This window comes from Hymenobacter puniceus (assembly GCF_014333525.1).
Taxonomy (GTDB): domain Bacteria; phylum Bacteroidota; class Bacteroidia; order Cytophagales; family Hymenobacteraceae; genus Hymenobacter.
In genome coordinates this window covers 56636-287321 of record NZ_JACSCX010000005.1, presented here as the reverse complement: position 1 = coordinate 287321, position 230686 = coordinate 56636, and the positions used below count along the sequence as shown (strand labels likewise).

General features: G+C 60.7%; 198 protein-coding genes and 1 riboswitch (2 of these 199 cut by a window edge). Of the genes, 89 read left to right on the top strand and 109 right to left on the bottom strand.

The window, feature by feature from the left end; all coding sequences use genetic code 11:
- The 4 genes from H8B14_RS20900 to corA all read right to left on the bottom strand — a co-directional run.
- Positions 1-295, bottom strand: partial view of a family 1 glycosylhydrolase gene (locus H8B14_RS20900; protein WP_222840617.1) — the beginning only. It extends 992 nt beyond the left edge of the window; only the first 295 of its 1287 coding nucleotides appear in the window; it begins with the start codon at positions 293-295; the stop codon falls past the left edge of the window.
- A 497-nt stretch (positions 296-792) separates the two neighbouring features.
- The gene (locus H8B14_RS15540) at positions 793-1434 is read right to left on the bottom strand and encodes a response regulator (protein ID WP_187316574.1); all 642 of its coding nucleotides are present in this window, start codon (positions 1432-1434) and stop codon (positions 793-795) included.
- Entirely contained in the window at positions 1412-6181 is a 4770-nt protein-coding gene (locus tag H8B14_RS15535; RefSeq protein ID WP_187316573.1) for a PAS domain-containing protein, read from the bottom strand. Before H8B14_RS15535 ends, H8B14_RS15540 begins: the two co-directional genes overlap by 23 nt.
- Positions 6182-6536: 355 nt before the next feature.
- The gene (corA, locus tag H8B14_RS15530; RefSeq protein WP_187316572.1) at positions 6537-7745 is read right to left on the bottom strand and encodes a magnesium/cobalt transporter CorA; all 1209 of its coding nucleotides are present in this window, start codon (positions 7743-7745) and stop codon (positions 6537-6539) included.
- 74 nt (positions 7746-7819) lie between these two features.
- Here corA and H8B14_RS15525 point away from each other — a divergent pair, with 74 nt between their 5' ends.
- Positions 7820-9124 carry an MATE family efflux transporter gene (locus H8B14_RS15525; RefSeq protein WP_187316571.1) on the top strand — a complete coding sequence of 435 codons (1305 nt, stop codon included), beginning with the start codon at positions 7820-7822 and terminating at the stop codon, positions 9122-9124.
- Between the two features lie 72 nt (positions 9125-9196).
- A complete protein-coding gene (locus H8B14_RS15520) occupies positions 9197-10105 on the top strand; it encodes a glycosyltransferase family 2 protein (protein WP_187316570.1) in 909 nt (302 codons plus the stop codon).
- A gap of 57 nt (positions 10106-10162) precedes the next feature.
- On the opposite strand, the gene H8B14_RS15515 is transcribed toward H8B14_RS15520, so the two are convergent.
- The gene (locus H8B14_RS15515) at positions 10163-11818 is read right to left on the bottom strand and encodes a hypothetical protein (protein WP_187316569.1); all 1656 of its coding nucleotides are present in this window, start codon (positions 11816-11818) and stop codon (positions 10163-10165) included.
- A gap of 342 nt (positions 11819-12160) precedes the next feature.
- On the opposite strand from H8B14_RS15515, the gene H8B14_RS15510 reads away from it, so the two are divergent.
- Both H8B14_RS15510 and H8B14_RS15505 read left to right on the top strand, forming a co-directional pair.
- On the top strand, positions 12161-13846 hold the full coding sequence (locus H8B14_RS15510; RefSeq protein WP_187316568.1) for a hypothetical protein: 1686 nt from the start codon (positions 12161-12163) through the stop codon (positions 13844-13846).
- Positions 13847-13962: 116 nt separating this feature from the next.
- Positions 13963-14940, top strand: a complete 978-nt coding sequence (locus H8B14_RS15505) for an acyl-ACP desaturase (protein WP_187316567.1) — start codon at positions 13963-13965, stop codon at positions 14938-14940.
- A gap of 185 nt (positions 14941-15125) precedes the next feature.
- Here H8B14_RS15505 and H8B14_RS15500 read toward each other — a convergent pair whose 3' ends face one another.
- Together H8B14_RS15500 and H8B14_RS15495 are read right to left on the bottom strand one after the other, a co-directional pair.
- Positions 15126-15755, bottom strand: coding sequence for a hypothetical protein (locus H8B14_RS15500; RefSeq protein ID WP_187316566.1), 630 nt, complete (start codon positions 15753-15755; stop codon positions 15126-15128).
- A 390-nt stretch (positions 15756-16145) separates the two neighbouring features.
- Complete coding sequence (locus H8B14_RS15495) at positions 16146-16427, bottom strand: DUF427 domain-containing protein (RefSeq protein WP_187316565.1); 282 nt, start codon at positions 16425-16427, stop codon at positions 16146-16148.
- Positions 16428-16566: 139 nt separating this feature from the next.
- Here H8B14_RS15495 and H8B14_RS15490 point away from each other — a divergent pair, with 139 nt between their 5' ends.
- The 3 genes from H8B14_RS15490 to H8B14_RS21410 all read left to right on the top strand — a co-directional run bounded on the left by H8B14_RS15490 (position 16567) and on the right by H8B14_RS21410 (position 19652).
- Positions 16567-17673: a vWA domain-containing protein gene (locus H8B14_RS15490; protein ID WP_187316564.1), complete on the top strand. Its 1107-nt coding sequence runs from the start codon at positions 16567-16569 to the stop codon at positions 17671-17673.
- Positions 17674-17815: 142 nt separating this feature from the next.
- Positions 17816-19372, top strand: a complete 1557-nt coding sequence (locus tag H8B14_RS15485) for a sigma 54-interacting transcriptional regulator (RefSeq protein ID WP_187316563.1) — start codon at positions 17816-17818, stop codon at positions 19370-19372.
- The gene (locus tag H8B14_RS21410; protein ID WP_410054460.1) at positions 19320-19652 is read left to right on the top strand and encodes a CPCC family cysteine-rich protein; all 333 of its coding nucleotides are present in this window, start codon (positions 19320-19322) and stop codon (positions 19650-19652) included. Before H8B14_RS15485 ends, H8B14_RS21410 begins: the two co-directional genes overlap by 53 nt.
- Positions 19653-19721: 69 nt before the next feature.
- On the opposite strand, the gene H8B14_RS15475 is transcribed toward H8B14_RS21410, so the two are convergent.
- Together H8B14_RS15475 and H8B14_RS15470 are read right to left on the bottom strand one after the other, a co-directional pair.
- A complete protein-coding gene (locus H8B14_RS15475) occupies positions 19722-20750 on the bottom strand; it encodes a DUF1259 domain-containing protein (RefSeq protein ID WP_187316561.1) in 1029 nt (342 codons plus the stop codon).
- A gap of 170 nt (positions 20751-20920) precedes the next feature.
- Positions 20921-21385: a peptidylprolyl isomerase gene (locus H8B14_RS15470; protein ID WP_187316560.1), complete on the bottom strand. Its 465-nt coding sequence runs from the start codon at positions 21383-21385 to the stop codon at positions 20921-20923.
- Between the two features lie 189 nt (positions 21386-21574).
- Between H8B14_RS15470 and H8B14_RS15465 the strand changes: the two genes are divergently transcribed.
- On the top strand, positions 21575-22216 hold the full coding sequence (locus H8B14_RS15465) for a fasciclin domain-containing protein (protein ID WP_187316559.1): 642 nt from the start codon (positions 21575-21577) through the stop codon (positions 22214-22216).
- A gap of 109 nt (positions 22217-22325) precedes the next feature.
- Here the strand turns inward: H8B14_RS15465 and rsgA are convergent, their stop codons facing one another.
- The 5 genes from rsgA to H8B14_RS15440 form a co-directional block, all read right to left on the bottom strand.
- A complete protein-coding gene (rsgA, locus tag H8B14_RS15460) occupies positions 22326-23252 on the bottom strand; it encodes a ribosome small subunit-dependent GTPase A (protein ID WP_187316558.1) in 927 nt (308 codons plus the stop codon).
- A 132-nt stretch (positions 23253-23384) separates the two neighbouring features.
- Complete coding sequence (locus tag H8B14_RS15455; protein WP_187316557.1) at positions 23385-24629, bottom strand: 3-deoxy-D-manno-octulosonic acid transferase; 1245 nt, start codon at positions 24627-24629, stop codon at positions 23385-23387.
- A gap of 229 nt (positions 24630-24858) precedes the next feature.
- Entirely contained in the window at positions 24859-25500 is a 642-nt protein-coding gene (locus H8B14_RS15450) for a peroxiredoxin (RefSeq protein ID WP_187316556.1), read from the bottom strand.
- A gap of 204 nt (positions 25501-25704) precedes the next feature.
- Positions 25705-26163, bottom strand: a complete 459-nt coding sequence (locus H8B14_RS15445) for a Fur family transcriptional regulator (RefSeq protein ID WP_187316555.1) — start codon at positions 26161-26163, stop codon at positions 25705-25707.
- A 248-nt stretch (positions 26164-26411) separates the two neighbouring features.
- A complete protein-coding gene (locus H8B14_RS15440; protein WP_187316554.1) occupies positions 26412-27785 on the bottom strand; it encodes an aspartate kinase in 1374 nt (457 codons plus the stop codon).
- A gap of 96 nt (positions 27786-27881) precedes the next feature.
- Between H8B14_RS15440 and fbp the strand changes: the two genes are divergently transcribed.
- Entirely contained in the window at positions 27882-28898 is a 1017-nt protein-coding gene (fbp, locus tag H8B14_RS15435; RefSeq protein ID WP_187316553.1) for a class 1 fructose-bisphosphatase, read from the top strand.
- A 108-nt stretch (positions 28899-29006) separates the two neighbouring features.
- On the opposite strand, the gene H8B14_RS15430 is transcribed toward fbp, so the two are convergent.
- From H8B14_RS15430 to yihA, 3 genes are all read right to left on the bottom strand, one after another.
- Positions 29007-29597 (bottom strand): DUF5606 family protein, encoded by a 591-nt coding sequence (locus tag H8B14_RS15430; RefSeq protein WP_187316552.1) that lies wholly within the window; start codon positions 29595-29597, stop codon positions 29007-29009.
- A gap of 31 nt (positions 29598-29628) precedes the next feature.
- Positions 29629-30108: an energy transducer TonB gene (locus tag H8B14_RS15425; protein WP_187316551.1), complete on the bottom strand. Its 480-nt coding sequence runs from the start codon at positions 30106-30108 to the stop codon at positions 29629-29631.
- Positions 30109-30183: 75 nt separating this feature from the next.
- On the bottom strand, positions 30184-30801 hold the full coding sequence (yihA, locus tag H8B14_RS15420; RefSeq protein WP_187316550.1) for a ribosome biogenesis GTP-binding protein YihA/YsxC: 618 nt from the start codon (positions 30799-30801) through the stop codon (positions 30184-30186).
- Positions 30802-31329: 528 nt separating this feature from the next.
- Here yihA and H8B14_RS15415 point away from each other — a divergent pair.
- From H8B14_RS15415 to H8B14_RS15400, 4 genes are all read left to right on the top strand, one after another.
- Positions 31330-33501, top strand: a complete 2172-nt coding sequence (locus H8B14_RS15415; RefSeq protein ID WP_315984840.1) for an OmpA family protein — start codon at positions 31330-31332, stop codon at positions 33499-33501.
- A 128-nt stretch (positions 33502-33629) separates the two neighbouring features.
- Entirely contained in the window at positions 33630-34358 is a 729-nt protein-coding gene (gene ubiE / locus H8B14_RS15410) for a bifunctional demethylmenaquinone methyltransferase/2-methoxy-6-polyprenyl-1,4-benzoquinol methylase UbiE (RefSeq protein WP_187316548.1), read from the top strand.
- On the top strand, positions 34307-35131 hold the full coding sequence (gene porT, locus H8B14_RS15405; protein ID WP_187316547.1) for a type IX secretion/gliding motility protein PorT/SprT: 825 nt from the start codon (positions 34307-34309) through the stop codon (positions 35129-35131). Before ubiE ends, porT begins: the two co-directional genes overlap by 52 nt.
- A 102-nt stretch (positions 35132-35233) precedes the next feature.
- Complete coding sequence (locus H8B14_RS15400; protein WP_187316546.1) at positions 35234-35983, top strand: SDR family NAD(P)-dependent oxidoreductase; 750 nt, start codon at positions 35234-35236, stop codon at positions 35981-35983.
- A 195-nt stretch (positions 35984-36178) separates the two neighbouring features.
- Here the strand turns inward: H8B14_RS15400 and H8B14_RS15395 are convergent, their stop codons facing one another.
- Both H8B14_RS15395 and cdd read right to left on the bottom strand, forming a co-directional pair.
- Positions 36179-36838, bottom strand: a complete 660-nt coding sequence (locus H8B14_RS15395; protein WP_187316545.1) for an alpha/beta hydrolase — start codon at positions 36836-36838, stop codon at positions 36179-36181.
- A gap of 71 nt (positions 36839-36909) precedes the next feature.
- Entirely contained in the window at positions 36910-37401 is a 492-nt protein-coding gene (gene cdd / locus H8B14_RS15390; protein ID WP_187316544.1) for a cytidine deaminase, read from the bottom strand.
- A 268-nt stretch (positions 37402-37669) separates the two neighbouring features.
- Between cdd and H8B14_RS15385 the strand changes: the two genes are divergently transcribed.
- From H8B14_RS15385 to H8B14_RS15375, 3 genes are all read left to right on the top strand, one after another.
- Positions 37670-39037 (top strand): saccharopine dehydrogenase C-terminal domain-containing protein, encoded by a 1368-nt coding sequence (locus tag H8B14_RS15385; protein WP_187316543.1) that lies wholly within the window; start codon positions 37670-37672, stop codon positions 39035-39037.
- Between the two features lie 79 nt (positions 39038-39116).
- Positions 39117-40061 (top strand): hypothetical protein, encoded by a 945-nt coding sequence (locus H8B14_RS15380; protein ID WP_187316542.1) that lies wholly within the window; start codon positions 39117-39119, stop codon positions 40059-40061.
- The gene (locus H8B14_RS15375) at positions 40054-40755 is read left to right on the top strand and encodes an ATP-binding cassette domain-containing protein (protein WP_187316541.1); all 702 of its coding nucleotides are present in this window, start codon (positions 40054-40056) and stop codon (positions 40753-40755) included. Before H8B14_RS15380 ends, H8B14_RS15375 begins: the two co-directional genes overlap by 8 nt.
- Positions 40756-40814: 59 nt before the next feature.
- Here H8B14_RS15375 and H8B14_RS15370 read toward each other — a convergent pair whose 3' ends face one another.
- From H8B14_RS15370 to H8B14_RS15350, 5 genes are all read right to left on the bottom strand, one after another.
- Positions 40815-41534, bottom strand: coding sequence for a tRNA1(Val) (adenine(37)-N6)-methyltransferase (locus H8B14_RS15370; RefSeq protein WP_315984839.1), 720 nt, complete (start codon positions 41532-41534; stop codon positions 40815-40817).
- Positions 41535-41594: 60 nt separating this feature from the next.
- The gene (locus H8B14_RS15365) at positions 41595-44084 is read right to left on the bottom strand and encodes a TonB-dependent receptor domain-containing protein (protein ID WP_187316540.1); all 2490 of its coding nucleotides are present in this window, start codon (positions 44082-44084) and stop codon (positions 41595-41597) included.
- Positions 44085-44412: 328 nt separating this feature from the next.
- Positions 44413-44847 (bottom strand): MarR family winged helix-turn-helix transcriptional regulator, encoded by a 435-nt coding sequence (locus H8B14_RS15360; RefSeq protein WP_187316539.1) that lies wholly within the window; start codon positions 44845-44847, stop codon positions 44413-44415.
- Positions 44848-45068: 221 nt separating this feature from the next.
- Positions 45069-47525: an outer membrane beta-barrel protein gene (locus H8B14_RS15355; RefSeq protein WP_187316538.1), complete on the bottom strand. Its 2457-nt coding sequence runs from the start codon at positions 47523-47525 to the stop codon at positions 45069-45071.
- A 400-nt stretch (positions 47526-47925) separates the two neighbouring features.
- Complete coding sequence (locus H8B14_RS15350) at positions 47926-49182, bottom strand: pyridoxal phosphate-dependent aminotransferase (RefSeq protein WP_187316537.1); 1257 nt, start codon at positions 49180-49182, stop codon at positions 47926-47928.
- A 150-nt stretch (positions 49183-49332) separates the two neighbouring features.
- Between H8B14_RS15350 and tsaE the strand changes: the two genes are divergently transcribed.
- The 3 genes from tsaE to H8B14_RS15335 all read left to right on the top strand — a co-directional run bounded on the left by tsaE (position 49333) and on the right by H8B14_RS15335 (position 52144).
- Positions 49333-49755 carry a tRNA (adenosine(37)-N6)-threonylcarbamoyltransferase complex ATPase subunit type 1 TsaE gene (gene tsaE, locus H8B14_RS15345; protein ID WP_187316536.1) on the top strand — a complete coding sequence of 141 codons (423 nt, stop codon included), beginning with the start codon at positions 49333-49335 and terminating at the stop codon, positions 49753-49755.
- A 98-nt stretch (positions 49756-49853) separates the two neighbouring features.
- Complete coding sequence (locus H8B14_RS15340) at positions 49854-51080, top strand: alanine dehydrogenase (protein WP_187316535.1); 1227 nt, start codon at positions 49854-49856, stop codon at positions 51078-51080.
- A gap of 92 nt (positions 51081-51172) precedes the next feature.
- On the top strand, positions 51173-52144 hold the full coding sequence (locus H8B14_RS15335; protein ID WP_187316534.1) for a hypothetical protein: 972 nt from the start codon (positions 51173-51175) through the stop codon (positions 52142-52144).
- A gap of 46 nt (positions 52145-52190) precedes the next feature.
- Here the strand turns inward: H8B14_RS15335 and H8B14_RS15330 are convergent, their stop codons facing one another.
- Both H8B14_RS15330 and H8B14_RS15325 read right to left on the bottom strand, forming a co-directional pair.
- Entirely contained in the window at positions 52191-53105 is a 915-nt protein-coding gene (locus H8B14_RS15330; RefSeq protein WP_187316533.1) for a flavin reductase family protein, read from the bottom strand.
- A 74-nt stretch (positions 53106-53179) separates the two neighbouring features.
- Entirely contained in the window at positions 53180-55276 is a 2097-nt protein-coding gene (locus H8B14_RS15325; RefSeq protein ID WP_187316532.1) for an ATP-binding protein, read from the bottom strand.
- A gap of 135 nt (positions 55277-55411) precedes the next feature.
- Here H8B14_RS15325 and H8B14_RS15320 point away from each other — a divergent pair, with 135 nt between their 5' ends.
- Entirely contained in the window at positions 55412-56347 is a 936-nt protein-coding gene (locus tag H8B14_RS15320) for a M28 family peptidase (RefSeq protein ID WP_261990042.1), read from the top strand.
- Here the strand turns inward: H8B14_RS15320 and H8B14_RS15315 are convergent.
- Positions 56336-56770, bottom strand: coding sequence for a hypothetical protein (locus H8B14_RS15315; protein WP_187316530.1), 435 nt, complete (start codon positions 56768-56770; stop codon positions 56336-56338). The genes H8B14_RS15320 and H8B14_RS15315 overlap by 12 nt on opposite strands.
- A 305-nt stretch (positions 56771-57075) precedes the next feature.
- Between H8B14_RS15315 and H8B14_RS15310 the strand changes: the two genes are divergently transcribed.
- The 8 genes from H8B14_RS15310 (at position 57076) to acs (ending at position 68708) form a co-directional block, all read left to right on the top strand.
- On the top strand, positions 57076-57498 hold the full coding sequence (locus H8B14_RS15310; protein WP_187316529.1) for an IS1/IS1595 family N-terminal zinc-binding domain-containing protein: 423 nt from the start codon (positions 57076-57078) through the stop codon (positions 57496-57498).
- 141 nt (positions 57499-57639) lie between these two features.
- Complete coding sequence (locus H8B14_RS15305) at positions 57640-59181, top strand: hypothetical protein (RefSeq protein ID WP_261990041.1); 1542 nt, start codon at positions 57640-57642, stop codon at positions 59179-59181.
- Between the two features lie 120 nt (positions 59182-59301).
- Positions 59302-60822, top strand: coding sequence for an MFS transporter (locus H8B14_RS15300; RefSeq protein WP_187316528.1), 1521 nt, complete (start codon positions 59302-59304; stop codon positions 60820-60822).
- Between the two features lie 133 nt (positions 60823-60955).
- On the top strand, positions 60956-61225 hold the full coding sequence (locus H8B14_RS15295) for a hypothetical protein (protein ID WP_261990040.1): 270 nt from the start codon (positions 60956-60958) through the stop codon (positions 61223-61225).
- Between the two features lie 175 nt (positions 61226-61400).
- Positions 61401-64151, top strand: coding sequence for a sensor histidine kinase (locus H8B14_RS15290; RefSeq protein WP_187316527.1), 2751 nt, complete (start codon positions 61401-61403; stop codon positions 64149-64151).
- Between the two features lie 174 nt (positions 64152-64325).
- Positions 64326-64712: a response regulator transcription factor gene (locus H8B14_RS15285; RefSeq protein WP_187316526.1), complete on the top strand. Its 387-nt coding sequence runs from the start codon at positions 64326-64328 to the stop codon at positions 64710-64712.
- A gap of 63 nt (positions 64713-64775) precedes the next feature.
- Positions 64776-66707 (top strand): AMP-binding protein, encoded by a 1932-nt coding sequence (locus tag H8B14_RS15280; RefSeq protein WP_187316525.1) that lies wholly within the window; start codon positions 64776-64778, stop codon positions 66705-66707.
- A gap of 72 nt (positions 66708-66779) precedes the next feature.
- Positions 66780-68708, top strand: a complete 1929-nt coding sequence (gene acs / locus H8B14_RS15275; protein ID WP_187316524.1) for an acetate--CoA ligase — start codon at positions 66780-66782, stop codon at positions 68706-68708.
- A gap of 120 nt (positions 68709-68828) precedes the next feature.
- Here acs and H8B14_RS15270 read toward each other — a convergent pair whose 3' ends face one another.
- Both H8B14_RS15270 and H8B14_RS15265 read right to left on the bottom strand, forming a co-directional pair.
- A complete protein-coding gene (locus H8B14_RS15270; RefSeq protein WP_187316523.1) occupies positions 68829-69368 on the bottom strand; it encodes a hypothetical protein in 540 nt (179 codons plus the stop codon).
- Positions 69369-69395: 27 nt separating this feature from the next.
- The gene (locus H8B14_RS15265) at positions 69396-70535 is read right to left on the bottom strand and encodes a zinc-dependent alcohol dehydrogenase (protein ID WP_187316522.1); all 1140 of its coding nucleotides are present in this window, start codon (positions 70533-70535) and stop codon (positions 69396-69398) included.
- A 272-nt stretch (positions 70536-70807) separates the two neighbouring features.
- On the opposite strand from H8B14_RS15265, the gene H8B14_RS15260 reads away from it, so the two are divergent.
- A complete protein-coding gene (locus H8B14_RS15260; protein ID WP_187316521.1) occupies positions 70808-72391 on the top strand; it encodes a glycerol-3-phosphate dehydrogenase/oxidase in 1584 nt (527 codons plus the stop codon).
- Positions 72392-72461: 70 nt separating this feature from the next.
- Here the strand turns inward: H8B14_RS15260 and fahA are convergent, their stop codons facing one another.
- Positions 72462-73745: a fumarylacetoacetase gene (gene fahA / locus H8B14_RS15255; protein ID WP_187316520.1), complete on the bottom strand. Its 1284-nt coding sequence runs from the start codon at positions 73743-73745 to the stop codon at positions 72462-72464.
- A gap of 1083 nt (positions 73746-74828) precedes the next feature.
- Complete coding sequence (locus H8B14_RS15250) at positions 74829-75245, bottom strand: ribosomal maturation YjgA family protein (protein ID WP_187316519.1); 417 nt, start codon at positions 75243-75245, stop codon at positions 74829-74831.
- Positions 75246-75375: 130 nt separating this feature from the next.
- Between H8B14_RS15250 and H8B14_RS15245 the strand changes: the two genes are divergently transcribed.
- Positions 75376-76146 (top strand): oxygenase MpaB family protein, encoded by a 771-nt coding sequence (locus H8B14_RS15245; RefSeq protein ID WP_187316518.1) that lies wholly within the window; start codon positions 75376-75378, stop codon positions 76144-76146.
- A gap of 142 nt (positions 76147-76288) precedes the next feature.
- On the opposite strand, the gene H8B14_RS15240 is transcribed toward H8B14_RS15245, so the two are convergent.
- Both H8B14_RS15240 and H8B14_RS15235 read right to left on the bottom strand, forming a co-directional pair.
- Positions 76289-76624 (bottom strand): NifU family protein, encoded by a 336-nt coding sequence (locus tag H8B14_RS15240; RefSeq protein WP_187316517.1) that lies wholly within the window; start codon positions 76622-76624, stop codon positions 76289-76291.
- Between the two features lie 306 nt (positions 76625-76930).
- Positions 76931-78034 (bottom strand): Mrp/NBP35 family ATP-binding protein, encoded by a 1104-nt coding sequence (locus tag H8B14_RS15235; protein ID WP_187316516.1) that lies wholly within the window; start codon positions 78032-78034, stop codon positions 76931-76933.
- A 198-nt stretch (positions 78035-78232) separates the two neighbouring features.
- Here H8B14_RS15235 and H8B14_RS15230 point away from each other — a divergent pair, with 198 nt between their 5' ends.
- From H8B14_RS15230 to H8B14_RS15190, 9 genes are all read left to right on the top strand, one after another.
- On the top strand, positions 78233-79486 hold the full coding sequence (locus tag H8B14_RS15230) for a hypothetical protein (protein WP_187316515.1): 1254 nt from the start codon (positions 78233-78235) through the stop codon (positions 79484-79486).
- Positions 79487-79790: 304 nt separating this feature from the next.
- The gene (locus tag H8B14_RS15225) at positions 79791-80804 is read left to right on the top strand and encodes an LLM class flavin-dependent oxidoreductase (RefSeq protein WP_187316514.1); all 1014 of its coding nucleotides are present in this window, start codon (positions 79791-79793) and stop codon (positions 80802-80804) included.
- 255 nt (positions 80805-81059) lie between these two features.
- Complete coding sequence (dnaG, locus tag H8B14_RS15220) at positions 81060-83159, top strand: DNA primase (RefSeq protein ID WP_187316513.1); 2100 nt, start codon at positions 81060-81062, stop codon at positions 83157-83159.
- A gap of 176 nt (positions 83160-83335) precedes the next feature.
- Complete coding sequence (locus H8B14_RS15215; protein WP_187316512.1) at positions 83336-84352, top strand: potassium channel family protein; 1017 nt, start codon at positions 83336-83338, stop codon at positions 84350-84352.
- A 151-nt stretch (positions 84353-84503) separates the two neighbouring features.
- A complete protein-coding gene (locus H8B14_RS15210; RefSeq protein WP_187316511.1) occupies positions 84504-85727 on the top strand; it encodes a glycosyltransferase family 4 protein in 1224 nt (407 codons plus the stop codon).
- Between the two features lie 10 nt (positions 85728-85737).
- Entirely contained in the window at positions 85738-86904 is a 1167-nt protein-coding gene (locus H8B14_RS15205) for a glycosyltransferase (RefSeq protein ID WP_187316510.1), read from the top strand.
- 8 nt (positions 86905-86912) lie between these two features.
- On the top strand, positions 86913-87335 hold the full coding sequence (locus H8B14_RS15200; RefSeq protein ID WP_187316509.1) for a DUF3592 domain-containing protein: 423 nt from the start codon (positions 86913-86915) through the stop codon (positions 87333-87335).
- Positions 87336-87467: 132 nt separating this feature from the next.
- A complete protein-coding gene (gene proC, locus H8B14_RS15195) occupies positions 87468-88280 on the top strand; it encodes a pyrroline-5-carboxylate reductase (RefSeq protein ID WP_187316508.1) in 813 nt (270 codons plus the stop codon).
- Positions 88281-88545: 265 nt separating this feature from the next.
- On the top strand, positions 88546-89793 hold the full coding sequence (locus tag H8B14_RS15190) for a bifunctional 3,4-dihydroxy-2-butanone-4-phosphate synthase/GTP cyclohydrolase II (RefSeq protein WP_187316507.1): 1248 nt from the start codon (positions 88546-88548) through the stop codon (positions 89791-89793).
- A gap of 138 nt (positions 89794-89931) precedes the next feature.
- Here the strand turns inward: H8B14_RS15190 and treA are convergent, their stop codons facing one another.
- Positions 89932-91503 carry an alpha,alpha-trehalase TreA gene (gene treA / locus H8B14_RS15185; RefSeq protein WP_187316506.1) on the bottom strand — a complete coding sequence of 524 codons (1572 nt, stop codon included), beginning with the start codon at positions 91501-91503 and terminating at the stop codon, positions 89932-89934.
- A 189-nt stretch (positions 91504-91692) separates the two neighbouring features.
- Between treA and H8B14_RS15180 the strand changes: the two genes are divergently transcribed.
- Positions 91693-92478: a hypothetical protein gene (locus tag H8B14_RS15180; protein ID WP_187316505.1), complete on the top strand. Its 786-nt coding sequence runs from the start codon at positions 91693-91695 to the stop codon at positions 92476-92478.
- 203 nt (positions 92479-92681) lie between these two features.
- Here H8B14_RS15180 and H8B14_RS15175 read toward each other — a convergent pair whose 3' ends face one another.
- From H8B14_RS15175 to H8B14_RS15155, 5 genes are all read right to left on the bottom strand, one after another.
- On the bottom strand, positions 92682-93446 hold the full coding sequence (locus H8B14_RS15175) for an ABC transporter permease (RefSeq protein WP_187316504.1): 765 nt from the start codon (positions 93444-93446) through the stop codon (positions 92682-92684).
- Between the two features lie 142 nt (positions 93447-93588).
- Positions 93589-94482 carry an ABC transporter ATP-binding protein gene (locus H8B14_RS15170; RefSeq protein WP_187316503.1) on the bottom strand — a complete coding sequence of 298 codons (894 nt, stop codon included), beginning with the start codon at positions 94480-94482 and terminating at the stop codon, positions 93589-93591.
- 187 nt (positions 94483-94669) lie between these two features.
- On the bottom strand, positions 94670-96421 hold the full coding sequence (locus H8B14_RS15165) for a M14 family metallopeptidase (RefSeq protein ID WP_187316502.1): 1752 nt from the start codon (positions 96419-96421) through the stop codon (positions 94670-94672).
- 123 nt (positions 96422-96544) lie between these two features.
- Positions 96545-96979 carry a DoxX family protein gene (locus H8B14_RS15160; protein WP_187316501.1) on the bottom strand — a complete coding sequence of 145 codons (435 nt, stop codon included), beginning with the start codon at positions 96977-96979 and terminating at the stop codon, positions 96545-96547.
- Between the two features lie 101 nt (positions 96980-97080).
- Complete coding sequence (locus tag H8B14_RS15155; RefSeq protein WP_187316500.1) at positions 97081-97767, bottom strand: hypothetical protein; 687 nt, start codon at positions 97765-97767, stop codon at positions 97081-97083.
- A 141-nt stretch (positions 97768-97908) separates the two neighbouring features.
- Here H8B14_RS15155 and surE point away from each other — a divergent pair, with 141 nt between their 5' ends.
- The gene (gene surE, locus H8B14_RS15150; RefSeq protein WP_315984838.1) at positions 97909-98778 is read left to right on the top strand and encodes a 5'/3'-nucleotidase SurE; all 870 of its coding nucleotides are present in this window, start codon (positions 97909-97911) and stop codon (positions 98776-98778) included.
- A gap of 184 nt (positions 98779-98962) precedes the next feature.
- Here surE and H8B14_RS15145 read toward each other — a convergent pair whose 3' ends face one another.
- The 5 genes from H8B14_RS15145 to H8B14_RS15125 all read right to left on the bottom strand — a co-directional run bounded on the left by H8B14_RS15145 (position 98963) and on the right by H8B14_RS15125 (position 104310).
- A complete protein-coding gene (locus H8B14_RS15145) occupies positions 98963-99166 on the bottom strand; it encodes a hypothetical protein (protein WP_187316498.1) in 204 nt (67 codons plus the stop codon).
- Positions 99167-99239: 73 nt separating this feature from the next.
- The gene (locus tag H8B14_RS15140; RefSeq protein ID WP_187316497.1) at positions 99240-100604 is read right to left on the bottom strand and encodes a sensor histidine kinase; all 1365 of its coding nucleotides are present in this window, start codon (positions 100602-100604) and stop codon (positions 99240-99242) included.
- Between the two features lie 363 nt (positions 100605-100967).
- On the bottom strand, positions 100968-101648 hold the full coding sequence (locus H8B14_RS15135) for a response regulator transcription factor (protein WP_187316496.1): 681 nt from the start codon (positions 101646-101648) through the stop codon (positions 100968-100970).
- A gap of 77 nt (positions 101649-101725) precedes the next feature.
- Positions 101726-103294: an ABC transporter permease/substrate-binding protein gene (locus H8B14_RS15130; protein WP_187316495.1), complete on the bottom strand. Its 1569-nt coding sequence runs from the start codon at positions 103292-103294 to the stop codon at positions 101726-101728.
- Positions 103291-104310, bottom strand: a complete 1020-nt coding sequence (locus H8B14_RS15125; RefSeq protein WP_187316494.1) for an ABC transporter ATP-binding protein — start codon at positions 104308-104310, stop codon at positions 103291-103293. The genes H8B14_RS15130 and H8B14_RS15125 overlap by 4 nt, the downstream gene beginning before the upstream one ends.
- Positions 104311-104467: 157 nt before the next feature.
- Here H8B14_RS15125 and H8B14_RS15120 point away from each other — a divergent pair, with 157 nt between their 5' ends.
- The 4 genes from H8B14_RS15120 to H8B14_RS15105 all read left to right on the top strand — a co-directional run bounded on the left by H8B14_RS15120 (position 104468) and on the right by H8B14_RS15105 (position 108196).
- Positions 104468-105460, top strand: a complete 993-nt coding sequence (locus tag H8B14_RS15120) for a DUF1028 domain-containing protein (protein ID WP_187316493.1) — start codon at positions 104468-104470, stop codon at positions 105458-105460.
- Positions 105461-105479: 19 nt separating this feature from the next.
- Positions 105480-106046 carry a histidine phosphatase family protein gene (locus H8B14_RS15115; RefSeq protein ID WP_187316492.1) on the top strand — a complete coding sequence of 189 codons (567 nt, stop codon included), beginning with the start codon at positions 105480-105482 and terminating at the stop codon, positions 106044-106046.
- 95 nt (positions 106047-106141) lie between these two features.
- Positions 106142-107527 carry a M20/M25/M40 family metallo-hydrolase gene (locus tag H8B14_RS15110; protein WP_187316491.1) on the top strand — a complete coding sequence of 462 codons (1386 nt, stop codon included), beginning with the start codon at positions 106142-106144 and terminating at the stop codon, positions 107525-107527.
- Positions 107528-107659: 132 nt separating this feature from the next.
- On the top strand, positions 107660-108196 hold the full coding sequence (locus H8B14_RS15105) for a 2'-5' RNA ligase family protein (RefSeq protein ID WP_187316490.1): 537 nt from the start codon (positions 107660-107662) through the stop codon (positions 108194-108196).
- A gap of 143 nt (positions 108197-108339) precedes the next feature.
- Here H8B14_RS15105 and H8B14_RS15100 read toward each other — a convergent pair whose 3' ends face one another.
- Together H8B14_RS15100 and H8B14_RS15095 are read right to left on the bottom strand one after the other, a co-directional pair.
- A complete protein-coding gene (locus H8B14_RS15100) occupies positions 108340-108693 on the bottom strand; it encodes a hypothetical protein (RefSeq protein ID WP_187316489.1) in 354 nt (117 codons plus the stop codon).
- Positions 108694-108790: 97 nt separating this feature from the next.
- On the bottom strand, positions 108791-109303 hold the full coding sequence (locus tag H8B14_RS15095) for a hypothetical protein (RefSeq protein ID WP_187316488.1): 513 nt from the start codon (positions 109301-109303) through the stop codon (positions 108791-108793).
- Between the two features lie 256 nt (positions 109304-109559).
- Between H8B14_RS15095 and H8B14_RS15090 the strand changes: the two genes are divergently transcribed.
- Together H8B14_RS15090 and H8B14_RS15085 are read left to right on the top strand one after the other, a co-directional pair.
- Positions 109560-110537 (top strand): NAD(P)H-quinone oxidoreductase, encoded by a 978-nt coding sequence (locus tag H8B14_RS15090; protein ID WP_187316487.1) that lies wholly within the window; start codon positions 109560-109562, stop codon positions 110535-110537.
- A 112-nt stretch (positions 110538-110649) separates the two neighbouring features.
- Complete coding sequence (locus tag H8B14_RS15085) at positions 110650-111306, top strand: NAD(P)H-binding protein (RefSeq protein WP_187316486.1); 657 nt, start codon at positions 110650-110652, stop codon at positions 111304-111306.
- Between the two features lie 106 nt (positions 111307-111412).
- Here the strand turns inward: H8B14_RS15085 and H8B14_RS15080 are convergent, their stop codons facing one another.
- The 3 genes from H8B14_RS15080 to H8B14_RS15070 all read right to left on the bottom strand — a co-directional run bounded on the left by H8B14_RS15080 (position 111413) and on the right by H8B14_RS15070 (position 113849).
- Positions 111413-112036 carry a thioredoxin family protein gene (locus tag H8B14_RS15080; RefSeq protein ID WP_187316485.1) on the bottom strand — a complete coding sequence of 208 codons (624 nt, stop codon included), beginning with the start codon at positions 112034-112036 and terminating at the stop codon, positions 111413-111415.
- A gap of 30 nt (positions 112037-112066) precedes the next feature.
- Complete coding sequence (locus H8B14_RS15075) at positions 112067-112552, bottom strand: TlpA disulfide reductase family protein (RefSeq protein ID WP_187316484.1); 486 nt, start codon at positions 112550-112552, stop codon at positions 112067-112069.
- Between the two features lie 100 nt (positions 112553-112652).
- Positions 112653-113849: a lactonase family protein gene (locus H8B14_RS15070; protein ID WP_187316483.1), complete on the bottom strand. Its 1197-nt coding sequence runs from the start codon at positions 113847-113849 to the stop codon at positions 112653-112655.
- A gap of 194 nt (positions 113850-114043) precedes the next feature.
- On the opposite strand from H8B14_RS15070, the gene ispG reads away from it, so the two are divergent.
- From ispG to H8B14_RS15055, 3 genes are all read left to right on the top strand, one after another.
- Positions 114044-116104 carry a (E)-4-hydroxy-3-methylbut-2-enyl-diphosphate synthase gene (gene ispG, locus H8B14_RS15065; RefSeq protein WP_187316482.1) on the top strand — a complete coding sequence of 687 codons (2061 nt, stop codon included), beginning with the start codon at positions 114044-114046 and terminating at the stop codon, positions 116102-116104.
- Positions 116105-116484: 380 nt separating this feature from the next.
- Positions 116485-116817: a hypothetical protein gene (locus H8B14_RS15060; protein ID WP_187316481.1), complete on the top strand. Its 333-nt coding sequence runs from the start codon at positions 116485-116487 to the stop codon at positions 116815-116817.
- Between the two features lie 32 nt (positions 116818-116849).
- Positions 116850-117515, top strand: a complete 666-nt coding sequence (locus H8B14_RS15055; protein ID WP_187316480.1) for a Rossmann-fold NAD(P)-binding domain-containing protein — start codon at positions 116850-116852, stop codon at positions 117513-117515.
- 187 nt (positions 117516-117702) lie between these two features.
- Here H8B14_RS15055 and H8B14_RS15050 read toward each other — a convergent pair whose 3' ends face one another.
- Together H8B14_RS15050 and H8B14_RS15045 are read right to left on the bottom strand one after the other, a co-directional pair.
- The gene (locus H8B14_RS15050; RefSeq protein WP_187316479.1) at positions 117703-118632 is read right to left on the bottom strand and encodes a DUF389 domain-containing protein; all 930 of its coding nucleotides are present in this window, start codon (positions 118630-118632) and stop codon (positions 117703-117705) included.
- A 121-nt stretch (positions 118633-118753) separates the two neighbouring features.
- The gene (locus tag H8B14_RS15045; protein ID WP_187316478.1) at positions 118754-119212 is read right to left on the bottom strand and encodes a nuclear transport factor 2 family protein; all 459 of its coding nucleotides are present in this window, start codon (positions 119210-119212) and stop codon (positions 118754-118756) included.
- A 286-nt stretch (positions 119213-119498) separates the two neighbouring features.
- On the opposite strand from H8B14_RS15045, the gene H8B14_RS15040 reads away from it, so the two are divergent.
- The 5 genes from H8B14_RS15040 to H8B14_RS15020 all read left to right on the top strand — a co-directional run bounded on the left by H8B14_RS15040 (position 119499) and on the right by H8B14_RS15020 (position 123531).
- The gene (locus H8B14_RS15040; protein ID WP_187316477.1) at positions 119499-121268 is read left to right on the top strand and encodes an AMP-dependent synthetase/ligase; all 1770 of its coding nucleotides are present in this window, start codon (positions 119499-119501) and stop codon (positions 121266-121268) included.
- Positions 121269-121594: 326 nt separating this feature from the next.
- A complete protein-coding gene (locus H8B14_RS15035; RefSeq protein ID WP_187316476.1) occupies positions 121595-121768 on the top strand; it encodes a DUF6728 family protein in 174 nt (57 codons plus the stop codon).
- A gap of 105 nt (positions 121769-121873) precedes the next feature.
- Positions 121874-122233 (top strand): MmcQ/YjbR family DNA-binding protein, encoded by a 360-nt coding sequence (locus H8B14_RS15030; RefSeq protein WP_187316475.1) that lies wholly within the window; start codon positions 121874-121876, stop codon positions 122231-122233.
- A 131-nt stretch (positions 122234-122364) separates the two neighbouring features.
- On the top strand, positions 122365-122805 hold the full coding sequence (locus H8B14_RS15025; RefSeq protein ID WP_187316474.1) for an Rrf2 family transcriptional regulator: 441 nt from the start codon (positions 122365-122367) through the stop codon (positions 122803-122805).
- 75 nt (positions 122806-122880) lie between these two features.
- Positions 122881-123531 carry an NAD(P)-dependent oxidoreductase gene (locus tag H8B14_RS15020; protein ID WP_187316473.1) on the top strand — a complete coding sequence of 217 codons (651 nt, stop codon included), beginning with the start codon at positions 122881-122883 and terminating at the stop codon, positions 123529-123531.
- A 313-nt stretch (positions 123532-123844) separates the two neighbouring features.
- Here H8B14_RS15020 and leuS read toward each other — a convergent pair whose 3' ends face one another.
- From leuS to H8B14_RS15005, 3 genes are all read right to left on the bottom strand, one after another.
- On the bottom strand, positions 123845-126622 hold the full coding sequence (leuS, locus tag H8B14_RS15015) for a leucine--tRNA ligase (RefSeq protein ID WP_187316472.1): 2778 nt from the start codon (positions 126620-126622) through the stop codon (positions 123845-123847).
- Between the two features lie 402 nt (positions 126623-127024).
- A complete protein-coding gene (locus tag H8B14_RS15010; protein WP_187316471.1) occupies positions 127025-128809 on the bottom strand; it encodes a sensor histidine kinase in 1785 nt (594 codons plus the stop codon).
- Between the two features lie 247 nt (positions 128810-129056).
- The gene (locus H8B14_RS15005) at positions 129057-130415 is read right to left on the bottom strand and encodes a sigma-54-dependent transcriptional regulator (RefSeq protein WP_187316470.1); all 1359 of its coding nucleotides are present in this window, start codon (positions 130413-130415) and stop codon (positions 129057-129059) included.
- A 144-nt stretch (positions 130416-130559) separates the two neighbouring features.
- Between H8B14_RS15005 and H8B14_RS15000 the strand changes: the two genes are divergently transcribed.
- The 3 genes from H8B14_RS15000 to H8B14_RS14990 all read left to right on the top strand — a co-directional run bounded on the left by H8B14_RS15000 (position 130560) and on the right by H8B14_RS14990 (position 131692).
- The gene (locus H8B14_RS15000; protein ID WP_187316469.1) at positions 130560-130949 is read left to right on the top strand and encodes a YbbC/YhhH family protein; all 390 of its coding nucleotides are present in this window, start codon (positions 130560-130562) and stop codon (positions 130947-130949) included.
- A 68-nt stretch (positions 130950-131017) separates the two neighbouring features.
- A complete protein-coding gene (locus H8B14_RS14995) occupies positions 131018-131242 on the top strand; it encodes a hypothetical protein (protein ID WP_187316468.1) in 225 nt (74 codons plus the stop codon).
- An 18-nt stretch (positions 131243-131260) separates the two neighbouring features.
- A complete protein-coding gene (locus H8B14_RS14990) occupies positions 131261-131692 on the top strand; it encodes a DUF3592 domain-containing protein (RefSeq protein WP_187316467.1) in 432 nt (143 codons plus the stop codon).
- Here H8B14_RS14990 and H8B14_RS14985 read toward each other — a convergent pair.
- The 7 genes from H8B14_RS14985 to H8B14_RS14955 all read right to left on the bottom strand — a co-directional run bounded on the left by H8B14_RS14985 (position 131689) and on the right by H8B14_RS14955 (position 139238).
- Positions 131689-132513, bottom strand: a complete 825-nt coding sequence (locus tag H8B14_RS14985; RefSeq protein ID WP_187316466.1) for an ATP-binding cassette domain-containing protein — start codon at positions 132511-132513, stop codon at positions 131689-131691. The genes H8B14_RS14990 and H8B14_RS14985 overlap by 4 nt on opposite strands.
- Positions 132514-132740: 227 nt before the next feature.
- Positions 132741-133517, bottom strand: coding sequence for an ABC transporter permease (locus tag H8B14_RS14980; protein WP_187316465.1), 777 nt, complete (start codon positions 133515-133517; stop codon positions 132741-132743).
- 201 nt (positions 133518-133718) lie between these two features.
- On the bottom strand, positions 133719-135497 hold the full coding sequence (locus H8B14_RS14975) for an OmpA family protein (protein ID WP_187316464.1): 1779 nt from the start codon (positions 135495-135497) through the stop codon (positions 133719-133721).
- Positions 135498-135755: 258 nt separating this feature from the next.
- Positions 135756-136745 (bottom strand): hypothetical protein, encoded by a 990-nt coding sequence (locus H8B14_RS14970; protein WP_187316463.1) that lies wholly within the window; start codon positions 136743-136745, stop codon positions 135756-135758.
- Between the two features lie 129 nt (positions 136746-136874).
- Positions 136875-137582 carry a hypothetical protein gene (locus tag H8B14_RS14965; protein ID WP_187316462.1) on the bottom strand — a complete coding sequence of 236 codons (708 nt, stop codon included), beginning with the start codon at positions 137580-137582 and terminating at the stop codon, positions 136875-136877.
- A gap of 203 nt (positions 137583-137785) precedes the next feature.
- The gene (locus tag H8B14_RS14960; protein ID WP_261990038.1) at positions 137786-138487 is read right to left on the bottom strand and encodes a spheroidene monooxygenase; all 702 of its coding nucleotides are present in this window, start codon (positions 138485-138487) and stop codon (positions 137786-137788) included.
- 238 nt (positions 138488-138725) lie between these two features.
- On the bottom strand, positions 138726-139238 hold the full coding sequence (locus tag H8B14_RS14955; RefSeq protein WP_187316461.1) for a pyridoxamine 5'-phosphate oxidase family protein: 513 nt from the start codon (positions 139236-139238) through the stop codon (positions 138726-138728).
- A 145-nt stretch (positions 139239-139383) separates the two neighbouring features.
- On the opposite strand from H8B14_RS14955, the gene H8B14_RS14950 reads away from it, so the two are divergent.
- The 5 genes from H8B14_RS14950 (at position 139384) to H8B14_RS14930 (ending at position 143970) form a co-directional block, all read left to right on the top strand.
- Positions 139384-139992, top strand: coding sequence for an acyl carrier protein phosphodiesterase (locus tag H8B14_RS14950; RefSeq protein ID WP_187316460.1), 609 nt, complete (start codon positions 139384-139386; stop codon positions 139990-139992).
- 68 nt (positions 139993-140060) lie between these two features.
- Positions 140061-140387 (top strand): hypothetical protein, encoded by a 327-nt coding sequence (locus H8B14_RS14945; RefSeq protein ID WP_187316459.1) that lies wholly within the window; start codon positions 140061-140063, stop codon positions 140385-140387.
- 166 nt (positions 140388-140553) lie between these two features.
- Positions 140554-141549 (top strand): aldo/keto reductase, encoded by a 996-nt coding sequence (locus H8B14_RS14940; RefSeq protein ID WP_187316458.1) that lies wholly within the window; start codon positions 140554-140556, stop codon positions 141547-141549.
- A 152-nt stretch (positions 141550-141701) separates the two neighbouring features.
- A complete protein-coding gene (locus H8B14_RS14935; protein ID WP_187316457.1) occupies positions 141702-142613 on the top strand; it encodes a helix-turn-helix domain-containing protein in 912 nt (303 codons plus the stop codon).
- 295 nt (positions 142614-142908) lie between these two features.
- Positions 142909-143970, top strand: coding sequence for an aldo/keto reductase (locus tag H8B14_RS14930; RefSeq protein ID WP_187316456.1), 1062 nt, complete (start codon positions 142909-142911; stop codon positions 143968-143970).
- A gap of 121 nt (positions 143971-144091) precedes the next feature.
- On the opposite strand, the gene H8B14_RS14925 is transcribed toward H8B14_RS14930, so the two are convergent.
- A complete protein-coding gene (locus H8B14_RS14925) occupies positions 144092-144607 on the bottom strand; it encodes an FKBP-type peptidyl-prolyl cis-trans isomerase (RefSeq protein ID WP_187316455.1) in 516 nt (171 codons plus the stop codon).
- 230 nt (positions 144608-144837) lie between these two features.
- Here H8B14_RS14925 and H8B14_RS14920 point away from each other — a divergent pair, with 230 nt between their 5' ends.
- On the top strand, positions 144838-146445 hold the full coding sequence (locus H8B14_RS14920; RefSeq protein ID WP_187316454.1) for a catalase: 1608 nt from the start codon (positions 144838-144840) through the stop codon (positions 146443-146445).
- Between the two features lie 166 nt (positions 146446-146611).
- Here H8B14_RS14920 and H8B14_RS14915 read toward each other — a convergent pair whose 3' ends face one another.
- The 4 genes from H8B14_RS14915 to H8B14_RS14900 all read right to left on the bottom strand — a co-directional run bounded on the left by H8B14_RS14915 (position 146612) and on the right by H8B14_RS14900 (position 150358).
- The gene (locus tag H8B14_RS14915; protein ID WP_187316453.1) at positions 146612-148594 is read right to left on the bottom strand and encodes an AAA domain-containing protein; all 1983 of its coding nucleotides are present in this window, start codon (positions 148592-148594) and stop codon (positions 146612-146614) included.
- A 100-nt stretch (positions 148595-148694) separates the two neighbouring features.
- The gene (locus tag H8B14_RS14910; protein ID WP_187316452.1) at positions 148695-149237 is read right to left on the bottom strand and encodes a hypothetical protein; all 543 of its coding nucleotides are present in this window, start codon (positions 149235-149237) and stop codon (positions 148695-148697) included.
- 91 nt (positions 149238-149328) lie between these two features.
- Positions 149329-149817: a cupin domain-containing protein gene (locus H8B14_RS14905; RefSeq protein ID WP_187316451.1), complete on the bottom strand. Its 489-nt coding sequence runs from the start codon at positions 149815-149817 to the stop codon at positions 149329-149331.
- A 169-nt stretch (positions 149818-149986) separates the two neighbouring features.
- Positions 149987-150358, bottom strand: coding sequence for a VOC family protein (locus H8B14_RS14900; RefSeq protein ID WP_187316450.1), 372 nt, complete (start codon positions 150356-150358; stop codon positions 149987-149989).
- Between the two features lie 146 nt (positions 150359-150504).
- Here H8B14_RS14900 and mgrA point away from each other — a divergent pair, with 146 nt between their 5' ends.
- A complete protein-coding gene (gene mgrA, locus H8B14_RS14895) occupies positions 150505-151494 on the top strand; it encodes an L-glyceraldehyde 3-phosphate reductase (protein WP_187316449.1) in 990 nt (329 codons plus the stop codon).
- Between the two features lie 175 nt (positions 151495-151669).
- Here mgrA and H8B14_RS14890 read toward each other — a convergent pair whose 3' ends face one another.
- Positions 151670-152101 carry a DUF1810 domain-containing protein gene (locus H8B14_RS14890; protein ID WP_187316448.1) on the bottom strand — a complete coding sequence of 144 codons (432 nt, stop codon included), beginning with the start codon at positions 152099-152101 and terminating at the stop codon, positions 151670-151672.
- Positions 152102-152229: 128 nt separating this feature from the next.
- On the opposite strand from H8B14_RS14890, the gene H8B14_RS14885 reads away from it, so the two are divergent.
- Positions 152230-154662: a zinc-dependent metalloprotease gene (locus H8B14_RS14885; protein WP_187316447.1), complete on the top strand. Its 2433-nt coding sequence runs from the start codon at positions 152230-152232 to the stop codon at positions 154660-154662.
- A gap of 147 nt (positions 154663-154809) precedes the next feature.
- Here H8B14_RS14885 and H8B14_RS14880 read toward each other — a convergent pair whose 3' ends face one another.
- From H8B14_RS14880 to H8B14_RS14830, 11 genes are all read right to left on the bottom strand, one after another.
- Entirely contained in the window at positions 154810-156330 is a 1521-nt protein-coding gene (locus tag H8B14_RS14880) for a TolC family protein (protein WP_187316446.1), read from the bottom strand.
- A 9-nt stretch (positions 156331-156339) separates the two neighbouring features.
- Positions 156340-159519, bottom strand: coding sequence for an efflux RND transporter permease subunit (locus H8B14_RS14875; protein WP_187316445.1), 3180 nt, complete (start codon positions 159517-159519; stop codon positions 156340-156342).
- Positions 159520-159712: 193 nt separating this feature from the next.
- Positions 159713-160861, bottom strand: a complete 1149-nt coding sequence (locus H8B14_RS14870; RefSeq protein WP_187316444.1) for an efflux RND transporter periplasmic adaptor subunit — start codon at positions 160859-160861, stop codon at positions 159713-159715.
- Positions 160862-160965: 104 nt separating this feature from the next.
- Positions 160966-161292: a four-helix bundle copper-binding protein gene (locus H8B14_RS14865; protein ID WP_187316443.1), complete on the bottom strand. Its 327-nt coding sequence runs from the start codon at positions 161290-161292 to the stop codon at positions 160966-160968.
- A gap of 52 nt (positions 161293-161344) precedes the next feature.
- Positions 161345-161623, bottom strand: coding sequence for a hypothetical protein (locus H8B14_RS14860; protein ID WP_187316442.1), 279 nt, complete (start codon positions 161621-161623; stop codon positions 161345-161347).
- Positions 161624-161870: 247 nt separating this feature from the next.
- Positions 161871-163241 (bottom strand): sensor histidine kinase, encoded by a 1371-nt coding sequence (locus H8B14_RS14855; protein ID WP_187316441.1) that lies wholly within the window; start codon positions 163239-163241, stop codon positions 161871-161873.
- 240 nt (positions 163242-163481) lie between these two features.
- Positions 163482-164159 (bottom strand): response regulator, encoded by a 678-nt coding sequence (locus H8B14_RS14850; protein ID WP_187316440.1) that lies wholly within the window; start codon positions 164157-164159, stop codon positions 163482-163484.
- Between the two features lie 121 nt (positions 164160-164280).
- Positions 164281-164640 carry an Imm51 family immunity protein gene (locus H8B14_RS14845; protein WP_187316439.1) on the bottom strand — a complete coding sequence of 120 codons (360 nt, stop codon included), beginning with the start codon at positions 164638-164640 and terminating at the stop codon, positions 164281-164283.
- Positions 164641-164666: 26 nt separating this feature from the next.
- Positions 164667-165017, bottom strand: coding sequence for a hypothetical protein (locus tag H8B14_RS14840; protein ID WP_187316438.1), 351 nt, complete (start codon positions 165015-165017; stop codon positions 164667-164669).
- Positions 165018-165142: 125 nt separating this feature from the next.
- A complete protein-coding gene (locus H8B14_RS14835; RefSeq protein WP_187316437.1) occupies positions 165143-165727 on the bottom strand; it encodes a hypothetical protein in 585 nt (194 codons plus the stop codon).
- 117 nt (positions 165728-165844) lie between these two features.
- On the bottom strand, positions 165845-168145 hold the full coding sequence (locus H8B14_RS14830; RefSeq protein WP_187316436.1) for an efflux RND transporter permease subunit: 2301 nt from the start codon (positions 168143-168145) through the stop codon (positions 165845-165847).
- Between the two features lie 182 nt (positions 168146-168327).
- Here H8B14_RS14830 and H8B14_RS14825 point away from each other — a divergent pair, with 182 nt between their 5' ends.
- The 4 genes from H8B14_RS14825 to H8B14_RS14810 all read left to right on the top strand — a co-directional run bounded on the left by H8B14_RS14825 (position 168328) and on the right by H8B14_RS14810 (position 170912).
- A complete protein-coding gene (locus H8B14_RS14825; protein ID WP_187316435.1) occupies positions 168328-168552 on the top strand; it encodes a hypothetical protein in 225 nt (74 codons plus the stop codon).
- 594 nt (positions 168553-169146) lie between these two features.
- A complete protein-coding gene (locus tag H8B14_RS14820; RefSeq protein WP_187316434.1) occupies positions 169147-169626 on the top strand; it encodes an SRPBCC family protein in 480 nt (159 codons plus the stop codon).
- Between the two features lie 85 nt (positions 169627-169711).
- Positions 169712-170002: a TIGR03643 family protein gene (locus H8B14_RS14815; protein ID WP_187316433.1), complete on the top strand. Its 291-nt coding sequence runs from the start codon at positions 169712-169714 to the stop codon at positions 170000-170002.
- Between the two features lie 115 nt (positions 170003-170117).
- On the top strand, positions 170118-170912 hold the full coding sequence (locus H8B14_RS14810; RefSeq protein ID WP_187316432.1) for a thymidylate synthase: 795 nt from the start codon (positions 170118-170120) through the stop codon (positions 170910-170912).
- A 717-nt stretch (positions 170913-171629) separates the two neighbouring features.
- On the opposite strand, the gene H8B14_RS14805 is transcribed toward H8B14_RS14810, so the two are convergent.
- The 4 genes from H8B14_RS14805 to H8B14_RS14790 form a co-directional block, all read right to left on the bottom strand.
- Positions 171630-172466 (bottom strand): aminotransferase class IV, encoded by an 837-nt coding sequence (locus tag H8B14_RS14805; protein WP_187316431.1) that lies wholly within the window; start codon positions 172464-172466, stop codon positions 171630-171632.
- A gap of 219 nt (positions 172467-172685) precedes the next feature.
- A complete protein-coding gene (gene dprA / locus H8B14_RS14800; protein ID WP_187316430.1) occupies positions 172686-173813 on the bottom strand; it encodes a DNA-processing protein DprA in 1128 nt (375 codons plus the stop codon).
- A 30-nt stretch (positions 173814-173843) separates the two neighbouring features.
- The gene (locus H8B14_RS14795) at positions 173844-174179 is read right to left on the bottom strand and encodes a hypothetical protein (protein WP_187316429.1); all 336 of its coding nucleotides are present in this window, start codon (positions 174177-174179) and stop codon (positions 173844-173846) included.
- Positions 174172-174537, bottom strand: coding sequence for a MerR family transcriptional regulator (locus H8B14_RS14790; RefSeq protein ID WP_187316428.1), 366 nt, complete (start codon positions 174535-174537; stop codon positions 174172-174174). Before H8B14_RS14790 ends, H8B14_RS14795 begins: the two co-directional genes overlap by 8 nt.
- A gap of 265 nt (positions 174538-174802) precedes the next feature.
- Here H8B14_RS14790 and alaS point away from each other — a divergent pair, with 265 nt between their 5' ends.
- Positions 174803-177487, top strand: a complete 2685-nt coding sequence (alaS, locus tag H8B14_RS14785) for an alanine--tRNA ligase (protein WP_187316427.1) — start codon at positions 174803-174805, stop codon at positions 177485-177487.
- Between the two features lie 99 nt (positions 177488-177586).
- Here alaS and H8B14_RS14780 read toward each other — a convergent pair whose 3' ends face one another.
- The 6 genes from H8B14_RS14780 to H8B14_RS14755 all read right to left on the bottom strand — a co-directional run bounded on the left by H8B14_RS14780 (position 177587) and on the right by H8B14_RS14755 (position 182344).
- Positions 177587-178078, bottom strand: coding sequence for a GNAT family N-acetyltransferase (locus H8B14_RS14780; RefSeq protein ID WP_187316426.1), 492 nt, complete (start codon positions 178076-178078; stop codon positions 177587-177589).
- 219 nt (positions 178079-178297) lie between these two features.
- Positions 178298-178639, bottom strand: a complete 342-nt coding sequence (locus H8B14_RS14775) for a rhodanese-like domain-containing protein (RefSeq protein ID WP_187316425.1) — start codon at positions 178637-178639, stop codon at positions 178298-178300.
- 518 nt (positions 178640-179157) lie between these two features.
- Entirely contained in the window at positions 179158-180432 is a 1275-nt protein-coding gene (locus tag H8B14_RS14770) for a DUF3570 domain-containing protein (protein ID WP_187316424.1), read from the bottom strand.
- A gap of 96 nt (positions 180433-180528) precedes the next feature.
- Positions 180529-180735 (bottom strand): DUF4266 domain-containing protein, encoded by a 207-nt coding sequence (locus H8B14_RS14765; RefSeq protein ID WP_315984843.1) that lies wholly within the window; start codon positions 180733-180735, stop codon positions 180529-180531.
- Positions 180736-180770: 35 nt separating this feature from the next.
- Positions 180771-181883 carry an FAD:protein FMN transferase gene (locus H8B14_RS14760; RefSeq protein WP_187316422.1) on the bottom strand — a complete coding sequence of 371 codons (1113 nt, stop codon included), beginning with the start codon at positions 181881-181883 and terminating at the stop codon, positions 180771-180773.
- Between the two features lie 5 nt (positions 181884-181888).
- Positions 181889-182344 carry a thioredoxin family protein gene (locus H8B14_RS14755; RefSeq protein WP_187316421.1) on the bottom strand — a complete coding sequence of 152 codons (456 nt, stop codon included), beginning with the start codon at positions 182342-182344 and terminating at the stop codon, positions 181889-181891.
- A gap of 396 nt (positions 182345-182740) precedes the next feature.
- On the opposite strand from H8B14_RS14755, the gene H8B14_RS14750 reads away from it, so the two are divergent.
- The 6 genes from H8B14_RS14750 to H8B14_RS14725 all read left to right on the top strand — a co-directional run bounded on the left by H8B14_RS14750 (position 182741) and on the right by H8B14_RS14725 (position 190070).
- Positions 182741-183490, top strand: coding sequence for a TonB family protein (locus tag H8B14_RS14750; protein ID WP_187316420.1), 750 nt, complete (start codon positions 182741-182743; stop codon positions 183488-183490).
- A gap of 60 nt (positions 183491-183550) precedes the next feature.
- Complete coding sequence (locus H8B14_RS14745; RefSeq protein ID WP_187316419.1) at positions 183551-184516, top strand: LIC11966 family surface protein; 966 nt, start codon at positions 183551-183553, stop codon at positions 184514-184516.
- A 157-nt stretch (positions 184517-184673) separates the two neighbouring features.
- A complete protein-coding gene (gatB, locus tag H8B14_RS14740) occupies positions 184674-186131 on the top strand; it encodes an Asp-tRNA(Asn)/Glu-tRNA(Gln) amidotransferase subunit GatB (protein ID WP_187316418.1) in 1458 nt (485 codons plus the stop codon).
- A gap of 94 nt (positions 186132-186225) precedes the next feature.
- On the top strand, positions 186226-187353 hold the full coding sequence (locus tag H8B14_RS14735; RefSeq protein WP_187316417.1) for a redoxin domain-containing protein: 1128 nt from the start codon (positions 186226-186228) through the stop codon (positions 187351-187353).
- 229 nt (positions 187354-187582) lie between these two features.
- Positions 187583-188728: a TlpA disulfide reductase family protein gene (locus tag H8B14_RS14730; RefSeq protein WP_187316416.1), complete on the top strand. Its 1146-nt coding sequence runs from the start codon at positions 187583-187585 to the stop codon at positions 188726-188728.
- A gap of 319 nt (positions 188729-189047) precedes the next feature.
- Positions 189048-190070 (top strand): hypothetical protein, encoded by a 1023-nt coding sequence (locus tag H8B14_RS14725; protein WP_187316415.1) that lies wholly within the window; start codon positions 189048-189050, stop codon positions 190068-190070.
- 226 nt (positions 190071-190296) lie between these two features.
- On the opposite strand, the gene H8B14_RS14720 is transcribed toward H8B14_RS14725, so the two are convergent.
- The 4 genes from H8B14_RS14720 to H8B14_RS14705 all read right to left on the bottom strand — a co-directional run bounded on the left by H8B14_RS14720 (position 190297) and on the right by H8B14_RS14705 (position 195005).
- Positions 190297-191139, bottom strand: coding sequence for a hypothetical protein (locus tag H8B14_RS14720; RefSeq protein ID WP_187316414.1), 843 nt, complete (start codon positions 191137-191139; stop codon positions 190297-190299).
- Between the two features lie 69 nt (positions 191140-191208).
- Positions 191209-191727: an acyl-CoA thioesterase gene (locus H8B14_RS14715; RefSeq protein WP_410054461.1), complete on the bottom strand. Its 519-nt coding sequence runs from the start codon at positions 191725-191727 to the stop codon at positions 191209-191211.
- Between the two features lie 150 nt (positions 191728-191877).
- Complete coding sequence (locus H8B14_RS14710; protein WP_187316412.1) at positions 191878-194061, bottom strand: M43 family zinc metalloprotease; 2184 nt, start codon at positions 194059-194061, stop codon at positions 191878-191880.
- A 290-nt stretch (positions 194062-194351) separates the two neighbouring features.
- Positions 194352-195005, bottom strand: coding sequence for a protein-L-isoaspartate(D-aspartate) O-methyltransferase (locus H8B14_RS14705; RefSeq protein ID WP_187316411.1), 654 nt, complete (start codon positions 195003-195005; stop codon positions 194352-194354).
- Positions 195006-195222: 217 nt separating this feature from the next.
- Between H8B14_RS14705 and H8B14_RS14700 the strand changes: the two genes are divergently transcribed.
- The 6 genes from H8B14_RS14700 to H8B14_RS14675 all read left to right on the top strand — a co-directional run bounded on the left by H8B14_RS14700 (position 195223) and on the right by H8B14_RS14675 (position 199552).
- Positions 195223-196644, top strand: a complete 1422-nt coding sequence (locus H8B14_RS14700; protein WP_261990037.1) for a sugar transferase — start codon at positions 195223-195225, stop codon at positions 196642-196644.
- A gap of 209 nt (positions 196645-196853) precedes the next feature.
- A complete protein-coding gene (locus H8B14_RS14695) occupies positions 196854-197057 on the top strand; it encodes a four helix bundle protein (RefSeq protein WP_410054459.1) in 204 nt (67 codons plus the stop codon).
- 108 nt (positions 197058-197165) lie between these two features.
- Entirely contained in the window at positions 197166-197756 is a 591-nt protein-coding gene (locus H8B14_RS14690; RefSeq protein ID WP_187316410.1) for a riboflavin synthase, read from the top strand.
- Between the two features lie 72 nt (positions 197757-197828).
- Complete coding sequence (locus tag H8B14_RS14685) at positions 197829-198479, top strand: VOC family protein (protein WP_187316409.1); 651 nt, start codon at positions 197829-197831, stop codon at positions 198477-198479.
- Between the two features lie 81 nt (positions 198480-198560).
- On the top strand, positions 198561-199292 hold the full coding sequence (locus H8B14_RS14680; protein WP_261990036.1) for a phosphodiester glycosidase family protein: 732 nt from the start codon (positions 198561-198563) through the stop codon (positions 199290-199292).
- 110 nt (positions 199293-199402) lie between these two features.
- Entirely contained in the window at positions 199403-199552 is a 150-nt protein-coding gene (locus tag H8B14_RS14675) for a hypothetical protein (protein ID WP_222840615.1), read from the top strand.
- A gap of 123 nt (positions 199553-199675) precedes the next feature.
- On the opposite strand, the gene H8B14_RS14670 is transcribed toward H8B14_RS14675, so the two are convergent.
- Together H8B14_RS14670 and hemF are read right to left on the bottom strand one after the other, a co-directional pair.
- Positions 199676-200299: a phosphatase PAP2 family protein gene (locus tag H8B14_RS14670; protein WP_187316407.1), complete on the bottom strand. Its 624-nt coding sequence runs from the start codon at positions 200297-200299 to the stop codon at positions 199676-199678.
- 94 nt (positions 200300-200393) lie between these two features.
- Complete coding sequence (hemF, locus tag H8B14_RS14665) at positions 200394-201311, bottom strand: oxygen-dependent coproporphyrinogen oxidase (RefSeq protein ID WP_315984837.1); 918 nt, start codon at positions 201309-201311, stop codon at positions 200394-200396.
- 310 nt (positions 201312-201621) lie between these two features.
- Here hemF and H8B14_RS14660 point away from each other — a divergent pair, with 310 nt between their 5' ends.
- Positions 201622-202653 (top strand): MBL fold metallo-hydrolase, encoded by a 1032-nt coding sequence (locus H8B14_RS14660; RefSeq protein WP_187316405.1) that lies wholly within the window; start codon positions 201622-201624, stop codon positions 202651-202653.
- Positions 202654-202662: 9 nt separating this feature from the next.
- Here H8B14_RS14660 and H8B14_RS14655 read toward each other — a convergent pair whose 3' ends face one another.
- A complete protein-coding gene (locus H8B14_RS14655) occupies positions 202663-203163 on the bottom strand; it encodes a hypothetical protein (RefSeq protein ID WP_187316404.1) in 501 nt (166 codons plus the stop codon).
- A gap of 64 nt (positions 203164-203227) precedes the next feature.
- Here H8B14_RS14655 and H8B14_RS14650 point away from each other — a divergent pair, with 64 nt between their 5' ends.
- The gene (locus H8B14_RS14650; RefSeq protein WP_187316403.1) at positions 203228-203698 is read left to right on the top strand and encodes a hypothetical protein; all 471 of its coding nucleotides are present in this window, start codon (positions 203228-203230) and stop codon (positions 203696-203698) included.
- Between the two features lie 181 nt (positions 203699-203879).
- Here H8B14_RS14650 and H8B14_RS14645 read toward each other — a convergent pair whose 3' ends face one another.
- Complete coding sequence (locus H8B14_RS14645) at positions 203880-204401, bottom strand: GNAT family N-acetyltransferase (protein WP_187316402.1); 522 nt, start codon at positions 204399-204401, stop codon at positions 203880-203882.
- Positions 204402-204498: 97 nt separating this feature from the next.
- On the opposite strand from H8B14_RS14645, the gene H8B14_RS14640 reads away from it, so the two are divergent.
- A complete protein-coding gene (locus H8B14_RS14640; protein WP_187316401.1) occupies positions 204499-206709 on the top strand; it encodes an alpha-ketoacid dehydrogenase subunit alpha/beta in 2211 nt (736 codons plus the stop codon).
- A 156-nt stretch (positions 206710-206865) separates the two neighbouring features.
- On the opposite strand, the gene H8B14_RS14635 is transcribed toward H8B14_RS14640, so the two are convergent.
- Entirely contained in the window at positions 206866-210267 is a 3402-nt protein-coding gene (locus H8B14_RS14635; protein ID WP_187316400.1) for a T9SS type A sorting domain-containing protein, read from the bottom strand.
- Positions 210268-210467: 200 nt separating this feature from the next.
- The gene (gene tamL / locus H8B14_RS14630; RefSeq protein ID WP_187316399.1) at positions 210468-212984 is read right to left on the bottom strand and encodes a translocation and assembly module lipoprotein TamL; all 2517 of its coding nucleotides are present in this window, start codon (positions 212982-212984) and stop codon (positions 210468-210470) included.
- A 35-nt stretch (positions 212985-213019) separates the two neighbouring features.
- On the opposite strand from tamL, the gene H8B14_RS14625 reads away from it, so the two are divergent.
- Positions 213020-213766, top strand: coding sequence for an RNA methyltransferase (locus tag H8B14_RS14625; RefSeq protein WP_187316398.1), 747 nt, complete (start codon positions 213020-213022; stop codon positions 213764-213766).
- Positions 213767-213987: 221 nt separating this feature from the next.
- On the opposite strand, the gene H8B14_RS14620 is transcribed toward H8B14_RS14625, so the two are convergent.
- The 11 genes from H8B14_RS14620 to H8B14_RS14570 all read right to left on the bottom strand — a co-directional run bounded on the left by H8B14_RS14620 (position 213988) and on the right by H8B14_RS14570 (position 228813).
- Positions 213988-215424 carry a Gfo/Idh/MocA family protein gene (locus H8B14_RS14620; protein WP_187316397.1) on the bottom strand — a complete coding sequence of 479 codons (1437 nt, stop codon included), beginning with the start codon at positions 215422-215424 and terminating at the stop codon, positions 213988-213990.
- A gap of 168 nt (positions 215425-215592) precedes the next feature.
- Positions 215593-216321, bottom strand: coding sequence for a DUF4386 domain-containing protein (locus tag H8B14_RS14615; RefSeq protein WP_187316396.1), 729 nt, complete (start codon positions 216319-216321; stop codon positions 215593-215595).
- A 187-nt stretch (positions 216322-216508) separates the two neighbouring features.
- Positions 216509-217648, bottom strand: coding sequence for a porin family protein (locus H8B14_RS14610; RefSeq protein WP_187316395.1), 1140 nt, complete (start codon positions 217646-217648; stop codon positions 216509-216511).
- A gap of 14 nt (positions 217649-217662) precedes the next feature.
- A complete protein-coding gene (locus H8B14_RS14605; protein WP_187316394.1) occupies positions 217663-218496 on the bottom strand; it encodes a hypothetical protein in 834 nt (277 codons plus the stop codon).
- Complete coding sequence (locus tag H8B14_RS14600; RefSeq protein ID WP_187316393.1) at positions 218477-219058, bottom strand: RNA polymerase sigma factor; 582 nt, start codon at positions 219056-219058, stop codon at positions 218477-218479. The genes H8B14_RS14605 and H8B14_RS14600 overlap by 20 nt, the downstream gene beginning before the upstream one ends.
- A 203-nt stretch (positions 219059-219261) precedes the next feature.
- Positions 219262-222552 carry a CHAT domain-containing protein gene (locus tag H8B14_RS14595; RefSeq protein ID WP_187316392.1) on the bottom strand — a complete coding sequence of 1097 codons (3291 nt, stop codon included), beginning with the start codon at positions 222550-222552 and terminating at the stop codon, positions 219262-219264.
- 48 nt (positions 222553-222600) lie between these two features.
- Entirely contained in the window at positions 222601-225438 is a 2838-nt protein-coding gene (locus H8B14_RS14590) for a caspase family protein (protein WP_187316391.1), read from the bottom strand.
- A 243-nt stretch (positions 225439-225681) separates the two neighbouring features.
- Complete coding sequence (locus tag H8B14_RS14585; RefSeq protein ID WP_187316390.1) at positions 225682-226041, bottom strand: CoA-binding protein; 360 nt, start codon at positions 226039-226041, stop codon at positions 225682-225684.
- 131 nt (positions 226042-226172) lie between these two features.
- Positions 226173-227753, bottom strand: a complete 1581-nt coding sequence (locus H8B14_RS14580; RefSeq protein ID WP_187316389.1) for an NAD(P)/FAD-dependent oxidoreductase — start codon at positions 227751-227753, stop codon at positions 226173-226175.
- A gap of 177 nt (positions 227754-227930) precedes the next feature.
- A complete protein-coding gene (locus tag H8B14_RS14575; protein WP_187316388.1) occupies positions 227931-228251 on the bottom strand; it encodes a hypothetical protein in 321 nt (106 codons plus the stop codon).
- A gap of 160 nt (positions 228252-228411) precedes the next feature.
- Positions 228412-228813 (bottom strand): acyl-CoA thioesterase, encoded by a 402-nt coding sequence (locus tag H8B14_RS14570; protein ID WP_187316387.1) that lies wholly within the window; start codon positions 228811-228813, stop codon positions 228412-228414.
- A gap of 179 nt (positions 228814-228992) precedes the next feature.
- Positions 228993-229186: riboswitch (cobalamin riboswitch) on the bottom strand.
- A gap of 85 nt (positions 229187-229271) precedes the next feature.
- Here H8B14_RS14570 and H8B14_RS14565 point away from each other — a divergent pair.
- Both H8B14_RS14565 and H8B14_RS14560 read left to right on the top strand, forming a co-directional pair.
- Positions 229272-230591, top strand: coding sequence for an MFS transporter (locus H8B14_RS14565; RefSeq protein WP_187316386.1), 1320 nt, complete (start codon positions 229272-229274; stop codon positions 230589-230591).
- A 91-nt stretch (positions 230592-230682) separates the two neighbouring features.
- Positions 230683-230686 carry the 5' portion of a DUF2911 domain-containing protein gene (locus H8B14_RS14560; protein ID WP_187316385.1) on the top strand. Its footprint extends 515 nt past the window's final position, so only the first 4 of its 519 coding nucleotides appear in the window; its start codon is at positions 230683-230685; its stop codon lies beyond the right edge, outside the window.

Below are 230686 nucleotides of genomic sequence, written 5' to 3'. Positions count from 1 at the left end.
CAGTGTAGCGGGGGCCGCTTCCATGGTGCACCAAACCCACAATCGGCTCGATGCCCAGGGCCTGCAGCCGGGGCAGCCGCTCGTCAGGCCAGCGCCAGTCAGGGTGGTCGAGGCTATCGGGGGCTGTGTGCTCCCAAAGTACCGGGTAGCGCAGCGTACGTAAGCCCAGCTCGGCAAACAGGTCGAGGTCGGTTAGCCGGTGCCGGTGCCCACTGCGCGTGAGCTGGTCGGAATAGCTGTCTTCAATCCGCCGGCAGGTGCATTCGACCCCGCCCCATAGTTCGACGTTCGTCATGGGTTGGGTGGTGGAGATGGTGAGGTTGGGGCGGCAGAGCGGATCCTCAGCAGATAGTGCGGTACTACCAGCAATGGAGGCATATCCAGGCTTGGAGCAGGAAAGTGCTACCGGTTACACCCTACATAGGGCGGCCAAATTCCAACAAGCGGGGGTGAGGCCAGCATACCGGCCTGCTGTAATACGGCGGCCACTTTTTAGGCGGTGTAGCTTCTGGCGCAATGGGTGCGGTATTCTGGGAAGCACCGGTTGCCGCAAGCAAAGCCAACCATGGGCGAGACAGGGAAGCGTCGGTTTTCATGGGTAGAGCGTAGGAACAGGCCTAGCGGCAATGGCACACCAGGGCCTGTTTCTACGGCTGAAAATGCCGGACGGAGGGCCGTATACTGCCCTTTATGAGGAAATTACGTGGTTATTCCAGCAGCCTCCGTACATGTACGGAGGCCGGTTTTGGGTCAGCCGCAACCCGCCAGATGTAAGTCAGTCGCCTGGGTTAATTAGCTAAGCCACCCTGCACTGACAGCCGTTTTCACCAGCGCAGCTGTATTCCGGGCACCGGTTTTCTCCATGATGTTCTGGCGGTGAGTTTCCACAGTGCGCGGGCTGGTAAACAGCTTGTCGGCAATCTGGGCAGTGGTCATGCCATCGGCCACCAGCCGAAGGATTTCCTGCTCCCGTACTGAAAGGCCACCTATGGGTTTGATAATGGGTTCCGGGGAGTTGGCCAGCATTTTTTCCAGCAGCGCCAAGCCTACCTCAGAGCACAGGAAACGCTGGCCAGCGGCTACTGTCCGTACGGCCAGTACAATTTCTTCGTGGCCGGCGTTTTTGAGTATATAGCCGTGGGCCCCGGCCGCCAGCACCTGCCCAATGGCCCGCTCGCAGGCCACCATAGACAGCACCAGCACGCGCACATCGGGAAACTCAGTGTGCAGGCGCTGGGTGGTAGCCAAGCCATTCAGGCCGGCCATGTTCAGGTCCAGTAGCACTACGTCGCAGGGCGTGGTGGGTAGCTGGGCTAGCAGCTGTTCGCCGTTTTCAGCTTCTCCAACAACCTGGAATGTGTTTTCCTGCTGAAATAGCGCCCGCAGACCGTGTCGCAGGACAGTGTGGTCATCAACAAGGAATATCCGAATCATGGTGGGCAGAAGTAGCAGGTAAGGGAATACGTATACGTACGTACGCGCCGCCTGAAGTGACGGAACCAGTTTCCAACCGGCCCCCGAGCAGGGCTACCCGGTCGCGCATGCTGCGCAAACCCAAGCCGGGGGAGGTAGCTGGCGTCTGGGCAAATCCCCGGCCGTTGTCTTCAGCCCGCAGTATCACCCAGCCGGGCATGGTTTCCAGCTCCAGACTTGCCTCGCTAGCGCCCTGCGCATGCTTTATGATATTTTGGGCTAACTCCTGGGCCATCCGGTAGAGCGCCATCTGGAGGGGCTGGCTGAGCGGTGCGGCAGCATCGTCAAGGATCAGGTGGCATTGTAGGCGCAGGTGCGGGCTACTGCTGTTGCGGCATATATCTTTCAGGGCGGCAGCCAAACCAAATTCAGCCAGCACCATGGGTACCAGCTCGTGCGAGAGGCTACGGGTTTGGCGAATAGCCTCCCCCAGCAGCTGATCTACCTCGCGGCGGGCTGTAGCCAGGGTGGGGTCGGTGTCCAGCAGTGGAGTATGCAGCCGGTCGAGGCGAAGCTTGGTGGCGTACAGCATCTGGCCGATGCCGTTGTGCAGGCTTTCGGCCATGCGCTTGCGCTCGGCTTCCTGAGCAGCCTGCACGGCCTCAAACAGGTCCCGCTGCTGGCGCAAGCGCAGGCGCAGGTTGTCTTTCTCCAGCCGCTGCAGCTCGCTGATGTCCAGGTCTACGCCCAACACACGCACAGCCTGATGCTGCTCATTATGAAACACCACCGACTTTATGCGCACTGTTTTCACCTGGCCGTGCACGCGCAGGCACAGCGTTTCCTCGAAGTCGCCCGCGCCGGTGGCCAGGCGGCGTACTAGCTGCTCGGCCCGGGGCCGGTCGTCAGGCATCACCATGGCCAGGTAGTCGGCTGGTGTCACGGGGCTGCCCACGGGCAAGCCAAACAGCTGGTACATGCCATCAGACCAGTGCATGGTATTGGTGGTCAGGTCGTAGTCCCAGCTGCCCAGGCCAGCCACGGCTTCGGCCTGCTCCAGCAGGCGCAGGTTCCGCAGGCGTTCCTGCTCAGCCGTTTTGCGCTCGGTGATGTCGAGGTTGGTGGCCACGATACCGTCGTCCAGCTTCACAAACTGGCAGGCAAACCACTTGTTAAAGCCTTCATACCCATAGTAGTACTCAGCGCCGTGCGGCACACCGGTTTCTACGGTGCGCACGGCCAGGTCGAAGATGCCAGCTTCGCGGATGCCGGGGTATTCCTCGGAATACAGCTTGCCCACAAGGTCGGTACGGCCGGTGGAGCGCACCAGTTCTCCGCTTACCAGTTGTAGCCGAAAATCCTGCACCGCCCCGGTTTCGTCGCGTACGGCTTTCTGTACCGACATAGCAATTAGGTTGGTATCAAACACGGACTGCAGCAGGTCGCGGCTGGCTTGCAGGTCGCGGGTGCGGCGGGCCACGCGCTGCTCCAGTCTGGTGTTGAACTCAGCCAGCCGCTGCTGGGCCAGCATCGCCTCGGTCACATCCCAGTGTACGCCGCGCAGGCAAATACCTTTTCCGGCTGGGTCGAGCGCCCCTTGTCCGCGCTCCTCAATCCAGCGCACTTCCCCATCAATGGGGCGCACAATGCGGAAGATGCTGTGAAAATCCTGGCCTGTGCGGCCGGCCTCTTCAAAAAGAGTCCGATGACGGGTACGGTCGTCGGGGTGCAGCAGCAAAAATCCTTCGTCGCTGGTGGTAATAGACATATCCGGCTGTAAGCCCAGCACCTCCCTCGACATGGCCGACAAACTGATACGGTTGTCTTTTGAGGTCCATTCGAAGCTGCCCATACGCCCTGCCTGCAGCGCCAGCGACAGGCGCATCTCACTCAGGCGCAAGGCCTCTTCCGCCTGCTTGCGGGCGGTGATGTCGGTGGCCGACCCAAACCATTCGATGGTGTTGCCCTGCTCATCGAGTACCGGTACGGCCCGGGAATACGTCCAGCCCACCGACCCATCGGCACGATGAACGCGGTGTTCCAGCTGGAAAGGCTGCTGGCTGCTGATGGCCGCCCGAATAGTAACCCAGGTAGAGGCCTGGTCTTCCTGCGGAAGATACTTCTCGATCCAACTCATGGTCGGGTCGGTAGTGTCAGCCAGAAAGCTTTTGCCTTCCAGCGTAAGCATCTGCCGCCAGTCGGGACTCATGCGGTAGAGCGTGTCAGAGCTGGTTGTCACGAAAAGCCGGAACTTCTCTTCTGACTTTCGCAAGGCGTCTTCGGCCTGCTTGCGGGCGGTGATGTTGTGGCTGACGACCAGCGCGGCCACCACGCTGCCTTCTACGTCGCGCAGCGGACCGCCCCGGACGGTAAATGTCTGCCCATCCTGCTCGTGCTCGTACTCAAATGGCTGGCCCGTGAAAGCCTGCGCGTAGAGGCGCTGGTAGTCGGGCCAGAGATGCGGAACTACCATTTCCTGCACCGAGCGGCCCACGTAGTCGGATGCCAGCAGGCCCATCTGGCGTAGCGCAGCGCCCTCGGCCAGCTGGTAGCGTAAGCGGGTATCCACTACAAATACGGCTCCACCCGGTAGGTTTTCCATTACGGCCTGTAAACGCTGCTCGCTGGCATGGCGGGCATCGTCGGCGCGGGCACGTTCCACAGCAGCCCAGGTGCGGTCCGCTACCTCAGCAGCCAGATTCACGTCGGCGGTGGTCCAGTCGCGGGGGGTGCCTTGCGCCAGACACAGCACGCCGCTTGGCCGCCCGTTTTTTACAACGGGTACATTGATAAAGGAAATGATTTGTAGCTGCAGGCAAAGCTGAAGCAGGTTTTCGTCGGCCAGCAGATCCTGGCGCACGTCGCGCACCATCAACGGCTGTCCGGCTTCAATAACTGTCTGCAGCAACGCAAAATCAGCCAGCCGATATGTGCCAGCTACCGGAGGCAGTCCTTCGGCCGACGCATCATGCCGGATTACGGCAGCATCACCTTCAATTTCGCCATAGTAGCAGCGGTCGGCCCCGAAGTGCTGGCGCGCCAGGTGCATCACTGTTTCCTGAATAGAGGCAGGCTCCGTCACCGAGCGCAGTGTATCGCTGAGCTGCAGCAGAAACGACTGGCGCACCTCGGCGTACCGGCGGGCGGTGATGTCGCGAAAAAACACAGAAATGCCGCCCCGCTGGCTGGGATAGATGCTCATCTCAATCCAGATGCCGAGGATAGGCGATATGGTTTCAAAGTGCACTGGTTGCCGGGTTTGCAACACTTCTTGGTGCTGGCGAAGAACTTCGGTGCCCATTACCTGCGGAAATAGCTGCCAGTACACCTGCCCGATAAGGCTGGCCTGCTCATAGCCCCAGAGCTGCGCGGCCCGCTGGTTGATGTACGTGAAGCGCAGATCTGCATCCAGGCCGTAGAAGGCGTCGTTTGTGTGCTCAAGCACGTCGGCCAGCTGGTCGTGCGCTTGCCTGAGGTCTGTTTCAACCTGGGCACGCGCTAGGCGCGCGTGAATGCGGGCGGCCAACTGCTGCAGCAGCTCCACTTCGTCGGGCCGCCATTCACCGGGCGCGGCCCGGGCTACAGAAAGTAAAAAGCGCCAGTGGCCATCAATGAGCAACGGAATATCAACGGAAGCGCCAAAGCCCATGGTGGCTAGCACATCGGGCGAGGTGCTGATCAGGGCGCTGCCGTCCTGGCCGTTGAATACCAGCGGTTGGCCGGCGCTAAGGTGTTGGCGGCCGTTGGCTGTCAGGTAATCGGCTATGTGGTGCGCCCCCAGCAGCGGCGGCAGCTGCCCGGCCGCGTGCTGCCAGTCAAATATCACCACCAAAGTGCTGGCAGCCTCGTCTACTTCCGCCAGGTGGCAGCGCGACAGGTGCAGGTAGTCACCAAGCTGCTCACTCACGCGGGCCATAATCTGCTCGGCACTAAGCAGCGGCGCAAAATCCACGTTCAGGTCAGCCAGAAACGCCAGATTCTGTTCGCGGCGCTTGCGGGCCGTAATGTCGGTGGAAACATTGGCAAGGGTGTGGCTGCCCTGCCCGCCCACCTGCGAGGTGCACACTTCAAACCAGCGGCCCAGCTCGGACATATAGTGCTCGTAGCGAACCGGCTCGCCGGTGCGAACCACTCTTTCGAGACGCTGCAAAACAGGCTGCTCAATATTTGGCACCAACTCCCGCAGGGATTTGCCTTGCGCGTTGGCTGGCATGCCCGATTGCTGGGCAAATACCGGATTGAGTTCCAGATAGCGGTAGTCAACGGCGTGCTGCCCGGTTTCGTCGAAGAGGAGTTCCAACAGGCTGAAGCCCTGGTCCATGGTGTAGAACAGGGCATGGTACTTGTCGGTGGCCCGCTTTATCAGCTCGTCGTGCAGGTGCAGGGCTTGGGCTTGAGCCTGCTTTTGCTGGCTGATGTCTTGCCCATACAGCACCCAGCCGCCCGGCTGGCGGCTGGCTGAAAGTGAAAGCCACTGCTCTGGTTGCTCGGGCAGGTATACTTCCTGGGGTGCCGAACCTTCCGATTTCAGCAGGTGCACAAAACCTGTGCGGATGTCCAGGGGCAGAGCAGCCTGAAGGAGCGGCTGGCCCAGTAGCTGCGCGGCGGAAACACCGCCCCAATGGGCCGCCTGCTGGTTTGCGCGCCGGATAATGTGCTGCTCATCCAGCACCAGCATCCCCAAGGGCAACGTGTCGAGCAACTCATCGGCGGATAGAGTTGGGCCCAGGAGGAAGGATTCGGGCTGCGTATTGTGCGTTGGTTCCATGCTGATTGCGGGGCAGGTAGACTCAACTGAGATACGCCGGGTGCTACATAAATACGAAGATTTCACCAAACAGAAGCGGCGGAAACGCCAAATCTGAACAGTAAATAACGCATGTGCCGCACCGTCACGCGTTGTATTGGTGTGAGTTCAGTAAGCAGGTTACCGCCCGCAGACGTGCTGGAGTGTGCCGGAAAAACACGTAGCAATGGCAAGTGCGCTGATAACGCACCTGATGCACGTGGCGCTAGCAGTGGGCTTAAGCAGAGTAGGGCGGAAGCAGTGGATAAGTAGCCGGTGCCAGAAAGTTAAAGTGCCGGGCCTGAGTTCAAAAAAGGCTTAGATCATATACATAATATCACCTGTTTGTAAGCCAGCCTTTGCGGTAGAAATACACCATCTGAACCAGCACAATGCCGGCCAGCACGGCCAGCAGCGCCGGGTAGCCCCACGGACTGTATAGCTCGGGCATATTGAGGCGGTTGATGCTGCCATCGGGGTTTTCGCGCTGAAAATTCATGCCGTAGAGGCCTACCACAAAGCTGAGTGGGATGAAGATAGAGCTGATAATGGTCAGCACTTTCATCACCTCGTTCATGCGGTTGCTTTGGTTGGACATAAACAGATCCACCAAGCTCGTCACCGATTCGCGGTAGCTTTCCGCCAAATCCAGGGCCTGAATGGCGTGGTCGTAGCAGTCACGGAAGTAGACCTTCATTTCCTCGGGTACTATTTCGTCGGGCATGCGCAGGATTTCAGCTACTTTTTCGCGCTCCGGGTATACAAAGCGGCGAAACCGGATAATATCTTTTTTGGTGCGCAGAATGCTGCCCAGCACGCGCCGGTCGGGGCGGTCCTGCAGAATCCGGTCTTCCAGCTTCTCGATATAGTCGCCGATGGCGGCCATGGTAGGGTAGTACTGGTCGAGCACCACGTCGGTGAGGGCATAGGCCAGGTATAGTGGCGGCTTGCGCTTGATCTGGCTGAAGCCCGACCGGATGCGTTGGCGCACGGTGTCGAGGCAGTCTACGTAGTCGTCCTGGAAGGTAAGCACATAGTTGGGGCCGGTGAAAATGGAGAGCTGGTCGTCGTCGATTTCAAGCAGCTGGGTGAACTCCGTCATGCGCGACACCAGAAACAGCCGGTTGTCGTCGAAAACGTCCACTTTAGCCCGCTGGTAGTCGCCCAGCACATCTTCCATCTGCAGCGGGTGCAAATCGAAGTCGGCCATGATGTGCTGCATCAACTCCAGATCATCATAGCCGCGCACGTCAATCCAGTGGCGCAGTTCGGGGTGGTCCCGGAAATAGGCCAGCAGCTTCTGGTAGTCGTCGTATTCGTGTTCTACGCAGGAGTTTTCGTCGTAGGAAATTAGAAACAGCCGCGGCTTAAGCGAGCCGGCGCGGATGGTGAGCGTGCCCGGCCGCTGGCCGACGTGTGCCTCACGTGCCAGGCGCGTATCGGCGTGGTCGGATACAGAATGGCGGTTGTTGGGTTCAGACTCGGCAGCAAGATCGGGCGACGCGAGCAGGAGCTCGGCCGGGTCCGTAGAAGTGGCGGATTCCATAGATGGGGAGGCGGATTGCGCCCAATGTACGCGAGAAGGTGGGGAGAAAGTTGGCAGGCGTACTTTTGTAGCCTATGCCAGCATCTCGTTCCTCTGTTGCCCTGCCTGCTTCTGCGCCGCCCGCCGCGCAGTTTGTGCGGGGTTCGGTAGGCTCGGGTGTGGCAGTGGTGGCACGCGCCCTGGGAGCTTTGCTGCTGAACAAGCTGCTGGCCGTGTACGGCGGCCCCGGCGGCCTCACGCTGCTGGCACACTTCCAGAACCTGATGGCCCTGTTTACAACGCTGCCCAACGACGGTACGCACGTGGGCCTGGTGAAGTACCTGGCGCCGCTGCCAGCCCGCGCCGGCCGGTACCGGGCCTGGCTGGGGGCAGCCTTGGTGCTGAATGGGGCCGCGCTGCTGCTCGGGCTGGGGATGCTGCTGGTGTTTCCGGGGCCGCTGGTTGGCGTGTTTCAACCCTCGGCGGGCTGGGTGGTGCTGTTTGGGCTGGGAATTGCGCAACTCACGGCCTATGCGCTGCTGGGGTCCGTGCTGCTGGCCGCCCGGCAGCTTCGCGCCTATATCGGCCTGACGGTGGCGTTGAGCTTGCTGGGGCCGGCAGCCGTGGCAGTTGTGCTGGCCAATGGTGGTACGGCCACCACGGCATTGCTGGCGTATTTGCTGGCGCAGGGCGCCACGCTGCTGCCGGCCAGCTGGCTGACGCACCGGGCCGGGCTGCTGCCGCCACTGTGGCCGGGCCGCCTAAGCCAGGCCGCGCTACGCGGCCTGGGGCGCTTCCTATTGATGGCAGTAGGGCTGCTGCTGTTCGGTAAAGCCATAGACTTTGCGGTGCGGGAGTTGCTCATCCGGCAGTTCAGCCTCGCCGAAACCGACCTCTGGCAAGCCGTGGCCAAGCTCTCCGACAACTATACCATGGTAATGACCGCCGTAATGAGCAGCGTGTACTACCCGCGGCTGGCGTCGCTGGCGCCCCAGCCCAGCGCCCAGCGTGCCTGGGTGCGCACAGTGCTTAGGGTGCTGGTGCCGCTGCTGGCTGCTGGTTTCGGACTATTATACGTGCTGCGCCACTGGCTGCTGCCGCTGCTGTTTGAAGCCCGCTTCGGGGCGGCCGCCAGCCTGCTGGCCCCCCAGCTGCTCGGCGACTGGCTGCGGTTTGTGGCATGGCCTCTGGTGATGGTGCTCATGGCGCAGGCACGCGTGGGACGCTACGTGGCGCTGCAGGCAGCCTCGGCGGTGCTGTATGCGCTGGCGCTGGCATTGTTGCTGCCGCGGGTAGGTCTGGTAGGAGCCCTATGGGCCTCCGCGCTACGCCACGGCGTGCTGCTGCTCTGGTGCGGCTGGTATTTCCGGCGGTTTTGGTTGCGGGAGCAGGTTAGATGAGAACGTCATTCCTCACGACACTCGGAATGACGTTCTAATTTTGTCACCTCATCACCTGTCCCCAAAGAAGAAATGACGCCTCTGGTTACCATTGTGGCGCTGTGCTACAACCACGCCCGCTTTCTGCGCCCTGCCCTGGATTCTATTCTGGCGCAGACGTATCCGCGGCTGGAGGTGTTTCTGGTGGATGACGGCAGCACCGACGACAGTGTGGCAGTACTGCGCGAGTACGCCGCTGCTCATCCGACTTGGCAAACGGTGTTCCTGCCCGAAAACATAGGCAACTGCGCGGCCTTCAACCGGGCATTTTTCCAAAGTAAGGGGGAGTTCATCATCGACTTCGCCACCGACGATATCCTGCTGCCCGAGCGGGTGGCGCGGCAGGTGGCACGGTTCCAGGAGCTGGATGCCAGCTACGGTATGCTCTACGGCAACGTGCGCCTACTCAGCGAGGCCGGAGAGTTCCAGCGGCTCTTTCATGCGCCGGATGGCAGGGGCGCGTTGCAGCCGGCACCGGCATCGGGCTGGGTGTTCAAGGACGTACTGCGCCGGTTTTTCATTAGTGCGCCGTCTATGATGATGCGGCGCGCGACGCTGGAGCAGCTGCACGGCTACGATGAAAGCCTGGCCTACGAGGACTTCGACTTCTGGGTGCGTGCCTCCCGCAACTGGCAGTTCAGCTACCAGGATGAAATCCTGACTGAAAAACGCTTGCACCCGCGCTCCATGTCGGTGCAGGCCTACCGGCCCGGCGACCCGCTGGTGGCGTCTACCACCCGCATCTGCCACAAAGCTGCCGCTTTGTGCCGCACCAGTGCCGAGCGCCAGGCGCTGACTGAGCGCGTACGCTGGGAACTTCGCCAGGCCGCCCGGTGGGGCAACCTCCCCGCAGCCCGCGACCTGTACGCCCTGCTGCGCGAGTTAGGTGGCGCGGGTTTGGTGGAACACAGTATCAGGGCCTATCTGAAAATCAGGAAGTGATGGAGTGATGAGGTAATAGAGTGATGAAGTAATGAAGGCTTTCGTTTTTTTACCTCATCACCTCATCACCTCATACAACTCCACCGGGCCATCCTGCGCCACCAGCCGGCGGCGCGGAAACCAGGCAAGCATGGAATCGGCGGAGTAGTGGATGAGCAGGCGGGTTAGCTCACCGTTGCGGAGGGTAGCGCGGTTGAGCAGCAGCCACGACTTGTCGGCGGGTCGGTGGGCTACGGAGTCGCGCCGGGCAAACCGCTCGTAGCGCAAGCCGGGCGTGGGGCGGAAGCCGTAGTAGAAGTCGGCGTGCCGCAGCAGAAAATCATCCGTGAATACTATGCCGCGCTGGCTTGCTGGCAGATGAGTTTTCAGCAGCCGGGCCTGCGCAAAATGGGCCGACACGCTGGGTTTGCGCAAATAGTACACCGGCCGCACCAACAGAAGCAACGCCAACACACTCAGCAGCAGCGCCCCAAAACCTGATGTGCCCGGCGTGAGCCAACCCGGCATGGGGCGCGGCAGCCCGGCTATGCCCAGCAGCAGCAAGCCCAGCCCACCATACAGCACCGAAACCCCATTGTGCAGCCAGCCCGCAAAGCCCAGCAATAACAGCCCCAGCACCCAACTTCCGCGCCCGGTCTGCCACAGGTTGCGCAGGCCAAACCCCGCTGCCACAGCCAATGGCGGCAGTAGCGGCGTCACCATGCGCGCCTGCAACGAAATCGGGTTGTACTCGTGCAGCGAGGTGCTGCCCCACCAGTAGAAGGCCAACGTGCTGGCTGCCAGCGCCACCCAGTAGCCGGCTTCGTCAGATGAGGCAGTGGTTCCGGCCGGGCCGGGCTGATGGCGGCGTCCGAAGCCGGCTGCAGCTGCCAGCACCAGCATCACGCCCATGCCCAGCGCCACAAAAAACGCCAGCGGCTCCCACGTTACGCGGCCGAGTAGCGCGCCCGCGCGGCCCTGCACATAGTTGCCGTCGCGCATGTAGGCGTTGGTTTGCTCGATGATGTGGTAGCGGTACAGCACGTCGCCGGTGAGCAGCTGATAGTACAGCAGATAGGCAGCCAGCAGGCCGACGCCGGTCAGCAGGGCCATGCGCCAGAACCGGCCGTGCTGCCGGCGCCAGGCATCCAGCGCCAGCAACCCCAGATAGAAGGGTAAGTAGAATACAATGGTTTCCTTGCTCAGCAGGGCCGCAAAACTCAGGACAGCAAAGCCTGCGCCCCAGGCTGCAGGCCTAAGCTGCCCCTGCCGCCGCCCTGCCACCAGCGCAGCTGCCCCCGCCAGGCACCAGAACATCAGGATGTTGTCGGGGTAGAGGTAGGTGCTCAGGTTGAGCGTGAAGTAGTGCAGTCCCAGCAGTAGCAGCGCCCCGGCCGCCACCATTGGCTCGCGCCGCCGGTACAGCTGCCAGATAACAACGGCGCAACCCAGTGTACACAACAGCGGCCAGAGCGTGGTACTGATAATGCTCACACCCAGCAGCCGGTAGAGCACTGCCACTGGCCCAAAAATCAGCAGGCGCTCCTGTAGCGGGTCGTGGAGGAGGTGCTGCGGGTCGGGGAGGGGGCGGTAGGTGCCGCTGGCCAGCATGTGCGCGTAGCGGGCGTAGAGGTAGTCGTCGAGGTCGTAGAGGCCTTCGTGGGCAAGCACGAAAAAGGCCGCCGTTACGACGAGCACCAGCACTAAAGCCAGCGTGGGAAAACGGGAAAGCAAACGGTCATTCACATCAGCAAAGATGAGGATTAAGTGAGTAGGGGGTAGCTGGTGTTGAGGTGGTGAGTTAACAGGTAAGGAAGACCATCTTGCCGAGCGTATTGCGCCTGGAGCAAAGACGAGAAATCTCGCGGGCTGACGTTCTTGCGGTGAGGAACTAGGCCTGCGGCTACTCCAGGGCAAGTTTGCAATTGCCAGTTCTGAGTATAAGTCGATGCCAGCAGCCCGCATGCAGTCGTTTCGCAGCTGTATTGCAACGTACATTTACTGCACAACGTCAGCACGCGAGATTCCTCGCAGGATCGGAATGACGTTCTTCCTTTGTCACCTGTCACCAAAAAAATGCCAGTCACGCTATTCCGACGGGTGCTATTGCCGGCGCTGCTGCTGCTGGCAGTGGGCTGGGGGCTGGGGGCTTATTGGGAAACCAACGACGATGCAGCCATCATCCTGCTGCTGCGCGGCGCCACGGCGGCCGCACCCGTTCCGGATCTGCACCTGTATTTTCATGGTTTGGGTGCCGGCCTGAGCTGGCTCTATCAGGTGGCGCCGGCTGTGCCCTGGTACGCGCTGCTGCTCTACGGCCTGCTGTATGCCACCACGGTCGGCGCCTTCACTTTCCTTGACCGGCTGCTGCTGAATAAGTTGCCTGGCGCCTGGATTACGGTGGTGCTTGTGCTGTTTTTCCTCACGGCCTGGCTGGAGCACGGCTTCTGGTTCAACTACGTTCGGGTGCCGATGCTACTGACGGGCATAGGAGTGCTGACGGCGGCGCAGCGTCCCGCCAGCCGGGCTGCAGTGGGTCTGGGCTTGTTGGCATTTGGGCTGAGTTGGCTGATCCGGCCCAGCGCGGCGCTGCTGGGGCTGCTGGCCGCTACGCCGGGAGCCTGGTGGCTGGCTGGCCGGCAGGCCCTGCCAGTGCTGGGTGGCGCTGCTACTTGGGCACTGGTTGGGGCTTTCTGGCTGAACCTAACCTGGAGCCCTGCCGCCGTCACCTTTCGTCGCCTCGATGTGCTGAAGTCCAATCTGCTGGACTTTCAGCTGTACCAACCCGCGGCTGCCACCTTAACTCCGCCCGACAGCCTTGGGCTGGCTGCCGCGCAGCACTGGCTGCTTGCTGATTCCACAGTGGTAAATGAAGGCTTTTTTGCCCGCGCTGCACCATTGCCTACGCCCAGCTACTTCCTGCGTGTTGTGGCGCCGCAGAAGCTCGGGCTGGCTTTGCCGCAGCTCTTGCGCGACTATTTCCCGCTGCTGGTGCTGCTGGCCGCCAGCTGTTGGCTGATAAGGAAGGCTCCCGCCGGCCGGACCCGGGGCTTCTGGCTGGTGCAACTGCTGTTTGTGGGCATGCTGCTTGGCCTGGCAGCAGTGCTGAAGCTGCCGCCGCGCATTGCACTGCCCCTGCTTGATATCTGGCTGCTGGGCAATCTGGCGGCAGTGCTACCCGCCGCCGGCCGCCGCGCTCCGTGGGTGCTGCTGGGGGCGCTGGCACTGGTGGCCGGGCCCTACGCCTACAAAACGCTGCACCGGGCCTCCGTGCTAGGGCAGGAGCGGCAGCAAAATCAGGCTGAGCGGCAGCGGCTTATGCAACTTGTTCAGCAGCCCGGCCGCCCGGCGCCACGGCTAGTCGTATCCGACGCTTTCGAGGCCACGTACAAAGCTGAGTCGCCCTTCACGGAAGGCAAATCGTCTGCCGAGCCAGCGCGCCTTGGTTCGCACCGCATGCCTGTCATGGGCTGGACTACGCTGCACCCTTCGCAGGCGGCGTGGCGGCAGCAGCTTACAGGCACGCGCCACTTCGCCGAAAGCCTGCGCCGGTTAACAGCCCGGCCCGATGTGGCGTGGGTACTTACGCCTGCTACGGCCACCATCCTCAACCGGCAACTCGCCCGGCTGGCAGAGCCCCGGGTTCGATTAGTACCAATTAAGCTACAAGCGCCGGACAGTTTGGGAGCTGGCATACCGAACCGGAATACCCTCTCCAGCGCTGCCCAGGCGTACAAACCAGCTCTGGTTTTGATGGAATAAACGAAAAGGACAAAATTTTATAGCAGGGCTGGCGGACCTATTCAATACAATACAGGGTAGTGGTTGTATACCTTTGGGTTGCTCTTCTTCCTTCCCTATTGCTTAGTCCCATTGCCATGATTGCAACTACCATTACCCGCGGAGAGGTTTTGCAGCACCTCGAACCGTTTTTGCGCGAAAACCTGGGTACCTTCCTGAAGAGCGTGGAAGACAGCTGGCAACCAGCTGACTATCTGCCGGATTCGCGCCTCGACACGTTCTTTGATGAGGTGAAGCTGCTGCGTGAGCGGGCCCAGGGCCTCAGCTACGACCTGCTGGCTGTACTTATCGGCGACACCATCACGGAAGAAGCGCTGCCCAACTACGAAGCCTGGTTTCATCAGCTTGATGACCTGGGACGCGACCCAAACAACGGCTGGGCTCAGTGGATCCGGGGCTGGACGGCTGAGGAAAATCGCCACGGCGACTTGCTCAACCGCTACCTGTACCTGAGCGGCCGCGTAAACATGCGGGAGTTCGAGGTCAGCACCCAATACCTGATTGCCGATGGTTTCGACCTGGGTACGGCCCACGACCCGTACCGCGCCTTCGTCTATACGAGCTATCAGGAAACAGCCACCAACCTTTCGCACCGGCGTGTGGGGCAGCTGGCCCGCAAAGTAGGCGACGATGGCCTCTCTAAAATCTGCGGTATGATTGCCGGCGACGAAAACCGCCATGCCCGCGTCTACAAGACTTTTGTGGAGAAAATTTTCGAAGTCGATCCTTCGGAAATGATGCTGGCCTTCGAGGACATGATGCGCAAAAAGATTGTAATGCCGGCCCATTACATGCGCGAAATGGGAATCGAAATGGGCAAAACCTTTGGTCATTTCACGGATGCTGCCCAGCGCCTGGGGGTATATACCAGCCAGGACTATACCGACATTCTGGAAACGTTAATCACCGAGTGGAAAGTAGCCGATGTAAGCGGCCTCAATGGCCCCGCTGAAAAAGCTCGTGACTACATCATGGCCCTGCCCAACCGCCTGCGTCGCGTCGCAGACCGTATGTCGGTGCCCAAGCTGGAGTACCGCTTCAAGTGGATCGACTAACCTAATCACGGATTTTCCCGGATTCAACAGATTGGTCGGATTCTGTAGTTGGCGCTAGCTGATTGGATTTTCTATCAATTCAAAACAAAAGAGGCTTGCCAGACGGCAAGCCTCTTTTGTTTTGGGCTATGGTGTGTCGGCTACGAAGTCCGACCAATTCGTTGAATCCGGGAAAATCCGTGATTCTATTGGCCGTCCATAACCTGGCCCATGGTCCACTTGCCGTCGGCACCCAGCTTGTAGGTAATGGTACGGCTGGTAGGCGTAGTAGCAGGCGTGGTGCCATCCGAGGAAGCAGTGGCGGTAGTTACCGGAAACGAGCGGCTTAGCATGCCATTGCTGAGCATATACGTGTCTTTGCCGCTGTAGCCAGTGGCCGCCGTGCCTGTAATCATACCAGGAGAAGCAACGGGCGTATAGCCCCGCTCACCAAACTCGTAGCCGTAGAAACCACCGTTGGCCGAGGCGTTGTCGGTGAAGATGTACAGCTCGGGCTTGCCATTGCCGTTCAGGTCAGCCGAAACGGCGTCGCGAACGGCACCGTTGATATCAACCCGAACAGGGTCAGCGGAAAGGGCCGAGCCACGGTAGGCGCGGATAGTAAGCTGGCGCTGGGCGCTTTCGCCCGTGGTGCGAACTTCGAAGCGGGAGTTGCCCTGGGTGATTTCGCGCGTGAAGCTTACTGGTTCGGTAGAAGCCGTGTTTTCTACCGTCGGCGTGCTGGAAGAAGTGTCTTCAACTGCCGTACGCGACGAGTCGCAGGCAGTAACGGTAACCAGAGCAGTGCCGAGCAAGGCAAAAATTGGAGCTTTCATAAAAAGAAGTTAGGAAGAGTGGTACAGCTATTGGGCTCAAGCAACAAGGAGCCACCGGCCCTGAAGACCAGTAAAAGAGTAATGCAAACAAGCCAACTAAAAGCAGTAGGCCAAACAAAGAATGCGCAATGTATACGCAAGATACTGTGTTCTCGGTCAAATACAAATTAAAATCAAACAAATACTAGTAATGTATAACTATGTTGATGGCTGTTTCTGCAACTAGGATTTTCGGCAATGCGCTGATAGCGTACACTATACTGGCCGGCATATCTTGTGGTGCTGGGTTGAAATAACTGGAAAACCAGAAGCCGGTAAGATTCCATAAAGGTTTCTTACCGGCTTCTGGTTTTCCAGACCTCAATCCAGTCAAGGGGGATAGGAGTAGAATCAGGCCTGCACTTTCACGCCTTTCCAGAATGCTACGCGGCCCTTTATCTGGTTGGCAGCTTCTTTGGGCTCGGGGTAATACCAGGCGGCATCTTTGTTTAGCTCGCCGTTTACGCGCAAGGAATAATAGCTGGCCTGGCCTTTCCAGGGGCAGGAAGTATGCGCGATACTATCCTCGAAGAACTCCCGCTTAATGGAATCGGCCGGGAAGTAATGGTTGTTTTCTACAACGACGGTTTCGTCGCTCTCGGCAATAACTGTGTTGTTCCAGATGGCTTTCATCGGTGATTATTGTTTAGTTGGTAGTTGTTGGTTGCCAAGTTCCAGTTGTCGGCTGTCTGGTTTCGTACTGACAACGGCTACTTCCCCGACAACTAAAAACCAGCTTCCGTTGTTCTGAAAGCTCACTCCTTATCTACCTATGTCTGCAGGCTTTCGTTTTCGGGATTTTGTGCCCGAGGAGTCGACTGAGAAAGGCTTCGACTCCCTTTTCAAGATATTCATGCAGCTGGTTACCATCACCAGTGGCGACGTGGGCGAGGCGCTTTCCTGGCTGAACGAGCTGGATAAGCAGTACGGCCTCACAGACGACGGCTACGGCATGGGCGACTTCATCGAGGACCTCAAGAAGAAGGGCTACATCGACGAGAACGAGCAGGAGCCGGGCTCGTTCAACATCACGGCCAAAAGCGAGCAGACGATTCGTAAGTCGGCGCTGGAGGAAATCTTCGGCAAGCTCAAGAAATCGGGGCAGGGCAACCACCGCACGCCCCACACCGGCCAGGGCGACGAGCAGAGCACCGACATGCGGGAGTTCCGCTTCGGCGACTCGCTCGACCAGATTTCCATGACCGAGAGCATCCGCAACGCCCAGCTCAACCACGGCATGGACGGCGACAATTTCATGCTGACCGAGGGCGACCTGGAAGTGCGCGAGAACGAGCACAAAAGCCAGACCAGCACCGTGCTCATGATTGACATCTCGCACAGCATGATTCTGTACGGCGAGGACCGCATCACGCCAGCCAAGAAGGTGGCCATGGCCCTGGCCGAGTTGGTGAAGCAGAAGTACCCCAAGGACTTCCTCGACGTCATCGTGTTCGGCAACGACGCCTGGCAGATTGAGGTCAAAGAGCTGCCGTATCTGCAGGTGGGCCCTTACCACACCAATACTGTGGCTGGCCTGGAGCTGGCCCTGGATCTGCTGCGCAAGCGCAAAACGCCCAACAAGCAGATCTTCATGATTACCGATGGCAAGCCTACCTGCCTCAAAGAGCCCGGCGGCTACTACAAAAACTCGTTCGGGCTCGACCGCAAAGTGGTCAACAAAACCCTGAACCTGGCCGCCTCGGCCCGTCGCCTTAAAGTGCCCATCACCACGTTTATGATTGCCGACGACCCGTATCTGCGCCGCTTCGTGGAGGAATTCACGGAGGTGAACCAGGGCAAGGCCTACTACTCGTCGCTCAAGGGTCTTGGCCACATGATTTTCGAGGATTACAAGCGCAACCGCCGCAAAAACGTGTAAGCGTTGAACAGCGTGTAGTAGCGCGAACTTTGCAGTTCGCGCCCCCGTGCCGTTTCAACGACTCCGAACGGCGCGGGGACACGAACTACAAAGTTCGCGCTACTGTCTACCTCTTTCCATTCGCTCATTCTATTCTCCCTTCATGCCTTCGTACGATTCTCTCTCCGCCGCTCAGCTCCAGCAAATCACCACCCTTGGTGCCCTGAAGCAGGCAGGCTACCAGCCGCGCTCCGTGAAGCAGGAGCTGCGCGACAACCTGATCAAGAAACTCCAAAGCAAAGAAGACGTGTTTCCTGGCATCTTCGGCTACGAGGAAACCGTGATTCCCGAGCTGCAGCGCGCAATTCTGGCCGGCCACCACATCAACCTGCTGGGCTTGCGCGGCCAGGCCAAAACCCGCATTGCCCGCCTACTCATTGGCCTGCTCGATGAGTACGTGCCCGTGGTGGCCGGCTCTGAGTTGAACGACGACCCATTGCAGCCATTATCGGTGTTTGCCAAAAACCTGATTCAGGAACATGGCGACAACACGCCCGTAACGTGGATGGCCCGCGAAGACCGCTACACCGAGAAGCTGGCCACCCCCGACGTATCTGTGGCCGATCTTATCGGCGACGCCGACCCTATTAAGGCGGCCACGCTGCGGCTGCCGTACTCCGATGAGCGGGTGATTCACTTCGGGCTGATTCCAAGGGCGCACCGTGGCATTTTCGTTATCAACGAACTGCCCGATTTGCAGGCCCGCATTCAGGTGTCGCTGTTCAACATTCTGCAGGAAGGCGACATCCAGATTCGGGGTTTCAAGGTGCGGCTGCCGCTGGATCTGCAGTTTGTGTTCACGGCTAACCCCGAGGACTACACCAACCGCGGCTCCATCGTAACGCCCCTCAAGGACCGTATCGACGCCCAAATCATCACGCATTACCCGAAATCCATTGAAATCGGCAAGCGCATCACCAAGCAGGAAGCCCGCATCAAAGATGAGCAACGCGGCATGGTAACCACCAACGAAGTGATTCACGACTTGGTGGAGCAGGTAGCCGTGGAGGCCCGCGCCTCGGAGTTCGTGGATGCCAAGTCGGGCGTGTCGGCCCGCCTCACCATCTCGGCTTATGAGCAGGTGGTGGCCGGGGCTGAGCGCCGCGCCCTTATCAATGGTGAGAAAACCACTTACGTGCGCCTAGGCGACTTCATCTCGGCAGTGCCGGCCGTGACGGGCAAGGTGGAGCTGGTGTATGAGGGCGAGCAGGAGGGAGCCGGTATTGTGGCCGAGAAGCTGATGGGCAAAGCCATCCGCACGCTGTTCCTCAACTACTTCCCCGACCCCGACAAGGCCAAGAAGCTCAAAGGCCGCCCTTCGCCCTACAAAACGGTGCAGGAGTGGTTCGGCTCCGGCAATACCGTGGACCTGCTCCATGATGCCAGCACGAAAGACTACCGTGCCGTGCTCGACCAGGTGCCCGGCCTGCGCGACATCGTGACGGAGCTGCACCCTTCCGAGACGCCCGAGCACACCTACTTCCTGATGGAGTTCCTGCTCCACGGCCTGAGCGAGTACAGCCTGATTTCGCGCAACCGCCTCACCGCTGGTGCCCAATTCAAGGACCTGCTCAGCAGCATGTTCACCATGCCCAGCTTTGGCGAGGATGACGACGAGGACGACGAAGATTCAACGCCCCAGCGCGGCCGTCGTCGGTAGCCACATGTATGCCGCCAACCGCTTCGGTAACTATCAGTGCCCCTGTTGTGGCTACTTTACATTATCAGAAGGAGAAGGCGGGAGCTATGACATCTGCTCTGTCTGTTTTTGGGAAGATGATGGTTTGCAGTTCCAGGACCCCGATTATGTAAGCGGGGCTAATGATGCGCTTAGCCCGAATGAAGCCCGAAGAAACTTTCAGCAGCTTAGCGTCTGTCAAGAAGAGGTTCGGCGCTATGTGCGGGCCCCGAAGTCCGATGAAATGCCAGACTACCAGTAACGCAAAAAAAGCCCCGCGTGCCAAGAGGTGCGCGGGGCTTTTTGCTGCTGAGCCGTATGCCTGCTGCCGCTAATGCTTCATGGGCATGCTGCTGGCAGACTTTTTACGACCTAACTGATCCAGCGCGGCGCGAAAACCGGCTGCCAGCTGCAGGGCTGGGCCGCGGCCGTAATAGTGCAGAAACACCATGCGGGGCGCATCAAACAGCATGTGGTTATGCACGGCCACCACTTCCAGTTGGTGCGCCCGCAGCGTCCGGATTACCGGGTTCACTTCGTGCTCGAGCATGGCAATGTCGCCGGCAATGTGGGCGTTGGCCTGCCGGCCCGCAAAGGCCGCCCAGGAGTTGAGGCCCATGGCGGCGGTCATCTCAGTGTTCATCATCAGCACCCGCAGGTCGGGGCGGCCAACGGTGTATTTGTAGGTAGGGCCGTTCACAACGCCCCTATGTCCGACTGCTTTATCGAGGGCCGGAATATCGAACAGGTTCTGGCCGGTGGGGCTTGCGGCAGCGGGCGTGGCATTGGTGCCGGGCTGGGCGGCCGGGCCAGCAGCGGGCTGGTTGGCGGGTAGCAGCTTGGAGTCCTTCAGTGTAGCCGCAAACTTACGGGCCAACTCGGCTGGGGTGCCCATGCCATGCAGGTGCATGTAGAAAATGCGCGGCTCCTCGTAAAAAAAGTGGTTGTGTACAGCCCCAATCTCCAAGCCGTTAGCCAGCGCCGCCGACATCAGCGGGTTCACCTCTTCCTGCAGCAGCACGGTGTCGCTCATAAGCATCGCCGAGCGGCCGTCGAGGGTATGCTTGATGGCTACCCAGCCACCAAACCCAAATGAAATCGGTACAGTCTCGCCTTTAATGGCTACGCGCAGGTCGTTGCGGGGGAGGGCAGTGCTGTGTGTGGCCTGCGCCGCCACATAAGTGCCTTTCTTGCCCAGTGCGGCTTCAATAGCAGCTATTTCAGCTGCCGTGAGAGTTGGCGTAGGCGCCATAGGCGGCGCTGCGGTCGGTAAAGATGGCAATGACCCCAAAAGCAGGGGCGGGGTGGCCAGCACCGTGGTTTTCAGCCAGTCGCGGCGGGATACAGAAGCAAAAGACATAGCAGCAGGTGGAAAAGCCGAAGAATACCCTGCATACGTATCACCCGAACAAGTGGCAGTCTGCCAGAGGCACTCAGGCCACCCAGCGGCTACATAGAGCGCAAAAAAAAGCCCGCTGAGCGCGTCAGCAGGCTTTTTTCGGGCGTGCAAGGTGCCGGTTAGGCCGAAGCCTAGGCGGCGTTGTCCTGCACCACTATTTTCTGAATCTCGTCGTTAGCCTGAATCTGGTCAATCACGTCGAGGCCTTCCACTACCTTGCCGAACACGGTGTGGTTGCGGTCGAGGTGAGCCGTATTCTGGCGGTCATGTACGATGAAGAACTGGCTGCCGCCGGTGTTGCGGCCGGCGTGGGCCATGCTCAGGGCGCCGCGCTCGTGGTACTGGTGGTCACCGCTCAGCTCGCAGTCGATTTTGTAGCCGGGGCCGCCCGTGCCGGGCATGCCTTTGGCGCCGTCGCGCGAGTTGGGGCAGCCACCCTGAATAACGAAGTTAGGAATGACGCGGTGGAACTTCAGGCCGTCGTAGAAGCCTTGCTGCGCCAGGTCAGTGAAGTTCTTTACGGTTTTAGGAGCGTCTTTTTCGTAGAACTCCACTTTCATGACACCTTTGTTGGTGTGGATTTCGGCAGTCTTCATAAGGAAGGGAATGGGTAGTATGAACACCTATACGCGGTGACTGGGCCCGTAGCTACGCGCCCACACGCAAAGGTAGCCAATTCGGCTACGGCATAAACATCCGAGCGGCCAACCAGTTTCGTAGAAACAACCCAACAGTAGCTTCCGACTGGAGGCGCTGCATCTCAACCAATCCACTGTCTGTTTTCCATGAAAAAGAACATGCGCACCGCTTCGCTGAGCCTCTTATCGGCTGGTCTTCTCTCGTTTGGCCTGGCTAGCTGCGGCGACAACAAAACCGCCGAAACAACTACTACCACCGACGTAGCAACCACCACCGACTCGACAGCCATGATGGGTGATTCGGCCCGCATGGGGAAGCCGGAAGGCGTGATGGTTGATGGCGTGGCTATGACGCCCGATAAAACTATTGTGCAGAACGCAGTGCAGGCTAGCAGCGTGACCACGCTGGTAAAAGCCGTACAGGCTGCTGGCCTTGACGGCACGCTCAGCGGACCTGGTCCGTTCACGGTGTTTGCACCCACCAATGATGCTTTTGGTAAGCTGCCTGCCGGTGCCCTCGATGGCCTGCTGAAGCCTGAAAGCAAAGAGAAGCTGAAAGGCGTGCTTACTTACCACGTAATTGCCGGCCGCCTGCTAGCCCAGGACCTCAAGGATGGTCAGAAGTTGACCACCGTCAACGGCCAGCAGCTGACCGTGACGGCCAAGGACGGCAAAGTGATGATCAGTAACGGCAAAGACGCGCCCGTAAATGTGGCTATTGCCGATGTTGTTTCCAGCAACGGCGTAACGCACGTTATCGATGGCGTACTGTTGCCCACAGCGGAATAAATTTCCCTGCCTACAGAGCTTATAGTAAAGCCCGGCTGATGCAGCCGGGCTTTTTTTTGCGCCTAGGCCAAACCTCCCCGGCAGCAGAGCAGAGGTGAAGCCTGACAGCTTATTTCCGGTTGTCGTCGGCCTGCTGCATGCTCACGTAGCTGTCGTAGCGGGGTAGGGCTATGCGGCCTTTATCCACGGCTTCGCGCACGGCGCAGCCGGGCTCGTGCAGGTGCTGGCAGTTGTGGTAGCGGCACTGGTTGAGCAGAGCCCGCATTTCAGGAAAATAATGGGCCAGTTCGCCGGCTTTCATATCCACGAGGCCCAGTTCCTTAATGCCGGGCGTGTCGATGAGGAAAGTGCCGGGGCGCACCTCCAGCATTTCAGCAAACGTGGTAGTGTGTACCCCTTTATCAGAAAACTCGCTGATTTCGGCCGTTTTCAGATCGAGGTCGGGCACCAGCGCGTTGATGAGGGTGCTCTTGCCTACGCCGGAGTGGCCGGAAAGCAAGGTGGTTTTACCGTTGAGTTGGGCGTCGATTTCCGCTACGCCCTCGCCGGTGTGCGCCGAGCACCGCATGCCGGGATACCCGATGCGCTGGTACATGTCCAGAATCTGCTGCTGATAGTCGGCCAAGTCCTCGTCGTAGAGGTCCGTTTTGTTGAAGAGTAGCGTCACCGGAATCCGGTAGGCTTCAGCCGTCACCAGAAACCGGTCGATGAAGCCGAATGAGGTAGCCGGCGAAGCCAGTGTCACGACCAGCATAGCCTGGTCGAGGTTGGCGGCCACAATGTGGGCGTGCTCGGTTTTGTGCACCGAGCGCCGGATGATGTAGTTGCGGCGCGGCTCGATGTGGTGAATCACGCCGGCACCTTCCGTCTGCTCTTCCACCGTGAAAGCTACCTCGTCGCCCACGGCCAGTGGGTTGCTCACCTTCAGGCCCTTGATCTTAAACTTGCCCCGCAGCCGGCAGCGGTGTAGCTGGCCCGTTTCCGTTTCACGCACCACATACCACGAGCCTGTGGATTTTACTACGGTTCCGGTCATGAGAGTAATATAAGAGAATGAAGCACGTCATGCAGAACGCAGCGAAGCATCTCGCGTGTTGACGTTGTGGGAGTAGGTACTACACGAGCGAGATGCTTCGCTGCGCTCTGCATGACGGTGTTTTGGCGCTGCTCAGCGGCTCTTTTCCAGCCACTGCATGATCTTATTGGTGGCGCCGCTGTGGTCGTGTACGTAGTCGAGGCTGAGGTCCTGCACTTTCAGGCGTGCTTCTTCTTCATGAAACAAAAGCCCAAAAGCCCGTAGCAGTTCCTCAGAAGTTGTAATCGGGAAGGCGCAGCCCAGGTCCACCAAGTCTTCGGCTTCCTGAAACTTGTGGTACGTGGGGCCGAAAAACAACGGCAAACCAAAAGCAGCGGCTTCCAGCGTGTTGTGCAGGCCCTTCCCGAAAGCTCCTCCCACGTAAGCGAAATGCCCGAACCGGTACAGCTGGCTGAGCAGCCCTACATTGTCGAGGAGCAGCACGCGGGCCTGTGCCACAGTAGCGGGTTCGGCGCGGGAGTAGCGTACCACCTGGCCGGGCAATATGTCTTCCACCAGTCGTAGGGCCGCCTCGCTGATTTCGTGGGGCGCCACAATAAAGCGGAGCTGCGTGGCATACTGGCGCACCAGCGGCGTGAGAGCCGGTAGATCTTCGGGCCAGCTGCTGCCAATGATGAACACGGGCATCCAGTCGTCGGTGAAGGCGTCTACCAGCGGCAGCGGCCGGGGCTGAGCAGCGGCAGTGCGCACCACCGTGTCGAAGCGGGTGTCGCCGGCCACGCTGGCCTGCCGGATTCCGGCGCTGCGCAGCAGTTCGGTTGAGGTAGGGTTCTGGGTGAAGATGTGGGTGAAGCAGCCCAGGATTTTGCGAAAGAAGTGACCCCAGGGCTGGAAAAACAGCTGGTCGGGCCGGAAGATAGCCGACACGCAGATAGTGGTAACGCGCCGCCGCTGCAACTCGGCCAGATAGAAATACCAGAACTCGTACTTCACAAACACAGCTAGCTGCGGCTGTACAGCATCCAGAAAAGCTCGGGCATTGGCAGCCGTATCCAGCGGCAAATAAAAAATGTACTGCGCGCCAGGCCAGTGCTTGCGAACCTCGTAGCCGGAAGGTGAGAAGAACGTCAGCACGATTTTGTGGCTGGGGTAGCGGGCGGCGTAGGCTTCCATCAGGGGGCGGCCCTGCTCGAACTCGCCCAGGGAGGCACAGTGAAACCAGGCCAGTGGTGCAGTTTCAGCTTGCAGTGCTGCCTGAATTCGCGGCAGCAATCCATGCCGCCCCTGCACCCATTGCGCCGCTTTAGGCACAAAAAGCGCTACCAGTTGCAGCAGCCCCGCATACAGGCGCAGGATGACAGAATATAGGAAGGACAATTTTTAGGGCTTGGGACTTAGGGCCTAGGGCTCTGGAAAGAAGGTAACCAAAGCACCATGCCGGACATCAGGCGTTTGAAGCGAAGCAGGAATGCGCAAAAGTAAGTTTTTGCCAGCAGGGTAACTAAAAAGGTCCCGGCGAATCCGCCGGGACCTTTAAACTAAAGTAGCTTCTAAGCCCTAAGCCCTAAGCCCTAAGCCCTAAGCCCTAAGCCCTAAGCCCTAAGCCCTAAGAAGGGTTGGCTTGCTTGCCAAGATAAGTGGCGACACCTTCCCGGGTGGCCGACATAGCCTCTTTGCCTTCTTCCCAGTTGGCAGGGCATACTTCGCCTTTAACTTCGAAATACTGCAAAGCGTCCACCATGCGCATGGCTTCGTCGATGCTACGGCCGAGCGGGCCGTCGTTTACCACCTGGTGCCGCACAATACCGTCTTTGTCGATCAGGAACAGGCCGCGGTAGGCGAGAGGCGACCCGATGAAGGTCATTTCGCCGGCCTCGTTGTAGTCGTAGTGGCCGCCGAGCACATCGTAGTTGGCTGCAATGGTTTTAGTGGCGTCGGCTACCAATGGATACTTTACGCCCTCAATGCCGCCATTGTCGCGCGGCGTCTGCAGCCAGGCGAAGTGCGAGAAGTGCGTATCCGTCGAGCACCCCACTACTGCTACGCCTTTTGCCTCAAAATCGGCTAGGCGGTCCTGGAAGGCAATAATCTCAGTAGGGCAAACGAACGTGAAGTCGGCGGGGTAGAAGTAGAAGATGACGTGTTTTTTGCCCAGATAACGGTCGAGGGAGAAGTCTTCCTCGAATTCGCTGTCGATGACGGCGGTAGCTTTAAAAGAAGGGGCACGCTTGCCTACGAGAACTGCCATTGGTTGGTACTTAAGTGTTGGGTGATGAAAAGTGGAGCGACTGAGCGCTGAATAATGTAGCAAGAAAGTGAAATCAGGACGTCATCCTGCGCATATAGCCTACTTGGCCAGGCCGCACGGGCCTGCTCCTGGCAAGTGGTTGGTGGCACCGCGGGGCGTTTCCGCACAACAAAGGTCAGTGCTTTGTCTGGAATGAAAGGCCTTTTAGTCCTGTTGTCCTATCACCTTTTCGCCGGTGATGTGCAATGAGAAAGTGTGGGCCTGAAAGCCGGGCATGCTGCGTTGCGCAAAAAAATCCTGCAGTAAAGCATCCAGCTGCGGGTCGTGGAAATCCATGATTTCCTGCGTATCGGAGCAGATCAGGTGATGATGGGCCGAGCAGTCAGCATCGTAGCGGCGCGAGGAGCCTTCGGCCGAGGCTACACGCCGCGTGAGGCCAGCCTCCACAAAGGAATCGAGAGCTTTATATACTGTCCCCAGCGACAGATTGGGTACCTGCTGCACCACCCGCCGATGCACTTGCTCGGCAGTAGGGTGGCCTGGCAGGTGCAGCAGGCTTTCCAGAATGGTGAGGCGCTGGCGGGTGGCCCGCAGGCCAGCTTTGGCCAGCCGGTCGCGCAGGTGGCCCGGAGTGGGCGGCGTAGGGTCAGGGTGAAAGGTCACTAGGAAAAAATGCTTCTCCGCAAAGATACGCCTATAAGCCTGCACAAGCCAGAAATGTTCAGTCAGGCTGCTGGAACGTAGCTATCCGTTGTTCATTGTCGGTTGAACGACTGTCCTGCTGAGCGCAGCCGGAGTAGGAATTGAAGCATCTCCACCGCTTCGTGGTGGTAGTAACTGATTGCCCTCGGCAGAAATGCTTCGGCTCCGCTCAGCAGGACAGTTTTCCAACTAGCAATAACAACCAACAGCTACCCTCGGCACACCACCTGGAACGTTTGGCGTGTGCGCTGTTCCAGCAGCAGCTCGCGCCCTTCCGTGAGACGCTGGATACTGGCAGCATCGTAGTTTTTAATGGTATATAGCTCCAGGCCCGTGTTGTAGTGAATGGAAAACTGTCCGCGCAATAGCTCCAGCAGCTTCTCAAGGCGGTAGGCTGAAAAGTCGGTGCACACAGAGAAGCTGATGGCCGAATTCTGCATCAAATGAATCTTGAGCCGCACCTGAGCCAGCGCCCCAAAGATTACCTCCAGATTTTCCTCGGAAATGAACGTGAGGTCCTTGCTCTCAAAGGACACCAGGCACTGCCCGTCTTTGCGGATGAAAGCCGGCGCCAGCAGCCCATGGCGGCAGTCGTGGATGCGGGTGCCCTCGGCGCTGGGGTCCAGAAACGACTTCACTAGCAGCGGAATCCGGCGCACGGCCAGCGGCTTGATGGTTTTGGGGTGAATCACGCTGGCGCCGTAGTACGCCATTTCAATGGTTTCCTGGTAGCTGATTTCCGGGTAGCGCACCGTATCCCGAAAAAATTTGGGGTCGGCATTGAGCAAGCCCGCCACGTCTTTCCAGATTGTCACTGACTCGGCCCGTAGGCAATAAGCAAAGATGGCCGCCGTGTAGTCGGAGCCCTCGCGGCCCAGCGTGGTAGTAGGCTGGTGCCAGTCCGACATGCCGATGCTTTCCAGATGCGGATTTAGTGCCCGCACACCAGGAGCGCCGCCTATAAATCCTTGCGTAATGGTGATATGGTGTTCGAAAGCGGCGTGTTCATCCTCCTGGAAACGGTCAAGCTGAGTTTGTGTATCCGTCCAGTCGACTTTCCCTTCCCGCCACATGTCATCGGTGCAGATAACTCGGCGGGCATCAAGCCAGCGCCAATACCGAACCGTAGCCGGCAGCTCATTTTCGCGGTGCAAAAACTCATATACCAGCTGTGACGACAGCAACTCGCCGTAGCTCACTATCTGGTCGTATTGATAATCATAATTGTTTTGAGCATTCACTGCAGCTAGTGCAGTCCGAAGCTCGCGCAGCCAAGTCTGAATGTTGAGGTATTGCGTATCGCCCTCTTCGTCTTGCTTTTCTGGTCCTAAGAGTTCCGCAGCTGTTGCCAGATGAAATGTTTCCACCTGCTGCAATGCCTCCTCGTAAGGCTGCCCCTCGAACGCCAGTTGAAAAATCCGTTCCAGCGCATTGGTGGTTTTGCCCATCGCCGACACCACGATGAGTAGCGGCGCGCCGGCTCCATATTCCTGCACGATATGACCAAGGTTGCGGATGGCCGCCGCATCTTTCACGGAGGCGCCACCAAACTTGTAGACTTTCAACTGGGAAGATTCCTGCATAGGCCCAAATGTAGGGCGGAACGGATATTTGTGCCACTACGCCCGAAAAAGGTTAATTTTGGCTTCCCACCCATCCGTTCATTCTCTCAGGATTTTATGAATCAACACGACAAGCTGGCGCTGCCCGTAGGCACCACCCTGGACCGTTTCATCATGCGCAAGCAGGAGGATTTTCCTTATGCTACCGGCGAACTAAGCCAGTTGCTGCGCGATATTGCCTTAGCGGCCAAAATCGTGAACCGCGAAATCAACCGCTCCGGCCTCATTGATATTGCCGGCGCCTACGGCAACCGCAACGTGCAGGGCGAAGACCAGCAGAAGCTCGACGTTATTGCCAATATCCGCTTTATTCGGGCCCTGCGTAACGGCGGCGAGGTGTGTACTATCATCAGCGAGGAAGACGAGGAAGTCATCCAGACCGGCAACGTGCAAGGCAAGTACATCGTGGCCATTGACCCGCTCGACGGCTCCAGCAACATCGATGTAAACGTGTCTATCGGTACTATTTTCAGCATTTACCGGCGTGTATCCCCCACCGGAGGCGAGGGCACTATGGCCGACTGCCTGCAGAGCGGCACCCATCAGGTAGCTGCCGGCTACGTGATTTACGGCTCCAGCACCATGATGGTGTACACCACCGGCAATGGCGTCAACGGCTTCACCTACGAGCCCAGCCTGGGTGAGTTTTTCCTGTCGCACCCCAACATCCAGTCGCCAAAATCGGGTAGCGTGTACTCCGTGAATGAAGGCAGCTCCGCTTCTTTCTCGCCTGGCATGGCTGCTTATGTGGCGCATTGCAAGGAGCAGGGCTACTCGGCCCGCTATATCGGCTCACTGGTCGCCGACTTTCACCGCAACCTGCTCAAGGGCGGCATCTACATCTATCCGTCTACGCAGAAGTCGCCGAAGGGCAAGCTGCGCCTCATGTACGAGTGCAACCCGCTCGCCTTCATCGTAGAGCAGGCCGGCGGCAAAGCCAGCAACGGCCACATGCGCACCATGGAAATTGAGCCGCTGGATATGCACGACCGGTGCCCACTGTTTATTGGCTCCATGGACCTGGTAACTCAGGCTGAAGAGTTTATGGCCCGCGAGCTGGCTCCAGCCGAATAACTGGTGCGGCTTTAGCCGCTTAGCGCTGCTGCCAATCCACAAACAAAAAACAGATGCCCGGCTGCGCTTGCGCAGCCGGGCATCTGTTTTTTGTTTGTCCAGAAAGAGCTAGTCTTTCTTCTTAGCAGTCTTTTTGGTCGTCTTTTCCGCTTCTTCAGCTGGCTCGGCTGCTTTTCTTTTGGCTTTCGGCTTTTCCTCAGCAGCCGTATCGTCAGATTTTTTAGCTGTTTTTTTAGGCGCAGATGAAGCCGAGGTTTCCGTCTCGGTGGCAACAGGCTCCGAGACTGTAGCAGCTTCCTCAGCTGCTTGATACTTCAGGCGGCTGCTTATTACATGGTACCACTGCACCAGCTTTTTGATATCAGACATGTACACCCGGTCCCGGTCGTAATCAGGAATGATTTCGCCCATGAAAGCAGTCAGGTCCCGATCATCCGACTTGTTGGTGATGGCCAGGCTGCTACCATGCTTTTGGTAAATCCGGTCAAAAACTTCCGTCAGCGGCACCGTCTGGTCGTAATCCTGGGTGTAGATGGAAATCTCCTGCAGCAGAGACACCTTGTTGCGGGCCGAAGCTACGGAGCGGGTCGCCTGCTTATTGAGGGCTTCCACGATAACGCCAGCGCGGGTTGGCTTCACGAGGCGGTACAGACCGGGCATTCCGCTGATAGCGGCAATCTCCTTCAGGTCGTAGGGCATAGGGGTAAAACAGTTGTTGGAAAAAGCAAAGTTACTCAGTTGCGGCGGCTTGGCCGGGTGCTGGTAGCTTAAATACGATGGGCAGGCTGGTAAGTACGGCGTAATCAGGCTTTTTGAACTGCAGCAGGCGCACCACACGCAGCGCTTCTTCTCCGCAGCCCCCGCCGATGTTTTTCACCAGTTTAATGCCCGACATAGTGCCGTCCGTATTCAGCGTAAAGCTCACGATGCAGGTGCCCTGAATACGGTTGCGGCGGGCCATTACCGGATACTTCTTCTCCTTCTCAATGAAGGCATACAAGCCGTCCTGACCACCTTCGTAATACTCCGCCACGGGAATGGTTTTCGCCACGTTCCCAATCTGGTGGGCAGGTGCAGTTGGTGCAGCTTCCGGCACCACCGTTTCCGGAGCGGGTCCGTCCGTCTTGACCTTTACTTTGGTTTTCTGCGCCAATGCCGGTACCGAACAGGCCAGCAGGCCCAGGGCCAGCGCGAAGGAAGTTTTTTTCATGAGCGAGTCAACAAAACAGGGAAGAAAAACAGCTGGAATAATCCAGCGTAGTACCCAGACAATTACGGGGCCAATCTACACAATCTCCTCCGTTTGGGTTATTTGGCGGTTTACATCTTCAATGAACGCTAGTACCTCGTCGCGGCCGGTTTTTTCCTCTGCCGACGTGACAAAATGCCGGGGAACCTCGTCCCACGATTCACTCATCTTCTGCATATATTCCGTTACGTTCTGGTGCGTGCGGCTCCCCGATTGTTTGTCGGCTTTCGTAAAAACCATTACGAATGGAATGCCCTCGGTGCCTAGCATTTCCATAAATTCCAAGTCTACAGCTTGTGGTTTATGCCGGGAATCAATGAGCACAAACACACACGATAAGTTTTCGCGCTGGCGCAGATAGAAATTAATCATGCGGCCCCACTGTACGCGGCTGTCTTTGCTGACCTTCGCGTAACCATAGCCCGGTAAGTCAACCAGATACCACTCCTTGTTCACCAAAAAGTGGTTGATAAGCTGCGTTTTTCCTGGTAGGGAAGAAGTTTTTGCAAGTCCTTTACGCTCCAGTAGCATATTAATAAGCGAGGACTTTCCCACGTTGGAACGTCCAATAAAAGCGTATTCAGGCAGCGTGGGCGGCGGACATTGGTCCACCCGCGTGTTGCTCATCAAAAAAGAAGCGTCACGGATTTGCATAATAAATCGAACTGGTGTGGCGGCAAAGGTACGCCCAGAAACACTTTGCCACTGCCATGCTCACCTGCCTACAGGAAAAGCAAAATTCATGGCCTAGATGAGGTTGTTTGCAAAGCAGGCCTATATTTGCGCGGTTCGAATGCCCGGCCCAAACAAAATTAATGGCATTGAATTATATTTTTTTGGGCTGATACAATAATTTTAATTAATTGGATGGGACTAAGGCGGTATTATAAAATTTCTATCTTTGCCCCCAAATTCCTTTGCCTCACACTCGCCAGTATCTCAAAACAAGCAGCATAAAGAAGAGATTCCACTCTTCTTAGCGTGAAAAAAATAGTTCCCTACTTAACCCTAGGACAGGTTTTCAGTATAAGAGGCATCTTACCGAAAAACTACTGCTGCCAGCAGCATTCGCACCTGGGTTAACTCCTCTTGCAACTCCTTATTCCTCAAACCCCTCCTCAGATGGACAACTTAGTCAAAAGGTTATTGAAAGCCTCTTGCGCCTTAGCTCTTACCGCTGCCGTGGCCCAGCCTGCGCTGGCCCAGAGCACGCGCCAGCAGCTTAAGACTGCAAATAAGTTATTCGACCAAGAGAACTACCGGGCCTCCATTCCTTACTATGAGCAGGTATTAGCCAAGGAGCCTAACAATGCATTGGCATTGTTCCGGGCTGGTATTTCTTACATGTCGTTTGATAAGGAGAAGGCCAGCGACTACATCTATAAGGCCCAGAAGCTGAAGCCGAAAGTTGCCAAGGATGTAGAATACTGGTTGGGCCGCGTTGACCACCTTAACTACAACTTTGACGAGGCCATCACGCACTACCAGGCGTATAATGCTACGCTGAAGCCTAAGGATACGCGCAAAGCACAGCTGGCCCAGCTGATTCAGCATTCGAAAAATGCCAAGGTGCAGTTCAACAGCCCCAAGGATATTTTCGTGAAAAACCTGGGTCCGACGATTAATACGCCGTACTCGGAGCACAGCCCGGTGATTTCGCAGGACGATAAAATCCTGCTCTTCACGTCGCGTTCCGACAACATGAGCGCCCAGTCGATTGCACAGGACGCCAAGAACAAGAAGGATAAAAACCTTGCCACCGACGGACAGTACTACGAGAATATCTATGAGGCTCGCCGTATCGACGACGAGAACTGGGAGAAGCCTCGTTCGTTGAGCACCGTACTCAACGGCAAAGGCCACGACGCTTCGATTCAGGTGTTCGACAACGACACCAAGCTGCTGATGTACCGCAACGACGAGAACGGCGACATTATGTACGCCGAGAAGTCGGGTGCTGATTGGACGGAGCCGAAGAAGTTGAACGATAACATCAACTCTAAGGCGTTTGAATCGGATGCATACATCACGCCGGACGGCCGCACCATCTACTTCTCTACGGGTAAGTACTCGGAGGACGGTACGCTGGACATCTACTACGCAACCCGCCAGCAGGGTGGCGACTGGGGCACGGCCAAGCCGGTTGCAGGCATCAACACCAAGTACGACGACGACAGCCCGTACCTGAGCAAAGACGGCCGGACACTGTACTTCGCTTCGCGTGGCCACAATACCATGGGCGGCTACGACATCTTCAAGTCGGATTACGACTCGGTGGGCAACAAGTGGGGCCGCCCCGAGAACATGGGCTATCCGGTGAATACGCCGGATGATGATACATACTACCGTCTGAGCCCGAACGGCTCGTACGCTTACCTGTCGTCGTATCGCATCGGTGGTTATGGTGAGAAGGATATCTACACCATCAACTACATCAAAAACGCCATCATCCGGGGAAAAGTGTTCAGCAAGCGCGACAGCACGACGGTAATCCCAGGCGTAGAGGTGGTGTTCAGCGGTACGCAGGCCGACAAAACGGCACTGAGCTACCGTGACGTGACCAAGCCCGAAACCGGCGACTACCAGGTGAATGTGCTTTCGGGCCGTACCTACCAGGTAGCTGCCTCCAAGGACGGCCAGAATGTAGCCACTGAGGAATTTGCAGTACCCGTATCGACCAACGATTCGACGGTAATTGAGAAGAACTTCTACGTAGACTACATCGACACCAGCATGGTGGCAGGTGTGGCTATGAAGCCAATCTACTTCGATACCGACAAGTACAAGCTGCGGGCTGAGAGCATCACGGAGCTGAACAACATTGCCGCTATCCTGGCTGCCAACCCCGGCGTAAATATCTCCATCGAAGGCCACTGCGACTCGCGCAACACCGACGAGTACAACATGGTACTGGGCCAGAACCGGGCTAATGCTGCTTACAACTACCTGAAGAAGCAGGGCGTAAATGAGACCCGCATGGTAACGGTTAGCTACGGTGAGCGTCGTCCGGCCGCTGGCAACGACACGCCGGAGAACATGCAGCTTAACCGCCGCGTAGAGTTCCGCACCATCCTGAAAGAAGGCGAAGCCATGCCAACCATGACGCCGCCTGCTACGCCTACTTCCGGTACGCCGGTGCGTACTACGCCGCTGCAGCCTGGCAAGAGCAAGGTGAAGATGGCCGACGGCACCAAGGTGAAAACCAAAGTGGACGAGGACAGCGACAAAGTTAAAGTGAAAACCAAAGGTGCTTCGGACGAGAAGAGCAAGACGGTAACCAAAGAAGGTACCATCGATGCCAAGACCAAAGATGCCAACGGCGAGAAGACCAAAGTGAAGACAGACAACGACTAAGTTGCTTCCAGCAGCTAGTAAAACGGGCCGGGCAAATTGTCCGGCCCGTTTTTTTTCAACATAATGGCCGAACCCACGTTATGTTTGGGCAATTTCGCCCCTGAATTCTCGTTGTTCGCCCCAGAACCATGGCCGTAGTACCCTACAAAGACGACACCGCCGGCAAAAAGTCGCAGGTGGCGCATATGTTCAACAGCATAGCCGGGAAGTACGACTTCCTGAACCACTTCCTAAGTGCTGGCACCGATATCTACTGGCGGCGTAAGGCTGTGGGCGAACTGACACAGCTGCGCCCGGCCCGGATTCTGGATATTGCTACCGGAACGGCTGATTTCGCTATTGAGACCCTACGGGCTGCCTCGGCCGACGCCCAAGTGACGGGCGTAGACATTTCGGAAGGCATGCTGGCTGTCGGGCGCCGTAAGCTGGAAGCCAAGGGCCTTACCAACCGGATTAAGCTGGAACTAGGCGATTCTGAGAACCTGCCATTTCCAGACAACCACTTTGATGCAGTCACCGCCTCGTTTGGGGTGCGCAATTTCGAAAACCTGGCCATTGGCCTGGCTGAAATGCGCCGGGTACTGCGGCCGGGCGGCAAGCTCGTGATACTGGAGTTTTCCAAACCCACGGCCTTTCCTATGAAGCAGGCTTACAATTTTTACTTCCGGCATATTCTGCCGGTATTTGGCAAACTCATTTCCAAGGACCGCGCCGCCTATACGTACCTGCCCGAATCGGTGCAGGCCTTTCCGGATGGCCCCGACTTTCTGGCTATTCTCCGGCAGGTTGGCTTTACTACTCCCGCATGGCAACCCCTCACTTTCGGCATCAGCTCCATCTACACCGCACTCAAGTAAGCCAATTCACGCTGGCCGGGTTGCTGGCTTTAGCCATACCTCTTAGTAGCCTTGCTCAGAATAATAGCCGCTCCAGCGCCAGCCGGGGCAAAGGGGGCCGCGTTAAGTCCATTACGGTGCAAAACCTGCCTGGCTATGACGACAAGTGGTTTCACCCGGGGTTTTTCATTGCGCCTAACTTTTCCAGCTATAAGATCGAACAGTCGCCAGCGTATATTGCAAACTTCGGCACTTCGCGGGGCGTAACGGCTAATTCCAAGATAAGCCCTGGTTTTTCTGTTGGCTTTGTGGGAGATGCGCGGCTCAATGATTACCTGAATCTGCGCTTTGCGCCGGGCGTAAGCTTTATCACGCGCCAGATTGAGTTCAAGCCTGACGGCTACATTCCTGACCCTGCCAATGAAGACGACCCACCGGAAATCCTGACGCAGGAAGTAGGAGCCACACAAGTGGATCTGCCGCTGCTGGTGAAGTTTCATTCGGAGCGCCGCCGCAATACACGCGTGTACATAGTGGGCGGCCTCAAGCCCAGCGTGAATGTGGGAACCCGCCGTAAAGACCCGGAGCGCAACCAACTGTCGGTGGCCAGCAGTGACTTGGCTATCGAGTATGGAGTAGGGCTCGATTTGTTTTACCCGTTCTTCAAGTTTGCGCCAGAGCTGCGCTTCTCGCACGGGCTAAGCAATCAACACCAAGGCGTCGATAACATCTACAGCCGCAGCTTGCAAAGTCTGCGCAGCAATACGGTAACGCTGTACCTGAATTTTGAGTAAATCACAGCTGCATATCTGAACCGAGAAATGGCTGGCCACCCAACATTCTGTTGGTACGGTCGGCCATTTCTCGGTTCAGGCAGGTAGCGTTTAACTGCATTTATGAAAACTGCTTTCATCACCGGTGCTTCTTCGGGTATTGGCCGGGCCACGGCCATAGCGCTGGCGCAATCCGGCTTTCAACTGGTTATTACCGGACGCCGCCGCGAGAAGCTGGAGGAACTGGCCCGGGAGCTGCTGGATACTCCAACGCACATTCTCACTTTCGACGTGCGCGACCGGGGCGCGGTGGAAGCTGCGGTGGGTAGCCTGCCTGATGCTTTTGCCACTATTGACGTGCTGATCAATAATGCGGGCAATGCCCACGGGCTGGCTCCGGTTCAGGACGGCAGCCCAGATGACTGGGACGCTATGCTGGACGGGAACGTGAAAGGCCTGCTTTACGTGAGCCGGGCTGTGCTGCCAGCCATGACGCAGCGGCAGGTGGGCCATATCGTTAACATTGGCTCTGTAGCCGGCTCGGAGGCCTACGCAAATGGCAACGTGTATTGTGCATCCAAAGCGGCCGTGTCGATGCTAACCAAGACAATGCGCCTGGACCTGCTCCCGCACAATATCCGGGTGGCCGAAGTGAACCCTGGCGCAGTGGAAACAGACTTCTCCAAGGTGCGCTTTAAAGGGGATGAAGCCCGCGCTGAGGCAGTATACAAAGGGTTTCAGCCGCTTGTAGCGCAGGATGTAGCCGAAGTTATCCAGTTTATGGTGACGCGCCCGCCACACGTGAACGTGGCTGAAGTGCTGTTGCTGCCAACAGCGCAAGGTGCGGCGGCGACTATTCGGCGCGAGGCCTAGCGCACAAGCAGCCTATTGCTAACGGCCCAACTGATGATAAGAACGTGTTTAGGATTTTATGAAAGCGTCGATTCCTTCATGTTGAGCTTACCGAAGGGTTTCTGCTGTTTCGTTGCAGTAACGGTTAGTGAGCACTGCAGTCGGGATATTTCGACAGGCTCAGCATGACGTTCTCCTTAAATTTATAAACAAGATCTAAGCTGGCCGGAAAGCTAATTGTTGCAGCAGGCCGGCATGAAGCGTATGCTGACCGGCGAAGCGTAGTAGCTCCGGCTCTGTGCCGAAGCCACGCAGAAAGTCGCGCTGCTTTTCAATGTCGGCGGGCGAGACGAACTCATCGGCGTCGCCGCAGACCAACGTAACCGGCAAACCGCGCAGCAACTGGCCCGCCGCCTGGAAGTCCATGTCGGGCGGGAAAGCGCCGGCCCACAGGATAAGCCGGGCCGGCCGGAAGGCTGCGTGCGCCAGCCAGCGGCTAACGGTAGCAGCGCCCTGCGAGAAGCCCAGCACCGTCACGCGCACATCGGGTGCGGCAAGAGGCAGGAGGGATGCCGCCAGTTGGTTGAGATAGGCAACGTAGTCGTCGATTTCGGTGAGCCGGTCTTCACGCGTCATCCAGGTGGCACCTACGCGCCCGCCAGTGCCCTGCAGATAGAACCGTGACAGTCCCTCTGGCGCCACAACAACCAGCGTCGGGTCGGTGGTACTCAGGGCGGCGAAGTGCCGAATGAAATATTGCGCCAGCTGACCGTAGCCATGGCATACAAACCATACCTGCCGGGTAGCGGCCGTGAGCTCACCCAGCTGAAAGTAGCGGGCCGTGCGCGTAACGGGTAAGTGGTGTTCCTGAGCCATAGAGCATAGAATACAGCCAAAGCTGCCGGGAAGTCAGCCCAAAAAAAGCCTAAAGCCCTAGTAATGCTCGCCTACCCTTTCTGGGGCAAGTCGTCGGCACTGAAGCCGAAGGGCAGCAGATCGGAAAGGCTGCGAAACCGATAGATGCTGCCATTCGGGCCGGGCATCAGGAGCGGAATAGCTTGCTTCTGGCGATGCTCATACTCGGCCATCACCTGGCGGCAGGCCCCGCACGACGACACCGGCACAAAGTCGCCGGCTGCAGGGCGGGCGGCCACGGCCATGCCCAGAATGCGCCGCTCGGGCTGCGAAGCCGCTAAGCCAAACAACGCGGTGCGCTCCGCGCATAGTCCCGAAGGAAAAGCGGCGTTTTCCTGGTTGGTGCCCCGGAAGATGGTGCCGTCGTCGAGTAGGAGAGAGGCGCCGACGTGAAAATGGGAATACGGCGCGTAGGCCTGGTCGGTGGCGGCGCGGGCAGCCTGCCAGGTGGTAGCTTCGGCGGGCGTTAGCTCGGCTTCAGTGAGAACCTCGACGTGAATAGTGAGGTGGAGCGGGTGGGCCATGAAGTAGGCAGAAATAGATATTGCGGTACCGGCTCGCGGCCCCGGCTGTAGAAGGGGCGGTGAATGTACTACAATTCTTACGCAATGACGCCAACTGGCTTGCTGAAGGCGTAGCTGGCAGCCAGTACGCGGCAGAGTTTCGCTGCCACTGCGTGATGTGCGCGCAGGGAGGTAGCAGCTGATTGGCTGGAATTCACTAGAATTGACCCCGCTTTGTGCTGTTTCGTTTGCCAAGCCGACGACGCTATTCCCCCGCAAATTCCCCTGCATGACTCGTATTACCTTGCTAGGAGCCGGCCGCTCTGCTTCCTCGCTGATTCAGTATCTGCTGCGCCAGGCAGCCACCGAAAACTGGCAAATCATTGTAGCAGATGCCAATCCTGCGCATCTGGCGCCGGTGCTGGCCGCTCACAGCGAATATGCCCGTGCTGTGCCCTTCGCGCTGGAAGACGAAACCCTGTTGCAGGAATTGGTAGCTAACTCCGACATCGTTATTTCAATGCTGCCGGCTCTTCTGCACGGCCCGGTGGCCCGGATGTGTGTGCAGCTAGGCCGGCATCTGGCTACGGCCAGCTACGTGAGTGAGGAAATCAGGGGGCTTGATGCCGCCGCACGAGTTGCGGGCAGTACGTTGCTGATGGAATGTGGCCTCGACCCCGGCCTCGACCATATGTCGGCTATGGCTATGATTGAAAATATCCGTGCCCGTGGCGGCCGGATTACGTCCTTCAAGTCGTATTGCGGCGGCCTTCTGGCGCCCGATTCGGAAGGTGATAATCCGTGGAAGTACAAGTTCACCTGGAACCCGCGCAACGTGGTGCTGGCCGGGCAGGGAACGGCCAAATACCTGGAAAACGGCCGGGCGCGCTTCATTCCGTACCAGCACCTGTTTGCCCGCACCGAAACGATTACGATGCCGGGTTACGGCGACTTCGACGGCTACGCCAACCGGGATTCGCTCGGCTACCGCGCGCCCTATGGGCTGGAGGATATTCCCACGATTCTGCGGGGCACGTTGCGCCGGGCCGGCTATTGCGCCGCCTGGCATGCGCTGGTTTGCCTGGGCTTGACGGATGATTCGGTACACCTTGGAAACTCAGCCGATCTGACGTGGCGCGAGCTGCTGGAATCGTACTTGCCGGTTGCGGTGCCGCATACCACCACTGAAATCGAACTGGCTGCGCATTGCGCCAACTATTTAGGCTTGCCGCTGGCGGGGCCTGAAATGCAGCGGCTACAATGGCTGGGGATGTTCACCGAACAACCGGTAGGCCTTGCCGACGCCACGCCCGCGCAGCTGCTGGAGCGCCTGCTGACGGAAAAGTGGCAGCTGCAGCCCACCGACCACGACATGATTGTGATGCAGCACCTGTTCGAGTTCGAACTGGCTGGCGTGCATTATGATAGTACTTCGTCACTGGTCGTGCTCGGCGACGATGCCACGCACACGGCTATGGCCAAGACCGTAGGACTGCCGCTGGGCATGGCCGTGCGCCGCCTGGCGCGGGGTGAAGTGGCCACCCGTGGGGTGCTCATCCCTACCCGCGCCGACTTGTACAAGCCTATTTTGGCTGAGTTGGCCGCCGACTATGGCGTTCGGTTCGAGGAGCACGAAACAGTGCGTCAGTTCCGTTAGAGCAGCTGCAGGTGAGTGCCTGCCGTATTGAATACGCTTTGAGAAGTTTCACTGTCTTGAATCGGTAATATCTGCGCGCTTGAAACGGTATCTGTGGCTGCGGCTACGAATAGCAGGCCGACTGCTGGCTGAGCTGGGCTGGTGGCGGCTGGCGCTGCTGGGGCCTTTTCTGCTGCTGGCCGTGGCGCGGGCTTTGTTTGTGCTGGCTCCGCACGCTGCCGGGCAGTGGCTGGTGCCGCTGGTAGTGGCGGGGCTGGTGGCCAGCCAACACCGCCGCCGTCCGGATCTGGAGTTTCTGCAGCTGACGGCGCCTCGTTTTCGGCCGTGGCTGGCTCTGGAGTATGGGTTGTGGAGTTTGCCGGTTGCCGCAGCCCTTTTAGGGCTTGGACGCGTCTGGCCAGCCTTGCTGACTGTGGTGCTGGCCGCTGCTGCCGCCTGGCTACCCGCTGCCACCAATCAGGCAGGCATGCGCGGCCGCCTCAGTCTGGTGCGCAGCGAATCGCTGGAGCTGGTGAGTGGCTTCCGCCAAATGCACGCCGAATTATGGTGGCTGCTATTGCTGGCAGCAGCGGCCTGGTGGCGGCAGCACCCGATAGTGCCGGCGCTGGCCCTGGCGGCTTGGGTGCTGCTGCTGGTTGGCTGCTATGGCACTCCTGAGCCCTGGACGCTGCTGCTGCCCGCACTGCGGCGGCCAGGCGTGTGGCTGCGGCGGCGGGTTGGGCTGGCTGTATTGTATTTCCTGCTCACGGCCGCGCCATTTGCCGGATTGCTGGCCCTGGGGCCTGCTGGCCTGAGCGGGGCCGCGTTGCTGCTGGTGTGGGGCGGAGCCTTGCTGCTGATGGTCGTGCTGGCCCGTTATGCCTTCTACCCCGACGCGCTATTGGTGCGCCTCACGCAAAGCGGCGTGGTGGCCATGACAGTGCTGCTTGCTGGCCACCCCGTTTTCCCCGCGTTGCTGCTGGTTGTTTTCAGTGGCCTGATCTGGAAAAGCCGCCATCGTTTGTCCACTTTTCGGCATGATTGAAATACGTAACCTGAGCAAAGCCTTCGGCACCCAGCAGGTATTGCAGGAAGTGAGCCTGACGCTACGTCCTGGTACGTTGCACGGCCTGGTAGGGGCCAACGGCGCTGGCAAAACCACCTTGCTCCACTGCCTCTACGGCTTGCATGCCGACTACCGGGGTACTGTGGCGGAAAGCACCGGCCTGCCGATCCGGCCGCATACGGGGCTGCTGCCCTACGAGCCCTATTTCTACCCGCGCCTCACCGGGCGCGAGTACCTGGAGTTCACGCTGCAGGCCTGCGGGCGGCGTATCCCGGATTTCAACGGCTGGAACCAGCTGCTGGAACTGCCGCTCGACCAATACGCCGAAGAGTATTCGGCTGGCATGAAAAAGAAGCTGGCATTGCTGGCGCTGCTGGTGCAGCCTTTCCGCTACCTCATCCTCGACGAGCCCTTCAATGGCCTCGACCTGAACGCCAACCTGCTGCTGATGGAAATTCTGCGGCGGCTGCGCGAGCAGGGCACTGGCATTCTGCTGACCTCGCACTTGCTGGGCTCCCTCACGGAACTCTGCGACGAGCTGACCGTACTGGCCGATGGCACCGTGCGCCGCCGCTATGTTGCGGCCGAGTTTGGGCAGGTGCAGGCTGATTTGCTGGATGAGTTTTACCAGGACAAGCTGGCTCAGGTGCGCCAGCTACTCCCCACAACGTAGAAAATTTATATCTGTAGCAAACCAGAACGGCCGATGCACCAAGCCAACTAAAGGCTGGCTCATAGGTCCAGGTAAAACGGCCGCAGTAGCGCCTGAAACTCCTGGGAGTACTGCTCGTTGGTGTCCCGCACCAGTATTTCGGTTGGCTGGAATGTGGCCCGCTGGCGCCCAAAGGTGGTAATATGGCGCAACGGCTTGCTGCCAGCCCGGTGCCGCAAGACGAGCTGCGCCACCGGCCATAGTCCCGCCAAGGTTGCGGCCCGCTCGAAGTGCTGCATTTCTGGCGGTGGCAGCAGTACCGTGAGGTGGCCGGCGGGCGTCAGAAAGTCAGCGGCAAAGGCAGCCAGTTCCTCAAAGGTCAGCGAGGCGTCGGTGGTGTGGCGGGCGGTGGTGCGCCGGGCATCGGGGGAGCGGAGCGAGTGGCGGAAAAAGGGCGGGTTGCAGAGAATACAATCGAAAGGGGCGGGGCGAGTGGCAGCTAGGCTAGCTAGTGGCTGCGCATGCAGCGTCAGGCGCGGCGCCCAGGGGCTGGCCTGGAAGTTGGCTGTGGCCTGCGCGGCGGCGGCCGGGTCCAGTTCCACGGCATGAATATCGGCAGTGGCAGTGCGCTGGGCGGCCATCAGGGCCAGCAGGCCGGTGCCGGTGCCAATATCCAGCAGCCGCTGGGCCCCGGCTACTGGGGCCACGGCGCCCAGCACGCAGGCGTCGGTGCTGACTTTCATGGCGCATTCGCCCTGCTCGACCCGAAATTGCTTGAACTGAAAATACGAATTGGCCACGGCAGATTATAGCAGCTACAGCCACAAAGGTCAGCAGAATCAGTTAGCCACGGCGTGTTTTTATGAGCCACCGGCGCGGCGCTTCTCGTCTTCGGCTCCACTGGCGCGGCGCCGCGTCGGCGACACTTTATCGTTGCCAAGCTTGTAGCTGAACGACAGCGTGGCCACTCGGGAGTCGCCGCGCTGATAAAACTGCTCCACGTAGTTCTGATAAGTGGAAGTAGCCCGGACCACGCTGGTGTAAAAAATATCCGTTACGTTCAGCTTCAGCGTGCCTTTCCGGTCCCACAACGCCTTCTGGACGCCGGCCGTTAGCTGCCCCTGCGGCCGCACCGTAAAGAAGCCATACACCTCGGCCGACTGGTAGCGGGCATTCAGGTCGGCACTCCAGCCGCGGCCCACCACGAAGGAGCTGTTGCTGGTGAGCGTATACGCCACTTTGCCGGTGTTGAGGTTGGTGCCGGCCAGGGCGCCGGTGAAATGATTGTAATACAGCACCGCGTTGTTGGTCAGTGTCCACCACTTGGCCAGCTCCACTGGGACATCCAGCGTAAGCGCCGCATACTGCTGGCGGCCCAGGTTCTGGCTCGTGGATACCACTGCCCGGCCCGTGTCAGCGGCCGGCTGCACAGTCCCGATGATGGGGTCGTTGGTGACGCTGTAGCTTACACCCAGGCTGTATTTCTGCTGGAAAGTATGGGTTAGCTCGAAGTTGTAGCTGGTTTGCGGGCGCAGGTCGGGGTTGCCGGCGCCGTAGGTGGTGGCGTCGATGTAGGACCGGAACGGATTCAGCTGCCCGTAGGAAGGCCGGTCGATGCGCCGGCTCAACGATAGCGAAACCGAGTGATTCTTGGAAAACTCCCGCTTTAGCGCAGCACTCGGAAACAGCTGGAAATAGTTGCGGTCGAAGCCCTGCGCCGGTAGGTCCGGAACGCCGGTAGCCTTGGTTTGCTCGCCTCGCAAACCCGCTTGTAGTGTCCAGCCAGGGCGCGTGTACGCCAGGTTCACGTAGCCGGCATTGATGTTTTCATCGTAGCGGAAGCGGTTGGAGCGGGTTGGGTCGCGCACCAGCGGGCCGCCGTCGGGTCCCGGCACCTGAAACAGCAGGTCATTGTCTGACTGCACCCAGCTCAGCTTGCCGCCGGCCTCCAGCGTGAGCTGCTTGCTTAGCAGGTGCGTGTAATCCGCCTTCACCGACCAGATAGAAAGCTTCCCCTGCTGGTTGCTGTCGAGTAAATCCGAGGAGTCGCGGGGGAAGGTGTAGCGGGTGCTCAGCAGCTGCAGGCGGCGCGTGTCGTAGCGGGCCAGGTCGGCATCGGCGGTAAGCTCGCGCGGCCCCACCGAATCAGCCCCGAAAGTGTGGCGGAAGTTAAGGTTGGCGGCTACGTTGGGCGCCTCAACGCTACGCGTATTCACCGAGCCATACCGGGCTTGCAGCTGGCTGGCATCGGTTAGCTGCTCGGTTAGGTTGGTGCCGTCCTGGCCCAGCTCAAACCCGACGCCGCTCACCACGGCGCCCAGCACCGTGCGCTCGGTCAGGTCGTAGTCCAGGCCCGCTTTCCAGGTGTGCGAGTAGGAGCGGCTCTTGCTGAAGTTGTCCTGCTCGGTGCTGCCCGCAAACGTGCGCTGCCCGTCCGGATAGCTGAAAAAGTCCCGATAAATCGTCAGGGCGCCAAAATTCGTGCGGTCCGCGTAGTTGTAGCTGCCAAACAAGTTGAGGCCTTTGCGGCGGTGGTTGAGCGTGAGCCCGGCCGTGTACTTGTCGTTGCCGTAGCGGCCCAGTCCGTAGCTGGCATTCACGCTGCCGTTGGTGCCCAGGCGCTGGTCTTTCTTGAGGTTGATGGCAATGATACCGGCACCGCCCTGCGCATCGTATTTGGCGGGCGGATTGGTGATTAGCTCGATATTTTTCACTTGGTCGGCGGGCAGGGCGCGCAGGTAGTCGGCCAACTCGGTGCCGGTCATGGGCTGGCGCTTGCCGTCGATCAGCACCAAGACGCCCTGCTTGCCGCGTAACGCCAGGTTGTCGCTGCCATCCACGGTTACGCCCGGTGCCCGGCCCAGCACTTCCAAGGAAGTAGCACCAGCCGCCAGCGTGCTGCCTTCCACATTCACAATGGTGCGGTCGGCGAGGCGCTCGTACAGGGGTTTCTGGCCGACTACCGTCACTTCTTTCAGGGCTGTAGCGCCGCTGGCCTGCAACACCAGCGGCGGCAGCTTCACCAGGGTGCCGGCCACTTCCACGGGTGCACTCCAGCGCCGCTGGAACCCCACCTGTGACGCCAGCACCAGATAGCGCCCAGTTGCTACCGGCCCAAGCCGGAAAGCGCCTTTCGCGTCACTGAACTCTGACTTCATTACCACCGAATCCTGCGCCCGATGCAGCGTAAGTGTGGCAAATTCCAGTGGCGCGCCGGCAGCTGTCTGTACAGTCCCTTCTATAGTTCCCGCGCCCTGTGCCCAGGCAGATACCGAGGTAAATAGCCCTGACAAAAAGGCAATAGCGAAGAGGGCCGGCCGCCGTAGCAGCCAGAAAAGCCAGATTTTCATGCGCAATACGCTGTTTTACTGGTGAATAAGAAAAATGAGGAATTGGGCTGCTTCTTCAGCAGAAGGCTGACAGCAACCAGTGCGAAATGCCCAGGCAAGCCCGCTGCAGCAGGGCCCGATAGGAAATTGTCGCGCTTTATCTTGATCTACGAAATTGTTCGTACAATTGTATGCGAATATATTCGTAGATGCAAGTTTTAGCTACATTTTTTGCTTGACTTACCCGTACAGCAGGTTGCTAGGTAGAGGGAGTGTGGAAGCGGCAAGTACACCTCAGCAGGCATCGGTAGCAGCTGAACTCAGGAAAGGCGTGGCGCCAACGTGAAACTCAGGTGGCGGGAGGGAGGCAGTTCTGGTAAATCTGTTCTAGCAAGGTGCGGAGCACGGTCAGGTCGGCCTCGGAGAGGCCGCGCAGGGCGAGGGCCCGGTTACTGAGCACCACCGGCTGCACAGCAGCCAGTACCCGCTCGCCCTCTTCGGTCACGCGGAGCTGGCTCCGGCGGCCATCGGAGGGCAAAGGCACCGATACCAGCAGCTGCCGGCCCGCCAGCAAACTGATCATGCGGGCCACCGAAGCCTGGTCTTTGAATACGCGCTCGGCAATGTCGGTCTGGGTCAGGTCGTCGTGCTCCTGAATCACGCGTAGCACCAGCCACTGGTCGATGGTAATGGCAATGCCTGCCCGGTCGATATTGGCCTGCGCCAGCTTGCGGTACTGCCGGATGGCTTTATCGAGGGAATAAAAGATGACACTGGAGAGCATACCAAAGCTTTTCTGATTACTGAAATATAGATGTATGATATGTCATAGAAGTTGCGCCTCAAGGAAAATATTTTTCCTCATTTTCAGCACTTGGCTTTAATATACCCGAATTACCTGCTTTCGTGGCAGCCTCAAGCCAGCCAAGCTGGATTGGTTTCGCTGCTCAGGCAGCACCTCCATATTCTGCCGGCCGCTTATTGAAAAGCGTGAGCCAGGTGCCACTATTGGCTGACGGCGCGGCGCTTTTCTTCCTCTGCGCCGGTAGCGCGCTTGCGGGCCGGTGGCACCTCGTTGCTGCCGAAGCGGTACGAAAACGACGCCGTAGCCACGCGGCTATCCTGGTTGGCCCGGTACGTTTCCTCGAACACTTGGTAGCGGGAAGTAGCCGTAATGGGGGCAGTGTAGAACAGGTCGGTGGCATTGAAGCGCAACGTGGCGCGGCCGTCCAGCAAGCTTTTCTGCAGCCCTACGCCTACCTGCCCAAACGCCTTCACCACCTGAAAGGCATATAGCTCGCGGGAATGGTAGCTGCCGCTCAGGTCGGCGGTCCAGCCCTTACCAACCGTGAACGTGCTGTTGGCAGTGGCAATGGCCCCCGGGCGTCCGGCGGGCGCAACGGTATTGCTCAGGCGGCCATCAAAGTAGATATAGAACAGCTCGACATCGGTGTAAAGCTGCCACCATTTAGTTGGGGTCAGCGGGGCTGCCAGAGTGAAGGCATAGTAGTGGCGGGTGCGCAGGTTTACGTCGGTGGCCGCTACCAGGCGCTCGGGGCCGGGCTGCGCCAGATACACCGGCACGATAGGCTGATGGCCGCGTGCGTAGCTGAGGCCCGTGGTGTATTTCTGGCGCCACGTGTGCGTCAGCTCGGCACTGTAGCTGGTCATGGGCAGCAAATAGGGGTTGCCGGCGCGATACGAGGTGGCATCTACGTACGAACGGAAGGGATTGAGCTGGCTGTACGTAGGCCGGTCGAGGCGGCGGCTCAGGCCAACGCTTACTGTATGGGATTCCGACAGCGTCCGGCTTAGACTCAGGTTCGGAAACAGCTGCAGATAGCGGCGGTCGAAGTTTTCGTTGCCGATATCCTGGCGGCCGGTGGCTACGGTATGCTCGGCGCGCAGACCGGCCGTCAGGGTCAGCCCCGGCCGGGTGCGCGACAACGTCAGGTATGCTGCATTGATGTTTTCGTCGTAGTGAAAGCGGTTCGATTGGGTGGTGTCCGGAAGGCGGCTGCCGTCCCGGTAGAACACCACGTCGTTATCGGCGCGCACTTGGCTGGCTTTCAGCCCAATTTCCAGGCGAAAACCGCGCGCCAGTGGCCGCACATAGTCGGCCTTGGCGCTCTGGATGAGCAGGGAGCCATCTTGCGTGCCGGTGAGGGACGTGAAAGGCTGATTGGCAGGTAAGCTGAACGTGGTAGCCAGGTCCAGGGTACGCAGGATGCCGTAGCGCGCCATATCGGCGTCGGCGGTCAGCTCGGGCGTACCTGCTGAGTCGGGCCGGAACGTGTGGCGCAGCGTGAGGTTGGCGGCCACGTTGGGCGTACGCAGGTTGCGGAAGTTGTCGGAAGTGTACTGGCGCACGGGCTGGCCCTGCGCATCCAAAAACGTGGAGGTGTTGGTGCCCTGCCACGGCGACCGGCTGGCCAGTCCGCTCACCATAGCGCCGAGCGTGGTTTGCGGGCTCAGCGTATAGTCGAGGCCAACTTTCCAGGAGTGCGAAACCAGATGGTTGCGCATTTCATTGCGCTGCTGGCTGGTTACCGGCAGCTGGTTTTCGGGGCGGTAGATGCGTGAAAAGGTTAGGTTCTGAAAGTTGCGGCGGTCGGAGTAGGCATAGGTAGCGTAGAAGTTAGCGTGTGGCCCGCGGTGGTTTAGCGACAGTCCTGAGGTGTGCTTGCCGTAGTGCCCGCGGCCATAGCTGGCATTCACGCTGCCGTTGGTGCCCAGGCGCTGGTCTTTATTCCGGTTGATAAGGATAACTCCGGCGGTGCCCTGCGCATCGTATTTAGCCGGCGGGTTGGTGAGCAGCTCCATGGTACTGACCTGCTCGGCGGGCAAAGACCGCAGCAGATCCGCCAGTTCCGTGCCGGTCATGGGCACGCGCTTGCCGTCTAGCAGCACCAGCACGCCGCGCTGGCCGCGCAAGGCCAGGTTGTCGCTGCCATCCACCGTCACGCCCGGCGAGCGGCTGAGCACGTCAAGCGCCGTACTGCCACTGAAAAGCGAGCTGCCTTCCACGTTGATGATGGTGCGGTCGGCGAGGCGCTCGAAAGGCGGTTTCTGGCCCGTGACAATAACGCCGCGTAGCTGCTGTGTGGCACCCGGCACCAGCGTGATGCGCAGTGGCGCAATAGCGCTACCCGTAGCTGGGAAGGGCCCCGCCCAGGCCGGCGCGTAGCCGATGTGCGCCACCGACACCAGATACTGGCCCGTGCTGGCGGGCACCATCATAAAATGCCCGCCGGCATCCGTAAACTCGGTTTTGAGTGCTACCGAGTCAAGGGCACGGTGCAGCGTAACCGTGGCATATTCCACTGGCGCTCCGGCGCCGGTGCGAACCTGGCCCAGTATGGGCGTGGGCAACTCCTGCGCTGCCAGGGAGGCTGCCAGAACAAGCAGCGCCGGCAGCAGGCACGTAATCCGGCGCAGCGTGCCGGTAAAAAAAGAATCCATGTGCGCACTTTCCGGTGAGAAAAAACGGAACGTGCAATAGGTGGCAGGCAAAGTAATTGGCCCGGGTAATGGGGTGCTTACTTTGTGGGGATAGAGAGCAAGGATAACTGCTAAGCGCCGCCAAACTAAAACCGGTACTACTTAACGCTACGAAAGATAGGGACAAACCAGGTTCCGGTTAAAATGCCACGTAAGTAATTATTTCATAAGCCCAAAGGCATTCCATCTATGCCGCGTCGCGGAACCAGCCATCAATTGGCTAGCTACCGGAAGACGTAACCGGGTTTGGACGCCGCCAGCCAACAAAAAAGTCTCCAACCAAGCTGGTTGGAGACTTTACAACACCACAATTTGCCAGTTGAGCCCCAAAGCCGAACTGCCAAAAGATGTACGAACACGACTACCGCAAAGCGTCCAGCGCGGCCCGCAAACGGGGCAGCGCCGCCTCAATCGACTCCAGGGACGCGCCGCCTATCGACATGCGGAACCAGGGCGCCGTGCCGGCCGTGCCGAAGGCGCTGAACGGCACCAGCGCCAGCCCGGCGTCGCTGATCAGGTAGGAAGTCAGCTCCTTGGCGGTACTAAGCACCTGACCGGCCGGGGTAGTTTTGCCCAGCACATCAAGGCGGGCCGTGAGGTAGATGGCGCCCATCGGCACGATGGAATCTACGGGGTAGCCGGCGGCCTTCAGCTCCTGCAGGCCCGTATGCAGACTATCAAGGCTGCGCTGGATTTTCTCCTTGAACTCGCCAATGAACCCATCGACGGCCGGCGTGTCAGGCAGGAATTTGGCGGTGGCTACCTGCTCGGCTTTGGGGGCCCAGGCGCCCACATGGCCCAGAATGGCCTTCATCTTGTCAATCACGACGGCCGGCCCGAACGCATAACCCACCCGCACGCCGGTAGCGGCCAAGCACTTCGAGATGCCGTCGATGTACACTACGTAGTTGCGCAGCTCGGGGCGCAGGTTCACTGGGTCGAAGTGCTCGGTCTGGCCGAAGGTGAGCATCCAGTAAATCTGGTCGTAGAGCAGGTAGAGCGGCTTTTCGCCGGGCTGGCGGCGTTGGTTTTCGGCCAGTACCAGGTCGCAGATGGCTAGCAGGTTGTCGCGGGTGAAGACGGTGCCGGTGGGGTTGAGCGGCGAGCAGAGGGCCAGCAGCGTGGCGCCGGCCAGGTGCGGGGCCAGTTCCTCGGCCGTGGGCATAAAATTGTTTTCGGGCCGGGTTTCCACCATCACGGCCGTGGCGCCCGAGAGGTGGCAGTAGTGGTTGTTGTTCCAGCTTGGTACCGGAAACACCACCCGGTCGCCGGGGTCTACCAGGGCCAGGTAGGTGGCGTAGATGAGGGGGCGCGAGCCGCCGGCCACCAGCACATCATTGGGCGAGTAGTCGAGGCCCAGGCGCTCCTTGGTGAAGGCGGTAGCAGCTTCGCGCAGGGCAGCCATGCCGTTGGCGGGCGGATAGTTGGTGTGGCCGGCCTGGTAGGCGTTGGTGATTTCAGTTTCGAGCGCGGCCGGAATCGGGAAAATGGCGGGGTCGAAGTCGCCGATGGTCAGGTTGCAGATCTGCTCTCCCCGGCGGATCATGTCGTTTACTTCGTTGCCGATTTTAATGATTTCCGAGCCGATGAGGCTGCCGGCCATTCGCGAAACTTGCATGAGAAAGATAGTTTATGATAAGCCAAATGTAGGAAGAACGGGGTGGTGGAAAAATTCCGGCTGCCGGCAAAGCTGCCGATACTGCTGCTGCCAAGGTGCCGAATGACTCTCTGCTGCGTGCTACCTTGCAACCCCAACCTTTGAACTCGTATGCTGACACTAGATATATCCAGCCTGCAGGCCCTGCCCACCGTCGCCAATCAGGTCCGGGATGCCATTCAGGGCCGCTCCATCGTGTGCTTCGAGGGCGAAATGGGGGCCGGCAAAACCACGTTTATCAAGGCGCTGTGCGCCAGCCTGGGCGTGCCCGAGGACGAGGTCAGCAGCCCCACCTTCTCATTGGTAAATGAGTACCGCGACGCCCGCAACCAGCCCATCTATCACTTCGACTTCTACCGCCTCAACCATCCCGGCGAAGCCGAGGATATTGGCGCGTTGGAGTACTTCGATTCCGGCTATCTTTGCCTAATCGAGTGGCCCAGCCGCATTGAGGCGCTGCTGCCCCCCGAACGACTACTCCTCACGCTCACCGTCACCGGACCTTCATCAAGGGAATTAAAAATTGAGAATTAAAAATTAAAAATTGCCTGAAACCCTTTTCTCCGAATGAGTTGTGTAAGTGCAATGGTCTCGATTTTTAATTTTTAATTCTCAATTTTTAATTGAAAAAAATGCCCGACGCAGTACCCCCCGGATTCGAGTCGCTGGCTACGGGCCGCGCCTACTTCACGCAGGAATCCATGCTGGCGGTGGAAACCCGGAAGCGCAAGCTGTTTATCGGGTTGCCGCGCGAGACGTCGTTGCAGGAAAACCGCATCTGCCTCACGCCCGAGGCCGTGAAGCATCTGGTGGAGGAAGGCCACGAAATCATCATGGAAAGCGGGGCCGGGGAGCCCAGCAAGTACTCCGACCATAACTACTCCGAGGCCGGCGCCACCATTGCCTACTCGCAGAAGGAAGTGTACGAGGCCGACCTCATCCTGAAAGTGGCCCCGCCCACCCACGATGAAATCGAGTTTCTGCACGCCAACCAGACCCTGATTTCGGCCTTGCAGTTCGGCACGCTCACTTCGGAATACGTCATGGCTCTCACCCGCAAAAAGGTGAATGCCATCAGCTTCGAGCTGATCAAGGACCCGAGCGGGGCGCGGCCAGTGGTGCGCGCCATGAGCGAAATTGCAGGCTCCACCGTCATGCTGATTGCGGCCGAATATCTGGCGCGCTCCAACGAGGGTAAGGGCATCATTCTGGGCGGCATTACGGGCGTGCCGCCGTCGCAGGTCGTGATTCTGGGGGCTGGTACCGTAGCCGAGTACGCCGCCCGCGCCGCTACCGGCCTGGGTGCCGAGGTGAAGGTGTTCGACAACCACCTCTACAAGCTGCGCCGCCTCAAGCAGAATCTGGGCACCCAGCTCTACACCAGCACCCTCGACACGTTTGCCCTCAGCCAGCAGCTGCGCCGCGCCGATGTGGTGATTGGGGCCCTCAATGCCGAAGAGGGCCGCGTGCCGTTCATGGTGCCCGAAAGCATGGTAGCCAGCATGGCGCCCGGCTCGGTCATCATCGACGTGAGCATCGACCAGGGCGGCTGCTTTGAAACCAGCGAGATGACCAGCCACAGCAAGCCCGTCTTCCGCAAATACGACGTGATTCACTACTGCGTGCCCAACATTGCCAGCCGCGTGCCGCGCACTGCTACCAACGCGCTAAGCAACATTTTCACGCCCATTCTGCAGGAAATAAGCCAGCACGGTGGCATCAACGAGGTGCTGTTCACGAATGAGCACTTCCGCAGCGGCGTCTACATCTACAAAGGCTCGCTCACCAATGCCACCATCGCCAAGCGCTTCAACATGCGCTACAAAGAGCTGGGGCTGATGATTGCGGTTCGCAATTAAGTACGCGAATTTTGCAAATTGACACGGATGTTGTGGACGATTCGGTAAGTTGAGGGCCTGCGCTAAAGCGCGGGCCTTTTCGTTTTATGGCTATGCGTATATTCTGCTCTTTGTTGCTATTGCTGCTGGTAAGCAGCAATCTGGTTTCTTGCAGCCCCGAGCCCGACCCGCGCATGCTGCGCCTAAAGCTACTAGCCGACACGCAGCAGCGCGCCAACGACCGGGCCCTGCGTGAGGCTGGCGCCACCGTGAAAAGGATTCAGGCTAATGTGGAGCGCAACCGCAACGCGCCGCGGGATCTGGCGGTACTGGCGCAGGCCCGGGCTATCCTGCAGCGCACGCAAGCTGTTTCGGAGCGGCTGCGCCGGATGCGGGCAGCGCTGCTGGCCCGCTTGGGCGGCGAATATCACCCGCGTGAGTTGGGTAGCCAACAGGTTGTGGATGATACGCTGCTGCCGACCAACTCTCCCGTATCATTTGATAGCTTGTATGCACATCTGCGCGCTTACACGGACTATATGCAGCAGCTGGCGCCGCAGACAGAGCAGCTGCCCTGGCTACTGCCGGAGGATGCTGTGCACCCAACCATAGCCAGCCGAACCCCAGTCAGTACCGCCGATTACCGCCGGTTTTATTTCGAGGATGCTGGGGCGGCTGAAGTGCTGGCTGTGTTGGCGCAGCAGGAGGCAGAAGTACTGCGGCTGGGAGGTACTATTCTGGAAAACCAGGCACAGCGTATAGGATGCGGATACCAGATTATCACAGACCGGATAGGAGTCTTTGCCAGCTCTCAATCAAATGTGGTACGTGCAGGCGAAACGTACAGGGCAGTGCTGATGCTTGTTCAACACACCACCGATGCCCGGAACATGCGGATGACTGCCAACGGACGTTCGATTGCAGTAGACTTGGATGGGGTAGGGCGAGTAGCATTTCCTGCGCCACCAGCTTTACGTCTGGGCATGGACACAATGCGGACCAGTTGGGACGGCTCTGTTACGTTTCGACTGGTGGATCAGGACACTACCTTCCACATACGAATACCTTATACCATAGTGCGCTGAGCGCCTTATCTTCCTGAATGGTACAAGGGTATGTGAGCTTAACTGCTTACTCCGCCGCCAGCAGCAGCACCTTCCACGCGTCCGGCATATTGCCTTCTTCCAGCAGTTTCTGGCCCAGCAGTGTTAGCTGGCGGCGCTGCTCGGGCTGGTTGGCGGCGTGCTTGCTGAGGGTGTAGCTCACCATTGGATCCTGGCGGAACGCCTGCACCTGCTCGGGCGTGGGCATGGCTTCCGCTTCGATGTTGGCGAGGCGGCCCAGGTTGTTGCCGGTTAGGATGGTGGACTCGCGCAGGTGCGCTGGGAGCTGGTCGAAGCCGATGCCGAGGCGGCGGTTGGGCTTGGGCACCTCGAACAGGGTTTCGGCCGAGCGGCTGTACCAGTCGCCGCCGAGCCGGGCCACGGCGTCGAGCTTGCGTGGGTCGATGCCGATATCGGACGGTAGGATGATGTCTTCGCGGAAGTGGGCCAGCACCACACGGCACAGCACGAGGTTGCCAGCACCGTTGTTCTGGCCCAACTCAATCACCTGCTCCACCACGCACTCGAAGGCGGCCGGTGCCTCCAGCACGCGCGGCGGTTGCACCAGCTGGCTGGGCGCTTCTGTGAAGCCGGCTTTCACGAACTCATTCACGCCTTTAGCATACTCGGTGCTGGCCAACGACATCTGCTCGACCATGGCGTAGTCGCAGATGTGCACCACGCACTCGGGTACCTCGCGCACGTTCTGCAGCGTGTGCTTTTGGGAGTTGTCACGCACGCGGTTGGCCGGCGAGAAAGCCAGGATGGGCGGGTTGGAGCCGAAGCAGTTGAAGAAGCTGTACGGGCTCAGGTTCACGCTGCCATCGGCGGCCACGGTGCTCACGAAGGCCACCGGGCGCGGCGCCACGGCGCCCACCATAAACGGGTGCCAGTCGGTGGGGCTGAGCTCGGAAGGAACGATGGTGCGGAAGGCAGCAGGCATAAGCAAGAGGAAGAGTGAAAAAGACAAGCCCTTTGGGCCTGCAAATATGCCACAATACGCCGGTAGAATGGTTTTTAGGCGGGGCTGCTCCAGTGGATGGGCGTTGCTTTGGCTTCCAGCGGCAGCTGCATGATGAATTCGGTGTACTCGCCTTCCTGGCTTTCCACTCGGAGCGTACCGCCGTGGCCGCGTGTAATAATGTCGTAGCTGACAGCCAGCCCCAACCCGATACCTTCACCACTGGGTTTGGTAGTGAAAAAGCGCTGAAACACGTTGGCCTGCGCCGCCGCCGAAATGCCCAGGCCATTGTCGCGCACCCGCACTTCCACGCAGCCATCAACAACATGCGTAGCCAGAATCACCTGGGGCACATACTCGTCGTCGAGGCCCAGGCGCTGGCGCTGCTGCACGGCGTAGAATGCGTTGGTAAAGAGGCTGACCAGCACCCGGCCCACATCCTGGCGCACCAGCGGCACCATGGGCAGGTCGGGTGAGAGGCGCGGCAGCAGGGCCGCGTTGAAATGGCGGTTTTTCAGCCGCTGGTCGTGATAGACAAGGCGCATGTACTCATTGGCCAGTACATTAAGGTCGGTGGGCTGGCGCTGGGCGGGGCTGCTGCTGGAATAGTCCAGCATACCGGCCACAATGTCGTCGGCGCGCTGGCTGTGCTTTACGATGCGCGTCTGGTAACGGCTCAGGTTCTCGAACATGCCCTCGATATCCTGCTGCTCATCCAAGGCCAGCGGCAGCTTGGCCAGCTCTTCCCGGATTTCCTGACACAAATCCACGCTGATAGCCGCCAGGTTCCGGACATTATTCATTGGGTTCTGGATTTCCTGGGCCACGCCGGTCATCAGCTCCCCGAGAGTCGCCATTTTCTCGCGTAGCACCAGCTGGCTCTGGGCAGCCCGTAGCTCCTGAAGCATGAGCGCCAGTCGGTCGCGCTGGTGGGTAAGCTGGCTTTTTTGCTCGGTTATCTGGCTGTTGAGCTGCTGCAGCAACTGATTGGCCCGGCGCTGCCGCCAGATATAGCCACTTAGCAGCCCCGCGACCAGCGCCAGCACCCCCAGCCCGGCCCACAGCAGATACAGCCGGACAGAGTTGTCCAGACGAGAGCTTTCTTCTTCAAGCTGCCGTAGGCGCTGCTGTTCGGCAAACCCAATAGCATCAAGCTGTTTGATGCGCTTCGGATCATGCAGACTGTCCTGGGCCGTGAGCATAATGCGCAGGTACTTGAGCGTGCTATCGGGGCGGCGCTGCAGCTCATAGGCGTTGGCCAGCAGGGCACTGTTGCGCAAAATACCCAGCATAAAGGGGAGTGTCTGGCCTACTGCCAGCGCCCGCCGGGCATAGTGAATGCTGGAATCGGGCATCTGGCGTTTGTGGTAGAGCTCGGCCAGGTACTGGTAGGCGCGGCTGCGGCTGCGCTGGTCGTTTTCGGGCACAGAAGCTGTGGCACTGCGGTGATAGTAGGCAATGGCCTGGAGGCTCTGCCCGCGCGAGGCGTGCAGCAAGCCTATTTCGCGCAGCACATACGGCAGCGGGTTGCCCCAGCAGCTCCAGCCACGCGGATGTGGCGCGATGGTGAGGGCATGGGCCTTATCGAGGTAGTAAGTGGCTGAATCCAGCTGCTGCAGGCCCTCGTAGCTGGCGCCTATGTTGGTAAGCACACTGATCAACTGGGAGTCGTCGGGGCTGCTGCTTTGCTTGTACAAGTGCAGCGCCCGAAAAAAGTAGCGCAGCGCCGGCCGAAAATCGTCGAGCGCGAAATAGAGCAAACCCGTTTGGTTGAGGGTGCGGGCGGTACCCACCCAATCGTTGCTGTCTTCGTTGAGCTGCTGGGCCTGCAGGTTGATGCGCAGCGCCGCCGGCAGGTTGCCTCGTTCGCCCATCAGAATGCCCAGCCGGGACAGGCAGCGCCCTTCGCCCTTGGCATAGCCGATGCGCCGGGCCAGCTGCAACCCGCGCTGCGCATAAAACCGAACCGAATCGAAGCGTGAGTAGCGGTAGGTGGCACTCAGGTCGGCAAGCAGCAGCACCCGGGCCGTGTCGGTGGTAGCCTGAGCCAGGGCCCGCCGCACTGGCCCGGACTCGGGGCTCTGAGCTGCTGCCGGAATACCAGCCAACACTACCAAAACACCCAGCAACGGCAGCCAACGGCGTATAGTCATGCGTGAAGGTAACCAGCGGCGCAACGCGTGGCAAGCTTGCCGGTGAGGCCGGAGGCTGTGTTTCGTGTTTAACAAGTTCAAATCCTATATTACCGGTTTCGTTTCTTCTTCTCAGGCTATCTGATGCGCAGGCGTATGTTTCAGTTGCTACTTGCCAGCCTGTCGGGGCCATTGTCTGCTGCCGTAGCCGCGCCTATTGCTGCGCCCGTCATTGCTACGGCCGATACCAGCCGGCTGCGCCAGCATCTAATAGCACTTACCAGTACGCCCGAGCCGCGCAACTACCAGCACCTGCCCAGCCTCAACCTGGCAGCCAGCTACATAGAACAGCAGTTGAAAGCGCTGGGTGCCCAACCCACACGGCAGCCCTACGAAGTGCAGGGCGCTACCTATTACAACGTTGTGGGCCGCTTCGGTCCTGCCACTGGCCCGCGGCTGATTATTGGGGCGCACTATGATGTGTGCGGCGAGCAGCCCGGCGCCGACGACAACGGTACCGGCGTGGCAGCGCTGCTGGAACTGGCCCGGCTGCTAGGGCAGCAGCCGGCGCTGCCCTACGGCATCGAGTTGGTAGCCTACACGCTGGAGGAGCCCCCGTTTTTCCGGACGCCGCAAATGGGCAGCTATGTGCATGCTCGCGCTCTGCACGAGGCCGGCGTCCCTATCCGTGGGATGGTGGCCCTGGAAATGCTGGGCTACTACGATGACCGCCGAGGCAGCCAGGAGTATCCATTTGGGCCGTTGGAATGGATTTATGGTAGCCGCGGCAACTATGTGACGGTGGCCCAGAAATTCGGTAACGGGCGCTTTGGGCGGCAGTTTGCGCGCCGCTACAAAGGCCTGGCCACGCTGCCCGTGCGGCGCTTCAAGGCCCCGGCCTGGCTGCCCGGCATCGACTTCTCCGACCACCTCAACTACTGGCAGTTCGGCTACCCGGCCGTGCTGCTCACCGACACGGCCTTCTACCGCAACAAGCACTACCACCAGCCAACCGACACCCTGGCCCGCCTGGACATGCGCCGCCTGGCTTTGGCCGTAGACGCGCTGCTGGCTACGCTGCTACGTGGCTGAGGCCGTAGCTCCGAGAGCCTGCCCCACCCACACCCAGCCGGTTTGCACCAGCAGGTACGCATCATTGTCCTCTGGCTGACAGAGGTAATGCGGTTTTTCCAGCGCCCAGGCCGGCCAGCCAGCCGGGTAATCAAATGAGTCTACCAGAACTTCCCAGGGGTAGGGCTGCCACGTTAGCGTATCCGCGCCGGGCAATGCGCGGTATTCTGGCGGCAGCGGAGGACCAGCCGGATCCGGGTCGCCAAAGCGCGCGGAGTACCACTCTATCTTTTTCTGTATGCCCACAACAACCTGCGAGCTGTGCGCAAACTCGGGCCCCTGTACCAGCCAGGTAGCCAGATAGAATGGCTCCGGCTGCGCTTGTAGCTGTTGCTGCCAGTTGAAAAAGGTGGTGAGCAGGTACTGGGCGGCCAGCTGCCGCACCCGTTTCGGTGGTTGCCGATGGTGCCAGTGCTAGGGGTGAAGCCCAAGTTTTTCGTAGTAATAGCGACGGTTCAACAGAGCATCAGTAGAAAGGGCTGCTGCCTAGGTGCTTTCGTTCTGTAGCCTCCTCAGGTGCCGTTTGCCACCACGTATCTTTTTACAATCCCGATAGTAAGTGGTTTTACGGTGCTTGATGACTCTCATGGCTACCCGATTGAAATAGCGAATAGAAACGTTTTTTTGCTAAAATACTATATCTTTACTAAATAGCTATAGATATTTTGTAAGTCCTCACTCACCACTCCATGTCACAGATCAGCTGCCCTAAGTGTGAATCCAAAGAAGCCACTAAAAGCGGTATTGTGGGCGGTCGGCAGCGTTTTAAGTGCCGAAATTGCGGTTACCATTACTCGGTAGCCAAGACGGGCAAGGAAACCAATCCATACTATGTCATTAAGGCCTTACAACTCTACGTTGAGGGAGTCAGCTACCGCGAAATCGAGCGGCTGCTGGGGGTGAGCCATGTGAGCGTGATGAATTGGGTAAAGAAATACGGGGTCAAAGCTCCGCGCCAGACGGAATATCATCCAACCTATAAAATACTTAACCAGAAAGAGTTGGCGGAGTTTTTTCAGAAGCCGGAAAACCTGAAGGAGGCGGGATTAATGGTAACGGAGCTGGGCGACAAGTATATGATGATCCGCTGGGAACGGTTTCGGCAAGGGTAGGGGCTATAGCGCTTAGCGGAACTATAGCAAATGGGTGGCTTCTGTGGGAGGATTCTACTACTTGACGGCACGTTCTGGCCTCCACGAGGCGCGGGTTGTCTTTCCTGACCTTCTTCCACATTCATTCCCACCACCTTCACCATGCAAAATACCCGTTATGCGCTGGCTTTAGGCGCGCTGCTGTCAGCAGCCGGCGCGTCTGCCCAAGTGGCGCCTACTCCGCCACCAAGCACTACCCCGCCCGCTCCGGCTCCCGCAGCTCCGGTCCCGGTGGTAGCCGCCACGCCGCCGCCACCCACCGAGTCGGCGCCCTACGGGCCAGGTATGAAAGTGAATATCTCGGCTGACGGCTCTAAGTATATCCGCTTTATCACCTGGCACCAGGTATGGGCCCGCTACACTGAAAACAACACCGGAACCCTGCGCGCCCCTGGCAAGCCCCAGTCCGATCAGGTGGACTTTGCTTTGCGCCGCTCCCGCTTTATTGTGCTGTCGCAGCTGAATCCGCGGTTTCTGGTGTACACCCACATCGGCATCAACAACCAGACGGCCGTGAGCGGCGGTACGGCCCCGGCCGTGGATGGCAAGAAGCCGCAGCTGTTTGTGCACGAGGCGGTGGTAGAGTACAAGGTGAACAAGTACCTGAACCTGGGGGCCGGCATGCACTACCAGAATGGCCTCTCGCGCATGACGCGCTCCAGCACCATCAACTACCTCACGCTGGACGCGCCGCTCACCAACTGGCCCGTTATTGAAGCCATCGACCAGTTTGTGCGGGGCATTGGCGTGTACGGCAAAGGTCGCGTCGGCAAGCTCGATTACGTACTGTCGGTCAACGAATCATTCCTGACCAACCAAACCGGTGCCTTCAGCACGCCGCTTGGCTTGGGCACTACCACCGGTACGGGTAGCGCGGCCGTGAATACGGGCACCAATGTGGCACAGTACAATCCGCAAGGCACCAACCATGTGTACCAAGGCTACGCCAGCTACGAATTTCTGGAGCAGGAAGCCAACCTGCTGCCATTCAATGTAGGCACATACCTGGGCTCTAAGCGCGTGTTCAACATCGGGGCCGGCTTCTTCTACAACAAGGACGGAATGGTGTCGCGCCCGAATAGCAGCGTTTTGGATGCCGCGGGTATCACGGCGGCTAACGCCGCCGGTACCAGCGCTTTTAACACAGTGCCTACCGAGAAGCACGATATTGCTTTGTTTTCGGCTGATGTGTTCTTTGATACACCGGTCAACAAGGAAACCGGTACGGCTTTCACGGCCTACGCAGTGTACTACAACTACAACATGGGCCCCAATCATACCCGTTTCATCGGGGCCTCGAACCCTGGCTGGGGCACGGATGCCCGCCGCGGCAATGCCGTGCCGCACTCCGGCACCGGCAACGTGGGCTACGTGCAGGCCGGCTATCTGCTGCCTAAGAGCCTGCTGGGCCCCAAGCTGCGGGTGCAGCCCTACGCCTCGCACCTACTGGCCGGCTACGAAGGCCTGCGCAAGTCCGACGGGGAGCAGCAGAACGTGAACATCTTCGATGCCGGCGCCAACTTCTACGTTGATGGCCACAACGCCAAATTCACGCTCAACTACCGCGCCCGGCCCGATTTTACGGACGTGAACAACGTGAACTACAAGCCGGAAATTACGCTCCAGACGCAGGTTGCCCTGTAAAACATTTTGCTGCAGACTGCCGCCATGGCCTCAGGAATCAGTGGTTGAAAGCCACTGATTCCTGCGCCGTACGTGGTGTTGGCGCTCATCATCCATCTTCCCACTTCATTTCTGCCCACCATGAACCAAAACCTACCGCAGCGTGATTCCGGAGCATACTCCGGAGCCACTCCCGTGGCTGGCACGGCCGAGGCCGTGAGCCACGACAACAACGACGTTTCGACCAGCAAGATCTGGCAGGTGATTACGGCTTCCTCAGTAGGCACCGTAATCGAGTGGTACGACTTCTACATTTTCGGTTCGCTGGCCGCCATCATCGGGCCGGTGCTGTTCGGCTCAACGGGCAAGATTGAGGACACCATTCTGGGTACGCTGGCTGTGTTTGGGGCCGGTTTCGTGGTGCGGCCATTTGGTGCCGTGTTCTTTGGCCGCATCGGCGACATGATCGGGCGGAAGTACACGTTTCTGCTGACGCTGCTCATCATGGGCGGCGCCACGTTCGTGACGGGTTTGATTCCAAGCTACGACAAAATCGGGGTGGCGGCTCCCATCATCGTGACCTTGCTGCGCCTGCTGCAGGGTCTGGCGCTGGGTGGTGAGTACGGCGGCGCCACTACGTATGTGGCTGAGCACTCGCCGGACAACAAGCGGGGCTACTACACTTCGTTCATTCAGATTACGGCCACGGCCGGCCTGTTTCTGAGCATTCTGGTGATTATCACGACCCGCAAAACCATGGGTGAGGATGCCTTTAAGGAGTGGGGCTGGCGCATTCCGTTCCTGCTGTCGGGTCTGTTGGTAATTGCTTCCTACTACATCCGCCGCAAGCTGCACGAGTCGCCGCTGTTTGCCAAAGCCAAGGCAGAGGGTAAAACCAGCACCAACCCACTGCGCGAGTCGTTCGTGAACCCCGTAAACCGCCGCCTCGTGCTCATTTCGCTGTTCGGCGCCACCATGGGCCAGGGTGTGGTGTGGTACACCGGCCAGTTCTACGCCTACTCGTTTATGCAGAACACGCTCAAGCTCGACCTCGTGGATGCCTCGCTGGTGCTGTGCATTGCGCTGCTGCTGGCTACGCCGTTCTTCGTGTATTTCGGTAGTCTCTCGGACCGTATCGGGCGCAAAAAGATCATCATGATGGGTTTGCTCTGCGGCGCGCTGTTCACCATTCCGATTTTCTACGGCCTCAAGGCGTTTGCCGGCCCACTCACCGAAACCGCCGCTGCCACCGTGGATGCCACCGGCAAAGCCGTTCCCGCCGTAATGAAAGCCCTTTCGCCGAGCCTCGTGCCCATGACAGTGCTGACATTCTGTTTGGTGCTGTTCGTGACCATGGCTTACGGCCCGATTGCGGCTTATCTGGTAGAGCTGTTCCCCACGAAAGTGCGCTACACCAGCCTCTCGCTGCCGTACCACATCGGCAACGGCGTATTCGGGGGCTTCGTGCCCTTCATTGCCACGGCCCTTACGCTGCGCGCCGCGGCCCAGCCCGAAGGCACGCTGTTTAAAACCTACAGCAGTTTCGCTGGCCTGCTTTATCCGGTCATCATTGCCCTGATCTGCTGGTTTATCGGGCAGGCGCTGATGAAGGACGTGCGCAACGTGAAGCTGATGGAAGAAAACTCCGGCGACGTAAAATAGGCTGAACCCTCCCGGCCGAAACATACAAAATCCGCCGGGCCGTTGGTTCGGCGGATTTTGTATGTTTCGGCCGGTCCTTGCCAGTTTGCCTTGTGTTAGCTGGCAAGCCGAATACCACCTTTTACGCTGTGTTATGGCCGCTCCTTTGCCACCCGCTTCTACCAGACCTGCGCCGCTGCCATCCGGCCCATTGCCCGACCGCCCGGAGCAGCGCCTTGGCCAGCGCCTGCTGTTCGTGGCTGTGCTGTTCGGGGTGCTGCTCACGTTCCCGTTCCTCGGCACCTTCGACCGGGAAACACGCATTGGCGGTATTCCCGGACTCTACCTCTACGTGTTGCTCGCCTGGGCGTCGCTGGTAGCCCTGACGGGCTGGCTGGTACGGGGTAAGTCTGCTAAAAGCTAAAGGGAGATGATTGGAAAACCTCGGAAAACAGAGCGTCATGTTGAGCCTGACGAAGCATGTCTATCGCTTCGTCGGACAGTTCAGGCGAAGCCTTCATGCTTCGGCAGGCGCAGCATAACGTCTTCGTAAACCCCAACTGCCCGAAAATTCTTAATTACTACATCAAGTCATCCTCATGCCCACCTGGCTCGTCATCAGCTTTTCGTTCGGCTACCTTGTCCTGCTGTTTGGGGTGGCGTATGCGGCGGAGCGGCGGGCCGGCTCGGCGCGGCGGAGCTTGGTGAGCAACCCGTATGTGTACGCCCTGAGCATGGCTGTATACTGCACCGCCTGGACGTACTATGGCTCGGTGGGGCGGGCAGCATACTTCGGGCTGGAGTTTGTGGGCATCTACCTTGGGCCCACGCTCATGGCCCCGATGGCGTGGCTGGTGCTGCGCAAAATCATCCGCATCTGCCGGGTGCAGCGCCTCACGTCCATTGCCGATTTCATTTCGGCGCGCTACGGCAAAAGCGCCTGGCTCGGCGCCCTCGTGACGGTGGTGTGCGTGCTGGGTGTGGTGCCCTATATTTCGCTGCAAATCAAAGCCATTGCGGCCTCGTTTGACATCCTGACCGGGGGCGGTGGCACGCTGCAGGCCTCGGGCAGCGTGGCGGTGTCGTCGGCGTTTGCTACCACGGTGGCGCTGGCGTTTTTTACCATCATTTTTGGGGTGCGCTCCATTGAGGCCACCGAGCGGCACGAGGGCATGGTGCTGGCCGTGGCCCTGGAAAGCCTGGTGAAGCTGGTGGCGTTTCTGGCGGCCGGCCTGTTTGTCACCTATGGCCTGTTTGACGGGTTTGCGGACGTGTTTGAGCGGGCCGCCAAGGTGCCCGACCTCAGCCGACTGTTTACGCTGCAGGGCGCGGGCACCGGCGGCAGCCAGTGGCTCACGCTGCTGCTGCTGAGCATGTCGGCCATCCTGCTGCTGCCGCGTCAGTTCCAGGTGGCCGTGGTGGAAAACGTCAACGAAAACCACCTGCGCAAGGCCATGTGGCTGTTTCCGCTCTACCTCATCATTATCAATCTGTTTGTGCTGCCGCTGGCTTTTGGCGGGCGGCTGCTCGACGGGGCCGGCCAACTCGATGCCGACACATTTGTGCTGGCGTTGCCGCTGCAGGCGGGCCGGCCGTGGCTGGCGCTGCTCATCTATCTGGGCGGGCTGTCGGCGGCCAGCAGCATGATTATCGTGGAAACTATTGCCCTGAGCGTGATGATGAGCAACCACCTGCTGATGCCCTTGCTGGTGCGGGTGCCGGCCGCCCGCGCCGAAGGGCCGCGCTGGTTTGCTTACTTGGGCCAAGTGGCGCTGCATAGCCGCCGGCTGGCCGTGGTGCTGGTGTTGCTGCTGGCCTACGGCTACTACGTCGAAGTCAGCCACCTGCTGCCGCTGGTGAACATCGGGCTGGTGTCGTTTGCGGCGGTGGCGCAGTTTGTGCCGGTGGTGTTGGGCGGCCTCTACTGGAAAGGCGGTACCCGGCAGGGTGCTACGGCCGGCATTATGGCGGGCTTTGTGGTGTGGTTCTATACGCTGGTGCTGCCCACGCTGGTCGGCCCCGCGCTGCTGCCCGATACCGTGCTGCGCGAGGGGCTGTTTGGCTTGCACTGGTTGCGGCCGTTTGCACTCTTCAACCTCGAAGGGCTCGATTATCTGTCACACGGCTTGTTCTGGAGCTGGTTTTTCAATCTGGCGCTGTACGTGGGTGTGTCGTTGTGGAAGCAGCCCACCGACCTGGAGCTGCACCAAGCTGACGTGTTTGTAGACGTGTTTCGGCACGGCACTGGCTTCGAAGGACGGGCCGGCTGGCAGGGCGCCGCGGCCCTGCCCGATGTGCGGGCACTGCTGGCCGGCTTCCTTGGGAAAAAGCGCACCAACCAGGCCTTGCGGGCTTTCGAGCAACGGTTTCCGGATGCCCACGCACCCGATACGGCCAGCGTGCCCGCACCCCTCCAGGCAGATCCGCGGTTGCTGGCCTATGCCGAGAAATTGCTGGCCGGCAGCATAGGCCCGGCGTCGGCGCGGCTGCTGCTGCGCTCGTCGGTAGGGGTGGAGGATATCAGCTTCGACAACGTGGTAGGCATCCTGCGCGAAAGCCAACAGCTGCTGGAGGCCAACCGCCAACTGCAGAAGCAGCAGCGGCAGCTGCAGCGCCTCACCCAGGAGTTGCAGGCCGCCTACGACCAGCTGCAGGAGCTGGATCAGCACAAAGACGAGTTCCTCTACACCGTCACGCACGAGCTGCGCACGCCACTCACCAGCATCCGGGCGCTGTCGGAAATCCTCACCGACAACCCCGATCTGGAGGAAGAAGAGCAGCACCGGTTTCTGCTCACCATCACCAAGGAGTCGGAGCGCCTAAGCCGCCTGATTACGCTGGTGCTGGACCTGGAAAAGTACGAGTCGGGCAAGGCCACGCTGGAAAAAGCGCCGGTGGACGTGGCCGACGTCATCACCGATGCGCTGGAGGCTGTGGGGCAGCTCCTGCGCGCCAAGCACATCCACCTCGATCTGGCCGTGCCGCCCGGCTTGCCGCCCCTCTCCGGCGACCGGGACCGGCTGATGCAGGTGCTGGTGAATTTGCTTTCCAACGCTGTCAAATCGTGCCGCGCCGACGGTGGCGGCCGCATTCTGGTGAGCGTGGAAACCCCCGCTGACCAGCTGCGCATCACGGTGCAGGACAACGGTAAGGGCATTGCGCCGGAGTTTCACCAGCTCATCTTCGACAAGTTTTTCCAGGCCCGCAACCAAACCATGCGCAAGCCAGAAGGCTCGGGCCTGGGCCTGGCCATCACCAAGAAAATAGTGGAGCTGCACGCCGGCCGCATCTGGGTGGAAAGCGCACCCGAGCAGGGTGCCCGGTTCTCGTTTGAATTGCCGGTTTTATGAGAGTGCCAGAACAAAAAGTACGTCATGCTGAAAAGCACGTCATGCTGAGCTTGTCGAAGCATCTCTACCGCTTCGTTGATTTACTACTGCAACAAAGCGGTAGAGATGCTTCGACAAGCTCAGCATGACGTGCTTCCGCTCCACCCGCCCTATCCTTCGAAAACAAACGTTCCCATGCCTACGGTCCCGCACATTCTCATTGTCGATGACGAACCCAACATCGTCATGTCGCTGGAATTTCTGATGCGCAAGAGTGGCTATCAGGTCAGCATCGCCCGCAATGGCACCGAAGCCCTGGAGGCCATCGACCACACCGCCTTCGATGTGGTGCTGCTCGATATCATGATGCCCGACGTGGACGGCTACCAGGTATGCCGCCACCTGCGCCAGCGCCCCGACCGCACTGCCACCCGCGTGGTGATGCTGTCAGCCAAAAGCAAGGAGGCCGACGTGCAGAAAGGCTACGACGCCGGCGCCGACCTCTACCTACCTAAGCCGTTCAGCACCCGCCAACTCATGGAAAAAGTGCGGGAGCTGCTGCCGCTGGCCCGCAGCGGCTAGCCACCCGGGGCTTCCGAAAACTGCCTCCTGTCCGCCGCTTCCCACTATCCCGCTTCCCACCCCATGAACTCTGCCCATCACTCTTACCGCGCCGAGCACGCCGCCAGCCTCCTGGACCCCGACGCTTTCTGGGCTTCGCAGGCGCAGCAGCTGCACTGGTTCCGGGAGCCACCTCGGCCGGTACTCAGCCAGGCCGCTGACACCGGATTTTACCGCTGGTACCAAGGTGGGCAGCTCAATACCAGCTGGCTCTGCCTGGATTACCACGTAGAAAACGGCCGCGCCGAGCAGCTGGCCCTCATCCATGATTCGCCGGTGACGGGCACCGTGCGCCGCTTCACCTACCGCGAGCTGCTGGACCTGACCAGCCGTTTTGCCGGCGGCTTGCGCCAGGTGGGTGTGCAGCGCCACGACCGGGTTATCATCTACATGCCCAACATGCCCGAGGCGGTGGTGGCTATGCTGGCCTGCGCCCGACTGGGCGCAGTGCATTCGGTGGTGTTTGGCGGCTTTGCGCCCCACGAGCTGGCTGTGCGCATTGACGATGCCCAGCCTCGCGTCATCGTCTGCGCCTCGGCCGGGATGGAAGTCGACAAGCCCATTCCTTACAAGCCGCTCGTGGATGCTGCCATCAGCAAAGCCACCCACAAGCCTGCCCACGTGGTGGTGGTGCAGCGCGACTTCTGCGTGGCGGAAATGCAGGCCCCGCGCGACGTGAATTTCCAGACGCTGCTGCAGGCCGCGCCCGTGGCAGCCGTGCCCCTCGATGCTCCCGACCCGCTCTACATCCTGTACACCAGCGGCACCACCGGCAAGCCCAAAGGCGTGGTGCGCGACAACGGCGGCCACGCTGTAGCCCTGAAGTACAGCATGAGCGCCATCTACGGCGTGCAGCCTGGCGAAACCTTCTGGGCCGCCTCTGACCTGGGCTGGGCGGTGGGCCACAGCTACATCGTGTACGGGCCGCTGCTGCACGGCTGCACCACGGTGTTGTTTGAGGGCAAGCCAGTGCGCACGCCCGACGCCGGCACGTTCTGGCGCGTCATCCAGGACTACCAGGTGCGGGTGCTGTTCACGGCGCCTACTGCCATCCGGGCCATCAAGAAGGAAGACCCTACCGGCCAGCTGGCCGGGCAGTACGACCTCAGCAGTTTGCGCCACCTGTTTGTGGCCGGCGAGCGGTGCGACCCCGCCACCTACGACTGGGCCGGCGCCACGCTGGGCGTGCCCGTGGTAGACCATTGGTGGCAGACGGAATCGGGCTGGCCGATGCTGGCTACGCTGGTAGGCTTGCCCAGTATGCCCGCGCCCCGCGCCGGCAGTGCCGGCCACCCCGTGCCCGGCTACGACGTGCAGATTCTCGACGAAGCCGGCCTGCTTGTGCCGCGCGGCACCACCGGCCTGGTAGCAGTGCGCCTGCCGCTGCCGCCCGGCTGCCTGCCCACCCTCTGGCACGACGACGCCCGTTTTCAGCGCAGCTACCTCGACACCTTTCCCGGCTACTACCTCTCCGGCGACGGTGGCTACCGCGACGAGCAGGGCTACTGCTACATCATGGGCCGGGTGGATGATGTGATGAACGTGGCCGGCCACCGCCTGAGTACCGGCGAGATGGAGGAGCTGCTGGCAGCCCACCCAGCCGTGGCCGAGTGCGCCGTGCTGGGCATTGCCTGCGCGCTGCGTGGGCAGGTGCCGGTAGGGCTGGTGGTGCTCAAAGACGGCCAGACCATTGCGGAGCCGCAGCTGGAGCAAGAGTTGGTGTGCCTGATCCGGGAGCAAATCGGGGCAGTGGCGTGCTTCCGGCAGGCGGCCGTGGTGGCGCGCCTGCCCAAGACCCGCTCCGGCAAAATCCTGCGCAAAACCCTACGCCAACTCGCCGACGGTGAAGCGTTTACCATGCCCTCTGCCATCGACGACCCTGCCATCCTCGACGAAATCCGCGCGGTGCTGCGTAGAAGGGGTATCGGGCAGGCGTTTGAACAGAATGCCAGTTAATACATCACTCCCCTCCCTGAAAAAGGAGGAGAATTTTACCTCTAAAATTTCACCCACACATTCCCCCATATCATGCCCGACCAAACTCCTGCCAAGCATGCGCGCATTCGCAGCCTCGAAGGCTACCACGAGGCGTATCACCTCAGCATCAACCATCCCGAAGAGTTCTGGGCCTCGGTAGCGGCGCCCTTCACCTGGCGCCGCAAATGGGACAAGGTGCTGCACTCCGACATGGAAACCGGCCACAACGAGTGGTTTCAGGGCGCCCGCCTCAACATCACCGAGAACTGCCTGGACCGCCACCTGGCCACGCGCGGCAACAAGCTGGCCATCATCTACGAGCCCAACGACCCCAAAACCCGCCACCTGCGCCTCACTTACCGCGAGCTGCACCAGGAAGTCTGCCGCTTCGCCAACGTGCTGCACAACAACGGCGTGGAGAAAGGCGACCGGGTGTGCATCTACATGCCCATGATTCCGCAGCTGGCCATTGCGGTGCTGGCCTGTGCCCGCATCGGGGCGGTACATTCGGTGATTTTCGCCGGCTTCTCGGCCACGGCCATTGCCGACCGGGTGAACGACGCCCAGGCCACAGTGGTGCTCACGGCCGATGGCCTCAACCGCGGCGCCAAGCAGATTCCGGTGAAGCGCGTGGTAGATGAGGCCCTGGAAACCTGCCCCGGCGTGCGCCGCGTGATTGTGGTAGAGCACCTGGGCTGGCCTGTGCACATGGAGGAAGGCCGCGACGTATGGTACCACGAGGAAGCAGAGGGCGTGGCCAAAACCTGCCCCGCCGAAGAAATGGACGCCGAAGACCCGCTGTTCATCCTCTACACCTCGGGCAGCACCGGCAAGCCCAAAGGCGTCGTGCACAGCACCGCCGGCTACATGGTGTGGGCCGATTACACGTTCCGCAACGTGTTTCAGGTGGAAGAAAACGACATTTACTGGTGCACCGCCGATATCGGCTGGGTAACGGGCCACAGCTACCTGCTCTACGGCCCGTTGCTGGCCGGCAGCACTTCGCTCATGTTCGAGGGCATCCCCACGTACCCCGACGCCGGCCGCTTCTGGGAAGTCATCGACAAGCACTCGGTCAGCGTGTTCTACACCGCGCCCACAGCCATCCGCAGCCTCATGGCCGCGCCCCTCGACAACGTGCTTAGCTACTCGCTGGACTCGTTGCGGGTGATTGGCTCGGTAGGGGAGCCCATCAACGAGGAAGCCTGGTACTGGTACTACCAGCACGTGGGCAAGGAACGCTGCCCCATCGTGGATACGTGGTGGCAGACCGAAACCGGTGGTATCATGATTTCGGCGCTGGCGGGCATCACGCCCAGCAAGCCCACGCATGCGGGTTTGCCGCTGCCGGGCGTGCATCCGGTGCTGCTCAACCAGGATGGCACCGAAATCGAGGGCAACGACCAGGAAGGCTACCTCGCCATCAAGCAAAGCTGGCCGGGTATCATCCGGACCACCTACGGCGACCATGACCGGGCCGTGCAAACTTACTTTGCGCCCTACAAAGGCTACTACTTCACCGGCGACGGCGCCCGCCGCGACGAGCAGGGCCTCTACCGTATCATCGGCCGCGTGGATGATGTTATTAACGTGAGCGGCCACCGCTTCGGCACAGCCGAAATTGAAAACGCCATCAACCAGAACGCCAACGTGGTGGAAAGCGCCGTCGTGGGCTACCCCCACGACGTGAAAGGCCAGGGCATTTATGCCTACGTCATCTGCCGTTCGGGCGCTGTGGGGAAGGAGTCGGATAAGGCGCACATTGAGGCCAGCATCATTGAAACCATCGTGGCGGAAATCGGTAAAATCGCCAAACCCGACAAGATTCAGATTGTATCAGGCCTGCCCAAAACCCGCTCCGGCAAAATCATGCGCCGCATTCTGCGCAAGGTGGCCGAGGGCGAAATCAGCAGCCTCGGCGACACCACCACCCTGCTCGACCCGGCTGTGGTAGACGAAATCATCGAAGGGCGTAAGTAGAATCGTGCGACTTAACGGTTTGTCGGACTGATAAGCTCACCGACGCAAAGCATAAAAAGGCCTCAGCTGAAAAGCTGAGGCCTTTTTAAATTGGGAGCAGACTGCTGGCCTGCACTCGTTCTAAAACCGGCTCAGGTAGTCTTTCTTACGCTGTTTTGGTTTCTTCTTGCTGTCAGCCGACAGCCATACGACCAGGCCCGCCGTAACCGCGCCAATTGTGGCCATCTTGGTCAGGAACGCCGTTCGGTTGTGTTTCATTTCCACGGGGTAGCCTTTCTCGGCGAAGATGTTGGGCACCTTGCCGTGCACAAAATCGTCCAGAATGCCCTCAACCACGTTCACTCGGTCAGCAACCACCAAAGGCAGCCAGTGGCGGTAGCGGTTTTCGCTGTACTTGAACGCAAACCGGCGAATCAGGCCGCTGAGGCCGCTTGGGGGCACGGTAGTTCCATATACGGCCGATATATTGGGCCGCTCAATGGAACGCAGCTTCTCGGTGTCATCGTGCTGCAGGGTAGGGCGGTGCTTGCTGTCGGGGTCCTGGCCTACGTTCATGCGGGCCCGCATGGGGTAAGTGGGGTCGTTTTCAGGGTCTGCATCCACGCCCCAGCCCGGAATCTGCTTGGGGTCTATGGGCGTATTTACTACGTTCTTTTCCATGGTCAGTCGGTGTTTCGAAAGGGAAGGTTAAGGAATGAGCACGGGCTTGATACAGTTGTCGAGCTTGGCCGAAAACATGCGGTAGCCATCGGCCACTTCCGCCAGTGGAATGCGGTGCGTAATGAGCTCTTTGGGGTTGAGCGTGCCATTCTGCACGTGCTCGATCAAGCGCGGCAGCAGGCGCTTCACCGAGGCCTGATTGGCCCGAATGGTCAGGCCCTTGTTGAGCACATTGCCAATCGGAATCAAGTTGTCGGTCGGCCCGTACACGCCCACAATGGACACCACGCCTCCTTTCTTCACCGAGTTGATAGCCCAGTGCACGGCCGTAGCCGAGCCGGCCTGCAGCAGCAGCTTGCGGCCCGTAATGGTTTGCATGGCATTGCCGGCCGCTTCGGCCCCTACGGCGTCAATCACGCAGTCGGCCCCAATCCAGTCGGTCAGCCGCTTGATGAACACCACCGGGTCGTCCATTTCCTCGAAGTTGTAGGCCTCGCAGTACGAGTAGTTGCGGGCAAACTCCAGCCGGTACTCTTCTTTGTCGATGATAATCACGCGGCCGGCGCCAAACAGCCAGGCGCAGCGAGCGGCCATAATGCCAACCGGGCCTGCGCCAAACACCACCACTGTGTCGCCGGTCTGGATGCCGGCCATTTCCGCCGCCTGGTAGCCGGTGGGCACCACGTCGGTGAGCAGCACGGCATCATCCAGGTCCATGCCTTCCGGAACGATGGTCGGGCCTACATTGGCGTACGGCACGCGGGCGTACTCGGCCTGGCCGCCGTCGTAGCCGCCGGCAGTATGCGAATAGCCGAAGATGGCACCCACAGCCGAGGCCTCGGTATTAGATTCGTGGCAATTGCCGAACATGCCTTGGCGGCAAAAGTGGCACTCGCCGCAGGCAATATTAAACGGAACAATTACCCGGTCCCCGGTTTTCAGCTTCGTGACTTCAGAGCCGATTTCCACTACCTCGCCCACGAATTCGTGGCCGAAAGTGGTGCCCACGCGGGTATCTGGCACGTTGCCGTTGTAGAGATGCAGGTCTGAGCCGCAGATGCAGGTGCGCAGCACCTTCACAATAGCATCCTGTGGGTGCTTTATTTCCGGCATGGGTTTCTGCACGGCACGGACCCTTTTCGGGCCCCGGTAGTCCATAGCTAGCATATGCGTCTTGGTTTAAGAAGAAAGTAGAACAGGTGAGACGAAACGAGGAAGGTTGAAAAACAACGATTACACCTAGGGTCGACGCTAAGGTGTACCCGGTCGTCTGTGCCAAGGTTGTTAGTGTTCAGCTTCAATTTTGAGAGTTGAACCTAGAAGTGGTTGCCTGCCAAGGCGCTGAGGCGCGGACAAATAGCCAGTGGCTGTTGTGCTGAAAAGCCGGCTGAATTCAGCTGGTACTTCCGTATACTGCCGCACTCAACTCAGCTTTCACCATGCCTGACTTTGTCCGCGCCGCTCATCTGGCCCAGCTTACCGCAACGCCCGCCTGGGACGTGCTTGTTATTGGAGGTGGCGCCACGGGGCTGGGCGTGGCGGTGGATGCGGCCAGCCGCGGCTACCGCACGCTGCTGCTGGAGCGCACCGACTTTGCGCAGGGCACCAGCAGCCGCAGCACCAAGCTTGTGCACGGCGGGGTGCGCTATTTGGCGCAGGGCCAGGTGGGGCTGGTGCGCGAAGCCCTGCGCGAGCGGGCCCGGCTGCTACAGAATGCGCCGCACCTGGCGCACCGGCAGGCTTTCGTGATTCCGTGCTACCGGTGGTGGGAGCGGCCGTGGTACCTGCTTGGCCTGAAGATATATGACCTGCTGGCCGGCCGGCACAATATCGGTGGGGCCCGGGCGCTGGATGTCACCGAAACTGCCCGCCATCTGCCGGGCGTACAGTTAACAGGGTTGCGGGGCGGCGTGCGCTACTTCGACGGGCAGTTCAATGATGCCCGGCTGGCGCTCAACCTGGCCCAGACGGCCGCCAACCACGGCGCCACGGTGCTCAATTACGTATCTGTGGCAGCGCTGCAGAAAAATGCTGCCGGCCGCGTGTGCGGTGCCATTGCCCGCGACCAGGAAACCGGCCATACCTATGCGCTGCAGGCTAAAGTGGTGGTAAATGCCACTGGTGTATTCGTAGATGACGTGCTGCGCCTCGATACGCCCGCTGCCGCCCCACTGGTGCGCCCCAGCCAGGGCGTGCACGTGGTGCTGCCCACCGACTTCCTGCCCGGCCCCGAGGCCCTCATGATTCCGCAGACGCCCGACGGTCGGGTGCTGTTTGCAGTGCCGTGGCTATGCCGGGTGGTGGTAGGCACCACCGACACATTGGTGCCGCAAGCCACGCTTGAGCCCCGCGCTCAAGCTGACGAAGTGCGCTTTATCCTGGAAACGGCCGGCCGCTACCTCACGCGCCCGCCCAAGCTTAGTGATGTGCTCAGCACCTGGGCCGGCCTGCGCCCTTTAGCAGCACCCACGCAGGCAGGAGCCGCTACCAAGGAAATTTCGCGCAGCCACAAGCTGCTGGTGTCAGCGTCAGGCCTGCTCACGATCATCGGCGGCAAATGGACTACCTACCGCCAGATGGCCGAAGATGCAGTGGACCGCGCCCAGCAGCTTGCTGCCTTGCCCCAGCAAGCCTGCCGCACCGCCACAATGCCCATCCACGGTGCCGCACCGCTGGATTCGCTGCCCAGTTCTCACCTGGCCGCTTACGGCGCTGATGCTGCCGGGCTGCAGCAATTGCTGGCTGACAATCCAGTCTGGGCGGCCCCACTAGCCCCCGGCTTTCCCTTTCTGCTGGCCGAAGTGGTATGGGCTGCCCGCCACGAAATGGCCCGTACCGTAGCCGACGTGCTGGCCCGCCGCCTGCGGCTGCTATTCCTGGACGCCACCGCCGCCACTACGGCGGCGCCGGTAGTAGCGCATCTGCTTGCCACTGAGCTAGGTCATTCCGAAACGTGGCAACAGCAACAGCTGGCGGATTTTGCGCAGTTGGCGGCTGGGTACCGCAGTTTGCCGGAAAGCTGAAAAGCTGTCGGCCCATCCTCGCAAGGGCAGCCGCCAGCTTTTCAGACAGGTTTTTTAAAGCAGGAAAGTCCTACACCACCGGCGCGGGCAGCACTTTGCCCGTCACTTCGCCGAAACCGATGCGCAGGCCGTCTTTTTCGCAGTAGCCGCGCATGGTCACGGTGTCGCCATCGAGCAGAAACTTGCGCTCCGAGCCGTCGGCCAGGGGCACAGGGCGGGTGCCGCGCCAGGCCAGCTCCAGCATCGAGCCCAATGAGTCGGGCGTGGCCCCCGAGATGGTACCTGAGGCGTACAGGTCACCGACCTGCAGGTTGCAGCCGTTGGAGGCCTGGTGGGTTAGCTGCTGGGCCATGCTCCAGTACATGAGCCCAAAGTTGGAGCGCGAAATGGTGGTGGCGGGGCCGTTCTCAGGCTGCAGCTCCACTTCCAGGTGTACATCGAAATTGTGCTTATCCAGCTGGCGCAGATACAGCAGCGGCTCGGGCTCCTGCACCGGCCCGGCCACCCGAAACGGCTCCAGCGCGTCCAGCGTGACTACCCACGCCGACATGCTGCTGCCGAAGCTCTTGCCCAGAAACGGCCCCAGCGGCACGTACTCCCAGCTCTGAATGTCGCGCGCGCTCCAGTCGTTGAACAGCACCAGCCCGAAGATGTGGTCCTCGGCATGCTGAATCGGCACGGTGTCGCCAAGGTGCGTGCCCTGGCCCACGATGAAGCCCACTTCCAGCTCGAAGTCCAGCTGCTGCGACGGTCCGAAGGTGGGCGCGGCAGCATCGGGCGCCTTGCGCTGCCCGTTGGGCCGGCGGATATCGGTGCCGCTCACCACAATGCTGCTGGCCCGGCCGTGGTAGCCGATGGGAATGTGCCGCCAGTTGGGCAGCAGCGCGTTGGCCGGGTCGCGGAACATGATGCCCACGTTGGTGGCGTGCTCGATGCTGCTGTAGAAATCGGTGTAGTTGTGGGGCTTCACGGGGCGCAGCATCCGCACCTCGCGCTGGCGCAGCAGACACTCGCGCATCACCTCATCCGAGCGGAGCGCGGTGCTGTCGTGGCGCAGCAGCTCTGAGACGCGCTGGCGCACGGCCCGCCACGCCGGCCGGCCCAGGGCAATGAACTGGTTGAGCGAGCGGCGGCGGAACACCTTGGGCATCTTGGCGCCTAAATCCAGGTCATCGAAAAAACCGAACTGGGCCACGGCGTACAGATCCAGTACATACTCGCCAATGGCCACGCCCAGCCGCGGTCCGCGCTCCTCTGTCTCAAACACGCCGAAGGGCAGGTTCTGAATGGGAAAGTCGCTGCCGGGGGCAATATCAATCCAGGAATGCAGGGCGGGGTCGTTGGGGTTAGCCATTCGGTTGCTCGTTAGTGGTAGGAGCGGTAAAGGTAACGGGGACGACGGAATGGGGCCGGCTAGTGGAACTGATGGGCGAGCGGCAGCTAAACACTTTAAGTATCTTCGCGCTAAGCACTAAGTCTTGAGAAAAAACTGAACTGCGCCACAGCGCACAAAGTCAGTATGTATTCTTCAGTGGCTCCGCTATTTACGAAGCTGCTATATTGATCCATATAAAAAAAAGTAAAATAATAGTAGTATGTACATAGTCAAAAGGATTAGCATGCTCCGAATTATAGTGGCAATTTTGTTGTCTACAGGGATTTGCATAAGTGTAAGAAATTATTATGAGTATGAGCCCGAGAATATTGGTCCTCATTTAATTCCTTTGTTTAATCGTCGATTGATTTTGTTTTTATATGCAAAAATTGTTTGGGTTATGTTATTGTATTTAGTCATCTGTGGATTTGACGTGATAAGAATTAATAAATATATAATGTTATTTACAGCAGAGGTATTTGTAATATCGCCATTATATTATATTGTCTTAGATAATAGATTAAGCAGTTCATGCTACTTCAATTAAATAACTCAGGTATTGATATTCTCTGTGGTTATTTACTATGCGTTAATAAAGCTGTTTAAAGTACGTGAATATAATCTTTTGCGTACTAAAACATTATATTTTATATGCTTTTCCATATTCGCGTCTATGTTATACGTGATAATTGGTTATAGTATGTGAATATATTAATCATATAATTATGAAATGCGTGTATATATAATGAATTGTTATTTTAGCGTTTGTGTAATGTGCACTTGAGTTGTCTTAGTGTTCTGCATTCGTGGTTTTAATGATCATGGAAATGTATTTGATATTTAGTGAAAGAATATCAGCTATAACGTATAAATGATATGAGTAGCTTTTTAAGACTAATATTCGAAAGCTGAATTTTTTGTTTTTATCAGTGACTAATAGGTATTGCGGGCGAATATTAATATTGATAAACGTACACTTTTCCAAACTCACAGCGCCCCGCCCCAACCGGAAAACCGGCAGGAGCGGGGCGTTGCTGTTTTACATAAAAAATGACCTTCCCTTTACACTGGCGCCTGACGGTAGCGCCAGCCGCTTTCCAGGCCGCAGCCTAGCAGTATTCCCACGCAGTAGCAAATTACATCCGTCCACAGAAAGCCGTAGCCCAGCACCAAGCCGCCCAGCGTGGTGTGGCGCACGGCAGTAAGCCAGGGCGCCTGGTAGAGTTGGCTGGTTTCGATAGCCAGCGCTACAAGTCCGGCAGCTGCGCCGATGTTGCGTATCAGCCATCGGAGCCGGAGTAGCGCAATCAGCCAGAAAACCAGCAGGGCCCACAATGTGTCGCCGGCGTAGGCGGCCAGCCACGCCGGGAGTTCCGGAGCGTAGCGCCGGGCGCCCAGCCCTAGCAACAGGGTAAGTAGCGCAGAGGCCAGCAGCCGCAGCCGTTGGGTAGATAGGTTAACTAGTAGGGGTCGGGGCATCACCAGTAATCATAGAAGTTGCCTCAAATTTAGTAAACTTTGTATTTGAAAGTACTTTGGTAACTTGCAGGCAGAAATCAGCTTTTCCCAACTGTTAGTGAAGTAAGCGGACGTAGAGTAGCAACTTGTTATGGAATATTTTGTGTCGCAGAATTCGGTTGTGCGTGTCATTTGGGGCAAGGCCGATACCATCCTGTTCATTTTTGCCGGAGCCGCGGCGGAGTTTGCCGTCAATAAGGCAGTGGACTGGCTGTACTTCACCGGCCGTCTGCCCGCCGACCCGCTGGGGCGTTTGTTCTCCACGGTAGAATACGCCCGCCAGATTGTATTTGCTGAGCAGGCCGCGGCCGAGCGCGCCATTGATACCATTACCGCCATTCACGCCGCCGTGGAGGCGCGTCGGGGCCAGCGCATCTCCGACTGGGCCTACCGCGACGTGCTGTTTATGCTCATCGATTACTCCATCCGGGCGTTTGAGACGCTGGAGCGGCCGCTGACTGCTGCCGAAAAGGAAGAGGTGGTGGTGGTGTTTGGCCGGGTGGGGCAGCGGATGAGCATTCCGGAGGTACCCCTGACGTATGCCACCTGGCAAGTGGCCCGCTACCAGCATCTGCAGCAAAACCTGGCGCCCAGCCGCTACACTACCAACCTGTATCAGCAGTACCGCAAGCACCTGGGGCCTGTGCGCTACCCGCTTTTGCTGGCCGCGCAGGGACTGATAGTGCCGCCGCACGTGCGCTTCCTGCTGGGTCTGGGCCGGGGCTACTGGCTGCGCCTCGTCATTCCGGTGTACCGCCGCACCCAGCGGCTCGGGCTAAGCCAGTGGGCCCGCGAGGCACTGCTGCCCACTGCCTACAAAGCCCAGATTCAGGCCCTGGATCCGGTGCGCTCAGCTGCCTGAGTCTGGTGGCGCGAGTGGGCCAGACGAGCGAAAAAGTTTAAGTATACGATACATGAACTGTTCACCCAGGCCCTAAAGCCGGCGCGCCCCGCTCTCACCGGAAAACGGCAGGAGCGGGGCGCAGGGCAATTAACGAAGTAACTTAAAACTCTGGTGTTGGTACGGGAGTCGGCGACACAGGATGACCCGTCTGGCCAGCGGGCTGCGCCGACATGGGCGTGAGGTTGATGGCTTCTACCGCCCGGATTTCGGGCACCGCTTTCTTCACCGATTCCTCCACGCCGGCTTTCAGCGTCATCGGCGACATGGGGCAGGTGCCACAAGCGCCGAGCAGCTCCAGCCGTAGCACCATATCAGCGGTGATATCAAGCACACGCACATTGCCTCCGTCGGCAGCCAGATAAGGCCGGATTGTGTCCAGAGCCTGTTCGATGCGAGGCAGGAGCGGATGAGTTTCCACGGCGGGCGATACGGTCATAACGGGAATTTCACGGGTTGTACGCTGGTTGGGCCGGAAAGCGTAAGCCAGCGTCGGCAATACAAAAGCAAAGGTAGAACATTCAGCCGACGCTACAGTAAACCGGCCGGAGCGGGGAGAAGTTCAGGGGGAACATAGCTACGGAGAACGTGAGAAATTGCCCGTCATGCTGAGCGAAGGCGGAGCCGCAGTCGAAGCATCTCTACCTCCGGCTAATTGATAGCATTGAAACGAAGCGGTAGAGATGCTTCGACTCCGCTCCGCTTCGCTCAGCATGACGGTCTATCTACTCCGTCGTTACGCCAGTTAGGACTTCATTTCCACGATGTTGGTTTTCGGGGCTACGGCGTTGCGGATACTGACCTGGCGGGCCAGCTCCTCGGCCAGCTGGGCGAATACTTCAGCGGCCGGCGTGTTTTCCTGCAAGATGGCAGGCGTACCTTGGTCGCCGTTTTCGCGGATGGTTTGCACCAGCGGAATCTGGCCCAGCAGCGGCACCTGGTGCTTTTCGGCCAAGGCCACGCCGCCGCCTTCTCCAAAGATGAAGTACTTGTTGTCGGGCAGCTCGGCAGGCGTAAACCAGGCCATGTTCTCCACGATGCCCAGCACCGGCACGTTGATTTGCGGCAGGCGGAACATCTGCAGGCCCTTTTCGGCGTCGGCCAGGGCTACTTTCTGGGGCGTGGTCACGATGAGTGAGCCGGTAACGGGCACCGTCTGTACCATGGTGAGGTGGATGTCGGAGGTTCCGGGAGGCATGTCGAGTAGCAGGTAGTCCAGCTCGCCCCAGTCCACTTCTGTGATGAACTGCTTGAGGGCTGAGGAGGCCATCGGGCCGCGCCACACAATGGCCGATTCGGCCGGGGCCAGGAAGCCGATGCTCATCAGCTTTACGCCGTGGGCTACCACCGGCTGAATGAGGTTTTTGCCATCCGGGCCCTGAAATACGTGGGGCCGCTCGTCCATCACGCCGAACATGAGGGGCATGCTGGGGCCGCTGATATCAGCATCGACGAGGCCCACTTTGGCGCCGGTTTTGGCCAGGGCAATGGCCAGGTTGGCCGTGACGGTGCTTTTACCCACGCCGCCCTTGCCCGAGGCAATGGCAATGATATTTTTCACGCCGGGCAGCAGGTCGCGGTTCTGGCGCATGGTGGTCACGCGCGAGGTCATCACAATCACCACCTCGGCGTCCTTGTCCACCATCGTGTGGATGGCCCGCTCGCAGGCGTCGTGGATGAGCTGTTTGAGGGGGCAGGCGGGCGTGGTGAGCACCACCGTGAACGACACGCGGCGGCCGTCAATCTGCACGTCCTCAATCATGTTGAGCGTCACGAGGTCTTTGCCCAGATCGGGCTCCTCCACGTAGCTCAGGGCCTTGAGGACGGCTTCTTTGGTAATGGGTTCCATTATAGTCAGCGAAGAAAGTGCGGATGCAAAGCACAAAGATAACCCGGAAACCGGGGCGGCGGTTGCGTGGTATGGTTTCCCTGGAACGTCCACCCGCCCATACGCAACTGCGCGCCGGATTTGGCTGCGCGTAATCCCCCGCTATCTTCGTGGCTTCTCCTATTATCCGTTTTATTAGTCATGTATCCTTCCCCGCGTATGCCGCTTCGCTTTCATACGACCACCCGCCGTTTGCGCCTGGCCGCCGGCGTCGCTCTGATCAGTCTGCTCAACCTGCAGGTTCAGGCCCAGGACAGCACGCTCACCCGCCTCACCCGCAAATACCAGTTTGCGCTGGAGCAGAAGGGCACCCGGTTTTCAGGTGCGGGCTGGGATAAGCTGCGGGAGGACATCGAGAAAAGCCAGGTGGTGCTGGTCGGCGAAGACCACGGCATGGCCCAGATTCCGGGGTTCACGCAAGCTGTGGCCGAGGTGCTGAAGCCCAAAGTATACGTAGCTGAAATCGACAAGTACCAGGCTCGTGACTTAGCCCGGCTAGCTGCGCAGCCAGGCTTGCCCGTAGCTGTTGAGCGGCAGTACCCGATGGGGCTTTCCTTCTATAGCTGGGCCGAGGAGTTTGAGCTAGCCCGGGCGCTGCGGGCGCAGAACACAGCTATTGTAGGACTGGAGCAGGTAGGATTTTTCGCGCCGGGCCGTTTCTACTCGTTACTGGCTGAGAAAACCAAGAACAGGCAGTCGGCGGCATACCTGCGGCAACGGGGCGCAGCCTACCAGGCCCACAACCAGGCTGTGATGGGCACCGACCCCGGCCAGCTGATGGTGTACCGCCACACGCCGGCCACCCTGGATAGCCTCACGGCCCTGGCCCGCTCGGAAAGCCCGGAAGTGCAGCGCATGGTGCAGGAGTACATCACCAGTGTCCGCATCAACCAGACGGCCATCCAGCCCAAAACCGGCCTCCAAAGCCACCAGGACCGCGTAAACCTGATGCGCCGCAACCTGATGGTCGAGCTGCCCGCTTACCAGCTGCCCAGCCAGCCGCTGCCCAAAATGCTCTTCAAGTTCGGGGCTGGCCACATGGGGCGCGGCGCCAGCTTCACGGGCGGCGTGTACGACGTGGGCAATCTGGCTCTGAATCTGGCCGAAATGCAGGACCAGAAGTCGCTGCACATCTTCATCATCGGCAAGCAGGGCACCCAGACCAGCGGCTTCAATCTGCAAGATTTCAGCAAGAACGTGGCCACCTATTCCAACGCCGAAACCAGCATGATCCGGCCCTTTGTGGCGGCCACACCGGCCGGCGCGGCCTGGCAGGTGTTCGACGTACGCCCTCTGCGCCGCGCCCTGCTCCGCGACCAGCTGAAAATCAGCAGTGCCGCCCTGGTGACTACCCTCATGAACTTTGATTACGTGGTCATCATCCCCGAAACCACCGCCAGCCACAATATCTAGCCCCGGCAGCAGTAGCGCGAACTTTGTAGTTTGCGTCCCCGCGCCGCTGGAGTTGTTGCAACGGTGTAGGGACGCGAACTACAAAGTTCGCGCTACTGCCGTTCTGAGCCGATGAACGGCGTAGAGACGCGACACTTCGCGTCTCGTTGTTGCTGACGTTGTTTAGTCGGTGTGGCCCCGGTCGCTGAACGATGTAGAGACGCGAAGTGTCGCGTCTCTACATCGTTCAGCGAACCGCCAGTTGCCCGGCAGGCCGTAGCTTTAGCCCTGACAACGGACAACTAACAACGGACAACTCACCACCATGCAGCTTGGAATCGACAGCTTCGCCGCGGCCCCTACGGGTGGCACCGCCTCCGACAACGCCACGGCCCTGCGCCAGCTCCTGGAGCGCATCGAGCGGGCCGACCAGGTGGGCCTGGATTTCTTCGGCATCGGTGAGCACCACCGCCGCGAGTTTCTCGACTCAGCCCCGGCCGTGATTCTGGGCGCGGCGGCGGCTCTCACCCAACGTATCCGGCTGGGCAGCGCCGTAGCCGTGCTCAGCGCCGCCGATCCGGTGCGCGTGTTCCAGCAGTTTGCCACCCTCGATTTGCTCAGCCACGGCCGGGCCGAGCTGGTGGTGGGCCGCGGCTCCTTCACCGAGGCCTTCCCACTTTTCGGCCTCAACCTGCACGACTACGACGCCCTGTTCGAGGAAAAGCTGGCGTTGCTGCTTCAGATCCGCGACCAGGAGCAGGTGAGCTGGTCCGGCCGGTTCCGGCCGGCCCTCACGGGGCAGGCCGTGTACCCGCGGCCCATGCAGGCGCAGCTGCCCATTTGGCGCGGCGTGGGCGGCACGCCCGAGTCGTTTGTGCGGGCTGGGGCCATGGGACTGCCGCTGATGGTGGCCATCATCGGTGGCGAAACCCACCGTTTCCGGCCGCTGGTCGATTTATACCGGGAAGCTGGCCGGAAAGCCGGCTTCGCGCCCGAGCAGTTGCAGGTGGGTTTGCACTCCCTAGGCTACGTTGCCGAAACCAGCGAGCAGGCCGTGGCCGACTATTACCCCGGCTATGCCCGCACGTTCACTCGCATCGGGCGGGAGCGGGGCTGGCCGCCCGTCACGCCCGGCCACTTCGAGGCCCAGCGTGGACCCCGTGGCGCGCTGTTGGTCGGCAACCCCGAGGAAGTAGCTGCCAAGATTCTGCGCCACGCCGAGTCGCTGGGCGGCGTGAGCCGCGTCACGTTCCAGATGGACAACGCCGACCTGGCCCCCGAAAAGATGCTCCGCGCTATTGAGCTGCTGGGCGAGCGGGTGAAGCCGTTGCTGGGGTAGAATCAGGGGAGTGGGGCTCAAATGGAACGTCATGCTGAGCCTGTCGAAGCATCTCTACCGCTTCGTTGCAGTAGTAACTCAACGAAGCGGTAGAGATGCTTCGGCAAGCTCAGCATGACAGTTTCTATTACAATGTCAGCACGCGAGATTCCTCGGCTCCGCTCGGAATGACGTTCTTTTAGGCTGCCACTTCGCGGCGGTTCCTGCCTACCTTTGGGGTTCTGTTCCGCTGCTACCCCTGTTGCCCGCACCGCCTTGGCCCGTATCCCCAAAGAAACTGTCGACCAGATTATCCACCACGCCGACATTGTGGAGGTGGTGGGCGACTTCGTGAGCCTCAAGCGCAAGGGCCAGAATATGTGGGCCTGCTGCCCGTTTCACCACGAAAAGTCGCCGAGCTTCTCGGTGGCCCCGGCCAAGGGCCTGTATAAATGCTTCGGGTGCGGCAAGGCCGGCGGGGTGGTGCAGTTCATCATGGACATCGAGGGCACCAGTTACGTGGAGGCCCTGAAGTACCTGGCCAAAAAGTACGGCATCGACGTTCAGGAAGAGGAAAAGACGCCCGAGCAGCAGCTGGCCCAGAACGAAAAGGACTCCCAGTTCATCGTCTCGAACTGGGCCAAGGACCATTACCATAAGCTGCTCCAGGACAACGAGGAAGGCCAGAGCATTGGCTGGAGCTACCTCAAGCAGCGCGGCCTCAACCAGGCCACCATCAAAACCTTCGAGCTGGGCTACTCGCTGGACCAGTGGGACGACCTGCTGAAATCGGCGGAGAAGCAGGGCTACGAGCTGAAGTATCTGGAGAAAACCGGCCTAGTAGTGCGCCGCGAAGACGACCAGGGCCAAGACACCGGCCGCCGCTACGACCGGTTCCGGGGCCGCGTGATGTTCCCGATTCACAACGTGTCGGGCCGCGTCATTGGCTTCGGGGCGCGCACGCTCAAGCCTAACGACAAGACCGCCAAGTACCTCAACTCGCCCGAATCAGAGATTTACCACAAGTCGGATGTGCTCTATGGGCTCTACCAGGCCCGGCAGCCCATTCGTTCGGAGGAGCTGTGCTACCTCGTGGAAGGCTACCTCGATGTGCTGAGTCTGCACCAGGGCGGCATCAAGAACGTGGTGGCTTCGTCGGGTACCTCGCTCACCGACGGCCAGATCCGCCTCATCAAGCGATACACCGACAACGTGACGGTGCTTTACGATGGCGACGCGGCCGGCATTCGGGCCTCGCTGCGCGGCATTGATATGCTGCTGGAAGGTGGCCTGAACGTGCGCGTGGTGCTGTTTCCAGATGGCGACGACCCCGACAGCTACATCCGCAAAGTCGGCGACCAGCGCTTTAAGGAGCACCTGGAAGGGGCCAGCCAGGACTTCATCCAGTTCAAAACCGACCTAGTTTCGCGCGAAGCGGCCCACGACCCGGTGAAGAAGGCTGAAGCCATCCGCGAGGTGCTGCAAAGCATCAGCAAAGTACCCGACCCCATCAAGCGGCAGGTGTTTCTGCAGCAGACTTCGCAGGCGTTTGGTATTGATGAGCAGGTGCTTATCACGGAGTACAACAAGCTGGTGCGCAACGCCACGCAGAAGGCGTCCGGCGGCCAGAGCAGCGCCAGCAGCGGTGGGAGCGGGGCGACTGGCAGTCCGGCCAGCGGCTATAGCGGCGGCCAGCAGGTGCCCAATGGCGGCGCTAGTCAGCGCCCCGCCCCGCGGCCCATGAGCCCCGAGGAAGAGGCCGAAGCCCTGATGTACGGCGCCTCGCCCGAGGACCTGATGGGCGGCGGTGGCGACCTGCAGAACCTCACTCGTGAGGACCTGGAGCCCGTGCCCGACGTGCTGGAGCAGTGCGAGCGGGAAGTGGTGCGCCTGCTGCTGCTCTATTCGGCGCAGCCCTTGGCCCCCGAGGTGGCCGTGGCGCAATACCTGCTGCAACAGCTCGATGATACGCCCTTTAAAACCGGCGTGTATGCCGACTTGCTGCACCTGTGCCGGCAGGAGCTGGAGCAGGGCCGCTGGCCCGAGGTGCGCACCCTCATTCAGCACGGCCGCTCCGACATCCGCAGCGTGGTAGCCGAGCTGGCCACCGAAAAGTACGAGCTCAGTCCCAACTGGACCACCCACCAGATTCATGTCCCCCGCGAGCTGGACCTCTTGCAAACCGCCTGCGACAACGCCATTTTGCGCCTCAACAAGGTGAATGTGGAGCGTGAGCTGGCCGTGCGCCTCGAAGCCCTGCGCAATCCGGTAGATGAGGCCAGCATGATGGAAAACCTGCAAACCATCCACCTGCTCAAGCAGATGGACAACCAGCTGGCCAATCTGCTGGGCACGGTGATTCCGCGCGGGGCCTGATTCAACTAAAAATTAAGAATTAAAAATTAAAAATTAAAAATTGCGTGGCTGGCTAATTTCGTGCAGTCGTTGTTGCGCCTCGAAAGTCTCGCTTATTTCTCGATTTTTGGTTTGTCATAACAGCCAGTCTAAAGCCCCCATTTTTAATTTTTAATTCGCAATTTTTAATTGAAAAAATGTGGCAACGCTTTAATCTGAGTCGGTTTTTCCTGGCTGTAGTCCTCACGATTATCAGCTTTGGTGGGGGCATTCTGGGCTTTATGTGGATTGAGAAATTCACACTGCTCGAGGCGTTCTACATGACGATGATTACCATCTCGACGGTGGGGTTTGGGGAGCTGCACCCGTTGTCGCCGGCGGGGCGGCTGTTCGTTTCGATTTACATCTTCTTCAACCTGCTCGTGGTGGCCTACCTGGTGTCGGTGCTCACCACCTACATCTTCGATGGCGAGCTGCGCAACCTCTTCCACATGCTTCGCACTGACCAGGAAATCCGCAATGTGTCCAACCATATCATTGTGTGTGGCTTCGGGCGCAACGGCAACAAAGCCTACCTCGAATTGCGCGACAGTGGCGCCCAGGTGGTGATTGTCGAGCAAAATGATGTCCTGCTCAAAAGCATTCTGGACGGCGGCGGCAAAATGCTGGCCGTTTTCGGCGACGCCACCACCGACGAAACCCTGTTGGCCGCGGGCATTGCGCGGGCGCGGGCTATTATCACGGCGCTGCCCAAGGATGCCGATAATGTGTTCGTGACCCTGACCGCCCGTGAGCTGAATCCGGGCATTAAAATCATTGCGCGGGCCAGCCTCAAAACCAGCGAAGCCAAGCTGCTGCGCGCCGGCGCCGACTCGGTGGTGATGCCCGACGAAATCGGCGGCTCGCACATGGCCAACCTCGTGATTCGGCCCGAGGTTATTCGGTTCCTGGACATGATTTCAGGTTTAGGCCCTAATAAGTTGCGCCTGGAAGAGCTGCGCCCCGACGAAATGCGCCCTGAATGGCGCGGCCGCAGCATCCGTGAACTGGATATCCGCAGCCGCACCGGCGCCACCGTCATCGGCCTCAAGCACCACGACGGCGAGTTGCTGGTGAGCCCCAGCGCCGATACCGTGCCCCAGCCCGGCGACGTCATGCTGTTCCTGGGTACCGATGACCAGATTGCCTCGCTGGTGCGCCAGTTTCAGGCGTAGCAGTGGTGATGGTAGATTATCTAGAACGTCATGCCGAGCAGAGCGAAGCATCTCGCGTGCTGAGGTTGTGGCGCTATTAATTGCTACACTAGCGAGATGCTTCGCTGCGCTCTGCATGACGTCCAACCCATCACTCCGCCATCCCACGAAAGTGCACATCCTTCAAATCTGTCCGCGCGTTCCGTTTCCTACCACTGATGGTGGAGCCATTGCCATGTATGACGTGGCCGCTGGCCTCGTGCAGGCCGGCCACCGCGTGACGATGCTGGCCCTGAACACGCCCAAGCACTACCAGCCTGCCACCGCCCTCGACCATCTGGGTTCCAACTTCCGCCTGGTTACGGTGGATATTGACACGCGCCTGTCGCCGGTCAAAGCCCTGCGCAACCTGCTTGGTAGCGAGCTGCCGTACAATGTCGAGCGGTTTGTGAGCGAAGCTGCTGCCGCGCAGCTAACCGAGTTGTTGCGCACGCAGGCCGTGGATGTTGTGCAGATGGAAGGCACGTTTGTGGCGTGGTACGTGGACGTGGTGCGCCGGGTGGCACCGGGAGTACCGGTGGTGCTTCGCTCACATAATGTAGAATACACCATCTGGCAGATGCTGGCCCGGCGCGAGCGAAACCCCCTGAAACGGTTCTATCTGGGGCATCTGGCCGGGCGCGTGGAGCAGTTCGAGCACGACTATTTGCCCCGGTTCGATGCGGTGGCGGCCATCACCGAGCCTGACCAGCAGCGGCTGCGCGCCTTGGGTTGCCCGGAGCCGGTGGTATTCGTGCCGGCCGGGGTGGAGCTGGCCCGGCTGCAGCTGGCGCCCCACACTCAGCCCAAACCCCGCACGCTGTTCCTGATTGGCTCGCTGGACTGGCTGCCCAATCAGGAGGGGCTCGATTGGTTTTTGCGCGAAGTCTGGCCCCAGGTTTCCGTTAAATATCCCGGTCTGGAGTTACATATAGCCGGCAAGGAAATGCCCGCCCGCTTTCGGGAGCTGCAGCTGCCCGGCGTGACGGTACACGGCTTCGTGGAGTCGGCAGCGGCCTTCATGCAGCAATACGAAATTATGCTGGTGCCACTGCTGAGTGGCGGCGGCATGCGCATCAAAATTATTGAGGGCATGGCCCAGGGCAAGTGCATTCTGAGCACCACGCTGGGTGCGGAAGGCATTCACGTAAAAGACGGCTTCGACATCGTGGTGCGCGATTCGCCGGCCGCCTGGCTGGAGGTGCTGGACCGCTACTACGCCGGCCAGCTGGCCCCCGGCCTGATCGGGCAGGAGGCCGCCCGCACCATCCGGCGCCTCTACGACAACCGCCGCGTAGTAGAAAGCTTTGTGGATTTGTACAGCGTAGTGCGCCAGCGCCGCGCCGAAACCGCGTAAGTTTGCCTCAATGAAGCTTCTCGTTCTGCTGTCCCGGTTTCCGTATCCGCTCGACAAGGGCGACAAGCTGCGCGCGTTTCATCAGCTGCGCCACTTGGCCCGGCACCACGAGGTTTGTCTGTTTGCGCTGTCGGATGAGCCGGTAACTGCGGCCGATTACGCCGCCGTGCAGCCGCTGTGCGCCGGTGGCTTGCATGTGCACCACCTACGCCGCCCCGGCATCGTGCTGAACATGACCCGCGCCCTAACCCAGCGGCTGCCGCTGCAGGTCGGCTACTTCTACGACCGCACCGCTCAAACCCGGCTTGATGCCCTGATCCGGCAGTTTCGGCCCGACCACGTGTATTGCCAGCTGATTCGGATGGCGCACTATCTGCGCGCCCACACCACCCGCCTGCCCATGACGCTCGACTACATGGACGTGTTTTCGAAGGGCATGCTGCGCCGGGCCGAGAATGCGCCGGGGTGGCAGCGGCCGCTCTGGCTGCGGGAGGGCCGCCGCCTTCGTACCTACGAGGCCCGGGCTTTCGACTGGTTTCGCCACCACACCATCATCTCCGACCAGGACCGCCAGCTTATCGAGCATCCGCACCGCACCCAGATTCAGGTGGTGCTCAACGGCATCGACACGCAGTTTTTCCAGCCCCGCGCCACCGAAACCACCTACGAGTTGCTGTTCTGCGGCAACATGAGCTACCACCCCAACGTGGATGCCGCTGTGTTTCTGGCCGAGGAAATCCTGCCGCTGGTGCGCCAGCTGCACCCCGAAGCCCGCCTGCTGATTGCGGGCACCACGCCCGCAGCCCGGGTGCAGGCACTATCCTCCGAGGCAGTAACAGTAAGCGGCCGCCTGCCCGACATCCGCGACGCCTACGCTGCCGCGCAGGTATTTGTGGCACCCATGCGCGTGGGTACGGGCCTGCAGAACAAGCTGCTGGAAGCCATGGCTATGGAGCGCCCCTGCGTGACGACACCGCTGGCCAACAACGCCCTGCGCGGCCGCCCCGGCGAAAACCTGCTCGTGGGCGAGTCGGCTCCGGACCTTGCTGCCCTCATCATCGGCCTGCTCAACGACCCCGCCGCTGCGGCCCAGCTGGGCCGGCAAGGCCGCCTGTTCGTGCAGGAGCATTACAACTGGGAAGCCGCCACCAACAAGTTGGAAGCGTTGTTTGAATAGCCCGCCTGATGCTGGATTGGTTGACTGCTTTACTTACAGCACTAATTCTGGGTAGCGTGTGGTTTCGGGTCGGTAGAGAGTCATGTAGGCTGCTGTTGGCGGCTATTCAGCTAAAGCGCCACGGAATACACAAAACCGGAGAGGTAATCGGGTTCGAGGAAAGTGCTGATAGCGAGGGGTACAGGTATTTTGCCCCTATTATAGTCTTTTCCTATCAGGGCAAGCAGTGGCAATTTGTGTCGCAGATTGGCTCCGACGAAAAAAGCCTTGCCGGAACTTACATCAATATCATTCATGATCCGCTGACACCTGAAGTGGCCGAAGTGGATAGCTTTGCGGCGTTGTTCAGCGGGCCTGTTTTGGGTCTTGCAGTCCCCGCAATTGGGGGATTATTGACAGTTGGCTTCGTAATTCAGAAGTTGCTCACGTAGGGTGGCTCATGCTTCTTCCATGTGTGCATTAGCCGCCTTCCTGTGTCTGCCCGCAATGGCTGTCAATGGCTGTACTGCTGCCGACTGCGCCAAGCATACTCGCATAGCTCACCAATTTTAACTGTAAACCCCATGACTCCTCTTCGCATTGCAATCCTGGGCTGCGGCAACATGGGCATGGCCTTCGCCAAAGCGTTTCTGCACTACAACCTTGTGGAGCACGCCGATTTGCTGCTGCTCGGCCGCGACGCGGCGCATTGCCAGCGGCTGGGCGCCACCCACCAGGGTCTGCCCACCGGCCTGCTCAAAGCGCCCGTGGGCAGCTACGATGTGGTGATGGTAGCTGTGAAGCCGCAGGATTTCAGTAAGATAGCCGCCGGACTGCGGGCGGTGCTGCTGCCCGGGCAGGTGGTGGTGTCCATTATGGCCGGTATCACCATCGGGCGGTTGCAACGCGAGTTAAGCCACCAGCAGGTGATGCGCGCCATGCCCAACACGCCGGCGCTGCTGGGGCTGGGAATCACCGGGTTTTCGGCGGCGCCGGAAGTGGAGCGCAGCCGCCTGCATCAGGTGGAGAACCTGCTCAATGCCACCGGCCGGTCGATTTTCCTGGAAGATGAAAGCCTGCTCGATGCCGTGACGGCTGTGAGCGGCAGCGGCCCGGCGTATTTCTACTACATCGTGCAGGCCATGATGCAGGCGGGCCGCGAGCTGGGCTTCTCCGAGTCGGTGGCCGGGCTGCTGGTGAAGCAAACCATGCTGGGCGCCTACCACCTGCTCAACAGCTCCGACAAAACCCCTGACGAGCTGATTGCGGCCGTGGCTTCCAAAGGTGGCACCACCGAAGCCGCCCTGCGCGAATTCCGCGCCGGTGGCCTGGCTGAAACTTTGCAGGCCGGGATGAAAGCTGCCCAGCAACGCGCCAAAGAGCTGGCGAAAGAGTAGCTGAGTTGAGGCGTAATTGTTCTGTCATCCTGAGCTTGCGAAGGACCTTATCACTGCTGCACGAACTTGGGCAAGTAGCTTCCCAAGCGTGATAAGGTCCTTTGCAAGCTCAGGATGACAGAACGCTAATTCGCGTGGCTACTCAGTTACTCGCTCACTCTCTCGTAACTTCGCGGCACTGATGCTGGTTGTAGCAGCAGCTTCGCGCGGTTCCGGCCGGAACCATACGCCGCGAAATCCTAATAATCTGCAAAATCTGCAATTCATGCTTGATTCCATCGAAGACGCCATTGCCGATATCCGCGCCGGTAAGGTAGTGGTAGTCGTGGACGACGAAGACCGTGAAAACGAGGGCGACTTTATCTGCGCCGCCCGCTGTGCCACGCCTGAGGTCATCAACTTTATGGCCACCCACGGCCGCGGCCTCGTGTGCGCCCCGCTCATCGAGCAGCGCTGCGAAGAACTGGGTTTGGAGCTGATGGTGGGCCGCAACACGGCCCTTCACTCCACGCCCTTCACCGTCAGCATCGACCTGCTGAAAAACGGCGTAACCACCGGTATTTCGGCTTCTGACCGCAGCAAAACCATTCTGGCCCTCATCGACCCCGACACCAAGCCGGAGGAGCTGGGCAAGCCGGGCCACATCTTCCCGCTGAAAGCCCGCAAGGAAGGCGTGCTGCGCCGCGCCGGCCACACCGAAGCCGCCATCGACCTGTCGCGCCTCGCCGGGTTTGAGCCGGCCGGGGTGCTGGTGGAAATCCTGAAGGAAGACGGCGAAATGGCCCGCTTGCCCGAGTTGCGCGAAATTGCCGACAAGTGGAATCTGAAGCTGATTTCGGTGCAGGACCTGATCAAGTATCGTCTTGAGAAGGAAAGCCTCATCAATCGCGAAATTTCGGTGAAGCTGCCCACCGACTACGGCGACTTCGACCTGATTGCCTACACCCAGCGCACTACCAACGCCCAGCATCTGGCGTTGGTAAAAGGCGACATTGCCAACGGCGAGCCGGTGCTGGTGCGCGTGCACAGCTCCTGCGTCACCGGCGACATCTTCGGCTCGTGCCGTTGCGACTGCGGCCCACAGCTGCACCGCGCCATGCAGCAGATTGAGCGCGAAGGCCGCGGCGTGATTGTGTACATGAACCAGGAAGGTCGCGGCATTGGCCTGCTCAACAAGCTGCGCGCCTACAAGCTGCAGGAGCAGGGCCGCGACACGGTGGAAGCCAACCTGGAACTAGGCTTCGGTATGGATGAGCGCGATTACGGCGTAGGCGCGCAGATTCTGCGCGACCTGGGAATCAGCAAGATGCGTCTGCTCTCTAACAACCCCCGCAAGCGCACCGGCCTGATTGGCTACGGCCTCGAAATCGTGGAATCGGTAGCCATTGAGGTGGAGCCCAACGAGCACAATGAGCGCTACCTCACCACCAAGCGCGACAAGCTGGGCCACACCATTCTGCACAAAGACCGCACCCCGCACCTCGACCCGGATTCGGTAGTGGGCGTGGAGTAGAGCAGCCTGACGCTTACTGGAGTAATTGCAAAACGCCCCGCACGGATTCGTGCGGGGCGTTTTTTTTGTTAGTGCCGAAGGTCTGTAGCTTACTTTTCTGCCTCGACTTATGCGAAGCAAGTGCGGCGCACTATCCACTTACGGCTGCTTGGCGCTGGAATGGTTCAGTAGGTAGAGCAGCACGCCGTTAGTCCAGCCGAAGCCATCCTGTAGCGGATACTCGCCACCGCCAGCGGGCAGGCTGGTGTTTTGCACGTTGTATTTTTCCAGCAGCTTGCCGGTTTGCTGAAACACGCGGCTGTTCAGGCGTACCCAGCGCGTGGCTACCGTGTCGGCAAGGGGCTGCTGTTCGTAGCGGCGCAGGCCCTGGATGGCCAGATACTGCAGCGGCGCCCAGGCGTTGGGCGCGTCCCATTGCTGGCCGCTGGCGTTGAGCGTCGTGAGCAGGCCGCCGTCCTTCAGAAAATCCTTTTGCAGGCCGGCCGCTACCAGCTTGGCCTGCGGGGCAGTGGCCACCCCAAATGCCAGCGGAAACACGCCCGCCAGCGTCCGGATGGCGGCCGGGCGGCGCTGTGGGAGGTCATAATCGGTGAACCAGCTGGCGGTTTTGTTCCAGCAGTAGCGCTGGATGGCTGCCTGGCGCCTAGTCGCTTTCAGGTCCCAGCTTTTAGCCGTAGCGGCCTGGCCCTGGGCTTTGTAGGAGCGGGCCAGCGTCTGTTCCAGCGTCAGCAGCAGGCAGTTCAGGTCCACGGGTACCAGCTCGGTGGTGCGGATGGACGTCAGCTTGCCATCGGGCCCGAACCAGCGGGTGCTGAAGTCCCAGCCAGAAGCGGCTGCCGCCCGAATATCACGATAAAACTGGCGCGGGTTGGCCAGGCCTTTCGCCGCGGCCACATCCTCGGCGTACGACTCTTCGCGGGGCTCGGTGCTGGTGTCCCAGTAGCGGTTGAGCACCTCGCCACCCGGCATCCTGACGGCGCGGAGGCTGGCCTTGCCGGGCGCCAGCGAATCGGCCCCGGCCATCCAGTAGGCGTATTCGCGCAGCAGCGCGGGCTGGTAGCGCGGCAGCACCGAGTCGGTTTGCTGCTGGGCCAGCAGCTGCACCATCAAAGCAAAGAAGGGCGGCTGCGAGCGGGTGAGGTAGTAGCTGCGGTTGCCGTTCGGGATGAAGCCGTAGCGGCCCAGCAGGTAGGCGAAGTTGTCGGTCATGCTGCGCACCAGCGACGTGCGGCCGGCCTCACTCAGCCCGATCATCGTGAAGTATGAATCCCAGTAATACACTTCCCGGAAGCGGCCGCCCGGCACCAAATAGGGCTTGGGCAGCGGCAGCAACGACGAGAACCGCGCCACCGAATCCTGGGGGCGGCGCTCCAGCACGCGCCAGAGCGTATCGAGGTGGGGGCGCAGGCCGGCGGCCACGTTGCTGCGGTAGGTGCTGGCATCGGAGGCCGGCAGTTGGAAGCGGGCCTTCGTGAAGGTGGCCAGGTTGAAGCCGGGCTGGGTGCGCTGCTGGGCATAGTCGGCCAGAATGCGGGCCGGCGGGGCCAGTGGCACCATATCCACAAACGTCTTATTGTCGGGGTACACACGGCCCTGCTGCACTGCCTCGAACAGGCCGGGATAGAGCTGGCGGGGCGTGAGGGGCAGCTGAGCCGTAGCCCAACCAGCGGACAGACAGCAGAGCAGGAAGGAGAGGAGGGTTTTTTGCATAGCAAAGGAGTGGGAGCGGTGAGAGCCTGAAGATACGAGTTCTGGCGGCCTGGCAGCGGGCCAATGGTTGGGGAAAGGCCCGCCTTGCGTCCGGTTCTACGGAACCCACCGCACAACAGCAGAGTTAGCTGGAAAAAGCCGCGTGCAGGCATGGCGGGCCCGTATTTTTTCGGCTATCTTTCTCCGCATATGATGAAGCTTCCTACCGTTGTACGTACGCTGCTGACCGCCTTGGCGCTGAGTGCCGCACCCGTCGCGCTGGCCCAGCAAAACCAGCGGGCTTTGGTGCAGGAGTTTGCCGGCAGCACCATTCTGCTGGCGTCCGGCGACACGCTCCGGGGCCCTGTTACGCTGCGCCGCGACCAGGACGTGCTGCTCATGGCCCAGCCCGATGGCACTCTGACGACGCTTTCGGCGGTATCAGTCAACAGCTTTGCCGTAAAGGGCGAGCAAATCGACAGCCGCCTCGGCAACGGCTACTACGACAACTTCTTGGATGCCCGCAACGGCTACTACTACGGCAACCCTCTGTACGGCGTGCCGCGCCTGCGCCCCGAAACCGAAAACCTGAACCGCGTGCGGGTGTTCCGCACCTTCCGTTGGAACCGCGGCAATGACTACAGCGACTTCACGTCGCCGGCATTCTTCGAGCAGCTCAGCAATGGCCCCCGCATGCTGCTGCGCCGCGAGTCGTTGGTGGAGCGCACCGTGAATAATGGGCCGTACGGCTACGGCGCTTACGGTTATGGCGGCCGCAACTTCGGCACCTACACCGAGAAAAAGGACGATTTTTACCTGGCTACGCCTACCGGCAGCATCATTGCGCTGCGCAACCCCAAGAAGGATCTGCTGGCTGTATTTCGGGGGCAGGCAAAGCAGCTGGAGCAGTACGCCCGCACCAACAACCTCAGTTTCACCGTGGCCCGCGAGCTGGCCTTTATCGTGAACTACGCCAACTCGCTGGTAAAGGAGTGAGTGGCGGCGCTGTCATTGCGAGCGGAGCAAAGCAATCCATCCTCTCATAACCAGACAGGGGCCTGACAGCAAAGCCCTCCGGCAGTAGTGTGCTAAACCAATGCCGGAGGGCTTTGCTGTGCGTTGACGCTCACATCTTTTAAAGGTAGGATTGACGCCGCTTGATGCGCGGAATGTCGTACCTTCTCGCAATGACAGCAACCTTACAAATCCCGGTTGCGCAGCAGCAGGTAGCTCAAACCCCAGAACAGGGCCGTATATGCCAGCGCCAGCGGCAACGCCTGGCTGGGCAGCAGCGCTACAGAAGGACCCGTGACGGTAGCCAGCACCTCTTGCCCGGGCATGGGCGTGAGGCTGTTGAAGATTTTGGCGGGTAGGTAGCGGTCCAGCTCATCGGGCAGGGACAGGCGCAGCAGCGGCTCGGCTACCCACAGATACAGCAGAAACAGCAGGATGGCGGCTCCGCTGCGGCGCACCAGCACGGCCACCAGCGCGGCCAGCGCCAGTACCCCCAGCACCTGCACTCCGTAGAGCAGCACGGCCGGCAAACCACCCGCGGCCTGTGCCACCGTACCCGCCGCCCGCGTCAGCCCAAAATATGCCCCGATGCCCAGCACTACCAGCACCGCAAATCCCGCCAGCAGCCCCGATACCGCCAGCTTATTCTGCAGCAAGCCTGCCACCGAGCTGCCATCAATGACCTGCTGCCGGAACGTGCGAAACTGAAATTCGTCGGTAATCAGGATGATGAACAGGATGCCCAGCAGCATGGTGAAGTAGCTGGCCACGTAGCTCAGCTTGTCCCACAGCCCCGGAAACGCATACAGCGACTCGCCCAGGCGTTGGCCATTTACGTTCAGGTTGCCGCCCGCCGCCACAAACAGCAGCAGCAGTACGGCGTAAGCCAGTAGAATAATCCAGACAGTACGATAAGGAAGAATCTTGCGAAGTTCGGCGCGAAAAAACATTTCTTGATGTGCTGATTTTTAATGAGTTAATGTGCTGTCTTTCGATGCGTTGGTGAAATGCTGGTTTTTGGTGCTGCGCTGGTCTAACTCATTAAAAAATCAACGCATTATTAGCACATCAGCATATCAAAAAATCAGCACCTCACTTCGTCAGTTCCAGGAACTGTGCCTCCAGGCTACGGCGGCGCAACTCCAGGCCGGCCAGGACAATGTTCTGGGCAAACAGGGCGCGGTTGAGGTCGGCGGAGCCGTGACCGGGCGCGAGGGCCACGCTAAGCTGGCCGTCAGCTTCGGCACGTATGTCCGACACCCAGGGCAGCGCAGCTAGGGCCTGCTGCACGGTGGCCGCAGCCTGCGGCTCGGGGCGCAGCAGCACCCGGTCGGCGGTGGCCAAGATGTTGCCGACGGGCCCGGCCGCCCGTAGCTCGCCGCGCTGCAGCACTGCCACGTGGGTGCACACCTTCTCGATTTCATCGAGCAGGTGGCTAGCCAGGATGATGGTTTTGCCTTCCGCCGCCAGGCGCTGCACCAGGCCGCGCACTTCGGCAATGCCTTGCGGATCGAGGCCATTGGTGGGTTCGTCGAGCACTAGCACCTCGGGGTTGCCGAGCAGGGTGGAAGCCAGGGCCAGCCGCTGCTTCATGCCTAGCGAGAAGCCCCGGAAGGCATCGTGCTGGCGCGTGCCCAGCCCCACAGTATCCAGCGCCTGGTCGACGCTGCGCGGGTCGGCTTGCTTGATGTCGGCGGCCAGCTGCAGGTTTTGGCGGGCCGAGAGGTAGGGGAAGAAGTTGGGTGTTTCGAGCAGCGCCCCGATGCGCCGCCGCCCGGCCGAGGTAGGTGGCTGCCCAAACCAGCGCACCGTCCCGCCCGAAGCCCGCAGCACGCCCAGCGCAATGCCCAGCGTGGTGGTTTTGCCGCTGCCGTTCGGCCCCAGTAGACCATATACACTGCCCGGCTCCACCTGCAGCGTCAGGCCCCGCAGCGCCGTGGTGCTGCCGTAGGTTTTGGAAAGGTTGTCGAGTTCGAGGATGGGCATGAGTGGGGAGCAAGTAATAAAAGGGATACACAACGCTTTCAGGCCGTCATGCTGAGCATGTGGCGCATCAAGTCAGTGTGCGGAGCCGCAGTCGAAGCATCTCTACCTCAAACTAATAAATGGTTTCACAACGAAGCGGTAGAGCTGCTTCGACTGCGCTCAGCATGACGGCCTTCCAACAGTTAGTCTACTCTACCGGCAGCGCGCCGCCCAGCCAGCGGACTACCGGGTAGCGCAGGTGGGTTTTTTCGTAGTTCGGCGACTGGCGGTACACCCAGTCCAGCTGGGCAGCGCCGCTGGCGGCAAAGGCGGGGTTTTGCTGCTTGAGCTTCTCCAGCCGCGCGCGCAGGGCCGGGTCGCGGCGGAGCAGGTCGGCGGCCACATCCTCGAACACGTAATCCGAGAAATACTCTTTCTGCTGTAGCACGCTGTCAAAAAAGCCCCAGGCAAAAAACGAGTCGGTGGCCTGCGGCTCCAGTGTTTCGATAAGGTAGCGGGCGGCCGGCTGGTTGAGGTCGGCCACGTAGTCACCTTTCAGGAAGGTTACCGGTTGCGGCGCAGTGCGTAGCTCCACGGCCGTATGCACGTAATGGCCTTCGTAGGGGCGCTGGCCGGTTTTGTAGTCCTGCACGTAGTACACATCGGCGGTGAGGGTAGTATCCTGGCGCAGGCGGCGCAGCTGCACGCCCGAGAGGCGCAGGCGCTCCAGCACCTCGCCCCAGGCCTGTGGAATCAGGTAGGCCACCGGCCGCTGCACCTGCACGGTGGGCTGAAACGTGTTGTAATACGGAATCTGGCGCGAATACGGCGCTTTGCGGTCGTAGTAGAGGCGGGGCTGGCCGCTGATGTCGCTGGGCTTCAGCTTGCCTTCGTAACCCAAAAACGTCACTTTGTCGGCGGCCGTGGTGTCAAGCTTCCAGGCCAGCGGGAACGTGGTTTGGGCGGCGGTTTGCTGCTGGGCGGCGGCGCGGGCCTGCGCCAGCGCGTCTTTCTGCTGGGCCACGGCTTGCACCAGCAGCTCCAGGAAATCGTACTGAGCCTTCACGCGGGGCGCGTAGGCCTTGAGCATGTGCGTTTCCGTGACGAAGCCGATGGTATTGAACAGCGTAGTATAGCCCGTAGAGTAGCGCGGCGACTCCATGAAGCCCGTCAGGCCCCGCGCGTCGGGCGTGCGGCCCTCGAAGTCCACGTAGGGCGTCATGGGGCTTTTGCGCTTGGCCATGCCGCCGTACACGGCCGGCAGTAGCTGCCCGTTGAGGTAGCTGCGCAAAGCCGGGTGCAGCTTGCTTTGCTGCGTGGCAATGAGCGTCATCGTGTACTGGTAGTCGGCGCCGTCGGAGGTGTGCGTGTCCACGAACACGTCGGGCTGCCAGCGCTGAAACAGCTGCGCAAAGGCGCGGGCATTGCGCGAATCCTGCTTGATGTAGTCCCGGTTCAGGTCGAGGTTGCGGGCATTGCCGCGGAAGCCGTAGCTCTCGGGCCCGTTCTGGTTGGCGCGGGTCGTGGAGTTACGGTTTAGTGCGCCATCGACGTTGTATATCGGAATGATTACCAGTGTAATGTCCGTGAGCTGGCGGCGCAGCTTAGGCTGCTGCACGTAGTCACGGGCCAGCATCATGGCAGCATCAATGCCCTCCGGCTCGCCCGGATGAATGCCATTCTGGATGAATACCACGCGCCGCCCTTTGGCTCGCACCGAAGCGGGGTCGGCGTCGCCATCGAGACTAACCACCACTTCGTGCAGCGGACGGCCACTGTCGGTGGTGCCAGCCTCGCGCAGCGTTATTTCCGGGTAGGCCGCATCCAGGCGCTGGTAGTAGTCGATGCAGGCGGCGTGGGTGGTGGTGGTATTGCCGTTGCCCAGCTCGTAGGGCGTGCGCCAGTCGGTTTTGGGAGGCGCCGACGACAGCAGCAGCGCAGAAAGCAGGAAGGAAAGCATGCGGCAAAGGTATGTATTAGGGCTTAGGGACTAGGGTCTGGGGCTTAGGATAGAAAGAGGCCACAACGGTCCCGTATATTTCCTAAGCTCCAGGCCCTAGTCCCTAAGCCCTAACTCTTAAGCCTAATACAGCCGGCGGCGGGCCGGGAACAGCAGTTGGTCGAGGCTGAGGCGGCCGGGGCCGCTCAGCAGCAACCCTAGAAACAGAATGGCCGACTCCAGCGCGTGCGAGTAGCCGCTGAACCCGTCGCCGGCGCTCAGGTGCTGTACGGTGGCCATAAGCATGGTGCCCAGCAGCAGGGCGCAGGCCACCCGGAAAAACAGGCCCAACGCCAACAGCTGCCCGCCCACAGCTTCAGCTACGGCCGCCATAAATCCCCAGAAAGCCGGCGCAAAGTCTATTCCCACCACCTTCATCACGCTACCCACTTTCACCCAGGCCTCGGGTCCGCCAATCAGCTTGGGGTAGCCATGTACGGTGAACATGACACCAATGCCCACGCGCAGCAGCAGCAGGCCGAGGTCGTGGGTGCGGTAGCGGTTTTCGAACAGAACCATAGGAAAAAGGGTATTCCGGAATACTTAGTCGGGGGTGGAATGGTGCTTGCGTTGGCAAAGTACAAGAAATATGCAGCACTGCAAGCCCCGACGTTTGTCGGCTACTGGTAAAGTAATACCCCCGTGATGCGCGCTGCCGGCGGAATATCCGTCGAATTCATTTCCGCCGGATGCTTATCGGGCAGCGAGTTCGGGTCGATAACCCAGGCAATCTTCACCTCGCCCGATACAGCCGCAAAGCCAGCAGGCGTGTTGCGCACCCGTGTGAGCCCCAGGTTCTGGCGGGCAGCCCCAAACGGAGAGCCCACGCCAATGCCCTCGGCCGTGCGGTACTGCGGGTCGTAGATGCGGATGCGGCGCAGGCGGTAGCCACCCGCCGAGTCGGCAATCATGTGCAGGATGTTGGCGGGGGCAGTGGGGCGCCGGGCGTCGCGCAGTTCATAGGCCGGCAGCTGCTGGCCGTTGTCGGAGTAAGTGGTGGCGCGCAACTGCTCCGCGGGCACAATCTTCTTGATTTGGGCTTCGCGCATGCCCAGCCGCAGCAAACCGGCGCGGCCGGGACTGATCAGGTACTGCAGGTCGAGGTCGGCGGCGGCGGCCGGAACACCAGGCTCCTGGGCTACGCCCGTGCTGCCGGGCTTGAGGGCGGCCGGGTCGGTGGCGCCGTCGGCGGGCAGGAAAGGGGGCGTGCCCGAGTCGGAAGGGGAGCCACAGGAAGCAAGCAGAGCGCTGGCCAGAAAAGCAGTTGCCAGCGTGGGAACCAGAGAAGTAAATCGATTCAGCATCATGGGCATACGGCGGAATCGCCACCGTAGTTGATGCTGCTCTAGGCGGAGAATCTGGTGAATATGTCGGCCACGAAGCCCGGGCGGCGCGTAGGGAAGCGTGTACCTTTGTTGTCCTCTTCGTTCACCACACTCTTTCGCATCGTGTCTGAAACTGCCCGTAAACCCCTGATTCTCATTTCCAACGACGACGGCATCACGGCGCCCGGCATTGCCACGCTCGTGCGCGTCATGCGGCGCATCGGCGAGGTAGTGGTGGTGGCGCCCAACTCGCCGCAGTCGGGTATGGGCCACGCCATCACCATCGGCACCTCGCTACGCCTCGACCCCAGCACCATCTTCCCCGGTATCGAAAGCTATGAGTGCAGCGGCACGCCAGCCGACTGCGTGAAGCTGGCCAAGCACCACGTGCTGAAAGACCGCCAGCCCGATCTGGTGGTATCGGGCATCAACCACGGCTCCAACTCCTCGGTGAACGTGCTGTACTCGGGCACGATGTCGGCGGCCATTGAGGCGGCCATCGAAGGGCTGCCGGCCATCGGGTTTTCGCTGTGCGAATACGGCCATAACGCTGATTTTGAACACACCGAAGCTTGGGTGGAGCACATTGTGCGAGAGGCGCTAACGCACGGCATTCCGGCTGGTACGGCCCTGAACGTGAACATCCCCAAGAAGTCGGAGCAGCCGATTGCGGGCATCCGCATCTGCCGCCAGGCCCGCGCCAAATGGCAGGAAGAGTTCGACTTGCGCCACGACCCCTACAAGCGGCCGTACTATTGGCTGATCGGGGAGTTCGTGAACCTCGACCAGGGTACCGATACCGACGAGTGGGCGCTGGCCAACAACTTCATATCGGTGGTGCCCTGCCAGTTCGACCTCACGGCCCACCACGCCATCAGCAGCCTGAACGCCAGTTGGCAGCTGGGTCCGCGTTTGGAAGTATCAACCGCCCCCGCCCCACACCTGGGCAGCGCGTCTCCTGAGCCCGGCGAATCGGCCGGAGGACTGGGATAACGAGTAACTGAGTAATTGAGTAGCTGAGTAAGATTGCCCAGAGTACGCAGTAGCCGCGTGGCGGCAGCAGGTTTGTAGCAGTCAGCCAGTCTATTCTAGGGCAAAGCCGCGTGGCGGCGGCAGGTTCATAAGCAGAATCTACCGTCACTACGCGGCTTTCTTAATAAGTAGCACTGTGGGCTATTTACTCCGCTACTCTCCCCACATGGTGCACTATTGGCCTGGGTGCGTGGCGCACTACCAGCGGGATGCCATGCGCCACGGCGGCGGGCGGCGCGGGGTTCTGCAGCACGGGCAGGTAGCGCAGCGCAAGCAGTGTGGCCAGCAGCATCAGAATGCCAAACAGAGCTTTGGCGTAGGTATGGCGGCGAACTAGGGTGTGGCTCATGCAAGGTAGGCGTAGCGTGAGTGGGAGCTCTAAGCTAGCACGCTCAACATGAAGACTGTATGAGGGAATTCCGCTACACTTCGGTTGAGTTGCCCGTTGGTGCGCCGGCAAACTCCAGCGCAAACGTGGTGCCTTTGCCCAGCTCCGAGGTGGCCGTGAGCGTGGCCTCGTGGAAGGTGGCAATGGTAAGGGCAATGGGCAGGCCGAGGCCGAAGCCTTCCGGCGACGCGGCCCCACCTGCGTTGAAGCGCTGGAACCGGTCGAAGAGGTGGGGCAGGTTTTCGGGGGCAATGCCGGGCCCGGTGTCGGCTACGGCCAGGCGGTAGCCGCCGGCGGGCAGTTGCGTGCCCGTCACGGTGATGCTGCCGCCCCAGCGGTTGTACTTGATGGCGTTGCTAAGCAGATTGAACAGCAGCGTAAACAGCAGCGAGTGATTGGCACGGGGCAGCACCAGGTCGGGGGAAAGCTGAGTGCGTAGGTGCAGCTCGCGCTGAGCTAACCGGTCGTCGAGTTCGTTGAGCACCTCGGCCAGCACTACCGCTATACTCACCGTTTCTTCGCGCAGGTACTGCTCGTTTTCGATGTTAGCAATGAGCAGCAGCGTCCGGACGGTGTTGCGCAAGCGGTAGAGCGTTTTCTGCGACTCCACAATTTTCAGCGAGTGCGCGTGGCCCAACTCGGGGTCTTGCAGCATATTCTCGAAGCGCGTCTGCAGGATGCTCACCGGCGTCAGCAGCTCGTGCGACACGTTGCTCATAAACTCGCGCTCCTTCTCAAACGCCGACTGCACCTGGCGCATCATTTCGTTAAGGCTATCGTCGAGGCGGCGGAAGTCGGTGGTGGAGGTGCTGATGGGCGTGAACGGGAAGGCCGACGGGTGGCGCACATTGCGCAGCTTGCGCGTTATCAGGTCGCCGAGAGGGCGCAGCAGGAAGCGTGCAAAGGCCGCATCCGTCACGATGGTAACCAGGGCGCCCACCACCAGCACCCACAGCGCCAGTTGCCGCAATGTGGCTTCCAGCAGCTCCACCGTGGCCAGCGACGAGCCGATTTCCAGCTGGTAGGGACGGCCCTGCGCCGCAAACCGGTAGCTCAGAATCCGGAAATCCTCCACGGCATTGTCGACCTGCCGCTGCTCATCAAAGATGCGTTCCACGGCTACGGACGCCGTGCGCCCGGCCTCCGGCGTCAGGCTGATGTACTCCTGCTTGAGGATGTTGTAGTCGGCATAGGCCTCGTTCTGTTCCTGCCGCACGAAAGCTGCCAGCCCGTCGCGGGCAATCAGGGCCAGCACCTCGCGCTTCTTTTCGTGCAGGCGCTGGTCGGTGTGCGCCACGGCCACCCGGCTCACGATAGGCGGAATCACCAGCGCCCCCAGCAGCACCAGCAGCAGCTTGGACAAGGCATTAAAAAGAGCCAGCTTAGCTTCAAGACGCATAGGATGTCATTGCGAGGACGAAGGACGACGCAATCCTTCCTCTAAAAAGATGTGAGCGTCAATTATCAGAAAAGCCCTCCCGCAGGAGGGGAAGCTAACTCAATGTGAGAAGATGCCGCGTAGCGGCGGTGGATGTGTAGAACATCAGTCGACACCGGGAAAAAGCCGCATAGCGGCGACAGGTTTGCAGGCTAATCTATCGCCGCTATGCGGCTTGTATTCGCCAACTAAGCAACGATTACAAGCCTGCTGCCGCTACGCGGCTTGGGTTAGCAAGCAACCGCCCGAAGGTTGCGGGCTTAGGATAATGTCTGCCACGAAAGGAAGGATTGCTTCGTCGTGGCTCCTCGCAATGACAGACAGTTACTCCGCCACCCGATACCCAATTCCGCGCACGGTTTCCAGGAAGTCGGTGGGGGCGAAGGTTGTGAGCTTCTTGCGGATGTTCTTAATGTGCACATCGATGTAGTTGGAATCGGAATCGTCTTCCAGCACGTTGCCCCACAGGTGCTCGCCCAGCTGCAGGCGCGTGAGCACCCGGCCCCGATGCAGCAGCAAGTAGTGGAGCAGGTCGAATTCCTTTTTGGTGAGCGACGCTTCCTGCTCGCCGTGGCGCAGCACGCGGGCTGTCACGTCCATCACGAAGCCTGGGCCAAAGGTGATTTCCTGGCGACGCAAGCCAAACTTACGGCGCGTGATGGCCTGCATCCGGCTTTGCAGCTCCAGCAGCGAAAACGGCTTGGGCAGGTAGTCGTCGGCGCCCAGGTCTAGGCCCTTGATTCGGTCGTTGAGGGCACCGCGGGCGGTGAGAATAATGAACGAGGCCTCCTGCTTGTCGTTTTGACGGGCTTCGCGCAGCAGCTCCAGGCCGTCGCCGCCGGGCAGGCCCAAATCCAGCAGCACGAAATCGTAGCTGTTGACATAGATTTTCTCGGAAGCCTCCGCAAACGTGAAGGCCGAATCGACGAGGTACTTCGACTGTACCAGAAACTGTTTTACCTCGTGGTGCAAGCCTTTCTCGTCCTCGACAAGCAGAATGTGCATAGAAATCAGCTAAATGAAGTGCAACATACGCGCCCTGAGCGTGAAGAAAACATGAAGCCCAACCAGCCGGAAGCCGACTACTTCAGGTAAGCGCTCAGGTCGGAAATGGAGGAAATGCCCAGCTCCCGAGCCTGCTGCCGGCGCATCAGCAGCGCGTAGGTGTTGTTGAAGCCCAGCGGCGCCAGCCACTCCAGCTGATAGCGCCGCCGAAACTGTTGCTGCACGTAGCCGAACACCGCCCCGGCATCAGCCCCCAGCGAATCGACGGTGGCGGGCGGGGGCTGCAGCAGCACCAGCAGCCCGGTGCCGCTGTACTCAGGGTACATATCGATGGCGCCGCTGCGCAAGGCCTCGAAGCAGATGGTGGTGCCGCCCAGCCCGGTTTTGGTGCTCACGTCCAGCGCTGTGTAGCCCCGGATCAGGCTGGCATACAGCTCGGCCAGAATGTACTGCTCGGCAAAGATCTTGGAGCCCAGCTTCACCACCGGTGCCCCCGCAGCCAGCGGCCGGGGCATGCGCCACAGCCCGCGCCGCTTCAAGAATGCCAGTGCCACCGCCTTAGGCTCCTCGTGCAGATAGTCGACGCGGTAGTTGAGGTCGGTCATCACGGAGTCGGAAAGCTGGCCGGCCAGCTTTCCAAATACCGCGCGCAGCTCAGGGTGTTTGGTCAAGAGTCCGGCCCGCACTACGGGCGCCGCGAAGTAGGGCGGAAACACGCGCCGGTCGTCGCGGAGCACGCGCAGGTGGTAGGCCTTGATGCGGCCATCGGTGGAGTAACCATCAATAAGGTCGACGTTGGCGCTGCGGGCGGCCTCATATACCAGCGCCGGGGCCAGCACCACGCTGGGCAGGCCACCCAGGCCGTACGCCTGGCGCAAGCCTGGCAGCCCGTCGGCGCGGCCGATGAACTCGGGGCTGAAGCCGGCCAGCAGCTTGCCGGTGGCGCGGGGCAGCAGGTAGAGGCCCGCCAGCAGCGGCAGTGCCACCAGCAGCGCCCGACCCACGCTCACCAGCTTCCGCCCCGAAAGCCGCTGCACGCCGCCCAGCACCGCATCAAACGCCAGCGCCAAGGCCGCTGCCGGAATAGCGCCGGCCAGAATCATCACCGGATTGTTGAGGGCAATGCCGCCGAAGATGAACTCGCCGAGGCCGCCCGCCGCCACGTAGGCCGCCAGCGTAGCCACTCCCACATTGATGACGGCCGCCGTGCGGATACCGGCCATGAGCACCGGCAGCGCCAGCGGCAGCTCCACGCGGCGAAGCAGCTGGCCGTCGGTGAAGCCCAGGCCGCGGGCGGCATCCGTCACGGCCGGCGGCACGCCCTGCACGCCCGCCACCGTATTGCGGATGATGGGCAGCAGCGAGTAGAGAAACAGCGCCAGAATAGCCGGCCCCGGCCCGATGCCCAGCAGCGGAATCAGGAAGCCCAGCAGCGCAATGCTCGGAATGGTCTGGAGCACGCCGGCCGCGCCCAGCACCCACGGCGCTACCCGCGGCCGGCGCGTGAGAGCCAGCCCCAGCGGCACGCCTACCAGCACGCCCAACAGGAGGGAAGCGGCTGTCAGGCCGATGTGCTGCAGGGTCTGTTCGCCGAGTTTGCCGGCCTGCGTTTGCCAGAAAGCCAGGAGTTCGTGGAGCGTGTTCATGGCCGTTGCAGTCGTTGGATGGCTTGCCCAAAAGCACTCATCAGCGAAGCCAGCGTGAAGGGCACGGCCGGTGCATCAGCAGCTTCCGGCTGCGTCAGCAGTACCCGCTCGATGGTACTGGCTGCGGCTGGGTCAGGCGTGCTGAGCGCCTCCAGTGCTTCTTGGATGGTTGCTGTAAGTGAAATAGGCTGGTTATTTGAAGATGAGGTGTTTGTGTAATGAGAAGCTAAATCGGGTAGCACGTCCTGCAACTGCAAAGTCCGGAGCTGCAGGCTCAGCTTTTCGGCCTCGAAGAAGCGCCGGACAAAGTCGTTGGCGGGCTGGAACAGCAGCTCCCGCGGCGTGCCCAATTGCTGCACCCGGCCGGCGTCCAGCAGCAGAATCCGGTCGGCCAGCTCGAAGGCTTCCTGCACGTCGTGGGTCACCAGCACCATGGTTTTGCGGCGCAGCTCTTCCAGCTCCCGGAACTCGCGCCGGATACCCGCCCGCGTAATCGGGTCGAGGGCGCCGAAGGGCTCGTCGAGCAGCACTAAAGGTGGGTCGGCGGCCAGGGCGCGGGCCAGCCCCACCCGCTGCTGCTGCCCACCCGACAGCTGGTGCGGGTACTGAGCGGCGTAGCGTTCGGGCGGCAAGTGCAGGCGCGTCAGCAGTTCGTGGGTGCGCCGCCTGATGGTGGCCGCATCGTGCCCGAGCAGGCCCGGCACCACGCCCACGTTTTCGGCCACGGTATAGTGCGGCAGCAAGCCCACCTGCTGAATCACGTAACCGATACCGCGCCGCAGCTGCTCGGGCGGCAGCTGGCGCACGTCCTGGCCGGCCAGGTGCACGGTGCCGCTGTCGGGCTCTACGAGGCGGTTGAGCATGCGCAGCAGCGTGGTTTTGCCGCAGCCGCTCGGGCCCAGCAGCACCAGCGTCTCGCCGGGTTCCAGCGCAAACGAAACGTCCTGCACCACGGCGTGCGGGCCGTAGTGCTTGGTCAGGTGATGTACCGCAATGGCGGGCGTGGCAGCAGGCATAGGCTGGAAAGGTAGCACGGGATACGGCAGCAACAGCTGGCGGCAAGCTTGGTTGTGCGCGCTACTGGCAGCATTCGGTGCCGCTTCCAATTGGTCTGGCACAATTCTATGCCCCGCCCGAATTGCTCGCCCGCAGATTTCTTGCGTGCTTTAGTGCATGAAACGACTCCTTTGCGCCTTATTGCTACTGGCAAGCTTCTGTGGCCCGGCTGCCGCCCAGGTTTACCGCACCACCGACCCCTTGGCCCACACCTACAGCATCGTGGCCCGCGACCCAACCACCGGCGACCTGGCCGTGGCCGTGCAAAGTCACTGGTTTTCGGTGGGCACCAGCGTAAGTTGGGCCGAGGCCGGGGTAGGAGCCATTGCCACGCAGTCGTTCACCAACAAGTCGTTTGGGCCGCGGGGGCTGGCGCTGCTGCGCGCCGGAAAAACCGCTCAGCAGGCTTTAGATGAGCTGCTTAGCACCGACGACGGCCGCGACGTGCGCCAGGTGGCCATCGTGGACCGCAACGGCAATGTAGCCACCCACACCGGCGCCAAGTGCATCGATTTTGCCGGCCATCGGCAGGGCACGCAGTTTTCGGTGCAGGCCAATATGATGCTCACAGAGAAAGTGCCCGCCGCAATGCAGCAGGCGTTTGAGGCCGGCGCCAAGCTGCCGCTGCCCGAGCGGATGCTGGCGGCGCTGGATGCTGCCCAGGGTGCCGGCGGCGACGTGCGCGGGCGGCAGTCGGCGGCGCTACTGGTGGTGCGGGCCAAGCCGGGCGCAGGCGTGTGGGAAGACCGGCTCGTGGATTTGCGCGTGGATGATGCTGCCGAGCCGCTCAAGGAACTGCGCCGACTGTTGAGCCTCCACCGCGCCTATGAGCACATGAACGCCGGCGACCTGGCCGTAGAGAAAAACAATGTGCCCGGTGCCATCCGGGAGTATGAAGCTGCCGAAAAGCTATTTCCTAACAACCTGGAAATGCAGTACTGGCACGCCATCAGCCTGGCCAACAAGCAGCAGATGCCGGCCGCTTTGAAGCTGCTGGCCCCGATCTTCCGGCAGGAGCCCAACTGGCGCGTGCTCACCGAGCGGCTGCCCAAAGTGGGGCTGCTGACGGTGAGTGCCGCAGAACTCAAGCAGATTCTGACTGTCCGCTAACTACTTCAGACATTCCCATATGAACCATCTGTTTTCCCGTCGCACCTTCGGCCAGCTGTTGCTGTCGGTGCTGTTGCTGCCTGGATGTGCCACCCGGCCGGCCGGCAGTTCCTCTTCTGCCCCTGCTGACACAGTGGTATATGTGGTGCGCCACGCCGAAAAGGAAACTACGCCTGGCCTCGCCGACCCGCCCCTGACGCCCGCTGGTCAGCAGCGGGCTTTGGCGCTGCGCGACACCTTACGCAAGGCCAGCGTAGCTGCTGTTTTCTCTACCAGCACCATCCGTACTCGCACCACCGCCGAGCCGTTGGCGGCGCAGCAGCGTCAGCAGATCATGCCCTACGATGCCAAGCAGCTGCCCGCTCTGTCCGCTCGCATCCGGCGCAAATACCGGGGCCGCACCGTGTTGGTGGTCGGCCACTCCAACACCATCCTCGAAACCGTGGAAGCCTTGGGGGCCGCCCGGCCGGTGCCCACCGTCGGCGACAATGAATACGACTACCTGCTGGAAGTACGCATTCCAAAGGATTCCACCCGCGCTGCCACGGCAACAGCCCGGCGCTACGGGACCCGTAGCGGCCAGTAGTGGGCGCGTTACTGCAACCTGCCCCGCATTTCCTGCTACTTTAGCGTCGCTGCGCCACCCCAGGCGCCGCCGGTTTCTCTCGTTTTCTGCTTTCCATGATTTCAACTTTTCGCCGCCTCACGCTGGCCGGCTTGCTGCTGGCCGCTGGCCCGTTAGCCGCCCAGACTGCCCCCGCCTCCGACTCCCTGGCCATCCGCCGCCTCTACGATGAAGCCCTGCTGCGGGGACAGAGCTACGAAAAATTGCGTGAGCTGTGCACCAAAATTGGTGGGCGCCTTAGTGGTTCGCCGCAGGCCGAACAGGCTGTGCAGTGGGGCAAAAAGGAGATGGAAAAGATGGGCCTCGACCGGGTGTATCTGCAGGAGGTGATGGTGCCGCATTGGGTGCGCGGCGCCAAGGAAAAAGGCCGCGCCACCGGCGCTAAAGGCAAGGGCATCGACTTCAATGTGTGCGCGCTGGGCGGCTCCGTCGGCACCGGCGGTAAGCTGAAGGCGCAGGTAGTGGAGGTGCACAGCATGGCCGAGCTGGCCGCGTTACCCGCTGAGAAAGTGAAAGGTAAGTTCGTATTCTTCAACCGCCCGATGAACCCCACGCATGTGGAAACCGGCCGGGCCTACGGCGAAGCCGGCGACCAGCGGCGCATTGGCGCGTCCGAAGCGGCCAAGCGGGGCGCCATTGGAGCACTCGTGCGCAGCCTCACGCTCACCCACGACGACTACCCCCACACCGGCGCTATGCGCTACGACGAAACTGTGGCCAAAGTACCTGCCGCCGCCCTCAGCACCAACGGCGCCGACCAGCTCAGCCAGCTGCTCAAAGCCGACCCCGATCTGCAGTTCGAACTGGACATGAGCTGCCAGACCTTGCCTGACGTGAAAAGCTACAACGTGGTTGGGGAGCTCAAAGGCACTAAGTATCCCAATGAAATCATCACCGTGGGCGGCCACCTCGATTCCTGGGATTTGGCCCAGGGTGCCCACGACGACGGCACGGGCTGCGTGCAAAGCATGGAAGTACTGCGCCTACTGAAAGCCTCCGGCCTAAAGCCCGAGCGTACCGTGCGGGCCGTGCTATTTATGAACGAGGAAAACGGCGTGCGCGGGGGCGAGAAGTATGCCGAGCTAGCCAAAGCGGCCAATGAAAAGCATTTGGCCGCCATGGAGTCGGATGGGGGCGGCTTCACGCCCCGCGGCTTCAATATAGAGGCCGATGCGGCCACTGTGCGCAAAGTGCAGCAGTGGCAGCCCCTGCTGCGGCCCTACGGCAGCGCCGAGTTCAATGCCGGCCACGCCGGCACCGACATCGGCCCGCTGAAATCCCAGGCTAAAGCCCTCATCGGCTTCGACTGCGACTCCCAGCGCTACTTCGACCTGCACCATGCCGCCACCGACACCTTCGACAAGGTGAACCGCCGCGAGCTGGAGCTGGGTGGCGCCAGCATGGCTGCTTTGGTATATCTGATGAGCAAGTATGGGTTGTAAGGCTTGGCTGTCATCCTGAGCTTGCGAAGGATCTGGTTATGTTAGAAGGATTCGCCTGGTAGTCGTTGCAACGTACACAATGCCTTTGGCAAGCTTGAGATGACAGTCATTATCACAATTCCTGCCTAACTAATGCATTTATACCTCATTGCGCTGGTGCCGCCGGAGCCGGTGCGCGGGCAGGTGTGGGCTCTGAAACAGGAGCTGCACCAGCGCACTGGCAGCCGCAATGCCATCGGCCTGCCGCCTCATATCACGCTGGTACCACCTACCCGCCAGCCCGAATCGTTTGCTGCTGAAGCCACGCAGGCGCTGCACCAATTTGCAGCCACACAGGCTTCATGTAAGGTTGGGTTGCAGGATTTCGGCTGGTTCACTGACCGCACACTGTTCGTGCAGGTAACTGAAGCAGCGGCCTTGCGGCATCTGCAGGCGGCCCTCATGAACTGGTGCAGACAGCACTTACCCGCTGTACGCCCAGAATCACGCCCCTTCACGCCTCACATGACACTGGCCACCCGCGACCTGTCGCCGGCACTGGTACCAGCGCTTCGCCAGGACTTTGCAACTCGTACCTACGAAGCCAGTTTTCAGGCTACCTCACTCAATTTGTTCCGCCATAATGGTCGGAATTGGGAGAAAATTGCTGAATTTCAACTGATTGCATAGGTAATCAGGAGACAAATGGTGCTTAAAGTAAAATGCATCCTTCGCTGAGACAAGGAATAAAACGTTGGTATAGGCAGGCGAAACTGTCAGAGGTCATGCTTGGCCCACGCTTGCACTTGTTTGCGCTGGACTTACAACGGAAGCTACGTGAACAAGACCAAGGCAGCCAGAAGGGTATTCAGCATCTGGTGCCAGCGGGTATACGTGAGAGCATCAGTGGTGGTAGCCTCACGGCGGGCAGTGTCAAGCCACGTCAGCAGCACTTGCTTTTCAGGCATGGGCCAGTCGGGGCTGGAAGCATACTTGGGCCACTGGCTATCGGGCCACTGTTGCAGAAAATATTCGGCTTGGTCGGCAATGCGGCCGAGCCGAGCCGCGGCATAGGGGTCGGTGTGCTGCAGGTGCCGGGCACTACGGTATAGGGTACGCAACGACCGGGTTAGCGAGTGAGAAGCCTGAATGAGCTGCTCGGGAGTGAGTTCATTTATAGGGTCCATTGCGCACACCTACGACGAAAAAAAACGCCCTGGATTTAGTGTTTAGGCCGAAAACAACTAAATTTTTGCCTGGGAATTATCCGCTGCATTACGGCGTTTATTTCTCCTTCGGAGGCGAAATCTGACGAGGCTCTTCCGTGTCATCATCCAGCAGCTCTACCCCACTGCCATAGTCGGGGGCAAGGCGTTTCCATACGGCCAGCTTCAGCTCATCCAGGCGGTGCATAGTGTCCTGCACCGAGCTATGGCTCCGGATTTTGTCGAATAGCCCGGTCCTCTGGGCTACTTTCACCATCTGCTCCAGCACAAATGGTAGAATCCAGCCGACGACGTTGGATGCCAGTGCCCCGCGCAGACCGATGCGCACCAGCAGCCGGGCTGCCATGCGCTCCAGCAGCAGTGCCCGCGCTGCAGGCAGGGCCTTGTTGGTCAGAAAGTCTACTACCAGTTGCTGATTGCCTTTTTTAAGCTCAGCCCGCAGTACTTCCTGAATGGCATCGAGGGCCGAAGACGCAGCTTTGCGGAACAGGCGGCCTGTTTGCCAGGCTGCCATGCCTGTAAGTTGGCCAGCGGTGCGCAGGAAGTGGGGGAGCAGGCTTACTTTTTTCATGATCAATGAAAATACGTGCGGTTTGGGAGTCAGTTGCTGGTTGTCTGGTATCAGTATTTGCGCATCTATTCCAGGCTGTTTCTGAAAATTTGAATACGGTCCTGCTGAGTTTGCCGAAGCATCTTTACTGCTTTATCATACGAGCCCAAATAAAGCGGTAGAAATGCTTCGGCAAATTCTGCAGAACGTTCAATAAGCCTGAAGCGACGTTTCAGACCTAGCTTAGTCAACCACCATCAATTCTCAACCAGCAGCTATGAAAGCCATTATAATCACGCAGCCTGGAGGCCCCGAGGTGCTGCAGCTACAACAGCAACCTCAGCCGGTACCCGCTGCACACGAGGTACTTATCCACGTGTATGCGGCTGGCGTCAACCGCCCCGATGTGCTGCTGCGCCAGGGCAAATATGCAGGTTCCGGCGACGTATCAGGAACTGTGCCGGGGCTTGAAGTGGCCGGAGTAGTGGTGCAGTGTGGCGCGAAAACCATGCGCTGGCAGCCCGGCGACCGGGTGTGCGCGCTGCTGGCCGCTGGTGGCTATGCTGAGTATGCCGTGGTGGATGCCCGCCACTGCCTGCCCGTGCCGGCTGGCTGGGAGTTTGCCGCCGCCGCTGCGCTACCCGAAACCGTGTTTACGGTGTGGCACAACGTGTTCCAGCGGGGGCAGCTGCAACCCGGCGAGCGGCTGCTGGTGCACGGTGGCAGCAGCGGTATTGGCACCACGGCCGTGCAGCTAGCCACGGCGCTGGGTAGCGTGGTGGCTGCCACGGTGGGTAGCGACGCCAAAGCCGCCGCCGTGCGGAAGCTCGGTGCCGAGTTGGTTGTCAACTACAAGGAGCAGGATTTTGAGGAGGTAGTGCAGGCCGCTGGCGGCGCCGATGTGGTGCTGGACATGGTGGGGGGCGACTACACGGCCAAAAACCTGCGGCTGTTGCGCGATGATGGCCGCCTGGTGTTCATCAATGCTATGCAGGACGGCAAGGCTGAGTTCAATGCGCTGGATGTTATGCACCGCCGCCTGACCATCACGGGTAGCACCCTGCGGCCCCGCACCGCCGACTTCAAGGCCGAGCTGGCCGCCGAAGTAGAGCGCCATGTCTGGCCGTTGCTGGCAACTGGCCAACTGAAGCCGCTGCTGCATGGCACGTTTCCGCTGGCTGAAGCCGCTGCCGCGCACACCTTGCTGGAAAGCAGCACTCATATTGGCAAACTGGTACTGCTGCCACAGGAATAATTTGGGGAAGCAGGATTTTGCGGTGAACAAAAAACTGTGAGCTGCGTAGTAAGGGAGATTTCGCCGGCCTATGCGCAGCGAAGTGCCGCTCTTTGCTCTCCTTCACACCTATATGCTTACCGCTTTACTTATTGGAGCCACCGGACTGGTTGGCGACCATACGTTGCGCCAATTGCTTTCCGATACCCGTTTTAGCCGCATCAAAGTTTTCACCCGCCGCCCCACCGGCTACCAGAATCCCGAACGGCTCGAAGAGCACCTCGTGGACTTCGACCAGCCGCACCAGTGGCAGCACCTGCTTACCGGCGACATACTGTTTTCTGCGCTGGGTACTACCCTGAAACAGGCTGGTAGTGCAACTGCGCAATACAAAGTAGATTACACGTATCAGCACCAAGCGGCAGAAGCTGCCGCCCAAAACGGTGTGAGTACCTACGTGCTGGTGTCTTCGGCCTCCGCCAATCCGGATGCTTTCATGTTTTACACCCGCATGAAGGGCGAATTGGAGCAAGCCATTAAGCGCCTGCCTTTCCAGCGAATCCGCATCATCCAGCCTGGTGTGCTGGCGGGCAGTCGCCACACTCCGCGGCTGGCCGAGCGCCTTGCATTGCCCCTAGCCGACCTGCTAGCCCGGTTGCCGGGCCTGCATCAGTACCGCCCTATTCACGGCCGCGATGTTGCGCAGGCCATGATCAACGCTGCCCTCGACCTGAAGCCTGGCGTGCAAACCGACACGCTGGAAGGCGTATTTCGGCGCGCAAGTCAGTAACACCAAGCGCCTGCTCTCATGAACGAGTGAAGCGCGTATGCGGGGGGCGCCAGTTGGTGCCCCCCGCATACGCGCTTCACTCGTTGGCAGAATGCTCTGCTTTGCCTTATGCCTTCTTCCACTTAATGGTGCAGCCAATGGCTTTGGTAGTACTCACAGTGGCCGGCTTGCCAGCCAGAAGCTCTGTCATGGCGTTTTCCAGGTACTTGGTTTTTACCAGCCTGGCGTCTTCTGAGTTGTCGTCGATGGCGCCAATGTAGCTTACCACGAAGTCGTTGCCCTGGCGGTTGAGAACGTACAGGTGGGGCGTGCGGGTAGCACCATACCGCCGCGCCACTTCCTGCGACTCGTCCTGCAGGTAAGGGAAGCCGTATCTTTTGTCCTTGGCCCGTTTTTGCATGTCGGCAAAGGAGTCGCCGGGGGCCACGGCGGGGTCGTTGGGGTTGATGGCCACCACCGGGTAGCCCAGCGGCGCATACTTGGTGTGCAGGTCGATGATGCGCTGCTCGTAGGCTTTAGCGTAGGGGCAGGTGTTGCAGGTAAATACCACAATGTAGCCCTTGGCGGCTTTGTTGGAAGCCAATGACACCAACTTGCCGTCCACGTTTTTCAGCTGAAAGTCCGCGGCTTTATCACCAACTTGGTAGCCGGCAACCACCGTACGCAGCATCACAAAGCTGCTCAAAGCCAGCAGCAGGCAGGCGGCCAGAATAGGAAAAAGCTTTTTCATGACAATGAAATGGGTGAGGTGAAGGAATGCTTATTGCAGAAACTTCTGCAGCGCCGCCGTTAGCTCGGGCTGTGTAAACTCCTGCTCAAACGAAGCACGCTTCTGGCGCTTATTGTTGATCATCAGGGTGAAAGGCAACGCCCCCGACCACTGGCGGTCCACCTTGTCCATCCAGGTGTTGGGGTCGGTTTCGTTGAGCAGCACCACTTCCGACCGTAATTTCTGCTTCACAATAAAAGGCTTCACCTTTTTGCTGAGCTGCGACACATAGTCGGTGCTGACCAACAGTACTTTCACTTTCTGCCCGGCATAAACGCGGCTCAGATGCTCGAAATACGGCAGCTCTTTCACGCAAGGCCCACACCAGGTAGCCCAGAAATTCACTACGTAGGTGGTATCGTTGGGCTGGCTTAGCCGCTGCTGCAACTGGGGCAGCCTGATGACAGCCACCTGTTGCGCCTGGCCAGGTAGTGCAAGCAGGAAGGCCGCCAGGACCGCCGTCAGGCCTTTGTGCATGTCAGAAAATGGTTAGAAGGAATACTATATACCCTATAAACAGACACATAATGGCTGCAGAAGTTGCGGGCCTGGCCGGAAATGGCAGCCTAACCATCTGCTACGCCAGAAAATCCGGAATTACTTGCAGGCACACAGGAGCGGGCACTTCCACCACCACGCCGGTGGGCGTCAGCTGGCCTGTCTGGGCGTTGATGGTATAGGTCACAATGTTGTTGGAATTCTGGTTGGCTACCAGCAGAATGGCGCCGCTGGGGTCGATGGCGAAGTTGCGCGGCGTTTTGCCCTGGGTGCTCACGTGCTCTACCAGCGTGAGGCGGCCGGTGTCAGCAGCCACCGCAAATACAGCCAAGCTGTCGTGGCCCCGGTTGCTGGCGTACACAAACCTGCCGTTGGGGTGCACATGAATATCGGCGCAGGTATTGGGAGCTGTGAAGTTGGCCGGCAGCGTTGGCACGGTGTGCAGGTCCCGGAACGTGCCGGCCGTGGCATCATAGGTTAGCGCCGTTACGCTGCAGGCCAGCTCGTTGACAAGAAAAGCCCAGCGGCCGTTGGGGTGAAACGTAAGGTGGCGCGGCCCGGCGCCCGGCTGGGTGGTGAAGGCCGGCGCCGGCAGCGGCGTCCACGGCCCCGCATTGGCCGCCAGCTCGTAGCCCAGCACCTGGTCGGTGCCCAGGTCCACGGCAAAGGCGAAGCGGTTGGCAGGGTCGGGGAGGATGCAGTGGGCGTGGGCCTCGCTCTGGCGGTTTTTGACGGGCCCCGAGCCGCGGTGCTGGGCGGTGGCAGCTGGTGGCTGTAGCGTGCCATCCGCCGCAATGGGCAGCAAGCTCACGCTGCCGCCGCCGTAGTTGGCTACCAGCGCCGCCTGGTTGCGGCCGGCCAGACTAACGTAGCAGGGGCCGCCGCCGCCCGACAGCTGCTGGTTGAGGAGCGTGAGGCCACCTGTGCGCCGGTCGATGGCAAAGGCGCTGACGTAGCCGCTTTTTGCGCTCTGAAACTCGTCTACTTCGTTGGCCGCGTACAGGCGCTGGCGCTTGGTGTCGAGGGTGAGAAAGGTGGGGTTGGGGCCACCTTTCTCGGCCCGCAGGCGGGTGAGAGCACCGGTTTTGGGGTTGAGGCGGTAAAGGAAGATGCTGTCGGCGCCCTCCTTGGCATAAGTACCCACATACACCAGCAAATCGGGCCGGCCGCGGCCAGTGAGGGCGCTAACGCAGCCGGAAAGGCCCAGCGGTAAGCCCGCCAGCGTCAGGCTGGTCAGTTTCAGAAAATGGCGGCGGGAAGTGGAAGGGCCTGGCATCAGAGTGATATAAAATAAGTGAGCACCAGCTGCCAAGGTAGCCACAGTCCGGAATTTATGGCGGATTGGCACCCGCGCTGCACGAGTGGCCGGGCCTATAAGGTTGGCCGCCTGGCAGGCGCTCGAACGTAGCGGTTCGCTCGTACCTTTGCCGGGTACCGCAACTTTCGCCTTCCGCCGCCGGTTTTTCCTTTATGAACAAGACGTACTGCCCCAGCCTCACCGAATACAAGCGCCGCCTCTCCCGGGAAGTTCAGCTCGGCGACCTGCCGATGGGCGGCTTGAACCCGATTCGGGTGCAAAGCATGACCACCGTGGACACCATGGACACGCTGGGCTCGGTGGAGCAGACGCTGCGCATGGTGGAGGCTGGCTGCGAGTACGTGCGCATCACGGCGCCCAGCGTGAAGGAGGCCCAGAATCTGCTGGAAATCAAAAAGGAGCTGCGCAAGCGCGGTTGCACCGTGCCGCTCATTGCCGATATCCACTTTACGCCCAATGCCGCCGAGCTGGCCGCCCGCATCGTGGAGAAAGTGCGCGTGAACCCCGGCAACTACGCCGACAAGAAGAAGTTCGACGTCATTGAGTACACCGACAGCAGCTACGCCGCCGAGGTGGAGCGCATCCGGGAACGGTTCCGCCCGCTGGTCCAGATCTGCAAGCAGTACGGCACGGCCATGCGCATCGGCACCAACCACGGCTCCTTGTCCGACCGGATTCTAAGCCGCTACGGCGATACGCCGCTGGGCATGGTGGAGTCGGCGCTGGAATTTCTGCGCCTCTGCGAGGAGGAAAACTACTACAACGTGGTGCTGAGCATGAAGGCCAGCAACACCCAGGTGATGGTGCAGGCCTACCGGCTGCTGGTGCAGAAGCTCGACGCCGAAGGCCTGCAGCCCTACCCGCTGCACCTAGGCGTAACCGAAGCCGGCGAGGCCGAAGACGGCCGCATCAAGTCGGCTGTGGGCATTGGCACGCTGCTCGAAGACGGCCTCGGCGATACCGTGCGCGTGAGCCTCACCGAAGCCCCCGAAGCCGAAGCCCCCGTGGCCCGCGCCCTCATCGACCGGTACACCAACCGGGCCCAGGAAGCTAAGCCTATTCCTTCAGTTGTTAGTTCTTCGTTGGCAGTTGGCAGTGAGAATGACGCTCCAAACGACCCAACAACTGACAATCAACAACTAACAACTAATATTCCCATCGACCCCTTCCAGTACCACCGCCGCGCGACGCGGGAGGTACTGAACCTGGGTGGGCAGAACGTGCCCCGCGTGATGGTGGATATTTCCCGCCTCTCGTCGGTGGAGTATGCCGATTTGCGCGCTGTGGGGCATTTGTATTCGGCTTTCCTCGACAAGTTCCAGATGAACGACCTGGGCGCCGACTACCTATACTCGGGCCAGCGCCCCGTGCCGTTCATGCTGCCCAACGGCCTCAAGGAAGTGGTGGATTACGCCGCCTGGCTCGACGCCGGCCAGCGTGCCGACCACTATCCGGTGCTCACTCAAATTGAGTACGCCGCCGCTGGTGCCCGCCACCCCGAGCTGAATTTCGTGTTCCAGAACCTGGATTCGCTCACGCCCGCCGCCCTGGCCCAACTGCGCCACGATGCCACGGCTGTTATCATCCTCTATACTGACAACGCCCACGCCATGCCCGAAATCCGACGGGCGTTTTTCGAACTGTTGAACAACGGCGTCACCAACCCGGTCATCATCAACCGCCAATACCCGGCCCTGAGCCCCGAGCAAACCCAGCTCTACGCCGCCACCGACGTGGGCGGCCTGCTCCTCGACGGCCTCGGCGACGGCGTAGTGTTGAGCACCGAGTTGCTGCCGGAGCGCAACAAGGAGGAGTGGCTTACCACGCTGGATCAGCTCAACCAACTCAGCTTTGGGATCCTGCAGGCGGCCCGCACGCGCATGTCCAAGACGGAGTACATCAGCTGCCCCAGCTGCGGCCGCACCCTGTTCGATCTGCAGGAAACCACCGCCATGATCCGCAAGCGCACCGACCACCTGAAGGGCGTGAAAATCGGCATCATGGGCTGCATCGTGAACGGCCCCGGCGAAATGGCCGACGCCGACTACGGCTACGTAGGCGTGGGCAAAGGCAAAATTGCCCTCTACCGCGGCCAGGAAGTCATCAAGAAATCCGTGCCCGAAGAACGCGCCGTAGACGAGCTCATCGAGCTCATGCGCGAGGACGGCCGCTGGCTGGAAAAGGAGCTGCTGGAAGAGCCGGTAGTGGGGTAGTCTAGACTTATGCGCTTTCTTCACTTTCTGTTTAAGTGCTTTTACTGTGCATCTTCTCAAAGTCGTTCGTTGGCAAGGCCCATTGGAGGAATGTCGCTGCTATTCGGCTTTGCTAGCTTAGACATTATCTTATTCTCATTAAAGCACTTGAAAGCTTATATAGAGGTGAGCGAGATTCAATTCTTTCTGATTCTATTAATTCCGTCCGCACTCTCCAATATACTGTTACATAGGATGTATGAAAGCCGACAGTATACGGGTATGATAAGTCGGCTGAAAAGAATTCAGGGACTACCAAGGCTGCTATATGGATTTTTTGGTTATGGTTTGTTAGTAACAGCAGGTATACTTCTGGCTTGGCTAAATAACCTGCCTGTGCAATGAACCCTAAAATTCATTTATCCTCTGGCCTGACTCTCCTAGGCACCATCGAAGCTAAAGTAGTAGACGTTTCGATGGGCGTAATCTGGGGCACCCTGAAGCCAACTTCCGCTTATTATACCAACTATCAGCCTTTCTTCTGGGCACACCTGGAAACACCCGACTGGAAAGGTCTTGCGGCACTGGATCTTAAAGCTGTTTCTCCCTTGACCAGTGAAATCGTTGCAGAGGGAGGAATAGATATTACTGATGTAGAAGGTTTCGACAAGGTTGATGCTAATGTTTGCGGAATTGGATTTCAGCAAATGAACCGGCTATTTCCTGACGGCTAAAACATACGCGCCGCTCATCCGTCCTCCCCAGCATGAAACTACGCGTGATAATCACCGGCACGACCGGCATGGTGGGGGAAGGGGTACTGCTGGAATGTTTGAACGACCCCGAAGTGGAGCAGGTACTCAGCATCAGCCGCCGGCCCAGCGGGCACCAGCACCCCAAACTGCGGGAGCTGCTGCACGAGGATTTCCAGAACCTCACGCCCATTGCCGGCCAGCTCACGGGCTACAACGCCTGCTTTTTCTGCCTGGGCGTATCATCGGTGGGGATGCAGGAGCCGGAGTACCGCCGCCTTACCTACGACCTGACCCTGCACTTCGCCCGCACCCTGCTGGCCCACAATGGCCCCGACCTCACGTTCTGCTACGTTTCTGGTTCGGGCACCGATAATACGCTGCGAAGCCGCCAGATGTGGGCCCGCGTGAAGGGCGAAACCGAAAACGCGCTGCGGCAGCTGGGTTTCCGGCAGGCCTTTATGTTCCGCCCCGGCTTCCTGCGTGCTACGCCTGGCCAGCAGCACGTGCTGCCTTACTACAAGTATTTCGGCTGGCTGTACCCGGTGGTGCGCGGACTGGCCCCCAAATTTGCCTCCACGCTGACTGAACTAGGCCGGGCCATGCTGCACGTCGCCCATTGCGGCTACGCCAAATCCGTGCTGGAAGTGCCCGACATTGTGGCGGCGGCGAAAGGGTAGAGACGCAATATCTTGCGTCTCGTCGTTGCTGACGTTGAATAACGGGCGGGATTCAGGCTATTCAATATGGAGTTGAACGGTGTAGAGACGCGACACTTCGCGTCTCCTCGTTGCTGAGGTTGTTCCAACAGGCGCGGCGGGTGCCAGTTCGTTAACAGCAACGCCCGCGCCACCCAGCCCGGCCCGTTTATACGATGGGCTTGCGCTTGTGCAGGAACTTCTGCTTGAGCCACAGAAACGGCACGCCCAGCCCCACGATAAAGCCCCAGTCGGCCCCGAAACGCTCCAGGCCTTCCAGCGCTAGTGCCCAGTTGCCCACGGCCAGGCCTGCCCCAATCAGGGCGGCGGCCGGGATGAAGGCCATGGCAATGAGCGGCCCGGCCTGGAAGCTCCGCCGGAAGGCTGCCAGCATCACCACGCCGGCCAAAGCCCCGGCGGCCGATAGCAGCAGCTCCATCAGGCCAGGGTGCGACAGGTGCTTGACCTCGGGGTTTTCGGCCAGCAGCTGGCCCGTGGTTTCGCCGGCCGCCACCAGCCAGTACATGGTCAGGGCGGCGGTGCCAATCAGGACGGCGTAACCGGTGAGCGTTGACTGGATGCCGCGCCAGACTACAATCCAGCGGCGCAGCACCAGCCCAACCGGCACCTTGGTCATGGGGTCGAAGCCGGGAGCAATGATGGCGGAAGCCGTGAAGGCCACGGCCTGCGGCACCGGCTCGGAAACCAGCCCGATGGCGCAAATCAGTCCACCCAGGGCCATCAACAGCAGATAGTTGGTGGTGATGGCGCCCTGATGGCGCAAGCCGCTTTCCATTTCCTCCCAAATGGCCTCGTCCTTATCATCGACGATGGTTTGGTGGGACGCCGGGGCAATGAAGCTGGCCGCCTCGCTGGTCACCACGCTTAAGTCGTTTTTGTGGGCAACGGCGGCTCGGGCCCGGCGCAGTACCTCGTCGGCCCCGCGGTTGAGCACGTGCACAATCAGCACGTCGCCGGCGGGCTTGCGCGAGGCTCCCGGCTGCACGCTCAGGCCAACAACGTCGTCCAGTTCCGTCAGCTGCCGGCACAGCGGCTCAGTCACGGTGGCGGGTACGGTAATTTCCAGGGTTCGGTGCATGAACGGGAGCGTAAAGTCGGCCGCGCAGGCGTCCGGGTTGGCCTCTACGTACGGCCATTGGTGCCCACTGTTCCGGCCGGGTCGTATTTACCGCTCCCGGCCGGCCCTGCTTACACCGGGCCTACTTGCACTTGTCTTTGCGACGCGTGTCGATGACGTGGGCAATCTTCCAGCCGTCGGCGAGCTTCACCAGCTGAAACGAGTTGTAGCCGCAGTGGCTGAAGGTGCTGCCCAGGTAGAACTCGTAGGGCGTCCAGACGCTGGCCAGGTTGGCGTCGATAAGCACTTTTTCAAAGGTGATGCGCTCATCCCACACCTCCTTGTGTGGCGTGCCCACGGCCTTCACGAAGTCGGATGGGTTTTCAGGGCGCAGCTGCGTCTGGCCGTTTTTGGCGGCGAGGGTATGAAACACGGCCCCTGGGGCCAGCGTGGCGCGCACGGTGGCACTGTCGCCGCGGTGCATGCCGTCGAAAAACCGGCGGACGGTTTGCTGCACGGCCTCGATTTCGGCGGCTGGCTTGGTTTGGGCGAAAGTAGCCGAAGCGGCTAGGAGCAGCGGCAGCAGGAGCAGAGGCTTCATCAGTTGGGACAATAGGGTGGGACGCAAGGTAGCGGAAAGCCGCAGCGCAGCAGCGCGGACTTTGTAGTTCGCACCCCGGAACGACAATTACAATAACAATGCGTGGGCGCGAGGCAGTAGCGCGAGCTTTGCAGTTCGCGCCCCGGAACGACAACCGCACTAACGGTGTGGAGGCGCGAACTGCAAAGTTCGCGCTACCAAAATTATGACTTACCGTCGTTGCCACCGGGCAGCCGCCTACTTTTGCGGATTGCCGCAGTCTCGGCAGCTTTCCCGCGCTTTTCCCATGACGTTTTCCCGCACCTTCGACCTGCTCGCCCACCTGGCCCACACCACCCCCGAAGCCGACTGCCTGGTTGAAAAAAAGAACGGCCAGTGGCAGCCGCTTAGTGCCGCCAAGGTGCAGGAATTGAGCAACCACGTCAGCCTGGGCTTGCGCACGCTGGGCGTGCGGGCCGCCGATAAAGTGGCCATTATTTGCCCGAACCGCCCCGAGTGGGTGGTGGCCGATATGGGCATTGCCCAGCTCGGGGCCGTGAGCGTGCCCATGTACCCGACCATTACAGTGGAGGATTACCGCCATATTTTCCAGGATGCCGGCGTGCGCGTAGTGCTGGTGGAGGGCGGGAAGCTGCTGGCCCGGGTGCAAGAGGCCGTGGCCGGGCTGCCGCACGGTCCCGAGCACATCCTCACCTTCGAGCCCACGCCCGGCCACCGCTCCTTCCTCGACCTTCTAGCTCTGGGTGTCGCCGCCGATGTAGCCGCTTTGGAACCCATCAAAGCCGCAGTGCAGCCCGACGACCTGCTCACGCTCATCTACACCTCCGGCACCACCGGCCGGCCCAAGGGCGTAATGCTCAGCCACCGCAACATCCTGTTCAACTGCCAGAATCTGCTGAGCTACCTGCCGCTAACCCCGGGCCACAAAACCCTCAGCTTCCTGCCTTTGAGCCACATTTTCGAGCGCACGGCTACATTTCTTTATCTGCAGCTGGGCTTCAGCATCTACTACGCCGAAAGCGTGGAGCGCATTGCCGACAACCTGCGCGAGGTGCAGCCCCACGTATTCACCACGGTGCCCCGCCTGCTCGAAAAAATCTACGACAAGATTGTAGCCACTGGCCAGCAACTCACCGGCCTCAAGCGCAAGCTGTTCTTCTGGGCCCTCGACCTGGGGCTGCGCTACGACACCCAGCAGGACCAGGGCGCGTGGTACAACGCGCAGCTGGCCTTGGCCAATAAGTTGGTGTTCAGCAAGTGGCGCGAGGCCATGGGTGGGCAGGTGCGCTATATCGTGAGCGGGGGCGGGGCCCTGCAACCGCGGCTGGCGCGGGTATTCTGGGCTGCTGGCATCCGGGTGATGGAAGGCTACGGTATGACCGAAACCTCGCCCGTTATTGCCGCCAGCCAGCCCGTGCCCGAGGGCAACCTCATCGGGGCCGTGGGGCCGGTGCTGCCGGGCGTGGAAGTGAAAATTGCCGCCGACGGCGAAATCCTGACCCGCTCGCCCTCCGTGATGCAGGGCTACTACAACCGCCCCGACCTCACGGCCGAGGTCATCGACAGCGAGGGTTGGCTGCATACCGGCGACATCGGCGAGCTGGTGCAGGGGCGCTTTCTGAAAATCACGGACCGCAAAAAGGAGATGTTTAAGACCTCGAACGGCAAGTACGTGGCCCCGCAGCCGCTGGAGTCGCGCTTGTCGGAGTCGCCGCTGGTGGAGCAGGTGATGGTAGTGGGCGAAGGCGAGAAGTTCGCGGCCGCGCTGCTGGTGCCGGCCTTCGCCGAACTGCGCGCCTGGGCCAAGCAGCACCAGCTCCCCGCCGACCTCTCCGATGCCGCGCTGGCCGCCCATACCCAGGTGCGGCAGCTTTATGAGCAACTGGTGCAGCAAACCAACGTGGCCTTTGCCCAGTGGGAGCAAATCAAGAAGATCGAGCTGCTGCCCACGCTCTGGAGTGTGGAGTCGGGCGAGCTGACACCCACGCTCAAGGTGCGCCGCAAAATCATCAGCCAAAACAACCAGCAGCGCATCGAGAAGCTGTTTCGGGGGTAGGGTCATAGCGCGAACTATGTAGTTCGCGTCGCCGCACCGTCGGAGCGGTGCAGAAAGTGTCTGGAGCCTGAGAGACCATCCTACTGAGTGTGCCGAAGCACCTCTCCCGCTTCGTTGAATTGGTATAGGCGAAGCGGGAGAGATGCTTCGGTACACTCAGTAGGATGGTCTGATGTTAAAAGGCCACAATGCTATCCATTGCAATGATGCTGACGGCACACAGACGCGCACTGCAAAGTGCGCACTAGTGCTCGGCTAACTGGCCGGGGCGCAAATCTTTTCCGGGCCCCAGGTGTTATCTTTCTGAAACCGAATCCAACTGACTTATGCGCAAAGACCTGTTTAATTTCGGCCCGATGTTCGGGTACTTTTTCCGCAAAGACGACCCCACGCGCCACACCAATTTCAACCTGCGCACCATGCACTTCATCAATAAGCTGAGCATGGCCATGTTTCTGGTGGGCCTCATCGTGTTGATTTACCGCTGGTTTATCCGGTAATTTAGTTGTCAGGTGGTGGTTGCCAGTTGTCAGGGGTTGCTGTAAGGTATCCTGACTGGCAACTGACACCTAATAACTGACACCTACCACCTGATAACTCTCCGAGTGAACATCGAAGACTTCCGCGACTATTGCCTGCTGAAAGCCGGCGTGACCGAAGAAACGCCCTTCGGCCCCGAAACGCTGGTGTTTAAAGTCGGCGGCAAAGTGTTTGCCCTCACTGATATCGAAACCTTCGGCAGCATCAACCTCAAGTGTGACCCCGAGCGCGCCCAGGAGTTGCGCGAGCAGCACGAGTACGTATTGCCCGGCTACCACATGAACAAAAAGCACTGGAATACAGTGCTCGTCGGCTCGGGCGCCCCCGAGCGGCAGCTGCACGAGCTGATTGATCATTCCTACGACCTGGTGCGCGCGTCATTGCCCAGGAAACTGCGCGACGAACTGGCCGAGGCTGAACAATAGCGTACAAGGCGCGCAGAAAGCGGCCCGGCCGTTTTTTTGTTAAATCATATTGTAACTTTATTGGTTACAATGCTACCTTTGTCGCACTCACTCAAAGCCAAGGGCGTTCCATTGGCTTGACGCTTTGAATTATGCAGATCAGCAGACGTTTTTCAGTCGCCGTACACGTACTTTCTCTGCTGGCATTGCCGGAGCAAGATGACGTGCTGCTGACGTCGGAGCGCATGGCAGGCAGCGTGAACACCAATCCGGTGGTGATTCGGCGGATTCTGGGGCAGCTCAAGAAGGCCGGGCTGGTGGAAGTGCGGCCGGCTTCGGGCGGTACGTTCCTCACGCGCCAGCCGGCCACCATCACGCTGCTGGAGGTGTACCGCGCCGTGGAAGTGGTGGAGGCAGGCCAGCTATTCAGCGTCCATGATAAGCCCAACCCGGCCTGCCTGGTGGGCCGCCACATTCAGTCGGCGCTGGATGACACGCTGCAGCGCGCCCAGACGGCCCTGGAACAGGTGCTGGCCCATACCACCCTGCAGCAGGTTACCACCGACATTGCGGCTAAAGCCCTTATTTCCTGACTTTTTTTTGCGCTTGATTGTAACTGTATTGGTTACAGTGTGTCCCTTTTTTTCTTCCCTTTACCTTTTTCTCCTATGAAAATTGCCCTAATTGGTGCCACTGGCTTTGTTGGCTCCCGCATCCTGGCCGAAGCCCTGCAGCGCGGCCACCACGTAACCGCCCTCGTGCGCGACCCTGCCAAACTCACCCAGACCTCCGACCACCTGACCGTGGTAACCGGCGACGTAACCCATATCGACGAAACCGCCCGCCAGCTGGCCGGCCACGACGTGGTTATCAACGCCTTCAGCGCGGGCTGGACCAACCCCAACCTCTACCACGACTTCCTGGAAGGCTCCCGCGCCATCGAAGCGGCCACCGTGCAATCGGGCGTAGCGCGGCTGGTGGCTATCGGCGGGGCCGGCAGCCTCTACCTCAACGGCCAGCAGTTGGTCGATGGCCCGGACTTCCCGGCCGACATCAAGCCCGGCGCCCAGGCCGCCCGCGATTACCACAACGAGCTGAAAACCAACGACACCCTCGACTGGACGTTCCTCAGCCCCGCCATCGAAATGCACCCCGGCATCGACACCGGCCGCACCGGCCACTACCGCCTCGGCACCGAAAGCCCGGTCTTCAACGCCGAAGGCCGCAGCATCCTCTCCGGCGAAGACCTGGCCGTAGTGGTCCTCGACGAAGTAGAGCAGCCCAAGCACAGCCGCCAGCGGTTTACCGCGGCGTACTAAAGCGTTGCCACTAGACCGTCATTCCGAGCGAAGGCGAAGCCGGAGCTGAGGAATCTCGCGTGCTGACATTGCCAAAGCAACCGTCATGCTGAGCTTGCCGAAGCATCTCTACCGCTTCGTGTGGGCGGTTCACTAGCCCAGGGTTTAAACCCTGCGCTATGAAGCGGTTATCGGTGTAATGCTATTTGATTAGTCAGCGGTAGAGATGCTTCGACTGCGGCTGTGCCTTCGCTCAGCATGACGTTCTTACTTAAGCCAAAAAGGCCCGCCGGAGAATCCGGTGGGCCTTTTTGCTATTGATTAACAGCTAAAACTACACTACCACGTTCACCATGCGGCCGGGCACGACGATGAACTTCTTGGGCTCCTTGCCGTCGGCGAAGCGGGGCAGGAAGTCGGAGGCGCGCACGGCGGCTTCGATGTCGGCGGGGGTGGCGGTGGCGGGGAACTGCAGCGTCTCGCGCACCTTGCCGTTGATGGCCACGGGGTAGTTCACGGTGTCTTCCACCAGGTACTCTTCCCGGAACTCGGGGTACTGGGCGTGGCTGATGCTGCCGGCCGGGTGGCCGAGCTGCTGCCACAGCTCCTCGGCCAGGTGCGGGGCGTAGGGGGAGAGCAGCAGCACCAGTGGCTCCAGGATGGTGCGCTTGTGGCAGTCGAGGGCCGTCAGCTCGTTCACTGTAATCATCAGGGCGCTGACGGTAGTGTTGAATGAGAATTTCTCGATGTCCTCCTCCACCTTGCGGATGGCCTTGTGCAGGGCCTTCAGCTCCTGGGGTGTTGCGGCCTCATCGGTTACGGCGAAGGTGCCGTCCTGGGGGTGGTAGAGGCGCCAGAGCTTCTTGAGGAAGCCCGCCACGCCGCTCATGCCGTTGGTATTCCAGGGCTTGTACTGCTCTAGCGGCCCCAGGAACATCTCGTACAAACGCAGCGCATCGGCCCCGTACTGACTTACCAGCGTATCGGGGCTAACTACATTGAACTTGCCTTTCGACATTTTCTCAACTTCCCAGCCGCACACGTAGGTGCCATTATCTTCCAGGATGAAGTCTGCCGAAGTATAGTCTGGACGCCACTTTTTGAAGGCGTCGGTATCCAATACATCATTGTTGACGATGTTCACGTCAACGTGCAAAGCGGTTGTTTCGTGCTGGTCTTTCTTGCCGGCCGTTACAAACGTATTGGTGCCGTTGATGCGGTACACGAAGTTCGAGCGGCCCAGAATCATGCCCTGGTTGATGAGCTTCTGGAAGGGCTCGGGGGCGGATACCACGCCGAGGTCTTTCAGGAACAGGTGCCAGAAGCGGGAGTAGAGTAGGTGACCCGTAGCATGCTCTGCGCCACCCATATATAAATCCACTTGCTGCCAGTACTGTTCGGCTTCCTCGCCCACAAAACGACCGGTATTCTGCGGGTCCATGTAGCGGAGGTAGTACCAGCTGGAGCCGGCCCAGCCGGGCATGGTGCTCAGCTCGTACTCGTAGAGGCCCTTGTATTTCCAGTCCTTGGCGCGGCCCAGGGGCGGCTCGCCGGTTTCGGTGGGCTTGTACTCGTCGATTTCCGGGAGCACCAGCGGCAGGTCGGCTTCGGCCACGCCGTAGGCGGTGCCTTCCTTATAGTAAATCGGGATGGGCTCGCCCCAATAGCGCTGGCGGCCGAAGATGGCGTCGCGGATGCGGAAGTTGGTTTTGCCCTTGCCGATGCCGCGCTGCTCCAGCTCCCCGATCAGGGTTTGGGTGGCCTGCTTGTAGTTCTGGCCCTGGATGAGGCCGTGCAGGTAGAGGCCGTCCTTGGTGGGGTCAGCCTGCTCGTCGATCTGCTGGGCATCCACTACCTGCGTGATGGGCAGCTGGAAGTGCTTGGCGAATACGTAGTCGCGCTGGTCGCCGGAGGGCACAGCCATTACCGCGCCGGTGCCGTAGCCGGCCAGCACGTAATCGGCAATCCAGATCTGGATGGGCTCGTTGCTGAACGGGTTGAGGGCGTAGGAGCCGGTGAAAGCACCGGAAACCGTCTTGGTGTCGGCCATCCGGTCCCGCTCCGAGCGGCGCTTGGTGGCATCGATGTAGTCTTGGATTTCCACCTGCTGCTCCGGCGTGGTCAGCTCCTGCACCAACTCATGCTCGGGCGCCAGCACCAGGAACGTGGCACCGTAAATGGTGTCCACGCGGGTCGTGTAGACCTTGATCTGTGCCTGCTCGTGGCCCTGCACCGCAAAGGTTACCTCGGCGCCGATGCTTTTACCAATCCAGTTGCGCTGCATTTCCTTCACGGCGTCGGGCCAGTCGAGGGTGTCGAGGCCCTGGAGGAGGCGGTCGGCGTAGGCCGTGATGCGCAGGTTCCACTGGGGCATCAGGCGGCGCTCCACGGGGAAGCCGCCGCGCTCCGAGAGGCCGTCTTTTACCTCGTCATTCGACAACACCGTGCCCAGGCCGGGGCACCAGTTCACGTAGGTGTCCTGCTGGTAGGCCAGGCGGTAGGGGTGCACGGCCTGCAGGCGCTGCTTTTCCGAGAACAGCTTCCACTGGCCCGCCGTGAAGCTGTGGCGCTCCTCGTCGTCGCCGGCCGCGCGGATACCTTCGCTGCCGTTCTGCTCGAACTTCTCCAGCAGGGTTTTCAGCGGCTCGGCCTTATTGGTGTCGAGGTTGTACCAGCTATTAAACAGCTTGAGGAAAATCCACTGCGTCCACTTGTAGTAGGCCGGGTCGGAGGTGCGCACCTCGCGGCTCCAATCGTAGCTGAAACCCAGGGAGTTGAGCTGTCGGATGTAGGTGTCGATGTTCTGCTCGGTGGTCAGGACCGGGTGCTGGCCGGTCTGGATGGCGTACTGCTCGGCGGGCAGGCCAAACGAGTCAAAACCCATAGGATGCAGCACGTTGAAGCCGCGCAGGCGCTTGTAGCGCGACACGATATCAGAGGCAATGTAGCCCAGCGGATGGCCCACGTGCAGCCCCGCCCCGCTGGGGTACGGGAACATATCCAGCACGTAGTATTTGGGCTTGTCGGAGGCGTTATCGGCCTTGAACGTCTGCTGATCTTTCCAGTGGGCTTGCCACTTCTTCTCGATATCCTGGGGATGATAGCCGGGCATAGGGTTCTGCTGCGTGTGAAGCGGCGAAATTACGGGCAATTGCTGGGAATGGCTAATGGGGCTTCACCCCCGGCCACCTATCCTTCAGCGAGGGGGGGGGCTGACGATTGTGAGTGCTGGAGTGTTTCGCTTCCGGTCAGGAGGTGTTTTGCTTTGGTCGGAGGTGGTCTAGGGGCCGATGGAACGGTGTAGAGACGCGACACTTTGCCTCTCTTCGATGAACAGCTGGGGCTGAGCCTGATCAAACAACATCACCAACGACGAGACGCGAAGTGTCGCGTTTCTACACCGTTCAACGGCGCGAGATTTGACCAGTCAGCTGGCGAAAAAGCCAGCAGACCGGCGGGCGTCCTCGTTCTGCCGGCGACCGGCCCGACAACTCCGATAAGCCGCCGGACCGTTCTACCCGGCTATGGGCAGGGTGAAGCGGAAGTGGCTGCCCTGCGCCGGCTCACTTTCCACCCACAGGCGGCCGCCCTGGGCTTCGATGAACTCGCGGGAGATGCTGAGGCCCAGGCCCGAGCCGCCTTTGTGGCCGGAGGCGTTGGGCACTTCCGAGAAGCGCTGGAAAATCCGCTCGTGGAACTCGGGCGCGATGCCGGGGCCGCAGTCCTGCACGCTGATGGTCAGCTCGTGGGGGGCGTGCTGGTCGGCGCGCACGCAGAGGTCGGCACCGCGTGGCGAGTAGCGGATGGCGTTGGCGAGCAGGTTGATGAGCACCCAGGTGGTTTTTTCCACGTCGGCGCGGGCGGCGGGCAGGGTGGCGGGCAGCTCCAGGCGCAGCTGCAGTTCCCGGTCGTCGAGTTGCGGGCGCACGGTGTCGATGGCGTAGTTGACCACCTGGGCCAGGGTAATGGGCTGCACGTCGAACTGGATTTCGGCCCCGGCATCGAGCCTGGACACGGCCAGCAGCTGGCCCACCATGCCCAGCAGGCGCTGGGTTTCGTCGCCGATGCCGTCGGCCAGGCGCTGGCGCTCGGCGGGGTCGGTGCGCTCGTCCTGGAGCAGCATGAGGCTGAGCTTGATGCTGGCCAGCGGTGTCTTCAACTCGTGCGAAATGGTGGCCAGGTAGTTGGACTTCACCTCGTCGAGCTTCTTGAAGTCGGACACGTTGCGCAAGCTCAGAATATGGCCCACAAACTCCGTGCGGCCGGTTTCGCGGTTGCGGCTGACGATGTGGCTGAGCGAAAGCTGGTAGTAGGCCGCCTCGCCGTCGTTGGGGCGCGTGATGGTGAGCAGCACCGGCGTGGGCACCTCGCCGGCGCGCCCCGCCGGCTGCTCCAGCAGCGGCCGAAACAGCTCCCGCAGCAGCTCCGATTCCCGGCTGAGCGCTTCGGCCTGGTGGCCCACCAGGTCGGCGGCCTCGCGGCCCAGCAGCTGGCGGGCGGTGGGGTTGGCCAGCAGCACAGTGCGGTCGGGGTCGAGCAGGAGAAGGCCTTCGTCGAGGTGCTCGATGAGACTTTCCAGGCGGCTGCGCTCGGTGGCGAGGGCGGCGCGGGTGGCGCTGCGCTGGTCCTGCATGTAGCCGAAGGCGCGGTTCAGGGCCAGCGCCACGGCGCCCACTTCGTCGTTTTTGGCAATGGAAACCTGCGTGGCCGGGCCCGGACTGGCCACGTCCTCCACGTCGGCGGTGAGGCGGCGCAGGGGGCGCAGCACCACCCGCGGCAGCCGCACCAGCAGCGCCAGCCCCAGGGCCGCGCCCAGTGCCATCAGGGTGGCCACTACGCGCCGCGCCCGTACGGCAGCATCGGCAGCGTGCTCGTTTTGCCGGTTGAAGGACGTGGCGTTGAGGGCCATCATGCGGTGCGTGCCGGCGCGCAGCTCGCGCAGCGTCTGCTGCTGGGTGGCGGCGGGGGCGTGGTCATCCACGAGGCGCTGGTAGTCGGAGAGGCGCTGGGTGAGGGTGTCGACCAGCTCCAGCTCGCCGGGCTCGGTGATGTTGGTGGCTTCGCGGGTGAGGGCCCGCCGCAGCTGTTGCAGCGGCGCGGCGGCCGTTGGCTGCTCCTGCAGCTGCGCCAGGGCCTGCAGCATCTGCGCCCCATACTCCACCGACCGGAAATTGGCCTGCTGTATCCCCCGCGCCCCGCCTTCCAGCTGCTGCAGCGAGTAGAACGCAACTCCGCCCACGGATAGCAGCAGGGCCAGCAGGGCGAGGATGCTCAGGCGGATTTTGAGTTTGAGGGACATGTTTGTAGGGTGGGAGGGTATGGGGGTAGGAGGGTGGGAGTTGGGAAGTTTAGGGGGGTAACTGTCATCCTGAGCGGAGCGATGGACCTTATCACGCCTGAACAGGTCGTTATAACGAGGTTCCCGCAGAGGACGCAGAGGTTTGGCGCAGAGGTCCGCAGAGTTGTTCTGGCGTGGCAAGGTCCTTCGGCTGCCGCCTCAGGATGACAGATAAAAACTCCTGCCCTCATACCCTCACGCCCTACAACTACAGCCCATATTCCTGCACCTTGCGATACAGCGTTGTCAGGCCAATGCCTAAGCGGCGGGCGGCTTCGGTTTTGTTGTTTTGGCACTGGTGGAGTACCTGGCGGATGTGGCGGGCTTCGAGGGCGCGCAAGCTTTGGTCGGCGGGGTCGGCGTCGGGGCTGAGGGGGGCGGGCAGGGCGTGGAACTCGTCGGGGAGGTAGCCGGCGGCGAGGGGCTGGTCGGCGGGGGCGAGGATGGCGGCGCGCTCCAGCACGTTTTTCAGCTCGCGCACGTTGCCGGGCCACTCGTAGCGGCTGAGCAGCGCCAGGCACTCAGGCTCCAGGCCCGGCAGGCGCTTGCGCAGCTGGGCCGCGAAGTACTGCAGGAAGTGCGCGGCCAGCAGCGGCACGTCGGTGGTGCGGTCCTTGAGCGGCGGCACGTCCAGCGTAAACACCGACAGGCGGTAGTACAAATCGGCGCGGAACCGGCCCTCGGCGGCTTCGTGCTTGAGGTTGCGGTTGGTGGCGGCCACAATGCGCACGTTCACGCTGCTGGGCTTGGTGTCGCCGAGCTTGGTGAACTGCCGCATCTCGAGCACCCGCAGGAACTTGGCCTGCACGTTCAGCTCCAGCTCCCCGATTTCATCCAGAAACAACGTGCCGCCGTTGGCTTCTTCCAGCAGGCCTTTTTTGTCGGCCAGCGCGCCCGTGAAGGCGCCTTTCTTATAGCCAAACAGCTCGGATTCGAGCAGGTCGCGCGGGAAAGCCGAGCAGTTGACGGCCACAAACGACTTCAGCTTGCGCGGACTGGCCTCGTGGATGGCCTGGGCAAACAGCTCCTTGCCGGCGCCGGTGGGGCCTTCCAGCAGCACGGTGCTGTCGGTGGGGGCCACCTGGCGGGCCAGGTCCTGGGCGCGGCGCAGGGCGGGGGCCTGCCCAATCATGCTCTCGAAGCTGTAGCGCTGGCCCATGCGCCGCTCCAGCTCGGCCACGCGGCGGCGCAGGCGGGCTTTTTCGGCGGCGCGCTCTACTACCACTACCAGCTGCTGCTCGTAGTCGCCCTTGGTGAGGTAGTCGAAGGCGCCCTGCTTCATGGCCCGCACGCCGTCGGGGATGCTGCCAAAGGCCGTGAGCAGCACGATTTCGATGTCGGGGGCCTTGGCCTTGAGGCGCGGCATGAGGTCGACGCCGTGGGCGTCGGGCAGCTTCACGTCGCAGAGCACCACCAGCACTTCGTCGGCGTGTTGCTGGAGCAGCTCCAGGCCGCGGGTGGCATCGGGGGCCTGCAGGGCGGTGTAGCCTTCCAGCTCCAGCACCCGCGCCAGCAGCTGCCGCAAGCGGGCTTCGTCATCGATGAGCAGGAGGGTTCCGGTGGGCATTTTTGGAAATTAGTAATGAGTAATTAGCAATGAAGAATTGGGGGCTTTGGGTGCGAAAGTATCGGCTTGTTGGGTAAATAGCTGGATGAACAGTAGGGGCGAAATATATTGCACCCCCTACAACGCCCTTAACGAGTCCTCGCCATGTCTACAAGCTTATTCTCTTTTTGTATAGTTGGCCTGCTGACAATCAGCATCAACAGTTTTGCGCAGGATGAAAGGCACAGCATACTGGGCCGGGAAGTAGCCCGGGAAGAGCTGCAGGAAATCCTGAAAAACAAGCCTGCCGTGGCCATAAATACTGTTGGCCAGTCTTTACCAGACAGTGCGGCTGCATTGCGTGTAGCGGAGCCTATCTTGTTTCGCACGTATGGGAAAAAGCAGATTTTGAAACAGCAGCCTTATGAAATATATCTGATTGATAACTACTGGATACTGATGGGCACGCTCCCTGAAAATTGGCATGGTGGCACGTTTACCATCGTACTAAATTCTCAAAACGGGCAAATAATAGGACTGAAACACGGAAAATAATGACTCAAAAAAATATAGTAGAATGCTGTAACCACGGTAATAGGTATCCAGCTTACGTTTGCCAACATTTGAATACGCACGCACCAGTGGGTTTTTATGAACCCTTCGCATCCGATCTAGCTAAGACTTATCCTGATGGTGAGTTGAATGCATGGTGCGATATGTGCGATGAAAAACTGATGGAAGTAGGCGAATGGAATGATGAATCAGAGTCTTTTGCTCAGATCAAGCTTATTTGTGATGCTTGTTTCTTCGATATGAAAGAGTTGAACTTAGGCCGTCGGTCAGGGTAAGCACAACTAGCGCACCACATGGATTTTTCAACTGATATGTTAGCCCCGCTGGCCTTATTTCTTGCGAGTCCTTTCTTTTTTATATCTGCATATAAGGAACGGAGGAACCGGCTGTTTTTTCAGCAACAGGGTATTCAAGTGGAAGGCATTATTATCAGGATAGAAGAGGAATTAGACAGCGAAGACAACACAACCTATCTTCCTATTATAGGTGTATTCATTAATCAACAATGGATTTCTCTTCGGTATGAGTGCGGTAACGCATTCAGCAGTTTTAAAACTGGGCAGACTGTTGCTATTCGTTACAACCGTGAAAATATCAACGATTTTATTGTTATAGATGACGAGAAAACGTGGTTTGAATGGCTGTTTGCAGCAGTAGGAACAGGCTTTTTGTTGGTTAGTCTTATTTGGTGGATTCGTTTGCAAGCTTCTACCACTCTGCCCTAACTCCCCCGAATTTCCTCCTTCAGATGCTCCACAAACCTAGCAAACTCCGGCTCGGCTTCCACGTTTTCGTGCCAGGCGAGGCCCATTTCGGCGAGGTTGTATTGGTGTTCGGGGGTGATGGTGGCGCCGGGTAGCAGCTGGCCGCTGGCGTCCCGCTCATAGCCCAGCAGCCAGAGTCGGTCACAGAGGGCGGTGGTGGTTTGCAGGTCGTGGGAGACGATGACGACGGTGTTGAGCTCGTCCATGGTGGTGACTTCGAGGATGATTTTGCGCACCTCGTCCATCATGGCCACGTCGAGGCCGGAGAAGGGCTCGTCGAGCAGGATGAGGTGGTCGGAGCAGAGCAGCTGCTGGGCAATGGCGGCGCGCTGGCGCTGGCCGCCGGAGAGGTGGGCGGGGTACTTTTTGCGGTGCGGCGCGAGCTGGAACCGGTCGAGGTAGGCGTCGGTCTGGCGTTGGGCTTCGTCGGGCGGGTATTTGCGGGCGGCGGCCACCAGCAGGTTGTCGTGGAGGGTGCGGTGGTGGAAGAGCGGGTAGTGCTGCTGCACGAAGCCCACGGCGCCGGGCGCTACTGGCTGCTGCGTTTCGCCCACCCGCACCGCGCCGCGGCTGGGCGGTATCAGCCCCGCCATAATGCGGCACAGGACCGACTTGCCCAGCCCCGAGCGGCCGTAGAAGCCCACCACCTGCCCCTGGCTCAGGCCCGGCCGGCACACATCCAGCACCTGCGCCGAAATGTCGCGCAGAATGGTTTCCCCGTTGAATTCCATGGACACGCTCTCGAGCGTGAGGACGGGGGCTTTGTAGAAGTAGGGAGTCATGGGATAGGGTATGAGGGTGGGAGGGTGTGGGGGTAGGAGTTTTTGGCGTTTGTCATGCTGAGCTTGCCGAAGCATCTCTACCGCTTCGTTGCAACGATTGGCCTCACCCCCTAGCCCCCTCTCCCGTGGAGAGGGGGAACTAGCTGCTAGCTTTTTTAGAGCTAGTGTTTTTTTCTAGAACTAGTCCCCTCTCTCCACGGGAGAGGGGGCTAGGGGGTGAGGTCCCGTTACCGCGCCACGCTCAGCGTGGAATAGGGAAAGAACACTTTCCGCAGCAGGCCAAATGCGTAGTCTTGTGCCGCGCCGGTGGCTAGGATGACGAGCTGGATGGCTACTACGTCGTCGAGGTGGAGGTAGCGGTTTTGCTTGTAGAGCAGCAGGCCGATGCCGCCTTCCGATTGGTAGAGCGTCTCGACGAGCGTAATCATGGTCCAGATGATGGCGAAGTTCTGGCGCACCACTTCCAGCATGTCGGCGAGCTTGCCCAGCACTACCACTTCCCAGAAGCTGCGCCACTCGCCGAGGCCCAGGGTGCGGGCGTGGTCCATTTCCTGCTGCGTGGTGGTCAGAATCACGCTGGTCATGCCCGTGACGAGGTAGACGGTGGTGGCGAAAATCAGCACCGTAAGCTTCACCTGGTGGCCGGAGCTGAGCAGCAGGGCCATGAAAAACGTGAGGCCCGTGAGCGTGAGGTAGCGCATTTTGGACGCCGCGTAGGCCAGCGGCCGGAAAAACGGCAGCGCCGTGAGATAGGCAATCAGCAGCGCCAGCACCGTTGCCACGGCCAACGACTGCAGGGCCGTCAGCATGCTAGCCCACAGTTCCTGAATGAGGCCCTGGCTGGTGGTGAGGTCGGCGAGGGCGCGCAGCACGTCGGTGAGGGAGGGGAACAGCTGCAGCGGCATCCAGAGCCAGAGCAGCAGCACCACCAGGCCCTGCGCGCCGGCCATGAGCAGCAGCGTGCTGCGCGGCGGCCGGGCGTTGGGGGTGAAGAGGGATTTCATGCGGTGAGGTGGTGATGAGGGTATGGGAGAACGTCATGCTGAGCTTGCCGAAGCATCTCTGCCGCTTCGCTGGTCGGCCTCACTAGCCCAGGGTTTAAACCCTGGGCTATGCAGCGGTTATCGTTGTAATGATTGGGTTAGTCAGAGGTAGAGATGCTTCGGCAAGCTCAGCATGACGATCTGCACCTCACCATCTCACCACTAATTCCCCAGCACGATTTCCACGCGGCGGTTTTTGGCTTTGCCGACCAGGGTGGCGTTGCTGGCCAGGGGCTCGGTGGGGCCGTGGGCGTAGACCTGCACGCGGCCGGCGGGGAAGGCGCTGCGGCTGCGCTGCTCCAGCCAGTGCTGCACGGCCAGGGCGCGGTCTTCGGAGAGCTGCTGGTTGCGCTGCGGGTCGCCTACGTTGTCGGTGTGGCCGTGCACAGCTACTTTCAGGTTGCCGGCTACCACCAAGTCGTTGAAGAGCTGGTTGAGCTCCCGCTCGGCCACGGGCGTGAAGGTGCTCTGGCCGGTGTTGAACTCGATGTTCCAGGCGCGCTTGCTCACGCTCTGCCGGATTTCATCGTCGGCGGCAAACTGGCGGGTTTCGGCCGGGGCAATGGCTTTGCCCTTGTACTGCGCCTGCAGCTGGCGCAGCGGCGCGAGGTCCAGCATCTGCTCCAGCGGCACGTAGCTGGGCAGCTCCTTGGGGTAGAGCTTGCTTTGCACGTCGCCGAAGGTTTTGTACACGGCCGCGTAGATGTTGGTGCCGCCTTCATTGAGGCCGAACAGGGCCAGGTTGTCGCTGAAGTTGAAGGCCTTGCTGCCGCCCAGCTCCACCACCTCGCCGTTGCGGTCGGCCTCGCTCACGCCCTTGTAGTAGCGCAGCCAGTAGGCGCCGGGCTTGTCTTTGTCGCCGTACACCTCACTGGAAATATCGGCGGCGCGGCTCAGGGCTTCGGGGTGATATTTCACCTGGTCGCCGGCCACGGCGAAGGCCGTCATCAGGGCCGTTACCTGCTTGGGGTGGGCCTCATACCAGCGCTTGGTGGTCACCATGATGTTGGGCATCTGGTTGGAGTAGTCCTTGGTGGACACGATGGTGACGAGGCCGCCTTTCTGCTTGGCAATGTTCACGTCGCCGGGCGTCCAAGTGGCTACGGCGTCGGCGGGCACGTCCACGGTCACGCCGGTGTTTTTGCCGTTCACCACTTTGGTGCGCTGCTCGGCCTTGCCGGTGATGTACTTCTCGGCGGCAACCAGGAAGTCGGTGGCGGCCATGAAGTTCACGGCGTCGGGGTCGTAGGTGGTTTCGTCGGGGTTGACCTTAAGGCCGTTGTCGGCGCACCACTTCAGGGCAATGTTCTGGTCGCCGTCGCGCAGGTAGCAGGCAATGGTTTTGCCCAGCGCCAGCTTGGGGTTGTTGAGCCAGGCTTTGGGGCCCATCAGCTTGTCTTCGCCGAAGCTCTTACCCACCGAGTACGGGATGATCTGCAGGTCGGTGCCGGCTTTTTCCAGCTGGGTCTGCACCGCCGAGAAGGCCGGCAGCCCGTCGCCCATGATGCTGACAATCAGGCCCGGCGTGTCGGGGTTCTGGTCGAGGTCCAGGGCGTTTTTCACCAGGTCGGCCTGCATCTTGGCCACGTCGTCCTGGCGCACGATCTGCATGTCGATGCCATTGGCAGCCAGGCTGGAGCCCTGCGTGGTGCGCGGGCCGCCGTTGGCCAGCATGCCCGCCATCTGTGAGTTCCAGGCCATCACCTCCCATACCACCGGGGTGCCGGTGCCGGCCGGAGTTTCGGAGGGCAGCGGCGCCAGCGGCACCGCCACGTTGGTGCGCGAGCCGGCGGCGGTGGCCGGCAGCTCAATGGAGTTCAGCAGCACCGATTCTGTGGCGGCCTTCTTGAAGACGATGCCACTGGATACCAGTTTGTTGATGCTGAAGTACAGCAGCGCCGCGATGAGGACGCCCAATACAAATTTACCGCGAGTTGTCATGGTTGGTTATTCGTTTTTGGTTGGTTGTTTTTTTGATGACGTCAGGCCGTCCTGTTGAGCTTGTCGAAGCATCTCTACCGCTTCGTTGGCTAGCTCTAGTCGCCTCACCCCAACCCCTCTCCGAAAAAGGAGAGGGGGCTCTAGTTTTAGTTTCTAGTATCGTTCTGGCGGATTTACCACCCCGCCCTTTGGGCACCCTTCCTTGAAAAAAGGAGGGGAGTTTTTTAGCTTCTAGCTCCTCACTCCTGGCTCCTTCCCTCAGTCCAGCAGGCTGCGGAAGGCGTCGTTGGTGGCGGTGAGCTGCTGGGCGGGCGTGGTGGGGGCGGGCTTCTCGTCGAGCAGGGCGTTGAAGTCGCCTTTCTGATACTTTTCGAGCAGGCGCTGGCCCTTCTCGCTCATCACGCCGTTCTGGATGTCCATTTCCTTCACGAATTCCTGCGAGTAGCGCATGGCCTGCTTGATCTGGCCGAGCTGCTGGGCCATGTCCTGGGCCACCCGGTCAGTGGCCAGGTCGAAGAAGTATTTCTTGTCCGGGTCGCCGCGCAGGATGTTCATGGCGGCCCGCATGCCGCTACTGGTGCGCTTCACCAGCTGGTACTCGTCCTTGAGCAGGTTCACCTTGAACTTGCTGCCGTCGATCTGGCGCAGGGCGGCTTTCAAGATCTGGCGCATCACCAGGCTCACGTTCTGGGTGGTAGTGAGCATGGGCTGCAGGCGCTGGTTGTAGTCCTGGAGCTGGGCGGCGCGGCTGGCGTACTGCTCGGCGGCGTCGGGCTCGCGCTGGCGGGTGGCGGCATCGGCCAGGGCCAGGTACTCGCGCATCTGCAAGGTGTTGGCGTCCAGCTTGCGCTTCACCAGCTCGTGCGCACCCTCTACGTGGCCTACTTCTTCCTCCATCTTGCGCGCCTCCTGCGAAGTGCTCTTGATGTAGTCTTCCATGATGCCGATGGGGTCGGTGTTGACGAAGATGCCGGCGGCGGTGCGGAAAATGCGCTGCCCGGCGTACCACAGCCCCGCCTTCACGCGCGGGCTCGTGAGCACCAGCCAGGCCGCCAGCAGTACGCCCAGCCCGATACCCAACTTCACGGTATTAAATACCACGTCGACCAGGAAGGGCACAATTGTGCCCCAGCAGTAGACGCCAGCCCCGGCCAGCCCGGCCAGAAATACCCAGCCGGCTACCTTCTCGGGCTGCTGCCACTTGGGCAGTTCGCCGGTTTTAAAATCGGGAGTGGAAAGAGAGTTCATGTCTTTAAGGTGATGAGGTGACAGGTGAAGGGGGTGATGGGGTGACAGGTGAAGGGGTGAATGGGAGAATGGGTAAGAAGTGGTGTGTGCTGCCAAGTGTGAGGTCTGTTCACCATTCACTTCATCACCTCACTTCAGCAAAAAGCTCTGCACAGCCTGCTGGTGGGCTTTTAGTTCGGCGGCGGCGGTGGCGTGGGCCAGCTCGTAGGAGGCCAGGGCAGCGGCGGCTTTCTGCTGCTGCTCCTGTAGCTGCTGGCGCACGGCCTGCAGGCGTTGCTGAGCTTCTTCCAGCTGCCGGGCCAGGTCGGCGAGGCCGGTTTGGAGCTGCTGCTCCTGCTGCTGCAGCTGCACCAGGGGGCTGGGCGGCACGTTCGGAATCCGGATTTCGCCCACCTTCTCGCGGTGCCGCTCCAGAATGCTGTTGCGGTCCGAGGTCAGCTTCAGCTCAAACTGCTCGGCCGATTTCAGCAAAGCCGGCAAATCCAGGCTGGTCACGGCGGCAAAAGCGTTGAAGGCCGTCTGGTACAGAATCGGGCCTGAAAGGCCGCTGGCCTGCAGGCTGCCCACCATTTTGGTGAAGGCCATGAAATCCTTGCCGTCGCCGGCCAGCAGCTGCCGGATGTGGTCGAGGTGGCGCTGCTCGGGTTGGAGAGGCAGGGGCGGGGCTATGGGCGGCGCGGCCAGGGTGGCTGTGGGTGGGCTGGCCAGCGGAAAAGGAGCCGCTGAAGTTCCCGGCAAAGGCCGGGCAGCTGCTGGGGCTACTGAGGGCCCGCCTGGGGAAGCTTCCTCAATAAAGAAGTCTTTGGCAGCTTTGGCAATGTTATCGAAGAGCGGCATGGTTGGCGGCGTTTGGAGGATAAATGCCTATTGCCAAACCAGATGCCGTCCGCTACTTTGCCAGGTATATGTGATTGTAAGTGTTTGATTTATAGATAACAAAAATAAATCCTCGCCCGGGCCAGAGCCAAGCGAGGATGCGCAAGCCTACCAAAACGGTAGGGTGTTTTTCATTTCAGCAGGGGCTGCGTGGCCGGCTTACGTTAGTCCGCCAGGGGGGTGCGGCCGTCCCAGGTGCCTTCGGTGCGCAGCACCCGGAAACGGGCGAACATCTCCTCGCCGTACCAATCCTCCTGGCGAGTGAGGCGAATTACTTCCTTGTGTTTTGGGCTGCGGTAGGCGTAATCCTGCATGGCCTGGGCTGATTCCCACACACTCACGGTGGCCTGGCGCACCACCGGCAGCTCGCCCAGCCCGATGGCGGCGCGCACGCCCGGTGCTCCGGCAATGGTGGCACTCACGGGGGCCACGTAGCGCCAGAAGCGCGGTGTTTTCCGCCACCGGATGGAGGCGCGCGTGAGCACCAGCACAGGCCCGTCGGCGGCGGTGGCGGGTAGGTGTTCGGCTGGATACTCGAACGGATTCACCCCGTCCCAGAGGCCATGAGACTTGAGAGGGGCCAGCCAGGCCGTCCAGATTTCCGAGGTGCGCTGCCGGTACTGCTGCCATAGCGCGTGCCTCTCAAAGAATGCCTGCGCGGCTTCCTCCGATTCCCACACGGCCATAAAACCGTAGCGCAGCAGATTAGGCAGCGCCCCGAAGCCGCTCGCGCCGCTGCCCAGCAGCTTCTGAAACCGCAGGCCCGGCACGCGCTGCAAGGGCCGCTGGGCGGTGCCCATCTGCGCAAAGCCCCAGCGCCGCTGGTTGGGCAGGAGAGTGAGAATAGAGAGGGTAGTGAAAGGCAAGGGGATGATTTAGAGTTAGAGGCTAGTTCCCCTCCTTGGAAAGGAGGGGGTAGGGGTGGTTGATGCTTTCAGAGCGATACTAGAGCTAGTTACATAGTTGATGTTCAACGATTGTCAACCACCTCTAGCCCCTCCTTTCAAAGGAAGGGAAATAACTTTTAGCGCTAGTTGAACTGTTAAAACAACAAAAAAGGCCCGGAATTGCTTCCGGGCCTTTCTATATAAAAGCAGACGAAACCTACTTCACTTCTACTTTGGCGTGCTCGTTCACGTCGTCGGAGGTGCTCCGCTCGCCGGTGGCCAAGGCTTTCACGTAGGCGGCGGCTTGGGTAAGCAGGCTACTGGGCGTGTCCCAGTACTCGCCTTTCTCGATTTCCACTTTCAGGATATAGATGCTCTCGTCGTCTTTGCCTTTGGGGAACCAGGCGCGCATCGGCTCACTCCAGAGCTTGTCGATTTCGGCCTGGTCGCGGTAGGCATTGGCGCGGCCTGATACCGACACATAGACATTGTCTTCAGGGTTGCCGTAGCTCAGATTGACGTGGCTGTCCTTTTTTACCTCGTATACTTTGGCCGAATCCTTATCGGTCAGGAACACCAGGGCGCTGCTGCCGTCGGGCTTCTGGGTGAACATGGGGCGGCTGCGCAGGCTGCCGTCCTGGTCCTGGGTGGTGAGCATAGCAATGCGCACGTCCTTGATTTTTTCGAGCAGTTTGCTTAGGTCGTTGGTGACGTTGGGTTGCGTGGACATGGGAAGCGGTGTTGGGAAAGAAGATAGAAATCAGCGAAAGAGGCGGCCGAATACGGGCCGGGCCTGTTTGCTAGTACGGCCAGGCACTGCCCTGGGTTGAGCCCAACCGTACCGCCGGCCGGATTTTGCCGACCTTTCGCCCCGCATGAATTTCCTCGCTCACCTGCTGCTCTCCGGCTCCCCCGCCACCACCCCCGACTACGAAGACCTCGTCATCGGCAATTTCGCCGCCGAGGCCGTGCGGGGCCGCGCCGCCCTCGAGGCCTACCCGGCCGCCGTGCAGCGCGGCATCCGCCTGCACCGCTTCATCGACTCGTTTACGGACAGCCACCCGGCCGTGCGCCGCACCACCGCCCGCCTGCGCGGGGCCGGCCTGGGCAAGTGGGCCGGCGTAGTGTCCGACGTCGGCTTCGACCACCTGCTGGCCCGCGACTTCGCCCAGCATCACCCCGAAGAGCCACTGCCGCAGTTTGCGCAGCGCCAGTACCAGCTGCTGCACCAGCGCCGCCACGAGCTGCCAGAGCGGTTGCAGCACATGCTGCACTACATGCGCCAGCACGACTGGCTAACCGGCTATGCCCACCCCGAAGGCCTGCACCGCGCCCTGCTGGGCCTCAGCCGCCGCGTGCCTGCCGCCGCCGTGCTGGCCATCGGGGCCGCCGCGTTCCTGGCTGAGCTGCCGGCCTACGAGGCAGATTTTCGGGAGTTCTGGCCGGAACTGCGGGCGGGGGTGGGGTCGAATGAGCAGTTGTGAAAAATGGATATGGCAGGGCAAGACTTCTGAATCCCGTAAATTGGAGTTGATATACTCATCACATTCTTATGCTCCCTAACGACGTTTCGCCAACTCCCAAGCCGCCGGCCCCTCACCAAACTTCCGGCTTACGATTCATCGTGAGGTCGGGTATAGCTGGCCTGTATAGCTGTGTTATTTTAGCCGTGGCCCTAGCGCTTGGCATGGCCGATTACACAAAGGGAAATGATAGTAAGACATTTGTTAGAAGCGAAACGACTTTTGTAATGGGGTTAGTTTTTGGAGCATTTGCGTTGCTTTACTATTTCTTAATGAAACAGTATCTGGATGCTCTGGCGGTACTGCTGGGTCTACTGCCGTTACTGTTTTTTGCCTCGATTATGATTATGGTTTGAGTTCAGAGGGGTAGCTTCCTGATTTTAACTGCTGTGTCTTCGATGTGCATCTGCCACCATCACTGCGGTTTGTATTGCAGATGCGCGGGTTTGTATAGCTGCGGCAGGGCGGCGGGGTAGGACCTTTGTAACGGAAAATACGTCACCCTTTTACGACTCCGTTACGATGAGCAACCTCAAACGAGTACCCCTGGGCAGCCAGGGTTTGGAAGTACCAGTAGAAGGCCTGGGCTGCATGGGCATGACCAGCGGCGTGAATGGTATGAGCGTGTATGGCGAGGCCGACGAGCCGGAAAGCTTGGCCACCCTGCACCGCGCCCTGGAGCTGGGCGTGAACCTGCTGGACACCGCCGACCTCTACGGCCCGCTGCTGAATGAGCAGCTGGTGGGCCGCGCCATTGCCGGCCGCCGCCCCAATGTTATTCTGGCCACCAAATTTGGATTCGAAGTCGATGACAGCGGCACGTTTACCGGCCAGCTCAACGGCCACCCCGCTTACGCCCGCAAGTGTCTGGAACGCTCCCTCCGCAACCTCCGCACCGACTACGTGGACCTCTACTACCTGCACCGCCAGGACCCCCAGGTGCCCATCGAGGACAGCATCGGGGAGATGAGCCGCTTTGTGGAGGAAGGCAAGGTGCGCTACCTGGGCGTATCAGAAACGCCAGCCGAGGTGCTGCGCCGCGCCCACGCCGTGCACCCCATCACGGCCCTGCAAACCGAGTATTCGCTCTTCGATCGGGGCGTGGAGGAAACCGGGGCCTTGCAGGCGGCGCGGGAGCTAGGCATCGGCTTCGTGGCCTACTCGCCGCTGGGCCGGGGCTTTCTGTCGGGCGACATCAAGAGCCCCGACGATTTCGAGGCCAGCGACTCGCGCCGATTTTTCCCGCGCTTCCAGGGTGAGAATTTCTACAAGAACCTGGAGCTGGTGCAGAAGCTCGAGACCCTGGCCGCGGCCAAAGGCGTGACTTCGGCGCAGCTGGCGCTGGCCTGGGTGCTGGCGCAGGGCGTGGTAGTTATTCCGGGCACCAAGCGTCGCAAGTACCTGGAGCAGAACGTAGCCGCCGCCCAACTCACCCTCAGCCCCCAGGAGCTGGCCGAACTGGAAGCCAGTATGCCAGTCGGCGGTGCAGTCGGCGCAGCGTACCCGGAAGGTTTTTAGGGTCCGGCATGATGTAGAGACGCGACACTTCGCGTCTCCTCGTTGCTGAAGTTGTTTATCCTGCGCGGTACCAGCCGTTCAACCACGAGGCGCGAAGGTTCGCGTCTCTACATCGTGCCGGCCTATCTTGTCTTTTCTTTGTTCTTCTATATATGAAACCAGCCGCTCAGCCTTTCCGCCTGCTTGCCTCGGTGAGCGACTTCGCCCAGCATTTTGGGTTTCCGTCGCCGGTGCATCCGTTGCTGTCGGTGATTGATTTGTCGCAGCACCGCAACCCACCCGTTACGGGGCCGGCGTTGCGGCAGCTCTACATCATCACCCTGAAAAAAGGGCTTAAGGGCCGGCTACAGTACGGGCACCGCACCTACGATTTCAGTGAGGGGGTGCTGGCCTTCTACGCCCCCGGCCAGGTGTGCGCCAGCGACCCATCGATAGATTTGTCGGAGCTGGAGGGCTGGATGCTGGTGTTCCACCCCGATCTGCTGCTTAAGCACCCGCTGGGCCGGAAAATCCTGGGCTACACCTTTTTCTCCTACCAGGTGAGTGAGGCCCTGCACCTCTCGGCCCGGGAGGAGCAGCTGCTGGAAGGCCTAGTACACACCATCCAGGCCGAGCACGAGCAGCCGATTGACACGTTCAGCCAAGACGTGCTGGTGGCCCAGCTCGACGTGCTGCTGAGCTACGCCAACCGCTTCTACCACAGGCAGTTCCTCACGCGCCGCACCGCTGAACACGACCTGCTAACCTGCTTCGAGCAAGAGCTACACGACTACTTCGCCCAAAGCGCCGAGCGGCCCCTGCCCACTGTGCAGCATTTCGCCGACGCCCTGCACGTGTCGCCGGCCTACCTCGGCGACATGCTGCGCACCCTCACCGGCCAGAGCACTCAGCAGCACATCCATCAGACGCTCATCGAAAAAGCCAAACAGCTGCTGCTCAGTACCTCACTATCCGTGAACGAAACGGCCTACCAGCTGGGCTTCGAGTATCCGCAGTATTTTACCCGCCTGTTCAAGAGCAAAACCGGCTTTACGCCCGCCGCCTTCCGGCTGTCGGTGCAGTAGGAGCGGGTAGGTTACGGCTGAACCTAAAGGTAATCGTCACGCTCGTAGACCGTCATGCTGAGCTTGCCGAAGCATCTCTACCGCTTCGTTGAGTACTATAGGTCAGACTGAATACCGTCATGCTGAGCGCAGCCGGAGGCGAAGTCGAAGCATCTCTACCGCTTCGTTGAATACTATATGATGATTAGCCAGCGGTAGAGATGCTTCGCCTGCGGCTGCGCCTTCGCTCAGCATGACGTTTCCATTGTGTTCCTGCCGCACTCCATTAACGGCTCCACTTTACACTCTTTTTCCAATGCAACTGACTGATTTTCGCACCCTGGGCCGCTCCGGCCTGGTGGTGAGCCCGCTGGCGTTGGGTACCATGACGTTCGGCACCCCACACTGGGGTTCTTCGGACGAGGAATCGGGCGCCATTTTCCGGGGCTACGTGGAGGCCGGCGGCAATTTCATTGATACGGCCAACGTGTACGCCAAGGGGCGCAGCGAGGAGCTGGTGGGCCGCTACGTGACCGAGGGTCAGCTGCGCGACCAGCTGGTGCTGGCCACCAAATCGGGGTTTCATAGCGGGCAGCCGGGCAACCCGCACGGCGGTGGCAACGGCCGCAAGAGCATCCACCAGGCCCTGGAAGCCTCCTTGCGCCGCCTCCAGACCGACTACGTGGACCTGTACTGGCTGCACGTCTGGGACATGGTGACGCCGGTGGAAGAAGTGCTCCAGACCCTCGGCGACCTGGTGCAGGCCGGCAAAATCCGCTACTTCGCCTTCTCCGATATTCCGGCCTGGTACGCCACTAAGGCCGCCACGCTGGCCGCAGCCCACGGCATTCCGGGCCCCATTGCCTTGCAGCTGGAATACTCGCTGGTGGAGCGCAGCATCGAGCACGAGTACGTGCCCGCCGCCCGCGAGTGTGGGTTGGGCATCACGCCCTGGAGTCCGCTGGCGGCCGGGTTTCTGGCCGGCAAATACCAGCGCCCCAACGGCCCCGACACCAAAGCCCGCGGCGAAGGCCGCCTCGCCGGCCCCAATCCGTTTCAGGACAGCAAGTTCACTGAGCGCAACTGGCAGATTCTGGCGGCGCTGCAAGCCGTGGCCGCCGAGCTAAACCGACCGCCGGCCCAGGTGGCGCTGGCCTGGGCCCTGGCGCAGCCCGGCATTACCTCGCTCATCCTGGGGGCTAGCCAGCTCGCGCAGCTCCGCACCAACCTCGCCGCCCTCGACCTGCACCTGACCCCGGCCCACCTGCAGCAACTCCATGATGCCAGCGCGCTTGCTCCGGCATTTCCCTACGCCATTTTCACGCCCGCCATCAACAAAGGCGTTTTCGGCGGCGCTTCCGTGCAGGGTTGGCAGTAGGGTGGTCGTTTAGGGCCGTTGAACGTCAGACAGTAGCGCGAACTACACAGTTCGCGCTACTGAAAACAAGAAGAGCGACCCTTACGAGTCGCTCTTCTTGTTTGTAAATAAAGCGGAAAGCCTAGTGCTGGTGGCCACCTTCGCCGTGCACGTGGCCATGGTCCATTTCTTCTTGGGTGGCTTCGCGCACCTCGGCTACTTTGCCGTCGAAGTGCATCACCATGCCGGCCAGGGGGTGGTTGAAGTCCATTTTCACGGCCGAGTCACCGATTTCCACCACTTTGCCCTGCATGTGGTGGCCCTGGTTGTCGGCCATGGGCAGGAAGTTGCCGACCTGCAGCATCTCGCCGTCAATCTGGCCGTCGATTTCAAACACGTTCTTCGGGATTTCCACCACGGCCTGCTCGTCGTATTCGCCGTAGGCCTGCTCGGGGGTGAGCGAGAAGGTGAACGAGTCGCCGGTGCTTTTGCCGCTGAGCTGGCGCTCAAACTCCTCGGGCAGGCCGCTCTGGCCGAACAGGAACACCATCGGCGCATCTTCCTCCGCCGATTCTACTAGTACTTTCTCCTGGTTTTCGTCGGTTACGCTCAGGTCGTAGGTGATGGTAACGACTTTGTTTTCGCTAATCTGGGCCATATGCGGGGTGGGCGCGGGCGCGCCGGGGCATGGGGGTGAAGGAATGGGTTTGAGCAGGCTAGTTACGGAATTAGCCCGGATTTGTCGAATCAGCAACCGTCAAAAGCCGCTGCTGTCGGCACTTCTGAGACTAAAATATTCCGGCATTTTCCGGCGCTATTCCAACCTGAACCGTAAGCCTTCCTGCCGAGCTTGTGCTCGGCTCTTCACGCTGGCTATTTACGCATCTCATGGCTAAGAATCCCCCTAAGTTCACTACCCCCAACTCTCCGCAGCCGGCCGACCTCAGCGGCGGCGATAAAATCACCACTTCGTCGGGCCGGCCTGTCGATGATGTGCAGAACTCCATTACGGCCGGTCCGCGCGGGCCTGTGCTGCAGGAAGATTATGTGGCCTTCGAGCGCCTGGCCCACTTCAACCGGGAGCGAATTCCGGAGCGGGTGGTGCACGCCAAGGGCGTGGGCGCGCAGGGCACGTTCACCGTCACCCACGACATCACGCAGTACACCCGCGCCAAGCTGTTCAGCCAGGTGGGCAACCAGTGCGACGTCCTGTCGCGCTTTAGCACCGTGGCCGGCGAGCGGGGTTCGGCCGACTCGGCCCGCGACCCGCGCGGCTTCTCGCTCAAGTTCTACACCGAAGGCGGCAACTGGGACATGGTGGGCAACAACACGCCCGTGTTCTTCGTGAAGGACGGCCAGAAGTTCCCCGACTTCATCCACTCCCAGAAGCGCGACCCATACACCAACTTGCGCAGCAAAACGGTGATGTGGGACTTCTGGAGTCTGCTGCCCGAAAGCCTGCACCAGGTGCTCATCCTGATGAGCGACCGGGGCACGCCCTATGGCATCCGCCACATGCACGGCTACGGCTCGCACACGTTTTCCATGATCAATAAGGACAACGTGCGCACCTGGGTGAAATTCCACTTCCTCACTCAGCAGGGCATCAAAAACTTCACCGATGCCGAAGCCAACGAAATGGCCGGCCTCGACCCCGATTTCAGCCAGCACGACCTGGTAGATGCCATCACGCAGGGCAATTTCCCGAAGTGGAAGCTCTTCATCCAGACCATGCCCGAAGACCAGGCCGCGACCTACAAGTGGAACTCGTTCGATGTGACCAAGGTGTGGCCCCATGCCGATTTTCCGTTGCAGGAAGTGGGCGTATTGGAGTTGAACCGGATTCCGGAAAACTACCACGCCTTCGTGGAGCAGGCCTCGTACTCGCCCTCGAACGTGGTGGACGGCATTGCCTTCTCGCCCGATAAGATGCTGCAAACCCGCCTGCTGGCTTACCCCGATGCGCACCGCTACCGCGTGGGCGTCAACTACGACCAGCTGCCGGCCAACCGCAACCCCTTCGCTACCAGCCACTACCAGCGCGACGGCCACATGGCCTTCGGCAACAATGGCGGCCCCGGCGTTAACTACTACCCCAATTCCTTCGGCGGCCCCACCGAGGACAAGAGCGTGAGCGAGTACGCCTACCCGATTGAGGCGACCCGCGCCGCCCGCTTCGACCGCAACGCCCCCGGCGACGACGACCACTACACCCAGCCCGGCGACCTGTTCCGCCTGATGACGGAGAAGGCCCAGGACGATACCATCAAGAACATCGTGGGCCACATGGACGGCATCGAAGGCCCCAAGCGCGACGAAATCATCAAACGCCAGCTGAGCCACTGGTACAAGGTGGACGAGAAGCTGGGCAACGGCATTGCCGCCGGCCTGAACGTGCAGCTGCCCGAGTATCCGCTCAACGGCCAGTTCAAAGCCCTGCGCGCCAAATACGCCCCCGCCGACGCCCTGGACAAAACCCCTCACGGCGCGGCGTAACGGACCTCACCCCCTAGCCCCCTCTCCAAAAGAGAGGGGGAACTAGTTGCTAGTTTCTAGAAATGAAAAGGGCCATTCAGCTTAGCTGAATGGCCCTTTTTGCGTTTACGCTACGGCTAAAATCTAGTTCCTCCTCTCTTTTGGAGAGGGGACTAGGGGGGAGATTCTATTGCATTTCCCAGGCCGTGCGGTAGGCTCCGATGCTTTCCACGTAATCGAGGAAGGCCTTGTAGAAGGGGTGAGAGCCCAGGGTGCTGGAGTCGCCGACGAGCAGGAGCTTGCGGCGGGCGCGGGTCATGCCCACGTTCATGCGGCGGATGTCGCTCAAAAAGCCGATTTCGCCCTGGGGGTTTGAGCGGGTGAGACTGATGGCAATGATGTCGCGCTCCTGGCCCTGGAACGAGTCCACGGTGCCCACGCTCAGCATGCGGTGCTCCATGAGGCCCACCAGCTCGTCATTTTCCTCGATGGCGTCCTTGAGGTAGTTGATTTGGGCACGGTACGGGGCAATCACGCCGATGGTGAGCAGGTCGGCTTCGTGGTCGGCCTGGTCGTAGGGCTCCAGCAACTGCGCCAGACGCTTGAGCAGCAGGTCAGCTTCCTCGGGGTTGGCCGTGGAGCGGCTTTCCTCGATGGTGATTTCCTGGAAGCCGAAGCCGGCCGTATCCAGAAACTCCACCGCCATGTCGGGGGCGAAGCGCAGGTCGTAGTCAGGCAGATCGGCGTGGGCCACGGTGGGGGCGGCCACCAGCTTGCCGTCGTAGAACTGCTGGGAGCTGAATTCCATGATCTGCTCGTGCATGCGGTACTGCACTTGCAGCATGCGGGCCGTGTCGGGCTGGCGCCGAATGCACTTCTCGAACAGGGTTTCGCGCAGTCCGTCGCGGGCCGCCTTTTCGCTTTTCACGGTGGGCGGCAGTTGCTGATGGTCGCCGGCCAGCACCACGCGGTTGGCCTTGGTAATCGGAATCCAGCAGCCCGGCTCCAGGGCCTGGGCGGCCTCGTCAATGAATACGGTTTCGTAGGTGAGGTGGCGGATGGCGCGGTTGCCGGCCCCCACCAGCGTGCACGTAATCACCTGCACCTGCTCCAGCAGATCCTCCGTGATGTAGCGCTCCAGCTGGTCCGACTCCTGCAGCAACTCGTGGGCCTGCTGCTTCAGCAACCGGCGCTGCTCGCGCTCCTCCCAGCCGAAGTGCTTCTTGAACTTGCCGGCCTGCTCCCGGTACTGCTCGGCCGTCTGGCGCAGGCTGCGCAACTCGGCGTAGCTCTTGTGGGCCATAATCTGGGCGTCCAGCGTGTGCTGCAGCAGCAAATCCGACACGCGGGAGGGATTGCCCATCCGGATGACGTTCACGCCGCGCTCGGCCAGCTTTTCAGTGAGCAAATCCACAGCCGTATTGCTGGGGGCGCACACCAGCACCCGCCGTTCGCGCCGGATGGTTTCCAGGATGGCCTGCACCAGGGTGGTGGTTTTGCCGGTGCCGGGCGGACCGTGGATGATGGCCACATCTTGAGCTGCCAGCACGTGGCGCACGGCCGAAAGCTGGCTCTCGTTCAGGGGCGAGGGGTAGTAGAGCGTGGCTTCCGATTCCGGCTTGAACCGGGCCGGTTTGGCGCCCAGCAGCACGTCGCGCAGCTCGGCCAGGCGCGAGTCGTAGGCGCCCATCACCTTGCCCAGGGCGTACTCCATCTCGCGGTAGCTCACCTCGTCGAAAGTCAGGTCCACGCCCAGCTTGCCCTCGTCCACCCAATCGGGCAGGTCTTCCTTGGTGGTGGCCAGCAGGATTTTGTTGCGTTTCACGCTGGTCACCACGCCCGACAGGGTGGGGCGGTCGGAGCCCGAGCGGCCGGGGATGTTGCCGAACAAAGCCGCGTTTTTTCCCACCTGAAACAGGTGCAACCCGCTGCCGCCGCCCTGGCGCTCCAGCTCAATAACGAGCTTGCCGCCGAAGCCAATGTCTTCCTTCGTGATTTTGACCGGGTACCAGGTGAGGCCCCGCTTCTGGCGCTCGGCAATGGTGGCCTGGGCGCTCTTGATTTTGAACTGTTCGAGGTCCTCCTGCTGCTCGAGCTTCATGAGGGCCTGCACCTTACGCAGCTCCTTTTCGAGGACGTAAGGTTCGGTATAGGTAGGTTGTTCAGCCAACAGCTTGGGTTCTATTTATAAGGTTGGTTTCTAACAACGAAACCGGGGAAAAGGTGGCCGAAGGTCGGGAGGATTTCGGGAATGACTTGAAGCCGACCGGTTAGTTGTAGTGGACGGATTGTGTGTGGTACCGCTTTATTGTGCCATCGGCCCCCAGCAGGAACAGGTATAGAATGGACTGGTCGAAGGTGGAAACAACGTTTCGGAGGACTGGGCCGCCTTCCTGGTTGTCGCTGACTTCCGCCAGTAGCATCCCATTGGTTGCACGCGAAAACAATATCACCACGCAGCCTTTCGCTGCACCGGAAGCAGCCGTAATGCGGGCTGCCAGCTTCGAGAAATATGGCTTGTAATAGGCCTGTTTATCGAGCGTGCTCAATGAATCCCGCAGTCGGCTCATTCTCTTATAGCCGGTATATCCCCAGTGCTTAGCAAGAACTTCTGAGAACATGGAAGGTCTCTGGGCTACCAAGCTGTCAAACACGGCCACGCAGTGTTCAGGCCCTTGGTATCGTTGAAATACGGTATCGGACCTGATGCAGGAATAGGCTTCCGCATACAGCTTGTCGAGGCAGGATACAGCTGTTTGACATCTGCCAAAGAGCGGCGTCAAGGTCAGGATAACAACGAGTAGCAGTTTCACAGGGCTAAGTAAAGTGCTGATGTAATGGGTCGAGCGTGCTAACGTCGCGGAACGTCATGCTGAGCTTGCTGAAGCATGACGTTCCGCGACGTTAGCACGCCGCCTTCGTAAACCGCTCCACCACTTCCGCCGCCTGCGGAAACTCCCGCAGCAGCGCTGCCCGCTCGGCCAACTCAAAATCCGCGAAATCGAAGCCGGGGGCTACAGTGCAACTGACGAGGCCGTAGCCACGGCGGTGCTTTACCTGGGCCGCAAACCACACGCCTGCCGGAATAACGGCCTGGGGTAGCTCGCCGCTGGCGAAGTCGGGGCCGAGGATGAGGCGGGTGGGCTGGCCGGGCGTGAGCAGGATGATTTCCAGCGCCTGTCCTTGGTGGAAAAACCACAGCTCATCGGACTTAATGCGGTGGAAGTGCGACTTGTCCTCGTTTTCGAGCAGGTAGTAGATGGCCGTGCTTACGCTGCGAGACTGGCCCTCGGCGGTGGTGAGGGTGTGGGCCGAGCGGTAGGTTTCGCGGTAATAGCCGCCCTCGGGGTGGGGCAGCAGCTGCAGGTCACGGATGATGCCTTGGGCGGTCATGGGTTGGTTAAATTGCACGGTGTTCAGGGGGGCAGATAGAGTTCATGAAACGTCATGCTGAGCTTGCCGAAGCATCTCTCCCTCAGACTAATTCAGTGTTGAGAACGAAGCGGTAGAGATGCTTCGGCAAGCTCAGCATGACCGTTCTGGTGTGTTTGTTGGGCAAGGCTTAGTCTTTCCTGAACTCGCCGATGTGCCAGAGGATGCCGGCCGGGTCGTGCACGAAGCCTTCCCGGCCCCAGGCCTCCTGCCGGATGGGTAGTACCCGCACACCCGGAAATTGGCCGGGCAGGTCCAGGGCCTCCAGCTGTGGCCAGTACTGCTCCACGTTCTCCACCTCCAGAAACAGCATGGTGTTGTCTACCCATTCTGCCGCGTAATAGTCCTGCAGGTAAAAGCTCACGCCCGCAAGGGTAAACAACGACATGGCCGGCGACAACACCACTTCGGTGAAGCCGAAGGTGCGGTAGAAGCGGCGCGACTCGGCAAAGTCGCGGGAGCCGATGAAGGGCCGGAGGGAGCGGATGGCTGGCGTGGGCATCAGAGGAAGGGGGGGAGGGTGATACTGCCTGGCAATAGTCAGGTGGGGAAAGATAGGAGGGCGAACATAAAAACCGACCGGCGCCACGCGGGCTTTCCGGGGGTTCCTGCGTACTTGCTGCTCCAAGCCACCTAACTCCCTGCATCATGCCTTACCAACCAAGCCCCGGCCGCTACGCCGCTATGCCTTACCGCCGCTGCGGCCGCAGTGGGCTCAAACTGCCGGCCGTATCATTGGGCCTCTGGCACAACTTCGGCGACGTGGACGTGCTACAGAACTTCCGCGCTATCCTGCACCGCGCCTTCGACTCGGGCGTTACGCACTTCGATCTGGCCAACAACTACGGCCCACCCCCCGGCTCGGCCGAAACCAACTTCGGCCGGATCCTGAAAGAGGATTTCCGCGGCTACCGCGACGAGCTAGTCATTTCCACCAAGGCCGGCTACCACATGTGGGAGGGACCCTACGGCGAGTGGGGTTCCCGCAAATACCTCATTTCCAGCCTAGACCAGAGCCTGCGCCGGATGCGGCTGGACTACGTGGATATCTTTTACTCGCACCGACCCGACCCCGACACGCCCCTGGAAGAAACCATGAGCGCCCTCGACCACATTGTGCGCCAGGGCAAGGCCCTGTACGTGGGCATCAGCAACTACCAGCCTGCCGAGGCGGCCGAGGCCATCCGGATTCTGCGCCAACTGGGCACGCCCTGCCTGATTCATCAGCCCAAATACTCGATGTTTGAGCGTTGGGTGGAAGGCGGTCTGCTGGAGCTGCTGGGCCAGGAAGGCGTGGGTTGCATCCCGTTTTCGCCCCTAGCCCAGGGCCTGCTCACCAACAAGTACCTGCACGGTATCCCCCAGGATTCGCGCGTGGCCAAAGGCGTGGGTTTTCTCACCGAAATGCAGCTAACGGAAGCGCGCCTGAGCCAAATTCGTGAACTTAACGAACTGGCCCGGCAGCGTAATCAAAGCCTGGCCCAGATGGCCCTCAGCTGGATTCTGCGTGACGAGCGAATTACGTCCGTACTCATCGGCGCCAGCAAGCCCGAGCAGCTCACCGACTCCCTGCGCTGCCTCGAAAACCTGCAGTTCAGCCCGGAAGAGCTGGCGCGGATTGAGGCAGTGTTGGGGTAAGCGAAGAAGCCGACTTTACAAAAACACGTCATGCTGAGCTTGCCGAAGCATCTCTACCGGAGGCAATCAGAATTGCTTTGGCGGTAGAGATGCTTCGGCAAGCTCAGCATGACGTGCTTTTTTTGACGTGCCGGGTCAGTAAGCAGGCAGGCAATCATTTACAGATGCTGCCACTCTACGGGCTCTGCCGCAGGATTTGCAACGTTTTGGCGTCCTGAGCACCGCCAAAATACGTGTCCAGCACCCGTTGAAAAACTGGGTCAGAACCTGCCAGCGCGCCGAACAGCGTCATCGACGACCGGAGCTTCACATCATCCGGGCTGCCCATGAGACGGGTGGCGTCGTGGCTTTCCAGCGTGAGAAGGGCACCACTGATTTCCCGGAGGCGCGGGCCAAGCACCGGGTGTTGCAGGTAGGCCTCGGCTTCCTGCCGGCCTCGGATGGCGTAAAATTGAGCAGTTTCACTATAGCCCAGGCCCTGAATCTGGGGGAAGATGTACCACATCCAGTGGCTGCGCTTGCGCCCCGCCCGGATTTCGGCCAGGGCCGTGGCGTAGTCGCGCTGCTGGGCGTCGAGGAAGCGCTGGAGGTTGGGGGGCTGCGGCATGGCGGGGCGGATTATGTGGAAAAAGTCAGATAACGTAAGAGCCGGCTGGTATGAACGCGCACGGCGGCGATGTTTGATAACCAACTTCCGTTTCTACCTTACGGCGTACTCCCTAGCCGTATTGCTGCGTGAAGAAACTCTACTGCCTGCTGCTGGGCACCCTGCTGCTCAACGCCCCGCTCGCGTCGGCCCAGACCTTGGCCGAAAAAACCAAAGGCCTCCAGAAATTCCCAGGCTATTTCCCGTTTTACTGGGATGAGAAAGGCGGCCGGATTCTGCTGGAAATCGACAAGCTCGACCAGGAAATCCTCTATGTAAGCAGCTTGCCCCAGGGCGTGGGCTCCAACGATTTGGGCCTCGACCGGGGCCAGATCGGGCAGACGCGCATCGTGAAGTTCGTGCGGAGTGGCCCCAAGATTCTGCTGCTCCAGCCCAACTACGACTACCGCGCCGTGAGCCCGAACCCCGACGAGCGCAAATCGGTAGAACAGGCGTTTGCGCAGTCTGTTATCTGGGGCTTCAAGGCCGAGGCCCAGGAAGGCAACCGGGTGCTGGTAGACCTCACGCCGTTTCTGCTGCGCGACTCCCACCAGATCAGTGACCGGCTCGAAGACCTCAAGCAGGGCAATTTCAAGGCCGAAGAAAGCCGCTCGGCGGTGTTTCTGCCCAACACCAAGGGCTTCCCCCAGAACTCCGAGTTTGAGGCCATCATCACCCTCACCGGCAAAGCCAAAGGCCGCGAAATTCAGTCGGTTACCCCCGACCCGAACGCCGTGACGGTGCACATGCACCACTCCTTCGTGCAGCTGCCCGACGCCGGCTACCAGCCCCGGGCCTTCGACCCCCGCGCCGGCTACTACGCCAACGAGTACATGGACTACGCCACGCCCATCGACCAGCCCATTCTGAAGCGGCAGCTGGTGCGACACCGCCTGGCCAAAAAAGACCCCACCGCTGCCCAGAGCGAGGCCGTGGAGCCGCTGGTGTACTACCTGGACCGGGGCGCGCCCGAGCCTGTGCGCTCGGCCCTCATGGAAGGCGCCGCGTGGTGGAATCAGGCCTTTGAAGCCGCCGGCTACCGCAACGCGTTTCAGGTGAAGCTGCTGCCCGAGGACGCCGACCCCATGGACATCCGCTACAACCTCATTCAGTGGGTGCATCGCTCCACCCGGGGCTGGTCGTACGGGGCCAGCATCACGGACCCGCGCACCGGCGAAATCATCAAGGGGCAGGTGTCGCTGGGCTCCTTGCGGGTGCGCCAGGATTTTCTGATTGCCGAGGGCCTGCTGCAACCCTACGAGGACGGCCAGCCTCCGCGTCCCGAGATGCTGCAGATGGCCGTGGCGCGTCTGCGCCAGCTGGCCGCCCACGAGGTGGGCCACACCCTGGGCCTCTACCACAACTACTCGGCCAGCACCCGCGAACGGTCGTCGGTGATGGATTACCCCATGCCGCGCATCAAAATGCGGGCCGATGGCAGCATCGACCTGAGCGAGGCCTACGCCGCTGGCATCGGCAGCTGGGATAAGCGCGCCATCCTCTACGGCTACCAGGATTTCGGCCCCCGGGCTGATGAAAAGGCGGCCCTGCAAGCCATTATCAAGCAGACATTGGCCGAGGGCTACGTGTTCATTTCCGATGCCGACGCCCGCGCGGCCGGCGGAGCGCACCCCACGGCCCACCTCTGGGACGACGGCCCCAACGCCGCCGCCGAGCTCAACCGCCTCATGGATGTGCGTCGGCAGTTGCTGAACCGCTTCTCCGAAAAAGCTCTGGCCCCCGGCCAGCCCATGGCCATGCTGGAGGAAGTGCTGGTGCCCATGTATCTGCTGCAGCGCTATCAGGTGGAGGCGGCTTCCAAGGAACTGGGCGGCCTGTACTACACCTACGCCGTGAAGGGCGACGGCCAAACCATTACTAAATTTGTGGAGCCCGCCGAGCAGTGGAAGGCTTTTGACGCGCTGCTGCGCACGATTTCACCCCGGGAGCTGGCCTTGCCGGAGGAGCTGCTGATGAAGATTCCGCCCCGGCCCGTGAACTACGGCCGCAGCCGCGAAACCTTCCCAGCCCGCACCGGCCTCACTTTCGACCCCCTGGCCGCGGCCGAATCGGCGGCGGCCACCACGCTGGAGTTTCTGCTGAACCCCCAGCGGGCGGCCCGCCTGGAGGAGTACCATGCCCGCCACCCCGAGCAGCCTGGCCTGCGCGCCGTGCTCGATAAGTTGCTGGCCGCTACCTGGCAGGCCCGGCCCGAAACCGGCTACCCCGGCGAGCTACAGCGCCTCGTGCAAATGCTGACGCTGCAAAAACTGTTGGCCCTGGCCGCCGCTTCCCAGGCCCCGGCTGGCGTGCAGGCCGTCACTGCGCTGAAAGTACAGGAGCTGAAGCAGCAGCTGGAAAAAGAACAGAAGTCCCGCGACGAAAACCGCCGCGCCACCGCTTTGCTGGGGTTGCGCACCCTCCGGCAGTTTGAGCAGGCCCCTGAGAAGTTCCAGCCCGCGCCCGCCCTCCCCATGCCCGACGGTGCCCCCATCGGCTCCGATGACTGCGGGGAATTGTAATAGGCAGGAAGTAGCTGCCTCGTTATAGCCGGCCCATTCGTTGCACGCGGGTCTTAGCGCCAGCCGCTGAAGCGTAGTGTTTTTCGGTAAAAGCAAAAGAGCCCCGCCAGTTGGCGGGGCTCTTTTGCTTTTGATCCAGCGCAGGGCTTAGCGCAAAGCGGCGGTACCCGGCGCGGGCGGGGCCCCGCCGCCCAGGGCCCGGTACAGGTCGATGAGCTGTAGGAACTGCTCGCGGCGGGTGGTGGTCAGGTTCAGCTCGGCTTCCAGGGCGCTGCGCTGGGCCGTGATGACTTCCAGGTAGGTGGCGTAGCTGGCCGTGTAGAGGTCGTTGGAAATGTCCACGGCCTTGGTCAGGGCGGCCACTTCCTGCTGCTGCAGGGCGTACACGCGCTGGTAGTTCTGCAGGCCCCGCAGGCTGGTCGTCACTTCCTCAAACCCGGTCTGGATGCTGCGCTGGTACTCGAAGTAGGCAATGCGCTGCCGCGCGGCCGACTGGGTGTACTCGGCCCGCAGCACGTTGCGGTTGAAGAGCGGGGCCGATACGCCGGCCAGCAGGCCGTAGGCCAGGGAGCCGGGCGTACTCAGCAGCAGGGAGGCCTTGTAGGCGTTCAGCCCCACGTACGGCGACAGGGTGAGCGAGGGCAGGAAGGCGGCCCGGGCGGCGGCCACGTCGGCCTTGGTGGCCAGCAGCGCTAGCTCGGCCTGCTGCACGTCGGGGCGGCGCAGCAGCAGCTCGGCCGGCAGCCCGGCAGAAAGGGCCACGGGCAATGGCTGCTGCTGGATGGGCAGGCCCCGGGTAATGGGCTGCGGATAGCGGCCCAGCAGGCGGTTGAGCTGGTTTTCGGTGGCCAGGATGCGCTGCTGCACTTCCACCTCGCCGCTGCGGGTGCGCAGCAGCTGGGCCGTGAACTGCTGCACGGCCAGCTCGGTGGCCCGGCCCCCCAGCTTCTGGAGCTTCACGATTTCGAGGGCCCGATTCTGCAGCCGTTCGTTTTTGCCCAGCACGTCCAGCTGGCTGTCCAGCGTCAGCAGTTCGTAGTAGAGGCGGGCCACCTGAGCTACCAGCGCGGTTTGCACCAGCCGGCGGCCCTGCTCGGTGGCCAGCATCCGCGCCAGGGCGGCCCGGCGGCGGCTGCGCAGCTTGCCCCACAAATCAATTTCCCACGAACTACGCAGCCCCAGGAAGTAGTCGGGAGCTACCGTGGGCAACTGGCGGCCGTCGTTGGTGGCGTTGTAGCCGGTGCCGCTGAGGGTGGCAAACCGGTCGGCGCTGGCGGCGGCTACGCCGTTGACGGCGGGCAGCAGCGCGCCCCGGGCCGCCTGCACGCTGGCGCGGGCCACTTCCACCCGCTGCACGGCAATCAGCAAATCGGGGTTGGCGCGCAAGGCCGTATCAAGCAGCCCGATCAGGTTGGGATCCGCGAAGAACTGCTGCCAGGGCTGGGCGGCAATGGACGCGGAGTCGGTGGCGGGGGAGACAGAGGCTGCGCCGAAGGTGGCCGGCACGGCCGTGGCGCGGGGTGTGAGCACCGGCTTTATGGTCTGGCAACTGCCCAGGACCGCCAGCGTGAGCAGTCCGAATAAGCGTTTGAAAGGCCGGTTGGCTTTTGCTGATGTCTCCTCTCTTTTAGAGAACAGGCCGGCAAGTGAGGGGCGGAACAGAGTCATAGAGCAGGATTAGGCAGCCGCGTGGGCGGGCTCGGGGTGGGCGGCTGGAACGGGGTGAGCCGTGGGCTCGGCAACGGGTTTGGCGGGCTTCTTGTCGCGGGCAAACAACACATAAAGGCCCGGAATCAGGACCACCCCGAACAGAGTGCCGATGAGCATGCCGCCCGCCGCTGCCGTGCCGATGCTGCGGTTGCCCATGGCGCCCGCGCCGGTGGCAATGCACAGCGGAATCAGGCCAGCCACGAAGGCGAAGGAGGTCATCAGAATGGGGCGCAGGCGGGAGCGGGCGCCCTCCACGGCCGCGTCCAGCACCGACAGGCCTTCCTGCTGCCGCTGCACCGCGAATTCGATGATGAGAATGGCGTTTTTACCCAGCAAACCAATCAGCATCACCAGCGAAACCTGGGCGTAGATGTTGTTTTCCAGCCCCAGCAGCTTGAGCGCCAGAAACGCGCCGAAGATGCCGGTGGGCAAGCTCAGCAGCACCGGCAGCGGCAGCAGGAAACTCTCGTACTGGGCCGCCAGCAGCAGATACACGAACACCAGCACGATGCCGAACACGTAGAGCGCCTGGTTGCCGGAGATGATCTGCTCCCGGGTCATGCCGCTCCACTCGAAGGTGTAGCCGCGCGGCAGCTCCTTGGCCGCCACGGCCTCGATGGTCTTGATGGCGTCGCCGGACGAGTAGCCGGGGGCGGTGTCGCCGTTGAGGGTGGCCGAGGTGTACATGTTGTAGCGCGTGAACTGCTCGGGGCCGTACACCCGCTCCAAGCGCACAAACGTGGAGTAGGGCACCATCTCGCCCCGGTTGTTTTTCACGTAGAGCTTCAGCAGATCCTCGGGCTTGGTGCGGTAGCCGGGCAGGGCCTGTACCATCACCTTGTACATCTGCCCGAAGCGGATAAAGCTGGCGGCGTAGTTGGAGCCCATCAGGGTTTGCAGCGTGCTCATGGCGCTGGCCACGGTCACGCCCTTCTTGGCGGCCAGGTCGGCATCCAGGTGGATGAGGTACTGCGGAAAGGTGGGGTCGAAGCCGGAAAAGGTGTTTTCGATGGCCGGCGTGTTGTTGAGGGCCTTGATGAAGCGGTCCGTCACCTCGTCGGTGCGGCGCAGGTCGCCGCGGCCGGTGCGGTCCAGCACCCGCAAATCGAAGCCGCCGGCGTTACCGAAGCCGGGCACGGTGGGCGGGGTAAAAAACTGCACCTGCGCCCCGGTGATGTGCCGGGTTTTGGCGCGCAGCTGGGCCATCAGTTCGGTTACGGATTCTTTGCGCTCGTCCCAGCTTTTCAGGTTGATCATGCCCATGCCGTAGCTGGCCCCCGACACGTCGTTCATGAGCGAGTAGCCGGCCAGCGTCGATACCGATTCCACCGGTTTCAGGGTCTGGGCCACGCGCTGCACTTCCTGCAACACCTGCTGGGTGCGCTCCATGGTGGCGCCGGGCGGCGAGGTCACGTTGATGTATACCATGCCCTGGTCTTCGCTCGGAATGAAGCCAGTGGGCAGCACCGAATTGACGCCCCAGGTGGCCGCGAAGAAGAACAGCAGCAGCGCCACCGTCACCAGCCGGCGGCTGGCCACCACGCGCACTAGGCGCTGGTAGCCGTCGGCAAACCGCTCGTAGCGGCTATTGAAGCCGGCGAAGAAGCGGCCCAGCAGGCCCGTGCGCTCGGCATCGGGGGTGGGCCCCTTAAGCAGCAGCGCGCACAGCGCCGGGGTCAGTGTGAGGGCGTTCAAGCCTGAAATAACGATGGAAATGGCCAGCGTGAGCGAAAACTGGCGGTAGAACACGCCCACCGGCCCGCTCATAAACGACACCGGAATAAACACCGCCGACATCACCAGCGTGATGGCCACGATGGCGCCGCTGATTTCGCCCATGGCTTCCAGCGTGGCATCCATGGCCGAGAGGTGCTTTTCGTGCATCTTGGCGTGCACGGCTTCCACCACCACAATGGCGTTATCGACCACAATGCCGATGGCCAGCACCAGAGCAAACAGCGTGAGCAAATTGATGCTGAAGCCCAGCAGCTGCATGAAAAACAGGGTACCGATGAGGGCCACCGGCACGGCCAGCGCCGGAATCAGGGTGGAGCGCCAGTCCTGCAAAAACAGGTACACAATCACGAACACCAGCAAAAACGCCTCAAACAAGGTGCGTACCACCTCGTGAATACTCGCGTCGAGGAAGCGCGACACGTCGTAGCTGATGTTGTAGGTCATACCGGGCGGGAAGCTGTTGGCTTTCAGCTCGGCCATGCGGGCTTTTACCTGCGCAATGACGTCGGAGGCGTTGGAGCCGGGCAGCTGCTTGAGTAGGATGGCGGCCGACGGCTGGCCGTTGCTTTTGGACAGCATCCGGTAGGTCTGCACCCCGAATTCCACGTCGGCCACGTCCTTGAGGCGCAGCACCGAGCCGTCGGCTTCGGCCCGGATGACGATGTTGCGGTACTGCTCGGGCTCGAAGAGCTTGCCGGTATAACGGAGCACATATTGCAGCACCTGGGCCGAGCGGCCCGAGCTTTCGCCGGTCCGGCCGGGGGCGGCTTCCACGCTCTGGGTCTGGATGGCCTCCACAATTTCGTCGGCGCCCACGCGGTAGGCCAGCATCCGGTCGGGCTTGAGCCACACGCGCATGGCGTACTCGCGGCTGCCCTGGATTTCGGCCAAGCCCACACCCTTGATGCGCTTGAGCTCCTGCAGAATGTTGATGTCGGCGAAATTGTAGATGAACTGCTCGTCGGCCGTGGGGTCGTCGCTGACGATGTTCAGGTACAGCAGCATGCTGTTCACTTCCTTCTCCGTCACCACCCCGGCCTTGATGACTTCCTGGGGCAACTCGTCCAGCACCGTCGTCACGCGGTTCTGCACGGCCACGGCGGCCAGGTCAGGGTCGGTGCCCACCTCGAAGAACACCTCCACCAGGGTGGTGCCGTTGTTGGTGGTTACGGTGTTCATGTAGGTCATGCCCGGCACCCCGTTGATGGCTCGTTCCAGCGGCGTGGCCACGGCCTTGGCCGATACCTCGGCGTTGGCCCCGTTGTATTTGGCCCGTACCGTCACAGAAGGCGGCACGATGTCGGGGAACTGCGTGACGGGCAGCGTAAACAGCGCGCCCACGCCCAGCAGGGTGATAAACAACGAAATAACCAACGACAAAACCGGCCGTCTGATGAAGATAGAAAACATAGAAAGTGGGTGTCGTGAGGAGGGGTACCGTTGGCTGGGGTAGGCCGTCAGCCCGTCATGCTGAGCGAAGCCGAAGCATCTCTACCGCTTCGCCTGCTTTAATTCAACGAAGCGGTAGAGATGCTTCGACTGCGGCTGCGCCTTCGCTCAGCATGACGGGCTGGTAGGCACGACGTGGCGATGCACTGACCGGCTACAAAGCGGTGGTCAGGCTGGCAAGCGTCACCGGGCGGGGCGTGATGCGGGAGCCGTCACGCAGGTCCTGCACGCCTTCGCACACAATCCGCTCCCCGGCTTTCAGGCCGCTTTCCACCACGTAAAAGGCGTCGAGGCGGCTCTGGGGTACGAAGTTGCGCTGGCGCACCTGGCCTTGGGCATCCACCACGTACACGTAGTTCTTGTCCTGCTGCTCGAACACGGCCTTCTGGGGCACGAGCAGCGCGTCGGTCACGGTGTTGGCCAAGCGCACCTTGCCGGTGGCCCCGTGCTTAAGCAGCCGCTCGGGGTTGGCGAAGCGGGCCCGAAACGCAATGGCCCCGGTGCCGGCCTGAAACTGGCTTTCCACGGTTTCAATCTGGCCGGTGGGAGCGTAGAGCGTGCCATCGGCCAGCACCAGCCGCACCTGGTTGGTGCTGCGGGCCGAGTCCTGCCGGCGCGTTTTCATGTACTCCAGATACTCCGCCTCCGACACGTTGAAGTAAGCAAACACGGCCCGCGTATCCGACACGGTGGTCAGCAGCGTGCCGTCGTCGATGAGGCTGCCCACCTTCAGCAGCTCCCGGTTCACCACGCCGTCAAACGGGGCGCGGATGGTGGTGTAGCTGAGCATGAGGGCGGCGTTGGAGGCGGCCGAGCGGGCTTCCTCCACCGTGGAGCGGGCGGCCGTGAGCTTGGCCTGGGCCACGTCCAGCTCAGTTTTGGAGATGATGTTCTTCTGGGTCAGCATCCGCACGCGGTCCAGCTCCAGGCTGGCCACGCGGGCCTGGGCCAGGGCGTTGTTGAGGGCGGCCTGAGTGCGCGCCAGCCGGGTTTTGTATTCGGCGTCGTTGAGGTGAAACAGGGCCTGCCCCTGGCGGACTTTCTGGCCCTCATCCACGTAGATCTTCTCCAGAAAGCCCCGCACCCGGGCCCGCAGCTCCACGTTGCGAGTGGCCTGCACGTCGGCCACGTACTCGCGGCTGAGCACTGTGTCGCGGGCCACGAGCTGCACCACGGGCAGCGACAGAGGCGCTTCGGAAGTGGTGGCAGTTTCGGCCGCGCCATCGGCGCCGCAACCGGCCAGGGTGGCGGCAGCCAGCGGTAGCAGAAGCCAACGGAAGGAGTTGAGCAGGGGAGTAGGCATAGGAAAAGGATGGAGGCCGGGAGTAGGTGAGCGTTCCGCACAAAGCTGCCGCGCCGGCATTAGAGCCGCGTGAGGCTCACATTAGAAAAGGTTAAAACCTGACTTTACAAGAAGGCCGTGCGGCAGGCATCTTCGCCCCGGCGGCAAGCCTCGGTGCAGGTGCGGTGCTGGGGCGTATCGAACTGGGTACACTCGTCGGCGCAGGCCCGGCACAGCTCGGCGCACTCGCGCAGCAGATGGGAGGTGTGCTCGGCCTCGCGCGCCAGAAAAGCGGCCGTCAGGCGGCACAAATCGGCACAGTCGCGGCTGAGGCGGAAACTGCGCAGCCAGTGAGCGGGAGGCGTTTCGGTGAGGCCGAAAGCAGTGCATTGGTCACAGGCGGCGGCGCAAATAGCCAGGGTGTTGAGGGCGTGTTGTTGGCGGGGGAGCATGAAAAAGGGAAAGTGAGAAAACACAAAAAGCCAGCGGCAAAACGCCGATGGCTCAGGGAGTAGCAGAAAGCAGGGAAGCGGCTAGCGAGTCAGTTGCGGCCAGGGACAACGGCCGCCGCGCCTGGCACTCGGCCAGGGCCCGGCGCGTTTGCACTAGCTCCAGTTCGGCCGCCGATTCCAGCAGCGGGCCATCCGGGTCGTAGCTCAGCGGGTAGGCGGGTTCCTGGCATAGCAGGTACAGGTTGAGCCCCGTGGACAGCAGCAGTGTACCCAGCAGTAACCCCAGCAACAGGGCGCGGGAGCCGCGCAGCATGGTCCGTTTTCCCATCATCCCCCAAAACACGCGTGGCGGGATTAAAACGGTATGAGAAGCAAATTAGAAGAGGTTAGAAAGCCCCGCTGGCCCCTTGGTTCAGTACCGTCAGATAGTTGCTGCTCCGTAGTGTGTTTTGCTTTGTGGCAGCTACCGGAGCGCATAACCGCGTCCCGCCCGGCCAAACGGCAGGCATACTGTGGCAACGTCAGCACGCGAGATTCCTCACAGGCTTGGAATGACGTTCTATTTTACCCTCTTACCCTCACACTACCGCGGGCAGCTCTATGGTGGCGGTAGTGCCGTGACCGGGTTGGGAGGCCAGGTTGATTTCGCCGCCGTGTACCTGCACAATTTTGCGCGTCATGGGCAGGCCCAGGCCGTAGCCGGTGGCCGAGGTGGCTAAGCCGGCCCGGTACAGCGGCTCATAAATGCGGGCCAGCTCGTGGGGGGCCATACCAATACCCTGGTCCGTAACCAGCACGCGCAGGGTAGTAGGTGTGCGGTAGCCCAGCAGGGCCCGCACCGGGCCGGCAGAGTACTTGCAGGCATTATCGAGCAGGTTGAGCAGGGCCGTGGTGAGTAGCTGCTCGTTGCCACGCACCATAAACATATCGTCTACCTCCGTCGGCAGCTCCCCAAACTCCAGGCGCAGCTCGCGGCCGGGGTGGCGGCGCTGGCAGGTAGCCAGGGCCTGGGTCAGGCACTCATCCAGGCGCACCGGTTTCTGCCGGAACGAGGGGTCGGTGACTTTGGCCAAACTCAGCAGGCCGTTGGTGAGCTCAATGAGCTTCTTGATTTCTTCCACCGCCGAGCCAATGCTCTGCCGGGCTTCCGGCAGGGTGGTATCGTAGGCATAGGCCGTTTCCAGGGTGCCCAGCACCGAGGCCAGCGGCGTGCGCAACTCGTGGCTGGCATTGCTCAGAAAGCTTTTCTGCGACTCAAATGCCTGCTCCACGCCGCCCAGCATGTGGTTGAAGGTGCGGGCCAGCTGGGCAATTTCGTCGGTGCCGTTGCCCTCGTCTACCCGGGTGCTGAGCCGGGAGGCCGTGATGCGCTCCACCTGCCGCACCACCCGCGAAATCGGCTTCAGCGACTCATCGGCGAAGTACCAGCCGGCCAAAATAATGAGTACCAGCGCCCCCAGGTTGGCGGCCAGCAAAATCAGGCGCAGCTTGTGCAGCTGGCTCAGCCCAAAGTCGTCGTGGCCGGCCGCAAACAGCCAGTAGGGCTGGCCCCGGTACTGATAGAGCAGGCCCACGGCTTCCAGCTCGCCATCGGCGAAGCGCACCGGCCGGCTGGGCCGTATCCGCGGCAGCTGCCGGGAGTTCAGTCGCTGGCTGAGGTTGTCGGCGCTGGTGTAGAGCAGGTGCTGGCCGGGACCGTAAATGCTGATTTGCTCCTGCGGGATGGTGAACAGGTCGCGGCGGTGCAGCTGGCGCAGCAGGCTCTCGTCTACCCGGCCGCCGCGCCGCACCAGCAGGCGGGTGGTCATGGTGGCCTTGGTGGTGAGGCGCGTTACAAACCGCTGCTCCCGCGTGGTAGCCTGGAAGTAGTACAGGAATGCCGAAAAGCACAGCTGAATCCCCACTACCAGCAGCGTGAAGCGTAGAATCAGCTTGTTGCGAATGAGCATGAATCAGGTGGTGAAGTTGTGAAATGGTGAGTAGTAGGGTAGACGGCTGTCATCCTGAGCAGCGCGCAGGACCTTACCGCGTTAGGCTGTGTGGACAAAAAAGAAAAAGAACGTCATGCTGAGCTTGCCGAAGCATCTCTACCGCTTCGTTGCAGAAGCATTGATTAGCCAGCGGTAGAGATGCTTCGGCAAGCTCAGCATGACACCTGTCTACGCTACTACGCACAACTTCACCTTTGCTTAGCCTTCCCGCAGCACGTAGCCCATGCCCACTACGGTATGAATCAGCTTTACGGGGTAGCCTTTGTCGAGCTTCTTGCGCAGGTAGCTCACGTACACGTCGATGACGTTGGTGTTAGTATCGAAATTCAGCTCCCAGACCTTTTCGGCAATATCCACGCGGGAAATGATTTTGCCCCGATTCAGCAGCAGATACTCCAGTAGGGAGTACTCTTTGGTGGTCAGGTCGATGCGCTGGCCGGCGCGGCTGACGGTTTTGGCGTCGAGGTTTAGTTCCAGATCAGCAATGCGCAGGGTGGGCTGCACGGTGGCGGCCTCGGTGTGGCGGCGCATGAGCACCCGGGCCCGCAGCAGCAACTCCTTAAATTCGAAGGGCTTCACCAGGTAATCGTCGGTGCCGGCCTCAAAGCCCGTGACTTTATCATCGAGGCTGTCGAGGGCAGTGAGCAGCAGCACGGGCACATGAGCATCCTGGCGGCGCACCAGCCGGCACAGCTCAAAGCCATTCACATAAGGCAGGTTCACATCCAGAATCACCAGATCATAGCGGTTCTGCTGAATCAAAGACTGGCCCATGCGGCCGTCGTAAGCCACTTCAATCTCGTAGCCTTCGTTGTTAAAGCCTTTTTTCACGAAAGACGCCAGCTTGGGCTCGTCTTCCACCAGAAGTATTTTCATACAAGAAAAAATGCGAAGCGCTGCCCTAAAAGACGGCCCTGACACCTACGCAAAAGATGAACAGCGGGCGAAGAAAGTAGCCGGAAGCCAGCACCTGCTCCGGCGCAAGCAGCTGCCCGCGCTACTCAAAAAAGTCGTCGGGGTCGGCTTGGCTGAGGTACTTGTTGAGGCTGCCCAGGTCGCCGAAAATGGGCTGAATCAGGGCCAGAAACTGCTCGGTGGCCCCGGGGCCGTCGGTATACACCCCGAAAATTTCGCCCTGCCCCAGTAGTTCCACGTGGTCGAGCAGGGCGGGGGCGTGCTCTTCCAGAATGGTTTCGATGTGCTCGGCCCAGCTGGCCCCGCTGCCGCTGAAACCGTACTTCTCGAACACGTTGTAATAGTCGTCCATGTTCGAAAGGTTCACCAGCAGGCGCTGCTGGCGGCCGGGCGTGGCTTGGTCTTCGAGGTCGGCAACTAGGAACGGATAGGTGGTAGACATGGGCAGCAAGGTACGATATCGGGGGCTCAGACCGGGAACGTGGCGCGGCACTGCGGGCACTGGTGCAGCACGGTGCCCGCGTAGTAGAGCCGCTGCCACCACGCCGTCCGCGCCAGCGGCGCGGCCCCCTCGGCCCGGCAGCGCGGGCAGCGTAGGACTTTCGGCGCGGCGCGCTGCAACTCAAAGGCTGCCACTGTTTCCTGGGCGTGCGGCACGTCGGCTTCCTCAATCAGCAGCTGGTAAAACAGCCCGTCGCCAAACGGGAAGGAGGGCGGCCCGCAGGTTTTCACCAGTGCATCTACTTCGGCTTCCTTAAGCTGATTGTACAGCGCCACCGCCTCGGCGTAGGTCAGGAACTGGGCGGCGGGGAGGAGCATGGGGGAGAAGTGGAGGAAAATACCCTGTCATCCTGAGCGGAGCGAAGGACCTTACCACGTCAGTGCAATTCGTTCTGACGTGGTAAGGTCCTTCGCTCCGCTCAGGATGACAGCTGGTTAGTGTATTACTTCCGGCGCTTTACCGTTCCGCCACGTTGCCCGCGCAGCTTGAGCACGTAGAACAGCAGGCCGGCCGACAGTACGGCCAGGGCGGCGGCCAGCAGCTCACGGGAGGAGCGGGCGGCGGTGGCTTCATCGGCAGTGGCTTGCAGGTCCTGCAGCTTTTTGTTGCGCTGCCGGTCGCGCTCCTGCAAGTTGGCAATCTGGCTTTCCAGGTCGTGGAACCGCTCCCGGGTGCTGCTTTGGTCGGTCTGGGCCACGGTAGCCAACTGCTTTACCTGCTGGTTTTCGGCCACCACTGCGGCAGTTTTGCGCAGGGTGCCGGCCTGCACGGCGCGCACAATCTCGGTGTCTTTGCGAATGATGCCCTTCAAGGCATCCACTACTTCCTGCAGGTCTTTTTTGCTGGGCTTATTGGCCAGGAAAGCGTTGCGCTGGGCGGCAGCATCTTCGTACTGCTGCACCATCTGCTGGCGCTCCTGAATCAGGCGGGGTAGCGGGTCGTCAGGCGCGGTAGTGGCCGGGGCAGTTTGGGCGAGGGCAGTTCCGCAGGAAAAGGCGAGCAGGAAGGGCAGAAGGCGGTTCGTCATAGAGGCAGCAAAGATGGGGCATTCGTAGATTTCTCGCAGAGGTCCGCAGAGGGATGCGCAGAGGTTGGCAGAGAAACGACCTTTCTTTACCTCTGCGGACCTCTGCGAGAAAATCCGTTACCCACCCAACGCCGGCACCGGCTCCCGGATTTCCCTGGGCTTATGCCGGTAGAAGGCCAGAATCAGAATCGGCAGCAACGTCAGCTCGGCTACCACCCCAAACAGCAGCGTGAGGCCGATGAGCAAACCCACGTAAAAAGTCCCATCAAACGAAGAAAATATCAAGGTCGAAAACCCGCCCACCAGAATCAGGGAGGTGACAATAACGGCTTTTCCGGCCATCAGGTAGGTTTTGCGCACGGCTTTAAACAAACTAGGCTCTTGCAGCAGCACCAGCTTCAGCTTCGAGATGAAGTGAATGGTGTCGTCGACGGCAATGCCGAAAGCAATGGTGAAGATGATACTGGTGCTCACCTTCATGCTCACGCCGGCCGCGCCCATCACGCCGGCCACGATGAGGATGGGCACCAGGTTCGGGATAAGCACCACCACCGTCATGCGCACCGAGCGGAACAGCGCCAGCACAATGAGCGTGACCATCAGAATGTCGATGCTCATGCCCGTAATCATGTTGCGGGTGAGGGTTTCGTTGTTTTTGTCGATGAGGTTGGCCGAGCCGGTGAGGCGGGTTTGCAGCACGGCAGGGTCCACGGACGTGCGCAGAAACTGCCGCAGTCCGGCGTTCAGCTGCCCGGCCCTCACGCTGCCCACGTCGGGCATACGGCCGGTGAGGCGGCCCTCGGAGCCGTCGGGCAGGGCCAGCGCCCGAAACTCCGGCTTCTTCCGGAATAGCTTCACCTTGCGCATCAGCCGTTGCAGCTCGGCCTCGGAGTCGGGCAGGCGGTACTCGGTCAGCAGGCCGCCATTGAGGGCCTTGCGCACCGATTTGATGATGGTAACCGGCGAGGCCACGAAGTTCAGGCCGTAGTCCTTTTGCAGATAGTTCTCAATCTGCTCGGTCTGTCGCAGCACGTTCAGGTCGTAAATCGAGCGACCAGGAGCCGGCTTCAAGTCCAGCTCGAAGGGCCGCACACCGGCAAACTGCCGCTCGAAAAACTGGAAATCTAGCTTCACCGGGTCGTTTTGCGACAGGTCGTCGAGCAGGGCTGAGTTGATGCGGATACGTGAGGCTGACGCCACCGACAGCACCAGCACCACGGCGCTGATGGCCACCACCCAGTGCCGCCGCGCCAGCACCGTCCGGAACATCCGGCCCAGCACGCCGTCCCAGCTGTGGCCAGTTTCGCGCGGAATCCGCAGCTGCGGCTTGCGCAACAGCACCAGCATGGCCGGCAGCAGCGTGAAGCTGAGGGCAAACGTGAGCAGCACGGCAATGCCCGTAAACAGCCCGAAGTTATAAATCGGCCGGATGGTGCTGGTCATCAGGGTGAAAAACCCGATGCTGGTCGTCAGCGCCGACAGCCCCGAGCCGAAGCCCGATTCCTTGAGGGCAATCAGCAGCGAATCCCGCTTGCTGGCCCCGTAGCCCAGCTCCGTGACGTAGCGCGTGATGATGTGGATGGTATCGGACATGCCCACCACGAACAACATCACCGGCAGCAGCGCCGTCATCAAATCAATGCTCACCCCGAAGGCCGACATCACGCCCAGCCCCCACAGAATGGAGCCCAACACCACCACCAGCGGCAGCACCACGCCCCACCAGGTCCGGAACGTAAGCCACAGCAGCCCCGTCACGAGCACCACCGATAGGCTCATGAATACCATCAGCTCCATCTGCAACCGGTCCACGAACACCGACTGAGCCACCATCTTGCCGGCCATGTGGTACTCGTTTTCGGGGATGCCCTGGCGCTGTAGCTCCGTGCGCACTGCCGCCAGCAGCGAGTCGCCGGGCGGTTTGCTCAGGTTGGGTGAGGTCTGGAACAGCACCGTCACGGCCCGCGCATCCCTGGAAATTAGGTTGCCCACGAGCCCCGGCGTGTGGTACACCAGCGCCGAGTCCTGGGCGCGGCGGGCGGGCTCCTGCGGGTGCAGGTAGGGCACGTTGAACACGCCCAGCCCTTCCACCACCGGGTTGCTGGCCGTCGTCGGCGACGATACCTGCGTGACGTGACGCCGCGCCCGGATAAAGCGCGTCAGCGAATCCACCTTGGTTAGAAACCGGGGCTCGAACACGGTCTGGCCGGCCGGGGCTTCCACACCCAGCAGCACGTAGTCGTTGTCGTTGCCGAAGCGGCTGGCGTACTGCTCGTAGTAGTCCAGGTCCGGGTCGCCGGCGGGGTAGAAGTCGTTGAAATTGTAGTTGAACCGCAGCTGGGCCACGGAAAAAACAGCTAGGGCCGTGAGTAGCCCAAGGGCCAGCAGGGTAAGGTGCGCGAGTTTGCGAAGGGGCATAAGCAAGGCCACGAAGCCAGGGCTTCGGGCATCAGGAAACGAGTGCGGCAGCTGGAAACCGGCCACCGCAAAGCTACAGCAGGTGGGGTTCGGTTTTCTGCCGAAACGGAGCTACTTTAGGACAACCGAAAGCCAACCCCGGATTTCGGACATTTGTTTCTCCTTCTCACTTCTTCGCTGCCATGAAAAACGCCCTGCTCGCCCTTGCCCTGTTTGCCTTCGCCGGTTCCGCCGTTGCCCATGAGGGCGACAAAACCGACAAGAAAGGCAAGAAATCCGCCGCCAAAATGGAGTGCTCTGAGGCGCAGAAGACCGCCATGGGCAGCTCCTGCTGCATGAAGAAAGGCGCCAAAACCGCTGCCGTAACGCCTGCTCCAGCTGCCGCCCCGGCCGTGAAGTCGCTGTAATCATAGTCAATTACGAAGATCAAGCAGAACACCTCACGCAGCTTGTTTGCGTGAGGTGTTCTGCTTGAATAAAGACTCGGTATGGGCTCTACAAAGATGGTTGTAGGTGGATTGTTGTTACTGCTTACTGCTGGTGTGAGTCGGGTTAAGGCACAGACTACCTACAACCGCTGGGATGCGCGTCCAGTAGCTACACCCCAAACAACTCAGACAAAAGCCCAGCAGGATTCTGTACGTAGAGTAGCCTATTGGGACAAAGTGCCACCTCTCAAGCGCGGAATTGGTCAACGAATAAGTGCCCAGCAGTTGCAGCCCGAAGATCAGCCGTACTTCGATTTCGTAGGACGCTCCGTTCGGTACCCGGCCGCAGCGCTGCGGGCTCAGACGGAAGGGGAGGTTTGGATGCGACTATCAGTGGATGTAACTGGTCGGGTAGTCAAGGTAATGTTACTTGAAACGACCATTCCTCCGGGAGTTGGCGGCGAGGCTGAAATAGTACAGCAGACGCGCGAGATACTGCAGTGCCTGCGTTTTGAACCCGCCGCATCAGCTACGGAGGAGGAAGCAAAAATTTCATTCCGAATCTTGTAGCAGATGCCCACTATTGAAGTGCTGACATTCATTAACGCCCAGCAGGCCCGCTGTTTTCAGCTGGCGTTGAGCATGGATCTGCACACCATTTCGGCCATCCAAACCCAGGAGAAAATTGTCGGTGGCGTCCGCAGCAGCGTGCTGCAGCTTGGCGACTCCGTCACGTTTCGGGCGCGGCATTTTGGTGTGTGGCAGACGCTGACGAGCAAAGTGACGGAGTATGAGGACCCGGTGTATTTCTGCGACGAAATGCAGCGGGGCGCTTTTAAACGTATGCGCCATGAGCACTATTTCGAATCACACGGTTCCGGCACCCTGATGCGGGACGTATTCGAATTTGTTTCGCCGCTGGTCTGGTTGGGAAGTATCGTGGACGCGTTAGTGCTAAAATGGTATCTGCGGCGCTTTCTGGTAGAGTGGGGCCGTGAGGTGAAACACTACGCCGAAAGCGGCCAGTGGCGTGCGGTGCTACCCACGCAGTAATGGCCGCCAGCTACCCGAAACATCCCCCGAAGCCCAACGGTTGCAGAAGCGCCGGGCACGACAGCCCCGCACAACCAGCTACCTGATGCCCGAGAATCCCGCCCCCGCCTTATCCCCCCAAGACATTGACCGCATCATCGAAATGGGGTGGGAGGACCGCACGCCTTTCGAGGCCATTGAAACCCAGTTTGGCCTGGCTGAAAAGGACGTCATTGCCCTAATGCGGCGCGAAATGAAGGGGTCCTCGTTTCGGATGTGGCGGGCACGCATGAGTGGGCGCGCCACCAAGCACCGCGCCCTCCGCCCCAATGACGTGGACGGCTTCAAGAGCAACCAGCAGCGCAGTATCTCCCACAACAAAATCAGCAAGCGGTAGGCGCGTGGCGCTGGCCAGCTAACCAGTATTTCATGAGGAAAGCAGCCTGAACTGGGCGGCTTTTTCTATTTTTGGCGGCTTGCCCTGCTCCGGCTCAAGCTAAAGCGCACGTTACATGCACCAGTACCACACCCTGCTCCAGCACATCCTCGACCATGGCACCCGCAAAACCGACCGCACCGGCACCGGCACGCTCTCGGTGTTCGGCTACCAGATGCGGTTTGATTTGCAGCAGGGTTTCCCGCTGGTGACCACCAAGAAAGTCCACCTGAAAAGCATCATCCACGAGCTGCTGTGGTTTCTGCGCGGCGACACCAGCAACCAGTCGCTGGAAGACGTGGGCGTGAGCATCTGGCGGGAATGGGCCGACGAGCACGGCCAGCTCGGCCCCATATACGGCAAGCAGTGGCGCAGCTGGGCCGCCCCCGACGGCCAGAGCATCGACCAGATTGCGCAGATGGTGCACCTGCTGCGCACCCAGCCCGATTCGCGCCGCATGGTGGTGAGTGCCTGGAACGTGGCCGAGTTGCCGCTAATGCGCCTCACGCCCTGCCACGCCCTGTTCCAGTTTTACGTGGCCGATGGCCGCCTCAGCTGCCAACTCTACCAGCGCTCCGCCGATGTGTTCCTGGGCGTGCCCTTCAACATTGCCAGCTACGCCCTGCTCACGCTGATGATGGCGCAGGTAACTGGCCTGGAGCCCGGCGAGTTCATCTGGACCGGCGGCGACACCCACCTCTACAGCAACCACTTGGAGCAGGCCCGCCTGCAGCTTACCCGGGAGCCCCGCTCGCTGCCCACCATGCGCCTGAACACGGCCGTGCAGGATATTTTCAGCTTCCGGTACGAAGATTTTACGCTGGAAAATTACGACCCCTGGCCCGCCATCAAGGCCCCGGTGGCCGTGTAAGCAGCACGGCTATTTTGCTGCTAGCTTAAATCTGGTGATTGTGTGACTTTGTATTTATCTGATTAATAGTAGGATACTGCAATTCTGATTTGGAGCCGTAATTTATATAAGCCAAATGGGAACTAAAAAGATCCATTTGCATATCGGGATACGTAGATTCTGGCATGCTCCTACCTGCTACGCAAGATTCCACAATCGCCTCTACTTTGCTTACCAGCCAACAGCGAGCGTGGGTGGCCCTATATACACTACAAGCTGGTCTTGGTACCAGAGCAGAGGTATTGCGTCAAAATGCCATTACGGAAGCCGACCTGGCAGATTCTGTTACTAGCTGGATGCAACTGCAGACCCGTGCACGTATGCGTGTCCTATAGGGAATTAAAGGAAATGCTGCCCACAGGTATAAAAAATTATATAGGTACGATAAAATCCAATATCTTAAAATTGTCGTACTTGCCGGCATGACCGTGACCATGCCTGACAATTGCACTGATTCATCAAGCCATAACTCAGTTCTGAGCCGTCGGCAACGAGTATGGATTGCCCTGTATTCGTTGGATGGCAGCCACCGCAACCGAGCCGAGATATTGCGCGAAAACAGTATTTCCGAAGCCGACATGCTGGAATTCGAGGAAAGCTGGCTGCAGATGCGGTGTCGGGCCTCTGGTAATCGTTCCTGATTTTCAGGCAATGGCTATTTTCAGGCAATAGCTTAAATCATGCGGATATCTGCTCGGCAGCCAGCAACTGCATAAATACTGGGTGTTTCTCAGTGTCAAACGGTACTCTCTGCACTTGCTGCACCGCCCGAATACCCGCTACGTTCGCCGTAAATATAGCCTCGGCTTCCAGCAGATCATTCGGAAAGAATTTTCCCTCCCGCCACTCGATGCCTTGCTTCATGGCCACTGTCTGTAGGTGCGCCAACCTGGTCCCAGTCACACAGCCTACTGCTTCAGATGGCGTGTAAATAGTGTTATTCCTGATCCAGGCTACGGCGGCTGCTACCGTTTCAGCTATATAGCCGGCCTCCGACAGCAAAATCACTTCATCGAGGCCCCGCTGCTGCCGCTCCTGTGCGGCCAGCACATAGGTTAAGGTATTGGGCCCTTTACAGAAAGAGAAGGATGCCGCGTGCGTCCGGATGGTTTCAGCAAATTCGCAGGTGGTAATGGGCGCTGCGTGTGGCTGAAAGAGCTGGCTGGTAGCCAGCCATTCCACCGCTCCGGTTTCCGGAGTATACAAGCCGCCACCGCTTCGCCAGAGCTGCAAACGGATGCGTATCTCAGAGTGCATGTTGTGGTTATCGGCTAGTTGGCGTAGCGTGTCCTTCAGATTTTCGGTAGTTGACAGCTCTTGGGGTAGTACCAGGCCCAGCACGTTTGCCGCTCGTTGCATGCGTGACATATGATAAGGCAGGTAGCGTATGCCACCCGCGCTCCAGATCATGGTTTCAAAGAAACCATCATTGAAGTAGAGCCCTCTGTTGGGCAGCGGCAACCTTACGGCATTAGCGGGCATTAGGTGCCCATTCAACAGGACGGGTGTGTTCATAATCGGTAGGGCAGGAGTACCGCCATGTTGCTGGACTGCGGGGCACCGTATAGGGCTGTTGGCTTTACTCTCTTGAAAATAAAGTGCACCTTTTCAATCAATTGAACACCAGCGCAGGACCCGTTTTTAGGCGATTAACTTATGTGAGGTTCCCCGTGGAACATTATTGTGTTCCACGGATTTTTGCTTACCACAGCCAGAGTATCTGGCGCACGCCATTTACAGCAAGCCGAAGCGCTTGCCCGGCAGCGCCTTCAGGATGCTTCTGAACTCCAGCCCCAGCAGGAGGGAAGCTACCTGGTGCACCGGCTGCTGTGCTTTCCATGCTAGCGTGTCTAGGTGCTCCTCGCGGCTGGGGGCGGCTTGTAATACTAGCAGCAGTTGTAGTTCTTCTGGCGTAAAATCCATGGGGTCGTAGGCGGTGGGGCTGTGGGGCTTGCCGGTCAGGTGCAGGGCCAGGTCCCAGTTGAGTAGCTGCTCAATATCCGAAGGCTCAGAGTAGAGCGCGGCTTTGTGGGCCTTGATGAGTTCATGGCAGCCCTCAGAGGCAGTAGAGCCCAGCGGACCGGGTATGGCCAGCACATCCCGGTCGTAGCCCAAAGCCAGATCTGCCGTGATAAGGGCGCCTCCTTTTCGGGTTGCTTCCACTACCACGGTACCATCGGAAAGGCCGGCAATGATGCGGTTTCGGCTGGGGAAATTGTACTTGTCGGGCTGGGTGCCAAAAGGAAATTCGGTGAGCAGCCCGCCCTGCGTGAGCATCTTTTCGGCAGTTTTGCGGTGTACGGCCGGATACAGTACGTCCAGGCCAGTAGCCATGACGCCTACGGTTTCCAGCCCTTCCTGCAGCGCGGCGCGGTGGGCGGCAATATCAATGCCGTAGGCCAGGCCGCTGACGATGAGTGGCCTGTGCGGCGCCACACCGTTGATGAGCCGCTCGGTTTGCTCGCGGCCGTAGTCGGTGGCCTGGCGGGTACCCACGATGGCCAGGGTTTTGGGCTGGTTGAGGTCGGCGGTGCCCTGGTAATAGAGCAGGGCAGGAGCATCGGGAATCAGCTTGAGGCGGGCCGGGAATTGCTTGCTGGTGTAGAACAGCAGCTGCACGCCGTCCTTCTCCGCCCGGCGCAGACTGGCCTCGGCCTGCCGCAACGCGTTGCCGCGCTCCGCCCCGGTCAGAATAGCCGCCGTAGCCGGCCCCACGCCCGGAATCTTCAGCAACTTGCCCGGCGGCAGGTGCAGCACGTTCCGCGCCGAGCCCCCGTAGCTCATCAGCTGCCGCGTCAGCTGCGGCCCGATGTTAGGGAAAAGTGTGAGGGCGACTTCGTGAAGGAGGGTATCGTTATCCAAGATAGTAAAACGTAATAGGATATAAGGTAATTATGGGGTCAATGCCAAGGCAAACCAAAGCAGAGCTGCCGGCAAAACTAAGCCCACCATCATGCCGATGAGCCGCATCGGGTTTTGGCGGCGGTACCACCAGAAACAACCTAGACCCATCACCGACATTGCATAACACAATAGCAGCAGAAAGAACAGGTCATCGGCGCTATTAACCAGGCGGTTTTTATAGCATAAGTAGGCGCCTACATACAGGACGAAGACGTCAGCCAGCAGTATCATACCCAAAGCTAAAAGGGCAGTGCGCCATTCATCAGGCCCCTGATTGACAAGCCGAGTAACGTTGTGGTGGACCATCTGCTTTGTTTTATCCATTCTGCTGCGCCTTGCCAATAGCGTCCAGCTCCTTCTTCATCGTCACCATGAACTTGCGGACTTTCTCCAGGCTCTGAATTACATCGATTTTCTCTTTGAGCTGCGGCCCTTTCTGCTTGAGCATGTCGCGGGCGCCGGGGATGGTGTAGCCGCGCTCCTTCACCAGATGGTAGATCGTGCGGAAAATGTCCACGTCCTGGGGTGTGTAGAGGCGGTTGCCCTTCTTGCTTTTGCGCGGCCGCAGTTCCTCAAACTCCGTCTCCCAGAACCGGATCAGCGACGGGGCCACGTTGAACTGGGCCGCCACTTCGCCGATGGTGAAGTATTGCTTCTCGATTTCGCGGTCTTTGTAGGGCATGGGTGGGGCAGGAGAAGTGAAATCGTTTTCATGCTGAGCTTGCCGAAGCATCTCTACCGCTGGCCAACCAGTGCTACAGCAAGGAAGCGGCAGAAATGCTTCGGCAAGCTCAGCATGACGGCACAAAATGCAATGGACGGCGGTAGTTTCGCTTTCCGGCACAGTCGGCTACCTTTGCCGGCAGCGCCATTCCGTCGGAAAGGCGAAAAGTAGCCAAAATCCAGGCCGCCGCCAATTCTTGGCGCCCGCCGCCATTCATACTGCCATGTCACTCCCCACTGCCTCCCACGTTCGCCAGCAGTTCCTGGACTTCTTTGCCTCTAAAGGCCACCACATCGTGCCCTCGGCCCCTATTGTGGTGAAAGACGACCCCACGCTGCTGTTTATCAACTCGGGCATGGCCCCGTTCAAGGACTATTTCCTGGGCAACAAGCCCGCGCCCTTCAAGCGCATTGCTGATACCCAGAAGTGCCTGCGCGTATCGGGCAAGCACAACGACCTGGAAGAGGTAGGCTACGACACCTACCACCACACCATGTTCGAGATGCTCGGCAACTGGTCGTTTGGGGATTATTTCAAGAAGGACGCCATTGCCTGGGCCTGGGAGTTGCTCACCGACGTGTACAAGCTGGAAAAGGACCGCCTCTACGTCACCTATTTCGAGGGCGACCAGGCCGATGGTACCGCCGCCGACACCGAAACCCAGGACCTCTGGCGCCAATACACCACCGACGACCGGATTCTGCCCGGCAACAAGAAGGACAACTTCTGGGAGATGGGCGACACCGGCCCCTGCGGCCCCTGCACCGAAATCCACATCGACCTACGCTCCGAGGAGGAGCGGGCCGCCAAGCCCGGCCGCGAGCTAGTGAATGCCGACCATCCGCAGGTGGTAGAAATCTGGAACAACGTGTTCATGGAATTCCAGCGCCTGGCCGATAAGAGCCTGATCAAGCTGCCCGAGCAGAGCGTGGACACCGGCATGGGCTTCGAGCGCCTGATGATGGCCGTGTCGGGCGTGAAGTCGAACTACGATACCGACGTATTTCAGCCGCTTATCAAGTTCATTGCCGGCGAGGTAGGGCTGGAGTACCACGGCACCGCCCCGGCCACCGTGAACGACCAGCCGGCCACCGAAAACGAGAAAACGGACATTGCCATTCGCGTCATTGCCGACCACATCCGCACCATTAGCTTCGCCATTGCCGATGGGCAGTTGCCGAGCAACGTGAAGGCCGGCTACGTGATTCGGCGGATTCTGCGCCGGGCCGTGCGCTACGCATTTTCGTCGCTGGGCCAGAAGCAGCCCTTCCTGTATAAGATTGTGCCCGTGCTGGCCGACCAGATGGCTGGCATCTTCCCCGAGCTCAAGCAGCAGCAGCAGTTTGTGCAGCGCGTGGTGGAGGAAGAAGAAATTGCCTTCCTCAAAACCCTCGAAAACGGCCTGCGCCGCCTGGAAACCCTGGAAGAAGGGTTCCGCCAGAACGGCAGCCGCATCGACGGCAAAACAGCCTTCGAGCTGTCCGATACCTTCGGCTTTCCGCTCGACCTCACCGCCCTCATTGCCCGCGAAAAGGGTCTGAGCGTGGACGAGGAGGGCTTCAAGAAAGAGCTGGAGCAGCAGAAAAGCCGCAGCCGCAACGCCCAGGAAACCGAGCAGAGCGACTGGACCGTGGTGCGCGAATCCGAAGAGCAGCCCGCCTTTGTGGGCTACGACCAGGAGCAGGCCCCGGCCCGCATCCTGCGCTACCGCCGTACCGACCGCAAAGGCAAAACCGAGTACCAGGTGGTGCTAGACCAGACGCCGTTCTACGCCGAATCGGGCGGGCAGATTGGCGATACCGGCTACCTGGAGTCGCCGCTGAGCAAGGTGCGCGTGCTCGACACGAAAAAGGAAAACGACCTCATCGTGCACACCGTGCTGGAGCTGCCTCAGGACCTCGACGCCGAGTTCACGGCCCGCTACGACCACGCCCGCCGCGCCCAGATTCAGCGCAACCACACCGCCACCCACCTGCTGCAGGCTGCCTTACGTGAGGTGGTGGGCAGCCACGTGGCCCAGAAAGGCTCGCTCGTGAACGAGAAGCTGCTGCGCTTCGACTTCTCGCACTTCACCAAAGTCACCGACGACCAGCTGCGCCAGGTGGAAACGCTGGTTAACACCCGCATCCGCCAGCAGATTCCGCTGGATGAGCGCCGCAACGTGCCCATCCACGATGCCAAAGCCCTCGGAGCTACGGCCTTGTTCGGGGAGAAATACGGCGAGTTCGTGCGCGTCATCACCTTCGACCGGGACTTCTCGGTGGAGCTGTGCGGCGGCACCCACGTGCGCACCACCGGCGACATCGGCTTCTTCAAAATCACGAGTGAAAGCGCCGTGGGCGCGGGCGTGCGCCGCATCGAGGCCGTGACGGCCGAGGCCGCCGAAGCCTTCGTGAACCAGCAGCTGGATTTGCTGGCCCAGGTGCGCGAGGCCCTCGGCAACCCCCAGCACCTGATTCCCGGCATCGAGAAGCAGACTGAGGAAATTGCCATCCTCCGGAAGCAGATCGACAGCTTCGCCCAGCAGAGCATCAACCAGCAGAAAGACCAACTGGCTGGCCAGGTGAAGGCCCTGCACGGCGTGAACTTCCTGGCCGCCCAAGTGCAGGCTACCTCCGCCGACGGCCTCAAAACTCTGGCCTTCAACCTGCGCCAAACCGTGCCTAATCTCGTAGCCGTCCTCGGCGCCGAAATCGACGGCAAGCCCCAGCTGGCCGTGATGCTTGACGACGAGTTGGCCAAAGGCGGCAAGCTGAATGCCAGCACTATGGTGCGCGAGCTAGCCAAGGAAATCCAGGGCGGCGGCGGCGGACAGCCGTTCTTCGCCACAGCCGGCGGCAAAAACGTGGCCGGGCTGGGTGCAGCCATCAGCAAAGCCGAAGCTCTGGTAAGCGGGTTGCTGGCGTAAGTCAAGCAACGTTGCAGACGCAGAAAGGCCCCGCCAGTAATCTGGCGGGGCCTTTCTGCGTCCTGTCAAGTGGGTGTGGGCTCAATGCTTAGCAGCCTGCTATACGCCCACTTGGCTGCTGCGGCGCTCCAGCAGCAGCGTGTCGCGCCAGTGGCCGTGTAGCTGCCCGATTCGCTCGCGCCGGCCTACCACCCGGAACCCGGCCGCTTCGTGCAGGCGGACGCTGGCCGTATTTTCGGGGAAGATGCCGGCCTGCAGCGTCCACATGCCCTGAGCCTCCGACTCGGCTATCAGCGCGGCCAGCAACTGCCGGCCTACGCCCTGCCCGCGCGCTTCAGCGGCTACGTACACGCTCACTTCGCCCACGCCCCCATACACGCACCGACCCGATACCGGCGACAGCGCTGCCCAACCCATTACTTGTCCGGTTTTGCTAAGGGCAACTAAGCGGCTGTGGGGCTGATGGCTCTGGTCCCAGTCTTCCCAGCTAGGGGCAGTGGTGGTAAAGGTAGCCTGGCCGGTAGCAATACCAGCTTCGTAGATAGCCCGAGCCTCGGGCCAGTGGGCAGCAGTGAAGGGTTGGAGTAGCATGGCCTGAAAATACACATTTCAACGAGGACAAGCGGGTCTGTTGGGCTGGTGTGCCGGTGGCTACAGCCAGTCTGTGACACTGCAGGCTACTGGCCAGAGGAGGCTGCATGCCCATATAAAAAGCCCACGGGCGGCCAACAACTGGCCGCCCGTGGGCTTTTTGCAACTGCCAGCTCAAAAGCCGACTGCTACAATCAAAACAAGGCTCGAAAGCAGCGCTTAACGCACCAGCGGGCTGGCCCAATCGAGGATGCCGCCGGCCAGATTGTTTACCTGGCCGAAGCCGGCTGCGCTGAGCTGAGCGGCTGCCTTAGCCGAGCGGGCACCGCTACGGCAATACACATAGGTAGGGCGGTTTGGATTGAGGCTGGCTACGCGCCGGGCGAAATCAAGGCCGCTGGCATCGATGTTAAGCGCGCCGGGCAGGTGGCCGGCGCCAAACTCATCGGAGCGGCGTACGTCTACGAGTACAGTACCGGGCTGGCGCATGCCGGCCGCAAACTGGTCGGCGCTGAGGTCCCGGTAGGCAACAGTAGTGGTGGATTTCAGAATGTCGGACATAATAGCAGAAAAAGGGGTGAAGGAAAATGGCAGGAAAATCACCCGCTGCCGGCATCGTATGCTCACTCCGGCAAGCGGAATGAGGACACTAGCCGAAAAGTAAAGCAGGAAAGCAACTGGTGGAAAAAGCGGGCCGCCAACGTTGGGTGTTGGTTGCGAAAAGCAGCTTGCCAGTGGCAAAGAGCCAACGGAACCGGAGCAAAAGCAGATCCAGCAGCAGCGGAGAGCGCAAGGCAGCAGCTCGCTGACAACGGGCGGCGGCTACCTGCAAGGCAAATCCGGCGAGTGGCAGGCCGGGGTAGCGTGAAAGGAGACAACGTAAATATATGAACAAATTTTCATATATCTGTGCTGGCCCCGCTGCCAGTCATCAAGCGGGCTGCCACTCCTGCTTTCGGCCGGGGAAGGCCGGAGTGCTACCCGAGACAAAAATCAGCCTTACGCCGCCAAAGAAAACGCCCGACTCAGAGTTCCGGGCCGGGCGTTTTCAAATCGGTAAATGGGAGCACATGGGCCGGCTACGGCAGCGTAAACGACAGGTCGGCGCTGATGAGGCTGGCGGTCAGGCCGGTGCTTTGGCGGTAGTAGGCATAGCGCAGGTCGAGGGCCTTAAACTTGGCCACGCGGCCTCCAAAAGGCGTTTTGAAGCGGCTGATGCCGTACACCGGCGAGTACCGCAGACCCAGGCCCACTTTGTTGGCCGAGAAATCGGCTAGGTCGTAGTCGGAGGTGTAGTACTCGTCGGTGATGGAGTGGGCTAGGTAGGGCGCGAAGTAGTCGGCGGCCGTCTGGGTGTGGTAGCGGTAGAACGGGTAAAGCACGAAGAACGGCGTCACCTTCACTGGCGCTTCCAACTCAAACGTATGGGCCCGGATACCGAAGTTGTCGTTGTAGAAGCGGTAGTAGCCGCGCAGCTGCACCAGATCGGTGGCGTAGTAGTTCAGGCGCAAACCCACCGGATATTTCAGGCGCTGGCGGGGCAGCAGCTCGGTGCGGGCCGTGCCCAGCGCCCCACCGGTTTCGCGGAAGTACACCCGGTGAAACGGCGTGCTTAGCAGCCCGCGCTGGGCCACCAGCTCGGTGCTGACGGCCACCTGCAGCCGCTGGCTGATTACCTGCGAATACACGATATTGAGGTTGTAGCTCTGGCGCGTGGTGCCGCCAGCCATGTCCGGCGTGTTGCGCAGCTCCACGGGCCGAATAACCGTGACCTGATCAAAAAATGCCTGGCCCGCCACGCTCAGTTCCCGGTTGCCGTCGGCGGAGGCACGCGCCCAGGAGCCTGACACGTTAAAAGAAAGGTAGTCGTACTCGGCCGAAAAGCCGGCGCCCACGCCCACAATTGTGCGCTTATCGGCCAGCTGGCGCGCCAACCCCAAATCCAGGTGAATGCGGGTGTCGCTCGACGACGGCGACGAATTTACCTGGTCGATCCGGTCGGTGGAGGCGGAGGCGTAGTAGTCCATGCCCAGGTTGGCCGACAGCCGAGTAGCCGAGTCCAAGGGCACGTTCAGGATGATGGTGGGCGTGAGGTCGGTGAGCTGCTGCGTGCCGATGCCGCCTTCCACGGCCCCATTGTTGCCATCCTGCGAGTAGTAGCTGGTGAGGATGTTTACTTCGGTTTCGCCGTGGTTGCTGGGGTTGGGCGGGCTGGGCGCTGTGGTGTTGGGGGTGCCGTATCCGTCGATGCGGTTGGGCGTGGGTGTGGCCTGGGCCCAGGCCAGCGCGGGCAGCAATGCCAGTAGCACGGTGGCAGCGCCGCGAGGCCCCGAAAGAGGCAAAGTATGGAGCATTTAAGGTCAGTGAGCAATAATCAAGAAAGGAAAAGCCTTGGGGCCTGAGTGAGTGGAACGCGGCGGTTCAATGCCCGCGTCTACTTGCTCACCGGGCTAGTTGCAGCCGCAGCCGCCGCCCACTTTGCCGCCGTTGGCGCCGCCGGCTCCTTCGCGGTAGCTCTGGAAATTGGTTTCGTACACTTCGATGCGTTTGTTGCTCAGCTTCATGTCCTCGTCGTTGAGGTACACTTTCTGATAAGCGGCCACCGAAACGCAGCTGCTCAGGCTGCTGCCGCCGGCCAGCAGCAGGCCGCCCAGCATTAGCCGGGCGAGGGGAAGAAGATTCATGGCGTTGGTCATGGGGTTGGGGCCGCGATTTTGGCCGGCTGCGTGGAATAGTAATTGAGGGCCATGCCCTTGGAAGCCAGGGTGCGGCCGTCGTTGGTGATGAGGGTGCAGTCCACGCCTTTGAGCTTGTTGATGAACGCCAGGCCCGCTTCCGGCCCTTTCACGAACACCACTTCGTCGAGGCCGTCGGCCAGCTCTACATCGGGGCAGATAATGGTGACCGAGCGCAGGACAGTGGCCGGATAGCCGGTTTTGGGGTCGATGATGTGGCCATAGTACTGGCCTTTCACCGTGAAATACTGCTCGTAGTTGCCGGCCGTCACCACGGCCACGTCCGTCACCGTCAGCCACGACGATACCGACTGCGGGTAGGCCGGGTCGCCGATGGCAATGCGCCACAGCGAGCCGTCGGCCTGTCGGCCCCAGCACGATACGTCGCCGGAGCCGTTGATAAGGCCGCCCCGGATGCCCATCTGCCGCATCAGGGCCTGGGCGCGGCGCACCCCGTAGCCCTGCAGGATGCCGGCCAGGTTCAGGCGCATGCCCTTGTCCTTGAGCATCACCGAGTGCGTAATTGGGTCGAGCAGCACCTTGCGGTAGTCGATGCGGCGCACGGAGGCCTGCACGGTGGCGGGGTCGGGCAAAGCGGCGTGCTCCTGCTTGTCGAACTTATAGATCTTCTCGCCGCCGGCGAAGGTGATGTCAAACGCACCGTCGCTGAGGGTGGAGAGCCTGAGCGTGCGCTGAATCAAATCGTACACTTCCTGATCCACGACCACCGGCCGCAAGCCCGCCGCGCGGTTGATCTGGGTGATCTGCGAGGTGGAGTCCCAATAGGAACACAGCCGGTCGATGCGCTGTCCTTCCCGGATGCCGGCCCGCACCGCCCGCCACGCCAGCGAGTCGTCGTCGGAAACGGCCGTGAACGTGAAGTGCGAGCCCATCAGGTGGGCCGAGCGGGTGAAGCTGCGCGCCTTAGCCGGAGCGCCGGGGGCCGGCACCTTGCCCGCCACCGTCTGCGCGCCAGCCGAGTAGGCGCCGATTAGCAAGGTGCCAAGTAGCGCCAATACCGGCGCCTGCTGCCAGCAAAGGGTGCCGGACCACGGGGGGAGAGTGCGCACGGAGCTTATTTCTTAGCCAGCAATTGCGTGAGGTAGGCGTCGTAGGCGGTGGCGCCGCCGGGGCGGTAGCCGGTCTTCGCCAGAATCTTGCCCTCGGGTGAAAGCAGCACTACCAGCGGAAATGAGCCCTCTTTGTTGAGCTGGGCCGCGGCCTGCTCGTTGACTTTGGTTTGGGTGGCAGGCAGCTTGTTTTTCTTGCTGCGCGGGAAATCGAAGCGGGCCAGCACGAATCTGTCTTTCGCAAACTGCTCGAACTCGGGCTTATCGAACACTTCCTGCTTGAGCATGATGCAGGGCTTGCACCAGTCGGAGCCTGAGAAAACGGCCAACACGGGCTTATTGGTGGCTTTGGCTTGCTGCATGGCAGCCGCCAGATCGGTATTCCAGGTGGCGGGGGCCGTCTGGGCCTGGGCGCCCATGGCAGTCAGCAAGGCGGAGAGGCAAAAGGCGAGGAAGCGCATGAGGCAGTAATGAACTGGATGAGAAATTAAAACTACATTAAAATATAAGTTTTGCTACCCTTACGCTTTCCGCGCTGGATTAGTGCGATTGTGCATGACTTTAATAATCTAACAGCCCATAGTGCCAACTAGGCGGTGTCTGTAGAGTCGTTGGCAATTCATTAACCTGCATGCTTCAACAAGCCGACGCCAGATGAAGCAGGATCATTTTAGGGTCTTCAGATACCTCCTAGCTTCTGCCAGGATGTTGCGGTTTCCGGCCAAACGAGCGGGGCGCCCCCAGGCAGTTTACCGGAATTTGTGATTTAGCGGCAAGACTGTAGTTTTGGATGAGCAGGTTGTCAGGCCAGTCGGCTGCGGGCCCTGCCATGTCTATTATTATCCAGTATTCACTGCGTGAAAAGAATCCTATTTGCCCTGTGGCTGGTGGGCGGCAGCGCCGCCTATGCCCAGCAAACCCCGGAAGGCCCGGCACCAGTCAAGACAGTGGAATATTACTCCGAGGATGGCGAGAAACTGCCGTCGGCGCAAAATGCCCACCACCGGGTTGAAACCATTCACCGCGACAGTCTGGGCAGTATCATGCGCGTGTATTACCCCAGTGGCAGCCTCCGGGAAATACTGTTTTTTGCTGATCTGAAGAAACGCATGCAGCACGGCACCAGCACTACCTGGTACGAGGACGGCAAGCCCCACACCCGCGAGGACTACGTGGCTGGCAAGCGGCACGGCGAACTGCTGGTGTACTATCCCGATGGCAAGCTGCGCCGCCGCGACCAGTTTGTAGCGGGGCAGCGCACGGCTGGGGAATGTTTCAACCCCGATGGGAAGCCGGTTGCATATTTCGAGTATGAGCAATTGCCCGTATACCCGGGCGGGCAGAACGCGCTGCTCAATTTCATTGCCCGCAACGTGCATTACCCGGGTACGGCGTTTCGCAACAGAGTGCAGGGCAAGGTGCAGATTGGCTTTGTGCTGAATGCAAAAGGGGAGGTTGAAAACGTCCGCGTCATTCAGTCGCTTTCCCCCGAAACCGATGCCGAGGCTATGCGGGTGGTGCGTCAGCTACGCAGTTTTCAGCCGGGTCAGCAGGATGGCCAGCCAGTGCGCGTCAGCTACACTTTGCCCATCAAATTTACTCTTTAAGTAGTGAAGGCGTCGTTGCCATTCGCTGATTTTCCGTTTTCCCACCCTTACTGTTACGCTATGCGCTTTTCTACTCTTGCTGCGGCCGTCCTTTTGGCGGCCGTTTCCACCACCGCCTCGGGGCAGGCCTTCACCGACCCCGGCGCCTACAACAACGCCATTGTGGCCGAGCAGCTGATCATGCAGAAGAAAAATCTGCGCTACATCAGCAAAGCGGCTCACAGCGAAAATGAGCGCAAGATTGAGGCCCGCCGCCAGGATGTGGTAGCCCAGAACAAAGCCTCACTGGCCAAAATCTCGCACATGCCCGGCTACGAAGGCAACACCGAGTTCCGCGACCGGGCCAAAGCCGCGTTTCAGCAGATGCTGAACGTATATGCCGCCGATTATAAGCAGGTGAACTCGCTGGCTGCCAGCCGCACGCAGAGCCTGGAGGCCATGCAGCGTTACTTCGATGCTGTGGAAGCCGCCGAGCAGAAGCTGGAAGTGGCCGGCGACAGTGTACAGGCCGCCCAGCAGCGCTTTGCCGCCCGCTACAAGATGACCATGAGCGAAGACGGCGAAGCCCGCAAGATGAACGCCGTTATCCGGCAGGTGTCGGAGGTGAACACCTATCAGCACAAGGTATTTCTGGCCTTCTTCCGGGTGGAAAAGGCCAACGCCAAGCTCACCGACGGCCTCAACGCTCAGAACGCCACCGATTTTGAAGCCGCCCGCGTGCTGCTGGCCGCCGAAACCGACAAGGCCCTGGCCGAGCTCAACGCCGTGCCCGCCTTCCGCGGCAAAGACACGCAGTACCGCGACGCTACTCGCGACTACGCCAAGTTCTACCTGATCTGGAGCGCCAACCAGTTCAAGAAGATGACCGAGCTGATCGAAAACAAGGACAAGCTCACCAAGGTGGACGTGGACACCTTCAACGGCTACATCAAGGCCTATAACATTCAGAACAGCAAGTTGCTGGACGCCTACAACCGCGCCGCCAACAACTTCCAGGCCGCCTACATCCCGGTCTTCAACGACTGACCACGGATTGGTACGGATTAGACGGATTAGTCGAATTGTGCAGGTGCGGCACTGGTAGCGTCGGCATGCCAGCTACAAAATCAGTGGAATCCGAATAATCCGGCTAAATCCGTGATTAACTTGCGGCCCCGGCGGCCAACTCGCCCAATTCCCTCTTATGGACGACAGCATCAAATCGAAATACCAGCCCGTCATCGGCCTCGAAGTACACGCCCAGTTGCTCACGCGCAGCAAGATGTACTCCTCCGACGAAAACGAGTACGGCGCTTTGCCCAATAACAACCTGAGCGTCATTACGCTGGGCCACCCCGGCACGCTGCCGCGCGTGAACTACTCGGCCGTGGAGTTTGCCATGAAAATGGGCCTGGCCACCAACTGCCACATCCGCCGCGACAACCTGTTTGCGCGCAAAAACTACTTCTACCCCGACCTTCCCAAGGGCTACCAGATTACGCAGGACAAAACCCCGATCTGCACCGAAGGCCACGTGGATATCCGCCTGGCCGATGGCTCGGTGAAGAAAATCGGCATCACCCGCATCCACATGGAGGAGGACGCGGGCAAGAGCATGCACCTGGCTGGTGAGGTGGAAACCCTCGTGGACCTCAACCGCGCCGGTGTGCCGCTCATCGAAATCGTGAGTGAGCCCGACATCCGGAACGCCGAGGAAGCCTATGCCTACCTGGCCGAAATCAAGAAGCTGGTGGAGTACCTGGGCATCTGCGACGGCAACATGGAGGAAGGGTCTCTGCGCTGCGACGCCAACATTTCGGTGATGCGCAAGGATGCCACCCAGTTCGGCGTGAAGGTGGAGGTGAAGAACATGAACTCGTTCCGCAACGTGCAGCGGGCCATCGAGTACGAGATTGAGCGGCAGATTGCGCTGGTGGAAGCCGGCGAAGTCATCGACTCGGAAACCCGCGGCTTCGACGCGGCCACTGGCACCACCAACGGCCAGCGCAGCAAGGAAACCATGAACGACTACCGGTACTTCCCGGAGCCCGACCTGCCGCCGGTTATCATTTCCGACGAGTGGCTGCACCGCGTGCAGAGCGAGCTGCCGGCGCTGCCGCAGCAGCTCTATGCCCGCTTCACCGGCGAGCTGGGCCTCTCGGATTATGATGCCACGGTGCTGACTGCTGAAAAGGAAGTAGCCTTGTATTTCGATGAGCTGACCCGCCTGACGCCCAACGCCAAAGCTGCCGCCAACTGGGTGACGGGCCCCGTGAAAGCCTACCTCAACGAGCGCGCTCTCACCCTCGACCAGTTCCCACTCACGGCCCAGCACCTGGCCGACATCATCCAGCTCATCGACGACAATAAGGTGGGCCACTCGGTAGCCAGCAAGCAGCTGTTTCCGTTCCTGCTGGAAAACCCCACGCACACCGCCGCCGCGGCTGCCGAGGCCCAGGGCCTGCTGCAGCAGTCAGATGCTGGTGCGCTGGAAGCCATGATTCAGCAGGTGCTCGATGCTAACCCGGCTAAAGTAGCCGAGTACCGCGACGGCAAAAAGAGCCTGACGGGCATGTTCATGGGCGAGCTGATGAAGCTCACCGGCGGCAAAGCTGACCCCAAGCTGGCCAACCAGATGCTGCGCCAGAAGCTGGACTCGTAACAGCAACTAAAATAGCTGCACATGCAACGCAACTCCCCTCAGTTGAGCTCAATTGAGGGGAGCTGCTTTTTTAACTGACTTTATTCTATCCCAGATGCGGTATTTCATTGGATTAATAATGCTGGCCTCGGCTGTAGTAGCGTATTCAGAAGCTGCTGCGCAACAGCTCCGCCGCCCGGCTTCCAACTATCAGGTGCGCGGTCAGCTGACCAATGCCCCGGCCGGTACGCAGGTGCTGCTAACCGACGACCACACCGGGCAGCGGGTACCCGTAGATTCGGCCCTGACCGATTCTAAAGGCCGTTTTCGGTTGCGGGGCGCGGTTGCGGGCCCGGGGGTATACAGCTTGCGGGTGGCCGGCCAGCGCATGTCTACCGATGTGGCGCTGGCACCTGGCAGCCGCCTGCGCGTGCGCGCCGACGCCACCCAGCTCCGGCTCACCGGCGCAATAACGGGTACCCCGGAAGCGGCTGCGCTGTCTGAAATGAATCAGGAGCAGTTTCGCCTGCTTTCCCACATCGACACCCTTGTTCAACGGCGCGCTACCACCACCGATACGGCCGCGCTCCGCCGCATCGGGCAGGAGTGGGACGCTACTTTTGCGGCCTTCAGGATGGCTGCGCGGCGCGTGGCCGGGCAGGCGTCGTACGTGGCGCCCTACGTGGCGGCCGCCTTCCTGAGTGGCACCGACGACGCAGCGGAAGTAGCGTTTCTAGATTCGGCTACCACCCGCTACATGCGGCAGTGGCCGGCCTCGCCCCACACGCAGCAGCTGCAGCGCTACCAGGACATGCGGAAAGCCACAGCCATTGGCCGGCTGGCACCGGATATTCAGCTGCCCACGCCGGCCGGCGCGCTGCTGGCACTTAGTAGCCTGCGCGGCAAGTACGTGCTGATTGATTTCTGGGCCAGCTGGTGCGGCCCCTGCCGGCAGGAAAACCCTGCGTTGGTACGCATCTATCAGCAGTTCCAGGGCAAAGGATTTGAGATATACGGCGTGTCGGCCGACAGTAAGAAAGAAGCCTGGCTGTCCGCTATCCAGAAGGATGGCCTGCCATGGCCGCAGGTGCGCGATGAGCCCTCAAAAACCAGCGTAGCGGGTACTGTGTACAATATTTATCGGTTTCCTTCGTCGTTTTTGCTGGATGCCACTGGCCGCATTATCGCCAAAGACCTGCGCGGCGAAGACCTGGCAAAGAAGCTGGCCGAGCTGATGCCGTAGCGGTGTAAGCCCGTAAGCTGCTGCAAAGGAGAACCATATGCCAGGTGGGAAATAGCTGCAGTAGGCGAATTTCAGGTTGTCGCGCCCGAACCGGAGCCGCCAGGGCGGTGTTGTCCAACCCAACGGAGTGGGCATTTTTCCAAATCCGGTTGAAAGTGGCAACTTGCGGCGGCTTTGGCTGTCTTTTGCCTACCTAACTGCCGGCGCCCGGCCGGTTTTTCTTTTGAATATGCTGAAAATGAAGAGTCTGCTGATTGTTGGAACTGTGCTGGGCATGGCCAATGCCTGCACCAAGAACACGCCGCCAACTGCCGGTACGGCCGATGCCGCCGCCGGCTACCAGCTCAGCGGCCAGCTCACCAACGCCCCGGCCGGTACCAAGCTTTACCTCGCCGAGCTGGGCGAAACCCAGTTCATCTCGCGCGACACGGTCACGCTCGACGAGAAAGGTAATTTTCGCTTTACCGGCACCGTGCCCGAGCCCGGCCTCTACCAGGTGAAAACCACCGACCAAAGCCAGGTACTGCTGGCCCTGAGCAACGGCAGCCGCGTAGAGCTGTCCGGCGACGCCCAAAAGCTGGCCGAAACCTACACCGTGAAAGGCTCCAAAGACTCCGAGCTTCTGCAGCAGCTCAACCGCACCATGCAGCAGTCGAAGGGGCAGATGAGTGGGCTGGAGGCGCGCTACAACCAGAACGCCGCCGCCAACCGCACCGACTCCATGCAGGCCATTGAGAAGATGTTTTACGATGCGCAGGCCCGCAGCACCAAAAGCATCAAAACGTTGGTGCAGCAAAACCCCAAGTCGGTGGTGTCGGCCTTCGTAGTGGCCAACCTGATCAACGCGGAAGAGCAGTTTGGCTTCGTGGATTCCATGACCACGCAGTTCAAAACCACGCTGCCCGACTCGCGCTACACCAAGGCGCTAACTGCCAAAATAGAGCCTATGCGCAGCACGGCCGTAGGTGCCGCCGCCCCCGAAATCAGCTTGCTGGCGCCCGATGGAAAGCCGCTACCGCTGAGCAGCCTGCGCGGCAAATATGTATTGGTTGACTTCTGGGCCAGCTGGTGCGGCCCCTGCCGCCGCGAAAATCCCAACGTGGTGCGCGCCTACAACAAGTACAAAGGCAAGGGCTTTGAAATCTATGGCGTGAGCTTCGATCAGGACCGCAGCAAGTGGCTGAAGGCCATCGAAGCCGACGGCCTCACCTGGAAGCACGTTTCGGACCTGAAAGGCTGGGAATCGGCCGCGGGCCAGACGTACAGCGTCAAGTCCATCCCGGCCTCGGTGCTGCTTGATCCGCAGGGGCGCATCATTGGCAAAAACCTGCGCGGCGAAGCCCTGGAAGCTAAACTGGCCTCGGTGTTGAAATAACCCGGTTTCAGGTGCAATGCAAAAGCCAGCTCTATAAGGGGCTGGCTTTTTTGTGGCCGCTAGTGGCACTGACTTCCGCCAGCTGGCACTGTGGTATCAGGCGTAGCTTGCCCTGCCGGTTTTTCCATCCAATTCGTTGGTCGTTTTGCCAGCTAGCCAGCCAGCCGCAAAAGGAAGGCAGAGCCCCGTGCATATCAGTGGCGTTCAGCTGCGTGGCAAAGGCCTCACTCAGCATAATTTTGGTCTTGAGGGCTGGCGGTTTTATTCAATAATACGTAAGTGCGGGCGGTTCGTATCTCAAACATTAACCTACCGTATTATGCGTCATAGTTTCTTCTCAATCCGGCCTGCTGCTACGCCGATGCCGCGCTTTGTGCTGCTGGCCGCCTTTGCCGCTGGCTTGCTGGGTTTGCTGCCCGGCTGCTCCGATGACGATGAGCCCGTCACTCCTCCCGTAGCCGCTCCGAGCCTGATTTCCGTGCCGCAGGCCGCTTTCCATCCCGAAGGCGTGCAGTACGACGATACCAACAAGCGCTTTATCGTTAGCTCTCGTACGAAAGGAGTCGTGAGCACCGTGCGCGACGACAGCACCTTCACCCAGCTCGCCGACGACCCCCGCTTGATTTCTACGATTGGCGTCAACCTCGACGCTGGCCGCAACCGGGTGCTGGTGGCCGTATCCGACAATGGTGCCAATGCGGCCCGCACTTCGGCGGCTACATTGCGCAAACGGGCGGCGCTGGCCATCTTCAACGCCACCACCGGCGCGCTGCTCAACTACGTGGACCTGGGCGGTATCACCGGCGCGGCATCTTACCCCAACCACTTTGCTAACGACATTGCCGTTGATGCTGCCGGCAATGCGTACGTTACCGACAGCAATGCGCCTATTATCTATAAAGTAGACCTGCAGGGCGTGGCGTCGGTGTTTCTTACAAGCCCACAGTTCGATGCCGGCACGGCCTTCGGCCTCAACGGCATTGTGTACCATCCCGATGGCTACCTGCTGGTCGCCAAAGCCAATACCGGGACGCTCTTCAAAGTGCCCATCGCCAACCCCACCAGCTTCACTACCGTCACCAACGCCGCCGGCCTGAGTTTGACCGGCGCCGACGGCCTGCTCCTGACCGACCCGCAAACCCTACTGCTCGTATCGGGTGGCCAAAGCACCGTTTACCGCCTGAACAGCACCGACGCCTGGGCTAACGTGCGCTCCACAGGTACTTTTGCAACGGGCGCTGTGAGTCCTACCACCATCACCAAGCGGGGCTCCGATGCGTATGTGCTGTATCCTTACAACGCCACCGCGCCACGGTTTAAGCTTGCGAAAGTAGCGTTCTAACGACATGCCGGCCTACTGAAGCGGCTGGCTGCCAGGGCAACGTATCTGTGGTCGGCAACCAGCCGTTTCATTTCCAGGTGCCTTCGCACGGCCCCGCAAGCGCAGGGCATTTGTATACTGCGTTGCAGGTGAGGTGCAGGTGGGTCTGCTCAAGCAAAGAAAAAAGCCCCGGCGTTGTGGAACGTCGGGGCTTTTTGGCTATCAGGGAGCTTGGTTTGGATGGCAGCTACCCGAGAAACATCCGCTGCATGGACTGCCACAGTTGCTTTTTGCGGCCGGCATCATATTCCAGCATCTTGATTTCGCTGGCGCCGAGGAAGGCCGTGTCGCCGTAGAGCAGCACCGGCTCGTAGGGCTGAGTGGTGTAAACGGCCACGTCGAGCAGGTTTTTGCCGAAGGCCAGGAACTGTCTGGCGGCCAGATGCTGGCGCAAACTGCACAGCGCCACCGGAAATTTGTCGTGTTCTACGTTCACCAGCACCACGTCTTCCATCACCAGTCGGATAGCCTTGAGGATGTTGTTCAAAAACACGTTGCGCGGCAGCTTTTTAAACTCCTCAGCCGACACGCGCACCAGAATCAGCAGGCCGTTGGGGTTGCTGCCCATGGTGGAAAACGGAATGTGCGCCACCGGCGACTGGGTAGGTGTGGGCTGGATGCGGCCCGGCTGCGAAGGTGGCGCCACCGGTGCGGCCGGCAGCTCTGCCAGCGTGAAGGAGTTGAACAGCGGCCCCGCAGCAACCGGCACCTGAACGGGTGGCGCAACCGGCGCGGACATTGGAGCCGGCAATGGTTGCGGTGGAGTGGGAGGCACTGCCGACGCAACCGGTACTGGAAGCATAACGGGCGCCGGAGCTGCTTGAGCTACTGGCGCGGCCGCGGCTAACACTGGATTGCCTGCCGGAGCTGCTGCCACCGGCGCTGGCGCCGCTTTTTGTGGCTTAGTTGCTACCGGCACAACTGCCGCTGCCGTTACCACAGGTGCGGTGGGCTGCGGGTCGGGCACTGCGTACAGCGACACATCGGTGTAGAAGTTCTGGAAGAAGGCGAGGGAAGCGGCAGTGTCCATGCGCAGAAGGTAGGGAAAAGCAGCCAGGTAACAGCGGGGCCAGCTTGCGTGACTGGCCCCGCCATTGGGCTACTGAATGGAGAACAGGGCCTTCAGCTCGGTGGCTTCTTCGGGCTTCATGCGGCCGCCCAGCACTAGGCGCAGCTGGCGGCGGCGGAGGGCACCGTCGTAGAGGGCAATTTCCTCGGGCGTTTCGGGCAGGGCCTCCGGCACGTCAATCGGGCGGCCCGACTGGTCGACGGCCACGAAGGTGAAGAACGCCTCATTGCTTTTGATGCGGGTGCCGCTCGGAATGTCCTCGGCCCACACATCAATGTGCACCTCCATGCTGGACGCAAAAGAGCGGGTCACCTGCGCCTGCAGCGTCACGACGTTGCCCAGCCGGATGCCTTCCCGGAACGACACGTTGTCGACGGAGGCCGTCACGACGATGCGGTTGGAGTGCTTTTGCGCGGCAATGGCGGCGGCAATGTCCATCAGGTGCATCATACGGCCGCCCATCAGGTTGTTGAGCGTGTTGGTGTCGTTGGGCAGCACCAGCTCGGTCATAATCACGAACGAGTCTTTGACGGGCTTCTGTTTGCGCATCATGCAGAAAAAGTGAATCAGAAATGAAGCTGCAAAGATACGCACAGACCCGGCGCGGTTAGCAGGGCGGCACCGGCAGCTGGTGTATCCCACAAAAAAGCCCCCGGCACCAGCAGGCACCAAGGGCTTTTCAGCAAAAAGCAAAATCGGCTAGTTCACCAGCACCTTCGTGGTAAAGGTCTGGTCGCCGAGGGTGAGGTGCACCAGGTACACGCCGGCAGGCAGCGGCTGGCCGGCGGCGCTCTGCAGTTGGATGCTCTGGGCGCCCGCACCGTAGGTTTTGGCAGCTACCTGCGCCACTTCGCGGCCCAGCATGTCGGTCAGGCGCATGGCGGCACGGGTGGCACTGGTGAGGGTGAAGTGCATGGCAGTTTCGGCGGTCAGTGGATTTGGGTATACGCTGATGCCGTGGCGGGCCAGATCGGCTTGCTGGTTGGCCAGCGGTGCCTGCGGATCCAGCAGCCGTACATTGTCCAGGCAGATACGGTTGCCCACGTTGCTCACCGACTCGAAGCGCACCCGGAACCGGGTGCTGCCCTGGTAGGCGAGGGGCAGCGGAATAGTGGTGGTCTGCCAGTCGGCGCGGGCCGTGGGCACGAAGTTGGTGATAATCGCGCCATTCTTGGTGTCGAGGGCGGCGGCGCTATACGTGAGCGGCGACGACCAGGTGGCCCCGCAGTCGGTGCTGAACGACACGCGCAGCACGTCGTTGATGGTGGCCGAGCGGCGGGCGTAGGCCCGCTCGAAGCTGAGCGTAGGTGTAGTGCCAATGCTGCTCAGGTTGATGTTAGGCGAAATCAGCGTGCTTACCGTGCCATCCGGCAACGACGGGTTGGGCGCCAGTAGATAGGCTACCCCAGTAGCGGCCGTGCCGTTGGCGCGCTGCCAGCTAAACGGATTTTCACCGGGCACCGACGACGTGATGGTCCAGTTGCGGATGGGCGTGCTGGTGTAGTTGATGGGGAAATCGGCGTTTTCAAACGACTCAATCAGCGGAGCCTGCTCGCCGGAGTTAGCCCCGATAACCTGCACCACCCGTTCCAGCTTCAGCGTATCGCGCCCGTTTGGGGTGATGATGATGAGCGTGGCATCGTAGGTGCCGGCCGTTGGATAAGTCACGACCGGGTTGCGGGCCGTGCTGGTGGCCGGCGTACCGCCTGTGAAGCGCCAGTCGAACTGGGTGGTAGCGGCCACGAAGTCGTAGTTATACGAGTAGTCGGTGAAGGCCACGCTGCCGCCTTCGCAGATGTTGTTAGTGGAGGGCCGGAAAGCTGCTACCGGTGCGCAGATACCTGGCTGGTAGCCGTCGTTGGTGCCCGTATTGAGCAGGTTTTGCGCCGATACCAGGGTTGAGCGGCACAACCGCGTAAGTGAAGCGCGCATCACCGTTTTCTGCCCCAGCGTAAACATTTTGGCGCAGGTGGCATAGTCCATGTAATTCTGAACGTTGGACAGGATGCCGCCTGGGTTGTTGTTGGGGGTGGTGCTGCCGGTGCCGTCGGCGTTGCAGGGGCGGTAGGTAGCGGAAGGGCAGCCCGACGTAACGCCCGACGTGTTGGGTGTGTCGGCAATGCCATCGTCGAGGCCGCAGTTGGAGGCAGCGCCAGGCGTGTTGGTGCCGCCCCAGGTGTGGGGCAGGCCAAAATAGTGGCCTACTTCGTGGGTGAGCGAGCGGGCCGCAAAGTTGGAGCCGCCCGAGCGTCCGATGCTGCCGAACTGTGCATTTCGAATCACGATGCCATCGAGGGCAGTGCCTACGCAGGGAAGGTAGGCGTAGCCACCGGCACCATTAGCCACATCCACCACCCAGATGTTGAGGTAGCGGTTGGGGTCCCAGCGGATTACGTCTTTCACGCTGTTGTTGCCGATGTTGGTTTGGGTGGAGTAGGTGCGCGTGATGCCGGTGGTGCAGTTGCCATCCGGGTCTTTCTTGGCCAGCCGGAACCGGAAGCCCACATTGGCATAGATTGGCCGGAACTCAGGAATAACGTCGGCAGTGTCGCGGTTGGTTTTGCTGAAATCCTCGTTCAGAATGCGGATAGCGTCGTTTACCTGCGCTTCCGTGATGTTGTTGCCGGTGCCCGAATGGATAACGTGGATAACTACCGGGACGGTTACGTCGGGGGCGGCCAGCAGGCGGGCCTGCTCGGCGGCGGGCATCATGGCCACGCTCCGGATAAAGGCGCGGTATTCACGCTCGGCGGCCGGATTACGGGCCCATTCCAGCTGCTGCACGCTGTCGGAGGCACACCGGAAGCCATAGTGCTGCTCGGGGTAGCGGGTGCCGCGTTGCTGGGCACTAGCGCCTAGCTGCGCAAGCAGCCCGGTTAACATCAGCAATAGGTTGAGTAATGATTTGTTCTGCATCGAACAGGAAAAAAAGGTGGGGAAACGGTCTGAAATAATGGCTTAAGAAGTTGCAAACGAAAGCCGCTAAAAGATTGCCTGGCAAAGGTTTCGCGGCAGCAAGCCGGCGGCGGCCTGACAAGTTACAACTCAGCAGCAAAACAACAGGCGAAACCATAGCCCTAGGCTTGCTAACCGCCAACACGGCCCACAAAAAAGCCGCGCGTCCTTCCGGCCGGAAAGAAGTGCGGCATCCATTTTCTGTTGAGCAGAGGTGCTTAGCTGGCCCAGCCGGCCTGGCCCAGCAGCGGCACAAAGCGGAATTCCTCGAACTCCTCGCGCGTGAATTCTTCCTCACTCACGCGCGTCACGCGTACCATGCGCTGCACCTGCGCATCGCCCACCGGAATCACCAGGCAGCCGCCCACCCGCAGCTGCCGCAGCAGCGGCCGGGGCAACGTAGGGGAGCCGGCCGTCACCAGAATCCGGTCGAAGGGTGCGTGCTGGGGGAGGCCCACCGAGCCGTCGCCGCAGAACAGGTGGGCCGAGCGGTGCAGATGGGCCAGGCGGCGGCAGGTGCGCTCGAATAGCACCGGCTGATATTCAATGCTGAACACGTGGGGCGTCAGCTCCAGCAGCACGCAGCACTGGTAGCCCGAGCCCGTACCGACCTCCAGCACCCGGTGCTCGGGGGCGGGGTCGAGCAGGGCGGTTTGGTAAGCCACAGTGTAAGGCTGCGAAATGGTCTGGCCCTCGCCAATGGGAAACGCCTTGTCCTGGTAGGCATGGGCCTCGAAGCCGGCCTCGAAAAACGCGTGGCGCGGCACAGCCAGTACGGCGGCTAGCACCCGTTCGTGCCGGATGCCTTTGCGGCGCAGCTCTTCTACAAGGGTGCGGCGCTGGCCGCGGTGTCGGTAGGTGTCGGCGTGCATAAGGCGAGAGGTCGGGCGTGGAGTTGGCGGCGCCCGCCCGGCAGCGGCAGGTTGTGTCCCACAGGTACTATATGGATTCTGGTTTATTGCTCTACCTTTGCGACGCTCCGAAACGGGCCGTGCAGGCCTGTCAGGGCCTTAAATCCGGTGCGAAGCTACCCATTCGCCCCCATAAAATCACGCGCTGGCCCCAGCCGCCGGCTTGATTGCACTGCCCTTGATTCGCACCTTCCAATTACTGAAGCTGATAGCCGCCGACTTTCTGGCGGCCTTGCTGGCCTGGGTGTGTTTCTTTCTGGTGCGCAAATACCTGCTGCAGGAAATTACCACCGGCTACCGGTTCACGGAGGGCGCTCTGTTTTTTCTCTCCGGCTCGGCCCTGATGATTGCCGCCTTCTGGACCGTGCTATACGCCCTGATTGGCGAATACCGCGACATTTTCCGCAAGTCCCGGCTGGCCGAGATTATCCGGCTGGCGCGGGTGTCGGTGCTGGGGGCGCTGGTGATTTTCTTTGTGCTGCTGCTCGATGACGAAGGCGTGCAGAACTACCGCTCGTACTACAAAACCATTTCGGCGTACTTCCTGCTGCACTTCACCCTGACAGCCATTCTGCGCACCTGGGCCGTGAGCAGTGTGCAGCATCTGGTCCGCAACGGCACCATTTTCTTTAATACGCTGCTGGTGGGCTCGAATGCGCTGGCCCTGGGCACGCTGCAGGAGCTGCGCCGCACCGGCCGCCACCTGGGCCTGAAAGTGGTGGGCTTCACGCCGATTGAGGATGGTGCCGTTGATGAGGCGTTGGCGGCTGAGCTGCCCGCCCGCGGCTCCTACCGCCGCCTGCCCGCCCTGATCCGGGCGCTGCAAATCGAGCAGATTGTTATTGCCATCGAGCCCAGTGAGCACCGCGTGATTGAGGAGATTCTGACCTTGCTGGAAGGCACGCCGGCCCGTGTGAGCATCCTGCCCGACCTCTATCAGATGCTGCTGGGCTCGGTGAAAGTGAGCCACGTGTTCGGTACGCCGCTCATCGAAATCAAGCAGGATTTGCTGCCGGTGTGGCAAAAAGTGCTCAAGCGGATAATTGACGTGGTGGCGTCGAGCGTGTTTCTGCTGCTGGCCTGGCCGGGCTACCTGCTCACGGCCATTATGGTGAAGCTGTCGTCGCCGGGGCCGGTATTTTACTCGCAGGAGCGTATCGGGCGCCTGGGCCAGCCGTTCCGCATCTACAAGTTCCGCTCGATGTACGTGGATGCCGAAAAGCAGGGCCCCTCGCTCAGCTCCGACCACGACCCGCGCATTACGCCCTGGGGCCGCTTTATGCGCAAGGTGCGGGTGGATGAGCTGCCGCAGTTCTGGAACGTTATCAAGGGCGACATGAGCATTGTGGGGCCCCGGCCCGAGCGGCAGTTCTTCATCGACCAGATTGTGAAGATTGCGCCCCACTACCGCCACCTACACCGCGTGCGGCCCGGCCTCACCAGCCTCGGCCAGGTGAAGTACGGCTACGCCGAAACCGTGGCCCAGATGGTCGAGCGCCTAAAGTTCGACATCCTCTACATCGAAAACATGAGTTTGGCCATGGACTTCCGGGTGCTGCTCTACACGCTCAAGATTATCATTGAGGGGCGGGGGAAATGATGTGCTAATTTTTGATGTGCTGGTTACTGGGGCTGCGTTTTCTCCTTGTGTAAAAAGTTATGAGTGTGCCAGCGCGTGATAATCTGATTGTGAATCTAACGTTTGAGTTTGCCTTAAGCATCGTTCAGTTTACGGAGCAGCTGGAAGCATAACGGCGGTTTGTTGTCGCTAACCAGCTACTAAAGAGCGGCACCTCAATCGGAGCCAACGTGCGCGAAGCGCAGGGTGCGGAAAGCAAGGTTGACTTCATTCACAAGTGTAAAATAGCCGCAAAGGAAGCCGAAGAAACAGATTACTGGTTGTTGCTCTGCCACCATTCCACCAACTACGGTGACACAACTGAATTAAGAGCGCAGCTGTTGAGCATTCGTAAAATCCTCTCCAAAATCATTGCCTCTTCTAAAAACAGCTAAGGATGTTCTGATTTCTGATGTGTTGATGCGTGAAGAACTGAATTGTGTTCAAATGCCCTCGCACTAAGAATCAGCACATCAACTCATCAAAAATCAGCACACCAACCTATGTTTACCGGCATCATTGAAACCCTCGGCACCATCACGGATGTGCGTCGCGAAAATTCCAACATTCACTTCACCGTGCAGTCCGGCTTTGCCTCGGAGCTGAAAATCGACCAGAGCGTGGCCCACGACGGCGTGTGTTTGACCGTGGTGGCCGTGGATGGCATGGCCGGCACCCACGTCGTGACGGCCATCGACGAGACGCTGCAGAAAACCAATCTGGCCCACTGGGCGCCCGGCCGCCGCGTGAACCTGGAGCGCTGCCTCTCCGCCAATGGCCGCTTCGACGGCCACATCGTGCAGGGCCACGTGGACCTCACGGCCGAGTGCGAGGCCGTGGAAGACCAGAACGGCAGCTGGCTGTACCGCTTCCGCCATGCGCCCGGCCCCGGCCGCGTAACCGTGGAAAAAGGCTCCATCTGCATCAATGGCACCAGCCTCACCTGCTTCAACAGCACCGACGACGGCTTCTCGGTGGCCATCATCCCGTACACCTACGAGCACACCACGTTCCAGGACCTGCGCCCCGGCCACCAGGTGAACCTGGAGTTTGACATCGTGGGCAAGTACGTGGCTAAATTGCTGGGGAAGTAGGGGAAAAGTGCCGGCTGGCGGGCAAGTCGCCCGGGCTGGTTTGCTTATCGGTTACAGTGTAGTCTTGTTACGATGATGGAAATTGACCACCTGTTCATCTTCTGCGACTCGCCGCAAGCCGCGGCCGACGATCTGCGGGCCCTGGGCCTAACCGAGGGCAGTAGCCGCGTGCATCCGGGCCAGGGCACTGCCAACCGCAAGTTCTACTTCGAGAATTTCTTTCTGGAGATTCTGTGGGTGCATGATGCGGCCGAAATCAACAGCCCGCTGCTGCTGCCCACCCAACTGGGTGAGCGGGCCCGCTACGCCACTACCGGGGCCTCGCCCTACGGTTTGTGCTTGCGCAATACGCCCGATACCGACCCGGTTTTTGAGGCGGCCCTGGCTTATCAGCCGGTTTATTTTCCGGCGGGCCTCACCATTGCGGTGTTGCCCCACGCGCACAACCCCAGTTTGCCCTGGACGTTCCGGTTGCCCTTCACCGGGCCGCCGGCTGTCACCACCGAGCCCACCCGGCACCCGGCCGGCCTGCGCCGTCTCACCCGCGCCGCTTTCGGGCTGACGAAGTACGATACGTCTGAATTGCTACTGCAGCAGCTGGCGGGCCAGCCGCAATTGGCGTTCGGGCCGGCAGCCGCTAACTGCCTGACGCTTACTTTCGATGAGCACTGCCAGGGCGAAATTGCGCATTTTCCTGCCCTGAATCTGACCGTTGCGTACTAAGCGCTGGGGCCGTGCCCAGTCCAGCCGGTTTGTTTCCTGAAAGGCGCTCTGATTTCGTTTTTGCTCATGCGTGCCAGGCTATTGAACCCTCTGCTTGCCGGATTACTGCTGATTACGTGTGTTCTGGCTTGGTTGCTGGTCCGTCCGCAGCCCCAGCCACCGGCCGCACACTTTCTTAGCTACCAGGCTGATCTGCGCCAACAGAAACTCCAGCTCTATTGGCAGGACGAGCAGCACCACCCGCTCCGGAGCCTGGGTCGGCTGCGCAATTGGCTGGCCGGCCGCGGCGACACGCTGGTGTTTGCCATGAACGGCGGCATGTTCCGGCCTGGCAATGCGCCGCTGGGACTCTACATCGAGAACCGGCAGCAGCTAACGCCGCTGGATACGCTCGAAGGTGCCGGCAATTTCTACCTAAAACCCAACGGCGTCTTTTACACCACGCTCGACAACCAAGCCGGCGTGTGCAGCACCGCCGATTTTCAGCGGCGGCACCTACAAGGCGTCGTGCGCTACGCCACCCAGTCGGGGCCGATGCTGGTGCTGGATGGGCAGCTGCACCCGGCTTTTCAGGCGGGTTCAACCAACCGGCAAATCCGCAACGGCGTCGGCGTTCTGCCCGACGGGCGGGTGCTGTTCGCGCTGTCGAAAAGGCCGGTCAACTTCCATGAGTTCGCGCAATTCTTCCTGCAACAGGGGTGCCGCACTGCCCTGTATCTGGACGGCTTCGTGTCGCGGGCCTACGTGCCCATGCAAGGCTGGGCGCAAACTGATGGGGATTTTGGGGTAATTGTTGGGGTAACTGGTCGATAGAAAACCACAAACCCTAGTGGAGGCGGTACATACACAAAACCCTACCTAACTTCCTGTACTCTATGGCAAAGCGCGAACAGCTATAGCCTACCCCCGACGACAAGCGCTACGTGCGCCGCAACGACGAAGGCGAATTCACGGAGTCAGACGATTTGAACCGCTCGTTGTCGCGCGACAACGACCAAAATGCCGAGCACACCAGCCAACCTGGCGACGAAGGCGACGGCCATACCGGCAGCCGCAATCCACCCAAAAAATAATTCTGCACAGTAGTCTAACAACCGCACAGCCCCCGCTACATCCAATGCAGCGGGGGCTGTGCGGTTGTTAAACTACTGTGCAGTGAAAGGCTTCTGACGGGCGCGTTGCCGGTCGCTGCGCAGCTAGCGGCGCAATGTGGCCTGTTCTGGGGTGGGCTGTAGTGGCGCCTTCGCGTTGCTGGTGCCAAACCAGTGGGCGTCTAGGCGCTTGAACAGCGTGGCGCATCCCCAAGCCAGCAGACTGCCCAACAGGGCGCCGGCCAGCACATCGGACGGGAAGTGCGCAGCCAGATACAAGCGGCTGTAGCTGACTACCAGCGCCCAGCCCAGCAGCAGCCACTTGGCTACACGGAAGCGCCGGGGCAGTACCAGCGCCATAAATACAGTGAGAGCGAAGGCATTGGCCGCGTGCGACGACATAAAGCTGAACTGCCCGCCACACCCGTTCACCAAATTCAGTGTGGCCGACAGGTCGGGGTCGTGGCAGGGGCGGAGGCGCGCGAAATACGGCTTGAACAAGCGGCTGGAAATGCCGTCGGCCAGGGCTACGCTGGCGCCCAGCAGCGGCAGCAGCAGCCAGGCCCGCCGCCCAAACAGGTAGGCCAGCATCACCAGCAGCACGAAATACGCCGGAAACCACACCAGCCGCTCTGTGAAGAACACCATAAGCGTGTCTAACGTGGGCGTCCGGTGCGTGTTGGCCGCTACCAGCAGCCAGCTGTCAAACGATTGTAGTGCTTCTATCAATGGTAGTTGTCAGTTGCTGGTTGGCAGTTGCTGGTTGGCAATCTAATTCTTCCATTTGTCAACTAACAACTGACAACCAGCAACTGACAACCAATTAACGAGGCGCTAGCCAATCCACTCCTTTGCGCAGCCACTGTTGGGTGGCGGCTTCGGGCGAGTTCGGCTCGATGGGAAAATTGTAGTGCCACTCGCACTGCGGCGGCAAGCTCATAAGGATGCTTTCGGTGCGGCCACCAGTTTCCAGGCCAAAGCGCGTGCCCCGGTCAAAGGCCAGGTTGAACTCGGCGTAGCGGCCGCGGCGCACCAGCTGCCAGAGCTTCTCCCGTTCGGTGTAAGGCCGGTTGGCATTCTGGCGCAGCAACGTGCAGTAGGCTTCGCCAAACACCTGCCCAACGGCCTGAATGAAAGAAAAAAGTGCCTCCCGGTTGCCATCTTTGCCCACCGTCAGGCGGTCGAAAAAGATGCCGCCAACGCCACGGGTTTCCTGGCGGTGCGGCAGGAAAAAGTACTCGTCGGCCCAGGTTTTGAAGCGGGCGTAATAGGTGGGGTCGTGGGGCGCACAGGCCGCGGCAATCTGCTCGTGAAACCAGCGGGCCTGGGCTTCGTCCACGTAAATCGGGGTCAGGTCGAGGCCACCGCCAAACCAGGCCTCGCCGTTGCCGGCCTCAAAATAGCGCACGTTCATGTGGGCAATGGGCACCTGCGGGCTGCGTGGGTGCTGCACCACGCTCACACCGGTGGCAAAATACTCGGGGTTGGGCATGAGCAGCACGCGGGCCGCCTGCTCGCTCATGATGCCCTGCACGCCCGAAAAATTTACGCCGCCTTTCTCGATGATAGTGCCATGCGTGAGTACCCGGCTGCGGCCACCTCCGCCGCTGTGGTGCTGCCAGGCGTCTTCCTGGAAGCGGCCAGTGCCGTCAGCCAGTTCAATCTGCTGGCAGAGCCAGTCCTGAAACTGGCGCATCCAGTCGGCCACCGTTTCGCGGAAGGAAGCAGCAGCACGAGGCACAGGAAAAGACACCGGAGAAGCGGAAAGCATAGGGTTCATGACGGCAGAGGCGTGGGTTCGAGGGCAAACTTCGGCCGAAAAATCAAGCGCTAAACTGGCAGAAATCAAATGAAAGGCTGTTTCTGTGGCAGCAAAGGTAGAAATTTCCGGGGCCTGCCACGTGCCAGTCCACAGAGGCACGCAACGGCGAATGGTTGCAGCGTGCTAGTAGTTGGAAGCCTTTTTTCGGTAAATACCTGCCGCTGGTCAAGTAAACCGGTCGGCGCTGCGTCCTGTTAGCTGGCCGCCGGATTTTTGCGGTTCCTTCCACATGAATATACTGGGTAAAAACCCTTCTTTAAGCAGCCAACGCCAGTTTAGCGGCCTGGAAAACTACCACAACGGCCAGTTTCAAAACGTTGACGGCGTGCGGTTTAGCCCCGCCGACGCCCAGATGGGCCAGATGCTGCGCGACTACCTACGCCGACCAGCCACCGTCAGGCCGTCGCGCCCGATACCAGCCGTAACCACCGATCTGCGGCAGTTGCCCGCGCTGGCGGCGCCCACACTGGTGTGGTTCGGCCATTCGTCGTACCTGATTCTGGCGCAGGGGCTTACGGTGCTGGTGGATCCGGTGTTCAGTGGGGCTGCCTCGCCGGTGCCGTACTCGGTGAAGGCCTACGCTGGTGCCAACACCTACCAGGTTGAAGACCTGCCTCCCATCGACGTGCTACTCATCACCCACGACCATTACGACCACCTCGACTACGCCACCGTGCGCCAGCTCCGCGGCCGGGTGGCGCGGGTGGTAGTGCCGCTGGGCGTGGGCAGCCACTTCACGCACTGGGGCTTCGATCCGGCCTGCATCACGGAGCTGAACTGGCACGATACCACGGCTTTGCCGGGCGAAGCGCAGCTCACGGCCACGCCCGCCCAGCATATGTCGGGGCGTGGGGTGCGGGCGCGGCGCACGTTGTGGGCGTCGTATGTGCTACAATTACCCGGCTACCGCCTGTTTCTGGGTGGCGATAGTGGCTACGGGCCGCATTTCCGGGCCATTGGCGCGCAGTACGGCCCATTCGATCTGGCCGTGCTGGAAAACGGGCAGTACAACGAGCTCTGGCACGCCGTGCACACGCTGCCCATCGAAACGGCGCGGGCGGCGCAGGAGTTGGGCGCACACTTGCTGCTTCCGGTGCATTGGGCCAAGTTCACGCTCGGCTATCATCCCTGGAACGAGCCTATCCGCCTGCTGCTGCCCGCCGCTGCGGCCCTGGGCCTGCCCGTAACAGTGCCGCGCATCGGGGAACCCTACACGCTGGGGGAGCTAGTAAAACAGGAAACGTGGTGGGATTTTGACTGACGGATATGCTTACTCACAGGTAGTAAACATCATCTGCGGATTAGGAAAGACGATGCGCGGCTCTACAGCGCTGAATTCTTGTCGATACTGCTCATCTTTCAGTATCTCGAACTGCGCTAAGTAGGAGAAGCGGGACTGAATTTGCACCCTGCCAAAGGCGGGCACCAGCAGTTCTTCTGGCAGCCTGTCACGCTGAGGCTCTGTAATGCTGTGTCGGAATGAATTTGTAAAAGTAGAGATACTCTCCGGCTCACTTAACCCTATCTGTGCTTGTAGAGAGTGGATGGTAACAGGCTGGCTGTTGGGGTTAATAAATACGTATTCAATGGCAGGAATTCCCAGTATGCAGGCTGGAAACCGCACCTCCACCTGAACAGGGTGGATAGAAGCCACAGGCCGGGCGCAAGCAATGCATACCAGCAGAGTAATCAGTAAAAAGATTCTATTCTGAACGGTTTTGCTACCCACGTAAACGTCCCAGTAAGCACGGTTTTTCGGGGGCGTTTGCATGAGGTATTTTAGACATGCGTTTGTGACATGGTGTAAACGGCCCTTTTCTTGAACTTGCTTAATTATGCGACAACTCCTCTGCCTACTGGCACTTTGTGTACTGGTGATGACCGGCACCCACGCCATTTCCCTTCCTCCCGAACAGCGAACGACCATCACCAGCGATGATTTCATTTCGGGTTTATTGGAAACCGTATCCTATGAGAAGCTAGCCAGCACCAAATACAGCAAATCCAGCACTCCCGTAAAGGGTGGGGGAAAGATGATTCGTTTTACCAATGGCAGCAATACGTTTTCGTGCTTTAAAAGTCAGTACAACGCCTTTACCGCCTCGTTTGACATCACCAAACCCGACCCCATTCTGACTCCGTTCTTGAAGCTGGGGGCCTCAAAGAGCGAGGTGTTAAAAAAGCTAGGTAGATTAAAGGGTTTTAATACGGTGCTCGTTCAGGATTTGGAAGGAATGGCGCTTGTTACATTAACTTTTGAAAAAGAGACGCTAACGAAGGTTTCCTTTAGGGCGACCATTGACTAATTTCTAGCCTTCTAGGTGAACTACTATGCTTGATTACTCCCGAGAGAAGCAAGTTGCCAGTAGTTTGCTTTGAGTTTCAAAAACTGGTTCACAAAATCAACGTTGAGAAAACGCCTTCAGGCGTGCGTTTCGTGAACTCCTGCCCCTTCAAAAAACGGCGGCTTCTCACTGATCGAATAGTTTACAACGCCTTGCGTAGCAGCAGCAGCTCCAGCGGCTGCTTCGGGATACTGGGGCTGGCGTCGAGCGGGAAGGGCAGGACTTCGCCGGTGCGTTGGAAGCCCAGCCGCTCGTACCAAGCAATCAGCTCATACCGCACCGAAATAACGGAAATCAGCACGCCACTGTGGCCTGCCTGCCGGGCCTGAACTTCGGTGGCGGCCAGCAGCTGCCGCCCGATGCCCGCGGCCTGCCGCGTAGGGTCTACGGACAGCATACCCACGTACAGGTCGGGGGCCTGGGGCTTGATATAGACGCTGCCCACCAGCTCGCCGGAGTCGGTGCGGGCCAGCAGAAAGGTGGCGCCGGGCGCGGCGGAAAGCTCCCGCAGGTCGGCTTCGTTGGTGCGGGGGCCGTCGAGCAGGTGGGCTTCGGTGGTCCAGCCGCGTAGGCTGGCTTCGCCGCGGTAGGCGTTGTTGACCAGGTCGGCCAAGGCGGGTAAGTCGGCGGAAGTGGCGGGGGAAATCTGCAGCGGAACGAACATGGGCCCGAAGATACGGTTGGGTAAGGCACGCGCCACCGGCCGGTCGCGGCTGTTCCCGCCCGAAGCCGTAATTTCGCCCCGAACCCAATCCCCGCCCATGTCTCTGCACGCCGCCCCGATTCTGGAAGCTGACTTTACCGCCGCCCGGCCCGACTCCGAAACCCTGCGCCGGGTGTACCGCCTGATGCGCACTGCCGATGAGTTGGCCCGCCTCTATGAAGAAAACAAAGCCGTGACGGCCAAGTACGTGCACGCCACGGCCCGCGGCCACGAAGCCATTCAGCTGGCCGCCGCCTGCCAGCTTGGCCCCCAAGACTACGTGGCGCCTTACTACCGCGACGACGCCATGCTGCTGGGCATCGGCATGCAGCCTTATGAGTTGATGCTGCAGCTCATGGCCAAGCGCGACGACCCGTTTTCGGGCGGCCGCACTTACTATAGTCACCCTTCGTTGCGGCGCGCTGGTTTCCCCACTATCCCGCATCAAAGCTCGGCCACCGGCATGCAGGCCATTCCGGCCACCGGCGTCGCCCACGGCATCAAGTACCTGGAAAGCCAGGGGCTGGCGACAATTAGTAATGAGCAATTAGTAATTAGTGATTCATCCACGGATTTGCCAGCGGAGGCGGGTTCAGGCGATGATGAACAGCCAATTCTTACTTCTTCATTGCTAATTACTAATTCAGAAAAGAAACCGCTCGTCCTGTGCTCTATCGGCGACGGGGCCATGACCGAAGGGGAGGTGAGCGAGGCGCTGCAGATGGCCGTGCTGCATCAGCTGCCCATTATCTATCTGGTGCAGGACAACGAGTGGGGGATTTCGGCCACGGGCCGCGAGATGCGGGCCATGGATGCTTACGAGTTTGCGGCCGGCTTCAAAGGCCTGCACCGCCTGCAGTTTGATGGCGCCGATTTTCTGGCCAGCCATGCCGGTATGCAGCAGGCCGCCGAGCATGTGCGCGAGCGGCGCGGCCCGGTGCTGGTGCACGCCCGCTGCCCGCTGCTGGGCCACCACACCAGCGGCGTGCGCCGCGAGTGGTACCGCGGCGACAACCTGGCTCAGCACACTCTGCAGGATCCGCTGCCGCGTTTTCACCAGCAGTTGCTGGAGTTGGGCTTTGCGGAAGAAGAGCTGCAAGAGCTGGCCGGCGAGGCCCGCGCCACCGTGCTAACCGACTACCAGCGCGCCCTGGCCGCCCCCAATCCCGACCCTGCTACCTTTGCCGACCATGAGTTTGCCCCACCGGCCGTGACCGAAGAAGCCGGCGAGCGGGCCCCCGCCGGCGCCGACAAAGCCCTGATGGTCGACGCCGCACTGCACGCCGTGGATGATATTCTGCGCGAGTTTCCGGAGGCGCTGTTCTACGGGCAGGATGTGGGCGGCGAGTTGGGTGGCGTGTTCCGCGAGGCGGCGCTGCTGGCCAAAAAGTACGGCGACGCCCGCGTATTTAACACCCCCATCCAGGAAGCTTACATCGTGGGCAGTACGGCCGGCATGAGTGCCGTGGGGGCCAAGGCCATCGTGGAAATCCAGTTTGCCGACTACATCTGGCCGGCCCTGAATCAGCTGGTGGAAGAGCTCAGCAAGAGCTGCTACCTCTCCAACGGGCAGTTTCCGGTGCAGAGTCTGATCCGGGTGCCCATCGGGGCCTACGGCGGCGGCGGGCCCTACCATTCGGGCTCCATCGAAAGCACGCTGCTCACCATCCGTGGCATCAAGGTGGTGTACCCCAGCAACGCGGCCGACATGAAGGGCTTGATGCGCGCTGCCTACCTCGACCCCAACCCTGTGGTGATGCTGGAGCACAAAGGCCTCTACTGGAGCAAAGTGCCCGGCACCGAGGACGCCAAAACCACCGAGCCCGCCACCGGCTACGTCATCCCGCTTGGCAAAGCGGCCGTAGCCCAGAAGGCCGATGCCACCAAGCTGCAAAACGGCGAAACCTGCGTGGTGGTCACCTACGGCATGGGCGTGCACTGGGCCCGCACCGCCAGCCGCCAGTTTGCCGGCCAGGTGGAAATCCTGGATTTGCGTACCCTCAACCCGCTCGACTACGAAGCTGTGGAAGCTGCTGTGCGCCGCCACGGCAAGGCCCTGGTGCTCACCGAGGAGCCCCTGATGAACTCCTTCGCTGAAAGCCTGGCCGGGCGCGTCCAGCGCACCTGCTTCCGTCAGCTCGATGCGCCGGTGTTTACACTCGGCGCCGCCAACCTGCCTGCCATTGCCCTCAACGTGGAACTGGAGCGCCAGATGCTGCCCAACCCCGACAAAGTGGCCGCCGCTCTGGCTGAACTGCTAGGGTACTGAGCTTCGTTTGCTATTTCATAAAGAAAGCCCGGCCGCATCCGCAGCCGGGCTTTCTTTATGCCTGCGCAAGGCGTGCCCTGTACGGACGGACCGGATGAAATGCAAAAAGGGCTTCCGGATATCCGGAAGCCCTTTTCAATGGTATGCTACTGCTGGTTAGTCTTTGAGTAGTTTCACCAGGTAGTGCTGGCCCTGGCCGCTCACGCGAATCAGGTAGGTGCCTTTGGCAAACTCCGCAACCGGCAGCGCTACCTCGCGGCCGCCTGTAGTTTCGAAGCGCAGCATCCGGCGGCCGTCGGCGCCCATAATGTCCACCTGATACGTGGCTTTGCTGAGGGCCAGCAGATCCAGGGTAGCGTTGTCAACCGTTGGCGACGGATAAACCGTAACGAGCGTAGCGGCGCCACGTCCATCGAAGTTCACTACCCGCACTTCCGTCATCGATTCTTTGCCGTTCAGGTCAATCTGGCGCAGGCGGTAGTAGCGTGTGCCTGCAACGGCACCAACTCCTTTATCGGTGAAGGAGTAGTCGGAGCGGCTGGCGCGGGTGCCTTTGCCCTGTACTGTGCCGGCCAGCTCAAAGGTCTCTCCATCGGTGGAGCGCTGCACTTCAAAGCGGGCGTTGTCTTTTTCTGAAGCCGTAGCCCACGTCACCAGTGCATCGCGGCCGGCCGCCCGGGCCTGGAAGCTGATAAGCTCTACCGGCAGCGGAATCTGGTTGGCGTTTGTGCGGAATGCTGCTTCTGAAGCGCCGCTTGCGCCAAGCGGAGCCGTGGATGGCGTACCACCATAGGCAGGATCATAGATGTCTGCCAGGCCATTGAAGTTGTCGTCGTGATAGTACGAGTTATCAAGGTCAAGGAAGTTGGGGAGCTTATCGTTGTCAGCGTCCAGTAGGAAGGGCGAATTGGTAACGCCGCTGGCCGGGCCGCCCACAGGGTAATAGTTGGCTTTACCAGGGTTGTTAAGAGCAAACTGACGAGCCTTGGCAATGATTTCACCGCCGGAAACCCCGAAAGTAGGGTTGGCAAATCCTTCCGACCAATCGGCCGTCTGCAGGTTAATGGCCAGCGCCCCTTTACCTGCATTGTCGTTGTCGGAGTCAATGTCGAAGATGTCGGCTACATCAGTGCCGTCGGAGTTGAGTACGCTGGTAATGGCAGTGCCGCCGTTGTTCGGATCGTAGGCGTCACGCAGGCCGTCCCGGTCGGTGTCGGCATTGAAATTGGCTTGTCCTCGGCGGGTGTTGTATACTGCCGTACTCAGGGCCTCTATCTCATCGGTGATGCCGTCGTTGTCGGAATCAATATCGAGGAAGTTGTAGTTGCGCGCCGTGCCGTTTGAATTGGTGCGCAGGTCATTATCATTGTCGGTCAGGGAGTATCTGCTGGCGCTGTTTTCCGTTACGGTAACAGTTTCATTGTTTCCGGTGCCGCTTTTGCCATACGCAACAGAGCCTTCCACTGCGTCAGGCAGGCCATTGCGGCCAACCCCCGCATATATGCCATTTATAGGAGCAGTGCCTGTAGCGGTAGTTATGTAGCGTCCCTGCGCCGCGCTGTAAGAGCTCTGGTAAGTATACGTAGTAGCATTGCTGCCATTACCAATAGTGACGGATACTGGGCCGAAGTTGAGGGTCGGGTTCGTATTGCCATTAGCTTCCAACGCATCGGCCAGGCCGTCGCCATCGGCATCCAGGTCGAAGTGGTTGGGAATACCGTCGCGGTCCACGTCCATCAGGTCGTTTACGCCGTCATTGTTGGTGTCGAGGAAGGCGCCCAGTACTGGATGAACATACGATGCATCCAGGTAGCGAATAGGGGAGGTAGCGGAAGCAAAGGCGCCCGGGTCAACAGAAGTAGTACCCGACATGGCCTCCACTACGTCCAGAATACCGTCGTTGTCGTCGTCAATATCAGTTGCGTCGGCAACGCCGTCTTTGTCGTTGTCACAGATATCGGTGTACACAAATGTGCGGCTGCCGGTAAACACCGAGAAGCCATACGTCCAGGTGTTAACAGTGTAGCTGTCGCCATCATCAGTGGTTGTGCCCCAGCGGTGTACGCCCGTGCTGGAGTTAACCCCTGTCAACTGAGTTTGAGGAGCTGGAAATTTGGCAGTAGGCAGCAATGAGTCGTCCCAGTACAGCAAGTCATAGGCACTGGGGTTGGAGGAGCGGGCGTTGCGCACCCGGAACCCGTCGGGGTTGCCTTCGGCGTCGAACACAGGGAAGTTGACCGGCGCACCGTTGCTGGTGAAGTTGAACGTAACGGTGGTGTTGCTGGCCACCTGCGCACCCAGCCCATCTTTGCCGTCCCAAATCACCGTATTGGTTGTACCGGCCGTTACGCTTTGCGGAATCAATACGTCGCGCGTGCCGGCCTGGTAACCAGCAGTGCCGTTTAGGTCGATCAGAATCTCAAAATCGCCGGATTCTGCTGCCTGGGTCGTAAAAGCCACCTTCGTAACGCCGGCCTGGCAAAAAGCCTGCGGCGTCACGCTAACCGTCGGCTCAGCGGCGCTGGGCCAGACTGCCGGGTCCGGGTTGTTAACGAAATTGGGATACTGCGTATACGAAGACTTACTTAGCTGGCTTCTGCGCCGGGTGGCGAACGTAGTGCCAAACTGCGTATCGGAACCGAATTCGTTGGATACGAAGAAGAATACCAATGGACGCATGCCGGCCAGTTCCACTTCTTTCACAAAGTAGCTGCCTGGGTTTTGCCGGCTCTCTACCATAGGATAAAGAATGAAGTTGGCCGACAGGCGGTTAAGGAACTGGTTGGTATTGCCGGAAATTTCTGAGATACCAGCCGTGAAGGCCCAGTGCTTGCTGTAAAGGCGGCCGGGCTTTTCTACTCCGGCGGCCGTACGCACCGTAAAGTCCCAGAGGTCATAGTCAGAGCGCAGGTCGTCAGCCGTCATGCTGGCTTCACCTACCTGGGTGAACTCTACGTAGAATTCCTGGGCTGCTCCGGTGGTGTTGGTATATGTCAGGGGCTGATAGCCGCCCGCATTTGGTAGCGGGCCCGCCTGCGCCTGCGTAGCGTTGGCAATGACGCCGGCCTGCGGCTGGCCATTAATGGTAGTGAGAAGCGTAGACTGGTTAGGGCTGGCAGCATCACGCTGTAGCGTAGTAGTCTGCACAACGGTGCCGGCATTGGCACCATAGCGCAACGTGAGAATCAGGTCAGCCTGCGTCTGGGCGTTAGAGGACACGGGTTGGCGGTGCACACCGTAGTATAGGGTTTCGCCGGGTTCCATGTGCACCAGCATGCGGTAGTCGGGGCTGAATGCCTGGCCTGCTGGCCCTACCCATGTGCTGGGTTTCAGAAAGCCCAACGAGACGTCCTGGCCGCCGGTCGTACCAGTCCCGCTCAGGTTCACATCGTGTGTGAGGTAGCCCGCCCGCGTGTTAGCTGGGTCGGTGAGCGCCAGCGATGGGTTGTTGTTGGGCGTGAGCTGTTTGGACCCTTCTGCCTGGGCCGAAGTGGCTACCAGTAGCCCACTTATCATGGCGGCACCAAGTGTGCTCCAAAACTGTATGCGTTGTTTCATAGAAAAGGGCGTAAAAGGGGCGAACTTAGAGATTATCAAGACACTACATGTCTGGGTAATCGAGGCAAAAATAGTAATCTATCGTGATGTTGATCTGATTTGCTGAAATAATTCTTAAAACAAATTCGGCCGCCTGCTCCAGGGCGTGATGCACGATCAATGCATCACGCCCTGGAGCAGGCGGCCGAGTTACAAGGTATTTAAAATGGATACCCGATGCCCAGATTGAAGGCGGTCTGGTCTTGGCTGCCAAACAGGTTGGCGTTGCGGATTGCCCACTTGTTGCCGGGCGAGGTAGGGTCGTACACCTTGGTAGCTACGTCGAGACGCAGAATCAGGAACGTAAAGTCGAAGCGCAAACCGAAGCCGGAACTAACGGCAAACTCCCGATAAAAGCGCGTGGCACTGAACTGCGCGCCCGGACGCCGGTCGTCGGAGCGCAAGGCCCAGGTGTTGCCGAAATCCGTGAACAGCGCACCATTGATGAAGCTGAAGAGTGGAAAGCGGTATTCCACGCTGCCTTCCAGCAGCAATTCACCGGGCTGCTCCAGGTTGTAGTTGCGGATGCGGTTGCCGTTTTCGTCGAGAATAAACGTTCCGGTAGTATTCTGCAGATACGACGTGAACGAGCCTGGCCCCAGGCGGCGCGGCTTCCAGGCCCGCAGGCTGGTGGCGCCTCCCGCAAAGAAATACTTATCGTAGGGCAGGCCGTTGGTGCTGGCGCGCAATGGTTGCACCAGCCCGCCATTGAGCCGATACACCAGAAACGACTTCACGCCTACCTTATGGTAGCGGCGGTAGTCGGCGTTGAGACGGTAGAAATCGGCAACCCGGATACTGTCGCTGAGCACGTTCTCATACAGCGGTTTGGTGATGCCGCCTACTTCGGCATACAGCCGCATGTACTTGGCGTCCCGGGTCTGGTTGAAGTCGTTGGAATTGTATAAAGACGTGAAACTTATGCTTGGTACAAATTGGCGACTAAATGTAAATCTGGCGGCTTCCTGATTGGGGAATTGGTTCCTGAGCTTTACGAAGAAAGAATCGTTAAGCCGGGTTGTGTTTACTACGCTCAAGTCGATGGGCGTGAACACAAACTGGTGGAACGTGGACCGCTGCCAGATATAGTCGAAGGTGCCTTCCAGATTGGTGCGGGCATACTCAGGCCGGCTCACGTAGTTGTAGCCAACATTGATGCGGGTGCGTGGGTTGTATCTGGTAAGTAAGCCATTGGTACGCCACGGCACCAGAAACTGCGGCAGAATCAGGTTCAGGTTGGCGCCCAGCTGCGTGGTGAGCACACTGTTGAGTTGGTTCCGGTCGTTGTTGCGGGTGGTGAACTCATATTGCCCTTCAAAGCCGCCCCGCAACCCCAGCTCCAGCACTTCGGCGCCGCCAAACGGGTTGCGGGCCTTCAGGCGCAGGTTGGCGAAGGGGCCCACCAGATACGCCACGTAGGTGCCGCCGAATTCCACGGTTTCCTGGTAGCGCTTGGCTGGCGAGGCCGCAATAACGGCGTCGAGCTGGCGGCGAGTGCTGTCGGCGGCCGAGGTGGGGCGCACGCGCACGTAGTTCACGTTCGTGAACCGAAACACGTCGAGCTGGCTGATCTGGCGCTGCGTGGTTTGGGTGTTGGTCAGGTTGTAGAACTGGCCTGGGTGCACGGCCACCTTGCGGTTGAGCAGCTGGGTGCTGATGTTATGCTGGAACGCCAGAAAATAGGTAGAATCCTGCCGGATGGTGTCGCGCTTCTGGCCGAAGCGCACCGTGCCCGCATCCGTAATGAAACGCACTTGCCGGATAGTGTAGCGCGGGTGCGGCTGCCCAGAGGCCGGACTGGCAATGAGCGTACGCAGGCGCACCGTGGCCGGGGCAAAGCTGGTGTCAGCCTCCAGAGTGATGTACTGCTGGCGGAAATCAAAGTAGCCGTCGTTTTTGAGCAGCGTTTCAAACCGGGCGCGCTCCTGGCCGATTACTTCCTCGTCGTACTGGTCGCCGACGCGCAGCAGCGAGGCCGGCTGCGCCGCCAGCACGCGCCGGGCCACGGCCGTATCGGCAATGTCGTAGTCGAGCTGCGAGTAGCGGAACGGCTCGTTTTCCGTGACCTTGTACGTCACGACCACCCTGCGGCGGTGCAGGCTGTCGGAGCCGCCCAGCAGGCGGCCCAGCGAAAACCGGCGGTCGGCCAGGCTATCCGAATACTGCACGCCACTCCGGAAAAAGCCCTTCGACTTGAGAAAAGTAGCAATCTGCTCGGCCGTCTGACGCGTCAGGGCGGAGTCGTAAATCACGGGCGGCTCGCCCAGGCGCATGATGGCGTTGCCTTTGTCGAGGGCCAGCTGCAGGCGCCGGGTTTGCCGTTCGCGCTTGGTGAGCAGCTTGCCCACCAGCGCCGAGTCGGGCCGGGCCGCCAGAATCCGCTCATCGTAGCGGGCGCGAGTGGCATCGAGCTTGCGCTGCAGCTTGTCGGGTGTATAAAAGGTGCGGCCTAGCTGATAGATTGCTAGTTTTGGGAGTGGAAAGCGGCTGTTGGGTTCCTGGCGATACAGCGCCTGAATGCGCTCCGCGTCGGCCTGCTTCACGCCTTCCAGCTCGATGTGGCTGAGCAGCTGCTGGTTGGGGCCCAGCAGGCGGAGCGGCGAGCAGCCCACTGCCAGCCATCCTCCCAGCAGCAGCAGCCCGGCCGGCAGCGCCCGGCTCCGTAGTTTATCGTTCACCTGAGGTCCTGTGGGGCGTCTGTTCAGCAAAGGGTATGGTCTCGAAAGCAGTGACAAAATACGTACACGCGCTGCACCTGAAAAAATATCGGCTCCGGCACGGGGCTTTTCTGGTGGAAGGCGGCAAGAGCGTACTGGAGCTGCTAAGTTCCGGACTTCAAACGGAACGCGTGTTTACAACGGCGGAATTTGCCGGAAAATTACCGGCCAGTCTGCCAGCAAGCCTCGTGGAAGAGCTCAGCGAAGACGAGCTGACCCGCCTCGGCACGCTGGCCACCAATAACACGGCCCTAGCTGTTGCGCGCCTGCCCGCTGAGCTGCCGCTAGCCCTCACGGCCACCTCCGGGCTGCTGCTGGCCCTAGATGAAGTGCGAGACCCCGGCAACCTGGGCACGCTCATCCGCCTTGCCGACTGGTACGGCCTGCCCGGCGTAGTGCTCAGCGAAACCTGCGCCGACCCGTGGGCACCCAAAACTGTGGCCGCCACCATGGGCTCGTTCACGCGGGTGCCCATCTGGCAGCGCGACCTGCCCACCTGGCTCGGCAGCCTGCCCGCCGGCCAGCCCGTATTCGGCGCCGACCTGCACGGCGACAACGTGCACCAACTCACACTCCGGCCGCAGGGCGTACTCGTGATGGGCAGCGAGAGCCACGGCCTCACGCCGGCCGTGGAGGCCTGCCTCACGCAGCGCCTGCACATTCCCGGCCGCGGCCAGGCCGAAAGCCTCAACGTAGCCATTTCCGGCGCTATTCTGCTGGACAACTTCTTCCGGCACGGCTGAGTGAAAAGAACGCCCTGCTGAGCTTGCCAAGCTGAGCTTGCCGAAGCATCTCGCATGCTGACGTTGCCAACCTAACTGTCATACAGAGCGCAGCCGGAGGCGGAGCGAAGCATCTCGCTTGCAATGGTAGCCCAATCGTTCAGTACGTTTGAATTTACCCACTGGCGAGATGCTTCGCTCCGCCTCCGGCTGCGCTCTGCATGACAGTTCTTTGCCTGCCTTTACTGCCAACCGGCGCGGTACTCGCGCCGCACGAAGCGGTTGGCTTCTTCGAAATTGGTGACGCGCAGCTTCTGGGCGTCCCAAAGCAGCTCGATGCCGCGGCCGGGGTACTCCACGCCGCCTGTGGCTTTGGGGCGCTGGATATCGTAGCCGCGGATGGCGAGGTTGGCCATCAGCAAGGCCTCGGTTAGCGGGCCGGCCAGCTCGAAAGGCGAGCTGACGGCTTTGTTGCCGTAGCCGGCCAGGCAGGCTTCTACCCATTGAGCATAGTGGCCATCGGCTCCGCCCGGCACGCGGGCCAGCTTTTGCTTGGTATTTGTCTGCTGGGTGCGGCTGGTGGGCAGCAGGCGCGGGTCGGCACCGTAGGTGCTGGCCATCATTTTGCCTTTGCTCCCGACGAACAATGTGCCGTTGCCGCCGTCGCCAAACAGCTCGTTGGCCCCCAACTCATCGGGGCGCTCGGGCTGAATGCCGCCGTCCATCCAGTGCACGGTTACGTCGTGCTTGGTTTTGTTGGTTTTCGGAAATGTGAGCGTGACGTGGCTGGACGGCGGGCAGCTTTCGGGAAAGTAGCCGCGCTTGAACTCGCCCACGTACACGCTGCCCACGCTAGCCTGCACAGCGTTGGCGTAGCCCAGGTTCAGCACCCGAAACGGCGCTTCCATCAGGTGGCAGCCCATGTCGCCGAGGGCGCCGGTGCCGTATTCCCACCAGCCGCGCCAGTTGAAGGGCACCAGGTTATCGACGTAGGGGCGGGCGGGTGCCGAGCCCAGCCACAGGTCCCAGTCGAGGCCGGCGGGTACGGGGGCGGGCGTGGCGGGCCAGGCAATGCCCTGGGGCCACACGGGCCGGTCGGTCCAGCAGTACACCTCGTGCACTTCGCCCAGCAAACCGGCGTCGTACCATTCCTGCATTTGCCGCACGCCGTCGCCGGAAGCACCCTGGTTGCCCATCTGCGTCACCACTTTGTAGCGCTTGGTAGCGTCGGTGAGGGTGCGGGCCTCATGAATATCGTGAGTGAGAGGCTTCTGCACGTATACGTGCTTGCCCAGTTGCATGGCGGCCAGCGTCACGTTGGCGTGATTGTGGTCGGGCGTGGCAATGGAAACGGCGTCGAAGTTTTTGCTTTCCTTGGCCAGCAGCTGCCGCCAGTCCTTATAGTATTTGGCCTGCGGGTACGCCTTCACGGCGCCGGCGGCGCGGCGGTCGTCTACGTCGCAGAGGTAGGCGATGCGCACCTTGCCGGTTTTGGCGAACATGGCCAGGTCGCTGGCGCCTTTGCCGCCCACGCCCACGCCGGCCACCACCAGCTGGTCGCTGGGGGCGGTGTAGCCCGGGCCGCCCAGCACGAAGCGCGGCACAATAAAGAAAGTGGCGGCAGCAGCGCTTTGCTCCAGAAACGTACGGCGCGACGGTAACTCGGGAAGCTCACTCATGGCAGGAACGGCTGAGGGTGGGAGGAAATTAAAACTAGCGTTTTTCTGCCAGTAAATGTCTCAGGCACACACCCTAGTCAGCTACTTGTTTGCCACCCGTGTTTTGATACTAACTACCTGTGCATGTGTCCGCCCGTAGCGTGCCCGCCGGGTTGTTGATAGGGTAGCCTAGGCGCTAGCGCTTACCCGAACCTGCCACTGTGGGCGGTTTACACCTTTGAGCAGCAGCCACAGGCACAGCGCCAACTCACCAACCAGGGGCAGCAGCAGGATGGCGGGCAGCAAAACAGCCGCCAGCGCTGGGGCAAATAGGGCTGCCGTACAAGCCACGAGGTATCCGCCCCCCGCAATCTGCAGCAATACGCCCAGAAAGCGCGGAAAGTAGCCCGACCGAAAAATCAGGTACCCATTCACCAGACAAGTGCAGCCAAAAAACAGCAGCGCCACGTTGAATGCAATGTTGTGCGACTTGAGGGCAAGGGTGGCCAGCAGCGGCAACTCCCCCAAACCGCTGCCGTCCGGCAGAGTGGCGGTGCTGGCCAAGATGGGCATCACCAGCAGCAGAAAGACCTTACTAACGGCTTCCACCGCCAGCGAAACCCCATTGAACAGCAAGGAGAGCTGCGCCAGGCTTTTGCTGACAGGCTTTAGCAGTTGATATTCAATCCAGAGCAGTGGCACGGCGCACATCACCAGCAGCACATTACTTGCCACGCCAAGGCGCCAGAGCGAAGGTGCGGCCAGGATGTTATGAGCAGTAGCCACGGCATCACCCGAAACCACCAGCTTGTCCATCACAAATCCTTCTGCAAAAGCTCCGCACAGAATGATAATCAGGTAAAGTGCGCCGCCAAGGCGGGCATAGCGCCAGGGCGAAGTTTCGGTAGCACTGCTCATTTGGGCTGCTTATAAAGTGAGAGATTCCTCTTTGCAAATGATGTTCAGGGTGGGCTGATCTGGCCGTATCCACGGGCCAGGCTCAGCTAGTGGCAGGCTGGCGCGTTGGGGCCATTACGCATAAATGGCTGGCCATTCAATGCGGTATTGAGTGACCAGCCATTTGGTAGCGCCGTGGCGCAGCTTGTTAGTCGAAATCGGCGAGTGAGATGCCGAAGCTGAGCGTATTGCCCTGGAAGCTGGAGCGCTGATTCTGAAACAGCTCGTTGAGGTTGTACTTGGCAAACAGCGTGAGGCTGCGCAGGCCAATCGTGCCTTGCAGGCCGTACTGGAAGTCCTGCAGGTTGTAGGAGTCGCGGTCCTTGTCTTTGCGGGTATGCTCTTCGTCGTTGTACTTGATTTTGGTGTGTGAGCCCAGGCGGTAGCCCACAAAGCCCCCAACGCCGAGTCGGAACGTGCTGTTGTGCTGCGCGTTGCGGAAGTTAAGCAGCGCCATCAGCGGCAGGTTCAGGGTGGAGGTGGCGAGCTTGCTTTTTTCCAGGCTGAGGTCCGGTGTGTTCTGCACGGAAGTGATGCCATTCAGGTTTACAAACCGGTTATTGCCTTCCAGCATGTAGTTATTGAACGACAATTCCGGTCCGGTGAGGATGTAGAGCGGACTGCGGGTGTTGCCCAGGCGCTGCAGGTAGTGCCAGTTCAGGCTGAGGTAGCGGGAGCCGACGGCGCGCAAGCTGGGGCTAACCTGGTTTTGGGCTACCGACTTGTTCAGCAGCGCGTTCAAGCCCAGGTCGATGCCGAACTCACTGTGGCTGGAACGGTTTATTTTCTGCTCGCGCTTCGCGTTTTTCAGCGAGTCAGAGTCCAGGCTGCCCAGATGTACCGACACCCGGTCATTACCATTGTCATCGGCGTTTTCTTCTACCTTCACCCCGAACAGATTGCCCATGCTTACCTCTACTTTGTCGCCGCGCCGGGGGGCGTTGTCTTCGCCCCGCATCGTAATGCGAATCTGCTCGGGCAGCTGGCGGCCGGGCTGGTCTTTGGCGGGGTAGAACTCCATGGTCACCTGCTCTGACTTCGAGCTTTTGCCGGCAGTTTCAGCCTGCGCAATGTAGTTGTCGAGCAGAATCATCAGCGAATCGAGCTTGTAGGCCCGCAGTTCACGCAGCTGCTGGCGGTTTTTTACGAACAGCGTCATGATGGCCTGGTTGGGCAATTTCACCACAATCGTGTCGTCGAGGTGGGCGGGGAGGGCCGGGCGGGCAAAGCATGGCGCGGCCAGGGCCAGCAGCAGCAAGGCAGCCAGCAAAGCGGAGAAGCGTTTCATGACAGAGAGGAAAATTAGAGTTGAATCACTTTAGTAAGCGTGCGGCCGGCTACGTGGGCCTGTACCGTCACGGTTTCGGGCAGGCCGGCTTCCGCCAGGCTTAGCCGCTCGCCGCGCACCGCATTGCGAGCCTGCCGAAGCAATACGCCACCCAAGCTGCGCTGCCGCGGAGTTGCCTGCGCTGCCGTGGCCACGGCAGGCACAGTGCTCCGGCGTACTTCCACCTCAATAGGGCCGGTAGGAGCCGGGGCCGGTGTGGCCGCCAGTGCCAGAGCCGGTAGCGGCTGCGAAGCAGGAGCAACTGGCTCCAACGGCCGCTCCGGTTGCGGGCTGGGAGCCTGAACTGCTACAGCTTCCTGGGCTGCTTGGCTGGCTGGCTGGGTGGCCGGAGCTACTACCCGTGGGCGGGCCGTGGTGGTGGCTGGCTGCCGGGTGCTGGTAGCGGGCGACTGCAACGGCCGGCTGCTGGCAACTAAACCAGTGGTAGCGTCTGAGGGGCTAGATGCGGCCGGCGGCGGGGTGGTTGCCTGAGGAGTTGACGCTACCGTGTTTTTATTTTCAACTGGGGCAGCCGGCTCGGGTGTGGCTAGCTGTGGGCGCTGGGCGGAGCTCTGGGCTGTGGCTATAGCGCCGGAGCTGGCAGGCTGCAGGCCATTGTTTTGCAGCCACACTACACCGCTCACCAGTAGCAACAGTACGCTGGCTGCAGCAGCACATATCCACAGCAAGGGGCGCTTTTTGGTGGGCTGCAGCTCGTCTTCGAGCTGGTTCCAGAGGTAGGCCGGCGGGGTGGGGGCATGCTGCGCGAGCTTCTCGCGGAACAGCTTATCAATATCTTCCGGTTGCATAGAGTTCTTTCGGTGAGGAGGTGGAAACCTGAGCCTGCTGGCTGGCCGCTGCGAGGCGGCGCTGGAGCATGGCCCGCGCCTTACTGAGCTGCGACTTGCTGGTGCCCTCCGAAATGCCAAGCAGTTCGCCGATTTCGGGGTGGGTGTAGCCTTCCAGGGCGTACAGGTTGAAGACGGTGCGGTAGCCGGCCGGCAGCTCTGCCAGCAACGCCAGTAGGTCGGCGGCGTGCAGGTGGCTTTCGGCTTCGGCGGCCGTAGCCGGTACGTCATACGTCAGGTCGTCGATGGCGAGGTGCAGCGGCTCCTTGCGGCGCAGCTGCCCCAGCGCTTCGTTCACCATAATCCGGCGAATCCAGCCCTCAAAACTGCCTTCGTGCCGGTACTGGTCGAGGGCCCGGAACACCTTGGCAAATCCGCCGAGCATGGCCTCTTCGGCGTCTTCGCGGCGGCGCAGGTAGCGCAGGCATACCCCCAGCATCAGGCCCGCAAACTGCTCGTAGAGCAGCTTCTGGGCCCGGCCACTGCCCTGGCGGCAGGCGGCAATGAGGTCGGCTTCAGTCACGGTTGGTTGAGTAGAGGTTGAGGCAGTAGCAGGGTGTTTGGAAGGCTAGATGGCAAAGGTTGCACGGACGTTGCCTGAGAAGATAAAAAAGTTTGTGAAGTGGGCATGAAAAAGCCCCTGGGTGGGGGCTAAAAGCTAGAGCTAGAACACTGGTTCCCCTTCTTGGAAAGGAGGGGAACTAGTGTTCTAGCTTTAATACACCCTCACCGTGCCAGCAGCAAGTCGTTGGCCTGACCGTAGTGCTGGTAGGCGCCCCAGGTGGAGCCGCGGTGCGCAATCAGGGTGCGGGCGCGGGCAATGGCCCGGCTTAGCGTTGGCGGCGAGTCGGTGGAGCGGAGGCCGTAGCTGGCGGGCTGGTACACGGCTTTGGCGCTGAGGCCCACCAGCGCCTGGGCGTAGAATTCCTGTGCAAACAGCTCGGCCAGGGCATCGTTCACGGGCCAGCCTGTGCCCAGATAATTGCGTACGCCGCGCTCGAAAAAGGCTTCTGCAATGCCCGCCAGATTGCGGTTCAGCTCCTCGGCGGCCGAGGCCCGCTGCCGGCCTGCCACCTGCGCCGAAAAGCAGGCATTGGCAAACACCAGCCGCGGCACCCGCCGGGCCTGAAAAATCTCGCGGGCCGAAAGAAAAATACGACGCCCAAACACCCAGCCGCCGCAATCGGGGTGCGTGGCATCGAAGGTGCCGTGGCCGGCAAAGTGTACCACGTCGAAGTTGCCATCCAGAATCAGGGCCAGAATTTCCAGCGGGTCGCAGTCGGTGTCGCCGATGCGCTCCACTAGGTCCAGCTTCAGGCCCCAGTGCTGCTTGAGGTGGCTGAGCATCTGCACCACGGCCCGGCCCTCTCGCCGGGCGCCGGGCAGCTGCAGCTCGGGCTCCGGCGCCGGGTCGGCAATCACCAGCACCCGCAGGCTCTCGTTGCGGGCGGGTGGCTGGCCGGGGCGGGGCGAGAGCATCGAGCGGAATTGGCGCGTAAGCTGCAGCTGCGGCCCGAAGTACTGCAGCTCGCGACGCTGGCGGTGCGCAAAGCAAGCCATTTCCCAAGGCAAGCCGGCCGTGTTGCGGTCCAGAATAAAGGTGAGCGGCTCATTGAGATGCTCCTGAAAGTCGAGCGGAAACAGTGCCGTGGTCAGCAGCTGGCCATACGTTTCCTGTTCTTCTCTCGATACCGAATCCATGAGCCGGCCGGCGAGGCTGCTGGGAAAATAGGCCTGTGCTTTCACTTCCCGCACCGGAATCACGGCGCCATCCACCAGCGCCGAAAACCGGAATTGGTTGTCGGTGCGCTCAATGGTGATACGCGGGCCCGACTGAACGGGCGGCAGGTCGCGGGGCCGGTCATCTTCCATGAGCTGCTGCTCGCGGGTGGTGGTGCTGGCGGCCGGTACCGGGCACGGCACGGGTTGCTCGTAGCGCAGCTGCAGGCCGGCTATCGGCTGCTCGCGGTGCACTTCCCGTAGCAGCTCGTTGAGGCGCGCCAGCTGCTGGCCGTCGTCGTAGGAGCGGGCCACCAAAGTCAGCTTCTTGAGCTGCGGGCTGCACGCCCGCTTCGGATTGAGAGTGGTAGTCAGGACCTCGGCCAAGCCTTCCAGCATACTGATCAGGGCCTGTTTTTCGCTCATGGTGCCGGCCCGGGCGCCCACCAGAATAGTAGCGGCCTCAGCGCAGCCCAGCATGAGTAGAGTGCGCGCAATATTAGTGAACAGATAATGCAGGTCCTGGTGCGTGAAGCGGCCTTCCTCGCCCATGCCCGCCAGCAGCAGGGCATGGGTGCTGGCGCTGCCTCCCAGGGCCGGCGCGGGCACCATGGCAATGTGGCCCAGCTCGCCGCTGAGCATGGCATGGTCCTGCGCTTCGCTGATCCAGTAGTTGAGCGCCCGATCCATTTCGCGTAGCCGCGAGGTGGGAGGCGCGCCCTGGTAGTGGCCCATCACCAGCACCGGAGCCGCCACCTTGGTGATGGGCAGGCAGATGAGCTCCAGCGCCAGCTGGTGGGTAGGCGCCGAGCGGGCCGGCCGGCGCGCCGAGCGGCCGAGGTTGCGGGCCGGCTGGTCGTCGCCGATGGCGGCCCGCAACAGCGTCTGGCTGATAATGGCATCGTCGAGGCGGCGGGCGTGCTCAGCGGCTTTGCTGGTAAGGGCCGCGTTTTGCTGCTGATTGCGGGCCATCTTCTCCAGCGCCGAAGCCACCAGATCGTCGCCGATGGGGCGGTGCCAGCGGCTGTCGGGGGCCAGGGTGGTGCGCGTGACAATGGGCTGGCCGGGTAGCACCAGCGTATGGCCGTACGCAAGCAGCTCATTCACGGCCTTTAGCACCAGGGGGTTGGTGGGCAGGTTGCCATGGTCTTCATCCACGTAGAAGGCAGGCACGCCGGGCAGCACCGCCAGCTCGTTGGGCACCCGCCCGTCGCCGGCCAGGGCTTCGAAGTAGCGAAACTCGCCCGGCGCCAGAATACTAAGCCGCGACAGGGTGCGGTGATTGCAGCCCACAATGCAGGCCGTGCGCTCAGGGTCCAGTGGCAGAGCGGCTCCAAGCTTTTCCTGAAACAAGCGGCCGCGCTCCAGCAGATTGGGCTGCACGGCCGGGTTGTTCCAGGTACCGGCATGAAACAGCGTCTGCAGATCGTCGGGCAGGCGGCTGGGAGCCGGCAGTAGCTGGTAGGTGCTCGGAAACGTGTTGAGAATGCGCAGCACCTCAGGCTGGCTGTTCTTTAGATCGAGCTTGGAAAGCCAGCGCACCACCTTGTCGGAGCCGGCCAGCAGCGGCACCGTGGCGTAGGTGCCATAGTGGGGTGTGCCTAGCAGCACCAGCCGGCCGCCCTGGCCGTCGGCGCCCAGGGTGTCCCACCAGTCCCGGTTGTCCTGAATGAGGCGCTGGGCCACCAGCCCGCCCACCGAGTGCGCCACCAAATGCAGAGGCTGGCCCCGAAAGTTTTTCTGTACGTAGGTTGCCAGCTGGGCGGCGGTTTCGTCCAGGTCCTGGCGCCAGTCGTAGGGCCAGGGCTCCACGGTGCCGGTTGCCTCTAGGGCGAGCAGCGTGGGGGCGTAGGTGCGGTAGTCCACGGGGCCTGTCCGCACGCCTTCGCGCGAGTTGCCGGCCGGCGTTAGGGCCAGCTCCCCAATGCCGTCGGCCATGCGGGCCGGGTTGGCCCACACCAGCTCCGGGGTGCCGCCCGCGCCCGGGCCGGTGAGGGCGGAGGCCATCATACCGGGCAAAAACAGAATGTGGGGCCGGTGCAGCCCGGGTGGCGCGGCCGCCACAGTTTGGGCCAGCAGCCGCAGCTCGTCCCGCTTTTCTTCCCCAAAAAAATCGTTGAGCGCCTGTTCCTGCGCTTTCTGAGCTGGGGAAGCCGATTTCAGCAGCTCCGGCAGCTCCAGCAATGCCCGCAGCGCAAGCCAGTCGAGCAAGGCGGGGTTGAGAACCCGCTCCGGCTGGTGGTGGCCGTTGGAAGAGGCCGCGCCGTTAGCCAAAGTCCGGGCATGGGAAGTGGCCATTCGGCAGAGAAGCTAAAGAGAGTTCAAGTTTAAAAACACCGGTGCCCGCTACGAAGCGGTAGTAGCAGTGCGGCGCCGAGGGGCCCGGGCAGTTTTGGCGAGTGGCTGCAGCAGTAGCAGCTCCTGGGCGGTCGGCGCACAGTCCAGCGTAGGGCTCTGCAGGGGCGTGTGCCGCAGAAACGACCGACGTAACTGGTCTTGGAACTGCTTATGCGTGACGCTGGCGGCCTTTTCCAGCAGCTGCAACGCCCGCACCGTGAAGGCCCCGCTGCCGTTGGACTCGTAGGCTACCTGCTCGGGCAGGCAGGCCGAGAAGTTAACCACCCGCATGGCGGTGCGGCTGGCATCGGCGGGCTTGCGGGCGGCGGGGTCAGCGGGTAGGCTGGCCCGGAAGGCGTGGTGCAGCACGTTGAAGTCGGTTTCGCCGGTGCGGGCGCGCATAAACCGGGCCCGCTGCCCGGCCGGAACAGGCGTAGCCGGGCTGCCAAACAGCCGCGCCACGCTTCCGGAGTGGCAGCAGTCGGCGAAGAAAGTGGCATTGACGCCCGGAGGCACGCGCCGGAACACAGCCCGCAGGTCGTCGTCGAGTACGAAGGCGCCGCGGGCATAGTCGTGGGGGCAGAGGGCTTCGTCCTGGCCGTCGGCCTCGTCGCCCGCGTTTTCGTCGCGCATCTGGGTGCCGTGCCCCGAAAACTGCACCACTACCACATCCCCCGCGCGGCTTTCGCTCAGCAGCCGGCTGATGCCATCCAGGATATTCTGGCGGGTGGCCTGGGCTTCCAGCAGCAGCTCCGTGGCAAAGCCGCGCCGCTGCAGGGCTGCAGCCCAGGCGTGGGCGTCGGCTACGCAGCCCTGCAGCGGCGCGGCAGCGTAGTCGTTGATGCCGATGCACAAAGCCCGTTGGCGCGGGTGGCCGTTGGGGGTGGCTGGGGTAGGAGCGGCCGGCGCCGAAACTTTCTTGGGAGGCTTCGGTGCCGCTTCGGCCTGCGCCTGGGCCAGCATCACTATTTCTTCGGGCAGCTCAATGGGCTCGTGCCAGATGTCGGTCAGGGTGCGGGTGCGCGGAAACGGCACAATGTCGGAGCGGTTGAGCACGCGCCGCAGCACACTTTCCATGGTGGCCGGGTCGTTATCGAAGCCGCCGTGGGTGGTGCTGGTACTGGAGCTGCGGCCGCTCGGCTCAGTAGTGCTCGACCACACCACTTCGGCCGCTGTAGCAGGGTAGCCTGCCTGCAGGCCCAGCAGCCGACTCACCTCGGCATCGTCCCGTAGGCTGGCTTCCAGCCCCAGAATAGGTGTTTCGTGCTCTGATTCGAGGGCGTGGTGAAGCAAATACAGCAGCGACTTGCGGTAGAACAACGAGCAGGTGTCGGCCCGCTCCAGTTCGTCGCGCATGGTGTACACAGTGAGTTGCCCGATGCCGCGCGTGAGCAGGCCGGCCAGCTGCTGCCGGAACGCGTCAATCCGAATGGCTGGGGCCAGCAGCTGCAGCGTCCGGAAAGCAGGCGTGCCCATGTGCAGGGTGGTGGGCAGGAAATGCGCGTGGAAGATCGAGCCGGCGCTGTGCCCCACGGCATGCAGCCGCAGCTGGTCCGCCGCTACTTCGGCGGCGTGGGCTGCGCAAAATGCGTGCAGCTTCTGGGCTACGTAGTGGCCGCCGCCGTCTGCTTCGCTGGCCCACTCGGCGCTGTCCTTCATATTTTTCCAGATCTGCCCGCCCAGTGGCCCCACGGCCCGCTCAATCAGCTTGTCGCTCAGGTCTGTGATACCACGGCTAAGCTCGCGGGTTCTGCTGCCCCGGATCAGGGCTCCCAGCGTGCCACCCAGGCCGGTTTCCCACACAAAGTACAGCGGATAGACGTGGTTGGCTTTCCACCATGGAATGTAGCGCAAGGCGCTGGCCAGCCCTGATTTTTCGGCTACCAGCCCCCCGTGGGCATACAGCAGCAGCTCCAGTGGCTGCCCGGCCGCCAGGGCCTTGTGCAGGGCCTGCTCCAGATGGGTTTCAAACAGGGCGTCTACATCAGCCGCTGAAGTGGTAAAGGCACCATCGGTGGAAAACCGGCCCTGGTCGAGGTTGACGACGTGGGCCCGCAGCAACTTATGCTGCGCGGCCGTAAGCTCGCCTGCGGCCCGCGGCCGGGCTCTGCGGGCCGCTTGCTTCAGCGGCTTTTCTGTGGTGTCTGCTGGAGCGGTTAGAAAAAGCAGCTGCTGGCGGCTCATGCCTTCTTCGGCGGGTTCTGCCAGCGCCTCCGGCTCCTGGCCGCGCGCCCGGCTCACGATGGACGTGTAGCCCAAGGCCCGCTGCAGCTCGGCCAGCCGCTCAGCTGGCAGCTTGGCAGGCATAGCTGCCCGGCGGGTTCCCAGCGTTGCCCGAATCCGCTTCACTTCCTGCAGCGTGGCCGAATAGCTGATACTGCTGCCCGGGCAGGTTTTGGTGGACATCTGGCTGTGGAAGTGCAGCGACTCCAGCGGTAGCTGAAAATGCTGCTGCACGTGGGCCACCACGTGCAGGGCCGTGTGGCGCTGGGCGCCATCAAACAGGTCCCGGCCCTTGTCGAAGTCGCCAATCATCTCGAACATAAACGGCCCGGCCAGGCTGTTGCCGTTGTGGCCGGAAGCGCTGGCCGGGGCCAGATTCCAGTTACGCCCGGTCCAGATGGTGCCATCCGGGGCAATGCTGATGTGCTGGGCAATGTCCGACCAGCCGTTGTGCTGGGTATGGTACTGCCACATGGCCTCAATGCTGGCGCGGCCCGCGTACTGCTTGCGGTTGGGCCGCCACGTGTGGTGCATGTGCACACCGGTTACGCGGCGCGTAAACCGAAACTGGCCGAGCATCGCCACGAACTCAGCTAACGTTATCTGTTTGAAGCGACTGGCCATCGGAATAAGAGGTTTAGTGACACCCGTATGCCCGGAATGGGACGGCACACTGAATATACTAATAATGAACATTTTAAATATAAAATTGTATCACATAAATATGTGCCTGCCTGCTAAGTAGCTGCTAAAGTGCAAAGCCCCGGCTTCGGAACTGAATCCGAAACCGGGGCTTTACTTGTGTCTTCTCCTGCAAAAGAGAAAGGCAGCACTCACTGAATAGCGCAAAAGCGCCGTAGGGGCGTATTAATACTGGCCTATGCTAAGCATCACCAGCGTGCAGGCTTCTTCAGTCCGGATGCCGCGGGCTTGGGCCAAGCGCTCCAGTTCGGGGTTTTCGGTGCCGGGGTTGAAGATGATGCGCTTTGGCTGCAAATCCAGGATGTAGTCGTACCAGGCAGGCTGGTTTTGGGGGCCTACATAGAGCGTAACGGTATCCACTGCCTCAGTTTGCGGCCGGTCCGTGTGAATATCGAGGCCGCCGACCTGGCCTTTGCGGATACCTACGGGCACCACTTCATGGCCGTGGCGCTGCAGCCGGTGCACGGCCTGGTAGGAGTAGCGAGCCGGATTATCGGAGGCGCCGAGAACAAGGGTCTTTTTCATATATGAGGTGAACGTGCGGATAAAGGAAAAGTGCCCGGCCAGCGTCAGAGGCCAATTGAAGTACAACGCTCAGAGGTAGGAAACAGCCAGTGCCCACCTCCAAGAAACGCGCGGGTATCTGCTTTAAACGGCTACTTCGCGCCGATGGCTGCCAGAGCCGCTTCGGCGCACCGCTCACCATCCATAGCCGCCGACACGATGCCGCCAGCGTAGCCCGCGCCTTCGCCGCACGGAAACAGCCCGCGCACCTCGGGGTGCTCCAGCGTGTCCCGGTCGCGGGGGATGCGCACGGGCGAGGACGTGCGGCTTTCCACGCCCACAATCTGGGCGGCGTTGGTGGCGTAGCCCGGAATCTTGCGCCCAAAATCCTGGAAGCCCTGCCGCAGGCGCTCCGCGAGGCCGGCGCCCAGCACGTCGTCCATAGCTACAGGCACGAGGCCGGGCTGGTAGCTGGTTTCCAGCAATTCTGCGGAAAGCTTGCCTTTCAGGAAGTCGCCGAGGCGCTGGGCGGGGGCGCGCTGGGTGTTGCCGGCCACCTGGCAGGCCCGCTGCTCAATCTGCTGCTGCAAACGCAGGCCGGCCAGGGCACCGTACTGGCGCACGTCCATGTCTTCCAGCTCCACGGCCGCCACAATGCCGGAATTGGCGAAGCGCGAGTCGCGGCGGCTGGGACTCATACCATTCACCACCACTTCGCCGGGCGCCGTGGCGGCCGGCACAATAAAGCCACCCGGGCACATGCAGAACGAAAACACGCCCCGCTGCTTGCCCTGCCACTGTGTCTGGTGCACCAGCGAGTACGACGCGGCCGGCAGCTCGCCCCGGTTGTGGAGGCGGTACTGAGCCCGGTCAATCAGCTCCTGCTGATGCTCGACGCGCACGCCCAGCGCAAACGGCTTGGCCTCGATAAGCACGCCACGCCGGTGCAGCAGCTCGTAGATGTCGCGGGCTGAGTGGCCGGTGGCCAGAATAACGGCGTCGGCCTCAATCGTTTCGCCGGTGGCCGTGACCACGCCGCGCAGGCGGTGGCTTTCCAGCACCAGGTCGTCCACCCGCGTATCGAAGCGCACCTCGCCGCCGGCCTCCCGGATACTGTCGCGCAGGGCGGCCACCACCGATGGCAGCTTGTTGGTGCCAATGTGCGGGTGGGCGTCCACCAGAATGTCGGGGGTGGCGCCGTGCTGCACCAGGCAGCGCAGCACGCGGCCTACGTCGCCACGCTTGGTGGCGCGGGTGTAGAGCTTGCCGTCGGAGTAGGTGCCGGCGCCGCCTTCGCCGAAGCAGTAATTGGAATCAGGGTTGACAAGGTGCTCTTTGTTGAGGGCAGCCAAGTCGCGGCGGCGGGTGCGCACGTCTTTGCCGCGCTCCAGCACAATTGGCTTCAGCCCCAGCTCAATGGCGCGTAAGGCGGCAAACAACCCCGCCGGGCCGGCGCCCACAATGAGCACGGTACGGCGGGCCTGCCGCACATCGGGGTAGCGAAACCAAGGGCCGAAAAGGCTGGTGGGCGGCGGCGTCTGGTAGATATCGGCGCGCAGACGCACCTGGGGGCTACGGCCGCGCGCATCAATGGAGCGCTTGCGCAGGTGCACAAAATCGGCCTGGCCAGCGTGCAGGCCAGCGGCTTCGAGCAGGGCCTGGTAGCGGGCAAATTCGTCGTAGGCTACGGCCGGCGGCAGCAGCACTTCAATCTCACGGACAAGAGCAGACATGAAACAGGGGAAAGGTGGTTATCCTTTTATCCTTTAAGCGTAGGCTGATATAAGGCCTGCAAAGATACGCAGCCAGGCGGGCATGCCCTTGATGAGGCTATCTTGACGAGGCTATAAAGCACGTCCGCCCCTCCGGCAGTTGCCAGAGAGGCGGATGAAACAGGGAGTGAGCTGAAATCAGGCCTTTTCCTGCCGGTCCTGCAAGTCGTTTTGATGCGGTTTGCGGGGCCAAAACTTTTCCATTGACTGGTTGAATGCCTGCAAGGTCTGGGAACGTACCTCGCCAGAGCTGTGGCGCAGCAGCTGGCCCAGCATGAAGCGGTACATTTCAGTGGTGTTTTCTAACCCCTTCGCACTCACCAAACCATGATGTAGCAAGTCGCAGTTAGCAGCTACTGAGTTCGACATTGACTCAGTTAATTCTTCACGTGCCTGGTCGGCATCTTTAAATGATTGTTCCAATCGAGCGGTGATGTTATCATTCTGCTGCTGATCCATTGCCAAGAGAAGAAGTCGGTTGCGGTTAGTCGCCTAAACCCCTGGGAACAGCCAGAAAGTTCAGAGGATAGTTGATGTATATCCGGAGAAACGGTATTCCGCAGTTGGGGTTAGGCGCAAAATCAAGATTTGCAAGAGGCAACTAATGATTGCCAAAATCTTACACGGCAGTGGGCATAATGCGCACCGGCCGCTTGTTGTGGTCGATGGCCACAAAGGTGAAGACACCTGAAACCGCTTTCACGCGCTCCTCGGAGTACATCTGCTCCACAAACAGCTCTACACTCACCTTCAAACTGGTGTTGCCCACGTGCTCTATATTTCCAATCAGCTCCACGAGCGTGCCGCCGGGAATGGGGTGCGTGAAATCCACCTTATCCGATGATACAGTAACCATCTTGAGGCGCGAAAAACGCGTGGCCGTGATGAAGGCCACTTCGTCCATCAGGTGCAGCGTGGTACCCCCGAACAGGGTGTCGTAGTGGTTGGTGGTGTTGGGAAATACGGCTTTAAAGATGCGCGTTTCGGCAGCAGCAATTTTGGCGGCGAAATCAGTCGTCATGGCGGGAAATAGGGAAAGTGAGGAGGAAAAAGCCTACCTGTCCGATTCCGGAACCTGCCTTGCGCTACCGAGTGCTACCGGCCACCTAGGTGCTGCCCGGCATTGGCTGGCCATAGCGGCCTGCCTGCCCGGTAGCAGCGCCCAAACACCCGATAAGACCCTTTTTCGCGAAGGCAGCCTCATCAATGCAGCGGAAGGCAGGTCTCCTGACTTGTCCCATTTTCCCCGTCCTTCTCAGCCAGCGCGGGGCCGGACAATGGACCTGATAAGGAGAAAACTGCGCGGGACTTACAGTAGCGCGTCTGTCCGGGATTTGCACCCGGTTCCCTATTAATCTGGGTATTACCCCAAAACCTTCCGCCGTCTGACTGGAAATCGACCAGTGAACAGCACGGCGAAGGTAGGCGGAAGGGCCGGAATATTGTACGAGCTCTGGCTGCCACCTGCTACTTTGCGCCATGCATACTTCTCCCGCGCCGGGTGGCCACAGCATGGCTTCCCGCATCCGCAGTATCTTCAGTGGCTCCGTCGGCAACCTCGTGGAGTGGTACGACTGGTACGTGTACTCGGCGTTTGCGCTGTACTTCGCGCCCTCGTTTTTCCCGCAGGGCAGCCAGACGGCGCAGCTGCTCAACACGGCCGCCATCTTTGCGGTGGGCTTTCTGATGCGGCCGCTGGGTGGCTGGCTGCTGGGCCTGTACGCCGACCGCGCCGGGCGCAAGGCGGCCCTCATGGCCTCGGTGCTGCTGATGTGCGGCGGCTCGCTGCTGATTTCCCTCACGCCTACTTATAACCAGATTGGGGTGGCGGCGCCGGTGCTGCTGGTAGTGGCGCGGCTGCTGCAGGGGTTGAGCGTGGGCGGCGAGTACGGCACTTCGGCCACCTACCTCAGCGAAATGGCTGACCAGCGCAACCGGGGCTTCTTCTCCAGCTTTCAGTACGTGACCCTGATTGCCGGGCAGCTGCTGGCCTTGTTGGTGCAGCTGGCCCTGCAGCAGCTGCTTTCGGCCGCCGAGCTGCAGGCCTGGGGCTGGCGCGTGCCGTTTGGGATTGGGGCCGCGGCGGCTGTGGTAGCGCTGTATCTGCGGCGCACGATGGAAGAAACCGACGCCTTTACGCACCAGACCGCCGCGGAAAAAGCCGCGGCCGCGCCGCAGTCCGGCAAGCTCCGGCTGCTGCTGCGCTACCCGCGCGAAGTGCTGACGGTGGTGGGCCTCACGCTGGGCGGCACCGTGGTGTTCTACACGTTTACTACTTACACTCAGAAGTTTCTGGTAAATACCACCGGCTTCACGAAAGACCAGGCCACGCTCGTTTCGTTTGGGGCGCTGGGCGTGGCCATGCTGCTGCAGCCGCTGCTTGGGGCGCTGTCGGATAGGGTGGGACGGCGGCCGGTGCTGCTGTTTTTTGGCATCGGGGCCACCTTGGGTACCGTGCCGCTGCTGACGGGGCTGGGTGCGGCCCCAAGTACTGGGGTGGCCTTCGGGCTGCTGGTGCTGGCCTTGGCTATTGTGAGCGGCTACACCTCCATCAACGCCGTGGTAAAGGCCGAACTGTTTCCGACCGAAATCCGGGCCCTGGGCGTGGGGTTGCCGTATGCTCTCACCGTGGCCATTTTCGGCGGTACGGCCGAGTACGTGGCGCTGCTGGCCAAAAGCCACGGCGTGGAAAGCTGGTTTTACTGGTACGTGACGGTGTGCGCGGCCATTTCGCTGGTCGTATACCTGCGCATGCCTGACACCCGCGACACGTCGCGCATGAATACGGCGGCCAATTAACCTTTTTGGCTAAGGCTGGTTTTGGATTGCCGCGCAACGCTGCGGTCCGGTTGGTTACTTTGCTTTCTCACTCACCTTTTCCTGTTCTCGTATGA

Excerpts from the sequence above, each read along its gene's own strand:
- H8B14_RS15335 (WP_187316534.1), top strand. The coding sequence starts at position 51,173 with ATGCGTATATTCTGCTCTTTGTTGCTATTGCTGCTGGTAAGCAGCAAT.
- H8B14_RS15145 (WP_187316498.1), bottom strand. The coding sequence starts at position 99,166 with ATGAGCCACACCCTAGTTCGCCGCCATACCTACGCCAAAGCTCTGTTT.
- H8B14_RS15375 (WP_187316541.1), top strand. The coding sequence starts at position 40,054 with ATGATTGAAATACGTAACCTGAGCAAAGCCTTCGGCACCCAGCAGGTA.
- H8B14_RS14730 (WP_187316416.1), top strand. The coding sequence starts at position 187,583 with ATGCTGAAAATGAAGAGTCTGCTGATTGTTGGAACTGTGCTGGGCATG.
- H8B14_RS15300 (WP_187316528.1), top strand. The coding sequence starts at position 59,302 with ATGAACCAAAACCTACCGCAGCGTGATTCCGGAGCATACTCCGGAGCC.
- yihA (WP_187316550.1), bottom strand. The coding sequence starts at position 30,801 with ATGCAAATCCGTGACGCTTCTTTTTTGATGAGCAACACGCGGGTGGAC.
- H8B14_RS15500 (WP_187316566.1), bottom strand. The coding sequence starts at position 15,755 with ATGAAAGCTCCAATTTTTGCCTTGCTCGGCACTGCTCTGGTTACCGTT.
- H8B14_RS15020 (WP_187316473.1), top strand. The coding sequence starts at position 122,881 with ATGAAAATTGCCCTAATTGGTGCCACTGGCTTTGTTGGCTCCCGCATC.
- H8B14_RS14890 (WP_187316448.1), bottom strand. The coding sequence starts at position 152,101 with ATGCCGCAGCCCCCCAACCTCCAGCGCTTCCTCGACGCCCAGCAGCGC.
- H8B14_RS14655 (WP_187316404.1), bottom strand. The coding sequence starts at position 203,163 with ATGCAAACGCCCCCGAAAAACCGTGCTTACTGGGACGTTTACGTGGGT.
- cdd (WP_187316544.1), bottom strand. The coding sequence starts at position 37,401 with ATGGCCCACCCGCTCCACCTCACTATTCACGTCGAGGTTCTCACTGAA.
- H8B14_RS14755 (WP_187316421.1), bottom strand. The coding sequence starts at position 182,344 with ATGCGCTTCCTCGCCTTTTGCCTCTCCGCCTTGCTGACTGCCATGGGC.
- H8B14_RS14580 (WP_187316389.1), bottom strand. The coding sequence starts at position 227,753 with ATGTCTGCTCTTGTCCGTGAGATTGAAGTGCTGCTGCCGCCGGCCGTA.
- ispG (WP_187316482.1), top strand. The coding sequence starts at position 114,044 with ATGAACAAGACGTACTGCCCCAGCCTCACCGAATACAAGCGCCGCCTC.
- H8B14_RS15120 (WP_187316493.1), top strand. The coding sequence starts at position 104,468 with ATGAAACGACTCCTTTGCGCCTTATTGCTACTGGCAAGCTTCTGTGGC.
- H8B14_RS14920 (WP_187316454.1), top strand. The coding sequence starts at position 144,838 with ATGGCTAAGAATCCCCCTAAGTTCACTACCCCCAACTCTCCGCAGCCG.
- H8B14_RS14650 (WP_187316403.1), top strand. The coding sequence starts at position 203,228 with ATGCGACAACTCCTCTGCCTACTGGCACTTTGTGTACTGGTGATGACC.
- mgrA (WP_187316449.1), top strand. The coding sequence starts at position 150,505 with ATGCCTTACCAACCAAGCCCCGGCCGCTACGCCGCTATGCCTTACCGC.
- H8B14_RS14930 (WP_187316456.1), top strand. The coding sequence starts at position 142,909 with ATGCAACTGACTGATTTTCGCACCCTGGGCCGCTCCGGCCTGGTGGTG.
- H8B14_RS14765 (WP_315984843.1), bottom strand. The coding sequence starts at position 180,735 with ATGCTGGGCGGCCTGCTGCTGGCCGGCGGCAGCAGCCTGAGCAGCTGC.
- H8B14_RS15520 (WP_187316570.1), top strand. The coding sequence starts at position 9,197 with ATGACGCCTCTGGTTACCATTGTGGCGCTGTGCTACAACCACGCCCGC.
- H8B14_RS15080 (WP_187316485.1), bottom strand. The coding sequence starts at position 112,036 with ATGAAAAAGCTTTTTCCTATTCTGGCCGCCTGCCTGCTGCTGGCTTTG.
- H8B14_RS15270 (WP_187316523.1), bottom strand. The coding sequence starts at position 69,368 with ATGGAAAAGAACGTAGTAAATACGCCCATAGACCCCAAGCAGATTCCG.
- H8B14_RS14870 (WP_187316444.1), bottom strand. The coding sequence starts at position 160,861 with ATGCCTACTCCCCTGCTCAACTCCTTCCGTTGGCTTCTGCTACCGCTG.
- H8B14_RS14865 (WP_187316443.1), bottom strand. The coding sequence starts at position 161,292 with ATGCTCCCCCGCCAACAACACGCCCTCAACACCCTGGCTATTTGCGCC.
- H8B14_RS14685 (WP_187316409.1), top strand. The coding sequence starts at position 197,829 with ATGATGGAAATTGACCACCTGTTCATCTTCTGCGACTCGCCGCAAGCC.
- H8B14_RS15250 (WP_187316519.1), bottom strand. The coding sequence starts at position 75,245 with ATGCCCCGACCCCTACTAGTTAACCTATCTACCCAACGGCTGCGGCTG.
- H8B14_RS14965 (WP_187316462.1), bottom strand. The coding sequence starts at position 137,582 with ATGCCGCTCTTCGATAACATTGCCAAAGCTGCCAAAGACTTCTTTATT.
- H8B14_RS15340 (WP_187316535.1), top strand. The coding sequence starts at position 49,854 with ATGCCCGACGCAGTACCCCCCGGATTCGAGTCGCTGGCTACGGGCCGC.
- H8B14_RS15060 (WP_187316481.1), top strand. The coding sequence starts at position 116,485 with ATGAACCCTAAAATTCATTTATCCTCTGGCCTGACTCTCCTAGGCACC.
- H8B14_RS14645 (WP_187316402.1), bottom strand. The coding sequence starts at position 204,401 with ATGTTCGTTCCGCTGCAGATTTCCCCCGCCACTTCCGCCGACTTACCC.
- H8B14_RS14745 (WP_187316419.1), top strand. The coding sequence starts at position 183,551 with ATGCGCTTTTCTACTCTTGCTGCGGCCGTCCTTTTGGCGGCCGTTTCC.
- H8B14_RS14620 (WP_187316397.1), bottom strand. The coding sequence starts at position 215,424 with ATGAGTGAGCTTCCCGAGTTACCGTCGCGCCGTACGTTTCTGGAGCAA.
- H8B14_RS15295 (WP_261990040.1), top strand. The coding sequence starts at position 60,956 with ATGGCCGCTCCTTTGCCACCCGCTTCTACCAGACCTGCGCCGCTGCCA.
- H8B14_RS14640 (WP_187316401.1), top strand. The coding sequence starts at position 204,499 with ATGTCTCTGCACGCCGCCCCGATTCTGGAAGCTGACTTTACCGCCGCC.
- H8B14_RS15535 (WP_187316573.1), bottom strand. The coding sequence starts at position 6,181 with ATGGAACCAACGCACAATACGCAGCCCGAATCCTTCCTCCTGGGCCCA.
- H8B14_RS14980 (WP_187316465.1), bottom strand. The coding sequence starts at position 133,517 with ATGAAATCCCTCTTCACCCCCAACGCCCGGCCGCCGCGCAGCACGCTG.
- H8B14_RS15215 (WP_187316512.1), top strand. The coding sequence starts at position 83,336 with ATGTGGCAACGCTTTAATCTGAGTCGGTTTTTCCTGGCTGTAGTCCTC.
- H8B14_RS14775 (WP_187316425.1), bottom strand. The coding sequence starts at position 178,639 with ATGTCCGACATTCTGAAATCCACCACTACTGTTGCCTACCGGGACCTC.
- H8B14_RS14925 (WP_187316455.1), bottom strand. The coding sequence starts at position 144,607 with ATGGCCCAGATTAGCGAAAACAAAGTCGTTACCATCACCTACGACCTG.
- H8B14_RS14955 (WP_187316461.1), bottom strand. The coding sequence starts at position 139,238 with ATGTCCACGCAACCCAACGTCACCAACGACCTAAGCAAACTGCTCGAA.
- H8B14_RS14635 (WP_187316400.1), bottom strand. The coding sequence starts at position 210,267 with ATGAAACAACGCATACAGTTTTGGAGCACACTTGGTGCCGCCATGATA.
- rsgA (WP_187316558.1), bottom strand. The coding sequence starts at position 23,252 with ATGACCGGAACCGTAGTAAAATCCACAGGCTCGTGGTATGTGGTGCGT.
- alaS (WP_187316427.1), top strand. The coding sequence starts at position 174,803 with ATGTCACTCCCCACTGCCTCCCACGTTCGCCAGCAGTTCCTGGACTTC.
- H8B14_RS14970 (WP_187316463.1), bottom strand. The coding sequence starts at position 136,745 with ATGAACTCTCTTTCCACTCCCGATTTTAAAACCGGCGAACTGCCCAAG.
- H8B14_RS15475 (WP_187316561.1), bottom strand. The coding sequence starts at position 20,750 with ATGTCTTTTGCTTCTGTATCCCGCCGCGACTGGCTGAAAACCACGGTG.
- H8B14_RS15495 (WP_187316565.1), bottom strand. The coding sequence starts at position 16,427 with ATGAAAGCCATCTGGAACAACACAGTTATTGCCGAGAGCGACGAAACC.
- H8B14_RS15025 (WP_187316474.1), top strand. The coding sequence starts at position 122,365 with ATGCAGATCAGCAGACGTTTTTCAGTCGCCGTACACGTACTTTCTCTG.
- H8B14_RS14825 (WP_187316435.1), top strand. The coding sequence starts at position 168,328 with ATGAAAAACGCCCTGCTCGCCCTTGCCCTGTTTGCCTTCGCCGGTTCC.
- corA (WP_187316572.1), bottom strand. The coding sequence starts at position 7,745 with ATGGAATCCGCCACTTCTACGGACCCGGCCGAGCTCCTGCTCGCGTCG.
- H8B14_RS14840 (WP_187316438.1), bottom strand. The coding sequence starts at position 165,017 with ATGCTCCTCCCCGCCGCCCAGTTCCTGACCTACGCCGAGGCGGTGGCG.
- H8B14_RS15425 (WP_187316551.1), bottom strand. The coding sequence starts at position 30,108 with ATGAAAAAAACTTCCTTCGCGCTGGCCCTGGGCCTGCTGGCCTGTTCG.
- H8B14_RS15450 (WP_187316556.1), bottom strand. The coding sequence starts at position 25,500 with ATGGCAGTTCTCGTAGGCAAGCGTGCCCCTTCTTTTAAAGCTACCGCC.
- H8B14_RS14660 (WP_187316405.1), top strand. The coding sequence starts at position 201,622 with ATGAATATACTGGGTAAAAACCCTTCTTTAAGCAGCCAACGCCAGTTT.
- H8B14_RS15180 (WP_187316505.1), top strand. The coding sequence starts at position 91,693 with ATGATGAAGCTTCCTACCGTTGTACGTACGCTGCTGACCGCCTTGGCG.
- H8B14_RS15490 (WP_187316564.1), top strand. The coding sequence starts at position 16,567 with ATGTCTGCAGGCTTTCGTTTTCGGGATTTTGTGCCCGAGGAGTCGACT.
- H8B14_RS15040 (WP_187316477.1), top strand. The coding sequence starts at position 119,499 with ATGACGTTTTCCCGCACCTTCGACCTGCTCGCCCACCTGGCCCACACC.
- H8B14_RS15485 (WP_187316563.1), top strand. The coding sequence starts at position 17,816 with ATGCCTTCGTACGATTCTCTCTCCGCCGCTCAGCTCCAGCAAATCACC.
- H8B14_RS15000 (WP_187316469.1), top strand. The coding sequence starts at position 130,560 with ATGTCTACAAGCTTATTCTCTTTTTGTATAGTTGGCCTGCTGACAATC.
- H8B14_RS15085 (WP_187316486.1), top strand. The coding sequence starts at position 110,650 with ATGCTTACCGCTTTACTTATTGGAGCCACCGGACTGGTTGGCGACCAT.
- fahA (WP_187316520.1), bottom strand. The coding sequence starts at position 73,745 with ATGGCTAACCCCAACGACCCCGCCCTGCATTCCTGGATTGATATTGCC.
- H8B14_RS15365 (WP_187316540.1), bottom strand. The coding sequence starts at position 44,084 with ATGAAAATCTGGCTTTTCTGGCTGCTACGGCGGCCGGCCCTCTTCGCT.
- H8B14_RS15100 (WP_187316489.1), bottom strand. The coding sequence starts at position 108,693 with ATGGACCCTATAAATGAACTCACTCCCGAGCAGCTCATTCAGGCTTCT.
- H8B14_RS14595 (WP_187316392.1), bottom strand. The coding sequence starts at position 222,552 with ATGGCCACTTCCCATGCCCGGACTTTGGCTAACGGCGCGGCCTCTTCC.
- H8B14_RS15325 (WP_187316532.1), bottom strand. The coding sequence starts at position 55,276 with ATGACTATACGCCGTTGGCTGCCGTTGCTGGGTGTTTTGGTAGTGTTG.
- H8B14_RS15155 (WP_187316500.1), bottom strand. The coding sequence starts at position 97,767 with ATGATGCTGAATCGATTTACTTCTCTGGTTCCCACGCTGGCAACTGCT.
- H8B14_RS14875 (WP_187316445.1), bottom strand. The coding sequence starts at position 159,519 with ATGTTTTCTATCTTCATCAGACGGCCGGTTTTGTCGTTGGTTATTTCG.
- H8B14_RS14710 (WP_187316412.1), bottom strand. The coding sequence starts at position 194,061 with ATGTTAACCGGGCTGCTTGCGCAGCTAGGCGCTAGTGCCCAGCAACGC.
- H8B14_RS15045 (WP_187316478.1), bottom strand. The coding sequence starts at position 119,212 with ATGAAGCCTCTGCTCCTGCTGCCGCTGCTCCTAGCCGCTTCGGCTACT.
- H8B14_RS14805 (WP_187316431.1), bottom strand. The coding sequence starts at position 172,466 with ATGAACACACCCGTCCTGTTGAATGGGCACCTAATGCCCGCTAATGCC.
- H8B14_RS15175 (WP_187316504.1), bottom strand. The coding sequence starts at position 93,446 with ATGTTTTTTCGCGCCGAACTTCGCAAGATTCTTCCTTATCGTACTGTC.
- H8B14_RS15200 (WP_187316509.1), top strand. The coding sequence starts at position 86,913 with ATGCTGGATTGGTTGACTGCTTTACTTACAGCACTAATTCTGGGTAGC.
- tsaE (WP_187316536.1), top strand. The coding sequence starts at position 49,333 with ATGCTGACACTAGATATATCCAGCCTGCAGGCCCTGCCCACCGTCGCC.
- H8B14_RS14615 (WP_187316396.1), bottom strand. The coding sequence starts at position 216,321 with ATGAGCAGTGCTACCGAAACTTCGCCCTGGCGCTATGCCCGCCTTGGC.
- H8B14_RS14990 (WP_187316467.1), top strand. The coding sequence starts at position 131,261 with ATGGATTTTTCAACTGATATGTTAGCCCCGCTGGCCTTATTTCTTGCG.
- H8B14_RS15075 (WP_187316484.1), bottom strand. The coding sequence starts at position 112,552 with ATGCACAAAGGCCTGACGGCGGTCCTGGCGGCCTTCCTGCTTGCACTA.
- H8B14_RS14845 (WP_187316439.1), bottom strand. The coding sequence starts at position 164,640 with ATGTCTACCACCTATCCGTTCCTAGTTGCCGACCTCGAAGACCAAGCC.
- H8B14_RS14945 (WP_187316459.1), top strand. The coding sequence starts at position 140,061 with ATGCTCCCTAACGACGTTTCGCCAACTCCCAAGCCGCCGGCCCCTCAC.
- H8B14_RS15245 (WP_187316518.1), top strand. The coding sequence starts at position 75,376 with ATGGAATATTTTGTGTCGCAGAATTCGGTTGTGCGTGTCATTTGGGGC.
- H8B14_RS14810 (WP_187316432.1), top strand. The coding sequence starts at position 170,118 with ATGCACCAGTACCACACCCTGCTCCAGCACATCCTCGACCATGGCACC.
- H8B14_RS15265 (WP_187316522.1), bottom strand. The coding sequence starts at position 70,535 with ATGCTAGCTATGGACTACCGGGGCCCGAAAAGGGTCCGTGCCGTGCAG.
- H8B14_RS14780 (WP_187316426.1), bottom strand. The coding sequence starts at position 178,078 with ATGCTACTCCAACCCTTCACTGCTGCCCACTGGCCCGAGGCTCGGGCT.
- H8B14_RS14880 (WP_187316446.1), bottom strand. The coding sequence starts at position 156,330 with ATGACTCTGTTCCGCCCCTCACTTGCCGGCCTGTTCTCTAAAAGAGAG.
- H8B14_RS21410 (WP_410054460.1), top strand. The coding sequence starts at position 19,320 with ATGACGACGAGGACGACGAAGATTCAACGCCCCAGCGCGGCCGTCGTC.
- H8B14_RS14940 (WP_187316458.1), top strand. The coding sequence starts at position 140,554 with ATGAGCAACCTCAAACGAGTACCCCTGGGCAGCCAGGGTTTGGAAGTA.
- H8B14_RS15230 (WP_187316515.1), top strand. The coding sequence starts at position 78,233 with ATGCCGCTTCGCTTTCATACGACCACCCGCCGTTTGCGCCTGGCCGCC.
- H8B14_RS14850 (WP_187316440.1), bottom strand. The coding sequence starts at position 164,159 with ATGAAAATACTTCTGGTGGAAGACGAGCCCAAGCTGGCGTCTTTCGTG.
- H8B14_RS15525 (WP_187316571.1), top strand. The coding sequence starts at position 7,820 with ATGCCAGCATCTCGTTCCTCTGTTGCCCTGCCTGCTTCTGCGCCGCCC.
- H8B14_RS14820 (WP_187316434.1), top strand. The coding sequence starts at position 169,147 with ATGCCCACTATTGAAGTGCTGACATTCATTAACGCCCAGCAGGCCCGC.
- H8B14_RS14705 (WP_187316411.1), bottom strand. The coding sequence starts at position 195,005 with ATGCACGCCGACACCTACCGACACCGCGGCCAGCGCCGCACCCTTGTA.
- H8B14_RS15165 (WP_187316502.1), bottom strand. The coding sequence starts at position 96,421 with ATGCTTTCCTTCCTGCTTTCTGCGCTGCTGCTGTCGTCGGCGCCTCCC.
- H8B14_RS15470 (WP_187316560.1), bottom strand. The coding sequence starts at position 21,385 with ATGAAGACTGCCGAAATCCACACCAACAAAGGTGTCATGAAAGTGGAG.
- H8B14_RS15225 (WP_187316514.1), top strand. The coding sequence starts at position 79,791 with ATGCAGCTTGGAATCGACAGCTTCGCCGCGGCCCCTACGGGTGGCACC.
- H8B14_RS15110 (WP_187316491.1), top strand. The coding sequence starts at position 106,142 with ATGATTTCAACTTTTCGCCGCCTCACGCTGGCCGGCTTGCTGCTGGCC.
- leuS (WP_187316472.1), bottom strand. The coding sequence starts at position 126,622 with ATGCCCGGCTATCATCCCCAGGATATCGAGAAGAAGTGGCAAGCCCAC.
- ubiE (WP_187316548.1), top strand. The coding sequence starts at position 33,630 with ATGGCCGTAGTACCCTACAAAGACGACACCGCCGGCAAAAAGTCGCAG.
- H8B14_RS14570 (WP_187316387.1), bottom strand. The coding sequence starts at position 228,813 with ATGACGACTGATTTCGCCGCCAAAATTGCTGCTGCCGAAACGCGCATC.
- H8B14_RS15510 (WP_187316568.1), top strand. The coding sequence starts at position 12,161 with ATGCCAGTCACGCTATTCCGACGGGTGCTATTGCCGGCGCTGCTGCTG.
- H8B14_RS14985 (WP_187316466.1), bottom strand. The coding sequence starts at position 132,513 with ATGACTCCCTACTTCTACAAAGCCCCCGTCCTCACGCTCGAGAGCGTG.
- H8B14_RS15285 (WP_187316526.1), top strand. The coding sequence starts at position 64,326 with ATGCCTACGGTCCCGCACATTCTCATTGTCGATGACGAACCCAACATC.
- H8B14_RS15235 (WP_187316516.1), bottom strand. The coding sequence starts at position 78,034 with ATGGAACCCATTACCAAAGAAGCCGTCCTCAAGGCCCTGAGCTACGTG.
- H8B14_RS15190 (WP_187316507.1), top strand. The coding sequence starts at position 88,546 with ATGCTTGATTCCATCGAAGACGCCATTGCCGATATCCGCGCCGGTAAG.
- H8B14_RS14795 (WP_187316429.1), bottom strand. The coding sequence starts at position 174,179 with ATGGATAAAACAAAGCAGATGGTCCACCACAACGTTACTCGGCTTGTC.
- H8B14_RS15430 (WP_187316552.1), bottom strand. The coding sequence starts at position 29,597 with ATGCCCTACGACCTGAAGGAGATTGCCGCTATCAGCGGAATGCCCGGT.
- H8B14_RS15350 (WP_187316537.1), bottom strand. The coding sequence starts at position 49,182 with ATGCAAGTTTCGCGAATGGCCGGCAGCCTCATCGGCTCGGAAATCATT.
- H8B14_RS14575 (WP_187316388.1), bottom strand. The coding sequence starts at position 228,251 with ATGGATCAGCAGCAGAATGATAACATCACCGCTCGATTGGAACAATCA.
- H8B14_RS15355 (WP_187316538.1), bottom strand. The coding sequence starts at position 47,525 with ATGGATTCTTTTTTTACCGGCACGCTGCGCCGGATTACGTGCCTGCTG.
- H8B14_RS15540 (WP_187316574.1), bottom strand. The coding sequence starts at position 1,434 with ATGATTCGGATATTCCTTGTTGATGACCACACTGTCCTGCGACACGGT.
- H8B14_RS14725 (WP_187316415.1), top strand. The coding sequence starts at position 189,048 with ATGCGTCATAGTTTCTTCTCAATCCGGCCTGCTGCTACGCCGATGCCG.
- H8B14_RS14605 (WP_187316394.1), bottom strand. The coding sequence starts at position 218,496 with ATGCAACCGGAAGATATTGATAAGCTGTTCCGCGAGAAGCTCGCGCAG.
- H8B14_RS15090 (WP_187316487.1), top strand. The coding sequence starts at position 109,560 with ATGAAAGCCATTATAATCACGCAGCCTGGAGGCCCCGAGGTGCTGCAG.
- H8B14_RS14935 (WP_187316457.1), top strand. The coding sequence starts at position 141,702 with ATGAAACCAGCCGCTCAGCCTTTCCGCCTGCTTGCCTCGGTGAGCGAC.
- H8B14_RS15260 (WP_187316521.1), top strand. The coding sequence starts at position 70,808 with ATGCCTGACTTTGTCCGCGCCGCTCATCTGGCCCAGCTTACCGCAACG.
- H8B14_RS15330 (WP_187316533.1), bottom strand. The coding sequence starts at position 53,105 with ATGCCTGCTGCCTTCCGCACCATCGTTCCTTCCGAGCTCAGCCCCACC.
- H8B14_RS15320 (WP_261990042.1), top strand. The coding sequence starts at position 55,412 with ATGTTTCAGTTGCTACTTGCCAGCCTGTCGGGGCCATTGTCTGCTGCC.
- H8B14_RS15465 (WP_187316559.1), top strand. The coding sequence starts at position 21,575 with ATGAAAAAGAACATGCGCACCGCTTCGCTGAGCCTCTTATCGGCTGGT.
- H8B14_RS14900 (WP_187316450.1), bottom strand. The coding sequence starts at position 150,358 with ATGCCCACGCCAGCCATCCGCTCCCTCCGGCCCTTCATCGGCTCCCGC.
- H8B14_RS15440 (WP_187316554.1), bottom strand. The coding sequence starts at position 27,785 with ATGCAGGAATCTTCCCAGTTGAAAGTCTACAAGTTTGGTGGCGCCTCC.
- H8B14_RS15310 (WP_187316529.1), top strand. The coding sequence starts at position 57,076 with ATGTCACAGATCAGCTGCCCTAAGTGTGAATCCAAAGAAGCCACTAAA.
- H8B14_RS14625 (WP_187316398.1), top strand. The coding sequence starts at position 213,020 with ATGGTCTCGAAAGCAGTGACAAAATACGTACACGCGCTGCACCTGAAA.
- H8B14_RS14690 (WP_187316410.1), top strand. The coding sequence starts at position 197,166 with ATGTTTACCGGCATCATTGAAACCCTCGGCACCATCACGGATGTGCGT.
- H8B14_RS15305 (WP_261990041.1), top strand. The coding sequence starts at position 57,640 with ATGCAAAATACCCGTTATGCGCTGGCTTTAGGCGCGCTGCTGTCAGCA.
- H8B14_RS15070 (WP_187316483.1), bottom strand. The coding sequence starts at position 113,849 with ATGCCAGGCCCTTCCACTTCCCGCCGCCATTTTCTGAAACTGACCAGC.
- H8B14_RS14855 (WP_187316441.1), bottom strand. The coding sequence starts at position 163,241 with ATGCTCATTCGCAACAAGCTGATTCTACGCTTCACGCTGCTGGTAGTG.
- fbp (WP_187316553.1), top strand. The coding sequence starts at position 27,882 with ATGAATCAACACGACAAGCTGGCGCTGCCCGTAGGCACCACCCTGGAC.
- H8B14_RS15125 (WP_187316494.1), bottom strand. The coding sequence starts at position 104,310 with ATGCCTGCTGCCACGCCCGCCATTGCGGTACATCACCTGACCAAGCAC.
- H8B14_RS15400 (WP_187316546.1), top strand. The coding sequence starts at position 35,234 with ATGAAAACTGCTTTCATCACCGGTGCTTCTTCGGGTATTGGCCGGGCC.
- H8B14_RS15205 (WP_187316510.1), top strand. The coding sequence starts at position 85,738 with ATGAAGCTTCTCGTTCTGCTGTCCCGGTTTCCGTATCCGCTCGACAAG.
- H8B14_RS15050 (WP_187316479.1), bottom strand. The coding sequence starts at position 118,632 with ATGCACCGAACCCTGGAAATTACCGTACCCGCCACCGTGACTGAGCCG.
- proC (WP_187316508.1), top strand. The coding sequence starts at position 87,468 with ATGACTCCTCTTCGCATTGCAATCCTGGGCTGCGGCAACATGGGCATG.
- H8B14_RS15115 (WP_187316492.1), top strand. The coding sequence starts at position 105,480 with ATGAACCATCTGTTTTCCCGTCGCACCTTCGGCCAGCTGTTGCTGTCG.
- H8B14_RS14715 (WP_410054461.1), bottom strand. The coding sequence starts at position 191,727 with ATGCGCAAACAGAAGCCCGTCAAAGACTCGTTCGTGATTATGACCGAG.
- H8B14_RS15290 (WP_187316527.1), top strand. The coding sequence starts at position 61,401 with ATGCCCACCTGGCTCGTCATCAGCTTTTCGTTCGGCTACCTTGTCCTG.
- H8B14_RS15170 (WP_187316503.1), bottom strand. The coding sequence starts at position 94,482 with ATGCCCATCCTCGAACTCGACAACCTTTCCAAAACCTACGGCAGCACC.
- H8B14_RS14735 (WP_187316417.1), top strand. The coding sequence starts at position 186,226 with ATGCGGTATTTCATTGGATTAATAATGCTGGCCTCGGCTGTAGTAGCG.
- H8B14_RS14950 (WP_187316460.1), top strand. The coding sequence starts at position 139,384 with ATGAATTTCCTCGCTCACCTGCTGCTCTCCGGCTCCCCCGCCACCACC.
- H8B14_RS14835 (WP_187316437.1), bottom strand. The coding sequence starts at position 165,727 with ATGACGAACCGCCTTCTGCCCTTCCTGCTCGCCTTTTCCTGCGGAACT.
- H8B14_RS14585 (WP_187316390.1), bottom strand. The coding sequence starts at position 226,041 with ATGAAAAAGACCCTTGTTCTCGGCGCCTCCGATAATCCGGCTCGCTAC.
- H8B14_RS15055 (WP_187316480.1), top strand. The coding sequence starts at position 116,850 with ATGAAACTACGCGTGATAATCACCGGCACGACCGGCATGGTGGGGGAA.
- H8B14_RS14610 (WP_187316395.1), bottom strand. The coding sequence starts at position 217,648 with ATGAAACGCTTCTCCGCTTTGCTGGCTGCCTTGCTGCTGCTGGCCCTG.
- acs (WP_187316524.1), top strand. The coding sequence starts at position 66,780 with ATGCCCGACCAAACTCCTGCCAAGCATGCGCGCATTCGCAGCCTCGAA.
- treA (WP_187316506.1), bottom strand. The coding sequence starts at position 91,503 with ATGCAAAAAACCCTCCTCTCCTTCCTGCTCTGCTGTCTGTCCGCTGGT.
- H8B14_RS14565 (WP_187316386.1), top strand. The coding sequence starts at position 229,272 with ATGCATACTTCTCCCGCGCCGGGTGGCCACAGCATGGCTTCCCGCATC.
- H8B14_RS15280 (WP_187316525.1), top strand. The coding sequence starts at position 64,776 with ATGAACTCTGCCCATCACTCTTACCGCGCCGAGCACGCCGCCAGCCTC.
- H8B14_RS14770 (WP_187316424.1), bottom strand. The coding sequence starts at position 180,432 with ATGCTCCATACTTTGCCTCTTTCGGGGCCTCGCGGCGCTGCCACCGTG.
- H8B14_RS15010 (WP_187316471.1), bottom strand. The coding sequence starts at position 128,809 with ATGTCCCTCAAACTCAAAATCCGCCTGAGCATCCTCGCCCTGCTGGCC.
- H8B14_RS15005 (WP_187316470.1), bottom strand. The coding sequence starts at position 130,415 with ATGCCCACCGGAACCCTCCTGCTCATCGATGACGAAGCCCGCTTGCGG.
- gatB (WP_187316418.1), top strand. The coding sequence starts at position 184,674 with ATGGACGACAGCATCAAATCGAAATACCAGCCCGTCATCGGCCTCGAA.
- H8B14_RS15395 (WP_187316545.1), bottom strand. The coding sequence starts at position 36,838 with ATGGCTCAGGAACACCACTTACCCGTTACGCGCACGGCCCGCTACTTT.
- H8B14_RS15140 (WP_187316497.1), bottom strand. The coding sequence starts at position 100,604 with ATGCGTCTTGAAGCTAAGCTGGCTCTTTTTAATGCCTTGTCCAAGCTG.
- H8B14_RS15130 (WP_187316495.1), bottom strand. The coding sequence starts at position 103,294 with ATGAACACGCTCCACGAACTCCTGGCTTTCTGGCAAACGCAGGCCGGC.
- H8B14_RS15105 (WP_187316490.1), top strand. The coding sequence starts at position 107,660 with ATGCATTTATACCTCATTGCGCTGGTGCCGCCGGAGCCGGTGCGCGGG.
- H8B14_RS14590 (WP_187316391.1), bottom strand. The coding sequence starts at position 225,438 with ATGGCCAGTCGCTTCAAACAGATAACGTTAGCTGAGTTCGTGGCGATG.
- H8B14_RS14815 (WP_187316433.1), top strand. The coding sequence starts at position 169,712 with ATGCCCGAGAATCCCGCCCCCGCCTTATCCCCCCAAGACATTGACCGC.
- H8B14_RS15505 (WP_187316567.1), top strand. The coding sequence starts at position 13,963 with ATGATTGCAACTACCATTACCCGCGGAGAGGTTTTGCAGCACCTCGAA.
- H8B14_RS15035 (WP_187316476.1), top strand. The coding sequence starts at position 121,595 with ATGCGCAAAGACCTGTTTAATTTCGGCCCGATGTTCGGGTACTTTTTC.
- H8B14_RS15360 (WP_187316539.1), bottom strand. The coding sequence starts at position 44,847 with ATGCTCTCCAGTGTCATCTTTTATTCCCTCGATAAAGCCATCCGGCAG.
- H8B14_RS14860 (WP_187316442.1), bottom strand. The coding sequence starts at position 161,623 with ATGATGGGAAAACGGACCATGCTGCGCGGCTCCCGCGCCCTGTTGCTG.
- H8B14_RS14830 (WP_187316436.1), bottom strand. The coding sequence starts at position 168,145 with ATGCCCCTTCGCAAACTCGCGCACCTTACCCTGCTGGCCCTTGGGCTA.
- H8B14_RS15240 (WP_187316517.1), bottom strand. The coding sequence starts at position 76,624 with ATGACCGTATCGCCCGCCGTGGAAACTCATCCGCTCCTGCCTCGCATC.
- H8B14_RS15095 (WP_187316488.1), bottom strand. The coding sequence starts at position 109,303 with ATGAAAAAAGTAAGCCTGCTCCCCCACTTCCTGCGCACCGCTGGCCAA.
- H8B14_RS14720 (WP_187316414.1), bottom strand. The coding sequence starts at position 191,139 with ATGGACACTGCCGCTTCCCTCGCCTTCTTCCAGAACTTCTACACCGAT.
- H8B14_RS15160 (WP_187316501.1), bottom strand. The coding sequence starts at position 96,979 with ATGGTTCTGTTCGAAAACCGCTACCGCACCCACGACCTCGGCCTGCTG.
- porT (WP_187316547.1), top strand. The coding sequence starts at position 34,307 with ATGGCAACCCCTCACTTTCGGCATCAGCTCCATCTACACCGCACTCAA.
- H8B14_RS14975 (WP_187316464.1), bottom strand. The coding sequence starts at position 135,497 with ATGACAACTCGCGGTAAATTTGTATTGGGCGTCCTCATCGCGGCGCTG.
- H8B14_RS15135 (WP_187316496.1), bottom strand. The coding sequence starts at position 101,648 with ATGCACATTCTGCTTGTCGAGGACGAGAAAGGCTTGCACCACGAGGTA.
- H8B14_RS14790 (WP_187316428.1), bottom strand. The coding sequence starts at position 174,537 with ATGCCCTACAAAGACCGCGAAATCGAGAAGCAATACTTCACCATCGGC.
- H8B14_RS15385 (WP_187316543.1), top strand. The coding sequence starts at position 37,670 with ATGACTCGTATTACCTTGCTAGGAGCCGGCCGCTCTGCTTCCTCGCTG.
- H8B14_RS14905 (WP_187316451.1), bottom strand. The coding sequence starts at position 149,817 with ATGACCGCCCAAGGCATCATCCGTGACCTGCAGCTGCTGCCCCACCCC.